The organism is Nocardia aegles (assembly GCF_052545135.1).
In genome coordinates this window covers 170,555-401,240 of sequence record NZ_JBQWRI010000002.1, presented here as the reverse complement: position 1 = coordinate 401,240, position 230,686 = coordinate 170,555, and the positions used below count along the sequence as shown (strand labels likewise).

The window sequence follows — 230,686 nt, the reverse complement described above, 5'->3', positions numbered from 1 at the left end:
CGATGCAGTGCTGTGTCGCGACGAAACGGTCGGCTACACGGTGACGATCGGCCGGGCCGGGCCGACCGGGGCGACCGTGCTGGTGTCCTATGTCCTGCCTGCCGATGGCGCCGAGATCGACGTTGCGCACCTGCGCGCGCTCGCGCTCGCGGCCCTGCCCGCCTACATGGTCCCGACTGCCTTCGTCGTGCTCGACGCGATCCCGCTCAACGCGGTCGGCAAGCTCGACCTGGCGGCCTTGCCCGCACCGAAGTTCGCGGACGAGCAGACCGAGTACCGAGCCCCATCGACGCCGACGGAGGACACTCTGGCCGGCATCTGCGCGGAACTGCTCGGCCTGGACAAGGTCGGTGTCGACGACTCCTTCTTCGCTCTCGGCGGCGACAGCATCCTCGCGCTGCAGCTCGTGTCCAGGGCCGAGCGGCAGGGCGTCCACTGCACGCCGCTACAGGTTTTCCAACACCGCACTGTTGCCGCGCTGGCCGTGGCCGCCGACGCCGGTCGCGCAACGCTGCCCGACGAGCTACCGCCGGTCGACGGTGAACCCATGCTCGACGTCGTGTTGCCGATCCGGCTCGATGGCAGCGAACCCGCGCTGTTCTGCGTGTCCCCGTCGTCCGGAGTTGCCTGGACCTACGCGGGATTCGCGGATGTGCTCTCCCCGGGCAGGCCGATCTATGGGCTGCAGGCACCGGGCCTGACCGGCTCCGAAGCACCGGCGCGCTCGATCGACGAGTTGGCCGATCGGTACATTCGCGAGATCCGCGCCGTGCAGCCGGCCGGGCCGTACCACCTGCTCGGGTGGTCGTTCGGCGGACTCGTCGCACACGCGATCGCCACGAAGCTGCGCAACGCCGGTGCCACCGTCGGCATGCTCGCGCTGCTCGACGCCGATTTCGCGGACATCGACGATGCCGGCGTCGAGCAGCTTTCCGCCGGCGCCTTCGTCCATACTTTCGGCCCGATGTTCGGTATCCACGATGTGCCCGCCGATGCGTCCGCGGAGAAGGCGGCCGACCTGATTCGCACCCAGTTGGGCGGTTTTTCACCGATCGACGCGGGCGCTGTCGAACGGATGACGCGCTCGTACAACGCGGTGGCACAGATCAGAACCGGCTATCGGCGTCCCGTATTCGACGGTGACATCGTGTATTTCAGCGCGACCGTCAGCACGTCCGGCATCGTCGGACCGACCGGCTGGCGGCCCTACGTGACCGGCGACATCGTCGACCATGATGTCGATGCCACGCATGAGGAGCTGACCACACGGCGCGTGTTGCCGATCATCGCGCGTGTACTCGACGAACGTATGGCCGGTCGAAGTGGAGCCGGTCCGCCGTCGCCAGGCGAGATAACGGGCCTGGGGTGACGGCGCCGTTGGTTCTCGATCATCGGCGCGCGTGACGGTGCCTCGACCGACCCGGGCCCGACGCTACCCACCGCAGCAGATGCTCGCGGTCACGAATCGGGCGTGACGCCACACCGGCATTCTCGGGTTGCCGGCCTTTCAGCGCTCCGCCCGGCGTGTCGCTGGAGGTTTGCCCGAACCTTCGGACTTGAATGCAGACTGGCTGGTCGACAAACGCCGCGAACTACTGGAGGTCGAGATCGTGATCCGGCGGTTTCTTTTGCCCGGCAGCGGGTGCAGCGGCCTGACCAGGGTCCGCGGTGCGATCGGCGGTCTGGCACTCGGGCTGCTCGTGGCGACGACAGCAACAGCGGAACCACTGTATCCGCTGCCCGATCCGGACCCGTTCTATGCCGGCCAGGCGGATCTGCCGGCACACGAGCCAGGGGACGTGCTCGGTGCGCGGGCACTGCCGCCGTTGGCGATCTTCCCCGGAGCCACCGTCACCCTGGTCAAATTCCGGTCCACCAACTCGCATGGAGCGCCGATCGCGGCGACGACCACGGTTCTCACCCCATCCGGCCGCCGGCCCGGCGGGCCGCTGCTGTCGTATCAGCACTTCATCAATGCACTCGGCACCGGCTGCGCGATATCGCACAAGCTGTACAGCGACGATCCGAACCTGATGGTGACCACGCCCATATTGAACGTGGCGCTGGCGCGGGGCTGGACTGTCGCGCTGCCAGACCACCTCGGTCCGCAGTTCGCACTCGGCGCAGCGCGTCTGGGCGGCCGGATCGTATTGGACGGCATCCGTGCGGTCCAGCGGCTGGCCGGATTCGCCGTGGAGCACAGCCCTGCGGTAATGGCAGGCTATTCCGGCGGCGGCCTGGCCACCGCATGGGCGGCCGCGTTGCAGCCGACCTACGCGCCGGAGCTGAAACTCGCGGGCGCGGCCGTCGGTGGCGCCCCGATGAATCTGGTGACAATGGCCGAAGCGCTGGGCCTGGACAAGCATCCCTCGTTCGGGTTGGCCATGGCGGCGGCGATCGGTCTGGAGCGGGAGTACCCGGACCGACTGCCGATCAGCTCGTATCTCAATCCGCGCGGCCTCGCCGTCGCGCACGACATGGCCGACAGTTGCAGCAACGAGATCCTCACCGCGGGCGCCAACGGCAGCGCCCGGGAGTACCTCACCAGTACCTCGATCATCGACAGCCGCGAAGCCCGGTCGGTGGTGGAGGACAACAGCCTGGAACTCTACGCCGGGATGCCGGAAACACCGATCCTCGAGTGGCACTCGCCGGCCGACCAGCAGATTCCGATCGATGCGATCGACAACACCGTCCGCCGCTGGTGTGCGGCGGGCGTGCCGGTACGGACACTGTTGGTGCGCTCGGTCGAACTGCCTGCCGCACTCGAGCATGTGGCCCCTGCGGTACTGGGTGCGCCCGCAGTGGTGCTGTGGCTCGACGCCCGGGTTCGCGGAGAGCCCGCCCCTACCGACTGCTGACGAAGCGATTACGCCGACACAGCGCTACATCCGAACTCGGCGAAAAGCCCGCCATCCGACCGGCTCCGGCTGCCAGGCGCCGACAGCGATGCGCGTAGGCACGTCGGGACACGCGGTGGATTTTCGGAAAATATTGTGTCGCAATGATTTGCGAGTACCAACAGGGAATGAGTTCACCGGGAAGTTTGGATGAATTCGTCTCTGACCGCAGGAAAACGCACTGATCACTGCCGTTTCGGGCGCGTCGGGACCGATTGTCGCGTCCGGGACAGCGCCCCACACTTGGCTGGTGAACAGCGAACTGATCATCCTGCTGCTGGTGATCGTCACGGCTCTCGCCTTCGATTTCACCAACGGTTTCCACGACACGGGCAACGCGATGGCCACCTCCATCGCGACGGGTGCCCTCCAACCCAAGACGGCCGTCGCTCTTTCGGCGATCCTGAATCTGGTCGGCGCGTTCTTGTCGGTCGAGGTCGCCTTGACCGTGACCAACGCGGTGATCAAGATCCAGAACAAGGATGGCTCACCCAAGCCCGATTTCACCACCGATCACGGCCGCGCCCTGTTGATCATCGTGATGGCCGGTCTCATCGGTGGCATCATCTGGAACCTGCTGACCTGGCTGCTCGGTCTGCCCAGTTCCAGTTCGCATGCCCTGTTCGGCGGAATGATCGGCGCCGCACTGGTTTCCGGTGCCGGTGTGGTGTGGATCGGGCACGGCAAGATCGATGGTGTCGTCGGCAAGGTGATCATGCCCGCGCTGTTCTCGCCGGTGATCGCCGGCGTCGTCGCCGCGGTCGGCACGTTCCTCATCTTCAAGTTGGTCGCCGGTGTCGCGGAGCGATTCACCGAGACGGGCTTCCGCTGGGGCCAGATCGGTACGGCCTCGCTCGTTTCGCTCGCGCACGGCACCAACGACGCCAGAAGACCATGGGCATCATCACGCTGGCTCTCATCGGCTACAGCGCGTCCACTCCGGATTCGACCGGGGTGTTCGCTTGGCACGACACACAGAATGTGCCGCTGTGGGTCAAGATCGCGTGCGCTGTGGCCATCGCTCTGGGCACCTACATCGGCGGTTGGCGCATCATCCGGACCCTCGGCAAGGGATTGATCGAGATCAGTTCACCACAGGGCATGGCCGCGGAGGCGTCCTCGGCGACGATCATCCTCGCCTCGAGTCACCTCGGTTTCGCGTTGTCCACCACGCATGTGGCCACCGGCTCGATCCTCGGTTCCGGTGTCGGCAAACCAGGCGCCACCGTCCGCTGGGGCATCGCGCTGCGCATGGTCGCCGCGTGGGTCATCACCTTGCCCGCCGCGGCCGTGGTGGGCGCGATCATGTGGCTCGTCGCCGCCAAGATACCGACATTGGCCGGGCCGCTGGTCGCGTTCGCGATCCTGTGCGGACTGTCGGGATACATGTACTGGCGGGCACAGCAGCAGAAGGTCGACCACAACAATGTCAATGCCGAATGGGACGACGAGAGCAACTCCGTCACCCCGGCCGACGCGATCGCGAGAGTCTGACGAATGGAAACCATCAAGCTCGTCCTCGAGTCCGTCTGGAAGATCCTGCTCGTCGGCCTGGTGCTCGGCGCCGGTCTGCCCGCCCTGTTCGCGGTCGGCGTGCGCGGCCTGGCGATCGGCAACGGCCACGAATCGGCCGACGGCGTCGTCCACAAACCCAACCCGCTCGGCAACATACTCGCGGCGGCCTCGTTCCTGGTCGTGATCGCCGCGATCGCGCTGGGCATCACGATCATCGTCGCGTCGGGCTTCGGGATGAAGGTCGGCTTCGAGCATATTTATCCGACTCTGGTGGAGAAGTAGGGGATCACAGATGAACCAGAGGAACAGCGAGAGCATCCTGAGCCAGATCCTGGACTGGCTGCGCGCGGGCTATCCCGAAGGCGTACCGCCGAAAGACTACTTCCCGCTGTTGGCGCTGCTGAAAAAGTCGCTCAGCGACGACGAACTCCACCAAGTCATCGGTCATTTGCTGGCCGAGCGCCCGGATACCGTCGACCGCGCACACGTGGAGGCCGCCATCATCATGGTGACCCATAACCAGCCGAGCGAAGAGGAACTGCGGCAGGTGGCCGCCAGACTTGCCGCGGGCGGGTGGCCCCTCACCGGCTTCACCGACTGATCCTTGGCCCGCACGGACGCGACTCACTCGGGATTCCGATGCTCGGCTGGAAGGTGGGTCGGAGTCGCCGCAGTGCGCGAGTTCCACGGCAATACCGACTACTTCCGGCCGCAGCGGCAGCGCCGGTGTGATGCGCCGTTATTTCATGAGTGCGAAGTTGCGCCAGAGGTTCGTAAGGCTTTCGGTTCCGCCGAAAAGGGTGGTGAAGTTGGTGGAGTCGATCATGACGATGTGGCCCGCGCGTTGATCGGTGGGCGGCAACCAGATCAGCGTGTTGAATTCGGTGTTGCCTTCGGCGGTGAAGGGATGGGGCCGGTCGAGATCTATGGGTTGGCGGGCGAGCAGCCGCACGGATGCGCTTTCGGGTGCGGTGAGCTGGTAGTGCGGGAGGTGGGGATGGAAGTTGAATGTGGTGACATTGTCGAGCAAGTGCAAGTCGTCGAGGTCGCGAAATGTGGTCAGGGGTGCGATGGATTTCCGATCTTCCGCGACGGCGGGCCGCAGTCCGTACCTGTTGCGCACCGGGACGTCGAGGGCTTTCATCAGTGAACGGGTGTAGGCGCTGAAGCGTTGCTGGCGCGGCACCAGCGGATCGCCGTGGTGGTTGTGTTCGACTCGGCGCTGCTGGAGGTCGTCGGTGCAGCCGACGTCGTGGTGGGGTGCCAGGAGCAGACAGGTGCCGTCGCGTTGTAACCATTCGTTGACGGCTGCGATCTCGTCGGGCTCGGCTTCCGCCTGACCGACTACGTGGTCGAGACCGAAGATCATGAGGGTGTCGGTGTCGGCGAGGATGCGTTCGTCCACGGGGAGTCGGAATCCGGCTTGATCGATGCGCTGGAAGACCGCGACAGGGTGACCGGTGGCCTCTCCGGCGATCTCCTGGAACGCGAGCGTGGAGCGGTGGAACAGTTCCAGCGTTCCCGCGATCCCTTGCAAGAAATGGGCGGCGTCGTATTCGGGCGTCTCGTAGGCCGGCCACGCGGCTTGGCGTACTTCGGTCATGGTGGAGAAGCGGTTGTCGAGCGCGGCGGGGTCGCGCTGGGCTTCCCAGGGGTAGCTCCACGTCCAGTAGATGCTCAACCGGCGCCTGCCGGGAGTGTAGGTGCGTGGCAGCTGGAATTGGTTGTAGGTGCGTGCCGGGGTGACGGTGCTCATGGTGCTACCTCGTTGCCGGTGGGGTGCAGAGGTAGCGCAGCGCGCGAAGACCGGGCAGGAAGAAGTACGCGCCACCCCTGAGAGTTGTGAACGACGGCAATCCTTTGATGATCCTGCGGATCGGGCGTTTGGGGATCTTGTATTCCAGGGTTCCGTCTTGGTTACCGATGATCGGGTCGCGCTCGTTGCCGAGTTCGTGGAACGTTGTGTCGTTGATCCACACGTTCTGAGCGAATTCGAATTGCCGCACCAGGCTGGCGCACAGCACGAAGGCCGCGATTCCACGCTCCGCGCCGTCCTCGGGGACGCCGTCCGGGAGGTGTGGTCCGTAGGTGGCGCCGCGGCGGATCAGGCGCCGGCGCTGCATGTTCACCGCGGTGTCACGGGGATTCAGCCTGCGGATGTGCGAGCCCAAGGGCGCCGCGTAGCCGTAGGGGTCCATCTGTTTGTAGTTGAAATCGTTGTTGCGCCGCATATCCGCCCCCAGTTCGGGATCGTCCTGCTCGGGGGCGAGCACCAAGGGGGCGCCGCTGCGCCAGCGGCCCATCAGTTTCGCGGCCAGCAATTCCTGTTCCTCGGGGGTGTCGGTGTGCTCTGCCAGGAAATCGCGAAATCGCCCGACGTGCTCTTGTAGCCGCCGGTAGGCCAGGTAGCTGCCGTTGCGCGACAACACCTCCGGTTGCGGCAGGCCCACCGGTGGACCGTCCTCGTCGGGATATCCCAGGATGAACTCACCCGCCTTGATCGGAGCGCCTGTGCCCGGGGTGGGCTGTTCCCCGGAGCCTTCGATCACCGGCTGGGACAACCGGTCGCGGTAGCCGAAATGATCGTGCGGGTACGCCAATGGCGCAACGGCCGCAAGGTCGAGCGTCGACAGCACCGTCACTCCAGCGCAGCGGGCGACCAGGTGGTGATGCGCATCCACCCAGCGAGCGCGTTCGGCGTCATCGTGAGCGAACAGGATCGCGATCGCGTGCAGATTCTCGCCGGCCAATCCGCCGACCCAGTGATCCGGGTGATTCGCCCCGGTGTCACCCAAGATGTCGGCCCGCGCCGCCATGCCTTGCCGGAACTCCTCGGGAAACGTCGCCAGCGACTGCTCGGGCACGCCGAGCGCGCGCAGTCCGGTCCAGGTGAACGCGAGTGTCACCCATCGGCGGTCGGTGGTCACCGACCGCTGCGCCTCGGCAGCCGATGCCACGTGGTCGACCATGGCCGACAGCCACGCCCGTCCACCGCTGACGTCGGCGAAGGACAGGAATTCATAGCGCCCGGTCAGCGCGGGGACGCGGGTCAGCAGTATGTGCTGGATGTCGTCGAGTTCGAGCATCGGCAAACCTCGTCGTCGCTACTGCATTTGGTCGAGCATGCCGGAGAATGCCGCCTTCACGCGCAGCGCCTTCTTGACCTCTTCCGCGGTCACATAGGGATACTCGGCGTACTCCAGGAAGCTGGGGAATTGATGCTCACGAAAGAACTCGACCACCGCGTCGATATTGGTCTTCCAGTCCTCGGGAAAGCCTTCGAGATTCACGAATACCGTCGTGATACCGGTCGACAGGAATAAGGCGACCGCATCCTCGACGTACTTGTCGAAGTCGGTGTCGAAGATCCCCTGGTACTGGAAACACAACCCGTCCCCGATGTCGAACAGCACCCACCGTAGGTAGTGCAGCCGCAGTGGCGCCAGCACCGTGGGATCCTCGTCGACCGCGGCTTCGATGTGCTTGCCGTACTCCCGGATCACGTCTTCACGACCGGGCTTGACCCTCGCGATGATCGAGAAGCCGTAATTCGCCGGTGTGCGAGGGAAGACCGGCCCGTACCGGCCCTGCTCCAGCTCGAAAAATCCCTCCTTCGGCAGGGCCATCGCCGCCGGCTTGGACCAATCCGCATCACGTGTGGTCATGTCCGCCTCCGTCTTCGAGGATGTCGAAATCCATCGCTTTCCCTGAATAGGTGGACTGGATGATCTCTGGTGCCGAAGGTGGATGCGGCTGCTGGTCGACATCGGTGCCCGCGACAGCAGGCCGCCCGCCGCCCGAGCCGACGCGCCGCATTTCGACGGTAGCATTGCTGATCTCCGGACAAGGGTCCGCTTTCTGGCGGATCACTGTGCCGGTCAAGAATTCGGTGGGGTCGGGTCCGACATCCGACGGGAAAAGTTCCCAATGAAATGTCGCGGTGGTGCGCGGCTCGTTCGATCCTGTGGAGCAGGGATAGGGAATACTGTAGCCGGCCCGCCAGGCCCCGTTTTCGAGCACGAACATCGGAGAGAAGACGGCGCGAGGATCTTTGCTGGGATTCGCGCCGGGATCTGATTGCGTTGTCGCTGCGCAGCGGTCGCCCTCGCGCATGCAGAGCGTGTTGTACTGCTGCCGGAACTTGTTCGGCGGTGGCGGATTGGGAACCTCCGCGGTCGGAGCGTAGGTGATGGTGACGTCGTAGGCGCCGCTGATCAGCCCGATCGGTCGGCTGTCGGCGCGATCGCGGATGGTTTCGGGCGGGACGACATCCACCTTCGGGTCGACTTCGCCGACGCGGGAAAGCGTCATCTCCTGTTGTTGGGTGCTCGCGCACGGGCCGCCGACGAAGCTGAAGGCGGTTCCGGTCCACGGCAGGGCGCCTGGCCGGAATTCGAGTCTCTGCCATGCCGAGACGTTTTGGGGCGCCTTGGTGATCGGATTTTCACAATCGGGGTCGAAGTAGGGCGGTAACTCTCTGGTGATCATCCACATGCCGTCGCGATAATCCGCTGAGAACTTGTTCGGCGCTGTCCGCGGCTCGTCTTTGCTCTGGCTGGTTATCGAGGCCACACAGCGTTCGCCGTGTGGTGGACAGTCGGATCGCACCGTCCATATCCGGGTTCTCGGGGGCCTGTTGTCCGGCTTCCCGTTGAAAGTTTGTGCTGTGTAGGTGACCTCGTATTTGCCGTCGAAAGCGAGTTCCGGCTTCGAGGGCTGGGTCAGCCACCAGATGCCCGCCCCCAGCGCCGCGGCGATGAACGCGGCGACCACGGCCACCGTTACTCGGATGGCAGGCCGTTTACGTGGCGGCGGTGCGGTGCCGTCTCCTCGGATCCCGCCCGATTCGGATCCTATGGGCTGAAGGCCGGGCAGATCCACGGGAGGTCCGGCGTTGACGGTGGACTTTTGCTCCACGTTCGGCTCGGTGGCGGGGAGCGGCGGCGGCGTACCGGGTCGATCGCTGTAACCTCCGAAGCCGATCGGGATCGGTGCCGGGCCGGCTCTGGGGCTGCTTCCTGCGGTGACCGCGGGAGCAGTGGTGAGGGCGTTCGCAGCGGCGGTTGCCAGCTCTCCTGCGGTGGGATAACGCTCGTCCGGGTCTTTCGCCATGCCTCGGGCGATGACTTCGTCGAACCCGACGGGCAGGTCCAGCCGTCGCATGCTCGGCACCGGGGGAGCAGCTGTCATATGCGCCGCGATCAGTTGCTCCGTGCTGGTGCTCGGGTAGGGCGGGATTCCGGTCAGGCATTCACACAACACGCAGGTGAGTGCGTACACATCGGACCGAGCGTCGGCGACGCCGCTGGTGAATCGCTCCGGAGCCATATAGGCCAAGGTTCCGATCATCGTGCTGGTGCTGGTCAGCGGAGTATTGCTGGCCGAGCGCGCGATGCCGAAGTCGATCAGATACACGAAGCCGCCGTCGGTGACCAAGAGGTTGGATGGTTTGACGTCGCGGTGCACCAGACTCTGCGCGTGTGCCGCATCCAGCGCCGCCGCGGCTTGGGCGATCACGGCGACTGCTGCCTCCGGCTCCATAGCACCATCGCGGTTGAGCAGGGTTCTCGCATCGTCGCCGTCGATCAAGCGCATGTCGAGATAGAGGTGGCCATCGATTTCGCCGTAACCGTGGATCGGGACCACATGTGGTTCGCGCAGTTGAGCGGTGTCGTGCGCCTCACGCCGGAATCGCTCCCGGAAGCTGGGGTCGATGGCGCAGCGTTCGGGCAGCAATTTAACCGCCACGATGCGGTCGGTAACGGTGTCGTAGGCCCGCCATACCTGGCCCATGCCGCCCTCACCGATCAACTCGTGCAACCGGTAGCGACCGAACGCTATGCCGTTCACCGACCACCTCCCGCACCGATCAATCGCGTTCGCTCTGGAGGATCAGCATCGTGAAAAGGTCGCGCATCGATGATATCGACTTCGACATTCCCACTGCATCACCGCGTTGGACAGATCCTGCCCATGATCCCGGTGATTTCGTTCAGCTCCTCACACTTTCTCGGTGGCGGGCAGATGGGCGGCGCAGACCGCCTCGACGAATTCGCCGACGGTGCTATCGGTCAGATTGCGGGCCAGATCGGCCTCGGTGATGATGCCGACCAACATGCCGTGGTCGGTGACCGGGAGTCGACGGATCCGGTGCTGCTCCATGAGCTGCAGCGCGTCGTGCACATCGGTGTCGATATCGACGGTGTGCAGGTGGTCGGCGCCCTGTGCCAATTCCCCGGCGGTGGTGGTCTTCGGATTCGCGCCGACACCGATCACCTTGACGACGATGTCGCGATCGGTGACGATGCCGACGGGGTGGCCTTCGCCGTCGCAGATCGGCAGAGCGCCGATATCGAGCTGCCGCATCCGCTGGGCGGCTGCTTCCATGGTGTCTCGAACACTGATGTGCTGTACGTCGGGCCGCATGATGGTCCGCGCGGTCGTCATGATGCCTCTCCTTCTACTACGGCGGCGTGCTCGCTACTCCGCTCATCTTTCGACGACGGTGCAGTTATCGACAGGGCAGAAGGTCATCTGGCGCGCAGTCGTCTACCGGCGACCAGGTCGGCGAGGTCAACAGATCGCCACCATATCTGGATGGTCACAGTGATCGGCATTCCGCATCAGGTCGAGGTATCCCCGGCGTAGCGTCCTTCTCGCAGTGTGCACGTTCTCTCCTGAGCAACCACGCAGTTTCTGCTCGCTACCACTCGGACTGTCGTCCGGGACGGTTACCGATTCAGACCGCACGGAACCAGGAAAGGAGATCGTCATGAAAGCCACACGCCTCGTTCGTTTGGGTCTTCCCCCGTTCTTCGCCGCCGTGGCGGCGCTGTTGTTCTGTCCGCCGACCGCATCCGCGCAGCAGATGTGGAACTACAACTGTTCGTCCCATTCGCCGGTATGGGAGGGGAGGGTGACCGCTCTGGAGTGCACGCCGTCGAACGGTGCACCGGCGAGCGGAGAGATCACGCAGCCGTTCTCGGTGAACGGCGGTGAGGTCGTGAACTGCTCGTCCGGATGGGCTCACCTCCCTGACCTGATGGGCAAGGAATGCGAACCGGCGCCGATGCGATAACTGTCGGCGGGTGGGCCTTGTCGATTCCGGCAAGGCCCACCCGCTTGCTATTACCAGACGGTCGCGTGGGGTTTGCTCGCTTGCTCGCTCGGTCGAGTGCGTGCGGGAAGGCCGTGGTGTGACTCGGCGAAGGCCCCTCCGGCTGGCCCGCGTCGGTCCGAAACGCTATGCTCGTCGCGATGATGACTCATTCTGTTGAAAGATTGGGGGTTCCGTTCGCGCAAGGTGAGTGCTGATGCACACTCATATCGCGAATGAGGACGATTCCCGCTTTTCCTTCTGGCTGCGTGTGCGTGAATTCGCCGTGCCGGCCACCATGATCAAGACCGCCACCGCCCGCCGTCGTGTGGGGGACTGGGCGGGCGCGTGCGCCGCGGCAGGCTTCGATGTCGATCTCAGTGTGCGGTCGGTGGCGCGTCGCCACGGGCGCGAGCTCGCGGCTCGAATCCGATCCGATCTCCGCCATCTGGCTCCTGACCTGCTGCGCTGGCATCTGCCGAGGGTTGCTCCGGACGGGCTGTTGCGACCGGGGACAACCATCGCCTTGGCGCGGTACGACGCGGCACCGGACCAGCGCGGCGAACGCCCCGTACACCTTGTCGTCCGAACCGCGCCGGCGTGGGCGGATGCCGGTCAGCGGATCAGCCTCGCGCTGTGGGACGGATCCACCGCAGGCCTCCATCCGCATCCCCGTCCCAACCGGCGTTACCGACTGGATCTCCACCGCCACCTGTGGGACGCGCGCAGGGTCGATGAGTTGGGAATACGGTCCGGGGCAGCGCGGCCCGCAGATCACCGCCCGATGCTGGACTCCGCGCTGCTCGCCGCGGTACCGCAGATTCGCCGCTGCGCCGTCGACCGATGGGCGGCCGAGGCGGAGATTCTGCGCCGCGCCGAGGGCAGGCATAACAGCACTTTCGTTGTGCGCTTGGGGGCCAGGCGACGGTTGGTTCTGCGCTTGGACGAGGATGGCAGCGGAGTCGGGTCACCCGTAGTGCGGATCGCGTCGGGATACCCGGTCGGCGACATCTCCTCGCTGCCCGTCCTGCCCGACGCCGCGACCTGGGTACTGCCTGATCTGGAACTGATCCGCACCGGCGCGATAGCGGCGGATCGGCTGCATCCGCTGGTCGCCTCGGCACTGGCATCCGACTACTCGCCGACCGACACGCCCGACATACCGGACGGGGCAGGTCGATTGCGCTTCGTGCAGTGCAGGGGAGAACAGCACCGGATCGGGCTGGTCGACGGGGTCCTGGCCGCGCTGGACCACGACCAGGCCGAGATCCGGCGGGAGGAACTGCTGGTCGCCCTCACCGGCACACCGCTGCCGTGCCTGCGGGCTATCGACGAGGCCCACCGTCATCCGGACTGTCTGGTCGGCGTGCGTGAGCGCTTGGACCATGGCGACACCGCCGGCGCGCTGGCCATCGTCGAGGGACTGCTCGGTCCCGACGCAGTACCGCGTGACGGCGCTCTGCGCGACGAACTCGAGATGTCCGCGCGACGGCGAATCACCTACGGACTGTTCAAGGCCGGCCTGCCCAAACCTGGAGCCTTCCCTCCGGTTCGCCGTCCACGCGACCGTCGTGCGCATCCGCGCCACGCGGTCTCGCACTGACCCGCGACCTTCGTCCCCTATCCACTCGAATCCAACCCCTCGAGGTGATCACACATGCTTGCTGCTGTCCGCACGTCCGCGCAACCGGCTCGCCCCGCCCAACTCGACATCGCCGACGAGTTGCTGACTCTGCTGCGCGAGGTAACCACCGAACCGCGCCCCGACATCCAACTGGAGGCCCTGGCACTGGCCGTGGCCGCCGACCTGCCGGTCCTCCTGTGGGGTGAACCGGGGATCGGGAAGACCGCGGCCCTGACCCAGCTCGCCACCGATCTGGACCTTCCGCTGACCACGGTGATCGCGAGTGTGCATGAGCCGTCGGATTTCTCGGGCCTACCCATTATCGGAGACGATCCCGCGGAACACGGGGTCCCGATGGCTCCGCCGGACTGGGCCGTGCGACTGGTCCGGGCCGGCCGCGGTCTGCTGTTCCTGGACGAGCTGTCCACCGCGCCGCCCGCTGTGCAAGCCGCCCTGCTGCGTCTGGTCCTGGAGCGCCGGATAGGAGCCGTCCAACTTCCGCCCGGTGTCCGGATCGTGGCCGCGGCCAATCCGCGATCCTCGGCGGCCGATGGCTGGGAGCTGAGCCCGCCGCTGGCCAACCGGTTCGTGCATCTGCAGTGGACTCACGATCACGATGTCGTCGTTCGCGGCCTGGGCGGGACCTGGCCTCACGCGACACTGCCGCGGCTGGCTCCGGAGAAGTTGGTCGACGCCGTGGCTTTCGCGCGCCGCGCGGTGTGCGCGCTGCTCGCGGCCCGTCCCGCTCTCGTGCATCAACTGCCCAGCACCGACACGCGCCGGGGTGGTGCCTGGCCGTCGCCGCGAAGCTGGGAGATGGCACTGCGGCTGATCGCCTTCGCCACCGCGGCCGGTTCCTCTCGGGATGTGCTTTCCCTGCTGGTCCGCGGCACTGTGGGCGACGGACCGGGCTTCGAACTGCTGGCCGGCCTGGATCGGATGGACCTGCCGGACCCCGAGGTGCTGCTCGCCGATCCGGCGGGCGCCGTCTTGCCCGAACGAGGGGATCTGCGCCAGGCCGTGCTCGACGGCGTTGTGGCGGCAGTCCGCAGACGCCCGGAGAAAACTCGCTGGGATGCGGCATGGGCGCTGCTGGTCAAGGCTTCGGAGACCGGCGCCCCGGATCTGATCGTCGTTCCGGCAACCACTCTCGCCACCCTGCGCCGAGACGACTGGGACGTGCCTGCGGCGCTCGAGGAACTCGCCGGAGTGGTTTCGGTGTCCCGGGCAGCCGACCGTGCCGGGAAGGCACGCCGATGACCGCGAACGCATCAGGGCTGCTGGACCGCCACAAGCTCTTCGCCGCCCGATTGCACGCCGCCAGAGTGCGGCCCTACCTGGCGACCGCTCTGTTCGCCCTGTGCGTCGTCGAGTCGCGCCGAGTACCGACCATGGGCGTCGACCGGCACTGGCGGTGCTACGTTTCGCCGGCATTCGTGAACCGCACGCCGGTGGAGGACCTGGCCGGAGTGTGGGTGCACGAGGTGTCGCATCTGCTGCGCGACCACCACGGCCGCAGCGACCGATTCGCCCGGCTACACGACCTGACCGCTCCGGCGGAACGACTGCGGATGAACATCGCCGCAGACTGCGAAATCAACGACGACGCGTACGGCGACGGACTGGCCCGGCCCGGCGATGCTGTCACACCCGCGTCATTGGGATTGCCGGAAGGCGAGCTCATGGAGGACTACCTGCGTAAGTTCCGGCTCGCACCGGATACACAGGGCATAGCCTGGCTCGACTGCGGCAGCGGCGCGGACGGATTGGACCGCGTCTGGGAGCTGGGGCCGGACGGTGCGGATGGTCTCAGCGAACAGGAACGAGACGCCGTCCGATTCCGCGTGGCGCAGGGCATCATCGGCCGCCCGGGGAACGTGTCCAAAGGGTGGCAGCGCTGGGCGGAAGAGGCGTTCCACCCGCCGCAGCCATGGCGCGATCTGCTGGGAGCGGCCATCCGCTCAGCGGTTTGTGGCGCCGGTGCGGGCGAGGACTACACGTATGGCAGGCCGGCGCGGCGCTCGGCTGGGATCCCCGGTGTGGTGTTGCCGAGTCTGCGGCGGACGCCGCCCCGGGTCTCGGTGCTCATCGACACCTCGGGGTCGGTCGGTGACGCCGAATTGGGCAGTGCGCTGCTCGAAGTGGCCGCTATCGCCCGCGCCGTGGGCGGCCGTCGCGATCTGGTCACCGTGCTGTCGTGCGACGTGGCGGCCAGGGTCGTGCATCCACTGTGTCGTGCCGAGCGAATACCGCTGGTGGGTGGTGGCGGCACGGACCTGCGCACGGGCATCGCCAAGGCGCTGCGAACCCAGCCCCGTCCCGATGTCCTGGTGATCCTGACCGATGGCCAGACACCGTGGCCGTCCAGCCGGCCACCGTGCCGGACGGTGGTGGGCCTGTTCCGTCGGCAGCACCCCGCGTCGTGGCGGGAACACGATCCCGCTTACGTTCCGGACCCGCCGCCCGCATGGGCCCGAGTAGTCGAAATCGGATAGGTGCCCGCCGCTGCCGCTCGGTTCGCCGCTATGCGGGCAGGTGGCCGTAGCCGACGGTTCGTGCAGTCCGGCGAACTCGCCGGACTGCACGAAATCTGTCTTCACGAAAGCCCTTCACTTACCGCGTGGCGAGCTGTCTCCTCGGCAGGCGATCAGGGAGGGAATCAGATGTCCACATCCCGCATCTACATCGCACGGCGAATGATCAATGTGAATTCTGGCAAATTACCTGCAATGGGGCACACGCGCGGCCGCGGAGCGTAACGGTGTAGCAGAGCTCCGGCCTGGCGAGGCGACCCGGCAATCGGTGAACTACCGAGACTGGATCAGGCGGCGGGCTTGGGCTGGCTCAGATCCCTGATTCCGGTGATCGCATCGATGATGTTGACGATGGCGGAGGTGCCGCCGTCGAGGGCCGAGCTGCCGGAATCGAGCATGGCGGAACCGGAGGACGAGCCGGCCGAACCCGTGGACGAGCCGCCGTCGGCGGAACCCGAGGCGAGGCCCGCGGAACCGGTGGCGGGAGAGTGAGCGGCGGAAGCCACCGCGACCGGGCCGAAGAACAGGGCAGCGGCGGAGACGGCGCCGGCGGCGACAAGGGTCTTGCGAGAGATCATGTACGAAGCTTCCTTTCACAGTGGGATAACGGCACCATCACGGCACGCACCAACAACGTTAGGAAGGCGAAATCAAGAGATCCACCTATATTACTGTGTCAATAATCACCGTTAATAATGAGCTAACAAGATATTGTGCCGAGGTAACACAATTTGATCTTCACTCCCGATAGGTATTTCATGATCAAATTCGACGATTTCTCCGCGCCGCCGCGTATCGGCATGAGTGGGAGCGGATCTCGCGGCAGCACTCCACCTGGCGCAGCGTGATCAGAGTTATCGAATCCGTCGGGCGGGCCAGTGGTGATTTTTGGCAGCATCGTGATCACGGAGCCGACGATCGCGAGGTGACTGAGCTCCTCGGTCGCTCGTGCGGGGTGGCGAACCGCGTCGCTGTCGAAATTGACGGCGCCCGAGCGCCGGGTCCGCCGAACGAACCCCGGGTGGCCGAGCCGGCTACTGACGCACAGTGCGGTCGAGAAGCGCCAGCAGTTCGCGATAGTGCCGTTCGGCGGCATCCGGGTCGTGGGCGGAAGTATCGGCCTGGGTGTAGCCGTGTCGGGCGCCTGCGTAGACCTCGGTGCGGTGGCGGACGCCGGCGGCATCGAGTGCCTTGTCGAACTGGGCGATGTGTTCGGCAGTCATGTGCTCGTCCTCGCCCGCGTGGGCGAAATAGAGCTCTGCCGTGATGTTTCCGAGGATCAGGTGCGGACTGTCCGGAGTGTCGGTGACGAGTGGCCCGCCATGGAATCCGGCAACCGCCGCGATCCGATCGGGGAACATACCGGCGGTCAGCACCGCCAGCCGCGCACCCATGCAGTAGCCGGTGACGCCGACCTTCCCTTCGGCGACCTGCGGCGAGGATGCCAGCCACGCGAGGTAAGCGCCGGCGTCACTACGCAGGCGCTCCGGTGTCAGCTCACGGATCATCGGGAAGACCTGCTGGAAGATCTCCGGCCGTTGCGCCGGGTCGATGAGGTCCGGCAGCTCGACCACCGGCGCACGCCCGTGCCGGTAAAAGGCGTTCGGGACCAGGACGGTATAGCCGTGGGACGCGATACGATCGGCCAGCGACCGCAGGCTGGGCCGCAGTCCGAAACCGTCCTGAATCACCAGCACTCCCGGATGGGCGGCGCCATCGTCAGGGTGGGCAACATACGCGTCGGCAACACCATCGGGCGTCCGAACGTCGACCGATCTGCCGTGCACTGCGCTCATCGTGGAATTCTCCTGTCCCGCTTCCGCTTCGAACCTACCGCATTCGGAATCGGCCATTCGCCGCAAGATCATTCGGCGGGAGTCGATCGTGGTGAGTCAGGCGTGTGGCGGTTCGCCGGTGACGATGTGGTCGGCGAGGTTGAGTCCTTCGCGGACCAGCCGGGTGAGGTGACCGTCGCGGACGCGGTAGATGATGCGGCGGCCTTCCCGTCGGGTATCGACCAGGCCGGTGAAGCGGAGTTTGGCGAGGTGTTGGCTGACCGCGGTGCGGGAGGCGCCGACTGCCTCGGTCAGAGCGGAGACGTCGGCTTCGCCGGCGGCGAGGAGCCACAGGATGTACAGCCGGGTGGGGTCGGACAGCATGCGGAAGGCGCCGGTCGCGGCGTCCAGGCGCGCTTGGTCGGGGGCGATCGGGTGAACGAGGCTGGGCGCGGGCGAGCCGGCGGCCGGATCTGGGGAGCCTGTCATCGTTCACCGCCTTCCTGCCGGCACCGCCTCGATCTCAGTCGGCGCGGTGGCAGGCCAGACCCGGGCGGCTGTGGTTGCTGCAAGTGTAGCGAGCGCGGCCAGCGCCAGTGCGGCGGTGAACTGACCCGCATCGGCACCGACCCACCCGGCGACCGGGTAGGTGAGCAGGAAACAGCCATGGGAAAGCGAGAACTGGGCGGTGAAGATCGCTGTGCGGTTCTCGGGTGTCGATTCCGCGCGCAGCAGACGCGCCGACGGCGTGTTGATCATCGAGGTACCCGCCCCGAGTGTTATCCACGCCAGGGCCAACATCAGCCAGCCCGGTCCTGGAGGGGGGCGCAGTGCGGTGATCGCGGCAGCGCCGAGCAGGCCGATCGGCAGTACAGCGCAGCCGGTGAGCATGAGACTGCGGTCGGTGCGGCGGCCGAGCAGCCACGGTAGCGCGAGCGCGACGAACATCGAACCGCCGCCGTAACAGCCGAGGGCGAGTGCGACACCGGCCGCGGAGCCCTGGAGCAAGTCCTGAACGTAGATCACGGTGTTCACCACGACCAGCGCGGTCGCCGCGGCGACCGCGAGGTTCATGGCCAGCAGTCCGCGCAGCACAGGCCGCGCGGCCATGATCTGGGCGCCGTGGGTGATCCGCTCGATCAGCGGCACGGATCGGTCGCCGGGCACCAGGCGCGGCAACGCGGTTGTCATCACCAGCGCGGCGGAGGCGACGAATCCGGCGGCGGTACCCACGAACAGCAGGTTGTAGTCGATCAGCGTCAGCAACGCGGCGGCCAGCACCGGGCTCAGCAATGACTCCAGGTCGTAGGCCAGCCGCGACAGCGACAGCCCGTGGGTGTAGTCGTCCTCGTCGACCAGCACCGACGGGATCACTGCTTGGAAGGCGGGAGTGAATGTCGCCGAGGCGGCTTGCAGCACGAAGATCAGCAGGTAGATCTGCCACACCTCGGTGACGAACGGCAGCGTCACGGCGATCGCCGCGCGGATCGCGTCCGCGGACACCAGCAGCACCCGGCGTGGCACGCGGTCGGCGACCGCGGAGATCACCGGCGCGACGAAGACATAGGCGACCATCTTGATCGCCAGCGCGGTACCCAGCACCGCCCCGGCATTGCTACCGGCCACATCGTAGGCCAGCAGCCCCAGCGCCACCGTCAGCAAACCGGTTCCGACCAGCGCCACCACCTGCGCGGCGAACAAACGCCGGAACCGACGATGCCGCAATACCTCGATCACCTCTGGCCTCCCCGGCTCCACTGATCAAGGGCAACCTTACGCCAATAGGTGCGCAGTTGCGAACCTATTGGCAAATAGCTGTTACGGGCGGGCTGTGGCGAATGGGTAGGATCAGCGGCGTCGGATCCGGCCCGAGGCCCGGCTGCGCATGAAATACACTGGTAGACTGTCTATTTCGATTCTGAAGTGCTGAAAGGTGTCGATCTCGGCTTTGCAAACCCGCCACGATGACCGGGTCCGATACCTGGTTCCGATGGTCTCCGAGTTGAGCCCCGCACACCGTCGGGCACTCGCCGCCGCGCTGCCCGCCCTCACTCGGCTCGCCCAACTGGAACGAGAGCGCTGACACAGGATCTACCCGGCGACCTACCGCGCGCTCATCGGCTACTCTCACGGCCGACGCAACGCGCAATTGTCACGCGGATGTGTCATCCATCCGCATATCAGTTCATCTCGTGGTGGTGTCGACGCGGCATGCTGTTCCCGAGACAGGCAATTCCGCGTGCGCTGACTTCCGATAGCCTGCACAGGGCGTGGAGACAGTCCGGGCCCGAAGACCAACAGCGACAACAGGGACGTGTAAGCACCCCGTGGAAATCGAAAGTTCTACCGGTCGGCCGGCGCCGAGATCCCCTGCCACCGCAAGCGCGCTCGTCGAGTTCGACCACATCGAGCCGGGCACAGTGAAAACCGAACGGCCACTTTCTTCTCCATCGACCGGGGAAATCCGGGGGCATGGACGGGTGCGTGGCAGCGAGTACGCGGTATTGCTGCGGCGAGTGCGCGAGGCCGGCCTACTGGGGCGGCAGTTGCGGTACTACGTCTGGAAAAGTGCGGTCACCGCGGCGGCGTTCGCTGTCGGGTGGGCGGCGTTCTTCGTCGTCGGCGACTCATGGTGGCAATTGGGCGTTGCCGCGTTCTTGGCGGTGGTGTTCGCGCAGATCGCCTTCCTCGGTCATGATGCCGGGCACCGACAGATTTTCGCCGGTCGACGGGCCAACTACCTGTTCGGTCTGATCGCGGGCAATCTCGGCATCGGGCTCAGCATCGGCTGGTGGGTCAGCAATCACAACCGCCACCACGCTCATCCCAACACCGAGGGTTCGGACCCGGATGTGATGGGTGTGCTGGCCCATTCCGGCGATCGAGCACGGGCCGGCAGAGGCATCCGGCGGTTGATCTTCCGCTACCAGGGCTGGCTGTTCTTCCCGCTGCTGTTCCTCGAGGCCGGCAGCCTTCACTACGCGAGTGTCCGGGCGGTATCGCGTTGGGCGATTCCCAACCGTATCGGGGAGGCCGCCCTGCTGGCCGCCCACGCCGCCTGGTACCTCGCCGCGGTCTTCGCTGTCCTGCCGCCGGGCCACGCTGTTGCCTTCATCGCTGTGCAGCAGGGCCTGTTCGGGTTCTACATGGGCTGCACCTTCGCCCCCAACCACAAGGGCATGGAGGTACTGGCCGAAGGCGAGTCGATGGACTTCCTGCGCCGCCAGGTCCTCACCTCCCGCAATGTCCGCGGCAGCCGGCTGATCGACGCCGCGCTCGGCGGGCTGAACTACCAGATCGAGCACCATCTGTTCCCGTCCATGCCGCGAGCGAACCTGCGCCGCGCCAAACCGATGGTCGAACAATTCTGCGTCGAACTGAACCTGCCCTACACCCAAACCAGCCTTCTCGGCTCCTACCGCCAGGCGCTGAGCCACCTGCACACCGTCGGTCGCCTCGCCCGCCCCAACCGACCGTCGTAGCCGATCGGCACACCTGAGTTCACACCCGGCCGTGGGAGCGAGGGAGGAGTATCCCGGCTGGTGACTTCGGGAAATGCTGGGTGGAGAGAAAGATGGTGGTGGCGCCGTCGGAAGACCGGAACACCCTGCCACATTAAACATATCGCGGACTGGGGGGCTTGCCGCAAGGCCCCGGTGGTGGTTCAGAATTACGGGCCGAAAGCCAGAGCCTGCGGAAATGGGGAGTTGCGAAGTGCGTGTGTTGTTGACGACGTGGGGATCGCGCGGGGACGTCGAACCGCTGGCGGGACTCGCGGTAGCGCTGCGGGAACTCGGCGCGGAGGCGCTGGTGTGCGCGCCGCCGGACGAGGAGTTCGCCGAGTTACTGGAGCGTGTCGGAGTGCCGCTGGTGCCGCTCGGCCCCACGGTGCACTCGATTGTCGCCAACCCGAAGCCACCGACGGCGCAAGACGCGTTCGCGCTCGCTCCCGCGCTGGTCGCCGCGCGGTTCGACACGCTCACCGCGGCGGCCGAGGGGTGTGACGCGCTGCTGGCGACCGGCCTGATGCCGGCCGGCGCACGGGACGTGGCCGAGAAGCTGGGCCTGCACTACGTGCTCGCGTGCTTCCACATTTTCGGGCTGCCGTCGCGGCACTTCCCTCCGGGGAGGCGGCCTGGCACACCGTCTCCCGCGGAGGAGACCGACAACCGGGTGCTGTGGGAGCAGGACGCTCAGCGGGTGAATGCCTTGTACGGCGAGGCGGTCAACAGCCATCGGGCCGCGATCGGCCTGCCGCCGGTGGACAACGTCCGCGACTACGTCTTCACCGGCCGGCCGTGGCTGGCGGCGGACGCGACGCTGTGTCCGTCACAGGGCATGACGGACCTCGACGTCGTGCAGACCGGGGCATGGATTCTGCCCGACGACCGCCCGCTCCCGGACGGCCTCGAAGCGTTCCTGGACGCCGGCGCGCCACCGGTGTACGTGGGATTCGGCAGCATGGCCGCGTACGTCACGAAGGACATCGCCCGGGTGGCCATCGAAGCGGTCCGCAGCCAGGGCCGGCGGGTCCTGCTCGCTCGCGGCTGGGCCGAGCTGGCTCCGATCGACGACGGAGACGACTGCTTCGTCCTCGGCGACGTCAACCAGCAGGCACTGTTCGGCAGGGTGGCCGCCGTCGTGCACCACGGCGGTGCGGGCACCACCACGACGGCAGCCCGAGCCGGCGCGCCGCAGGTGATCGTGCCTCAGATCGCGGACCAACCGTACTGGGCCGCCCGAGTGGCCGAGTTGGGTATCGGCGCGGCACACGAGGGCTCGATACCGACTGTCGACTCCTTGTCCGCCGCGCTCACCACCGCCCTGACTCCGGAGATCGGGAAGCGAGCCAGGACCGTGGCCGGCGCAATCCGAGCCGACGGGGCGATGGTGGCCGCGAAATTGCTCCTCGACGAAGCCAGCCGGAAAAGCCACTCGTAATCCTAGTTCCAGCGTCCTGACCAGCAGCATCAACGATCTCGAAGTAGGGCTGGAGTACTAGAATCACGATGTGCAGCGCGCTGCAGTGACCGATCCGTCGCGTGTTCTGGTTCTCGGATCCGGGTTCGCGGGTCTGTGGGCGGCGCTCGCGGCGGTCGGGCGGCTCGACGAGCTCGGTGTGGCGGTCGGAACCGTGGATGTCACGATGATCAGTTCTACGCCGTACCACGATATCCGCGTGCGCGGATATGAGGCCGATCTGAGCACATCCCGCATCCCGCTGAGCGCTGTTCTCGATCCTGTCGGAGTCGAGCACATCATCGGCGAAGTGACGGCGATCGATGCCGCGGCGCGGGTCGTGGAATCCACCGCGGGCGCTCACGGCTACGACCGGCTGGTGCTCGCGGTGGGCAGCCAGGTGGTCAAGCCCGATATCCCTGGCCTGCGGGAGTTCGGTTTCGACATCGACACCCATGACGCCGCGACCAGTCTGCACGCCCACCTGCGCCGGCTTGCCGAGGGCCCCGCTGATCCGGCGGCCGCGACCGTGGTCGTCGTCGGGTCGGGTTTGACGGGGATCGAAGAGGCGACCGGGTTGCCCACGATGCTCGCCGACGCCTTCGCCACGCGCGGCGTCGTGCCGCGGGTCATCCTGATCGACCGCAACCCGTTCGTCGGCTCGGACATGGGCGCGTCGGCGCGGCCGGTCATCGAGGCGGCGCTGGCCTACACCGGGGTCGAGACCAAGTTGGGCGTCGGGGTCGTCGCCATCGACGAGCGCGGCGTGACGCTTTCCTCAGGTGAAGTGATTGCCGCCGCCACCGTCGTCTGGTGTGCGGGTATGCGGGCCAACCCGCTGACCGCAGACTTCGGCGTCGACCGTGACCGCCTGGGGCGACTCCCCGTCGACGATTATTTGCGGGTCTGCGGTGTGCCCGGGGTATTCGCCGCCGGTGATGTCGCCGCCGCGAAAATGGACGACGAGCATATGTCGGTGATGTCCTGCCAGCACAGTCGGCCGATGGGCCGGTGGGCCGGCTACAACGTCGTCGGTGATCTTCTGGGCAAGCCCATGAAGCCGTTGCGAATCCCTTGGTATGTAACCGTTCTCGATCTGGGATCGGCAGGTGCGGTGTATACCGAAGGCTGGGACCGCCACGTGGTCGCGTGCGGCGAGGAGGCCAAAGACACCAAGCGTGCCATCAACACCCGGCGTATCTATCCGCCGTTGAGCCTTGACCGCGACGCATTGCTGGCCGCCGCAGCGCCAGAACTGCAGGCCGCGCCCGAGCACGGACCCTGGTCCGGCCTGACGACAACGTAATTCAGATATCGGCGCAGGCGATAAGGGCACCCAGGCGCCGCAGAGGCTGTTCGTCGGCGAGGAGTTCCTGGAAGGGCGCTCCAGCCTCACGTCGATGTGCGGGAGATCGCCGGCGGTCGAGTGTCAAGACGTCGCGGTCGGGTCGTCCGAAGCCGGCTGATGGTGGCAGGATCTCGATCATGCCGATCTCTACCAGTTCGTTCGACCACGTCCGCTTGACAGTGACCGACATCGACAGATCCCGGGCGTTCTATGACGCGGTCTTCGGATGGCCGGTCGCTGCGGAGTGTCCCGCGGACGCGGACGAGGCCACCCGTGCGCGATTCGGGTTCCTCTTCGGCGGTGTGATCTACCAGATGGGCGATGCACTGCTCGGACTTCGCCCTGTCGCCGACGACGAGTTCGACGAAGATCGAGTAGGACTCGACCACCTCGCCTTCGCCCTCGCCACTCGGTCGGATCTCGATTCGGCGGCTGCCTTGCTCGACGAACTCGGCATCGCGCACGCGGGGGTGAAAGAACTCGGTTCCATGTACATTCTGGAGTTCCGCGATCCGGACGACATCGCGCTGGAGCTGGTCGTACGCAAGTAGTAATCGCCCCTTCATCGCGCAGGCGCGGCACCATGACGTAGCGAGAGAACCGAGCCCGAGCTCGGAACATCTCTAATTAGCCAGTTATATGCCGGTGTCGGGGCGGAGTGGCAATTGGGCGGTTAAATCCCACTGACTGATCGATTCACACGGCAGAATGCGGTCATGCAAAAATTTGCCCGATTGTTGCACGCGTCTGTGGTCGCGGCGCTGGTCGTGGTAGTCGGTCATGGCGTCGTGGCTGCCCCTGCCGCACACGCCCGTATTCAGTTGCCCTGGCCGACTCCTGAGCCGGCCGCGGTCCAGGCGTCGGGAGCGGCGCTGGCAGACGGAATCACCGGCACGATTCTGTGGTCGCGGGAGCAGAACAGCCCGGTCCCGATAGCCAGCATCACCAAGGTGATGACGGCACTGGTCGTGATCAACACGGGCGACCTCGACCGACGCATTACTGTGCCGCAGGAAGTCATCGCCTACAACGCCGAATACGACGGAAGCACCGCAGGCCTCGTCCCCGGTGAGGTGCTCACCGCGCGACAGCTCCTCTACGCGATGATGCTGCCATCAGGGTGCGATGCCGCCTACACCCTTGCCGAGGCATACGGGCCCGGCCAAGACGGCTTCATCGCCAAAATGAACGAAACCGCGCGTCAAATGGGCCTGACGGGAACACATTTCACCGACCCCAGCGGGCTGCCTGCCCCCACCGATCACTCCACCTACTCCACACCGGCGGACCTGGTGGCCCTCGGCCTGCGCGCGATGAGCCTGCCGGTATTCCGCGAAATCGTCAGCTCGCAGAGCTATCACCTGCCCGCAGGCCCGGCCAACCATGCTCACCTCTGGCAGACCACGAACCTGCTGCTGCACGACTATCCCGGCACCATCGGCATCAAAACCGGATCCACCGACGCTGCGGGAACCTGCCTGCTGTTCGAGACGGTCAGAGCAGGAATACCGCTGATCGGTGTGGTCCTGCACAGCTCACCCGACAGCGCCGTCGCCGCCAAGGACGACGCCGAGCGGATGTTGAACTGGGCCTACGACCCGATCCTGAGCGTGCTGCCGATCGGTTAGCGAGCGATGTATCTCGCTGCCTGTGGATTTCGGTCGTACCAGGACGGTCCGCGGCCACGCGACTGCCGTGTGCAGCCACGATTTCGGCCGCTGGCGATGAATTTCGGGTGGATCCGTCGTCGATACCTCTGGGTATACCGGCAAAGAGGAGTACATGCATGACGAGACCGTTTCGATTCGGGGTTGTCGCCCCGCTCAGATCCGACCTGCCGACGTGGCGAGATCGCGTGCGCCGCATCGCCGACAGCGGCTACTCGACGCTGCTGGTGCCCGACGTCCCGCGCTGGCAACCGGCGCCCGGCCCCATGCTGGCCACCGCTGCGGCCCTTACCGACCTTCGGGTGGGCACCTGGGTGTATGCCTCCCCGCTACGCCCGGCCTGGATGATGGCGTGGGAAGCGCACTCGCTGTCGCTACTGACCGACGGTCGCTTCGAGTTGGGAATCGGTACGGGCAGGCCCGGAATCGAGGATGAACTGCGCGAACTGGGACTGCCCGTGGTCTCGCCGAGCGAGCGGCTGTCCGAAGTGCGTGAGACCATCAGAGCGCTTCGAGATCTCGATGGCCCCGACTGTCGCACACCTGTGGTGATGGCCGTGCGCGGGCCCAAGGCCCGCATGCTGGCAGCCGAGGTCGCAGACACGGTCACCTTCGCGCTGATGCCGCACGAGTCTCGGGCCGAAGTCACACAGCTGGCACACGACGTCCGTGCGCTCGGGGATCTCGAGCTCGCCCTGCACGTACCGATCATCGGCGACACGGTCGCGCCGTTCATGGCGCCTCCCGACACCGACCCTGCTGCGCTCCCCGCGGACTCGCTGGCGATACTTCCGGATGACCCGGCGGCTGCCGCCGAGGAAATTCAGCGGCGGCGGGAGACGATCGGTTTCTCCTATTTCGTGGTGGGCGCCGACTCCGCCGACACGTTCGCACCGGTCGTCGCAGACCTCACCGGACAGTAGTCGGGCGGCGAGGGACGACGTGCGATCGGCCTGATGAAACTGCTCGAATACGCACACCCTGGAGGGCCCGCCGCAGATCGGCTGATCGGCTTCACAGCAGGTCGGCGAGGAGGTCTTCCAGGACGGCCTCCTCATGGACGACCATCCCCACGCGGGTCATGCTGGGGGAGAGCTCGGGTTCCCACGGGGTCGGTAGCGGTGCACCCGTGAGTGGAAGCCGAGTGGCGTCCGAGGTGGTCGCGCGCAGGTAGTCGTGGGTGGTCATGCGCCAGAGATCGGCGCCGCCGGCATATAGACGGGCGGCGATGGCGATTCCCGGCCAGTCGAAATCCCCGTGGTAGCGGAGACGGACTCGTTCGGCGACGGCGAGGCCTGCCGAGGACGGATTGCCGCTGAAACAGAGCAAGGGTTGCTGGACTCCGGCTTCGGCGGCGCGCTGTAGGACCTGTGGATTCTCGCAGGCGGCGATCGTCGCGCCGGGTTCGGTCAAAGATGCTGTGAAAGTGGTCAATTCGGCGAGAGTCAGGTGCGTGACCAGTCCGAGGTCGGCGCGCATACGCATCATTTCCGACCAGCGGTCGACACCTGGAGGTCGCAGCCCCCAGGTGAGGACGGTGCCGGACACCGTGTCGACGGTGATTCCCGCCGACTGCCACAAGGCGATGCGGTCCCGCGGACTGCTCGGCTCTGGTCGGTCTAGAGCGAAAGCCAATGCTCGAATGGCCAAGCGACCGGCGAGGCGGTCGTTGTCGAGGGCGTATTCCTCACCGCCCAGGTCGAAGCGAGACAGCACACCGGAGAGATAAGCGTAGAAATCGGTGACGCTCGCGGTGAACAAACGCTGGTTGTTGAAGATGGTCGTGACAATGCCGGCCAGGCGTTGCGCGCGTTCGCCCTCGACGCCGGCATCCAGCAGCGCGGGGATCTCCTCGAGCGCTTCGACGATTTGACCGAGCAGTTCGCGAGCGACCTCGCGCGCACCGTCGGACGCCGCGATGATCTCGATCGCGCCGCGATGCACCCGCCCGCCGAGAGTCGACACCTGATACCGCGATCGCGCGCGCAGGTACTCGGCGACCGTACTCACCCGAGCATCACGCAGCGACGGCACCAGATTGCCCCACCGCACCAGCTGCTTGCAGCGGTTCTCCACCACATCCGCCGACAACGGGGTCCCCTCGGCAACGAGGTGCTCGGCCACCGTGGCCGCCGACATGTCCGCGAGCAAGGACGCCGTGAACAACGACATGATGGTGATGTACTCGCCGCGTTCCTCCGCTGCCAGATATCGGAACAGGTCCAGATTGGCTGATTCGCCGGCTGGCCGACTCATGCCCCCTCCGATCACGTCGCCGGTCCGATGCTCATACCGCCCGCTGAACACCATAAGGCCGAACACGGACAAGTTTCGGCTCGACCGAGGCGAAGCGGCAGGACGGACTGTCGGGTCGTCCGACCGCGGCCGGGCGGCCGGGCGGGCGTCACTTCAGGTGCCGGCGAAGAACCGGTTGCCCTCTTCCCCGCGAACGCCGGGACGCCGGTGTGCCCGCCCATAGTGGCGTGCAGTGTCTTCGCCGTGGAGCCTAGGGCGTCGAACAGGTCAAGGGCCATTGTCACCCTCTTCGGGCGGCGCGAATCCTTCCGCCTCGCCCGACGCGCGATGCCTTCGGCCCATTGGGGCGCTACGTAGTGGCGGGCGGCTTGTCGTTCGAATCGAACGTCGCATCACCGGTGACGGACCGGATGGTCAGCCCGGTGATGGTGTCCGGCGCAGCCGTAGCGAGCGCTGCCGCACGCAACGCGATTCTGCTCGATGTCTGCGAAACGTCCCGATTACGCGTTCGATGGACGTCGCGGCGCTGCCGAGCCGACGACACCAGTGCGTCAGCAGCCGGGCGGCTCGACGATGGATTATCGTCATGATCCCGGAAGAGATCCCAGCTGCCCGCGGGCGTCAGTCTTTCTTGGCGTTCAGTGCTGACCTGAAATGCGGTACAGGGAGGAATGTGGACATTACCGAGCTGATTCTTGATGACCACCAGGAGCAACGACGGCTGTTCGCGATCCTGGAGCAGGTTGATCGCGCGGAGACCGGCGCGCTTTCCGCGATCTGGGACCGGCTCGCGGCCTTCCTGGAGCTGCATGCGCAGGCGGAGGAGGAGATCTTCTACCCCGCGCTGTTGCAGGCGGGTATCGCGGCCCGGCGCGCAGGCGGGGTAGAGGACGAGACACTCGACGCTATCCACGACCACAACGAGATCAGGGACGCGATCGCGGAGGTGGCGCATCATCAGGTCGGCACCGACGCCTGGTATGCGGCTGTCGCGGCAGCGAACTCCGCCAACAGCGATCACATGGCCGAGGAAGAACGGGAGGGTCTCACCGATTTCCGCCGCCTGGCCGGGCTGCCGCGTCGCCATCAGCTGGCCGTCGCGTTCGCCGCTTACGAGGCGCGTAACTTCGCCGGCGTCCAGCCCGTCGACAAAGATCCCGTCAGCTACGTCCACGCGGCAGAGAAGAAGCGGACCGCTATGAGTGGATCGCTGAGTGTCGGCACCCTGAAACGAAACTGACCCGGCAGACCGGCCGCGGAAGTCCATAACGGCCCGCTACATTCCCCATATGCCGCAGCGGGCAGCGGTGAGATCCGCATCTTGTGGGACACAGGTTACATCTGCAACGTTCTATGTCTTCTTCAATCCGTCCAGCGCCCTGCGGGCGTGGTTCTCGGCAATCGTGGCGAGTTCCTCCCGGTTGGTATGCCAGTGGCCTCGAGCGCCGATTCCGGTGACCTCGCCCGAGGCCCGCCCCTGGAGCGCGGCGCGACGAACGTTCCCATCCACTTGTGCCCGGTCAGCCGGTTCAGCACTGCCGACCCGGGTGGTCTCCCGCAGGCGTGACCGGCTGCTCGACCACTCGGTGAATGATCTGCTGCCGGACTTCGGAGTCCTCCGCACCGATGTCCGTTGTCCGTCGTGGGGAATTCGGGTCTGGGGCTGATGGCTAGGGCTGGATCGGTGTGGTCGGCGCGTCGTTGTCTGGGTGGGTTGTTCGGGATGGCTGTCGTGGGCGTTGCTTTCGGCGGGATGCGGTGTGTCGCTCGGCGGGTGTGGTGTAGGGGGTGGGTTTGGGTCCCCCGAGTGCTGGTAGTTGAAGGGTGACGGGGTCGGTGACCGGGGTGGTTTCGACGAGGTCGACGGGGTTGTGGTTGCGGGGGTGTTCGTCGTCGAGGACGGGTTCGCCCAGGCCGATTTTCTGTTGGATTCGTTTCATCCAGGGAGGTGCCCACCAGCAGTCATCGCCGAGCAGTTTCATGATGGCGGGAACCAGGAGCATGCGCAGGATGGTGGCGTCGATGAACAGCGCGGCGATCATGCCGTAGGCGATGTATTGCATCATCACCAAGTCGGAGAAGGCGAACGCGCCGACGACCACGAGCAGGATGAGTGCGGCTGCGGTGATGATGCGGCCGGTGTGTGCGGTGCCGATGCGCACGGCTTCGGTGGTGGAGGCGCCTTGGCTACGGGCTTCTACCATGCGCGAGAGCAGGAACACTTCGTAGTCGGTGGACAGGCCGTAGATCACGGCCATGATGACCACGAGCATGTTCGATTGGATCGGCTGCGGGGTGAAGTTCAGCAGGCCCGCAGCGTGGCCGTCGATGAAGATCCAGGTGAGGATGCCGAGGGTGGAGCCGAGACCGAGGGCGCTCATCAGCGCCGCCTTGACCGGCAGGACGAGGGATCCGAAGGTGAGGAACATCAGCACGGTGGTGACCAGCACGACGAGTGCGATCATCCATGGCATCCGCGTGAGCAGGGCGTCGATGCTGTCTTTCTGCATCGCGGGCACGCCACCGACGAGCATCGACATCGTCTCGGGTTGTTCGATGGAGCGCAGGTAGTCGATCGTCGGGCCGGCGTTGTCGGGCTCGGTGAGCACGGCGGTGGCGCGATAGACATCCGGCTGCGATGCGGAGCGGGACGGCAGCCCGAAAGGTTCGGCCAGGCCAGGGGCTTGGTTGGCCTGTTTCACGACGGCGCCGATGGCATTGGTGTCGGTCGAGACGAAGATCAGCTCGATCGGGTCGGATCTGCGTAGCGGGAAATAGTGGTCGATCTGCTGTTGGGCCAGGCGAGTCGGGTTGTCCGGCGGTAGGTATTTCTCGCTGAACCCGCCAAAGGCCAGGTTGGCCATCGGCAGAATCAACAGCACCAACACGAGGACCAGCGGCACGGCGATCTTGACCGGGTGGCGCATCACCCAGCGGGTGGCGCGACCCCAGAACCCCTTCTCGACCTCGTCGGCGGGCTTGGTTCTTCGGAACTGTTTCAAGCCCAACATGTCCACGCGCGGCCCGAGGACCGCCAGCATGGCGGGCAGGATGGTGATCGCGGTCAGCGCCGCCATGGAGACCGTGGCGATGGCGCCGTAGGCGATGGATTTCAAGAACCCTTGCGGGAACAGCAGCATGCCGCCGAGGCTGGCGATGATCATCGTCGCGGAGAACACGACGGTTCGTCCCGCGGTCATCACCGAGCGCCGCACCGCGGCGCGGGTGTCGTAACCTTCGGCGATTTCTTCGCGGAAGCGGCTGACGATGAACAACCCGTAGTCGATGGCCAATCCGAGCCCGATCATCGACACCACCGGGGAGACGAACGAGTTGACCTCGGTGAAATTGGTGAGGAACCGGACGATGCCGAAGGCACCGAAGACGGTCAGCCCACCGACGATCAATGGCAGCGCGGCGGCGACGATGCCGCCGAAGATGAAGAACAGCAGAATCCCGACCGCGGGAAAGGCCAGCAGCTCCATGCGATGGATATCGGCGGCGACGGTGTCGTTGAGCGCGCCTGCCACCGGCTGCAACCCGCCGACTCGCACGTCCACACCGGGGATAGTGAAAGCATCTTTCACCATCCTGAAGTTGCGCACCATCGCGGTGTCGTCATCACCGCGGATCGCGATCGCCGCGACCGCACGCTTCTTGTCCCGGGTCGCGGCTTGCGCGCCGCTGAGCTTGCCGGTCTCGGTGCGCCAGTAGGAGGCGTTGATTCCCGAGATCTGTTCCGGATACCGTCGCGGCAGGCTGTTGAGGCTGTCGACGACCGTGCGGGAGAACTCCGGGTCGTCAACGGTTTTGCCCTCTGGTGCGGTGTAGAGGACCACGACATCCACGTCGTGATTGCGGCCGAACGCCGCATCGGCCAACCGTCCGGCTTCGGCCGATTCCGCGGCCGGGTCGAACATCCCACCCGAACTCAGATGGTCTTCCAGTCCGAGCCCATAGCCACTCAGCACTACCATCGCCGCGGCCACCACGCCGATGACCACAAACCGCACACGCGAAACCCGTCCACCCCACCACGCGAACACCCCCGGTCACCGCCCCGCCGACGAACACCGGCATAACTCAGCGCCACGAAACTCGCCGATCGGTGTGCGTTCCAGGCCGCTGCGTTCGAACACGTCGATCCCCATGAAGCAAACATCCTTTCCCCTGCACTGTGATCCCGCCCTCTATGCCTCCCACGCGAACGAACAGCACCAGCGCCACGGTTCCCAGGATCAACCATCCCGCAGTCGCCGCGGTTGACACCGTGAACAGCTTGCTCGCCTCTGACGAATCCAGCCACGTCTCGGCGTCATCGTGCCCGCCGACGGCGGCCTGCGAACGAGCCACCACGCATTCGACCACTGGTGTGCGTCGAGACGACCTGGCGCTGATCTGCCGGCGCTGGCTCGGCAACAACGTTACCGATGCGCGCCTTCGCCTCGTTCGGGGTGATGACCGCGCCGCAGCTTCCCCGCGCGCTTCGCTCCGGCGTCGGACAGGCCGCGCCAACGTCGATCTGCTGTTGCGCCGCGAACTACCTTGCTTCTGCGTCGACTACCGGCCCGACCTCGACGCCGTGCGCGGCAATATCGTGCCGTAAGGAGGTGGTGCAGCAGGCGCACAGGATGCACTTGGTACCGATGAGTACACATTCGGCGCACAGGCCCAAACCGTATGAGACATTTTCCACATTGCAACCCCGACCAGCAGGACTTGCTCGATGCGGTGGCCTCCGTGATGTTCGCCGAACAGCGCTTGAACAAGCTGCCCTGGCGGGCCGACTGGCGCAAGCTGATGCGCTCATATGCCCTGCGGCTGTGATCGATGCTGGACCGGCACCCGAAGGCGATACCGGTTCTTGCCGGTCGCCTGGTCCGACACAGCGAGAACATCGACATCGGAAACCGTATGATCGCAACCCTGCAGACGGCGGGATTTCCGCCGGCTACCGCGCTACAGGCTCGACCGCGACGGGCATTGGCGGAGCGGATGGGATTGCCGCGCCAACGTTGTGATCCTCTGGGCGGCAGGGCATTCCGCCCTGCCGCCCGACCACGAAGATCAACTCACAAGGCCGCGTACCCGCCCGACCGGGTGGGCGAGGCAGCCAAGATGTGCGCTAATTGTCGAATACGAGGACCGCTTTGGTGACTTTGCCGTGGTGTGCGGCGTCGATAGCGGTGTTGATCTCGGTGAAGGGGAAGGTTTCGATCAGTTGGTCGAAGGGGAATTTGCCTTGTCGGTAGAGTTCGATCATGCGGGGGATGAACTCGCGGGGTATGGCGTCGCCTTCGATGACGCCGACGAGTGATTTACCGAACAAGAGGTGGCCCTGGTCGATGGTGATGTCGTTGGGAATGCCCTGGAAGCCGACCGTGGCGCAGATGCCCGGTGTCTGAAGGCATTCCAGCGCCGCGCGCACGACTTGCGGGAAGCCGATGCAGTCGACGGAGAAATGTGCTCCGCCGCCGGTGATCTCGCGGATCTTTTCGGCCGGGTCGGTGTCGGTGGAGTTGACGGTATGGGTGGCGCCGAGTTCCCGGGCTTTGTCCAGGCGTTCGTCGGCGATGTCGACGGCGATGATCGTGGTGCATTCAGCGGCGACGGCACCGAGTAGAGCGGCCAGGCCGACCGAGCCGACGCCGAAGATGGCGATCGAGGATCCGGGCGTCGGATCGAGAGTGTTGAGTACCGCGCCCGCACCGGTCTGGATTCCGCAGCCCAAGGGGCCCAGCAGTTCCAATGGCACGTCGTCGCCGACCTTGACCGCGTTGTGTGCGGCGACGACGGCGTGGTGCGCCCAGGAGGATTGCCCGAACCAGGCGCCCAAAACGGGGGAGCCGTCCTTGCTCAGCGGGGTCGAGCCGTCGGCGCGTGCACCGACGAGGTTGAGCTCCATGAATTGACGGCAGTGCTGCGGAATCCCTGCCACGCAGTGGTCGCATTGCCCGCAGTGGGCGTAGGACAGAACCACTCGGTCGCCGACTGCGAGGTCGCCGACTGCGCTGCCCACCTGTTCGACGATTCCGGAGCCTTCGTGCCCGAGCACGATGGGGGTCTGGCCGGCGCCGGGCGCGGCGATCACACCGAGGTCGGTGTGGCAGACGCCGACGCCGACGATGCGCACCAGCACCTCGTCCGGGCGCAGTTCGGCGATGTCGAGTTCTTGGATGTCGAGTGGGGCGTTCGCCGAATGCAATACGGCGGCTGTTGTTTTCATGGTTCTCCTCAGAGCTGCGCAGAGCGCGTGCGGTCCAGTTCGTCGAGTTTCCTGCGCATCAACTTGCCCGATGAGGTGGTGGGGAGGGTGTCGACGAACACCACATCTCGTGGTCGTTTGTAGGCGGCCAGTCTGGGCTCACAGAAATCGCGAATCGCTTCGACGGTGGGTTCGGTTCCCGGTCGCGGCACGATGTAGGCGACGGCGATCTCGCCTTTGGTCTCGTCCGGTCGCCGACCGACCGCGACCATGGCGACGTCGGGGTGTTCGGCGAGCACCCGTTCGATCTCGGCGGGATAGACGTTGTAGCCGGCGGTGATGATCATGTCCTTGAGCCGGTCGACGATGAAGGCATGGCCGGTCTCGTCGAGATAGGCCACGTCGCCGGTGCGCAACCATCCGTCGGCGTCGAGAACCTCGGCGGTGGCGTCGGGCCGATTGTGATATCCGAGCATCACCACCGGTCCCCGGACGACGAGTTCACCCGGCTGACCGGGTGGGACGGGATCGTCGGAGCCGTCGATCGCCGCGATCGCGATGTCGGTGCCAGGCAACGACACACCGATGGAGCCCGGTCGAGCCGGTGCGTGCACCGAGTGGGTGGTGCCCAGGCCCGACAACTCGGTCATTCCCCAGAGTTCGAGAAGGGGCGCGCCGGTACGCCTTTCCCACCGTTCGATCACGACGGGGGAGAAGGTCTGCCCACCTACGGTCGATACGCGGATGCTCGTGAGGTCGGCGGTGTCGAGTTCGGGCGCGGCCAGCAGCATCGAGTACATGGCGGGCACGCCCTCGAACACAGTTACCCGGTGTCGCTGGATGAGTCGCAACGCCTCGGCCGGGTCGAAGCGTTCCATCAGCACGACGGTGCCGCCGGCCAGGAAGGTGCCGTTGATCGCGACATTGCCGTAGACGTGTGCCGCCGGTAGTGCCGAGAGAATGACATCGCGGTCGGTCTTCCCGTGCATTGTGGCGGTGTGCGCGCAGTTGAGCAGCACCGATTCCAACGATTGCAGGGCGCCCTTGGGGTGCCCCGTGGTGCCCGAGGTGTAGCCGATGCTGCCCAGATCGCGTGGACGGCGCTCGACCGCGGTTACCGCGTCCGGACTACCGGAGGCGAGGAATTCGTCGAATGACGAATCCAGACTCACCTGCGCCGCGAGCGCCGCGTCGGCGATGTGGTCGCCGACGCGCTCCGCTTCCCGCGGGCCGATGAACAGTCCCTTCGCCGCGCAGTCGTCCAGGACGTAACGCAACTCCGGACCGGTCAGCATCACATTGACCGGATTGACGACACCACCCGCCTTGAGGATGCCGTGATAGGCGGCGATCCACTGCCAGCTATTGGGGCCGAACACCGAGACGACGTCACCAGGAACGAATCCCCGGGAAATCAGCGCCGAGGCGACTCGGTTGGACTCCGAGTCGAGTTCGGCGTAGGTGAGGGTGCGGGTGGCGGTGATCAGCGCGACGGCGTCCGGGTTGCGTTGTGCCGCCCAGGGCAACACCTCGGCCAGGCTTACCGCGGGACGTGGAAGTGCCATCGTCGTCATGCCACCGTGCCCGGAACGCGGTTGAGGCAGATGGTCTGGTGGTTGGTGTATTCGGCCAGACCGTGCAGCGAGTTTTCCGCACCGATACCCGACTGCTTGTGGCCCCCGAACACCTGATGCGGGGAGTATTGGTGGATCTCGTTGAGCCACACGGTGCCCGCCTCGAGTTGGCGGCCGATGCGTTCGACCGCGGCGAGGTCGTTGCCCCACACGCTGGCGCCGAGTCCCCACAGGGTGTCGTTGGCGCGAGCGATCACATCGGCTTCGTCGGACCAGCGAAGCAGCGGCAGGATCGGACCGAACGGCTCCTCGGCGACCAGGCGCGAGTCCTCTGGTGGGTTGTCGACCAGGGTGACCGGGACGAACCAGCCCCCGGATTCGGTGTCGATCTCCCCGCCGAGGGCGAAGGTGTAGCCGTTGGCCTTGCAATCGGCGAAATATTCGGCGACCTTGTCCAGCTGTGGTCGGTTCTGGATCGGACCGAGCTGGGTTTCGGGCAACGAGCCGTCGCCGACCACCACCGTTTTCGCGTAGGCCACCAGCGCGTCGCGCACCGCGTCGTAGACGTCGTCGTGGATGTAGACACGTTTGGCGGCATTGCAGAACTGCGCGTTGTTCTGGAACGCCGCCCAGAAAATTTGCGGCGCAACCTTTTCCGGGTCGACGTCGGGAAGAACAATCGCCGGGTCGTTGCCACCCAGCTCCAGGGTGAGCCGCTTGAGGGTGCCCGCCGCCGAGGCCATGACGTGCTTGCCGGTCTCGGTGCTGCCGGTGAACGCGATCTTCGCGATGCCGGGATGCGCTGTCATCCATTTGCCCAGGTCGTCGTCACCGCTGAGCGCGCTGAGGACACCGGGCGGCAGCAGATCCTGTACCAGTTCGACGAGTTTGAGGTCGCACAGGGGAGTGAACGGCGAGGGCTTGACGATGATGGTGTTGCCGCTGACCAGGGCGGGGGCGATCTTCCATACGGCAAGCAGGATCGGGAAGTTCCACGGCACGATCGCACCCACCACACCCAACGGGGTGTGCCGGCTGATCACCTTGCGTTCGGGGGTGTCTTCGAGAACTTCCTCGGGCAATGCCTGTTTGGCGATCTCACGGAACCACGCGACGCTGCCGTAGACCTCCCACTCGGCCATCCCGCGCGGCTTTCCCTGTTCGGCGGTCAGCAGCGCCAGGAACTCCTCGGCGTGCTGCTCCAACCGGTCGCCGATCGCGGAGACGATGGCCTGCCGTTCGGAAAGCGGGGTGGCCGACCACGCGGGGAAGGCGGCTCGAGCGGCCGCTACGGCCTCGTCGAGATCGGCCTGCGTCGCGATCGGAACCTCGGTGAACACCTGACCGGTCGCGGGGTTGTAGACCGCCGCTCGTGTCGCGGAATCTCTGCTCTCGCCGTTGATGGTGTTGACATACGCGGTGGTCTCGAGCGTACTCATCGGGCCTCCTTGCCTGCGGTGACGGGGCGCGTAGGTTTGCCGCGGCGCCCGCCGGTCAGTATGACGACCATCACTATGCGCTTCCGGAGACGCGGTGAGGTGTTCGGATTCGGAACACTCGCCGGCCGTCGCGATAAACGGCTCGCCGCGCTCAGCCCGTGATCTGGTAGTAGCGAAGTCGCTGGTACAGCGTGTTACGGCCGATGCCCAACGCGCTGGCGGTCGCGGCCTTGTTGCCGTGGGAGGCGGCCAGGGTGGACAAGATGGTGGCGCGTTCGGCTCGCTCGAGCGGCGTCAACTTGCGGAGCGCCGGTTGCCGGTAGCTTTCGGGCAGATCGTCGATGGTGATGTCGCCGTGTGAGCGGCCGTTGGCCGCGGTGCGCAGGACGTGATGCAGTTCGGACAGGTTGCCGGGCCAATCCTGTTCGGCCAGGACCGCGAGCGCCGTCGGCGCGACACGCAAATGGACAGCGTGTCCGGGTTCGTCTCGATCTCCGACCGCCAGACGCTCGAGGACATCATGGACGATCCGGGGGAAGGTATGCCCGGCATCGCGTAAAGAGGGCATGCCCTCCCGCTCGTCGACGAGACCGTACAGTGCCGCGTGCTCCTGGGAAGGAGCGTCGGCGACCTCTCCGGAAACCATGACAACTGTGCAAGCGGCGTTCGACAACAGGGCCCGGATGGCTGCGGCGTCCGTCGCGTGGCACAGATGGACGTTGTCGAGGACAACCGCGGCCGATGTGCTCAGCGCGCGAGCGAGTCTCGAACGCCACTGTCCGCTGTCGTCGAGTTCGGTCGCCACATTCATGACGGTGGCGTTCTCCCCGGCGATGGCGCGGGCGCGCGCGGATCGTCCGGAACCCGGACCACCGGTGACCAGGATCGTGCGGTGGTCGCGCGCACGTGCCCGGCTTCGGATCGGCGCAGGCGCCGGTTGGTGTGGCAAGACCTCGATCAGCACACCGTCGCGGCAGTCGTCGACCAATCTGGCGTGAACAGCGACCGTACGTCCGGACGAGAGCGTCAGCGTCTGCGCGATCTGCCCGCGGGTACCCAGTTCGGAGGCGAATGCGCGCAAGGCCGGGTAGTCGTCGGTGCTCACCAGATCCGTAGCCGCGGCATTGGTCAGCGCGAGGTTCTCGCCGAACAGGATGATGGCGGACTTCTTGCGGGCGGATTCTCGCTGGAACTCGGCGAACAGGCGCTGCTCGCTCAGCCGGGAACCCTCCTGAAGCCGCTGCTCGATATCGCGCACGGCGCGCATGAGGAAGGGGCCGAGCAGGTTGCTGCGGTCCTCGACCGGACCGGTGAGATCCAGGACGCCCTCCAGTCGCCTGGTGATCGGGTGAATGATCGGTGCGCCGTAGCAGCAGAAGACCCGCAGGGCTTCGAGGAAGTGCTCATGACCGGCCACGGCGATCGGTTTGCGCAATTCGAAGGCGGTGGCCAGCGAGTTCGTGCCGCTGACCTCCTCGACGTACTGCACGCCCGGGACCGCTTGGACGGCGTCGAGATACCGGTAGAGGACCGGATTGCTGGTGCGCCGATCGACGATGCGCGCGCAGTGGTCGGCGAGCAAGATCGAGAACCGGGTGTCGTCGAGTTCGTCGAGAATTTTGGTCAGTACCGGGTCTGCCGCACGCAGGAGCCGACTGTGGCGGTCGATATCGAACAGCGGTGTCTCGCGCACCGCCATGGTGGGGTCGAGTCCGCTCAGCACGGATCGGCGCCATCCAAGGGCAATCTCCGGCCGCAGGTCGACGTCATTGTCGCGAAAGCTCGTGGTCATCGAATCTTGTGGTTGGTAGCTGTAACGAAGTGGTGAGATTTATAGCAGTTTGCCGCCGCCCATGGTGCTGCGCAAGGTTGTGACGATGACAGCCATAGCTCACCACGGGCTGAGTGTTCCCTGGCGAGCGTTCGGCGCCGGCCCGTCGCCGATCGCCCGACGCGCAGGAGATGACCGGGGCGCGTCCGCGGCAGATGAGTCGGCTGCGCCATCCGGTGAGCCTGTCGTCCCAGCTGGTGAACGCGTGGGAATGCTTCGACGCCGAGGCGGCGGGTGCGCTACAGCAATACCGCTCTCAGGTCAACTCGCTGGGTTTGGGATACATTCTGAGCCAGATCGAGGTCGGGCTCCGGTCCGGTTCGACGACGGCCGAACGTGCCTTTCGATCGAGGTTGCCCGCGGTCAGTTCACGCGGCGCAGTGCGCCCTCCGCGCGCAGGTCCGCGATAGTGGGATAGCCGTCGATGGCCATGAGCAGGTCGGCTTCGGCGAGGATCGACCTGATGTGGTGGACCACGCCGTCCTCGCCACCGAGCGCGAGGGCGTAGGCGTAGGATCGGCCGACGCCGACGGCGGTCGCGCCCAGGGCGAGTGCCTTCACGACGTCGGTGCCGCTGCGTACGCCGGAGTCGAACAGCACCGGAGTGTCATCGGCCGCTGCCACGACATCCGGCAGGGTGTCCAGCGCGGGCAGTCCGCCGTTCGCTTGTCGCCCACCGTGATTGGAGCAGTAGATGCCGTCGGCGCCGAAATCGATCGCCTTGCGGACATCGTCGGGATGGCTGATGCCCTTGAGCACGATCGGCAGGCTGGTGGCCGCACGGATCCACCGGAGGTCCTCCCACGACAGCGAGTAGCCGAACTGGCCGGCCCACTCCGCGGCGGCGGCCGAGATGTCGTCCTCCGGTGTCGTGGCCAGACGTCGGAGGAAGTGTTCGTCGGTGAAGTAGTTGGCGAGGCAGTATCCGCGCAGCTGGGGGAAGTTCGCGCGGTTCAAGTCGCGTGGCCGCCATCCGGTGACCCAGGTGTCGAGCGTGACCACCAGAGCTCTGTATCCTGCTGCCTCGGCACGGTGGATCAAGCTGACGGCGAGGTCACGGTCTTTCGGCGTGTACAGCTGGAAGAAGCCGGGTGTGTCGCCGAGCGCGGGCCCCAGTTCCTCGACCGGATCGGTGGACAGCGTGGACTGCACCACCGGGACGCCGGTGCGGGCGGCCGCGCGCGCCACGTGCAGATCACCGTGGAAATCCTGGGCGCAGATGCCGATGACGCCGATCGGAACGGTGAACAACGGAGTGGGTAGACGCATGCCGAACAGCTCGATCGACAGGTCACGCTCGTAGCGGCCATTGAACATGCGGGGAATCAACCCCCATTTGTCGAAGGCCGCCATATTCGCCCGTTGGGTGTGCTCGTTACCGCAGCCACCCGCCACGTACGACAGGATCCACTCCGGCAGCACCTCGGCCGCTCTGCGCTCGAGGGTCTCGAAGTCGACCGGATAGCGCGGAAGGATGCCTTTCGTCCCCGCTCGGTAGATCTCGAGCTGGAAGTCACCGTATTGCTGCGCCACGTGCCGTGTCCTTGTCTATCGTTTCGTCTCGGGGTTTCAGCGGCGTCGAGCCACGCCGACCTGGGCGAGTGCGTCGTCCACGTAGCCTGCCGCCGCGTGCATCGCGTTCCGGTCGCTCTCGTTCAGGCGCCAGTCCAGCACTTCCGCCGCGCCGGACCGGGTGAGGCGGACCGGCACACCGACCGCGATGTCGTCGATGCCGTATTCCCCGGCCAGCACCATCGACGCCGGCCAGATCTCGCCGCTGTCGGAAGCGATGGCACGCACCATCGAGGAGATGCCGTTGCCCGATGTCCACGTCGACGTGCGCGGCACCCCCAGCGCTACCCACCTCGGGTACCACTCGAGCAGGTAGGCGCGTGCCGCACGCTGTTGCCGCTCGTCGAGAACCACCGGCCGATCGTCGATCTGTACGCGGTCGAACAGCGGCACACAGTGATCACCGTGCTCCCCGAGCACCCAGGCCGACACTCGATGTGGTGGTACGCCCAGTGCTTCGGCGATCCCGTATCGCAGTCGCAGGCTGTCGTTGATCGTGTAGCCGAGCACACGGCGGCGATCGATCCCGGTCATCTGCTGCAATGCGGTGACGAGCGGATCCACCGGATTGGACGCGACGATCAGCACACCGGGCCACCCGGGAGTCGCTGCGAGCGTTTGCCCGGTTTCGCGGGCGATGGCGAGATTTTCGGCGAGGTATTCGATCCGGGGGCTGTCCTTGCGCGGTGGTGCGGCGGCGGATAGCACCACGATGTCGGCGTCGGCGGCATCGGCGACGGTGCCCGCGCGAACGTCGAACGGACGGGCCGAGATTCGCAGTTGCTCCAGATCCCACACGTGTGTTTGCAGGGCATCGGTGTTGCGGTCGATCAGGACGAGCTCGTCGCCGGTCCCGTTCAACGACAGGGAGTACGCCACGGAGGAACCGATCCCGCCTGCCGCTCCGACGATCGCGATCTTCATAGCAGCCTCCTGGGCATCTCGGACCGAGATGTGGGGGTAGAGAGTTGTGCCTATCCGAGATGCTCGAGTGTTGATTGTGTCACAATCTGGATTGTGACACAAAAATTGTGTCACAAAAGAGGCGGGTCTGTGATCGGCGTCCGTTGCGATACTGGAGGCTGTGAACGCCGAGTCGAACGCTGCCGGGAGAGTTGCCGCTCACCTGCGCGATGAGCTGTTGTCCGGTTCCCATCGTCCCGGCGAGCGGCTCAGGGAAGAGGAGTTGGCGGCACGATTCGGAACCGGCCGCTACACCGTTCGCGCAGCGCTGCGGTCACTGGTCGCCTCCGGCCTGCTGGATCACCGCCCGAACCGGGGTGCGATCGTCCCGCTGCTTTCCCGGGAGCGCGTCGATGAACTCTATGACCACCGAGAGGTGCTCGAGATCGGCGCACTTCGTCTGGCACAGCGGCACGGGGCCGATCTCGGGCGGGTCGCCGAAGCGACGCACGCGTTGCAGGCGCTTCCCGACGACGCGTCCTGGGTCGAAGTCATCGTGACCCATCAGCGGATTCACCACGAGCTCGTGGTCGCGGCCGCAAACAGCAAGCTGTTACAGGCCTACACGCAGTGTGAGGAAGAACTGCATTACGTCGTCTCGACGGTCCGGCCGGACTTCACCGCCTCCCGCCTCGCGCAGCTGCACACCACACTGCTCGCCGAGCTGCAACGCGGCGGCGCCGCCGCGATCGCCGCGCTCGAATACGACCTGCAGATCGGCCGTTCCGCCGTGCTCGACGCATTGCCCGGCCGTCACGAAGAAGCCTCCTAGCCGCAGATACCTGATCTGCGTCCATGCACCGAGATCACCTTTCCGATCGTGGATGGGCGACTTGCACTGCCGCGTGGACGACGTCTGTACCCAGTAGGGTGCAGCCGTGGTCCGAGCACGATTTGCGGCAGCGCCGTACACACTCGCCGATGTCCTACCGTCTATCGCCGCGTCCTACGGGATGCAAGCCCACAACCCCTTGGAGCTCACACCCAACCGTGATGTCGTCGTGCTGGTGATCGATGGACTGGGTGCCGAGTTGCTCAGGCGGCACACCGATGTCGCGCCGACGCTGGCGGCTCACGTCAGAGCCACTCTGACCGCCGGCTTTCCGGCGACGACCGCAGTCAGCATCACCAGTCTGGCCATGGGGGCACCCTGTGCCACGCACGGCATCATCGGCTACAGCTTCGCCGTGCCCGACACCGACAGCGGCCTCAGACTGCTCAACTCGCTGCGCTGGCGACTCGATGCCGCGACCGGCGAAGACGCCCTCGAGACCTATCCGCCCGAAACCGTGCAGCAAGCTCCCAGTCGCGTACAAGACCTCGCCGCACGCGGGATAGATGTGCACTATGTGATTCCGGCGTATCAGAGCGACTCGGGCCTGACCCGCGCCGCGTTCCGCGCCGCCGGAACGCTACATCCTGCCAGCGACCTCGACCAGCTGCGAGCAGGAATCCTCGCCGTCGCCGACCATCCCGGAACACAGCCCCGATTCGCCTACGCCTATTTCCCCGATCTCGACGCGGCCGGCCACATGCACGGACCCGAATCACCGCGATGGCTGGAAGTCCTGCGTGACATCGACGCCTGCGTAGCCGACCTGTTGACCGATCTACCGGCCACCTGCACGCTGCTCATCACCGGCGATCACGGAATGATCGGGGCGGACGACGTCATCGACCTCGACGCACGGAGCCGGTTGCACCACGACGTCCGGCTGATCGCAGGCGAGGCCCGGGTGCGCCACATCTACCTCGAGCGTGCCGATGCGCTGTCCGATGTCATGGCCGTATGGACCGACGAATTATCCACCCACGCCCATGTGGTCAGCCGCGAGCAAGCGTTGGACGAGCATTGGTTCGGGTCCACTCCGCCCGAGCCCGTCATCGCCCACCGAATCGGAGACCTCATCGCCGTCGCGGAGGGCCGCAGCGTTCTCGTGTGCCCGGACCGTGAACCACTCGAGTCGACGATGCTCGGTCATCACGGCGCGTGGACAGCCGACGAGCAACTGGTTCCACTCATAGTCAATCGATAAGCGGTCAATCGATAAGCGCACGCGAAATGTCATCCTCTCGATCGACGGACCGGACAAAGCCGGCCGGACCGGAGGAGCCCGGCACGGATCGCACCCACCGTGTAGAAAGAACGTTTCATACACTGGTGGTATGTCGAAGGTAAAGAGTGTTTCCGTGTCGGGTCGTGGATCGGAGGCGCGCGAGCGACTGTTGGCCACGGCGAGCAGGCTTTTCTACGTCGACGGTATCCGGGCGGTCGGTGTCGACCGTGTCATCGCGGAGGCGGACGTCGCCCGAGGCACGTTCTATCGACACTTCGCGGGAAAGGATGACCTCGTGTGCGCCTACCTCGAGGCCACGGATCAGCGGATCCGTGCCGGCTTGGCCGTGGCGCAGGAGCAAGCCGATACCCCCGCAGCCTTCCTCGAAGTCGTGGCGCGTGGCATCGGCGAGGAGATCTGCCGTGAGGGATTCCGCGGGTGCCCATTTATCAATGCCGCCGTCGAGTATCCGGAGCGGAGCAGTGCGGTTCACCAGGCAGTCCTGACCTACCGCGAATCATTTCATCGAGTGCTGGAGCAGGCCTTTCGGCAAGCCTGTGTGGCCGACCCTCGAGGGGCGGCCGATGCGATGGTGGCATTGCGTGACGGCGCGATGGTGGCCGCTTACTTGGGAGATCCACACTCGGCCAACCGAACCTTGAGCGAAGGTGTCGCCGCACTTCTGGCTCTCGACTGAGTTCGTCCTGGAGTTCGCCCCTTGCGGCTTGCCGCCGGGCTCGTCCACGGCTATCGTAACTAGTGAATAGACCGTTCTATCTACAGGAGATCCCGGTGACTGAGAGCCACGCCGACAAGGTCGGCACCGTCGTGCTCATCCACGGCCTCTGGATGAATCCACGCAGCTGGGAGAAGTGGATCCAGCGCTATCAGGCGCAGGGCTATCGAGTCCTGGCCCCTGCCTGGCCGCGCCTGGACAGCGAGGTGGAAGAAATCCGCCGGGATCCGGCGCGCATCAACGGCTTGGGACTGGGGGAGGTGGTCTCGCGCTACGAGGAGGTCCTCGGCGGTCTCGATGAGGCGCCGATCATCATCGGGCATTCGTTCGGCGGCGCCATCACCCAGATTCTGCTCGACCGAGGCTTGGGTAGCGTCGGCGTGGCCATCAACTCTGCCGCTGTCAAGGGTGTTCTCCCGCTGCCCTACTCCACCCTGAAGTCGGCCTGGCCGGTGCTGCGCAACCCCGCCAACAAAAACAAAGCGATCACATTGACACCCGAGCAGTTCCGTTACGCCTTCACTCATACGCTCAGTGAAGAAGAGTCGGCCGCGGCGTACGAGCGATACCACGTGCCCGCGGCGGCGCGTGTGCTCTTTCAAGGCGCGTTCGCCAACGTCAACCCGCGCGCCACCACAAAAGTCGACTTTCGCAGTCGGCGGCAGCCTTTGCTGTTCATAGCGGGTGAGGTCGACCACATCTCACCCCCGAAGGTGAACAAGGCCAACCTGCGTCTGGCGCGGAAGTCCCCAGCGGTGACCGAGTACAAGGAGTTCCCTGGCCGCACCCACTTCATCGTCGGCCAGGAAGGATGGGAGGAGGTGGCCGACTACGCGCTCAACTGGGCCGTCGAGCACACCGGTACCGAACGACGTGCTACTCACTCCGGGCTGGAACCCCGTCCCACCGGCGCCGAAAAGCTCCGGTGAGTCGTCGAGTCCATCAACCATCGGCAATCTCCCGAATCAGCAGAACCGACCAATCGGTCTCTGATCAGCGCGACTTTCTCATCAACCGGACTCTCCGCGCCGGATAGGTCGAGACGGCACGCCCGCGGACGCCACGTTTCTCGGCGAGCGGGCGTGTCGCCATCGCGGCCACCATCACGGCGGGCGACCACGCCGTGTCGCTCGCCAGTACGGCCGGATCTGGTGTCGCTGCGAGATCGGCGAATCGGCCACCACGGCGGGCACCGGGAATCGCGCCGGCCCTCGGCCGAGCCGTGGAAGCGGACAGCGCTACGCCGAACTGTCGCCCCTTCGAGGGTTCCCGCTTCGTTCGGTACGGCCGACACCGAGTTCGCCGAGCCGATGCTCAGACCCCATCCCACGGTCATTCCTGGTCTCCCCTTCACGTTCGATCCGCGCCGGTCCGCGCAAAGCATCTCCCTCTTTTCTCGGACCGAAGTTATAGATTAGCCTCACCTAACAAGTTGAAGTGATCCACCCTGGAGGCACCGTGGGCAACGTCCGGACCAGTGAAGATAATGGTCAAACGACCAGTAGTGCAGTCGTGGTGCTTCCCGGGAACCGAGCCGAAGCCATCGTCTGGGGCGGCCCGGCGCCGCGTACCCGAACCGGCCGCCGCTGGCCTGCCGCCGAGCCGCAGCGCCCGCTGGCACTGCACGACTCCTGGTGGACCGTGAGTGCGGCGGGATTGCTGGCAACCTCGATTCTCGCTGCGACACTGTGGATATCGGTGCACGTGCGGGTGGATGCCGCCTTGCACACTGCGGGACTGTTCGTGCATCTGGCGGCCCTCATCGTCGGTTTCGGCGGGGTTCTGGTGGCGGACTACCTGATGGCACTGTGGCTGTCCGGCCGGTCGACGCTGGCCGACGCGATCACGGGCATGTCACGTCTGCACGCCCCGATCTGGGTGGGACTGACGGGGCTCGTGATGAGCGGCTGCTTCCTCGAACCGGATCTCGGCTCGGGAGCGACCCGCACCAAGATGGTGCTGATTCTGCTGCTGACACTCAACGGGTTACAGGCGACGGTACTGAGCAAGCGCCTGTCCCGAGAAACTTCGGGCACACCTCCGACGCGGCTGCTCATCTGGGGCGCCGCTTCCGGAGCCGTCTCGCAGGTGTGCTGGTGGGGCGCGGTCGGCATCGGATTCTGGAACGCGCAACACTGAGGGCATCGGGACGAACCGGCCGGGCGGCAGGTTACGCGCCAGGCGATCGCCGGCAGCCGAGCGGCTGGTGTGCCGCCGCGCTGCCACTGTTCACCACCGCCGTGCACAGAACCGTGCCCGACCAGGTTGATCAGCGATATTCTGGGGGTGCATCGTTGAGAGGTGAGCAGTGAGAGCTCTGCGTCGCGGTTTCGGATATTCGAACCGGTGTAGTCGATGACCGATGTCGATCCACTCGCGACACAACGTGGCGTGTCCGGGTCGGTTGCCGCGGAATTGGCTGCGGCCGGGTTCGACGATGCCGTGGAAATCGGTCGTGGTGGTTTCGGTGCCGTCTACCGGTGCGCGCAGTCGGCGCTCGACCGTATTGTGGCGGTCAAGATCCTCGCCGCCGATCTCGATGAGGAGAACCGGGCACGGTTCTTCCGCGAGCAGCGGGCGGCGGGCAGGCTGACCGGGCATCCCAATATCGTCAATGTTCTCCAGGTCGGCGTCACCGACGAGGGTCGGCCCTTTATCGTCATGCCGTATTACCCGCGGGGCTCGCTCGAGGAGCGCATCCGTCATGACGGACCACTGCCGCTGGAGGAAGCGCTCCGGCTCGGGGTGAAAATGGCCGGCGCCTTGGAGGCCGCGCACCGCTCCGGCGTGCTCCATCGTGATGTCAAGCCCGGGAATATCCTGCTCACGGACTACGGTGAGCCGGCGTTGACGGACTTCGGCATCGCCCATGTCACGGGGGCCTTCGTCACAGCTACCGGCGTCGTGACCGGCACGCCGGCCTTCACCGCCCCCGAGGTCGTTTCCGGCAAGCCCCCGAGCCGCGCCGCGGATGTCTACAGCCTGGGCGCGACGTTGTTCGCCGCACTCACCGGTCACGCCGCCTTCGAACGCCGCACCGGTGAGCAGTTGGTTGCCCAGTTCGTACGGATTACCGCGGAGCCGATCCCCGACCCGCGGGCGCACGGAGTTTCCGAGGATCTCAGCGCCATTCTCGAACAGGCCATGTCCCCGGACCCGGACAGCCGCCCGTCGGCCACACGACTGGGTGAACAGCTCCAGGAATCTCAGCTTCGCCATGGTTTCCCGGTCGATGAAATGGCTTTGCACACGACATACGGGGCAGAACAAGCAGGCATCTCGCCTGGAAGCAGGAAGTCGCCCTCGATAGAGCGCACGCCCCAGGGGGACCGATCAGCAGAGACACCATCGGGCCGGACGGGCAGGCTTCCGCTGGAGCTGACCAGTTTCGTCGACCGCCGCGCAGAGCAGAACGACGCGAAGAGCAAGCTGTCCACATCGCGGCTGGTGACGTTGACCGGAATCGGCGGGGTAGGCAAGACCCGCCTTGCCGTGCGGGTCGCCAACAACGTCCGCGGCGACTTCCCCGACGGCGTCACGTTCGTAGAGCTGGGCGAGCTACGGGACGAGTCGCTGCTGGTCGGTGTGGTGGCGCGCGCCGTGGGCGTGCAAGACCGGTCGGTACGGCTGTTGCACGAGGCGCTGGTGGAGTTTCTCGCACCTCGCAAACAGCTACTCGTGCTGGACAACTGCGAGCAGATGGTGACCGCGGTGGCACACCTCGCCGAATCGCTGCTCCGGGTATGCCCGGATTTGCGGATTCTCGCGACCAGCCGTGAGCCGATCGGCCTCGGCGGGGAAGCCGTGCTACCCGTCCTCCCGCTCGCCGTGCCCGATCCCGATCACTCCCCGCGGGGACTGTCCCGCAACGACGCGATCACGTTGTTCGCCGAACGAGCCGCCGCAGTGGTCGCCGGCTTCGAGGTCACCGACGACAACCGGGTCACCATCGCCCGTATCTGTCAACGGCTGGACGGATTGCCGCTACCGATCGAGCTTGCGACGGCCCGGTTGCGTGCGATGTCGCCGGAGCAGATACTGCAGCGGTTGAGCGATCGCTACGCGTTGCTCACCCGCGGAAGCAGGGGTGCGCCCTCTCGGCAGCAGACATTGCGGATGTGCATCGACTGGAGCTATGACCTCTGCACACCGGACGAGCAACGGGTATGGGCCGGGCTGTCCGTGTTCTCCAGCAGCTTCGAGCTCGAGGCCGCACAATACGTTTGTGGTGTCGGCCTGCAGGCCGAGGAAGTACTGGACATCGTGGCGTCCCTGGTCGACAAGTCGATCCTGACGCGGGAGGAATCCCGTGGCGCCGTGCGTTTCAGAATGCTCGACACCGTCCGCGACTACGGCCTCGAAAAGGCGCGGCAAACCGGTGAATACCCGGACCTCCGCCGTCGCCATCGTGATTGGTATGAGCGGCTGGTTCGCCAGGCAGAGGCCGACTGGGTGAGTCCCCGCGAACTCGCATGGCTCAACAAATTCAGTCAGGAACTGCCGAATGTTCGGCAAGTGCTGGAATTTTGCGTCTCCGAAAGCCCGGAGATCGGAATCCGGATCGCCGCGGACCTCTTCCCCTTCTGGCACTCGCACGGTTCCTTCAGCGAAGGCCGGCGCTGGCTCGATCGATTCCTGGCCTGCGAGATGGGGCCGGAAAGCGTCGCCGACCGGGCCGGGGCGCTGTGCTTCGCCATCTATATGGCCGGAATGCAGGGCGACGTCGGGGGGATGGTCCCACGCATGCGAGAAGAGAGAGCTCTTGTCCAGCAGACGACCTCGACCATAGCTCACGCCTACATCGACCTCGGGGATGGGCTTCTCGCCTTGTTCAACGGGAGCCCTTCGGACGCGCGCCCACATCTCGAGAGAGCCGAACGAGTTCTCACCGAATACCGCCTGCACACCCCCCTGCTCATGGTCGTCGGCATGCTCGCGCTGACGTATGCGCTGCTCGACGACGTGGAGAGGACGATGAAATGCTATGAACACGGGCTCGAAATCTCCCAGGAGCGTGGAGAATCGTACTTTCGGACGTACTTGCTGTGGGTGCTGGCGATTGTCGTGTGGCGGGATGGTGACCACATGGGGGCGACTCGGTTACTCGAGCAGGCACTACAGGTGAGCCGGAGGATCACCGATCGCCTGAACGCCGTCTTTTGTCTGCAGACATTGGCATGGATAGCCGCCGATCAACAGGATTTCGAGCGCGCGATCGTGTTGACCGGGGCGGCAAGCCAGCTCGGCCACTCGATGGGCAGTCCCCTCGTGCTCTTCCCGGACCTGCTCTCGTTCCAAGAAGAGTGCGAACGCAAATCGAGAGAGGCGATGAGCGAGAAGAGCTTCACCGCGGCTCGCCGGGAGGGCGCAGCACTCGGCTTCGAGGCAGCCGTCGCGTACGCCCTGGGTGAAGACGTCTCGCCGATGCCGGACGCTGGTCGCAAACTGACCAAGCGCGAGCGTGAGGTAGCCGAACTGGTCGCCGATGGGCTGACCAACAAGCAGATCGCCGCTCGTTTGGTGATCTCGCCACGTACCGCCCAGGGCCACATCGAACACCTCCTGACCAAGTTGGAGTTCACCTCGCGGGCTCAGATTGCGGCATGGGTCAGAGATCCGCACAACAAGCCTCCTGAGGTATCGGCGGACGACAGTTGATCATTGTTGATCGAGGAGTGTCGTAGAGCTTCTCGAGGAGTCGGCCGAGCTCCGCGTGTTCGGCCGGACCCCATCCTCGAATTCGAGGATCACGATGACTCCCCGGCCAGTCCCGCATAGGCGATCCGCAGATCCTTCTTGAGGATCTTGCCGCTGGGGTTCTTGGGTAGCCGCTCCGCGAATACCACGTATTTCGGCCGCTTGTAGCCCGCCAGGAATTCGCGCGTGTGGGCGTCGACCTCCTCGACGGTGAGTGTGCTGCCGGGTTTGCGGACGATCACGGCGGTGACGGCTTCGATCCAGTGCGGATGGTCGATTCCGAATACGGCGACCTCGGCGACACCGCCGAGCCGGTAGAGGGCCTCCTCGACCTCCCGGGACGCGACGTTCTCGCCGCCGGTTTTGATCATGTCCTTCTTGCGGTCCACGACGGAGAGATAGCCGTCTTCGGTGAGCACGCCCAGATCACCTGAGTGGAACCAGCCGCCGCGGAAGGCCTCGGCGGTTCTGGCCTCGTCGCGGTAATAGCCGAGCATGGCGTGCGGGCTGCGATGGACGATCTCGCCGATCGTTCCGGGTGGCAGCGGATTACCGTCGTCGTCGACGACCAACGTCTCGACGTTGATCGCGGCCTTGCCTGCGCTGCCCGCCCGCTCCCACTGCTCGTGCGGGCCGAGGATCGTGGCCACCGGCGCCATTTCCGTCTGCCCGTAGAAGTTCCACAGCCGAACTTCGGGTAGGCGCTCCCGCAGCTCCCCCAGCACCTCCACCGGCATCGGGGAGGCGCCGTAATAGCCCTTACGCAGGCTGGACAGGTCGGTCGAGTCGAAGTCCGGATGACGGAGCAGCGAGATCCAGACCGTCGGTGGGCAGAACAGCTTCGTCACCTTTTCCCGCTCGATGGTCGCCAGCAGCGCGGCCGGATCGGGTCCGGGCAGGATGATGCTGGTGGCGCCGAGATAGACGTCGACGCAGAAGAAGCAATCCAGCTGGGCGCAGTGGTACATCGGCAGCGCGTGGACCTCGATGTCGTCGGCGCTCATCCCGCCGTCGATCGCGCAGGACACGTACTGGGCGATCAGCGAGCGACTGGACAGCATGACCCCCTTGGGCCGGGACTCGGTTCCGGAGGTGTACATCAGGCGCAGCGGATCGTCGTCGGTGACCAAGACCTCGACCGGGGACGGGTCGCCGGTCCGGATCCAGGTGTCGACGTCCTCCCACTCGCCGGTGGGTGTGGTCGGCGACCGCCCGATCCAGCCGCGGATTCCGCCGGTGAGACCCGCTGTGGCGATGGCCTTCTCCGCGGTCGGGGCGAGGGTGTCTTCGGTGACCAGGCCGCACGCTCCGGAGTGGGACAGAATATAGGCGACCTCTTCGGCGCCGAGCATGAAGTTGACGGGTACGAGCACCGCGCCGAGGCGTGCGGTCGCGAAGGCCAGCACCACGTAGTGACCGCAGTTGTGCGACAGCAACGCCAATCGGTCGCCTTTGCCCAATCCGCGGTCGGCCAAGGCGTGCGCACACCGATTCACGCTCGCGTCGAACTCCGCGTACGTCATGGACCGCTCTCCGTCGATGACGGCGACCTTGCCCGGATAACGCTGGGCGGTGCGGCGCAACAGATCGCCCACGGTGTGCTGGCGGGCCTGGGTCACGGCGTCGCTGGTCATCGGGATGTCCTTCCTGGAGGTGAGGTCACGAGCTGAGGTGGAAGAGTCCGCGAGGCGGGCATTTGTCACCGGAGGCTGGTCCGCGATGCGCACGGCGGCAAGATCGTTTTCATCACGACTCCTCGGCCGAGTCGGCGTGCTGCTGGGTTGGGGGAGATGGTCGTGAAGACCGCGTTGTCGGGCTGGGGCCGCACCGGGGTGGTCTGCGTGTTCAACAGTGATGCACCTCACTGATATTGGAAGACAATATTGGCTCCTATTGTCTGCGTCAAGGTTCACAGTTCCGCTCGCTGATCGCCCTTGTCTCGGTCATTGCCTCGGCAGATTCGCAACTTTCATGCGATTGCCTCTTGTGCTTACCGACCCGGAGCGGCATATTGGCTACCAATCGTGTCTACGAAGATCGCTGTCATCGGAGGATGCAGATGAACCGACCCGCGGCGCAGAGTGGCGCCGACCTCGATGTCCCGGTCCTGATCGTCGGTGGCGGCCCAGCCGGGCTCACGGCCGTTCTGGAACTGGCCAGGCGCGGGATCGACGGTCTACTGGTCGAACGGCGCGCCTTCACGGCCCACTTTCCGCGGGCGCACCTGCTCAACGTTCGCACCATGGAGACATTCCACGACGTGGGCGTGGCCGAGCAGATCTACCAGGAGTCGCCGCCCGAGGATCAATGGCACAAGTGCGCCTGGTACACCTCGCTCGCCGGCCCGACCCCGTTGCACGGCCGCAAGATCGGTGCGGTCAACGCCTGGGGCGGCGGAGCGGACGCGGCCCGTTACGCGGCCGCGAGCCCGCGCCGGTTCGCGAACCTTCCCCAGTTGCGACTCGACACGATCCTCGCCGACCACGCCGCACAAGCCTGGCCGGGGCGAGTGCGATCGCAGCAGGAGCTCGTCGGTTTGGACCTCGATGACACCGGCGCGACGGCGACGATCGTCGACCGGGACAGCGGCCGCTCGTACCAGGTCCGCGCCCGTTTCGTGATCGCCGCCGACGGTGGGCGGACGTGTGCCGGGCTGGCGGGTGTCGGGGTCACCGGTCCGCGGGCCCTTCTGGACATCGTCAGCGTCTACTTCGCCGCCGACCTGTCGTCCTATGCCGACCCGGAGGCGCTGCTCACCTACTTCATCTCCCCTACCGGTCAGGGCAGTTTCGCCGGGGCGCTGCTGGCGCTCGGCCCGGGCCGGTGGGGTGCGCGCTCACCGGAATGGTCGCTGAGCATGGCGTACCACATCGGCGACCCGGAGGCGCAGGACGCGGACGCCGTCCTGCGGCAGGTGCGCGGAATCCTCGGCCTGCCCGACCTGGCTATCGACGTGCGCGCGATCAGCCACTGGCAGTTCGAGGGTGTGGTCGCCGACCGTTTCCGGGTCGGCCCCATGTTCCTGGTCGGCGACGCCGCGCACCGTCATCCGCCCACCGGGGGCCTCGGCTTGAACACGGCGATCGGTGACGTGACGAACCTGGCATGGAAGATCGCCGCGGTCCTGAAGGGTACGGCCGCCGAGCAGCTGCTGGACAGCTACGCGAGCGAACGGATGCCGGTCGCAGCGCGGAACGTGGAGCACTCGCTGCGCAATGCGGGCCGGCATGCCCCGGTGGCCGCCGCACTCGGCCTGGCGAAGGGACAGTCGGAAGAGGAAGGCTGGGCGCAGATCGCGCAGTGGGCCGCGGATACCCCCGAAGGTGCGCGGCGGCGAGCCGCGGCGGAAGTGGCGGTGGCGCACAACGCGGAGGACTACGGCCAGCTCAATATCGAAGCGGGGTTCGCCTACGCGACCGGCGCTGTCATCCCCGACGGCACGCCGCCACCTCCCGGATACGACTCGGCCACCGAATTCCACCCGACAGCGCGGCCCGGCCACCACATTCCGCACGTCTGGCTGGATCGCGCTGGTGAGCGAGTGTCCACCTCGGATCTCGTGGCACCGGAGGGGTTGACGCTGTTCGTCGACGTGGCGCATGCGGCGGCGTGGCGCGGCGCGGCCGAGACCGTCGATGGGCTCGGGCTCACCCTCGTCGAGGTGGGCGGGGCACTGGCCGACCCGTCGGGGGAGTGGGTGTCCGTGCGCGGCACCGATCCCGGCGGGGCTCTGCTCGTGCGACCCGACCGCCACGTCGCGTGGCGGGCGGCGACGGCTCCCGCCGATCCGGCCGCCGAGCTGGCCGCCGCGGTGCGTCTACTACTGCGCCCCGTGGCGGCCCCCACGGCAGTCCGTAGCGACTTGGCCGGGATCACCGATGCCGGCGAGGCGCTTCGGGTGGGCCCGGCGCGCGATGCGCACTTGTTCCGCGTCCTCGAATGAGGCCGATCAGGAGGAGATTTCCATGGCAGAGATCGTTTTCGGGGCGGCGACTTCCCATAGTCCGTTACTGGCCGTACCACCGCATTTGTGGGCCGAGCGCGCGGACCAGGACCGCACGAACCCCGAACTCTACGATGCCTCCGGGGTCATCCGCAGCTTCGATGACCTCGCGGCCGCGGCAGGGGACCGGTTCGCGCGGAGTTGCACACCCGGTGCCTGGGAGGAGAACTGGCGACGTTGCGCGGCGGCGCTCGCGCGGTTGCGCGAGGATTTCCGCCGCGTCGCCCCGGATGTCGTCCTGATCGTCGGAGATGACCAGCGCGAGCTGTTCACCGAGACCAACCAGCCGGTCATGGCGATCTCCGCGGCCGCGGCGATGACCACCGGCGTGCTCGACGACCACGACTCGGAATTCCTCCAGCAGGCGGCCCGCAGCTACCTGATGGACGCCGAGTTCACCTTCGCCGGCCACGCGGAGCTCGCCGAGGACCTGGTCCGGGGCCTGATGGCCGAGGGCTTCGACATCGGCTGGATGGCCGACGCGCCGCCCGGAACCGGATTCGGTCACGCTTACGGTTTTCCGATTCACCGGTTCCTGCAGCCGGCTCTCATCCCGGTGATTCCATTCATGCTCAACACCTACTACCCGCCCAACCAGCCGACCCCCGCGCGCTGCTTCGAACTCGGGCGGGCGCTACGCGCGGCCGCCGCGGCGTCGCCGATCGAGGCCCGGATCGCCGTCCTCGCCTCAGGGGGCATGAGTCACTTCGTCGTGAACGAGGAACTGGACCGGCGGGTACTCGACGCCATCGCGAACAAGGACAGTGCGGCGCTGTGCGCGCTACCGGCCACGCTGCTCAACAGTGGGTCCTCCGAGATCCGCAACTGGATCACCGCGGCAGGCGCCATGGAGGGCCGAGCGGTCGACTGGTCGGAGTACGTGCCCATCGTGCGGTCGGCCGCCGGAACCGGCTGCGGCATGGGCTTTCTGAGCTGGCACTAGAAGGAGAGGAATAACGTGGCGCGACATTCGATCGAGGTACCCGGCCTGCATCACGGGGGTCTGCCGATCCCGCAGGCGTGCGTGGTGGGCGACCTGCTGGCCTCCAGCGGGATCTCCCCGCTCGACCCGGCGACGGGAGCGGTGCCGGAAGGTACCGAGGCGCAAGTAGCGCTGGTGTTCGCGAACGCCCGCCGAGTCGTCGAGGCGGCGGGCGGCCGGCTCGAGGACGTGGCCAAGTGCACAGTCTTCGTGCGCGACAAGGCAATTCGCCCCGTCATCGACAAGTACTGGACCGAGATGTTTCCCGACGAGGCGAGCAGGCCGGCCCGGCACACGCTGCGGATCGACTTGGCCGAGCCGCTACAGATCCAACTCGAGATACTCGCACTGCTGGGAAAAGGCTGACATTCATGATAATTGACGCACACGCTCACCTCGTCGCCCCGGACGGGCTCTACGCCTTCCGGGCGGCGCTGCTCGCCGACGGTGGCTACCATGCGGGCAAGCCCAAGATCTCGGACGACGCGCTGGCCCAGGCGGCCGCGAGCAATGTGGCCGTGCTGGATTCGGTAGGGACCGACCTGCAACTGCTCTCGCCCCGCCCCTTCCATCTCGGTAGCTCGATGCAGCCGAATCGGCTGGTGGAGCCCTGGGTCCGCGCGAACAACGACACCATCGCCCGCACCGTCGCCCTGCACCCGGACCGGTTCGCCGGAGTCGGCGCGCTTCCGCTCGTCCCCGACCGCCCCGTCGATGTGGCCTTCGCCGAACTGGATCGCGCCGTGGACCTCGGCTTCGTCGGCGTGCTGATCAACCCCGATCTGCACGAGGGCCGCGGCACCACCCCGACACTCGGGGACCGGTACTGGTATCCGTTGTACGAGAAGCTGGTCGAGCGCAACCTGCCCATGCACGTCCACTCCGCGGGTTGCTACAGCGAACGCGAAACCTACAGCGAGCATTTCGTCACCGAGGAATCCATCGCGATCCTGTCCCTGCTGCGCAGCTCGGTCTTCGCCGACTTTCCTTCGCTGCGGGTGATGATTTCCCACGGTGGCGGCTCCGTGCCGTACCAGATCGGGCGCTGGCAGGCCGAGGCCCTGCACCCCGCACTCGGTGGCGACCCGGACGCGGAGCGGTTCGAGACCTCGTTGCGCAGATTGTGGTTCGACAGCGTGCTGCACCACCCACCGTCACTGGAGTTGCTGTTGCGAACCGTCGGCGCCGACCGTGTGCTGTTCGGGACCGAGAAGCCGGGCAGCGGCAGCGCCCCCGACCCGGACACCGGCCGCGACTTCGACGACATCAAGCCCGTCATCGAAAGCTTCGAGTTCTTGACGGACTCCGATCGCGGCGCGGTATTCGAGGACAACGCCCGGCTGGTGTTCCCCGCTCTGAAGAACGTGGCGGGCCGGGCATGAACGACCTCGTGAAACGGCTGCGCGCACTGGACACCTGCGCGGTGTCCGACGCCCTGGACCGGCATGGCCTCTCCGGCGTTGTCCACGGGCTGCGGCCGCTCGCCGCAGACCGACCCCTCGCGGGCCGGGCGGTCACCGTCCTGCTGGGGCCGCCGCCCGCTCCGCGCGCCGGATCGCCGCGGCGGCATCTCGGCACCGCCGCCGTCGACGCCTCCGGCCCGGATGAGGTCATCGTGGTTGCCCACCAGGGGCGGATCGACTGCGCGGGCTGGGGTGGTCTGTTGTCGCGCGCCGCCGCGATACGCGGCGTCGAGGGCGTGGTCGTCGATGGGGCGGCGCGCGACCTGATCGAGGCGGCCGCGGTGGGGTTGCCGGTGTTCGCGCGTGCCGCGACACCCGTCACCGCCCGGGGGCGGGCAGCCGAGCTCGCCTGGGGTGAGCCGGTGGAGCTCGCCGGAACCCCCGTGGCCCCGGGTGACCTCGTCCTCGGTGATTCCGGCGGTGTAGTGATCGTCCCGGCGGGCCGGGCGCAGGATGTGCTGGCCACTGCTGAGCAGATCGCCGCCACGGAGTCGGCCATGGCCACCGCGATCCAGGCGGGGACGCCGGTCTCCACCGTGATGGGCACGAGATACGAGGAGCTGACCGATGGTGACCGCTGAACCGACGCTGCACACCCGGCTGGCCGCATTGTCGACCTCCGCGGTCTCCGACGCGCTGGATCGCCTCGGCATCGTGGGGCAGGCGCTGGGCATCATGCCACTGGACCGGGCGTTCCGACTGGTCGGGCGCGCCTGGACACTACGGTACGGGCCGGTCGGGCAGGACCGTGGCACGGTCGGTGACTACATCGACGATCTCGGTCCGGACGATGTCGTCGTGCTCGACAACCAGGGCCGGCTCGACGCCACGGTGTGGGGTGACCTGCTCACGGCGACTGCCCACAGCCGGGGCGTCGCCGGAACGGTCATCGACGGTGTCTGCCGGGACATGGACCGCAGCCTCACCCTCGGTTACCCGATCTTCTCCCGGGGCACTTGGATGCGCACCGGCAAGGATCGCGTCCGGGTGGAGGCCACGCGGGTGGCGGTGTCGATCGGCGGTGTCCGGGTGGAGCCGGGTGACCTGCTGCTCGGCGACGGCGACGGATTGGTGGCGATCCCCTTCTCTCGTGCCGAGGAGGTGCTGGCGGCAGCGGAGCAGATCGAGCGCGCGGAAGACAGTATTCGCCGGGCCGTGGAGGCCGGCATGCCGCTCCGAGAAGCTCGCCGGGCCCACGGCTATCACGACCTGCAGCACCTGACGGAGCGGACGTCATGACGATCGGCGGGAGCGGCCCCGGGTTGAGTTCGGCCACTGTGCACGAAGCGGCCGGCCGGATCGGTGCGTTGCCGTCGGCGATCAAGCCGTTGGCGCCGGACATGCGCCTGGCGGCACCGGCGTTTCCCGTCCGGGTGCCCCCGGGCGACAACCTCTGGCTGCACCGCGCGGTGTACGCGGCCCACCGCGGCGAGGTGCTGGTCGTCGACACGGGTGGCGGCTTGGAGTACGGCTACTGGGGTGAGATCCTGGCCGAGGCCGCGATCGCCCGCGGCCTCGCGGGCCTGGTGATCAACGGTGGTGTGCGCGACTCCCGGCGGCTCATCGAACTCGGCTGGCCGGTCTTCGCCGAACGGCTCTGCGTGCGGGGGACCGGGAAAGACCCGGACGGCGACGGCGAACTGGGCGAACCCGTCCAGTTGGGTGAGGTCGTCATCGGTCTCGGCGACCTCGTCGTCGCCGATGCCGACGGTGTGGTGGGTATTCCCGCGGCGCGGGCCGACGACATCAAAAGCAGGTCGCTCGAGCGAGAACGAATGGAGGCCGAGTACATCCAGCGGCTGCGTGGGGGAGAGACCACCGTCGCGATCTACGGTCTGCCATGAATTCTCGTCCGTCGGGGGGAAAGCCCGCCGCTGCTATAGTGCGAGCGGTGGTGCACAGCGAACAGGAGCGGGTCACGCCGAGGAAGGTGGTTCCGATCGCGTCGGCGTCCACTGTCCAGAACCGAAGCGTCGCGGGCGTGATCAACCGGTTACGGGACATGATCATCAATCGCGCTCTCCTGCCGGGACAGCAGATCCGGCAGGAGGAGATGGCGCGTGTGCTGGGGATCAGCCGGGTGCCGCTCCGGGAAGCGCTCCGGGTGCTGACCACCGAAGGCCTGTTGACGCATCGGCCGCACCAGGGCTATTTCGTGACGCGGCTGAACGCCGAAGAGCTCGGTCAAATCCACAATCTGCTCGAGTTCTTGGAGACGGAGCTGATCCGGACAGTTCGCTGGCCCACCGGCGAGGAGGTGGCGCGATTGCGGGATATCAACCAGGAGATCGCCACCGCAGCGCATGCGCGGGACATCTCGGCGGTCAACCGGCTCAACCGAGTCTTGCACCGGGAGATCTTCCGGTTGTCGCCGATGGCGGTGTATCTGGCCGAGGCGGAGAAGTTCTGGACCATGTCCGAGCCCTACCGCCTGCTGCACGTAGCCACCACGGACACCGCGATCGCCACCGAGGAACACGATCAGCTCATCGACGCTCTCGCCGCCCAGGACCGGGCTTTGTGCCTGCGGATCCTGGCGCGCCACCGGCGGGAGACCCGCGAGGCCGCGCTCACCATGCTCACCGGTGACCTGGGGTACGCCGCGGAACTCGGCGCCGGACTGTAGCGAGCGTCGGGCGCGCCGAGTACGCCGACCGCATCGACCGACGGCCGTGCCACGCACGGGCGGCCCGGCTGATCACCGATGGCGTTTCCGGTACTCGCGGGGGGTGCTGCCGAGATGGTCGGCGAAGGCGCGTCGGAAGGCGGCCTCGCTGATGTACCCGACGGACGCCGCGACCCGCGTGACCGCCATGTCGGTCGTGGCAAGGAGTTTCGCGGCGGTCGCCATTCGCCATCGGATGAGATAGGAGTGCGGGGTTTCGCCGACCGCCTCGGCGAACCGGGCGGCGAAGGCCGATCGCGACAGATCGCAGGCCGACGCGAGGGCGGCGACCGACCAGCAATGCCCGGGATCGGCGTGGATGAGCGTGATGGCGGGGGCGATCAGCGGGTCGGCCAGGGCTCGAAAGCCGGGCGGTCCGGTGCGGTCGCGGGTCTCCAGCCGAAGGGCGAGGATCAGCAGGATCTCCGCGAGACGACTCATCAACCGGGTGCTCGCGGGACCGGGTGATGCGCTCTCCTCGATCATCGTGTCGGCGATGTGCCGCAGTGGCCCGGGTTCGTTCCCGCAGACATGGATCACGCTCGGGAGGCTGTCCCACAGCGGCCCGCGCGGTGCGTCACCCATCTGCATCAGGCAGCACACGAAGGAACAGCCCGGGTCGTCGCCACGGGTCAGTCGCAGCGGCTGGGGCGTCGCCGTCGCGGTGGGCGGAAGGGTGAGGGTCCAGGTCGTGTCGGCAGGATCGGAGCCGTCGTGCAGGTATCCGCCGACGCCGTGCGGGCGGATCACGACGTCTCCTGGCCGCGTCACGATCGGCTCGGCGCCGGGTGCCGGGACCAGGTGACTTTCGCCGGTGGCCTGGACGAGGACCGCGAGGAAGGTGGTCGGCGCACAGTCCACCCGCCACGGAGGGGTGAGGTCGATCCGTCCCGCGACGACGGTCGTCAGGCGATGCACTTCCAGCAGTGACGCCAGAACGTCGACGTCGGCGGCTCCCGGTGTTTCCAGGGTGTCCTGTGGTGGCATCGGCCCTCCGTCTCCGCCCCGCTGCTGGTTGGACGATTTCATCGTTTCTGGCGACATTACGGCATAGATGCTCCTGTTTGGGCCAGCTTTACTTGTGGATCGGAACCGGACTACACGCGCCCCGCAATCTGTGCGGGTGGCGCCCGGCGTGAAGGAGATGATTCCCCCGATGGCGGAGAACCAGTTGACCTATGAACTCGACGGTGATGTCGCGTTGATCGGCATCAACCGGCCGGAGAAGCGCAACGCGCTGCACGACCAGATGTTCGTCGAACTCGGTCGGCTCATCGAGGAGGCCGGCCGGCACGCGAAGGTGGCCGTGATCTTCGGTGTCGGGCCCGACTTCTCCGCCGGCCTGGACCTCGCGGAGACCGCTCGCCGCCTGACCGAGGGAGACATGCAGCGCACCCGGGTGGGCCCGCATGTTCCACATGTCGCCTTCGACAAGATCGCCCGGGGACGCATTCCCGTGATCGCTGCGCTGACCGGCGCGGTGGTCGGTGCGGGGCTGGAGGTGGCCGCCTCGGCGCACATCCGGGTGGCCGACGATACGGCGTTCTTCGCACTGCCCGAGGCGCGGCGGGGAATCTACGTCGGCGCCGGTGGCTCGGTCCGCGTTCAGCGCCTGCTCGGCAACGCGCGCATGACCGACATGATGCTCACCGGGCGGGTCCTCGACGCCGGCGAGGCACTCGCCCAGAACCTGGTGCAGTACCGAGTCGACACGGGTAAAGCGCTCGAGACCGCGCGTCGGATCGCGCGGACCGTGGCAGGCAACACACCCGAGTCCAATTGGGCGATCACGCAGGGGCTCGCCCGGGTGAACGACATGTCCTACGACGACGCCCTCTACGTCGAAACGCTGGTGGCCCACAACGCCTTGTCGGCGGAGTCGGAGCAGCGTCTGCGGGATTTCGTCGAGAAGCGAGCCGAGCCGCTGGACCGTCCGGCCACTGTCACACAACTGAAAACGAGCCGGTGAAGGTGCCCGATGACGAGCAACCCAGATGAATCGTCCTCCGCCTCGGCGGTGGAAAGAATGCTCAACCCGCGGTCGATCGCGATAGTCGGTGTCTCCGCCAAGCCGGGATCGGGCAGCCGCACACTACTGGACAATTTGCAGCGCAACGACTACCGCGGCGAGATCCATTTGGTCGGCCGGTCCGGCGGGGAGATCGGCGGGCTTCCGGTGCTGACCGCTATCGACGAGTTACCAGAGGGCGTCGATCTCGCGCTGCTCATCCTGCCTGCGACCGGGGTCCGGGACGCCGTCGCAGCGTGCGTCCGCAGGAACGTCCGCGTCGGCGTCATCTACGCATCCGGGTTCGCCGAGTTCGGCGACGCGGGTCGCGCGGAGCAGGCGGAGATCACCCGGCTGGCCCGGGCGGGCGGGCTGCACCTCGTCGGACCGAACTGCATCGGCTACACCAACTACATCGAGCCGTTGAACACCGTGTTCCTGCCCGACGACCCGGTACGCCGGCTCGACCCGGCTGCCGGGCCCGCGGTGGCGGTGCTGGCCCAGAGCGGCGGGCTCATGGGCATGATCTGCCAAGGCTTGCAGGCCAGGGGAGTGCCGATCTCGTATCGCTTCTCGACCGGCAACGAAGCCGGACTCACGCTGACCGATTACCTGGCGTACCTCGCCGACGATCCCGCGACCGGTGGCGCCGTCGTCTACGCCGAGGACATCCGTGACCCGAATGGATTTCTGGAAGCGGTCCGGAAGGTACGCGCGCGGGGGAAGTTGCTGGCATTGATGCATACCGGCCGCAGTGCCAGGGCCCGGCAGGCCGCGGCGTCGCACACGGGGGCGCTCGCCGCCGACTACGGGGTGATGAAAACCCTGGCGACGCACGCGGGAGCGTGTGTGGTGGAGTCACTCGAGGAACTCATCGACGTCGCCGAGATTCTCGCGCGGTACCCGCAGCCTCCGACGGAGGGCGCCGCGGTCGCGACCACGTCGGGGGCCTTCTGCGCGATCGCCCTCGACGCGCTGGGCGATCTCGGTATCGAGGTTCCGGCGCTCTCCCCGGCCACCGCGGAAACCCTCGGTGCCCGGTTGCCCGCGTACATGAAACCGGACAACCCGCTCGACCTCGGCACGGCGGTCGTCACCGATCCGGAGCTGTTCCACGACGGGCTCGCCGCCCTGCTCGGCGACGATCGGATCGGCTCCGTCACCCTCGCCGTCCCGTATTCGAACCCGGTGGCCAACCAGGAGATGCTCAGGCAGGTGACCAGAGCCGCGGCCGGGCAGCCCAAACCGGTCGCGCTCGCGCTGCTGGGTGACGTGCTGCCGATGCCCGCCGAGCTGGCCGCCTATGCCGCCGAGCACGGGATGGTCATCTCCAGCTCGCCGGAGCGGAGTCTGCGGGCGATGGCCGCGGTCACCCGCTATGGGCGCTCCTTGGCCCGCGCCCGCGCCATCGCGACAACGGGACTCGACCTGGCCGGCTCCCTCGAACTCGGGCCGGGTGCGCAGCCGGAATGGCGGGGCAAACAGATCCTGGCCGCAGTCGGCGTGCCGATTCCGGAGGGCGCGCTGGCGACCTCCGTCGACGAGGCTGTCGATATCGCCGCGAAGACCGGATATCCGGTGGCGGCCAAGGTCCAGGCCGCGGCGCTGCACCACAAGACCGAGGCGGGCGGGCTGCTGCTCGGCATCGCCGACGAGGCCGGGCTGCGCGCCGCCTGGGCCGAGCTGACCGAACGGGTCGCGACGGCAACGCCCGTCGACCTCGACGGGATCCTCGTCGAGGCTATGGCGCCCCGGGGCGTCGAGTTGATGGTCGGCGCGAAGCGGCACTCGGCGTGGGGGCCGGTCGTGCTGATCGGGCTGGGCGGTGTCTGGGTCGAGGCGCTCGGCGACGTCCGGCTGATCCCTCCTGACCTGGCCGAATCCGAGATCATCGACGAGCTCGAACAGCTGCGGTCGGCGAAGCTCTTGAGCGGGTTCCGCGGGTCCCCGGCCGTCGACCTCGCCGCGGTGGCGAAAGTCGTCGCGACCGTCGGCCGGCTGGTGACCGAGCATCCCGACATCGCCGAAATCGACATCAACCCCCTACTCGCCCGGGCGGACGGAGCGATGGCGCTCGACGCGCTCATCGTCGTCGACCACCACGACATCGCGGAGGCGGTGAGCGGAGTATGACGCAGAACCCGGCCAGGGCGCTGAACGGCGCCGACGGCGAGGCCGCCGCGCTCGAGCACGTACGGCGCGCGGAGCGCGCGGCCGGCGAAATACCGGGCCTGCCCTCGATAGACGCCGACTGGCGCCCCGAGCACGCCGCGGTCGTCGGTGCCGGGACGATGGGCGGCGGGATCGCGATGGCACTGGCCAATGCCGGGATCCCGGTGACGCTGATCGATCGGAGCACGCAGGACCTCGACCGCGGTCTGTCCCGAGTCGCCGCGAACTACGCCTCCAGCGTGCGCCGCGGTCGGCTCGACCAGGCCGATGCCGACCGGCGGCTCGCGCTCATCGGCCCGGCAACCGGCATGGCGGCGATCGGCCGGGCTGATGTCGTAGTGGAGGCGGTCTTCGAGGAGTTGTCGGTCAAACAGGACGTCTTTCGTGCGATCGATCAGCACGCGCGGCCCGGGACCCTGCTCGGCACCAATACCTCCGCGCTGGATATCGACGCCATCGCGAGCGTGACGAGTCGCCCGCAGGACGTCGTCGGTGCGCACTTCTTCAGCCCCGCGCAGGTGATGCGTCTGCTCGAAGTCGTGCCGGGTGCGCGGACGGCGCCGTCGACGGTGGCTCGCCTGATGGCACTGGGCCGGATCCTGGGCAAGGCGCCGGTCCGCGCGGGTAACGCGCGCGGATTCATCGGCAACGCGATGCTCTTCGACTACCACCGCGAGTCGCTGTTCCTCGTCGAGGAAGGCGCGTTCCCGGCCGATGTCGACCGCGTCCTCACGGAGTTCGGGTTCGCCATGGGCCCGTTCACCATGACCGACATGGCAGGGCACGACCTGGCCGTCGACTCGCGCCGCCGCGCGATCGCGACCCGGCCGACGGGCCGCCGCTACTCCGACCTCGACCTGTGGCTCGTCGATCTGGGCCGGCTGGGTCAGAAGAACGGCGCCGGGTGGTACCGATACGACCACGGAGACCGAACTCCGCATCCGGACCCGGACCTGAACCGGCAGATCGTCGAGTATTCCGCTCGCCTGGGTATCCAGCGCCGCCGGATCGCGGACGAGGAGATCCTCGAGCGCTGCCTGTACACCCTGGTGAACCGTGCGGCGCTGCTGCTGGAGCACGGCGTCGCAGCCCAGCCCAGTGACATCGACCTGGTCTACGTCACCGGGTACGGCTTCCCAGCCCACAAGGGTGGTCCGCTCTACTGGGCCGACTCGGTCGGTGCGGCCGAGGTGTCGGCCGCCGTCGAGCGCTTCCACCGACAACACGGCGCGTGGTGGGAGCCCGCGCCGCTGCTGGTACAACTCGCCCGCACCGGCGCTACCTTCGCCGGCCTCGGTGCCGCAGGACACGGAGCGTTGTCATGACGATGTACCAACCCGCCATCGACCTCGACGCGATCAGCGCTCTCGACATGCATACCCATGTCGACGCCTCCGCGAAGACCCCCGCGGTGGCGCACGACGAGGTCCGCGCCGCGATGGCGAAGTACTTCAAGTCCGGGCACGCGCCTACCGGCACGCTGCCGGATCTCGCGGCCTATTACCGCGGACTCGGCATCGCGGCGGTCACCTTCACCGTCGACCGGGGCCCATCGCAGCCCGATCCGGCGTTGCGCAACGACGAGATCATCGAGGAAGCGGCTCGGCACGGCGACATCGTGATTCCCTTCGCGAGCGTGCATCCCGACCGGGGGGAGGAGGGGGTTCGCACCGCGGAGCGGCTCATCGTCGAGGGCGGCGTCCGCGGCTTCAAGTTCCATCCGAACGCCCAGGCGTTCTTCCCCAACGACCGCAAGGCCTACGACCTCTACGAGGTACTCAACGCGCATCGCGTTCCCGCGTTGTTCCACACCGGCCAGAGCGGAGCGGGAGCCGGTACCCGAGGCGGCGGCGGCTTCCGACTGAAGTACTCCAACCCGCTGCACCTCGACGACGTCGCCGTCGACTTCCCGGACCTGCCGATCGTGCTCGCGCATCCGTCCTTCCCGTGGCAGGAGGAAGCGCTGGCCGTCGCGGTCCACAAACCCCAGGTGTACATCGAGCTGTCCGGCTGGTCTCCGAAGTACTTCCCGCCCATCCTCGTGCAGTACGCCAACACACTGCTGCGCGACAAAGTTCTGTTCGGCAGCGACTTCCCGATGATCACCCCCGAGCGCTGGCTCGCGGACCTGGAGAAGACAGGTATCCGCGACGAGGTCAAGCCCGGGCTGCTGAAGGACAACGCCGTACGGCTGCTGGGGCTGTGAGCGGGGCGAGGCCGCTGGTCGTGTTCGACAATCGAGTAGAGGAAAATTGGTGTCCTACAATCACAAGCCGGTTCCCAGCAGCATCCTGATCTTCGGTGCCAGCGGCCATATCGGCGGGCCGCTGGCCCGGTTCCTGGCGCGTGAGGCGCCGACGATCCACCTGCGCCTCGCGTCGAGCGATACCGCCAGAGCGGCCACGCTTCAGGCACAGTTCCCGCACGCCGAGGTCGTGCGGGCGAACTACGCCGATCGCGCATCGCTCGAGGCAGCGGTGCGCGATATCGACGGGATTTTCGTCCTGACGCCGAGCGGTACGGACGAAGCGTCGGCGATGACGAATCTCGTCGAGGCCTGCCGATCGTCTCGGGTCAGCCCGCACGTCATACGTCTGCTCGGCATGCAGCCGGAAGCCGACCCGCGGCGTATCCCGCAAGCCCTGCGCGATCACGGATCGGGCCTGCCGATCCAGCACCCGATCGCCAAGGCGGTGCTCGCCGCCGGCGATCTTCCCGTCACCTTCCTCAACAGCGGCGCTACATTCATCGACAATTTCCGTTGGATGACGAACGCACTGCGCGAGCGCCGGACGCTGGTATGGCCGGAGCGGCTGATTCCCTATATCGATCCGTCCGACATAGCCGAAGTGGCCGGCCGCCTGTTCCTGTCGGACAATCAGCGGCATATCGGGCAATTCCATACGATGAACAATGGCCAGGACATTCTCCGATTCGGTGAAGTCGCCGAATTGATGTCCACTCTCTGGGGTGAACCGATAGCATACGATGGAAGCAAGGCCGGTTTCTTCGCCGAATATTCCTCGATGGGGAAACGGCGGCTCGATTATCTGTGGGAATTCTTCCGGTACGAGCAGGACAACGAAGTCGTATGGGCACGAAACGACTTCGTCGAGCGAACGATCGGACGCCGGCCCACGAGCGTCAGTGAATGGCTCGCGGCCCATCGGGACGATCTGCTCGGAACATGACGGAACCGATGGTTCCGAAGTAATTCCACCAGCGCACGGGCGTGTCCCGACGCGCGATATTCCGCGCGGACCCGGATTATCGGATCGTGCGGCATTCTCGCTATACCGGCAATTCGCTGCCGTTCCATTCCGCCGCCGGCCGCATCAATGGTGACAGTCGGCGACCCAAATTATTCGCAACAAAGGAAAGGATCCTGCGATGAGTCTGCTCGAAGGCGTCGACTGGTCCGGCAAGATCTTCACGGGCCGGTGGCGCAGCGGTGGCGGTACGCCGTGCGAGGTGGTGGAACCTGCTACCGGCCAGGCACTGGGCTGCGTGGGCACGGCCTCGACGCAGGATGTGGTGCGCGCGGGCGAACGGGCCGCGATCGCGCAGCGAACATGGGCGGCACTGCCCTCCGTCGAGCGTTCCGGTGTGCTGCAGCGCGCGGCGGTGCTGTTCGAGCAGCACCGCGCCGAAATCGTCGAATGGGTCGTCCGGGAAGCCGGTTCGACCCGGTTCAAGAGCGACGTCGAGGTCCAGGGCTCGATCGGCGAGTGCGCGGAGGCCGCTGCCCTGGCTGGTCTTCCCTACGGTGAGCTGCTGCGGTCCCCGATGCCCCGGCTGAGCGTCGAGCGTCAGGTCCCCGTCGGCGTGGTAGCGGTGATCTCTCCGTTCAATTTTCCGCTCGTTTTGTCGATGCGCTCGATCGCACCCGCACTCGCGCTGGGCAACGCGGTGCTGCTCAAGCCCGACCCTCGCACCGCCGTGTGCGGCGGCGTGCTCATCGCTCGGATTTTCGAGGAAGCGGGCCTTCCCGAGGGACTTCTGCAGCTGCTGCCCGGTGGCCCCGACATCGGCATCGCCATGATCGACCATCCCGAAGTGCGCGTGGTGTCGTTCACCGGCTCGACCGCGGCAGGCCGGGTCATCGGCGCGCAAGCGGCCACAACGTTCACGCGGGCGCATCTGGAGCTCGGCGGTAACAACTCGCTGATCGTGCTCGACGACGTGGACCTCGACGCCGCCGCGTCGTGTGGCTCGTTCGGGACGTTCGTCCATTCGGGACAGGTCTGCATGGCGATCGGCAAGCACCTGGTGCACGAATCGGTCTACGACGACTATCTCGGCCGGCTCGCGAAGAAGGCAGACGCGCTGACGGTGGGAGACGGCTTCCGCGCGGATGTCGCACTCGGCCCGATGATCGACCAGAAGCAGCTCGACCACACCAAGGACCTCGTCGACCGCAGCGTCGCGGCCGGGGCGCGGCTGGTCGCGGGCGGCACCCACGAAGGACTGTTCTACCGGCCCACCGTGCTGGCGGACTGTACGCCGGATATCCCGGCGTATGCCGCGGAGGTCTTCGGCCCGGTGGCGTGTGTGCGTAAGTTCTCCACGATCGACGAGGCGGTGGCGATGGCGCGCGACAGTGAGTACGGGCTCAGCCTCGGCGTGCTCACCAACGACCTGGCCACCGCGATGTCGATCGTCGACCGCGTTCCCACCGGTCTGGCGCATATCAACGACCAGACCGTCAACGACGACCCGAACGCCCCGTTCGGCGGGGTTCGCGCTTCCGGCTCGTCGCGGGTCGGTGGGCACCGCGCAAACGTCGAGGCCTTCACCGAGACGCAATGGATGACGATTCGCGCCACGGCGCCGACGTACCCGCTCTGATCCGGCACACACAGGAAGTCGGCATGATCAAAACACAAGCCGCGGTGGTCGACACCGTGGGCGCACCCTTCACCCTGCAGGAAATCGAACTCGACGGCCCCGGCCCCAACGAGGTCGTCGTGCGCTTGGTCGCGGCGGGCCTGTGCCACACCGACCTGAGCGTCCGGGCGGGTTACCTCCCCTTCCCGTTGCCGGGCGTGCTGGGCCATGAGGGCGCCGGGGTGGTCGAGACGGTCGGCGCGGCGGTCACCCGGGTGCAGCCGGGCGATCATGTCGTACTCACCTTCACGTCCTGCGGTCGTTGTCCGGCATGCGGTAGCGGACATCCGGCCTACTGCGCTACCTGGCCGGCGGCCAACGTCCTGGGACAGCGCGATGACGGCAGCACAACACTCCGTCGCGGTAACGAGGAGCTGGGCGGCCGCTTCTTCGGGCAGTCGTCCTTCGCGACGCGAGCGCTGTGTGACGAGCGCAGCGTCGTCAGAGTCGACCCCACGGTGCCGCTGCCGGTCGTCGCGCCGCTCGGCTGTGGTGTCCAGACCGGCGTCGGGGCGGTTCTCAACGTACTGCGGCCTGCGTATGGCTGCTCGTTGACGGTGTTCGGGGCCGGCGCGGTCGGCCTGTCCTCGGTGATCGCGGCGACGTGGACCTACGCCAGCACGATCATCGCCGTCGATCGGGTGCCCGAGCGGCTCGAGCTGGCCGCAACTCTCGGCGCGACGCATACCGTCAACGCGGCGGAGCAGGATGTCCCGGCGGCCATCGCCGAGATCACCAATGGCCACGGCGTCGACCACGCCGTCGAGACCACCGGTAACACCGCAGTGCTTCGCCATGCCGTCGACGCACTCGCCGCGCGGGGTTCCTGCGCGGTGGTCGGGGTGCCCCCGTTCGGCGCGGAGGTCTCTTTCGACGTCAATGGGCTTTTGATCGGCAAACGGGTGATCGGCGTCACCGAAGGTGACGCTGCGCCCGAGTCCTTCATCCCATTCCTCGTTGCGCAATACCAGGCCGGCCGGCTGCCGCTGGAGCGGCTCATCACCGAGTTCGCGTTCAGCGACATCGAGAACGCGGCCCGTTCCGCCTACGCCGGGGAGGTAATCAAGCCGGTTCTGCGCTTCGATACCACGTAGCTATGCGGATCATCGCGCCACGCCGCGCAAGCCGAGCAGTCGCAACGCGTTCTCCTTGAGCAGCAGCGGACGGTTCTCGTCGGAGAACTCCAGTTGGTCGAAGTCGCTCAGCCAGCGATCCGGGGTCAGCACCGGATAGTCGGAGCCGAACAGAACCTTGCGCCGCAGTAAGGAATTCGCCTGACGGACCAGCTGCGGCGGGAAGTACTTCGGTGACCACCCGGACAAATCGATGTAGACGTTGGCCTTATGGGTCGCGATCGAGATCGAAGTGTCCACCCAGGGCACCGACGGATGGGCCATCACGATGGTGAGGCCGGGGAAGTCCGCGGCGACGTCGTCGAGCAGTAGGGGGTCGGAGTAGCGCAGTTTGATGCCCCGCCCGCCCGGCAGGCCCGCGCCGATGCCGGTCTGCCCGGTGTGGAACAGCGCAACCACGCCCAGCTCTTCGAGCGTGGCCCAGAGTGGGTAGTAGGCAGGATCGTTGGGCGCGAAACGTTGCAGACTCGGGTGGAATTTGAAGCCGAGGACGCCGTACTCCTCGACCAGTCGGCGGGCTTGCCGCACCGCGGCCACGCCGCGCAGCGGGTCGACCGACCCGAACGGAATCAACACGTCGGCGTGCTCACAGGCCTGCGCGGCGATGTCCTCGCTGGACAGTCCCGGATGACCGAGACCGGTCGAGGCGTCGACGGTGAAGACCACCGCCGCCATGTTCCGTTCCCGGTAGTAGGCCGCCAGCCGCTCGACGGTGGGCGTGCGGTCCACGCCGGCTTTGAAGTACTTCGCCGAGGCGTCCAGCAATTCGGCATCCAGCGCGAAGTGGCCGTGGCAGTCGGCCTCGACGTGGGTATGCATATCCAGCGCGACGATGGCGTCCGGGTCGATACGAGATGCGAAGCGAGTCGTCATCATGTCCCCTTCGGTGCGAGTGGAGCTTCGGTGCGGGTCACGGCAGCGCGGTGCGCTGTCGCTTCCGCTCGAGTAGCTCGACGAGCAGTTCGTCGCGCTGGGCGACCATCGATTCCTGATCGATCCCGGCGAGCTCGTCGTCGACGCCGCGGACCAGCCGCGCGGCCAGCTCCGGCGTCAGCCGCGGCGCACCCAGATCATCCATCCACGCCTGTGCGGGCGGTCCGAGATGCTCCAGGACGTGGGCCATCCCGCCGGGCCCGCCGGCCAGGTGCTGATTGACCAGGGGGCCGAGCATCGCCCAGCGCAGGCCCGGTCCGTGCGCGATGGCCGCGTCGATATCGGCGACGTCGGCCACGCCGCGCTCGACCAGGGAATACGCCTCGCGCCACAGCGCCGCCTGCAATCGGTTGGCGAGGTGGCCGGGGACCTCCTTGTGCACCAGGATCGGTCGCTTGCCGACGGCCGCGTAGCAGGCCATGGCAGCCTCGACGATCGCTGGTTCGGTCCGTCGTCCCGGTACGACCTCCACGAGCGGGATGAGATACGCGGGATGGAACGGATGCCCGACCAGGACGCGTTCGGGGTGATCGCGGCACATGTCCTGCAGTCGGCTGGGCATCAGGCCCGAGGAACTGCTGGCGATCGGAACGTCCGCGGGCGCCGCCCGGTCGAGTTCGGCAAGCAGGCGCTGTTTCAGGTCGGTGCGCTCCGGACCGCTCTCCTGCACGAACTGGGCATCGGCGACTGCTGCCGCCGCACTCCCGGTGAACCGCAAGCGGTCCAGTGCCGCGCCCGGGCCGAGTCCGAGCCGGGTGAGTACCGGCCAGGCGTTTTCCACCGCCACCCGCAGTCGTCGCTCCGCCCCCGGGGCCGGATCGAACGCCGTCACGTCGAGTCCGCGAGCCAGGAAAAGCGCTGCCCATCCCGCACCGATCACCCCGGTGCCGATGACCGCCACCCGGTCGACACCGCTGTTCATCGTGAGCCCTCCGCCCGGCGGCGAGCGTAGTCGACATAGGCGTCGAGGGAGCTCGGGTCCAGTAGTGCGTCAGGTGCCGCGACGGCCCGAATATCCGCGCCCCGCAGGATCTTCTTGACGGGAACCTCGAGCTTCTTGCCCGTGCGGTTATAAGGAACACTCGGCATGGCAACGACCTCGTCGGGGATGTGGCGTGGTGACAAGCCGGTGCGCAGCCGGGTGACGAGTGCGCGCCGGAGCGGCTCGTCGAGTTGCCGACCCTCTCGAAGGACGACGAACAGGATCAGCTCACCCATCCCGCCCTGCGGATCTTCGAGGTGGATGACCACACTGTCGGCGACTTCGGCGACGGACTCCAGGGCGGTGTAGAACTCGGCGGTCCCCAGTCGCACGCCCCCGCGATTGAGAGTGGCATCCGATCGTCCGGTGATCGCGCAGGTTCCGGCGGGGGAGAAGCGGCACCAGTCGCCGAACCGGAAAGCGTGCGGGTAGTCGTCGAAATAGGCGGCCCGCAACCGGCTTCCGTCCGCGTCGCCCCAGAATCGCACCGGCATGGACGGCATCGGCGCGCGGATCACCAGCTCACCGAGTTCGCCGACCACCGCGCCGCCGCTCTCGTCGAACGCACACACATCCACGCCGAGGCTCGCACCGGACATCTCGCCCACCCAGACCGGTTGGAGCGGGGATCCCTGCACCAACCCGGTGCAGACGTCGGTGCCGCCGCTGCCGACATTGAGCAGGACCCGGTTGCCGAACTGGCGCGCCACCCAATGGAAGCCTTCGGCCGGGAACGGGCTGCCCGCGACGCCCAGCTGGCGCAGCCTCGACAGGTCGAATTCAGCAGCGGGATCGATGCTTTCTCGGCGGCAGGCCATCAGATAGCCCGGACTCGCGCCCATCAGCGTCGCGCCGGTCCGTTCCGCCAGTCGCCACTGTTCGCGCAGGTCGGGGTACAGCGGATTCCCGTCGATCATGACCAGGGACGAGCGGACCAGCAGCGCCGAGACCAGACAGTTCCACATCATCCACGCGGTGGTGGTGAACCACAGCAGCCGATCGCCCGGGCCCAGATCCCAGTGGAACGCGTGATTCTTCAAGTGCTCCAACAAGATGCCGCCATGGCCGTGCACGATGGCCTTGGGTTTTCCGGTGGTACCCGAGGAGAACAACACACACAGCGGATGGTCGAACTCCACCGGTTCGAAATCGAGCTGTTCTTCGGTGTCGACGGACAGATCCGACCAGGCGACGGTGTCGGCGAGGTCGACAGGGCCGTAGGGAACATGCACCACGTGCTCGAGAGAGGGGATGCCGCTGCGGATTTCGGCGACCTCGGCGCGCCGGTCGATCGCTTTGGCCCCGTAGCTGTAGCCGCCCACCGCGAACAGAACCTTCGGCTCCACCTGGCCGAAGCGATCGATCACACTGGACGCGCCGAATTCCGGTGCACAGCACGCCCATACGGCACCGATGCTGGCGGTCGCCAGATACGCGACCAGCGTCTCGGGGCAGTTGGGCAGGTAGGCCACGACCCGGTCGCCCCGCCGCACGCCGAGCCGACGCAGCCCCGCGCGGACCCGGCGGACCTGTTCGGCGAGCTGAGCGAAGGTGAGCTGCACCGGTTCTCGTGTTTGGGAGTAGCCGATCACCGCGATGCGATCAGCGTCCTCGGGCTCGCCGAAGCAGTGCTCGGCGTAGTTGAGGGTCGCGCCGGTGAACCAGCGGGATCCGGGCATTGTGGCCTGTTCCAGCACGGCCCGATATGGGCTGTGGGCCTTGATGCCGAAGTACTGCCAGACGGATTCCCAGAACTCCGGCAGCTCCCGTACCGACCAGGATCGAAGATCGCTCCAGGACGTGAGCTCGAGCCCGCGCTCGGCCTCGAGCCAGCGCATGAAATCCCGGACCCGGGCCCGCTCGGAGCCCGTCGGATCGGGCAGGTAGAGGAGTTCGGGCTGCGCAGCGGGCATGGTGAGTTCGGTGGTCATTCAGTGCCCCTGAGTCGCAGTCACTTTGCCGGCCCGGCCGGCGAGGAAGGCATTCATCCGGTCTTTGGCCTCGGAGCTGCTCTGCGTTACCGCCGCCATGAGCGATTCCAGCAGCAGGCCCGTTTCCGTTGTGGCTTCGGCGATAAGCGGAAGGGCTTGCAGAATCGCGTAATTCGTGACCGGCGAGTTCTCGGCGATCCTGGCGGCCAGGTCGAGCGCCAGAGTGTGCCCTTGGTGTTCGCGGGTGCGATAGTGCACGAGCCCGACACGTTCGGCCTCCTCGGCGGTAAGGACCCGTCCGGTCAGCATCATGTCGGTCATCCGGTGCGCGCCGATCAGCCTGGGCACCCGTACCGACGCTCCGCCGCCGACGAACAGGCCGCGCCGTCCCTCCGGCAGGGCGAAATACGCCGAGTCCTCGGCGACGCGCAGGTGCGCCGCCGCCGCGAGTTCGAGACCCCCACCGATCACCGCGCCCTTGAGTACGGCGATCACCGGGAGCTCGCAGGATTCGATCGAAGCGAAGGCGGCGTGCCACATCCGAGAGTGGCGCAGCCCGGCGACCGCATCGCGTTCGCTCAATTCGGACAGGTCGAGTCCCGCCGAGAAGTGATCTCCGTCGGCGGCCAGAACAACGACTTTCGCGGGTGGCGGCGGGTCGGCGAAGAACCGCCCCAGCGCGAGGATCGTCGCATCGTCGAGGGCATTGCGCTTTTCGACCCGCCGCAGTGTCACAACGGCGATGTCGCCGTCGATCTCGAGTCGCAGCGTGTCTGGAAGCCCGGTCTCGGCGCTGCTCACATCGCACTCCTTAATTGACAGGAATCCTGATGGTCAGGATTCTGGGCTACTATCAGGTTTCCTGTCAATAGGAAGATTGGATGGCGGCAATGACCAGTACTTCCCCGAAGTCGATGCCGTCGCTGCTCTATTCGGTGAAGCGGCTGGAACTTGCGATTCGGTCGCACCTGGACGAGATGCTGCGCGGATCCGGGATAACGACACTGCAGTACACGGCGCTCACGGTGCTGGCGCACCGGGACGGGATCTCCGCCGCGCAACTCGCGCGCGACTCCTTCGTGACACCACAGTCGATGGCGGACATGGTGCGCGCCCTCGAAAAGCGCGACCTGATTCACCGCACCCCGAACCCCGAAAGCAAAAGGGAACTGCTGGTTTACATTACGGAGTCCGGGCGGCGGCTGCTGCGCGACTACGCGGCGGCCGCGGAGACCATCGAGCAGCGGATGACAGCCGCGCTGACGGCCGGGCAGACCGAGGCATTCCGGACCACGCTCGGCATAGCCTGGTCGGCGCTGCGGCAGCAGTGACCCTGAGGGCTCGCGCGGTGCGCCTCTGTGCATCTCGAGGTCGAAACAGGGCTGGGTGAACCGGCCTCCGACCTCGCTGTCGGCGGACCACCTCCGCGGCAACGAGCCAACACCACACATCGGATCTACCAGCGCGAACTCAACCGAGTGCCGTGCCGGTCGGCTCGGCGGCGGATATCGGGTGGCGTCGACTGGCCGCGGCCTGCGGGGTGCCGTTGTCCGCCAGGGGTGACGACGATAGACCGTCTATTTACCCAATTCAATATATTGACTTAGGTGGTTTGCCCATGCTGTGATGGCGCTCACGTTCAAACCCCCCAAAGGCGAGGTGTTTCATGACCCCCAGCGCAGCGGCGCTATCGCTGGAGATTCGCGATGTCGGTGTGTCATTCGACGGAGTCCGGGCGCTCGACGGAGTCACCCTCTCGGCGGAGTCCGGACGGGTCACCGCCGTCATCGGGCCCAACGGTGCCGGTAAGACGACGCTGCTCAATTGCATCAGCGGGCTCTACCGGCACAGCGGAGACATCAGGCTGGGCGGAGTGTCGCTCAGCAAGCTTCCGCCCCATCGGAGGGCGCGCTTCGGGCTCGCCCGGACCTTCCAAACGCCGGCCCTGGTGGACGAGCTCCCGGCCGTGGACAACGTGATGCTCGGTGCGGCGGCCCTGACGCGGCCGGAGCGTGAACACCGGCTGCGGGAGCGGGCGATCGAACTGCTGGACCGGCTCGGGATAGACGCCGTGCGGGATCGTCCGGCGGGTTCGCTGTCGCACGGTGACCGGCGCCGGGTGGAGATCGCACGCGCGCTGCTGCCCGGTCCCGCGCTGCTGCTTCTGGACGAGCCTGCCGCCGGGCTGGACCACGACGAGGCCATGGGGCTGCTCACGGCCGTCCTGGAGATCTGCCGGACGTGCGTGCTGGTCGAGCACGACGTGGAGTTGGTGATGAAGCTGGCCGCGCACGTCGTGGTACTGAACACCGGGCAGGTGCTGGTCGAGGGACCGCCCGCGCTGGTCGCCCGGGACCAGCAGGTGATCGACGCCTACCTGGGACAGGAGATCCCCGGATGAGCGGCACGCTGCTGGTAGCGAATCTGCGGGCCTGGTACGGCAAGGTCGAGGTGCTGCACGGTGTCGATTTGGCGGCCGCCGCCGGTGAGATCGTCGCGCTCGTGGGACCCAACGGCGCGGGCAAGACCACTTTGCTGCGCAGCATCTCACGAACCGTCCGCACCACCGGCGGCATCGCCGTGAACGGCACTGACGTCGGTCGCTTGAACGCCCCCGCGGTGGCGCGTCTGGGCGTCGGTCATGTGCCACAGGGCCGCGGCACCTTTCCAGAGCTGTCGGTCGGGGAGAATCTGCGGCTCGGCTCGCTGGCGCGGGGCCGCCGGTTCCGTTCCGAGCGCACCGCCGATCTCGACCGGCTCCTGGCGACCTTCCCGATCCTGCGGGAGTTCTTGGACCGTCCCGCCGGGGCGCTGTCCGGCGGGCAGCAGCAGATGCTGGCGCTGGCCCGGGCCCTGCTGGGCCGGCCGATGTTGCTGCTGGTGGACGAGCCGTCGATCGGCCTGGCACCGTCCACGACCCTCGATCTGTTCCGCATGTTCGACGACCTGCGCGCGGACTGGGGCCTGACGATCCTGCTCGCCGAGCAGAACGCCCGGCTGTCACTGCAGGTGGCCGACCAGGCGGTCGTGCTGTCGACCGGCCAGGTGATGTTTCAAGGCACGGCAGCGGAGGTGGCGGCATCGCCGCACCTGCGCGCGGCCTATCTGGGAAAGGAGGCCCTGACGTGACGGAACTGCTCCAGCAGATCGTCAACGGGCTGAGCACAGGCTGTGTGTACGCGGCGCTCGCGCTGGCGATTTCGGTGATCTATCAAGGGGCGGGCATCCTCAACTTCGCCCAGGGCGAGATGGCTGCCGTCGCGGCGTACGCGGCCTGGTGGCTCGATGCGCTCGGCTGGCCGATGTGGCTATCCCTGCCGGTGGTCTTCGCGGGGGCGGCGGTGCTGGGAGCGGTGATCGAGCGCCTGCTGATCCGCCCTGTGGAGGGCGCGTCGGTGCTGGCGTTGGTCACCGTGTCGACGGCGCTGCTGCTCGGCATCAACGGGCTGGTGACCGTCCTGTGGGGCACCGACCCGCACAGCCTGGCCAGCCCGTTCGGCGCGGAGGCGCTGAACGTCGGCCCGGTGACGGTCACCTCGCAGCAGCTCGGTGGGGCTGCGGCCGTGCTGGTGGTGATGGCCGCGGTCGGGCTGTTCTTCCGCTTCTCCGACGTCGGGCTGCGGATGAAGGCGGTGGCACAGAAGCCGGACTCGGCCGTCCTGCTCGGAATCCGGCCGGGCCGGATGCGCGCCGCGGGATGGGCACTCGCCGCGGCCGTCGGCGCCGTCGCCGGACTCGTGGCGGCACCGGCGACCGGGGTCAACCCGGACATGATGCAGGCGCCGCTGCTGATGGCGTTCGCGGCGGCCGCGCTCGGCGGGTTCGGCAGCCGGATCGGCGCCGTGGTCGGCGGGATCGTCCTGGGCGTGCTCACCGCGCTCGCCTCCCGATATGTCCCGGGGCTGAATGGTGATCTGGCGCTGGCGGTTCCGTTCGGCGTGATCTTCCTGATCCTGCTGTTGCAGCCGCACGGGCTGTTCTCCCGGGGATCGGTGGTGCGCGCATGAGGGCCTTGGCGACCCTTCCGCCGGCGAGGACATCGGCCTGGGCGGTCGTTGCCGTCGTGGCCGTCGTCGCCCCGTATGTCGTGGACGACTACCAGGTGTTCCAGCTCGCTCGTCTGACCACCACGGCGATGGCCGTCGCCAGCCTGGTGCTGCTGACCGGGTGGAGTGGACAGGTCAGCGCCGGGCACGGCGCGTTCTTCGGGGTGGGCGCGTACGGCGCCGCGATTCTGATCGTCAAGGAGGGACTTCCCTGGCCGCTGGCGGTGGTGCTGGCCACGCTGGTCAGCTTCCTGGCCGGGCTGCTGACGGGGCTGCCCGCGCTCCGCATCCGGGGTATCAGCCTCGCGCTCATCACCCTGGTCCTTGCCGTGCTGTTACCTCCGCTGATCGTCCGCTTCGAGGATCTGACCGGTGGCTCGACCGGCATGCCGCTCCCGACGGTACGCACGCCGGCGAATGTCCAGCTGTCGAGTGCGCAGTTCTTCTACCTGGTCACACTCGCCGTCCTCGCGGCTGTTCTGATACTGCTGGCCGCCGTGTGCCGAGGGCGCACGGGTCGTGCGCTGGCGGCGCTGCGCGACCAGCCGATCATGGCGGCCACGGCGGGCGTGCCGACGGCCAGGTTGTCGCTGCTGGTCTTCGGCGCCAGCGGCGCCATCGCCGGGCTCGGTGGAGCGCTGAACGCGCTGGCGATCCAGTCGGTGGTACCGGATTCCTATACCTTCACCGTGTCGCTGGCACTTCTGACCGGCGCGGTCGTCGGCGGCATCCGGTCGTGGGCCGGGGCACTGATCGGCGCTGTGTTCGTCGTCTACATCCCCCAGCTCGTCAGCGACTCCGTCGGCGACAGCCTGTCCAGCAACTGGACCCAGGTCGTGTACGCCGTACTGCTGCTCATCGTCCTCTACTCGGCCCCCCAGGGCCTCGCCGGTCTGGGCACCCGCCTGGCCGCCTTCCGGATTCCTGGTGCACGCCTCATCCCTACTCCCAGGACAGAATCATGATCATCACACGACGAAACGCCCTCGCCGGTCTACTGGCCGCCGGCCTCGCCGCCACCTTCACCAGCGCCTGCGGGCGCGCCGACGAGACCTCCAAGGCGTCCTCCGACGGTTCCTCCAGCAATCCGATCGTCGTCGCGAGCAGCTTCCCCATGTCGGGTCCGTTCGCCCCGATCGCCGCCATCAGCAAGGGCGCGGCGGCCTACTTCGACAAGGTCAATGCCGAGGGCGGCGTCAACGGCCGTAAGGTCAAGTACGTGGCGTACGACGACGGCTACGACCCCGGCCGCGCCGCCGCCAACGTCCGCCGCGGCGTCGATCAGGACACGGCCCAGGCGTTCCTGACCTTCGGGGTACCCGGCGAGGTGGTCCGTCCATACCTCAACCAGCGCAAGGTATTCAATGTCGCCTGGTCCGGTTCCACGCAGTTCTCGCAGGTCGACAAGTTCCCCTATTCGCACGCCTGGTGGCCTGACCTCACCGCGGAGACCGCGGTCGTCGCGCAGTACGTCGGCAAGGAGTCGCCGAAGTCCAAAGTCGGTGTGCTCACGCTCAACAACGACCTGGCCGACGCCGCCGAAGCCGGGTTCACGGCGGGCGGCGTCACCCCGGAGGTCTTCCTGAAGGTGCCGCCCAGTCAGCAGGACAACACCGCCCAGGTGGCCCAGCTGAAGTCGGCGGGGGTTGATGTGCTGTACCTGGCGTTGGGCGCGCCGCAGATGGTGCCGACACTGAAATATATGGCCCAGATCGGATACCGGCCGAAGACCTTCGTCTACTCGATCACGGTCAACCACACCAGTCTGCTCGACCCGCTGACCCCGAAGATCTCCGAGGGCCTGCACGCGGCGCTGTGGCTGGCCGACCCGGCCGACCCGGGCTGGGTGAGTGACCCCGGCATCCAGTCGTACAAGAAGGACATAGCCGCCCACGGCGCCGGTGCCGACGCCGACGACATGCTGGTGCTCAACGGCTTCGCGGGTGCCGCTGCTCTGGTCGCCGCCATGAAGAACGCCCAGACCCAAGACGCCGACGGCTACAATGCGGCCTGGAACGCGATGAAGGGCGTGCCGGCGCCCGGTCTGATCGGCGCCACTCTGAACTCCGGTCCCGGCGGGCGGCTGGTCTACCGCTATCAGGTGACGGAGTTCGACGGGGCGCGCTGGCAGAACCGCGGTCCCGTGCAGGACGTCGTCGCGTCGGGACTGATCAAGTGAGCGGCCGGGCGCGGATGACTACGCCGGCACGGCCGGAACCGAGCCGACAGGAGTCATCACACCGTGACCGATCCGCAAGCCCGGCCGAACCCGGGCAACGTCGTTCTGGACAGCCGGTCGAAGGCCGAACGAGTAGCGGACGCTCTGGCGACACGTATCCAGGAGGACAAGCTCGAGCCCGGCGCCTTCCTGGGCACCAAGTCCCAGCTGCGCGACCAGTTCGGAGTGAGCCCGGCCACCGTCGACAGCGCGCTGCGCCTGCTGGTCGACCGTGGCGCGGTGGAGGTGCGGCCGGGTGTGAAGGGCGGCCTTCGGGTCGCTGGGCAGCCGGGCGCGGTCAGTTTGGGGCGGGCCCGCTGGCAGCTGCGCGCGTCGGGCGCGGACGGCAAGCGGGCGGGCCAGGCGCTGGGTGTGTACTTCGGCCTGCTGCCGCAGATCGTGGCCGCGGCGGTGCACGGGCAGACCGCGCAGGATCGCAAGGTGCTGCGCGCGGTGTGCCGACGGCTGCGGAAGGTCGGCGGCGACCAGCAGAAGTACCTCGCCGCGCACGAGGCCGCGCACGAGGCGCTGCTGGAGGCCACGAATGACGACGTCCTCGTGTCGGTCGTCCGCAACGTGCAGGCCATCGCCGACCAGGCCACCGAAGGGCAACCCGCGCCGAGCGTGCAACTACCCGCAGACGAGGACCCCGCCGCCTATTTCGCCGACCGCGCCGAGGTCCACATCCGCATCATCGAGGCGGTACTCCGCCGGGACGTCGAAGACGCCTGGCACGGCCTGCTGCACCACGCCGTCACCCAGGCCGACGTGCCGGCCGATGCCGCGATCCTCCCCGCGGGCTACCTGGACCTCCAGACGTACTGGCACAGGATGGTCGGAGAACACTGACGACACAGTGACGTTCGATCCGGTCGATGCCACATTCCACGGCGTGGCGTTGCCGGTGGATCGCCGGATCGACCGTGGGAGGCCGGTCAGCCACGCAGGCCCTGGTTATGCGATTGCGCATCTGGTCGGCTTTCTTCGGGATCGCGCACTGGATGCCCCATTGCCGCAGGTAGGCCCGATTCCCGCGAGAACCGCAGGCCTTGTCCGCCCGGACACGGTCCGACCGGGTCCGGCCGCGCCCGCACCGCGCGACCCGGATCCCGTCCAGCACCACGTGAAACTGCGGCGAATCACTCCTCGGCGCCGCGGTGACCACCAGTGCCAAGGGCTCTCGGCCCGGCTCGCCGGCCAGGTACAGCGTGCGCCTGCGGCGTGCTGGTTGCCGCGGGCCGGCCACGGTCGAGTCGACACTGACAGCCCAGGTGCTCAGCCCCTCGCCTGAGCACTCGAACGACAGCTGATCGACGCACATCCGGTCTGGTAGCGAACGGATATCCCGTCGCGCGATCCGCCGACCCGACACGGCCCGTGGAAGACGGGGTACGGGCGTGTTCCGCCGTTGGCCGCGCGGCGGCACATGACAGCGCATTCTTTGCCGGGTTGCCCGGCCAGACCGACGTCGCCGCCGGCCATGTCACGACGTCCGGCACGACGGTCACCTCAGACCGAGATCAACTTCTGAAACAGACTCCAGGAGGGTTCCCATGGATAAGCCCGTCGAGGTCGCCGACGGCGTGTACGCCTATCCGCAGGACGACGGCAGCTGGTGGGTCAATACCACCGGCTTTGTGGTGGGGCGCCGCGACATCGTCGCCATCGACTCCTGCTCCACTCTCAGGCGCACGGAACGGTTCCGGGATGCCATCGCCGCAGTCGCCGATCTGCCGGTGACACGACTGGTGAACACCCACCATCATGGCGACCATACCTACGGCAACGCGCTGTTCGCCGCCGTGGTCATCGGCCACGAGAACTGCCGCACGGAAGCGCTCGCCGACCGGGCACGCGAGCACGCCGGCGCCTTCTGGTCGCCCGCACCCGACTGGGGTGATCTCCCGCTCGACCCACCGTCGGTGACGTTCTCCCACCGACTCACCTTGTACGTGGACGACCTGCGGATGGAACTGATCCACCCCGGAAGGCCCGCGCACACCAAGGGGGACATCGTGTGCTGGCTGCCCGAACAGCGCGTGCTGTTCACCGGTGATCTGGTCTTCAACGGTGGCACGCCACTGATGATGCAGGGCTCGGTCACCGGATCGCTCGAGGCTCTGGGGTTCCTGCGCGACTTTCACGCCGAGACCCTTGTGCCCGGCCACGGCATCCCCACCAGCCCGGACATCCTCGATCTGCACGAGCGCTATTACCGCTTCGTTCTGCGGTCGGCCGAGCAGGCCCGCGCCTGTGGGCTGACTCCGCTGGAGGCGGCGCGGGAACTCGACCTCGGCGAATTCACCGATCTCCTCGACCCGGAACGCATCGTGCTCAACCTGCACCGCGCCTACGCCGACCTGGCCGGCGAGGGTGAGGTCGACCCGCGTCAGGCGTTCGCGGACGCAATCGCCTACAACGGCGGCCGCCCGCTCCGCTGCGTCGCATGAAACTCACGACAGGACTGATATGCGCTTTGTGACATACGACAACGGCCTGGGCGAGCACCGGACGGGCTTGCTCGACGGCGACCACCTCTACGGGCTGGCCCCCGGCATCGACCTGCTCAGCCTGCTCGGCGACGACGGCGAGCGACTCGACGCTGCGGGCCGGTCAGCCCGCAGCGACCCGTACGAGGTGATCGTCCTGGACGAGGTCAGCCTGCTGCCCCCGCTACTCCGGCCACCGAGCATCCGGGACTTCATCGCCTACGAACAGCATGTCGAAGGCACTGCGAAACTCGTCGGCAAGACCGGCGTCAACCCGGTCTGGTACGAACAGCCCCTGTTCTACTTCTCCAATCCGCATTCGGTGGTGGGCTCCGGCCGAGCGGTCCCGATTCCCCCAGGGTGTGCTGAGTTCGACTTCGAGCTCGAGGCCGCCGCTGTCATCGGCCGCGCCGGCACCGACCTGACCCCCGACGAGGCCGAACGCCACATCGCCGGATACATGGTCATGAACGACTGGTCCGCGCGCGACTTGCAGTTCCATGAGATGCGGTTCGGCCTCGGCCCCGCCAAGGGCAAGGACAGCGCCATCACCCTCGGCCCGGCCCTGGTGACCCCGGATGAGCTGGCACCCTTCCGCTCCGGCACCGCGTTCGACCTCGGGATGCGCGTCGCGGTCAACGGGGTGCCCTTCGGCGAGGACCGCATGACCAACATGGCCTGGAGCTTCGGCGAACTGATCTCCTATGCCTCCCGCGGCACCTGGGTGCGCCCCGGCGACATCATCGGCAGCGGAACCAGCGGCAACGGCTGCCTGGCCGAGAAATGGGGACGCGAGGGCAGGCACTGGCCGATTCTCGAACCCGGAGACGAAGTGACCATGACGATCGACGAGATCGGCACGATCCGCAACACCGTCGCCGCCCCCACCGGCGCCCCGCACCTCCTTCCCCGCCGAATCCCGACCACGCCCCGGGCCCGGTAGCCAGACCGCCGCGCCCTGCCCGCTGCCTCGCGTCACCGTCAGCGACGAGGCGAATGTGGCCGACGGAAAGGCGCGCCCGCGCGCCGAGCTCACATAAGAAATTCGAGAGAAAGCAAGAACGATGAGGAAAATCATCGCGGTGGCCTCAGGCCTGGTCGCCGCAGTAGCGGTCGCTTCCGGCTCGGCCGGGGCGCAGCCCGGCAGCGACGACGCCGTCGACTTCACCGCCTACGCCACCGACACCCAGTCGATCATCACGACCGACGCCGGTTCCATGGTCGTCGAGGACGGTGTGTTCAAGATCAAGGCCGTCAACGGCACCGTGCTCACCGGGATGCCGCTGAAGTTCCGGGTCGATGACTTCGAGTTCCCGATCGTGGCCGACATCGCCGACCACACCGCCACCCTGACCCCCCAGTTCGACACGGCGCACGCGGCCTACAAGCCGGTCGCCCTGCCGTTCGAGGACAAGGCGCCGTGGAAGAACGACTACGACCGTGAGCAGGCCGCCTGGAACCGCATGACCAGCACCATCACCATGGGCGCCACCCTCGGCACCCTGATCGGTGGTATCGGCGGCGGCGCCGTCGGTTGCGTGCTCGGCGGCATCGCCGGCGCGTCCGTCGCCTCGGCGGCCATCGTCGGCCTGTTCGGCGGCTTCATTCCGGCCGCGGCCATCGGCTGCCTCGGCGGCATTGTCGCGGTTGGTGCCCTGGGCACCCTCGCGGGCCAGATCCTGGTCACCGCCCCGGTGGCGATCGGCGCCGCCATCCAGTACTTCTCCACTATCAACCAGCCTTCCATCCAGGCGAAGTAGATAGCGAAGAAGACCCAACGGCGTTCGTTGGGGGACACCGACCCCGCCCGGCTCCTCACCCGGGCGGGGTCTTCGCCGAAGCATCCACGGGACTGCGAATACGACGGCCCGGTCCGACATTCGGTGTCAGCGGGCGGCTGTCGCGGGACTGTGGAGGTCGATCGGACAATTCACGTGGACAGCGGCCGCCCAGTGGTAGCCCGAGCCACCAAGCTGGGTTGCACCATCACCGACGACACCGGCAGCCGATGCACCAAGGCGAGCATCATCTCGGCGGCGCGCATACCCATCTCCCGGATCGGGCATCGAACGGTCGACAGCGGCACAGTCAACTCGCGGCTGATCGGAATGTCGTTGTAGCCGAGAACCGATACGTCACGTCCCGGGGTGAGCCCACGTTCGCGCAGCACACCCAGCACTCCCATCGCGCAGTCGTCGTTCATCGCGAAAATCGCGGTGGGGGAGTCCGGACGGTCCAGTAGCCGCTGCGCGCCGCGGCGGCCGGCCGCGACATCGAATCCTTCTTCGCAAATCAGTTCCGAAGGCAACACCACACCGCCGGCGGCCAGCGCGGCTCGGAATCCGTCGAGCCGATCGGCGGCGGTACTGGCATACCGGGGACCGCAGACCAGCCCGATCCGTCGATGTCCCAGCGTGACAAGGTGCTCCCCGGCGATCCGGCCACCGGCCGCATCGTCGATCGTGACCGACACCGCGTCCGGGCTGCGACGACTCACCAGCACGACATTCGCTCCCTGTTCACGCATGCGGGCGATGTTGTCGTTGTCGAGGCGGGCATCGCCGACGATCAGTCCGTCCACCGAGCGGCCGAGCAGCAGCGATACCAGACGCCGTTGTTCCTCGGGGTCGTCATGGGTGTTGGAGACGAACGTGGCGTAACCGGCCCGGTTCGCGGTCTCCTCGAGAGCGTCGTACACCGTCGCCAGCACGGTGTCGGTCAGGCGCGGCACGAGCACGCCGAACGCCATCGACCGTCGCGTGGTCAGGCTGGCCGCGTTCGGGTTCGGCACATAGCCCATCGTCCGTGCCAGGTCGGCGAGTTCCACATCGCGTGGGTTGGCCGCCGCACCATCCTGCGCTACCCGGCGCAGCGCGCGCGACACCGTGGACGTATGCACTCCGGCCGCCTTGGCGACTGTTTTCAGTGTCACTGCCGGGCGGGATGCGGCAGGCGCCGGAACTCTCTCACGCATATCCACCCCTAGCTCGTTATGGATGCCGGCCGTCGTGTGGATCGGCTGGTACGGCGCCGTCGCGCGCCGCCATGCCGCCCATGGTAGCGTGCAATGCAACCGATTGCGCAAAGGTGCAAGATGGCTGGAAGCGAGGAGCCGATGACCGGACTCGGCGGACTGAACCCACCGGAGAACTCGCTGACCCTCGCACTGGTCCAGCAGCAGATCCCGCTCGTCGGCTCGCGAGCGGACATCGATGCGGTAGTGGACGAAGTGTGCGGCACGATACGCCAGATCGGCACGGCGTTCCCAACGGCGCAGCTGATCGTGTTTCCCGAATACGGTCTGCACGGTCTGCGCAAAAACGCCTGGGCACGTGACGAGCTGATGCTCGATCTGGACGGTCCCGAGGTGGATCGCCTGCGGGCCGCCTGCGCGAGTGCCGGGCGCTGGGGCTGTTTCAGCATCATGGAGCGCAATCCGCTGGGCGCGCCGTTCAATTCGGGCATCATCGTCGATGACACCGGCGCCATCGTGCTCTACCAGCGGAAACTGCACCCGTGGGTCCCGAAGGAGCCGTGGGAGCCGGGCGACCGCGGTGTGGCAGTGTGCGACGGCCCCGGCGGCGCCACACTCGCGTTGCTGATCTGCCACGACGGCATGTTTCCAGAAGTCGCCCGGGAGGCGGCCTATCTGGGAGCGAACGTGCTGCTGCGCACGGCGGGCTACAAGTTCCCGGTGCGGCAGTCGTGGCGGATCACCAACCAGGCCAATGCCTTCCAGAATCTCGCCTTCACCGCCTCGGTGGCGCTGGCCGGCGAGGACGGCAACTCGATCGGGTCGATGGGGGAGGCGATGGTGTGCGACTTCGAAGGCACCGTGCTCGCCGAAGGAGATGCCACCCCCGGGCGGGTGCTCACCATATCGATCGAGCCCGCCCGCGCGGATGCGGCGCGGCGCGACTGGGGTGTGGAAAACAATATCTATCAGCTCGGCCACCGCGGATTCACAGCGGTGCGCGGTGGGCGCGGCGACTGTCCGTACACATTCATGCGGGATCTGGTCGCGGGACGCTATCGGCTTCCGTGGGAGGACCAGGTGCGGGTGGTCGACGGCACCGCCGAAGGCTACGGGCCGCCGCGCGAACCGGAGGCCACCATCGACAGCGCTCGCGCGGGTTTGCGTGCGCCGGTCAGGTAACGACCGGGTCGAGCCCGACCGGTTGGCCGAGGCGACGGGTCGACAGAACCACTATCGACTGCTTACACTGTCGCAATCGGTTGCGCAAGCTGTTGCAATCTTGCGATCCCCGACGAAAGGTGCTGGTTAAGTGGATGTTTCAGCAGCGACGCGAGCCGACGATGGTCGTGCCTACGCGATCGCCGATCTCGACGACGCCCAGGTGTACAAACTGCTGTCGTCCGCCGTGCAACCTCGTCCGATCGCGTGGGTCGCCACCGTGGATCGAGACGGCGTGCGCAACTTGGCTCCCTTCAGTTTCTTCAACGTCGCCTCACGAAAGCCCCCGACACTGATGCTGTCCATCGGCGAACGCATCGGATTCCCGGGGCAGCCCAAGGACACGCTGGTGAACATCAGGCAGACCGGCGAATTCGTTGTGAACATCCCCTCGGTGGACAATGCCGAGGCTGTGACCGCGAGCTTCGCCACCGTTGCGCCCGAGGTCGACGAGTTCGATCTCGCCGGAGTGACCGCGGTCGCGTCGCGGATCGTGGCACCGCCGTCGGTCGGCGAATCCCTGATCTCGCTCGAGTGCCGGATGGCGCAACTCATCGAAATAGGAACCGACACCTTGGTGCTGGGCACGGTGGTCGCGGCGACCACTCGATTCGGCGCTCTCGACGAACACCTGCGCGCCGATCTGTCCGGCGGGCGCTGGCTGAGCAGACTGGCCGGCCCGTACTATGCGACCACCACCCGCGGCGTGCATCAGTCCGCAGCCGTCGAGCAGGAACGCCGGTGAGCAGAAACCAGCGTGACGGCGTTTCCCGGCCCGCGACGAACGACGAGGTCGGCGTCGCGGTGGTGCAGACTCCGGCGCAGCCGGTCGACCAGCACGCCGCGCTCGCCGCGCTCGAGCGGACAGTGGCCCGATTGGCCGATGACGGCGTGGACCTGATCGTGGTACCCGAATTCGCCATCACCGGCTACGATTTGCGCCTGGACTACGCCGAACTGGCTCAGTCCATGGCCGAACCGACCATCGACCGGCTGTGCGCCCTCGCGCAACGGCATGTCGTCACGCTGGTCACCGCACTTCCCCGCATCGACTCCGATGGCCAGTTGCGCGACGCCTCGCTCGTGGCGACGGCCGATGGGCGGGCGCACGTGGGTGCGAAACGCTATCTATGGGGGGACGAACGCGATATCTTCGTCCCGGCTCCGCGCAGCGGCCTGCTGGTGTCCACCGCGGCGGCCACCGTCGGCGTCGTCATCTGCTACGAAGCCGGATTCCCCGAAACCGCAAGGGAATTGGCCCGGGCAGGGGCCGATGTCATCGCGGTGCCCGCCGCCTTCGGCCGCGCCAGGCTGCATGTCTGGCAGCTCCTCACCCGGGCCCGGGCGGTGGAGAACGGCTGTATCGTCGCCGCCGCCGGATTGTGCGGAGCCAACACCGCGGGCGTCCCGTTCGCCGGGCACAGCACGATCGTCGATCCGTATGGCATGCGCATCGCGGAACTGCGCGATGCGCCGGGTGTGGCCGTGGCGCGCGTCCCGCATACCGCGATCGCCCGCGCACGGACAGAACTGCCGTACCTGGCCGATCTCGGGCGACTCGAGCAGGACCTGCACTCGAGCGGGCGCCGGGCCCCTTAAGAAGCCCGGCGCGGACGCCCGTTCGTGTTCCGTTCAGGTTATGTCCCCGTGAAAATCCAGCCGAACGCTCGACAGTCGGACAAGTCTCCGGCTACCGTTAGCGCAACCGATTGCACAACCAGCGTTACGCCCCCATTCTGCAGCGCCGCGGGTCACCTTCCCGCCCGTTCTCGCACCACGGAGGAATCACATGTTCGATCTGAGGTCGGCCGACCTGCTGGCCGCTTTCACCCGCCAATTGCAGCTGTGCAAACTCCGGCCCGGCGAGCACGTGGTGGTGCTGGCGGAACCCAGCAGCCGCGGCGATTATGTGGCTGCGGCTTTCGGCGCTGCCAAAGCACTCGGCGCACACACGCTTGCCGTCACCGCCGCGGGCGGTAGCCCGGCGCCGATGCCGAGCACCCACACCGGCGCCGGACCCGGTCTGCAATCGGTGCTTGTCGACGAGGTTGCCCAGAACGTGCTCAAATCCGCGGATCTGGTGGTCGATCTGACCAGCGAGGGCTTCATCCACGCGCCGGTACAACAGGAGATCCTGGCTTCGGGCACCCGGATCATCTTCGTCTGCGACGCCCCCGAAGTACTGATCCGCAATATGCCCGCCGAGGACGACAAGGATCGCGTGCTGGCCGCCGTCGACGTTCTGCGCAAAGGCACGACGATGCACGTGACCTCGAATGCCGGCACCGATCTCACCGTGGATCTGTCCGGCGCCCGCCCGGAGTTCCAGGTCGGCTTCGCGGATGACAAAGGCCGCTGGGATCACTGGCCATCGACGATGGTGCTGTGCTGGCCGCAGCTGTCCGAGGGGCGGATCGTGCTCGACGAGGGCGATATCCTCCTGCCGTTCAAGGAATACGTGCGTGAGCGCACCACGCTGCACGTCAGCGGCGGGCAGATCACCGACGTCAGCGGTGGCGCCGACGCCCGCCTGTTGGAGACGTTCTTCGACGATTCGCAGGATAAGTGGGCACGCTATCTGTCGCACATGGGCTGGGGTCTGATGAAGACCGCCGATTGGTTCGCCACGGCGATGTACGCCAAGGACGAGATCATGGGGATGGACGCGCGGGCGTTCGCGGGGAACTTCCTGTGGTCCACCGGACCGCACCCGGTGCTCGGCCGCGATTCCTACGCGCATCTCGATATCGCTCAACGCGGCAACACCATCACCGTCGACGGTGTCGCCGTGGTGGACAGCGGTCGCTTGATCGAGCAATAGCTCCGGCGACAGGAGGACACAGCATCATGGCACCGAGCCAATCTTTCGAAGTTCTGATCGTCGGCGGCGGCCTCGGCGGGCTGACCGCGGCGCTGGCGCTGCGCCGCCGTGGCTTGCGGGTCACCGTGCTGGAGGCCGCGACGGCACTCGGCGAGGTGGGCGCGGGTATCCAGACCGCACCCAACGCCAGCCGAATCCTTCTCGGCATGGGACTGCGCGCCCGACTCGAGGCGATCCGCACCGAACCGCTCGACCAGGTGCGCCGCCGCTGGGCCGATGGCTCGATCATCGGGCTGACGGCGCTGGGAGAACACTGCAAGCGAACCTATCGCGCGCCCTATTGGCACTATCACCGGGCTGATCTGCACGCAGTGCTGGTTGATGCGTGCTCGGACCCGCGCCAACCGGGACCGATCGTCGATATCCGCACCGACAGTCAGGTCGTCGAGCTCGATCGCACCGACCCGACCCGGCCGCTCGTCGTCACTGCGTCCGGAATCCGTCATGAGGCCGATGTGGTGATCGGTGCCGACGGCGTGCGCTCGACGGTCCGCCAACTGGCCGGATTCAGCGACAACCTGGTGTTCTCCGGAGACATGGCCTATCGCGCACTGATCCCGGGCGAACGCATCGCCAAAGATCCGGCGACGCGTTTTCTGTTCGACCGCTTCCAGTCCACCATCTGGTACGGCCCCGAGCGCCATCTTGTGCATTACCTGATCCGGGGGGGCGAATACCTGAATGTCGTCGCGCTGGTGCCTTGCTCGGATACCGTCCGCGAGAACGGGCCAACCGTGGCTACCGCCCGACAGTTGGCGGCGGAATACCTCGACTGGGACGACCGGGTGGCAGCGATGCTGTCCAAGGCCAATGACGACGTTTTGCTGCAGGCACTGTATTACCGCACCCGCGATCCGATCTGGGTCGATGGTCGGCTCGCGCTGCTCGGCGACGCCTGCCATGCGATGTTGCCGTATCAGGCGCAGGGCGCCTCGCAGGCAATGGAGGATGCTGCCGTGCTCGCCGAGGAACTCGGCCGGGTCACCCGCCCCCAGATCGGGGAGGCGCTGGTCCGCTATGCCGCCCGCCGCTCGAAACATGCCGGCATGGTGCAGGACGCCTCCCTGGCCAATATGGCCTTGTATCACCTGCCGGACGGGCCTGAACAACGTGAACGCGATCGCAAGCTGAAGGATTTCTCCGGCGAATCCATTGTTTCCTACGACTGGTTGTGGAACGGCACCCCGCTCGACGACCCGGATAACGAAAGTTTCGACTACCAGTTCGCGAAATAGGCGAATATCAAACTTTGCGTCACCGCTCGACGAGCTGTGGTGGCCGCTTTCGTATTTTTTTCAGATTCGGAGTCTCGCCATGAAAACCGGCGAACAAATCGTTCAATCCCTCCCATGGAAATGGTCCGTGCAGGGACGTATCTTCATCATCGGCGGCCTCGGCTATATGTTCGATGCCTGGGATGTCGTCCTCAACGGTTATCTCACGCCGCTGGTCGGCACGTTCTGGCATCTGAGCGTCAGCGACCGGGGGCTGGTCGCGACCGCCAATCTGCTCGGCATGGCGGTCGGCGCGATCGTGTGGGGCACGATCGCGGACAAGGTGGGGCGCAAGAAGGCGTTCAGCATCACCATGCTGATCTTCGCGGTGTTCTCGGTTCTGGCAGCGCTGTCGAACTCGTTCGGAATGTTCGTGGTGTTGCGGGTATTGGCTGGATTCGGACTCGGCGGTTGCATACCGGTCGACTACGCGATCGTCAGTGAGTTCTCGCCGGCGCGGTTGCGCGGGCGGGTACTGGCGGCGATGGATGTGTGGTGGCCGATCGGCGGCACGATCTGCGGCCTGGTCGCGACGGCGTTGGTGCCCGTGCACGAAGGGGAGCGCTGGCGCTGGCTGTTGGTTTTCATGGTGCTGCCTGCGCTGCTGCTGTTCTGGGTCCGCCGCGGTGTCCCGGAATCACCGCTGTATCTGGCTCGCGCCGGACGTGAGGCGCAGGCCCGTGCGGTCATCGACGACCTGGTCGCCCGTACCGGTGCCGGCGCACAAAGCTATGTGATCACTACCGAGAAGTCGGTCGAACGGCTTTCTGCCACAGCGTTCTTCACGCAGCTGCGCGCGATATGGCGGTACAGCCCGTCGGTCACGGCCACGGCGTGGGCGCTCTTCGTGACCATCCTGCTGCTGTATTACGCCGCACTTACCTGGATGCCGTCGATTCTGCGCAAGCAGGGCTACGGCGACTATGCGGCGTTCGCGGGCACCACATTGATGACCGGCGTCGGCATCGTGGGTGTATTGCTCTCGGCGTGGCTGTGTGAGACCTATGGACGCAAATGGGTGATCGGCCTGTCCGGACCGGCCGCGGGCGTGGCGCTGGTGCTGTTCGCGCTCATGCTCGACACACGGGTTGCCGCGCTCGCCTGGTTGGCGGTGTTCGGCTTTCTCATCCAGATCGCCATTCCCGTGCTGTACGCCTACGGCTCGGAGCTGTATCCGACTTCGCTGCGGGCCAGCGGTTTCGGCTGGGCATCGGCGGTCAGCCGGTTCACCACCAGCCTGGGTCCGTGGATCTTCGGCACCGTGTTGTGGCCGGCAGTGGGACTGCCCGCTACCTTCGCGATCGTCGGGGTGGCGGTCTGTGCCGCGGTGCTGTGGATGAGCGTCGGTGCGCCGGAGACCAAGGGGCGCGACCTGGACGAGCAGGCGCCGGTGCACGAGGGGTTCATACCGAAACCGATTCAGAAATAGGAGGCTTCCTTGAAGCCCGCGTCATTCAACTACCATCGAGCACACTCGGTTGCCGAGGCCGTGGGGTTGCTCGCCGAACTCGGCGACGAGGCCAAGCTGATCGCGGGCGGGCAGTCGCTGGTCGCGATGATGAACTTCCGCCTGGCCCGGCCGGCGCACCTGATCGATATCGACCGCCTCGCCGCGCTGCGGTATGCCGAACGTGACCATGGGCTGCGCATCGGCGCGCTCACCACGCACCATCAGGTCGAAACGCGCTACCGGACAATGCTGTCCGGCGGCTTCGAGGTGATCGGCGCGGCAATGCCGTGGATCGGTCATCTGCCGATCCGCACCCGCGGCACCGTCGGCGGCAGCATCGCGCACGCCGACGCCACCGCCGAATGGTGTCTACTGGCAGCCCTGCTCGATGCCGAGATCGTGGCCGAGTCGGTGCGTGGGCAACGGACCATCGCCGCCTCCGAATTCTTCTTCGGCTACTACAGCACCGCTCTGGAGCCGGACGAGATGATCGTGGAAGTGCGGTTCCCGCGCCCGGCACCGCACGCGGCGATCACCGAATTCGCCCAGCGACATGGGGATTTCGCCACGCTCGGGGTGGCGGTCGCGATCGACCTGGATCAGGATTCGGTAGTGGGTGCGCGCATTGCGCTCGGCGGTGTGGCCCCGGCTCCGGTGCGGGTGGATGCGGCCGAGAAGGTACTGGCCTGCGGCTCCGCACTGACATCGGAGCTGTCGGAGCGCTGCGCGCAAGCCGCGATCGACAGCCTCGAATTCGATGACGACGCTCCCGGCGGACCGGACTATCTGCGTGGATTGATCCGCACACTGCTTCCGCGAGCGCTCGCCGCCGCTGTGCAGGCGCCCGCGCTGCCGGCGGGAGCGCAGTGAGACGATCGGCGTGCACGAGGAGCGAAGCAATGGAACGACGGATCACACAGGAGGCTCCATGAGCGCGGTTTCGGCGCCCGAACAACAGATGTTGCGCGGCGGATCCTGGGTAGGGACCTCGGTGCCGCGCCGGGAAGACCCACGCCTGCTCAGCGGGCGTGGTCGCTTCCTCGACGACATCGCCATGCCCGCGATGTTGCACGCGCAGTTCGTGCGGTCCACCGCGGCCGCGGCGCATGTGGTGTCGATGACGTTGGACGGTGCCCGGGACAGTGCCGGTGTCCGAGCGGTATTCGATGCCGGCGACCTCGGAACAACGGGGATCACGGCACTGCTGGACCGGCCGCCGAGCGAGTTCGTTCCGACTGAAATGCCCATTCTCGCCGACGAGGTGGTGCGCTTCGTGGGGGAGCCGCTGGCGATCGTGATCGCCGACGATGCTTATCTGGCCGAAGACGCGCTGGAGCGGGTGCGGATCGAATATCGCACGAGCACCGCGATCACCACCATCGACCAGGCACTGAGCGAAGGCGCACCGCTGGTGCATCCGGCGGCCACACACAACACTCTCGTGGATGTCCGGCTATTCGATACCGATGGGGTGGATGCGGCCTTCACGTCCGCCGCGGCCGTCGTTCGCGTGCGAACCAAGACCGGACGGCAGAACGCGCTGCCGCTGGAAACCCGGGGTGTGCTCGCCTATTGGGACGACCGCGACGAACAGCTCGTCATCTACACCTGTACGCAGGTGCCGCATCTGGTGCGCACGGTCGCCGCGCAGTGCCTCGGATTGGATGAGCGCCGCGTACGGGTGATCGTCCCGGACATGGGTGGCGGCTTCGGCATCAAATGCGTGGTCGGGCGGGAAGAGATCGCGGTGGCCGCGGCGGCGCTGCGACTGCGTCGACCGGTCAAGTGGGTAGAGGATCGCCGCGAGGCGCTCACCGCGTCGTTCCTCGCCCGGGAACAGAGCTACGACGTCCGCGCGGCCTTCGACGCCGACGGACGCATCCTGGCGATCGACGCCGACATCGTCTGCGATATGGGGGCCTACTCGTGCTACCCGTTCACGGCCGGCATCGAACCGCTGATGGCGTCCGCGGAAATGCCCGGGGTGTACCGGGTTCCGGAGTACCGGGTGCGCGGGCGCTCCATTACCTCCAATAAGGCACCCACCGCGCCGTATCGCGGGGTCAGCCGACCCCAGTACGTGATGGTCGTCGAGCGCCTGATGGAGAGGGCGGCGCGGGAACTCGGACTGGACGCGGTGGAGGTGCGGCGCCGCAACTTGATCACCTCCTTCCCGTACCGGGGCGTCAACAACATCACCTACGACCCCGGCTCCTATCTCGAATCACTGAACCTGTGCGAGCGGACGCTGCGCGAGGAGGGGTGGTTCGACCTGCGTGAGCAGGCCCGCGCACAGGGCCGCTGGCTCGGAATCGGCTTCTCCTGCTTCAGCGAACGCACCGGATACGGATCCGCCGCCTTCGCCGCCCGCAAGATGGCGGTGGTGCCCGGGTTCGATATCTCCGAGATCCGCATGGACCCCAGCGGCACGGTCGTGGTCACCACCGGCACCCTCAGCCACGGCCAGAGCCACGAGACGACAATGGCGCAGATCGTCGCCGACCGGCTCGGACTCGACCTCGACCAGGTCAAGATCGTGCAGGGCGACACCGACCGGATCGCGTACGGCTACGGCAGCTTCGCCAGTCGATCGATCACCATCGGTGGCAGCGCGGTATCACTGGCGGCGGTCGAACTCGGTGACAAACTGTGCGACATCGGCGCGCACCTGCTCGAGACCGATCGCGACAACGTCCAACTGGGCGCGGGCCGGGTCGAGCGACGTGACGATCCGAGTAAGGCGGTCACCTACCGCAGGATCGGCGAAATTGCCTACCTGCAAGCGCATCTGCTGCCCAAGGGCGTCGAGCCCGGCCTGTCGGCCACCGCCAGCTTCGACACCGACGGCGACGGCACATTCGCCAACGCCACCCACGGAGCCGTCGTAGAACTCGAGCCAGGCACCGGCCAGGTGAAGATCCTGCGCTACTTCTGCGTCGAGGACTGTGGCGTGGCGATCAATCCGCAAGTCGTCGAAGGCCAATGTCGAGGCGGCATCGCCCAGGGTATCGCCGGCGCGCTGTTCGAGGAGGTCACCTACGACCCGACCGGGCAACCATTGGTCGCCAGCTTCATCGATTACCGAGTGCCGACCGCGTGCGAGATACCCGACATCGGCATCGCCCACCTGGAGACCCCGTGTCTGTTCACCGAGACCGGAGCCAAGGGAGTGGGCGAGGGCGGCACGATCGGCGCCCCGGCCGCGATCCTCAACGCCGTCAACGACGCGCTACGGCCCACCGGTGTGGAGCTCGACGACACGCCGATCCATCCGCACACGGTAGCGGCTGCGCTGGCGCAGAAAGGTACGAAGCTATGAGCGACCGGATCCTCATCGAATTGAACGTCAACAACACCGATTACGAACTCGTGGTCGAACCCCGCCGCACCCTTGTCGACGCGCTGCGCCATGACTTGCGGCTGACGGGAACCCACGTCGGCTGCGAGCACGGGGTGTGCGGAGCCTGCACGGTGCTGGTCGACGACGAGCCGGTGCGCGCCTGTCTGATGTTCGCCGCGCAGGCGGAGGGCAAGCGAATCCGCACTGTCGAATCACTCGCTCAGCCGGACGGTAGCCTCGGCGACCTGCAGCAGGCCTTCGCGGAGAACCATGGGCTGCAATGTGGCTTCTGCACACCGGGATTCCTGATGTTGGGCGAGGCGTTACTGGCCGCCGAACCCGACCCCGATCGGGAACGCATCCGGGAAACCGTCGCCGCGAACTACTGCCGGTGTACCGGATACCAGACCATCGTCGACAGCATCGCCGCCTGCGCCACCGCGCGCGGGAAAGCGTGCGGAAAGGCTCAATCATGAAGTTGGAGAACAGTGTTCGAATTGCCGCCGCGCCGGAGGAGGTGTTCGCGCTCATCAACGACGTGGAACAGGTGGTGACCTGCGTTCCCGGCGCGGCGCTGACCGGACGCGACGGAGACGTGTACCGGGGTGGCATCACGGTGAAGGTCGGGCCGATTCGCGCCGCGTACAGTGGCACCGTCGAATTCCAGACCGTCGACGTCGACAGCCGGCGGCTGACCATGTCGGGGCGGGCCGCCGACACCAACGGCGGTGGCGACGCACAGGCCAACATCATGCTCGCGGTGGATCCCGCGCCCGACGGCTCGCTGCTGCGAGTAGACACCGATCTGGTGCTCAGCGGGAAGATCGTCGCATTCGGCAAGGGCGCCATCGTCGCGGTGTCGAACAAGATCATGGCGCAGTTCGCGGCCAACCTGGCGGCGCTGCTGAGCGAGCCGTCGGACGGCGGGGCGGTCGCCGTCACGGCCGCGGTGGGTGCCCCCGGGTTCGTCGGTAACGGTGCCCCGTCGGTGGCGAAGATCGCAACGAGTGCTGCGGCGGAAAACGCTTCTTCCGGCGCGAGTTTGGATGTGCTCAGTCTGGTGCCGCCGACAGTGGTCCGTCGTGCGGGCTACGCCGCCGTCTTTGCGCTGGGCATGGTCGAGGGCTGGCTGGTCAGCCGTGCTTTTCGGCGGGAGTGAAGTACCGGCGTCGCGAACGCCGATGCATGGACCGGCGCATGGACTTCCGGAGGCGGTACCGTGGTCGCGGCGCCGCCGATCGGCCGAATTTCCACAGCGAGGGAGTGCCCGTGTCCGCAGTGATCAACTCCGACGCTGATCCGATCACCGTCGAATGGTTCAGCGCCGGGCGCACGTTCGCGCTGGCCACGGTGGTAGCGACCGTCGGTAGCGCCCCACTGCCGGTCGGCTCGGCCATGGCGGTCGGGCCGGACGGTGTGGCGCTGGGCGGCGTCTCGGGCGGCTGCGTCGAAGGAGCGGTCTACGAATCCGCGTGTGCGGTCCGTGATGGCGGCGTCGCGCGGCTCGAGACGTTCGGATATTCGGATAGTGAGGCCTTCGCGGTCGGTCTGACCTGCGGAGGCACCGTGACGGTTCTGATCGAGCCGATCGATCGCGGCACCTTTCCGCAGTACGACCTCGTCGTGGCTCGGTGCGCGTCGGGCGAGCCGCTGGCATGGGCGACGACCTTGCCCAAGGGGCTCGACTCGACGGTAGCGCACCAGGTCTACGGCGCGGACGGTTCCACATCGGGATCACTCGGCGGCGACCCGATCGATGCCTGCGCGGCCGGCGAGATATCGGCCATGCTCGCCGCCGGAACCACCGGGGTGCGCACGCTCGGGGCCGACGCGCCGATCCGGGTATTCGTACGATCGATTACCCTCCCGCCTCGGCTCATCATCTTCGGTGCGACCGATCACGCCGCGGCTCTGGCCAAGTTCGGCCGGTTGCTGGGCCTGCGGGTCACCGTCTGCGATGCGCGCCCGGTTTTCGCGAGACCCGAACGCTTTCCCGACGCGCACGAGGTGGTCTGCGACTGGCCGCACCGCTATCTGTCCAATACCCGGATCGATGCCGCGACCGCGATCTGTGTGCTGAGCCACGACGCCAAGTTCGATGTGCCCGCGCTGCTCACCGCGTTCGCCACACCGGCAGGCTATATCGGCGCCATGGGTAGCCTCCGGACCCACGATGACCGCATGCGCCGCCTGCGAGACGCAGGCGCGACCGCACAGATGCTGTCGCGCCTGCACTCGCCGATCGGTCTCGATCTCGGCGGAAAAACCCCGGAAGAGACCGCGCTGTCGATCCTGTCCGAGGTGATCTCCGTGCGCAACGGCCGGAGCGCGCAGCCGCTGGGTCAGCGCGCCCACGGTTCAGCGGTCGGTGCGTAGTCCCGGAGAAACGCCGTTTCGGACGATTACGGCGAGCCGCGGGGCCCGACGACCTACGCGTAGTGCCGGGGTGGCCACTGCCGCAACAGATCCCGCTCGCGGGCCAGGAACTCGGTAAAGGTCGTAGCCGGTCGGCCGGTGAGATCATGGACGGCCGAGGTCGTCTCGGCGTGCGACCCGCCGGCGACGTCGGCATACAGTGTCGCCACGTCGGCGGCGAACTGGGCAGGTAACCCCTGCGCTGCGAGGCCGTCCGCGAAATCCGCTGGAGACTGATCGATGTAGGACACTGTCCGGCCCAGTGCCTCCGATAACCGGGCGGCGATGTCGGCGTGGGTGAGAGCTTCGGGACCGGTGAGCACGAACCGCCGCCTGCTGCCGAGGTCGCGGGTCAGCAAGGCCGCGGCACAGGCGGCGATGTCGGCGCAATCGATGTAGGGCACGCGACCCTGACCATAGGCGCCGAGGAGGTCGCCGCCGCTGGTGAATGCGCCTGCGCCGGTGAGGAAGTTCTGCATGAACCCGTTCGGCTGCAAGATCGACCAGTCCAGCCCGGACGCCTCCAGCCGGGCCTCGATCTCGGCGTGCGCGCCCTCCGCCAGCGGACGACCGGCCCGAGCGCCGCGCACCGAGACCTTCACAATGCGCTGCGCCCCCGCGCGCGCCGCCGCGTCGATCACGGTGGTCTGCTGGGCGATCATCGGTTGCGGCCCCGCGGTGGGTTCCGCTCCGGGTGAACAGAGGAACACCTGATCGACTCCCGACAGTGCGGTCGCGATCGAGTCCGGATCGTCGAAATCTCCGATCGCGAGGGCGCAATCCAGTTCGCGCCCGCGCTCCGGGTCGCGCACCAGTGCCCGGAAGGGGGTGCCCTGCTGCCGCAGGCGTCGCACCAGATGGCGGCCGATCGAGCCGGTAGCGCCCGTGACCAGGATCATCAGCTACTCCTTCTAAAATCGAGAGACCCTCGAAATATATCTCGAGGGCTCCTCGACTTAGGAGTGCTGTGATGGAGGAAACCGAATCCCGGCCCCGCCGACCACGCGCGGATGCCCGCCGCAATCGGCAGCGGCTGCTCGCCGCCGCCGATGAAGTCTTCGGCGCGGGGGGCGCCGACGCGCCACTGGAGCATGTGGCCCGGCGCGCCGGTGTCGGCATCGGCACGCTCTACGGCCACTTCCCGACTCGCCGGGCGCTCGTCGCCGCGCTACTCGCCGAGCGCAATGAGGAGTTGTTCGAACACGGTGACCGGTTGCTCGACGGTTCGATATCCGCCGACACGGTGGCCGAGTGGGTGCGGGCGGTCGTCCGGCACGCCGCCACCTATCAAGGCCTGGCCACGATGCTCGTGCACAGCCTGGACGACGACGGCAGTGAACTGCGCGCATCGTGCCTGCGGATGAACTCGATCGGCGCGGAGCTCCTCGACCGTGCCGTCCGATCGGCAGCGCTCGGGCCCGATGTCACCGCCACCGATGTGTTCACCATCATCAACGCGGCAGCCTGGACACGCGAGCACGCCGGCCCCGATCGCGCGGATCGCTTGATCACCCTGGCCCTCGACGGGTTACGCGCATCGGCCCACTCGACAAGGTGCGGATGATCAGGTCTTGCGGCAACCGGTGCCGAGTCCCGAGCCGCCGGGATACCTCATCCTCCGACAAACCGGGGCGCTCGCTTCGCTCGGAACGCGGCAAGCGCCTCCCGCATGTCCGCGGTGCGACTGGCCAGCACCTGATTGCGGTTTTCGATCATCAGCGCCGCATCCAGCGACGGGGCGTCGACGTTGGTTTGCAGCACCTGCTTGGTCAGCGCCATGCCGACCGGGCTGTTGCCCCGGATCTGATCGGCGACCTCGAGCGCCCGATCGATCAGGTCCTCCGGTTGGCAGACGTCGGTGACCAATCCGATGCGCAGTGCTTCCGCCGCGTCGACGAACCGGCCGGTCAGCAGGATCTCGGTGGCGCGTCCGAGCCCGACCAGCCGCGGTAGTGCCCACGAGGTGCCGAGATCGCCGCCGGAGAGCCCGATCCGGACAAACGCGGCATTGAACCGCGCTGTGGTCGAGGCGATCCGGATATCCGCGGCCAGCGCCAGGCTCAGCCCGGCGCCGGCGGCAGGGCCGTGCACCGCGGCGATCACCGGAGTGGTCATGCGCGCGAACCCCGACACCGATTGTGCCCACGACTGCTGTCCACGTAGCATTTCCGCCGCGGACATATCGGGCAAGGTCGCCGCCTGATCCAAGTCCAACCCGGCGCAGAACCCGCGTCCACTCCCGGCGAGAATCAATACTCGAATGTCGTTGTCCGCCGTGACTTCTCGTTGCAATTCGACGAACTCGTCGAACATTTCGAAGGTGATGGCGTTCAGCCGAGCGGGCCGGTCGAGATAGGCTACCGCGATTCCGGGTCGCGGCCGATCGATACGCAGGGTGGTGTAATCGGCCAACGTCCGGCTCCTTTGTGAAGATGATCGACCTAATTTCAGTCGGCGGCCGATGATCCGCCCATGGTCGCGGAGGCTTCAGAGAATCTTCAACCTACCGGTCCCGGGTGGCAGGGTCAAGGCAAAGGCATTTCAAGGCAAAGACATTCGCGCATCATCGCCGCTGACGGCGGGGCGGAGCTCACGCATCATGGACAATCATGTCGCTCAGCGGATAGTGCAAATCTCGATCAGCGCGTAACCTTGCTTCCCGGCAACAGGAGAAATCCATGAAAGATCATGCAAATGCGGCCGCGGCGCAGCACGACGAGGCCGCGCATTCGGATCGGTGGCGGCCCCGCTCGGTGGATCGATCATTTTCTGTCATGATGCGCCGGACGAGGAAGCTGTCGCTGTGCACCGCATCGCCACCCACGACGGGGTTCTGAAGAATTGGAAATAATCGACGCGGGGTAGCCACTGCGGCCGGCCTCTCGCGGAGAGAAGGAAGCAGTGAACCTCGCTGGAGCATCGATCCCACAGCAACATCTCGTGCACACCGATGATCTCGACATTGTCCGGACGGCAGTGTCGACCTTCTTGACCGACCATCGTGTCGGCTTGGTCGAGCCGGCGGCCCTGGATGCGAGCTTCAGCGCGATCAACATCAACAAACTCACTGTGTTGCGGATCGAGTACGGCGCCGCCGTCCGGATCGAAGCAGATCCGCCGGAGCCGCCGTTCCACATCCTTCAATTGCCTTTGCGGGGGTCCGCGCTGGTCGTGTCGGGTCGCGAGAAGGCGGTGTCGACACCCGACCTGGCTTCGCTGCCCGACCCTCGACGTGGTTTCTCGATGAAGCTGGCGCCCGACTGCGCGCAGGTCGCCGTTCGCGTGGAGGCGGATCATCTGCAGCGGCATCTCCAGTCGCTCATCGGCCGACCGGTGCTCGAACCGGTCACCTTCGACCTCGAGATGGACCTGCGGACGAGCCGGAGCCGAAGTTGGCGCGCATCGCTGGATCTGTTGCTCGCCGAGACGCAGCGGACCGGGGGCCTGCTCGAGCACCCATTGTTGTCCGCGCAGATCGAGAGCGTCATCCTCACCGGACTCCTGCTCGCGCAGCGCCACAACTACAGCGCGGCTCTGCAAGCCGAACAAGTGCCTGCCGCTCCGCGACCGGTGCGGCGTGTCGTGGAACGCATCGAGGCCTCTCCCGAGTTGCCGTTCACGATCGAGGAACTGGCCACCGACGCCGGCGTGACGGTCCGGGCTCTGCAAAAGGGATTTCACGACCTCCTCGGCTGTTCGCCGATGGCCTACCTCCGCGAAATACGCCTCAATCGGGCCAGGGAGGCGCTGACAGACGCGGACCCGGCGTCCGGCGCCAACGTCACCGATATCGCTTTGGCCTGGGGCTTCATGCATCTCGGGAGATTCTCGGTGGAGTACCGCCGCCGATTCGGCGAGTCGCCATCGCAGACATTGCGGCGATAGGAGAGCCGCCCGGCCGGTGGTGTCTGTAACCGCTGCGGGTGGGCCTGCGGTGAATTTAGGAACAACTGGACCATAGCATTGCGCCGATCAGTCGAGTAGCCGAAATGCGGCCGAGCTATCCAGAAAATGCCGGCGGTGGACAATCCGCACGTTATTCGGACGGATGGACAATCGTGCCGCTATACGGATATTGCAACCAGAGATCGGTTGGGTACGTTGGCCTCCCGAGGACAGAAGAGCTGTACAGACGCTCAGTCGGCGTAAGGGAGCTTCCGATGGATGAAAAACAGGACGCGGTCGTCTTGGTTACCGCCAGTGAGCGGGATACCGTGTGGTTCGGCAAAAATTTGGTCGACATCATCGCCGGGGGAGAGCAGACCGGTGGTGCGTATGCGATTTTCGAGCTGATCGGTCCGCCCGGTGACGAGGTGCCGCTGCATTTGCACACCGATGAGGACGAGGCATTCTTGATCATCGAAGGTGAGATGACGGTATGGGTCGGTGATCAGAAGCGGGTTCTCCAGGTGGGGGATTACGCGCTGATGCCCCGCAATGTCCCGCACTGTTATCGGGTGAGTTCCGATGCGCAGGCCCGGTGGCTCGGGATCACTTCACCGGCCGGGTTCGAAGGGTATGTGCGCGAGATTTCGGCGCCTGCGACGGAGCGTCGGCTGCCTGATCCGCTGGAACTCACTCCGGAGGTGTTGGCCGAGCTGGGTGCGGTGGCGACGAAGTACGGAGTGCGGTTTCTCGGCGCTCCCGGTACGCGCCCGTCCGATCTGACGGAGTAGGTGAATACTGTGAATGGACTGCACGTCGGATTGGATGACGACGCCTTACGGCTGATCAGTGCCGCGGAGGCGTTGGTGCCGACCCTGGCCGAGCATGCGGAGGAGGTCGACCGCAGCGGCCATATCTCCCCAGCGATCTTCGAGCAAGTGGTCGATGCCGGCTTGCTGCGGGTGTGTGTCCCCAAACGGCTCGGTGGGGAACAGCAGAAGCTTCAGACGCTGCTCGCGATCAGCGCGACGTTGGGGCGAGGGTGCGGCTCCACCGCCTGGGTGACCCAGAACATCAGTGGCACCGCGCTGTTGGTGGGCATGTTCGGCGAGCGGGCGCAGCGCGAGGTCTGGGAGAGCAACCCCGATATCGGAGTGTGCGCTTCGCAAACCATGGCGTCCGCGGTGACTCGAGTCGAAGGGGGCTACCGTATTTCGGGACGGTGGGGTTTCCTGTCCGGTGTCGAACAGGCCGGATGGGCGCTGCTGATGATGCCGATCGTGGAGGATCCGGCCGCGCCGGAAATCGGATTCGCTCTGGTCCCCGTTGCCGCCGGCACTGTCGAGCCGACGTGGAACGTCGTCGGGATGCGCGGGACCGCGAGCAATACCTTGGTGCTCGATGATCACCTCGTACCGGACCACCGCGTCCTGTCCATCACCAAGGCTCTGGCCGGTGACTATGCCACCGAATACCGGGACGAGGCGCTTTACCGCACCCCGATCGGTCCCAGCCTCGGGCTCGGACTGGCGGGTTCTCCGATCGGCGTGGCCCAGGGTGCGCTGGAATATGTGCTGAAGTTGGCCGACAAGCGTGGCATCGCCTACAGCACGTTCGCGTCGCAGAGCGCGTCCACCGGATTTCAGGTACAGGTCGCCGAAGCAGCGTTGAAGATCGACACCGCGCGGCTGTTCGCCGCGCAACTGGCCCGCGATCTCGATGACGCCGCCACCGGGCGAGCGGCGCTGGAATACACCGACCACACCCGCTTTCGGGCGGCGATCGGGTTCGCCTGCCGGCAGCTACGTGAAGCGATGCAGATCCTGCTGAGCGCGCACGGGACGGCGTCCTTCGGCGAAGCCAACCCCTTGCAGCGGATGTGGCGTGACGTCAACACCGCCACGAGTCACGGCATGCTCACCCCGATGCTGGGCTTCGAAATATACGGTAAAGCGCTGGTCGGCAGTAAAGAAATAATCGCCCCACTGGTGTAGGCCCCGGTTGAAAATGGGCCGATCAAACTGATAAATAAAAATATCGCCGAATGGCAGGTAGATTTGATGAAACAAGAAATTCGACCCGCACCCGAACGAATTCTTGTGTTCGGCGCCAGTGGACATGTCGGTGGCCCGGCGGCGGCTGCGATCGCGGCCGCCCCGGATGCGCCCGCGCTGCGGCTCGCCACGAGTTCCGCCGAGAAGGCCGCTGAACTGAGGGCCGGCTTTCCGTCGGCGGAAGTTGTGCAGGCGAGCTATACCGACGTGGCCGGCCTGGTCGCGGCATTCGATGGTGTCGACGCGGCATTTCTCATCACACCGGACTTCAGGATCGACGAGCGCCAGGCGATGATCAATATCAGCGCCGCCGCGTACGCGGCGGGAACGCAGCCGCACCTGGTCAAGCTCGTCGGCGTGACGATCGGCGTCAACAACGTCAACGAGCTGCGCACCGCTCTGCGGGACACGCCGGGACCGTCGTTGCAGTACCAGCAGGCCCGAGCCGTCCTGAACGCGTCGGGACTGCCGGTGACCTTCTTGAACTGCTTCGCCAACTTCATGGACGATTTCCTCACGGTGTGGCTGCCACCGGTGCTCAACCGCAGAGTGCTCGCGGCTCCCTATGACCGGAGCTCGTTGTTTGTCGATACCCGTGATGTGGGCGAGGCGGCGGCGCAACTGCTGCTTCGGCCGCACAACCGCGAGCACGACGGGTACATGCGCCACATCACCGGTACCCAGCGGATCAAGTTCTCCGAGATCGCCGGCATCATGACCGACATTCTCGGTGTCGAGATCGCCTACGAGGATGATCCGCACAAATTCAAGTCCGAACTCGGGGACCTCTTCACCGCACACTACGGCCCCGGCGTAATCGACTGGTTCCTCGCCTTCTCGGAGAACGAGCAGAAGGAGGAACCGCTGTTCATCGTGACCGACGAACTGCGCTACTTGCTGGGTCGCGAACCGCGCACGCTACGCGAATTCTTCGAGGAGCGCAGGCACCTCTTCCTCCCGGAGAGCTCACCGCTGGCGCAGGGCGTATAAGGCCGGCAGGGCCTGGTTCGCCACGCGGTCTGCCGGTGACCACCTCGGCACAGAAGAGAATTTTCCATGATATTGAATACCACCACCGGTACCGTCGTCGGCCGCACTACCGCGGAGGTTACGGCTTTCCGCGGAATCCGCTACGGAAAACTGGCGAACGGGCACCGTTTCGATCCGGTCGCGCCGGCGGGCCGCGATTCCGCACAGGATCTTCGCGACTTTCCAGCCGTTTTTCCGCAGCTTCCGAGCCGGCTCGACACTCTCTTGGGCGCTGCCTGGCGCGAACACCCACAAGAGGAAGACGCCTTTCTGCTCAACATTTGGGCACCGTCCGGCGCGTCGAATCGGCCGGTATTGTTCTTCGTGCACGGTGGCGGCTTCGTCTCCGGCGGCGGCGTCATATCGTGGTATTCCGGCCACCGGCTCGCCCGCGAGGGTGACATGGTTGTGGTGACCGTGAACTATCGACTCGGACCACTGGCCGATCTGATGATCGGGCCGCCCGGTGCGGATACGAATCGTGCGGTCGACGACCTGCTCCAAGCAGTGACCTGGGTGCGCGAGAACATCGCGATTTTCGGCGGTGATCCCGAAACTCTGACCGTAGCGGGTCAATCGGCGGGTGCCTTTTATACGCAAATTCTGGCGGTGCTGCCAGAGTCTCGGAGCCTGATTTCACGGCTGTTGCTCATGAGCAACCCCGGAATTGCGGCCTCCAGCTGGAGTCGTACCGCATCCCTCAGCGACGAGGTCATCGAGAATTTACGGGGTGAAGACCCCGGAACCGCGCCGATCGAGAGACTGCTGCTGAGTCACCAGCAGGTGATGAAGAAGCACGTCGAGTTCGGATCGGTCGCTCCTACCTGTCTGATGCCGACGGCGGACGCGCGCGTCCCGGACTGGCTGGACGATCCGGCCCGGATCGCGCGAGCGATACACGTGGCGGACCTGCTGGTCACCTTCACCCATGACGAGACGGGGGCATACTTCTTCAACTCCCGCGAGCGGGCTATCACCGATGAGCAGCTGCGCCGGCTCGGGTACCCGCGGAGCAGAACCCACGACACTCCGTATGCGGAACTCATCGCGCACACGACCGACTCGCTCTTCGCGGATCACGCGAAAGCGCTGGTCGCCGAATCCCGCGGGCGCGGCATCCGAGCCGAATTGCGTGAGTTCTCGGTGCCGAGCCCGCTGGACGGTCTCGGAAGCTGCCACGGCCTGGACACCCCATTTCTCTTCGGGAACCGCGCGGCCTGGGCCGGCGCCCTCCTGCTCGACGGGATCGACGACCATCTTTTCGAAGCAGAGGGCGGAAAAATTCGCCGCGCGGTGGCTGATTTCGTACACCACGGGGTGAAATGGTGACGCAGGAAAAGGTGACGTTCTGTCGTATATGTGAGCCCGCGTGCGGCCTGGTCGGCACAGTCGAGAAAGGCAAATTGCTGACCCTACGACCGGACGATGATCACCCCCTCAGCTCGGGTTTCGCGTGTCCCAAGGGCATCGCCTACGCGAGTGTGCAGAACGACCCGGACCGGGTGCTGTACCCGATGCGGCGGCAGCCGGACGGCTCTTTCCAGCGAGTGTCCTGGGACGAAGCCATGCATGACATCATCGGGCGAGTGCGCGGCATCCGGGAGAAATACGGTGCGGAGAGCCTCGGCTGGTACACCGGGAACCCCGGCGGACTGAATTACAGTCATCTACTCTGGACGTTCGGCATAGTACGTGCGCTCGGAATTTCGCATTGGTACTGCGCCGCTTCGCAGGACACGCACAGTCGATCCGTCGCAAGCCACCTGCTCTACGGGCATCAGATGGTGGTTCCGCTCCCGGATCTCGAAGCCGCCGAGACCGTCGTCATCTTGGGCGCCAACCCCGTGGTGTCGCACGGGAGCCTGGCCTCCATTCCCCGGTTCGCCGACAAGCTGCGCGCGGTCGAGAATCGAGGGGGGCGGGTCATCGTGATCGACCCGCGCCGGACCGAGACCGCGCGGCTGTTCGAGTGGACGCCGATCACCCCGGACGCCGACGCGTGGTTGCTCCTGTCGATGCTCCACGTCTTGTTCGGCGAGGAGCTGTTCGATGCGAAGGCCCTGGCGGCATGCACCGGTCACCGTGAACTCCGCGCGGCGGCGGCACGCTTCGCACCCGAAGCTACCGAGGCGCGGACCAGTATCCCGGCCGGGGTGGTGCGTGACCTCACCCGGCGTATCGCGGGCACCAGGGCGGTTCTGTACGGCCGCACCGGCACCTGCCTGGGCACCAGCGCGACGCTCGTCAATTGCCTGATGGACGCGGTGAATCTCGTCGCAGGCAATCTCGACAGCAGCGGCGGCGCGATCTTCGGCGACGCGGTGCTCCCGATGCGGGAGGTAACGGCATCCACGTACAACACCCGCCGTAGCCGGATCGGAAACCTGCCCGAGGTCTCCGGTATGGAGCCGGCCGCCAACATGGTCGCGGAAATCCGTACACCGGGACGTGGCCAAATCCGCGCCATGTTCATCGGTGCCGGGAATCCGGTCGTGTCCACCCCGGGTGGCCGGCACCTCGGTGCCGCGTTGGACGAACTCGACCTGGTCGTATCGCTCGACTTGTACATCACCGAAACCAGCGCGCACGCGCACTACGTGCTGCCGGCGACCGCGATGTACGAACGGGAGGACGTCATGGTGTTCGTCCAGCCGTACTATCCGAAGCCATTCGTCCAGGCGACCGAGGCGCTGGTGGCCCCTGCCGGTGAGGCGCGCGCGGAATGGGAGATCATCGACCAGCTCGCGCGTGGTCTCGGCACCCGGGCGCTGCCCTCCCGGGCGCTGCGTGCGGCGGCGAAGGCCGCGGATGTCGTCGGCAGGCCGCTCACGCCACAGACAATGCTGAACGCGATGATCCGGGTCGGCCGCGGCGGTGACCTCTTCGGCTTGCGGCCAGGGGGACTCACCTTCGACAAACTGGTGAAGCGCAATCCGCACGGAATACTGTTCGCCGAGGAATCCGTCGCCGGGCGGCGACGGAAGGTGATCCGCCACCGCGACCGCAAGGTGCATTTCGATCATCCCGGGATCTGGGCCGAAATCGACCGATTGGAGCGGCGCAGCGGCGACCCGGAATTTCCGTTCTTCCTGATCGGGATGCGTGAATTGGGCTCGGAGAATTCCTGGATGCACAATGCCACGCAATTGCGCGCCGGGCGTCCGGCCCATGCCGCGCGCATGCATCCCCGCGACGCCGAGGAACTCGGTGTGGTGAACACCGGGCGCGTGCGCCTCGTGTCGAGGTATGCGGCGATCGAGTTGCCGGTGCTGATCACCGAGGACATCCACCGAGGTGTCGTCGCCGTGCCGCACGGCTGGGGCCATGACGGCACTGGGCGCTGGAGCACCGCCAACCGCGAAGGCGGTGTCAGCGTCAACGATCTGATGACCACCGCACCGTCGGATGTCGATCCCCTGTCCGGTGTGGCGCACCTCAACGGAGTACGCATCCGAGTCGAGCGGGTGGAAACTGATGTCGAGAAAGAGGTTTGATCGATGGCGTATGTGATTGCCGCACCGTGCGTCGCTGACTACTCCTGCCTGGAGGTGTGTCCGGTCCAGTGCATCCGGCCGCGACCGGATGACCCGGAGTTCATGCGTACCGAGCAGCTCTACATCGACCCGCGCGCGTGCATCGACTGCGAAGCGTGCGTGACCGCCTGCCCGGTGAATGCGGTATACGAGGCGTCTGGGCTGCCGCGGAAGTGGGCGGCATACGAACACGTCAACGCCGAATACTTCCAGGCGCGGACATGACGGCGCCCCTGCGGGTCGCGGTCGTGGGAGCCGGACCGGCCGGTATGTACGCTGCCGGGCACCTGCTCGAAGGTCCGGCGGGTACTTATCTCGACGGCGGGCTCCGGCGCTCGAGCCACCACCCGATCGAGGTGGACATGTTCGATCGGCTGCCCACGCCGGGGGGACTCGTCCGGTATGGCGTAGCACCCGACCATCCGCAGAAGAAGCTCATCCAGACCGTGTTCGACGCGACGGCCGCGCGCCCGGGCTTCCGGTACTTCGGAAATGTCGAAGTCGGCAACCACATCGCCGCTGAGGAGCTGTCGCAGTGGTATGACGCAGTGATCTATGCGATCGGCGCGGCCGGTGACATATCGATGGGAATCGCCGGCGAGGAGCTGTCGGGATCTCTCGCCGCCCGGGTCTTCGTCGCCTGGTACAACGGTCACCCGGACTACCGTGATGTCGAGGTCGACCTGTCCCATGAGCGCGTCGTCGTCGTCGGAAACGGCAATGTCGCCCTGGATGTCGCCCGGATCCTGACCATGCCGATCGGAGAGCTGGAACGTACCGATATCGCACCATACGCGCTGGAGGTGTTGCGCGCCGGCCGAGTTCGCGAGGTCGTGCTGCTCGGGCGGCGCGGTCGCGTGCACGGCGCGTTCACCAACGCCGAACTGGAGGAGCTCGGTGAGCTGCCCGGTGTCGACATCGTGGTCGAGGGCGATTCGCCGTCCGGCGGCGACCGCGATCCGTTCGACCGGGACGCGTCGACGCGACGCAAAATGTCCACTCTGCGACGATACGAGCAGCGGCCGGTCACAGGGCAGCGGCGCGCAATCGTGTTGCGGTTCCTGACCTCTCCGGTACAGATACTCGGAACAGACAAGGTGACCGGACTGCTGGTGTCGCGCAATCACCTCGAGCGCGACGATTCCGGCTCTCCGTGCGCGCGCCCCTCCGGGGTGAGTGAGATCCTCAGCACGGGTTTGGTCATCAAGGCGATCGGTTATTCCGGCACCCCGCTGCGCGGTGTGCCGTTCGACGAGTTGCGCGGCGTCATCCCGAACGTCGACGGTCGCGTCGTCGATCACGAGCGACCCGTACCAGGGACCTACGTGACCGGCTGGATCAAGAGAGGCCCGCGCGGAATCATCGGGACCAATAAGAAATGCGCGCGCGACACCGTCCGGGCGTTGCTGGCCGACGCCGCGGCCGGCGTACTGCCACGCGACGGCACCTTGGCAGCGGCAGCGGTGAAAAGTATTGTGGCAAAGCGACGCCCGCAGATGATAGACCAGCGCGGGTGGCTGCGTATCGACGACCACGAGCGCCGAGCGGGCCGAGCCCTGGGACGTCCTCGGCATAAGATCACGGATATCCCCGGACAACTCGAGGCCGCTGCGCGGTATTTGCTTCCGAATTCTTGCCGGAGTCGCCGAGACGACGCGTGCCCGGGGCTGATCGACACGCAGGCGGAAGCGTCGAAGACATAGCACCATTGGATAATATCAACGCTATTCGGATAGATTTTCCGTATTTCAGACGATACGCTCGTATTCCGAAGTGGCCGACCGGAGATGATGCAATTCCGACGTGCCGTTCGGCATTACTCGAGCGGCGGGATTCGATCCGCTAGTCCCGCAGTTCGAATTACTGATCACCACTGATGAGCACATATTTTCGATTCGACAACGCAGGCGGTTTCCCTCGGGTGACGAGCCCGGATATCGGAAAGGAGGACTCGTATGGTGCACGTGACCCCGAAAATAACTCGAACGGAGGTCGATCGGCGAGTGTTCGCCGACGACGAGATCTATCGGCTGGAGATGCGGCGGCTGTTTCGCGACGGCTGGACCTACGTCGGGCTGGAGGCTGAGATCCCCGAGGCCGGTGACTTCCGGCGATCCTGGATGGGCGATCTGCCGGTGATCATGACCCGATCCAGGGACGGATCGGTGCGAGTGCTGGAAAATGTGTGCACCCACCGCGGCGCCCTGGTCGCGCTGGATCAGCGTGGGAACTGTTCGACTTTCACCTGTATCTATCATCAGTGGGCCTTCGGTGACGACGGTCGGCTGCTCGGCGTTCCGTTGCGGAAGAACTACACCGAAGGGCAGCACAAGGAGCGAGGCGGGCTGCGGGCGGCTCGGGTCGAGACCTTCTCCGGCATGGTCTGGGCGACCTTCGGCGCAGATGTCGAACCACTCGCGGCGTACCTCGCGGATGCGGGACCGCACCTCGCGGACGTTCTGCGCGACGGCGATGTGGAAATTCTCGGCTACCACCGGTTCGAGGTGCAGGGTAACTGGAAGCTCTTCTTCGAAAACACGCAAGATGCCTACCACGCGGCGCTTTTGCACAACTTTGCGATGGCCGTGGGCGTCAACCCCGTCGGCGAGAATCTCGTCTTCGAAAACGGTCATGGGGCGCTCAAGTGGAAAATGGTGTCGTTGTCGGACGAAGCGATGCGCGAACATCTGTCCACCAAGACCTTTCAGATGCGAGATTTCTCGCTTTTCCAGAGTCATGAGCGGCCCGCTGGAGACAGCTGGAACAGGGTGATGGGCATCTTCCCGAACGCCTTGGTACTCGAAGAGTGGGACATGCTCAACGTCCGGCATATCGTGCCGAAAGGCCCCGGCCGCGTCGAACTGCACACAGTTTCGCTCGGACACAAAGGCGAGTCGCCCGAAAGACACGCCAAACGGGCTCGCGACTATGGCAACTTCTTCGGCCCCGCCGGATTCGCCGGCCGCGACGACGTTGTCGCAATCGGAGCGGTGCAGGCGACCCAAGGTGTGTCCAGCGTGGACTCGAGTTTCATGGCGCTCGGCGACCTCGGCACACCGAGCGGCGACTTGGAGGGTGAGTACACCGTCCGAGGCTTCTACGACGCGTACCGCACCCGGATGGGGTGGTGACCGTGAGCGAAACAGTGAACAGCGTGGTCCCGCGAGGCGGGGACGTCGCCGTGGACGTCGCGGTGCGCGAACAGGTTCTGCACCTGCTGCACCAGGCTTGCGCAATGTTGGACGAACGGCGCTATCGCGATTGGATCGAACTGTTCGCTCCGGACGGGCGGTACGTTGCCATCTCGGCGGAGAACTTCGAGAACAGTTGGCCGCTGTCGGTCATCGACGACAACCGTGCGAGCATGCTCGACCGGGCCGAGTTCATCGAGAAGTACTGGTCGATCGAGCCCGGCCGGACCCGCCGGATAGTCGGAAACGTAGAGATCGAAGCGGCGGGTCCGCACCGGCTCGAGGTTCGCTCCGCGTTCGTGGTGTATCTCACCGATCCCGACGGCCGGGTGGCGATCCAGGCGACCGGCACCTACCGGGACGAACTGGTCCATCTCGACGGATGGCGTTTCCGGCGCCGCACCGCCGTGCACGACAACGATCTGCTGACCCGCCCGGTCACCTATCCGTTCTGAGGCGGGCCGGTGAACTCCGCTCGAAATGACGCGACCGCGGCTGCCACGCGTCCTACCTGGATCGAACGCCACCCGATCCGGACGGGATTCGGCATTCCGCGCATCCGGTCGGCGCCGGCCCCGCAGGCTCGCAGCGCCGATAACGAGGTACGGCGATGATCACGCGCGGCTGTTGGACCCGTGATCAGCGGGTGCTCATCGCAGCACCTGGTGAGCACGTGGGCGAGGAGGGGAAGGTCCTGGTTCGACGGCACGACGAGGTCGTACTCGACACCTTGCTGCGGTTGGGCTGGGCGGCTCCGCACGCCTGCCGGCGCGGCGGTTGCGGGGTGTGCCTGATCCGGATTCATCGCGGCGCTGTGCGACATGGGCCGCATACCCAGCGGGCCTTGTCCCGGCGCGCCGAGACCGAGGAGCGGCTGGGGCTGGCGTGTCGCGCGTTGCCCACGACTCCGGTGGTCGAGATCGAGTTCTGCCACGGGGATGGCGAGCAGGCCACAGCTATGTCCGAGAAACCCGGAGTTTTGTAAAGGAGCAGTGCCGATGAGTGTTCTGAGATTGGGTTACGTGCATTTGGCCGTGACCGACATGCCGAGTGCCCACAACCATTACACCGGTGTGGTCGGTCTGGCCGAGAGCGCCGAGACACCGGAGCGGCTGTATCTGAAAGGCTGGGACGAGTGGGACCATCACTCGCTGGTGCTCGAGCAGGGTGACGGGGGACTGCTGGCGATGGGCTGGAAGGTCCGGGACAACGATTCGCTGGCCCAGGTGGAAAAGGCGGCGCACCGGTTCGGCGCCACGGTGCGCCGCCTGTCCGACGGTGAACGCACTGCGGTCGGCGACGGTTTCCGGTGCACCCTGCCGAGCGGCCATGTCGCCGAGTTCTATTCCGAGATCGAGACGGTCGGGACAGCGGTCGGCACGCTCAACCCCGACCCCTGGCCGCGCGCCGGGTTGCCCGGAATCGGCGCTCCCCGGCTGTCACACCTCGCGCTCTCCGCCGAGGATGTCGCCGGCATGGAGCGGTTCATGGTCGACGTATGCGGATTCCATGTCACCGAGCGCATCGTGGCCGATCCCGGCGATGCCGACCCGATCGCCTCGTTCCTGAGCTGCGGTGAGCAGGCACACGACATCGCGGTCCAGAAGGGTGAGGACGGCCGGCTGCACCACATCGCATACCAGGTGGAGAGTTGGAACGCGGTGCTGCACGCGGCCGACGTGCTCTCGATGAACGACGTGCCGATCGATATCGGGCCGACCCGCCACGGCATTACGCGCGGCGAGACCGTCTATTTCTTCGACCCCACTGGAAACCGCAACGAAGTGTTCGCCGGCGGCTACCGATCAGGGCCGGATATGCCGTGCATCACGTGGACGGCCGACCAGATCGCTCGGGCGATCTTCTATCACGACCGCCGGATGTCCGAGCAATTCTTGACGGCGCAGACCTGAGCCGCGCCGTGACCGAGCCATCTATGAAAGCAGCGAAGTAATGAACCCTACAGTTGACCGCGCTGTCGTCGCCGACCGAGCACGCGACAGTGCCTCCGAGCCGCTCGAATCGACTGTCGAGCACGACGGCTATCGCACGCACTACCTGCAGGCCGGGTCCGGACCGGCGATTGTGCTGCTGCATGGCTCCGGCCCTGGCGCCACCGGACGCGCGAACTGGGCGTCGACTCTGACTTCCGAACTCGCTCAACGGTTTACCCTGATCGCGCCCGACATCGTGGGCTACGGGACGACCGAGCAATTTCCCGAGGTCGGACTGACCCACGACAACCGGGTGCAGCACATCGCGCAGTTCCTGCGCGCACTCGACCTCGGACCGGCGCGGCTGGTGGGCAACTCGATGGGCGGCAGTATCGCGCTCGGGATCGCCGCGGAATATCCCGAACTCGTCGAGCGCATGGTGCTGATGGGTACCGCGGGAGTGTCGTTCCCGGTGACCCGTGAGGTCGACCAACTCTACGGCTACACGCCGAGCGAAGCGAATATGCGCGGCATCTTCGAATTGATGGCCTACGACCGCTCCCGCGTCACTCCCGAGTTGGTACGGGCGCGGTTCGAGGCGTCCCGGGCACCGGTGGCTGCCGAGCGGTGGGCGAATATGTTCCCCGCTCCTAGGCAACGGCATATCGACGCGGCCGCCTTGCCGTTCACAACCCTGGAGAGGATCGCCACGCCCACCCTGCTGATTCACGGCGTGCACGACCGGGTGGTCCCGTTGGCCGCGACCTCGCTGCGGTTGGTGGAGGTGTTGCCGAACGCCGATCTGGTGGTTCTCGGTCGGTGCGGGCATTGGGCGCAGGTGGAGCGTGGCGAGAAATTCCGTCGCGAAGTCGCCCGGTTCTTCTCCGAAACGGAGTGACCCACCATGATGGATGTCGATCTGACCATCGAGCTGTATGTCAGCCGGGCGGAACAGCTTTTCTCGAGTACCGAGATCATCGAGCGAACCGAATCCGGTGAAATACGCACCAGCTATGGAGAATCGATCGCCAACGCTCGCCGGTTGGCGGCCGGCCTGCACGGGATCGGGGTGCGCCCAGGTGACCGCGTCGCATCGATGCTGTGGAACAACATCCCCCACTTCGAGTGCTATCTCGGCGTGCCTTCGGGTGGTTTCGTTCTGCACACGTTGAACTTCCGGCTTCCGATCGAAGACCTCCGGTATGTCATCGGGCACGCGGAGGATCGGGTTGTGATCGTCGACCCGGATCACCTGGACCTGCTCGACGAAGTGCTCGAAGGAGTCGCCAGCGTCCGGCAGATCGTAGTCACCGGCCCCATCCCCGACGCGCTGGGTGCGAATATCACGCGACGTGAGGTGCTGTCCTATGCCGCGCTGCTCGAAGCGGGCGTTCCGGACTATCGTTGGCCGGCTTTGGAAGAAAGGCAGGCTGCGGGTCTCTGCTACACGTCGGCCACAACCGGTCGGCCGAAGGGCGTTGTCTACACGCACCGTTCGCAGGTCTTGCACGCGACGACGATGTGCACCGCCGACGCGCTGGCCATCTCCGAAAGCGATGTCATTCTGCCGATGACGCCGTTCTTTCATGCGAACGCCTGGGGTTTACCGTACTCGGCCGTCATGACCGGGGCGAGGCTTGTGCTGCCCGGTGTGCGTCCGACATCGGCAAACGTCGCCGACCTGATCGAAGCGTACGGCGTGACGGTGGCCGCGGGCGTTCCGACAGTGTGGGCGGGTGTGCTGGAAGCCCAGCACACCCGCGAACGCGACTTCGCCGCATTGAACCGCATCATGTGTGGAGGTTCCGCGATTCCGCGGGCGCTGGCCGAGGAGTTCGAGACCAGGTACGGCACCCTCTTCATCCAGGCATACGGCATGACCGAAGCCTCGCCGTGCACCCATATCTGCCGGCTGCCGGCGTCTATGAACGACCTGCCGAAGGACGAGCGACTCGCTGTTCGCTCGACACAGGGCAGGCTGTTGCCCGGCCTGCGGATGCGGCTGGTCGACGACGGGGGCGAGGTGGTCGCACCGGGCGGGGGAGCCGGCGAGATCCAGCTGCGCGGTCCCTGGATCGCCGACGAGTACTACCGCGACGAGCGCACCGAGTCGGCGTTCCGGGATGGCTGGTACGTCTCCGGTGACCTGGCCACGGTGGACGACAAGGGTTTCGTCGCGCTGGTGGATCGCAAGAACGATCTGATCAAGTCCGGTGGTGAGTGGATCAGCTCCGTGGCGCTGGAGAACGCGCTGATGGGGCATGACGCGGTGGTGGAGGCGGCGGTGGTGGCGGTGCCGGATGAGCGGTGGGTCGAACGCCCACTCGCTTTCGTCGCGTTGCGCCCGGGGACGCAGGTCGGCGGGGAACAGCTGCGTGCGTATCTGCGTGCGCGGTTCCCCGCGTTCTGGTTGCCCGATGAGTTCCGATTCATCGCTGAGATCCCCAAGACCGGCGCGGGCAAGTTCGCCAAACGGGTGCTGCGCGATCGCCTGCGAGCCGAACGTGGCGATTCGGACCGGACAACGCCAGAAGCCGCACCGCGGTTGGCGACTGGAAGTTCAGCATGACCGCAGCGCGCCGGTCTTTACTGGTGACATCGGTCGCATCCGAAGCAGCGGGCGTGGTGTCGATCGAACTGCGGCACCCGGAAGGGGCCGAGCTGCCGGCCTGGGAGCCGGGTGCACATATCGATCTGTATCTGCCCTCCGGTCTGGTCCGCCAGTATTCGCTGTGCTCGGACCCCGCGGACCGGACGCGATACCGCATCGCCGTTCTCCGGGTTGCCGATGGCCGCGGCGGCTCGATAGAGGTGCACGACACCGGGCTCGCGGGCCGCGAACTCGAGGTCGTCGGCCCGCGTAATCATTTCCCACTGGCCGCCGCGCCGAACTATCTGCTGATCGCAGGCGGGATCGGCGTTACTCCGCTGCTGACGATAGCCTGCCGGCTGGCCCGGCAGGGGCAGCGCTGGTCGATGATCTACGGCGGCCGATCCCGGACGAGCATGGCGTTCATCGACGAGCTGACCGCGCTCGGCGGTCTGGTCGACATCGTCCCGCAGGACGAACGCGGATTGCCCGACTTGGCCACCGCGGTCCGCGCCTGCCCTCCGGGCACCGCTGTGTATTGCTGCGGCCCGGAAGCGATGCTGCGGGTGGTGCAGTCGCTGTGCGCCACGCATCTCCCCGCGGGTGCTCTGCATATCGAGCGGTTCGCAGCAGCCGCACCCGACAGTGCCGGTCGGGCCTGCGCGAATCAGGATTTCGAGGTCGAGCTGGCTCGTTCCGGCCGGGTGCTCACGGTACCTGCCGATCGCACGGTGCTCGACGCCGTCCTCGATGCGCAGCCCGGCACACCGTATTCCTGCACGGAAGGCTATTGCGGTACGTGCGAGGTGACGGTGCTCGGGGGAACACCCGATCATCGGGACGACGTTCTTACCGACGCCGAGCGCGAAAGTGGCAAAACCATGATGATCTGTGTCAGTCGCGCGAGGTCGCGCCGGCTGATCCTCGACCTGTGATGACAGTGGATTCGGTCGAGGATTCGATGACCCACGCGACTTGTGTGGTCCGGTGCGGTCGGTGCACGTCGGGTAGCCCAGGCACCCGCACAGTCAGTCGGCCACGTAGCGCAGCAGCACCACCTCGCGGAAGTGCTTCGTCTGGACCAGCCGGAGCTGGATTCGCTTGTCCAGCACTGGGAAGAGCGGTGTGCCGCCGCCGACGGCGACCGGATACAGGAACAGCCAGTACTCGTCGATGAGCCCGTGCGGCATCAGCGAGGCCGCGAGGCTCGCGCCACCGACCTCCATGACGCCATCGCCGCCCGCCTTGAGCCCGCGGACCTCCTCGACCGCGTTCTCGCTGATCAGCGTGCTGTTCCAGTGGACATCGGTAAGCGTCCGGGAGAAGACGAACTTCGGCTTGTCCATCCAGAGTCTGCCGAACTCACGCTCGATGCGCGGCGCGTCCTCGGGCACGTGCGGCCAGTACTCGGCCATCAGCTCGTACAGGCGACGGCCGTGCAGCGAGACTTCGATGTCGCGGTAGCGGTCGTTATGGAACTGGTGCAGCTCCTCGTCCGGGTTCGTCCAATCGATGCTGCCGTCACGGTCGTTGACGTAGCCGTCGAGGGACACGCCGTACGAGTAGATCAGTTTCCTCATGACAGGGTAGACCGCCCGGACGAGCAGAATTCATCGGACACGACTCATCCGGGCCATCTCAATAGCGCCCGACGAGCTCGGTGTCGAGCCCTACCCGGCCGATCGCACCGGGAGCGGCGCCCAGAGGTATGTCGCGGCCCGGGAGCGGTTCGGTGAAGAACCGGAGGTTGTCGGCCACGAACTCTTTCAGCTCTTCGGGCGTCTTGCGATCGAGAGTGATCGCCTCGACCGGGCAGGCCGGTAGGCATGCGCCGCAGTCGATGCACTCCTTGGGATTGATGTACATCTTCCGGGCACCTTCGTAGATGCAGTCCATCGGACACTCGTCCATGCAGGACTTGTCGGTCACGTCGATGCACGCCGCACCGATCACGTACGCCATGGGTCGATCCTCCTACTCGCCCCGCGGGTTCGGTCGAGTGCTCGAAAGAACTTCGCGGAACTTCATCCGTAACGTAGATCCATACTAGAATGATGCTCTAGAATCGGTCCAGCCCGGCGGGTTGACGCCCGGACGGCGAACCATCAGTGCCCGACCTCGTAAGCAAGTTTCTCCGGGAGCAGACATGCCCAACTTTTCGATGACGATTGGTGGCGAACAGGTCGCTGGGAGTTCAAGATTCGCGGTGATCAACCCGGCGACCAGCGAACCGTTCGCGGAAGCTCCCGATTGCTCGGCCGCCCAGCTCGACCTTGCGGTTACGTCGGCCGAGAAGGCCTACACCAGTTGGCGCACCGACGAGGGAGCTCGTCGAGAGGCCATGCTCCGCGCCGCCGATCGCTTGGAGGCCGAAGCCGAGAATCTGGGCCGCGTCCTGACCCAGGAACAGGGGAGGCCGCTGCCCCAGTCGCCAGTGGAGATGACGGTCTCCGCGTACTGGTTGCGGTATTACGCCACACTCGACACCCCTGCCGAAGTACTTCAAGACGACGAGCGGGCCTACGTGAAGCTGCTTCGTCAGCCGCTCGGTCCCGTCGCGGCTATTACGCCCTGGAACTTCCCAGTGGTGCTCGCGTTCTGGAAGATCGCGCCTGCCCTGCGGGCGGGTAACACCCTGGTGCTCAAACCGTCGCCGTTCACCCCGCTGACCACCTTGAAGATCGGTGAGCTACTGGCCGATGTTCTGCCGCCGGGCGTGCTGAACGTCGTGTCGGGGCTGGAGCCGCTCGGCGCCGGGCTCACCGCGCACCGGGCGATTCGCAAGATCAGTTTCACGGGCTCGACCGTCACTGGCCGCAAGGTCGCCCTAGCTGCCGCTGAGGATTTCAAGCGGGTGACTCTCGAACTCGGTGGAAACGACCCGGCGATCGTGCTCGACGACGCGGACCCACAGACCGTCGCGGCCGGCATTTTCGCCAGCGCGATGGGCAACACCGGCCAGAGCTGTGTGGCTGTCAAGCGAACCTATGTGCCGCGGAAACTGTACGGCGATGTGGTCGCCGCTTTGGTCGATGAGGCCAGGGCTGCCAAGGTCGGTAACGGGCTCGAAGCCGGCGTGGAGTACGGGCCGTTGAACAACCGTCCGCAGTGGGAAAGGGTCGCCGGCCTGGTGGCCGACGCGATGAGCGCGGGTGCCACAGTCGAGGCAGGCGGTCCGGTACTCGATGGACCGGGCTACTTCTATGCACCGACCATCCTCACCGACGTCAACGATGACATGGCTGTCGTCGCGGAGGAGCAATTCGGACCCGTGCTGCCCGTATTGCCTTACGACAGTGTGCCCGAAGTGATCGCACGCGCCAACGCCACGCACTTCGGGCTCGGGTCCTCGATCTGGACCGGCGATCCGCAACGCGGCCTGGAGCTCGCTCCTCAGATCGAAGCGGGCACCACGTGGATCAACAACCATATCGTGCTGCCGCCCACGCTTCCGTTCGGCGGCGTCAAATGGAGCGGAATCGGTGTGGAGAACGGCGTCTGGGGTTTGCACGAATTCACCGACGTGCACGTTGTTCACCAGCCCCGCGCACTCGGCGCCGGCTGGCCGTGACATCGAATGGCGGCCGGATGACTACGGAATGCAAGGACCGATAAAATGAGCACCACCGAATCTGTTGACTTGACCGAAATCGCGCTGTGGATGGGCGACCCCTATACTGTCTTGCGACAGCTTCGGGAAAACGATCCCGTCCACTGGCACACGCCCGCTCCCGGCAATATCACTCACACGCAACCGTTCTGGGCATTGACCAGACACAAAGATATCGCACACGTCTCGCGCCATCCGGAGATCTTCTCCTCCGCGGAAGGCCACATGACACTGACACTCGGAACCGGATTCACGGACTACGACACCTTCGCAATGCTGGGGATGGACGACCCCATGCATGCATGGATGCGTGGGATAGTCAGCAGTGCGTTCACCGCCAAGATGGTCATGCAGGCGGAACCGGTTATCCGGCAACAAGTCGCCGCCCTGCTCGACGCGCTCGCCCCGCGTAAGCACGAAGAAATCGACTTCGTGCATGAGGTGTCCGCCGCCGTTCCGGGCCAGATCATCGGCGACTTGCTCGGATTCCCGCGGGAAGACCAGCATCTACTCGCCGAGTGGACCGACGCCGTCACCGACCTCGACGATATGGAAATCGACCTGGAAGCCTGCACTGCGTTTTCGGCCAAAGGTTCGGCTGCCGTGACCGAGATGTTCGATTATCTCGAACGTATGCAGCGGGATCGGGAGGAAAACCCCAAAGAAGATCTCGTATCCCGGATCATGGGAGCGGAGTTGAACGGCAAAAAGCTCACCTGGCGACAGCAACGAGAGGTCTTCTTCGTCCTCGTAGGCGCGGGCAACGACACCACGCGCAACACTACCAGCGCGGGTGCGCGAGCCTTGTTCGACAACCCTGATCAGCGTGCCGACCTCGCTGCGGACTACTCGCTCATGCGCTCCGCGGTCGAGGAGATGCTGCGTTGGGGAAGTGTGGTGACCCACTTCCGCCGCACGGCTACCCAGGATACGGAAATCGGTGGAAAGCAGATCAAGAAGGGTGACTGGGTGGTGATGTTCTACACGGCGGCCAATCGTGATCCGGAGGTTTTCGAGGAACCCGACGTCTTCAAGATCAGGCGCTTCCCGAACGAGCACATGGCATTCGGTGGCGGTGGGCCGCACTTCTGTCTCGGGGCCCCTCTCGCCCGCCTGGAGTTGCGCATCATCTTCGAGGAGTTTCTGCGCCGTTACCCCCACTACGAGATCACCGGTGACACGCCATTCACCACGAGCAATCTCTTCCACGGTATCAAAACGATGCCGATGATCCTCGAACCCCGATAAGGAAGGGAGTGTGAGCGATGCTTTTTCGTGTCACAGCCGATGATGACCGATGTGTGTGTTCTCGGCAGTGCTCAGCAGTCGCTCCCGACGTATTCGGACACGATGACGACGGCATCGTGGTCGTTCTCGAGCCGCACCCGCCGGCGGAGTCCCATGAGTCCGTCCGCCGCGCGGCGCGCGTCTGCCCGTCGGCCGCGATCGAGATCAGCGCGGATTAGCGCAGGTCGCGGCGGAATGGGAGCCGGCTCGTCGCGATCCGAGTAGCTGGTCCGCCCGCCCCGTCCTACCGTTCGGAGCGGGCAGACCTGTTCGCGACCCGGCCTGCTGTACCTATGCCAAGTGTCGACCGAGGTCGGCGGCTACTGCTGGAGAATGAAAACGCCGTGCGACAGCAGCACATCGCCGTTGTCGCGCTTGACCGAGAAGCTGATCTCGCCGCCGCGCTGGTGCCAGGTGTCGATTGTCAGCGTGTCGCCCGGCATTGTCGGCGCGCTGAGCCGTGCAGCCAGCGAGATGAAGCGGCTCGGATCCGAATCGGCGTATCCCGCGAGCAACGTGCGCCCGACGATGCCGTAGGTGCACAGGCCGTGCAGGATCGGTCGTGGGAAGCCGGCCTGTTTCGCAGCCACCGGGTCGAGATGCAAAGGGTTGCTGTCGCCGGTCAATCTATAGAGGAGGGCTTGGTCTGGCCGCGTCTGCGCAGTCAGCACCTCATCCGGCTCGCGTTCGGGCGCAGGTGCGGGAACGCGAGCCGGGCCGCGCTGCCCGCCCCAACCGCCTGCGCCGCGGAAGAACATGGATTGCGTGGAGCGGGTGTACGGCTCGCCGCTAGCGGCGTCGGCGACCTCCGAAACCGTCTCCACCACGGCTGCGTTGCCCTTGTCCCACACTGCCGAGATCTCCGCGGTGACCAGCACAGTCGCCGCTGTCGGCAGTGGGCGGAGTTGTTCGCATTTCTGCTCGCCGTGCAACATCGCCCGGACGTCGACCGCGTCGTCGAGAAACTTCACCAACCCCGCGACGCCGACCTCGGCTCCAGCGAGCACGCCGAAGGTGGGATAGACCACCTGTTGCCGGTACGGCGTGGTGTCCGTGGTGAATTCCAGCTCGGCTAGCGGGTCTTGTTGGCCTGCGCCGATACCCAGCGCGTAGAGGGCACAGTCGCGACTGTGCCACCGTGCGGTTGCGGACTCGAGCTTCGTGCCTACGAGCTCCGACGTGATTTTCACCAAAGACTTCTCCTCGGACGCACCGTCAACGGTCTAGTATCATGTACTAGAATATCACTCTAAAACCACAGCGGAAGCGGAGATCCATGAAGCCTCCATTGCCCGAGCCGACACCGGAGACGCAGCGCTACTGGGATGGCGCCGCTGCCGGTGAACTCTGGATCCAGCGTTGCGTGACCACCGGCAGGCACTTCTTTTATCCGCGCGTGTACTCCCCGTTCGTCACCGGCGGGGCCGTGGAATGGGTGAAGGCATCGGGCAATGCGACGCTCTACTCCTACAACATCGTCCAGCGCCCGGCGCCGGGCTTCGAGGACCGCGGTCCTTATGCGCTTGCGGTGGTGGAGTTGGAAGAAGGACCTAGAATGATGACGAACATCGTCGGGATCGAGAACACACCGGAAAACCTTGTCCTCGACATGCCGCTGCGCGTCACCTTCGAGCGGCGCGACGGCATGGCGTTGCCGGTGTTCGAGCCGACGGTGCGCGCATGAAGCCGGGTGAGGTCGCGGTCGTCGGCGCCGCGGAATCCGAGCGGATCGGTGTCGTCCCGGATCAGTCGGTACTCCAGCTCAATCTCGACGCGTCGCTGCGTGCCATCACTGACGCCGGGCTGACGGTCGCCGACATCGACGGCGTGGCAAGCACCGGAAACTTCGCTACCGAAATCGCGCACAATCTCGGCATTCGCACCAGGTGGGTCGACACAACCAGCGTCGGCGGGTGCTCATACTTCCTCCATCTGCGGCATGCGGCCGCAGCGATCGTTTCCGGCATGGCGACGGCAGTGCTGATCTCGCACGGTGAATCGGGGCGGTCGCGTGTCGGGATGGAACCGTTCGAGTTTCCGGCCAACGGAGCCCTCGGCCAGTTCGAGATGCCCTACGGTGTTGCCGGGTTCGCATCCATGTTCACCGTTCCGGCGCTGCGCTTCATGAAGGACAGAGGTGTCACTCATGAGCAGTTGGCTTCCGTCGCCGTCGCACAGCGGAAGTGGGCCATGCGGAACCCGCGAGCAATGAAGCGGGATCCGATCACCATCGACGATGTGCTCACCTCGAAGGTGATCGCCTATCCGTTCCACGTGCTCGAGTGCTGCTTGGTAACCGATGGCGGTGGCGCCATCGTGGTCACTTCGGCCGAGCGTGCGGCCGATCTGCACGCGAGACCTGCGTACATTCTGGGTACCGGGGAGAGTTCTGAGCACACGATCGTGTCGCAGATGGCCGATTTCACGAGCTCCCGGGCCTTCCGGGATTCGAGCTCGATGGCGTTCGCCGAGGCGGGGTTGTCGCCGAAAGATATCGATCACCTGATGGTGTACGACGCTTTTGCGCATGTTCCGCTGTATGGACTGGAGGACTTGGGTTTTGTGGAGCGGGGCGAATCGGGAGCATTCGTCGCCGAGGGCCACACCTCGCCCGGTGGCAGCCTGCCGATGAACACGAATGGCGGCGGGCTGTCCTACACCCACACTGGTATGTACGGGATGTTCGCTCTGCAAGAGTCGATTCGACAGGTACGCGGCGAGGCGGCCGCGCAGGTGCCAGAGGTCGAGACCAGTTTCGCCCAAGGTGTCGGTGGCATGTTCCAGAATGCGGGCTCGATCATCTTCGGCAGTCGGCGCCCCTAGGAATCCCGGTACTCGTCAGCTTCTAGAATTAAATTCTGGAATGCATGTGCCGCATGCTCCCGTGACGAATGGAGTGTAGGGATGGTAGAGCCGGATCTGGAGCTTCCGCTGCCTGCCGCGGCCGCAGCGGTGCGCGCAAAGTCCGGGCGCTGGCCCAAGTCGAGTGCCACCAAGCAGGCGGTACTCGACGCGGCCAGGGTCCTGTTCAGCATCAAGGGGTATGAGGCGACCAGTATCAATGAGTTGGTCAAGGCCTCCGGGGTGAGTGTCGGGAGCATCTATCACCAGTTCGGAGGCAAGGCCGAGGTATTCATGGCACTTGCCCGTGAGGCGCTCAGCAGCAATGCTGCCGCGTCGACGCGAGCCACGGAGCAGGCACGTGCCGCTGGTGAGACTCGCCCGGGCGCTCTCTATGTGGCGGGCGCCAAGGCGCACCTGATCGATACCTGGAGATTGCGGGAGGTCACGCGCTTCCTTTTCGGCGACGATGTTCCCCCTGGCTTCTCGGAAGTCAGGCGCGAGGCAGTCTTGCGGTTCATGCACGGAGCTCGTCGGCTCAGGATCGGCGACCCGCCGTTGCCCGACTTGAGTGCCCACGCGGTCACCAGCCTGGTCAATGCCGCCGCGCTCCAGATCGTCCAGATCGATGACGCCGCCACTGCGGAAAAGATCGCGGACTACTTCACCGGGCTCATCCTGCGTCTGGTGGATGAGGACGGGTGACATCTGCGAAGCGAGAACCGCGGCCCCACTGGCCGCGCCGGAAGTCACGGACAAGCTGTCTTGCGTGCGGCGGCCGGTGCGGTCCGGGACGTGGTCCTGACTTCAGGTGGTGCGCGAGCGTGTGATTCTGTCGCTCGCGGCGCTGCAAGAGGGTCCGTCGGCCGGGTCGGAAGTCGGATCATCCGATCTGGGACCACTACTCGGGCCACGAACGCGCCGAGGTGTGGATTCGGACGCGGCACCCCTGGTCGAGCCCACGTCTCCTGACGCAGCACCAGGTGGTCCGTAGAAGACCCAGGGAAGATGCGAAGGCCTTGCCACAGCCAATTTAGAACTCTATTCTAGTATGACGCACGATACGGCTGTAGCGGCGTTCGAACAGCAGAGGATCGGTGAGGTATGGGTGAGTGGTTGAAGGATCGGGTCGCGGTGGTGACCGGCGCCGGACGCGGTATCGGTGCGGAGATCGCCAAGATGTACGCGCGCGAAGGGGCTGCGGTCGTCGTGAACGATCTCGGTGTCGCAGGTGACGGGACCGGCGCCGACAAAACGCCCGCCGAGTCGGTGGTCAGGGAAATTCGAGCAGCAGGTGGCACAGCGTCGGCGGACGACACGAATGTCGCCGATCACGCAGCCGCCGAGACCATGATCCGCTCGGCGATCGACCAGTACGGTCGACTCGATGTCCTGGTGAACGCTGCGGGCATCCTGCGCGACAAGATGATCTTCAACCTGGACGAGAACGACTGGGACGCGGTGATCGCAGTGCACCTGAAGGGGCACTACAACACCATCAAGCCGGCCGCTCGGTACTGGCGCGGTCAGCGGGATGAAAACGCACACAACAGGATCATCAACTTCACATCGATCTCTGGCCTGCACGGATCGGCAGGGCAGCCGAACTATGCGGCGGCGAAAATGGGCATCGTCGGCCTGACATACTCCTGCGCAAACGCATTGCGCAGGTACGGCGTGACCACCAATGCGATTTCGCCGGGCGCCGCATCACGGCTGATCGACACCATTCCGGATACGCGAATGCAGGCCGGCCCGCCCGGTCCCGAGCACATTGCCCCGATCGCCACCTATCTTGCCAGCGAACGCTCGAGTTGGCTCAACGGGCGGATTGTGGGAGCGCGGGGCACGCTGGTCGAGCTGTACAACATCCCGGAGCCGATCCGGGTCGTGAGTACGCACGGCTCCTGGGATATGAACGACCTGGCGGAATTGGTGGAGGTCAACTTCCGAGCTCCGGCGAAGCTGCCGCTCATTCCCCCGGCCTTCGCCGACGAGTAATCCTGATCGCTGAAAGGGCGGCCTTACCGGTCTCGGTCCGGATCGGTTACCTAAATAACTGCGCAGCTGGCGCGGGCCATAGCAGAAATTTTCGATCCAGTCGATGAGACTTATGCGCGCGGCTTCGACGTGCACGGTCGGTGCGGGTCTCGAGTGGCCGGAGGAGGTATGAAATGATCGCGGCACCAATAACGCGCTGGATCGAATATTGGGCTGAAGTCAAGCCGGAATGTCCGGCGATAATTTTTGAAGACGGGGAAGTGACCTGGCGAGATTTCCGTGACTCGGTCAACCGCTGGGCGCGCATGCTGAGCGGCCAGGGAATCGGGCGCGGCGAGCGTGTCGCGTGCATGATGCGAAATCGTCCGGAGTTCTATTTCGCATTTTTTGCAGTCGCAAAACTGGGCGCCGTCTTCGTTCCTGTCAATCTTCAGCTGACCGACGCAGAAATATCGTTCTTGATCGATAATTCAGGCGCTCGAGCGCTCGTCTACGACTCCGCGAAGAAGCCGATCATCCGCGATGCGGCAGACATCAATCTCCTGCCGGTCGACGGCGCGGTGCAGCGGTTACTCGCCGACCCCGTGGCCGCCCCACAGCGAACTGAAGAAATCCGTTTCCCGCAAGTCGGTTTCGATGACCTGGTCGCCATCCTCTACACCTCCGGTACTACCGGGCGGCCGAAGGGGGCGATGATAACGCATTCGAATATTCACTTTGCCGCGGAAACGATCAGTAGAAGCTTCGATTTCACGCAGCAGGACATTCATATCGTCACCGCGCCTCTCTACTTCGCCGGCGGCATCGTCACGGTGTCGCAGCCGGTTTTCGTCAGCGGCGGAACCGTCGTGCTGACGAGCTACCGATCGCCGGCCGACACGCTGGACTTGATCGCACGGCATCGGGTTACGGTGGCGATGATCGTGCCGGCGATCCTCAACCTTCTGATAAACGACGAGTCCTTCGAACCCGGGAAACTGAAGAGTTTGCGGCTCGTCGCGGCAGGCACGGCCCCGGTCCAGCTTCCGCTGATCGAGGCGTACCGGTCCTATGGAATCGACGTGTACCAGGGGTACGGCCTCACCGAGGCCGGGGGAGTGTCGACATTCCTGCTGCCACAATATGCGGAGATCCGCACCGGGTCGGTGGGTAGTCGGACCATGTACACCGAGATTTCCGTCGTACGCCCGGATGGATCCCTTGCGGAACCTGGTGAACCGGGCGAAATCCTCCAACGCGGACCGACGGTGACAACGGGGTATTGGGAAAACAGCGAAGCGACGGCAGAGTTGCTCGCTCCCGGTGGTTGGATCAGGACCGGTGACCTGGGGGTCTTGGACAGCGACGGCTTTCTGTGGATTGTCGGTCGGATCAAAGATGTGATCATCTGCGGCGGTGTCAACGTCTACCCAGCCGAGATCGAATCGGTCCTGGCCGGACACCCGGATGTGCTCGAGGTCGCGGTAATCGGGCTTCCGCACGATACGTATGGGGAGACTGTCACCGCGGTAGTAGTCCCGGTCTCCGGCCGGAAGCCCGACTTGGAGAAACTGCGCGAATTTTGCCGCACGGGACTTGCTCACTACAAAATACCGCGCCTTTTGAAGGTAGTCGACGAGCTACCCCGCACAGGATCCGGCAAGGTGCGTAAGAATGTTTTGCGAGATGCGCTCGCCTGAATATCTCGGTCCGGCCGACATCCGCTCGGTTATAACGAGTGAAATTTTGTATTCGAACATATAGTGTCAACGGTGACGCAAGGAGAAAATCTGATGTCTCAGACGCGGCAAGTTTGCGAATTTACCGCCGCGGTCGTACGCGACGCAACTCGCGGCTTTCAACTCGAGCAGATGCGGCTGAGCGGTCTCGGCCCGCATGAGATTTTGGTGAAAATCGCCGGAGTCGGCGTCTGCCATACCGACCTGGCCGTCGCAGGTGCGGCCGGAGCGTACATTCACCCAGCGATCTTCGGTCACGAAGGGGCAGGAGTCGTCGAGGCGGTCGGCACCAGCGTTTCCGGCCTGGCACCCGGTGACCATGTTGTTCTCAGCTACGACAGTTGTGGGCACTGCACACGATGCCACGCCGGAAAGCCGTACTACTGCGACGGATGGCAGGATCTCAACGCGGGCCCCGCGCTGGGCCGCGTTCATTCTGCCGTAATCGATTCCGACGGCGCCCCGGTTTACAGCACCTGGTTCGGGCAGTCTTCCTTCGGCACCTATGCGGTGGCGAGGGAGAACAACGCCGTGAAGGTCGACCACGATCTGCCGTTGGAAATACTCGGCCCCCTCGGCTGCGGCTTCCAGACCGGCGCGGGTGCGGTCGTGAATTCCCTGGGTGTCCGTCCGGGGCAGTCGATCGTCATCTTTGGCTCGGGTGCGGTGGGTCTGGCTGCGGTGATGGCCGCGAAGGTCTGCAACGCGGAGACCATCGTCGCGGTGGATATTGTCGAAAGCCGTCGTAACCTGGCCGAGCAACTGGGTGCGACACACACGATCGACGGCAGGGCAGAAGACCTCGCCGAGCAGTTACAAGACATCACGGGCGGCGCCGACTATTCGTTCGATACGAGCGGTGCCGCAAGTGTCATCTCGACGGCGGTGAACGTGCTTGCTCCAGGCGGCACCTGTGCGCTGGTGGCGTTTGCCGACGAACTGCGCATCGACTCCCAGGCTGTGATCTTCGGGCGAACCATTACGGACGCACTTGTCGGCAACGCCTCACCGCACGTGTTCCTGCCGACGATGATCCGTTGGTGGCGGCAGGGCTTGTTCCCCTTCGACAAGCTGATCGAGCAGTTTCCATTATCCGAAATAAACGCGGCCGCCGAAGCTTCCCGAAGCGGTCGATCGGTGAAGCCGGTGCTGATTCCGTGAGCAAGCACGATGTGACCGACCTCGACTGCGATCTGCTGATCATCGGAGCCGGCCCAGTAGGGCTGTTCGCCACGTACTATGCGGGGTTTCGAGGTCTCCGGACGGTGGTGGTCGACTCGCTGCCCGAACCAGGCGGTCAGATCAGTGCGATGTACCCGGAGAAGCCGATCTTCGATGTGGCCGGATTCCCAGCGGTCAAGGGCCGGGACTTGGTGGACCGTCTCGTAGCACAAGCGGCTCCGTTCGACCCGGTGTACCTCCTCGAGCGCAATGCCAGAACGCTCGAATTACTCGACGACGGGTCACTCGTGGTCACCATGGAGGACAGAGTGGAGGTCAGAGCCAGTGCTGTGGTGGTCAGTGCGGGCATCGGCACGTTCACGCCCCGTCCGCTATCGGCCGGGTCCGGTTGGCTCGGATCTGGGGTCTCGTACTTCATTCCGGAGCTCGAGGCCCACAAGGATCAGGACGTTGTCGTAGTTGGTGGCGGCGACAGCGCTTGCGATTGGGCGCTCGCCTTGGAGCCGCTCGCTCGCTCCGTGACACTTGTCCACCGCCGATCCGCATTTCGTGCGCACGCGCACACGGTGGGGCAGCTGAAGAACTCCACGGTGCAGGTGATCACCGACGCGGAGATCACGGCGGTGGGTGGAGCCGGACACGTTGAGCACGTGGAGATCACGAAATCCGACGGCACGAAACTGGCGCGGTCGGCCGATGCGGTGATCGCCGCCTTGGGCTTCACCGCGAACCTTGGTCCGATCCGCAACTGGGGGATGGAGATCGTAGCCAACCGGTATATCGCAGTCGACAGCGCTATGGAGACAAACATTCCCGGTGTCTACGCAGCCGGCGACGTCTCCGACTACCGCGGCAAGGTCCGACTGATCGCTGTGGGCTTCGGTGAGGCCGCGACGGCGGTCAACAACGCGGCGGTCCGCATCAGCCCGGAAGAGTCGTTATTCCCTGGACATTCCACTGATTCGCCGTCGGCAGGCCGGTGACAAAATGCGTTTCGGGATGTCACGCCCGCCACGAGAACGAGGAGATGAATTGTCCTTCGATGCCACCGCTTTTCTTGATCCGGCTGCTTTTCCGGAGCAGATAGCTATCGGTAATCCGAGAGCCAAAGAATATGTGGAACTGGCCGTCGCGGCGACTCGCCGGGCGCTCGATGTCGTGCCCGCTCCGAGCCGGAAACAGTACGGTCCGGACCCGCAGCAGGTCATCGATGTCTACGATCCAGAACCCGGCGGCCGCGGTCGGCCTGCGATCATCTTCATGCACGGTGGCGGCTGGACCGTCGGCTACTCCTACTGGTGCGGCTTCATGGCGCCTGCGGCGCACACCTTGAACGCGGTTTTCCTCGCGCCCAGCTACGGGCTCGCCCCACGGCGGAAGTATCCGAGCCATCTCGAAGATGCCCTGGAAATGCTCGGATGGGTGCACTCGCATGCCGAGCTGCTGGGCATCGATCGAGATCGAATAATCCTCGCAGGGCATTCGGCCGGCGGTCATCTCGCCGCTCTCGCCGCGCTCCGCAAGGACCTGTACAAAAAGCACGGTTTGCCGGCAGAGCCCTTCCGTGGGGCGTATTCCGTCTCGGGTTCGATGACCGTGTGTGCGGATACGCGTCCCGAAGGGAGTGTCGCGGAACGAATTTACAAGTATTTCCTCGAGCAGCCCGACGACGATGTGCAGGCCAGCCCGGTGTATCAGATACAAACGGGGTCGGTACCCATTCATATGGTATTGGCAGAAGGTGACATCGAAAGAATCCAGAATTCCACACAGGAGATGTACGAGAAGCTGCGTGCGGTGGGTACCGAGACGAGTCGGCGGGTGTTGGCCGGCCATGACCATTACGACACGCATCTGGCACTCGCCGATCCCGGGCACTTCTGGTGGGCAGATGTCGAGGCTGCGCTGATCTGAGTCGTGTGGGAGAGGAAGAATATTATGTCCGATTCATTTTTGGCCGCTGCCCGAACAGCTTTGGGTGCGGGCGCCGTGGATACGTCACCGGAGACGTTGGCGGCCTATGGGTTCAATCGGTTGCCCGGTGGTGATCGTCGGCCGGCCGGCTGGCGCCTTCCGGCACTCGGCCGCTTGACCGCCACGATCAAGCATGCCGTCGACCCGAACGGTGTCATCGCCCCTGGAAAATACGGAATCAGGTAACGGCATGAGCGCCGCCGTCCGTCCACCAAGGTCGCCCGGACCACACGGTTGTCGGACTCGTCCCCGCACAGCAGTGCCAACGGGGCCGCGATCCGGTTCCGCAGCGTGTCCCCGCCCACTTATATGTAAACTCATATGAAGAACGATGCAATCTTCGGGGGTGTCGACGACCGGCTCGCTACCGCGCCGAGGAAGGAACGATTCTGTGTTGAACAGCCGAAACGCCGGCCGGCGAGGGCGACCTGCCGATCAGCCCACGCGCGATCTGCTGACGCGAGCCCTCGCGACGATCAGTTATGAGGTGCTCCCGTTCAAGGGCACGGACGAGCAGGTGCTTTCCCATGTCCCACGGGATATTTCGCTGACCGTGACCACCACGGAGGCCAAGGGGCTCGGCCCGACGCTGGACCTTGCGGTGCGACTGGCCGAGCAAGGATACGACGTAGCGCCCCATCTGGCTGCGCGCCTGGTCCGTGACGGCGATCATTTGGACGACATTGCCGCGCGGCTGTCGGAGTCCAAGGTTCGGGGCATCTTCGTCGTCGGTGGCGATGCCCGAGAGCCTGTGGGGCGTTTCACCGACGCCCTGTCTCTACTGGAGGAACTGCGGGTTCGCGGTCATTCCTTTGACCATATCGGTATCGGGGGGTACCCCGAAGGGCACGGGCACATCGCCGGCGAAATCATCGACCAGGCCTTGGCTCGCAAGGCACCCCATGCCACCCAAGTGATCACCCAGCTCTGCTTCGCGGCACCGACTACGGCCGATTGGGCGCGTTCCTTGAAGCGATCGGGGGTGGATCTTCCGGTGCGAGTCGGGATTCCGGGAGCGGTGAACCGGCAGAAGCTGATCCGCATCTCCGCGGGTCTGGGTCTGGGACAGTCCGCCCGGTTCCTGCAGAAGCAGCAAAGCCTTTTCTGGCGGTTCCTGCTACCCGGCGGGGTACCAGCCCGGCCCTTTGGTCGAAAAGCTGGCAGCGCACCTCGGCATGCCGGACAACAACTTGCACGGTTTTCACGTGTTCACATTCAACGAACTGGCGAAAACCGAAGCGTGGCGTCGCGCATGTCTCGCCGCGCTCGCTGACGATCCGGATCAGTCCACCTCGAAGGAATCAGCACGATGACCGATCAGCGCGCCCGGCGGGGCGTTCTCGCCCTGTCCTGCCCCGACGTACCGGGCATAGTGCACGCCGTCGCCGGCTTTCTCGTCGATCGGTGCTGCACGATCCTCGAGAGCAAACAGTTCGGCGATCCCGATAGCGGCACATTCTTCATGCGAGTGGAATTCGGCCACGCCGATACGCACAGGCAGTTGGACATTGCCACACTGCGGCATCAGTTCGCTCCACTCGCGGCAGACTTGCGGATGCGGTGGCGGCTCGTGGATGCTTCGGCGCGCCAGCGAGTCGCCATCCTGGTCAGCAAATTCGCTCACTGCCTCAACGACCTGCTGTTTCGCACATTCATGGCCGATGTGAACATCGATGTGGTGGCGGTGATCTCCAACCACCCCGATCTGCGCCCTTTCGCCGACCATTACAGCGTGCCTTTCGAGCATATTCCGCTCACTCCGGATACGAAGCGGGAAGCGGAGGCCCAGCTGCTCGAGCTCATCCAGCGCGAACAGATCGATCTGGTCGTGCTGGCCCGCTACATGCAGATTTTGTCCGAGACCTTGTGTAAGGAGCTGGAGGGGCGGGCGATCAACATCCACCACTCGATGCTGCCCAGCTTCAAGGGCGCGCGCCCCTATCATCAAGCCCATGCGCGTGGCGTCAAGCTCATCGGGGCAACCGCTCACTACGTGACGAGCGATCTCGATGAGGGCCCGATCATCGAGCAGGAATTGGTACAGGTCGATCACTCGATGTCGGTGCAGGACCTCGTCGCCCGCGGCCGGGAAGCCGAGTGCCGCGCGCTCGCGCGCGCGGTCCGGGGGCACGTGGAGAACCGGGTATTCCTCAATGGCAACAAGACCGTCGTTCTGGGGTAGCCGACCTTGTGTGACCTCAAACAAGATTACGAAGAGAAAGCGTGCTCTATATGTCCCTGATGCAGCAGGTCCAGCTGGCCAGCCTGTTCCAGAAAAACCTCGAGCAGTGCAAGGTCGTGCCGGGAGAGACGGTAGCCCTCCTGACCAATCTGAACACTCCCCGCGACTATGTGGCCGCGGCGTCCCATGCCCTCAAGGAGCTCGGTGCGTTCGCTTTCGAGCTCGGCTTCAGCTCGTTGCCGGACCCGAGTCGGGTAGCCGCTGACGGCATTACCGGTGCCGAAGGGGTGATGGCCGCGCTCCGGCAATGCCAGCTGGTGGTCACCTTCCACGCACCGAACTTCGCGAGCTGGTCGCGTGCGCTACGTGACGCCGGAGTGCGCATCCAGACCATCATCGATGGCCCGGTGGAGCTGGAAAGGCTGCTTTCCCCGCCGGGCTTGAAGCCGGCGGTGCTACACGCCGCGGAATTGTGGAGCGGCGCTCACGAGATCACGCTGCTCAATCAGGCGGGCACCGAATTGACCTGGACGCGCGGCGAGCTGAATGTGAAGTCGCAGTATGGGTTTGCGGATGAAGCGGGCCGCATGGACATGTGGGGCGCGGGCCACATCACCAACTGCCCAGACGAGGGCAGCGCCAACGGGACAGTAGTCATCCAGCCCGGCGATATGTGGATCCTTCCCTTCGCACGCGTCGTGGAGTCGGAGATCCGCCTGGAGATTCGCGACGGCTTCATTCGCAAGGTCGAGGGCAGTGCCGATGCCCGCGAGTTCAGGCACTGGCTCGATCGCAACAAGGTGTCGGAGGACGACATGGATCCCTATGCCGTCTCGCATCTCGGCTTCGGTCTGCATCCGAACGCGCACCGCGACTACATCTTCCACGTCAATGCGCAGCTGAACCGGCTCACCGCCGCCGCACGTGTCTACGCGGGCAACTTCCTGTTCTCCACCGGACCCAATACCGAGCACGGCGGCACACGGTCGACGAAGGGGCACATCGACATCCCCATGTCCGACTGCACCGTGCTGCTCGACGGCAAAGCTGTACTCGAGGAAGGCCGATTCACAGACGAGCGCCTGGTGGTCGCGCCGACCATCTGATTGCGGAAGCCGGTCGTCGGCGGCCCCGTGGGGTAGAAGTACCTGGCGGTCGCCGACGCGGATCGGCGCACTACAAGTTTTGCAGCGGTCGGACAGCGCGAAGACCAATGGTCTGCGTTCCGGCCGCGGTCGAAAGGTCCCGCGAGGACCATACCCGGCGGCAGGCATCGCCGCCACGGAGAAGAGGTGCGAGATGGCGAGCAATACCGAGAGCCTGCAGGAATTCATCGACCGTACGCCGAATTTGGTCGAATACCTATACAACGAAGTCAAGCCGCTGCACTCGTCGCGGGCAACGGGGGCAAAGGGGGCGTCGGTCCCGCCTGCCTTTTCGAACTGGCGCGACGAACAGACAGCGGCGGCGGAGACCGCCGTCCTGCTGCATCAGTCACACAACATGCCCGAGCTATACGTCGAGGGTCCCGGAGCGTTCGACCTGCTGAAGTCGATCGCAATCAACACTTTCGAGAACTTCTCGCTCGATCGGGCAAAGCAGCTCATTGCCTGCACGCCCGGTGGCCACCTCATCGGGGACTGCATTTTGTATCGGAACGGGGAGGACAGCTTCGAACTGGTGAGCGGTGCTCCCGTTCAAAATTGGGTGGAGTACCAGGCGAAACAGGGCGGATACGACGTCGAGCTCACCCGGGACGAGTCCTCCAACCTGAATCCGGCCGGAACTCGACTCAAGTATCGATTCGAGCTGGCCGGCCCCAAGGCCAAGGAGATCTTCGACCGGGTCGTCGAGGGAACCACCCCGGATATCCCCTTCTTCCGCACCAAGACGGTGCGGATCGCCGGTCACGACGTCTTGGCGCTCCGGCATGGTATGACGGGTTCGTTTTCGGTCGAGATCTCCGGTCCGTTCGCCGAGGAGCAAGCTGTTCGCTCCTTCATTCTGGATGCCGGTAAGGATCTCGGACTGAAGCCGTTCGGAATGACGGCGTATTACACCAACTACCAGAGTGGCTGGATGGCATATCCATTGCCCGGGATCTTCACCGACCCCGAACTATCGGAATATCGAAAATATCTTCCCGCGACGACATACGAAGCGAATTTCGAACTCGGCGGTAGCTTCCTGACCCCTGAAATCAGCGATTATTACGCCACTCCATTCGACCACGGCTACGGAAATTTGATCAAATTCGATCACGAATTTCATGGTCGGGAAGCGCTCCAGCGCGTGCCGGAGGAGGCGAAACGGGCGAAAGTGACCTTGGTCTGGAATCGGAACGATGTCCAGCGGGTGATGATGTCGCAGTTCGGGTCGGGCCCGCGGTACAAGTCGATCGACCTTCCGTTGGTCAGCTATGCCTGGAGTCAGTTCGACGAGGTTCGATCGCTGAAGGGTGATCTGATCGGCCTGTCACGGCATGCCGCGTACCAGAATCCTTTGGGTGACATCATCTCGCTGGCCGTTATCGACCGCGGGCGTGCGACGATCGGCTCCGAGGTCGCGATCACATGGGGTGAACCCGACGGGGGATCGCGAAAGAGCCAGGTCGAGCGCCACGAGCAGACGACGATCCGGGCGCAGATCGCTCCGGCTCCGTACGACCGGGAGGCGCAGCGGATCGTGCGTCGCAGTCGCGACGCCTGATCGCTGCCGGCGAACCACGGCCATGAATGTTCGGGTCAGTCGGCCTGCAAGCTGTCCAGAACGCGCTTCAACAGCTTGATCAATAACGCCTCTTCCTCCGGCATCAGGTCGGCGACACCGATCCGGTAGTTCGCCCACGCTATCGGCCAGATTTCCTCGACCAGCGCTTCGCCTCGCTCGGTCAGGGAAAGGCGAAGGAAGCGCGCGTCCTGCTCGGAGATTTCACGCTTCACCATGCCGAGGCCGCTCAGTTGATCGATCATCCGGCTCAGGGTCGGTTGATCAATTGCGGTCCGTTCCATCAGTTCCGTCAGCGACAGTCCTGGAGAGCGGTTCAAGATCGACAGCACACGCCATTGTCTGGTGTTGACCGATGAGCGCTTCAGGGCCCGCTTCCATTTACGGTCCCATGTATTCGTTGTCTGGTGTAGCAAGTAGGGGAGAAATTCCTCTGTCACAAAGGCCGTGTCGTGCAGTGGAGGTGCCGATTTTTCTCGCGTCGGTGACGGGCTGGCGTTGCCGCGCGCCGCGACCGGGTCGGAGGTAGTCGATCCGTTGTCCATGGGTTCCCCGATGCTTCGAATTCGTATCTGGTGGGTATGTCATGTCGATTATATGAGATATCATGCGATTGAGCTGACGCCGAATGCCGATCTCACTCGGACCGGCGGGTCCACTCGCCACAAGGCTGCCATCCACTAGAGGTAGCCACACCGCCACACTCCGGCTGAGCCGAAGTCGGCGCGATCACCGTCGGCAGCAGGTACGGATAGGAGGAAAGCGGGCGAGTCCCGGACCGATGATGCGGCGCTCGGAGCTACACCGGCAAACGCGTCACAGCCTGGATGGCGTCAATCTGTCCGAAAAGAAGTCGCGGGGCCGGTGCCACCGGTACCGTCGAGGCCACCCTGTCAGGTGTGTTTCCAAGGAGCGAAACAGTGTGGTCGAATCGCCTGCGTGCGAGCGCGGTCCAACTTCCCGGTCCGGATCGTGGCGTTGACCGACCAGGTCGTCTGCTCACGGCACTGGGTGTCGCCTCACACGACATTCCAGCACCGCTGCCGGGTGCGCGAAACTCGGCGCCGAAGCCGCGGGGTTTACCGGATGCTCTCTTCCGCAAGTGCTCGAGTGAGTCGGGCGGACACCATTGATCGTCCGGAACCCCGATTTGGCGGCGACCGTAGCCAGGAAGCAATCTCGACGTTCGGGCGGTCGACCAATTGTAGCGCCTGGCAAGGCTACTCGTATTTCGATCACCGATGTGTTCGGAAATCCGGCCGGCTGAGTGGGCGATGCAAGACGAGGAAACGAAGCCGGATCTGGGCACCAGAATAGAAGCCGAATTGGCTGCTGCGGGTTTCGGCGATGCGCAGGAAATCGGTCGCGGCGGCTTCGGCGTCGTTTATCGATGCGTCGAGAATTTTCTGGACCGGGTTGTCGCGGTGAAGGTACTCGATTCCGAGGTAACCGACGAGGAGAGATCGCGGTTTCTGCGAGAACAGCGGTCGATGGGCAGTTTTGCTGCCCATCCGCATATCGTGCAGGTACTGCACGCAGAACTTACTGCGAGCGGCCGGGCTTACCTCGTCATGCCGTTTCATTCCAGAGGTTCGTTGCTGGAGAGGATACGGGCCGACGGCCCGCTGCCGTGGGAGGAAGTTCTCAGCGTCGGGGTGAAGATTGCCGGTGCGCTGGCTACTGCGCACATTCGGGGAACCGTGCATCGGGATGTGAACCCGGACAATATTCTGCTCACCGATTATGGTGAGCCGCAGTTGAGCGATTTCGGCATTGCCTGCATGGTGGATGGCTTCGTATCTGCGGACGGCTTTGTCGCGGGCACTCCGGCGTTCATCGCCCCGGAGGTTCTCCAGGGCGCCGAACCCGCCCCTTCTGGCGACATCTACAGCCTCGGTGCCACGCTGTTCTGCTTGCTGACCGGCCGCGCGGCTTTCGAGCGACAGCATGGTGAATCCTTGGTGGCACAGTTCGTGCGCATAACCTGCCAGCCGGTTCCGGACCTGCGGGGCGATGGGGTTCCGGCGTCGCTGTGCGCCGCGATCGAATCCGCGATGGCCACAAATCCGGCAGAACGACCGGTCACGGCGCAGGCGTTCGGCGAAGTGCTGCGTAATGTCCAGTACTCCGCGGGGCTTGCGGTGGATTCTATGATGCTGCCGGCCGAAGTGCAGATACCGCGCGCCGAAGCGAGCAAGCCGCGGAGACCTGAGACCGGCGGGGAATTGGCTCGTGCCCTGGTGCCGACACCATCGACCCGCTATCGGCCACCCACGGCATCACGTCCGCCGGTGCAGCGGCGTCACCTGCTCGACACACTGCGCGACGGGGGACCGCGTCGACTGGTCTTGATTCACGGGCCTGCCGGTTTCGGCAAGAGCACCCTGGCGTCGGAATGGGCGGATGTTCTTGTATCCCAGGGCGTTCGAGTCGGCTGGCTATCGGTAGATTCCGACGACAACAACGTCATCTGGTTCCTCTCACACCTCATCGAAGCGGTTCGCCGCGCGTTTCCGGAAGTGGCGACCGGACTGACGGCGATGCTCGAGGAACGCTCCGGTGACGCGGTGCAGCAGGTCATGGCCACAGTGATCGATGAGATCCATCGCAACGATCAGCCCGTGGCCGTTGTCGTCGACGATTGGCACCGGGTAACCAGTCCGACGGCGATCGAGGCAATGGAGTTTCTACTCGACCGTGGATGTCATCACCTTCGAATGGTGATCACCAGCCGTAGCCGCAAGGGTCTGCCCCTGGGTCGTATGCGTGTTCGCGACGAGCTCATCGAGATCGATGAGGTCGCTTTGCGGTTCGATGACGACGAGGCCGCCGCCTTTCTCGCCGACATCGACGGTCTGTCGTTGACGCCGGAGGAGGTGAATCGGCTACGTGAGTCGACCGAAGGTTGGGCGGCTGCGCTACAACTGGCGTCGTTATCGCTTCGAGGCCAAAAGGATCCCGGCGCTTACATCAGCCGAGTTTCCGGACGAAATTTCGCCATCGGCGAATACCTGATGGAAAACGTGATCGGCCGGCTCGAACCCGAGGTGATCGAGTTCCTGATGAGGACTGCGGTTTCCGACCGGATCTGCGGTGATCTGGCCGAGTTGCTCACCGGCGTACCTTCCGGACAAGAGATGCTGGAGGAGATACGACAGCGCGATCTGTTCCTGCGCGGCCTCGATGACGATCTGCAGTGGTTTCGGTACCATGGGCTGTTCGCCGATTTTCTGCGGAGGACTCTCATCCGCCGCCATCCGGGCCTGCTCGAGGAGCTTCACCTCGTCTCATCGGAGTGGTTCGCCATGCACGGTTTCCTCGCAGAAGCCGTGGATCACGCGTTGTCCGCGGACGCCGCGGACCGCGCGATCACGCTGGTGGAAGACCATGCCGAAGAACTATTGCTGCTCTCCAGGAACGCGACTTTTTCAGGATTGGCGGCAAAATTGCCCGAATCGCTGACCAATCTCGCTCCCAGATTGCAGATTCAAACTGCTTGGGCTGATATCACCGTGCAGCGCCCCACTGAGGCGTCAGCCGCACTGGACCGGGCCGAGGCATTGCTCGCCGCAGCATCGGCCGACGGCGAGGCCGCTCTCGAGATCATGCTTGCTCGCACCGCCATCGCGCTGATAACCGATCATCCGGCCAGAATTCCGGACCAGCTTGCCGCACTTGCTGATCGGCAGCCCAGGCCCTTCCTGGCGCAGGCACTCGCACTGACGACTATGATGGCGGCATTGTATCGTTTCGACTTCGTCGAGACCGACCGCTGGCATCAGTGGCTCCAGCCGTATCGACCGCTTGCACAGGGCCCTTTCGCCCTGATGCATGCTGACTGCTTCGCAGGCATGGCAGCCGCCGAGCGGCTTGATGTCGAAGCGGCGGAGACGCTGTACCGCAACGCGTTGCAACTCGCTCTGAAAACCGGCAGCCAGTCACACGCTACTCGGCTTGCCAGCTCGCTGCTCGGTGAATTGTTATACGAGAAGGGACAATTCATCGAGGCCGAGCAATTGATCGAGACCGGGATGCACCTCGAGGGCGGTATGGTCGACTATCCACTCGCCGCCTACGGTACCGGCGTGCGCCTGGCCGCAGTGCGGGGCGAGCTTGCAGCGGTGGAGCAGCGCTTGGAAGAAGGGGCTGACATGGCTGCCGAACTGCGGCTTCCGCGGCTGGCCGCGCGGATCGTCAACGAGCGCGTTCGCTTGGGTCTACCGATCAGCGACGGCGAGAGGGAGGCCCTCGAGAACCTCGGCCCTTTCGTAGAGCAGACCACTCGTGGGTTGGCCCTGGCGGCGGAATTGGAGCAGGACTCAGCCATTCGGCTACTCCTTTCCGAGGGCTCTGCCGAATCGGCTGATCGGGCACGCCGACGCGCCGAGCGCCTGGTCCGTCGAATAGCGAGGCAGCAGCGGCCGCGGGCGCTGCTGCACGCACAGCTGCTGTACGGATGTTGTCTCGCGGCGACAGGGAAAACGGCGCAGGCGACGTCGATGCTGCACTCCGCCCTGGACCGTTGTGCCGAGCAGGGCCTCGTGCGAGTTGTGGTAGACAGCGGTCGCCGGCTTCTGCCGATTATCGAGATGGTCTATAGCAAGACAACACGGATATCGGGTCCGACGCGGCCGTTCCTACGTCAGGTCCTTGCAGAATTCGAGCAGCAGTAGGCGCCCATACCGGAGTCGCACTCGCGCAGCGTCGCGACCAGGGCGATAGCGCTTGGCGCTGGCGTGGCCCTGCATAGCTTCGCATTCCAAGTACATGTGCATGCTGGGTGCGAGGAGGTCGTCGAGCACGCTGGCAATTGCCATCCACAGTGGCGGCCGCACTCGACGACCGCAACGTGATCGGGCCGTCGGCAGGCAAATTGCCCACCGACGGCCCGGCCACGCCAACTGTCAGACGTAGGTGTAGGAGATTCCGTTACTCGTTCCTCCCGCGGTGGTGACGGTGACCAGTATCGTCCCGGCCGCCCCGGCCGGAGAGATGGCCGTGATCTGGGTGTCGGAGTCGACACTGAACGAGGTCGCCGGCGTGCCACCGAAACTGACCGCGGTGGCGCCCGTCAATGCTGTCCCGGTGATGGTGACCGTGGTGCCGCCGGCTGTGGTGCCCGAAGTCGGACTTACCGCGGTCAGGGTGGGCACCGCCGCGTAGGTGAAGGAGACGCCGTCGACGGTTCCTCCCGCGGTGGTGACGGTGACCAGTGTCGCCCCGGCGGTCCCGGCGGGGGTGACCGCCGTGATCTGGGTGTCGGAGTCGACGGTGAACGAGGTTGCCGGGGTGGCACCGAAATTCACCGCGGTCGCACCGGTCAGTCCTGTTCCGGTGAGCACGACCGTGGTCCCACCTGCCACCGGACCTGTGTTGGGAGCGATGGCGGTCAGAGCGGGAACCGCGACGTAGGTGTAGGCGACGCCGTTACTCGTTCCCCCCGCGGTGGTGACGGTCACCAGTATTGTCCCGGCCGACCCGGCGGGGACGATGGCCGTGATCTGGGTTGCGGAGTCGACACTGAACGAAGTCGCCGGGGTGCCACCGAAACTGACCGCGGTAGCGCCCGTCAGATTTGTCCCGGTGAGCACGACCGTGGTCCCACCGGTCACCGGCCCGATGTTGGGCACCACCGTGGTCAGCGTCGGCACCGCCGCATAGGTGAAGGCGACGCCGTTGCTGGTTCCACCGACGGTGGTGACTGTGACCAGTGTCGTCCCGGCTGTGCCGGCCGGAGCGATGGCCGTGATCTGCGTCGACGAGTCGACGGTGAACGAGGTTGCGGGTGTGCCACCGAAATTCACGGCGCTCGCACCCGTCAGACCTGTTCCCGTCAGTACGACCGTGGTCCCGCCGGCCACCGGCCCCGCGTTGGGCACCGCCGTGGTGAGGGTGGGCACCGCGACGTAGGTGTAGGCGACGCCGTTGCTGGTTCCACCCACGGTGGTGACCGTGACCAGTGTCGTCCCGGCTGTGCCGGCGGGAGCGATGGCCGTGATCTGCGTCGACGAGTCGACGGTGAACGACGTTGCCGGGGTGGCACCGAAATTCACTGCGGTCGCGCCGGTCAGGTTCGTTCCAGTGAGCACGACCGTGGTCCCGCCGGTCACCGGCCCGATGTTGGGCACCACCGTGGTGAGGGTGGGCACCGCGACGTAGGTGTAGGAAACCCCGTTGCTGGTTCCGCCGACGGTGGTGACGGTGACCGACACCGTTCCGGCCGACCCAGCCGGAGCCACAGCGGTGATCTGCGTCGACGAGTTGACGGTGAACGAGGTTGCCGGGGTGGCACCGAAATTCACTGCGGTCGCGCCGGTCAGGTTCGTCCCGGTGAGTACGACCGTGGTTCCGCCGGTTACCGGACCGGCGTTCGGGGTGATTGTGGTCAGTGTCGGCAGGGCAACGTAGGTGTAGGCGACGCCGTTGCTGGTTCCGCCCACGGTGGTGACGGTGACCGACACCGTTCCGGCCGATCCGGCAGGAGCGACGGCGGTGATCTGGGTGTCGGAGTCGACGGTGAACGAGGTTGCGGGTGTGCCACCGAAATTCACGGCGCTCGCACCGGTCAGACCTGTCCCGGTCAGTACGACCGTGGTCCCGCCGGCCACCGGCCCCGCGTTGGGCACCACCGTGGTGAGGGTGGGCACCGCAACGTAGGTGTAAGCGACACCGTTGCTGGTTCCGCCTACGGTGGTGACCGTGACCGACACCGTGCCTGCTGCCCCAGCTGGGGCGACGGCGGTGATCTGGGTGTCGGAATTCACGGTGAACGAGGTCGCCGGGGTGGCACCGAAATTCACTGCGGTCGCACCGGTCAGACCTGTTCCGGTCAGCACGACCGTGGTCCCGCCGGTCACCGGACCCGCGTTGGGCACCACGGTGGTGAGGGTGGGCACCGCAACGTAGGTGTAGGAGACACCATTACTCGTTCCGCCCACGGTAGTGACAGTGACCGACACCGTTCCGGCCGAGCCGGCCGGAGCCACTGCCGTGATCTGCGTCGACGAGTTGACGGTGAACGAAGTGGCTGGGGTGCCACCGAAACTTACTGCGGTCGCGCCGGTCAGGTTCGTTCCGGTCAGCACGACGGTCGTGCCGCCGGTCACCGACCCCGCGTTGGGCACCACCGTGGTGAGGGTGGGCACCGCAACGTAGGTGTAGGCGACACCATTACTCGTTCCGCCAGCTGTGGTGACAGTGACCAGTATCGTCCCCGCCGACCCGACAGGAGCGACCGCCGTGATCTGGGTGTCGGAATTCACGGTGAACGAGGTCGCCGGGGTGGCACCGAAATTCACGGCGGTCGCGCCGGTCAGACCTGTTCCCGTCAGCACGACCGTGGTGCCGCCGGTCACCGGACCGGCGTTCGGGGTGATTGTGGTCAGCGTCGGTACCGCAACGTAGGTGTAGGCGACGCCGTTGCTGGTTCCGCCGACGGTGGTGACGGTGACCGATACGGTCCCGGCTGAATGGGCGGGCGCCACTGCCGTGATCTGCGTCGACGAGTTCACGGTGAACGAGGTCGCCGGGGTGCCACCGAAACTTACTGCGGTCGCGCCGGTCAGGTTCGTTCCGGTCAGCACGACGGTCGTGCCGCCGGTCACCGGCCCCGCGTTGGGCACCACCGTGGTGAGGGTGGGCACTGCAACGTAGGTGTAGGCGACACCGTTGCTGGTTCCGCCGACGGTGGTGACGGTGACCGATACGGCTCCCGCTGAATGGGCGGGTGCCACCGCGGTGATCTGCGTCGACGAGTTCACGGTGAACGAAGTGGCTGGGGTGCCACCGAAACTTACTGCGGTCGCGCCGGTCAGGTTCGTCCCGGTCAGCACGACCGTGGTCCCGCCGGTCACCGGACCGGCGTTCGGGGTGATTGTGGTCAGTGTCGGTACCGCAACGTAGGTGTAGGCGACGCCGTTGCTGGTTCCGCCGACGGTGGTGACGGTGACCGATACGGTCCCGGCTGAATGGGCGGGTGCCACTGCCGTGATCTGCGTCGACGAGTTCACGGTGAACGAGGTTGCCGGGGTGCCACCGAAACTTACTGCGGTCGCGCCGGTCAGGTTCGTCCCGGTCAGCACGACCGTGGTCCCGCCGGTCACCGACCCCGCGTTGGGCACCACCGTGGTGAGGGTGGGCACCGCAACGTAGGTGTAGGAGACACCATTACTCGTTCCGCCAGCCGTAGTGACAATGACCGATACGGTCCCGGCTGAATGGGCGGGCGCCACTGCCGTGATCTGCGTCGACGAGTTGACGGTGAACGAGGTCGCCGGGGTGCCACCGAAACTTACTGCGGTCGCGCCGGTCAGGTTCGTCCCGGTCAGCACGACCGTTGTCCCACCGGCAGCCGACCCCGAAGCCGGATTGATGCTGGTCAAGGTAGGAACCCCGGCGTAGGTGTAGGGCAGCGGGTTGCTCGTGCCGTCCAGCAGTGCCTGTACGGTGACGTTCACCGTGCCCGTTCCAGGCGGAGCGATGGCGGTGATCTGGGTATCGGAGTCGATGGTGAATGTCGTTGCGTTCGTGCCGAATCGGACCGTCAAGGGACCGACACCACTGAATCCGGAGCCGGTGATGATCACAGAGTTGAACCCGGCCGCAGGGCCGGAAGAGGGTGTCAGCGAGGTGATAACAGGTGCCATTTCATGCCTTCTAACCAGTAGTCGGTGAAATCCGTTCTGCCACAGCAGCACAGGACCTAGCCTGGCAACCGCTTGTACCCAGTAACCCTCCTGCGGCAGCACTTCGGCAATGAATACTCAGTCCGTTTTCGTCCGGTTTGGATTTCCTATCGGGTTCGGCCGGTCGCCCGCTCGGTGGGCGCAGTACCTGGCGCCGGTGTCCAGCTCCCTATCCGGGGTTCCGGACTCGCAGGGGCCGGTATTCAGGTAGTCGGTGTAGGGGTGCGGTCAGTGGGGCAGGATCGTGTCATGGGGATGGACAAAGCGCGCATGCTTCGGGGCGAGTTGTATCGGGACAACGATCCGGAGCTGGTGGCTGAGCGCCGTGCGTGTCAGGTGTTGCTGGACCGATTCAACGCAACTAGATCAGGCGAGGATTCCGAACGCCGTGCGATCCTCGCGAAGTTGCTCGGCGCTATCGGCGAGGGTTCATGGATCATGCCGAGGTTTCAGTGTGACTACGGCCATCTGATCACAATGGGCCGCAACAGTTTTCTGAACTACGACGCGATCGTGATGGACTGCGCTCCCGTCGTCATCGGCGATGATGTATCGATCGGTCCGCGTGCGCAGTTGCTGACCGCCCTGCATCCGATGGAAGACCATGAACTGCGCCGTCAGCGCTGGGAGACGGCAGCTCCGATCGCCATCGGCGACAACGTGTGGCTGGGCAGCGGCGTCATCGTCTGCCCCGGTGTCACGATCGGCTCGAATACAGTCGTCGGCGCCGGCAGCGTCGTCACGAAAGACCTTCCCGCGCAGGTCTTCGCTGCGGGAAATCCTTGCCGGATCATCCGACGGCTCTAGCAGGGGAAGTTCAGTCGTGACGGCGGTCTCGGGTTCGGGGCTCAGCCGAAATGCTGTCAGCCGTCATCGCTCGTGGTCGCCTGATGCGTAGCGGTTCCAGGTGCCGCCGGCGTGCTCGCGGTGGCGGTGGGCGGTGGTGTAGTGGATGCCGAGGGCGTCGGCGACGACCGGTGCCGGTGCTTGCAGGACGAGCTGCCGTAAGGCGGAGACCCGGGCCGGTGATGGTGGGAACGCCGGTCTTGGCGGACTGCTGGCCGAGGTTTCGGGGCGGAGCGGCTGGCCCGCGCGGCGGCCCGGAAACAGCCAGCGGGAGTTCGGGTTCGTCGCGGTCCGCATATTGGTTCGGTGGTCGATCAGATCGAGGACCAGCCCGGCGAAAGGCTCGGGAACCGGCGTCGATGGTTCCCCGAACCGGATCGAGACACCATTGTCGTTGGTGATGACGTCGTCGACGGTGAGCCGCACGATTCTGCTGAGCGGCTGACCGTAGAGCAGCAGCAGCGTGAACGCGACACGCAACCGGAGGTCGATCGCGTTGTCGGTCAGGAGCTTCCGGAGGATCTGCAGGCGCCGGTGCTGGGTGAGCGGCTGGCCGGGCCGCGCTGGTGTGGCCGGGATGTCCAGTCGCGGCATGCGGCCGGTGGATTTCGCCCAGTCGAAGAACGGCTTGCAGCTGGCGCGCTGGTGGACCAGATGGGTGGCGTGCCAGCGATCGAGGGTGGGCCTGGTCGCAGCGGCGCAGAGTCAGATCGGATTCACTGAGCCAGGCCAGGAACTCGGCGGCCCGCATGATCTGAGCGCCGGCGTTGCGGCGGCTGCCCGGGGTCAATGGTCCGCGTTCGGCCCGCGCCCGCAGCCAGGGCTGGACCTTCCAGGTGGCGAACTCTTTCACGATCCGGCGATGATGGCGGTTGCTGATCGAGGCGAGGTGACCGGGCAGCCAGCGCTGGAAGAACAGCAGTTGCTTGTCAACGACCAGCAGCAGGCCGCAGCTCATCAGCAGTTCGCGCAGGTGCGCGGCCGCGCGCCAGGGCTTGAGTTCGTCGAAGGGCGTTGTGTCTCAAGGGGATCGAGCCGTCGGCGCGGCCGCAGAGGAAGCGTGTGACGTAGGGGTTGTAGAGCCTGGTCACGCCGGTGAGCGGGTTCTGCATCGCGGTCAGGGCGTCGAACAGTGGCGTCAGTTCGGGCCGGACCTGCCCGGTTCCGTCGTCGAGCAGGCCTTGGAGCCGGTCGACGAGGGAGCAATGGCTGCAGAGTTTGCCGCGGTGCAGTTTTCCCTCGGTGCCGCAGCGGACGCAGGCGACCGAGAGCCGGAAGCCGGCGCATCCGGCAGATCGGGGTCCGCTCCGGTGTCAGCCCGGGCAGGACGCGGTCCTGGCCGCAGCCCGGGCAGCAGCCACGGACCCGCAGCGCGCGGTCGCCGCAGGTGCGGCAGGACGGGCCGTCGGGCCACCAGGCCGCGACGTAGGCGTGCCGGCCGCAGCGGACGCAGTCGCGTTTCTGCCACCGTTCGAGCTGTTCACGACTGGGCGGCAGGCTCATCGGTCGGGTCGGATGCGAGCCCGCTTGGGACGGATCGTGGCGGCCATGTCGACCACGTTCGGCCCGGCTGAGGCGGCCTTGCGAGGCGCGACGTTCTCGGCTCTGGTGGCGATCAAATCGGCTGGGGTGCAGTCGAATATGTCGCAGAGCGCCGCCAGTACCGGCATGGACAGCCGTTCCGGGGTTTGGGTGACCAGGCGCCAGACCTGGACCGAGGACAGGTTGATCTCCCGATCGTGCAGGTGAGGTTCGAGGTCGGTCGCGGCGAACATGCCGTGGGTGGCCATCACTTCGCGCAGCCGCCACTGGTAGCTTATCTGACGTTTCATCGGCCCTCCCGGCTGGCTTCAGGAGCGCGTCCATCGTGGCGTCCAGCGCTCGGCGCAGGGTCCGGGTGCGGAAGTCCGAGGACACGCAGGCGTAGAGCGAGGTCGTGGACGCGTGCTCGTGACCGACCTGTTCCTGGACGAACCGAGGATCCCAGCCGTCCTCGATCAAGTGGGTGACGTAGGAGCGGCGCAGCGAGTGGAAATCGAGCGCGGCATCGAGGCCGACCGCGTCGCGGTAGGCGGCGAAACGGGTGTTCATCTGGGTGAATCCGATCCGGGCGCTGCGTTCGGACGGCCAGCACGCGCCCTGCGCCGCCGTCGGCAGCAACGGCCGAACCTCCTCGTTCCACTGCTCGAGGATCTCCGCCGACCACGGCCAGACCGTCAGCATGCTGCGCCGCTTCGGTGGGGAGCCCTTCTTGGCCTTGCCGTGGCGGACGTAGACCACCCCGTAGTCGCCGAACTCCGCGCCCTCGGGGTTGTGGCCGAAATCGACTGCGTCGAGCATGCGGGTTTCGTTGCGGCGCAACCCGAAGATCGGCTGCGGGCCAACGCCGACAAACTTCGAGGCTACGCCGACACCCATGACCGCACCCGAATCACCGCGACCGAGGACGCGCGATGAACACCGACGAACGCGACCAAATCCGCGCCGCGATGGACCGCATCCTGTCTGGCGCCGCCGAGCGATCCAATGGTGCGCTCACGATCGTCGCCCCCGCCCTGGAGGCAGATGTCCCCAGAAACGCTCTCACACAACGACATACGGACTTGAAGAACGAGTTCTACGCGCGGGTCGCCGAACGCGGGGCGCCATCGGAGGCCGAGACCCAACTCCGGGCCACCATCGCCACACTGAAGAAAACGATCGCGAACAAGAACGCCGAACTCACCCAACTTCGCACCGACGTCCCCGCCCTCGTCCGGGCGGTGAATCAACTCACGCTCGAGAACCAGGCGCTGCAAGAGGCGCTGGCGAACCCCAGCGCTACGGTCATCCCGATTCGAAGAAGGTGGTCGCACCGAACCGAAGACGATCGTCGGCATTGAGGACAACCTCAACACCGCAACCGGTCAACGGTCCGGTACGTGGCAGACTCGCGCGATGACAGTCTCCAAAAACTCTCGCCACCAAAGACTCTCGGCCTTGCTGGCTTCCCGCAGTGACATTGAGCTCGCTGCACTCGTCGACACCAGCCGGGAGACCAACCTGGGTGTCGGCGGCGGCTCGGCAGTCATCGATGTCGACGGCGTGCCGGTGTTCGCCAAACGAATCCCGCTGACCGATCGGGAGCTCGCGAACCGGGATTCCACAGCGAACCTGTTCGACCTGCCGATGTTCTGCCAGTACGGGATCGGCGGCCCAAGCTTCAACGCATGGCGAGAGCTGGCCGCGAACATTTTGGTTACCGACGCCGTCCTAGCCGGTGAGACACAGTCGTTTCCGATGCTCTACCACTGGCGAGTGCTACCCGGCCGTCCGCCGATCGCAGCCGAACACGCTGACATCGACGCGGTTGTCACCGCAAAAGGCGACTCCCGGGCGGTGCGGGCTCGCCTCGAAGCGCTGGCCGCCGCACCGTGCAGTCTCGTGCTGTTTTGCGAGTACATCCCACACCCGATAACGGACTGGCTGCGAGAGAACCCTGTGGGCAAGGCCGCCACAGTCGAACAGCAGTTCTCGGAGATCGTCACGTTCCTGCGCCAGCGGGACCTGCTGCACATGGACGGCCACTTCGGCAACATGCGCACCGACGGACAGCAGATCTATCTCAGCGACTTCGGGCTGGCCACATCGCCGCATTTCGACCTGTCGGCCGCTGAACGAGACTTCGCCGAGCGTCACACCACTCACGACGCAGACTACGCCGCCATGCGCCTGGTCAACTGGCTGGTGACCGACGTCTGCGGGGTGCTGACACCGTCCAGCGGCGGCCCGGTCGCCCGCAACGAGTACGTGCTCCAGTGCGCCGCCGGCCGCATCCCAGATAACGTTCCGCCCGCGGTGGCCGCGATCCTGACCCGGCATGCACCTGCCGCCGCGAAGATGAACGCCTTCTACTGGAAACTGTTCGGCGGTGACATCCACGCGGAATACACCAATCTGTGACGCAGACCGAGGCCATGCCTTCTCGCTACCAACTCAAACGACAAGCAGGGAGACCTGGCTTCAAGATCTCAACACGCTGACTTGACAGGGAAGAGCATCGCGGTGAACACCTGCTCGTCCGGCCGCAGCAGAGAGACACCGTCGACCAGTTGCAACCGGGCCGCACCCGGCGCCAGAATATCCCGCGACACCGGCATCAACCCCTTCACGAACCACTTACATCAGACGAAGAGATCCTTCATTAGATGAAATCGCCCCGCAAGTGTGCAGGTCAACACAGGTGCCCAGAACCTCCACTGCCGCTATGATTCTCAGCGCCCCGCCTCGACTCCAGAACGTCAGCGCCCCGGCCTGCTCAGCGCCGACGCGGATCCCGGTCTGCCAGGTAGTCGGAGTTCATCATCAGATGAAATAGCGATCGCAAGCAGTAATCGTCGAAAAACCGGCGAGATTCGGGATGCGCCCGGGTAGCCGACCACCTCCGACGGGGGCGGTCGGAACACGGCGTGCCCGATCTGGATGCCGTCCTCGGGCGAGTGTTGCTACGCGGAGGTCGTCTCATCTCGCGCGGCTCCAGCGTGGGCGTGACGCCACACCACCGCAAGCTCGGTGCGGGAATGAACTCCGCACTTGGCCAGTACCCGGGTCACGTGTTTCTTGATCGTTGATTCGCCGACGTCGAGATGGCGGCTGATTGCCCGGTTCGACCATCCATCGGCGACCAAGCGCGCCACCTCGTGCTCGCGAACGGTCAGTGGCGAAGGGTCGATGACGGTCGTCGAATAGCGCAGGTGTGTCCGTAACAGGTAGCTGAGGTGCGGACGTAGCTCTGCCAACAGTGCTCTGTCGTGCTCGTCGAAGTCACGGTCGCCCGCGGACAGGACACCCAGGAACCCATGCACGGGCAGTTCGGTGTCCAGCCACAACATGACCTTGTCGGTGATTCCAGTCGGGTGCAGGAACGTGTGGATGTACTCCTCCTGCGCCGGAGCCAAGGGACCATCGAGCAGGTGCGGCAGGCACGCCATACCGTAAGCGCGGAGCAGCCCGCGCGCCTTTGCGGCGGCGAAGACGTCGTCGCGAGCGAAGCGGGCCAGGTACCGGTCGATCAACGGCTCGGCCACCCCGTGCAGTACCGGGTCGCGCAGGTCGATCTGGGACGACGGATGACGGCCAAGAAAGAACGTCAGGTGTTCGTACCCGAATTGCTCGGCGACTGCGGCCAGCAGCGTGGTGCGGAAGGCGTCGGCGTCCTCGGCATCCTCGCACTGCCTGAGCACGGCAAGGACGCGCTGGTAGTCCCGCCGTTCCAGGTTCGAACGCTCGGTCGCCGGTGGTCGCACGCATGCATCGTCCCCCGCAACCGCCGGTCAGCTCAAGACCGGTCGTGTTCCACCTTCGTCCCATAGCGGCGCCGTGACGGACGGCACAGCATTACGTAACGGCGAGAACATCTCTCGCCACTGCACAGGAGGAAGATCAATGTCGATCACCGACGCCGAGAAGGTTCAGCTACAGCGAAGGACGGTCGCGCAGCATATGGCGGGGGAGAACGCTCACGATTGGGAACAGGTGTGGGAGACGTTCATCCGCGATCAGCGTTCCTACTACGACGTCGTCCCGTTCGGCGCTCGCTACGAGGGCTTCACCGGAGTCCAGGATTTCTACGCCGCGTTCGAGTCCTCCTTCCCCGACTTCCAGCTCACGGTGACCCACGAGTACGACGTGCCAGGGTGCTCCATCCGGGAGGTTACCGTGACGGCTACGCACAAAGGTGATTTCGCCGGCATCGTGCCGACCGGGAACCGCGTCACGTTCGAGCTCGCGGCGTTCTACCTGTTCGGGGAGACCGACGACGAGGCGGGAAAGCTGCTGGTCGAACGGGTTTACTTCGACACCGAGACCTTGCTGCGCCAACTACGCGGCGAGGACGGTCCCACCGGCGTTGGGCTTGCTGACGATGTCAAGGCCACGGCATGACGGCCTCGACCGCGGCCGAGCACGGCCGAGCCACGGTGGTCCGTTCGACCGACGGAACGCCACTGCATGTGCGCACGCACGGACCGTCTGCAGCGCCGAGCATCCTGTTCGTGCACGGTATGAGCGCGGATAGCCTGGTGTGGGCCGATCAGGTCGATCGTCTGGCCGCCGAGCGCCGCGTCATCACCCTCGACATTCGCGGTCATGGACGATCCGGCGACCCCGCGGACCAGAGCTACAGCGACGCGGACCAGTGGGCCGACGACCTCGACGCCGTGATCGACCGCTGCACCACGACCGCACCTGCGGTCGTGGGCTGGTCCTACGGCGGCATGATCGTCGGCGACTACCTCCGCAAGTACGGTCCGGATCGGGTGAGTGGTGTCTACCTCGTCGCCCCCTTGCGAAAGATCGGCACCGCCGAGGCTGTCGACCTGCTCGACCCGTCGTTCCTCCAGCTCGTGCCAGGCCTGCTTGCCACCGACATTTCGGAGTTGTTGCCGGCCACCCGGCAGTTCCTCGACCTGATCAGCACGAGACCGTTCGGTGACGCCGAAGCCTACGAGCGGCTCGGTGCCGCCCTGTCGGTGCCGTCGCACGTCCGCGCGGCGATGCTCGGCCGGGAACTGGACAACGACGATGTCTGGCAGGACTCCGGTGTTCCGCTGGGGGTGGCTTTCGGCGATGCCGACCGCATTGTCACACCGGAATCGTCTAGGGCGTTCGCTGATCTCGTCCCCGGGGCGAGCGTGCACGAATACCGCGACGGCGGGCACGCGCCGTTTCTCGACGACCCCGGTCGCTTCGCGAGCGAGCTCGTTCGCTTCGTATCGGATCTCGACCCAGCTGGTTCTGCTAGACGGCGAAGTCCGGCTTGACGTCGGCGTGCGCGAGCGGAAGACCCAGCATCTCGCGTGCCTCGGCCGGCGTCGCGGGCTCGAAGCCCATGTCACCGGCAATCCGGACGAGGCGTTCGAGGAGTTGCAGGTTGGTCCCGACTTCTCCCTTCTTGTAGAAGAGGTTGTCCTCCAGACCGACTCGAATGTTGCCACCCAGGAGGAGGGAGTTGATGGCGGCGGGCAGCTGGGCCGACCCCATGCCGGTCACACAGAACCGCGAGCCCTTGGGTAGGACATCGACCATCTGCTGCAGATAGCGAGGCGAGTAGGGCATCGTGCCCTGGAAGCCCTTGTGCATGCCCAGCACGATGTTCACGTAGTAGGGCGCCTCGTCGAGGCCTGCGTCGATGCATGCCTGAACGTCCTGGAAGATGTGCGGGGCGTTGAAGACTTCCCACTCGGGCTTGATACCTCGCTCGAGCATTTTCTCGGCAAGTGTTCGGATACGTGACGGTGATGTGTTCATCACCATTTCCTTGCCGTCGAACGAGGCGACCATCGTCAGGGGATCCAGGGTGCACATCTCGGCGCCGCCGTCGATGCCTTTGAGCCGCTCGGCGAACGGAACCTCCCAGCCGTTCTCCTCGGTCTCGATAAGCATGTCGCCGGTGGTGCCGCCGCCGGTGGAGTTGTTGATGACGATGTCGCACTTTTCGCGGATGGCGGTGTTGATACGCCGGTAGATGTCGGCGTTGCAGGTGGCGAGGTCGTCCACGCGGCGCGCGTGCACCGCCACGACGCTGGCCCCGGCGTTGTAGCAGTCGTAGACGTCGGCGGCGATTTCCTCGGGCTGCGTGGGCAGGTGCGGGTTCTGGGTCTTGCTGGCCACCCCGCCGGTGGGGGCGATGGTGATGATGACTTTGTTCGACATTGAACTTCTCCTCGAATTGTAGTGCAGCCACCGCTCATAGCGCGGTGTGACGACCGGGCCGGCGGGACGGACCCCGCCGTTCTAGCTCGGGGGTTGGGTGGTGCCGCCGATGAGAACGAATGCGACCGCGCACGATTTGTCGCTTCTGTTCGACCATGAGTGGGCGGTACCCCGTTGGATCAGGACGTCGCCGGCGCTCATCAGGCGTTCCTCGGTGTCGAGGACCGCGTAGATCTCGCCGTTGAGGACGATGGCGTAGTCCAGGGACGGGGTGGAGTGGTACATCCGCTCGGCGGTGCCGTCTCGTTTGTCCCACCTGCTGTCGGGCGGGAACTCCACCACGCGGAACACGCTGCCGTTCGGCGGCGGCGCGATGCCCGTGGGCTCGGCGAGTCCGTCATCGACGGCGCCGCTGTTGTCGACGGGTGTGGTCTCGGTTCGCCACAGGTTGGTGTAGACGAATGTGTCGAGATCGGCGATGACGTGCTGGTGCACGCCCGGTGCGTCGTCCTCGAACCGGGACTTCCCGTCGGGGCCCACGCCGGTGACGAGACGCCGGAAGCGCTGTACGGAGTCGGCTGGGCGGATACCGTTCCGCGAGACGGGGATGTTTTCTGCCATGTCGTTCTTTCTTTCTGCCGTGCCACCCTGCACGAGCACCGGATAACCGTCGAGCCGCTGGTCAGGCGGACGAACCCAGTCGGTTGCCGACCGTACGCGGTGTCAGGCGTGCCCCTGGGCGTTCCTCGTAGGGCACAGCGTCACGGGCGGAGACCGAGACCTCCAACCGGCCCAGCCCGGTGATCTCCATGACGAGGGAATCACCGTCCGCGACGGCGCCGACCCCGGCGGGGGTGCCGGTCGCGATGATGTCGCCGGGTTCGAGGGTCATCACCGAACTCGCGTAGGCGATCAACGTGGGCACGTCGAAGATGAGGTCGGCAAGGCTCGTGTCCTGACGAACAGTTCCGTTCACCGAGCACGTCATGTGCAGAGCCGCGATGTCGGGCACCTCGTCTCTGGTCACCACGTAGGGGCCGATGGGGGTGAAGGTGTCGAAGGATTTGCGGGTTGAGCGGTCCTCGGTCGAGCGCATGCTCATATCGAACAAGCAGGTGTATCCGAAGACCGCGTCCAGCGCGTCGTGGGGAGCGATGTCGCGGACACGGGAGCCGATGACGACGCCGAGTTCGGCTTCCTGGTCGAACCGCTTGTCTGTGTAAGGCAGCACCACGGTCTCGCCCGGACCGATGACGCTCGTCCGGGCTTTGAGGAAGATGCCGAGGTCGGCGACGGTGTGCTCGACCTCCATCTCGGCTTTGTGGTCCAGGTAGTTGACCGGGGCGGCGATGATCTTCGGCGGCAGTGGCAGCGGGCAGGTAAGGGGCAGGTCAGCGAGTGCCAGACGCGGCAACCCGGACAGTTGGCCGGGGGAGAGCGCGGCGCCGGCGCCGGAGGCCTCGATCCACGCGTGGAGGCGGCCGCCCGCTGCGGGTTCCACCAGGCCAGAGATGTCGATGACGTCGTCCCCGGCGATGACGCCGAGTTGGTCGGCGCCGAACCGTACGAACTTCATCCGTGGTTCCTCTCGTGTGTCGGGTCGTCGGTGGGACTGGTTGGGTCGACGAGCCGGAAGACCGCGTCGAGCGCCACGAAACCGGTGTCGGTGGCACGTAGGGGGTTGATGTCGAGCTCAGCGATCTCCGGGTGATCTGCGAGGAACGTCGCGACCCGGACGACGAGCTCGCAGAGCTCGGCACAGCGCTGGTCGCCGAGGGCCTTGACCAGGGGCGGCGGAAGAGCCTGCACCGTTGCGGCCGCCTCGGTCTCGGTCAGGGGTGCGATCCGGATCTGGGGAGCAACGCCCCACTCGACGGTGGTGCCGCCGGCGCCGAGAAGGATCGCGGGACCGAACGCGGTGTCTCGGACGCCGCCGACGATGAGTTCGATGCCGGATGGGGCCTGCTCTTCGATCAACCATCGCGCCCCGCTCGTTCCGGCGGCAGCGGTCGCGGCGAGCGCGTCGTGCAACTCCTCACGGGTGGTGACACCGAGCCGGACACCACCGGCCGCGCTCTTGTGGGTGAGGTTCGCGTCCAGCACCTTCACCACGACGGGTTTGGTCATGTCGGCGAACGCCTGCTCGGCTCCCTGCGCATCGTGGCACACGGCTCGGTGCGGCGTCGGGATTCCGATCTGCTCCAGCAAGTCCTTGCCCTCGTACTCATCCAAGAGGCCGTGGCCCGCGATGCGCCCGATATCCGAGTTCGCACGGTGGTCGGCCCGGCCCTCGGACGCGAGTGCCAGGCGAGCACGTGCCCGGGCGTCGGCCACCAGCGCGGACATCACGAACGCGGCCCGGTCGGGAGCGTCGAGGGTCGCGTAGCCGGCCGCGCGCAGCGTGTCCCGCTGAGCAGTGACGATGTCCTCGGGTCCTCCGGTCACCATCAGCACAGGAGGCAGGTCGCGGCAGCTGGAGTTGCGCAACGCGTCGACAACTTCGGCGGTGCCGGCCTCCTGCAGGGCGTACACCACGAGCGCGTCGATCTCGGCGTCGTCGCCGAGGGCGGTCATGACCTCGAAGAAGGTCGGTCCGGGGCGGCCGGTGTCGACCGGGTTGCGCTGGTAGGTCAAGGGTGGAAGAAGCCTGCTGAGCCGCTCGGTGGTGGCGACGGAAACCTCGGGGATACGCACTCCTGCCGTGGACAGACCGTCGGTGATGATGAGTCCGGGCCCGGCCTGCCCGGTGACGATGCCGATGCCCGGCTGCGGATTGGGCGGCAACCGCATTACCGACAGCGCGCAGGCGGCATCGATGAGGTCGGTGAGACTGTCGACGACGACCGCGCCGGCCTGCTCGAGCCCGGCGCGGGCGACGGCCCAGTTGCCGGCTATGGCCCCGGTGTGTGACTTGGCGAAATGACGGACATCGCTTTGCCCCACCTGCAACGCCACCACGGGCTTGCGCGTGGTGACCCTGCGCACGGCATCCATCAACGCACGCCCGTCGGGAACGCCCTCGACATGGAGGGCGATCGCGGTTGTCGCGTCGTCTCGAGCCAGGTAGTCCAGGACCTCGACGAAATCGACGTCGGCCGCGTTGCCCAAGCCGACGGCGAGGCTGATACCGCAACCACGCTGGGAAGCCATGAACGCCGAGGCGAGGTTCACTCCGCCGCTCTGTGCCACCACTGCCAGCGAACCAGCTGTGAGTCCGTGTACCGCCGGCATGAAGGTGGCGTGGACCGAGCGGGACGGAACGATGAAGCCCGAGGTGTTGGGGCCGAGGATCCGGATGCCTGCCTCGGACGCCGCCGCGACCACCTCTTCTTGCAGCCGCCTGCCGTCCGCGCCGGACTCCGCGAAGCCTCCGGTACAGATGACGGCTGCGCCGACACCGGCTTCGCGGCAGTCCTCGATCACCCCCACGACTGCCGGTGGCGGAACCGCGATGATGGCCAGGTCGACCTTCTCGGGAACGTCGCTGATGCGTGGATAGGCGCGTCGTTCGTGGATGTGCTCCGCGGACGGGTTGATGGGATACAGCGGCCCTGGGAAGGACTCGAGCACTTCCATCAGGGCGCCGCCGGCTTTGTTCGAGGATGCGGAGGCACCGACGACCGCGATGACGCGGGGATCGAAGAGTCGTCGGAGACGATGGCTCGCGGCAGCGGTGGTCGTCACTTCCTCGGAGGTCGCGGAGCCTGCCGGTGTGGCCGTGGGTGTGGTGGTCATCAGGACCTTTCCTGGATTCGGTGAGTTCAGTCGCTCGGACACCGGCGATTCACGGCGCTGCGAGCCTTCAGACTGGAGCGAGTTCGGTCGCGAGAAGGTCCGCGACCCGCTCGGCCGGGACGGCGACCAGGTCGGCGCGACCGGCGATGAGGAGTGTGGCCGCGTCGTCCGCGGTGGCAGCCCGGCGGACCAGCACCGCAGTCTTGTGGAGCCGGAGGCGGACGATTTCCGATACGCGCTGCTGCGCCACGAGGGCCTCGACGACGGCATTGCGGTCGGCCGGGTCGGCCGCGGCCGAGTCCACGATCACGATCGCCGCGGGATCGAGGACGTCGCTGCTCGAGGAGAGAAAGTCCTCGATTCCGTCCAACTCGGCCGGGGAACAGGCCCACACGGCGCGCGAGGTCGAGGCTTCGATGACGATCTCGCGCACCGTCCCGGGGCGCACTCGATCTGCCAGGTCGGGAATCGTCCACGCGTCTGGCTCAGTAGTGGTGGCGCTGCGGTCACCGACGTCATGTGGGTCGGCGCGCCGGCCGGCCGGTTGTGTGGCGTCGAGCGCGATCAGGCGCAACGGGCTGCGGGCCCCACCGGCGACTTCGACCTCGGACCGCAGGATGCTCGTTCCGGGCGCACCCAGCAGCTGGGTCAGTGCCTTGTTCGCGAAGTCGGGGTCCGAGCGCTGCAGTCGCCGGCGCCCGACCCGGCCGCTTCGAGTCAGGAAATGGACGGTGAACTGCGCCGGTGACATCTCGGCGTACTGACCGAAGTGTTCCCACCAGGACAGGCTGGGCCGTGCCGCGTCCTGGACCTTGCGCACGTCGGCACGACGCTCGGTCTCGTACTCCGCGAGGGCCTGAGCCAGGCTGAGGTCTCCGGCGGTGACGGCCTGAACCTTCTGTGCCAGGCACAGGGCATCCTCCATGGCCATCTTTGTGCCAGAGCCGACCGAGAAGTGAGCAGTGTGCGCGGCGTCGCCGAGAAGTACCGCCTTGTCATCCAGCCGCCAGTCGCGGGTCCGCACCGTGCGAAAGTTCGCCCACCGCGAGTTGTTGAGGATGAGGTGCCCGCCGTCGAGGTGCTCGGCGAACAAGTCCTGGAGGTAGCCGGCGCTGGCCGTGTCCGAGGCGCCCGGGGGCAGGCTGGTGTCGAACGCGTCGAGACCCGCGCGGCGCCAGGTGTCCTCGTCGGTCTCGACGACAAACGTGCTCGCCTTGTCGTTGTACGGGTACGCGTGCACGGCGAACCAACCATGCTCGTTCTGTTCGAACAGGAACGTCATCCCGTCGAAGACCTTGGTGGCACCGAACCAGATGAACTTCGCTGCGGCCGTGTCGACGCTGGAGCCGAGCTGATCGGCGCGGCTGGTGCGCCAGACGCTGTTGGCGCCGTTCGCGACCACGACGAGGTCGGCGTCGGAAAGCTCGGGCGCGCCCGGGCCGATCTCGGTGTTCCAGTGGGTCTTCGCCCCGGCATGCTCAGCGCGTGCCGAGAGTGAACGGAGCAGTTCGCGCCGTTCGATAGCCGCGAATCCGTTGCCCTCACACCGCCAGAGCTCGCCTTTGATGCGGATGTCGATACCGGGCCAGCGGGCCGCGCCGGTGAACAGCGAAGCGAATCCGTCGGGGTCCTGCTCGCGAAGGTTTCGCATAGTGGGTTCGCTGAAAACGACGCCGAATCCGTAGGTCACTTCGGGAGAGTTGCGTTCGTACACAGTGATGTCGGCCTCGGGTACCCGCTCGCCGACCAGACCTGCCAGATAGAGCCCGCCGGGACCCCCGCCGATGATGGTGATCTTCACGCTGAACCCTTCTGTGGTCGCCGTCACAGGAAATTGAAACATTTCATTGACGATCGGTCAAGGATTTGTTTCAATCAAAGGTGAGTCAGGTGACCCATCGCGCCTCCGGCGAACCGCAGACAGGACAACCGATGACCACTCAACACAGCACGGGAGCGAGCGAACGTTCCGCCCCTCGGGGCGCCACCGACGCGTCGCCGTCGGACACCCGGGTCGCGAGCGGCCCAGCAGCGGGCGGAGATACCGGAGATACCGGAGATACCGGAGATAGCAGCGTCGACCACTACCTGGCGATCGAGGCCTCGAGCGCTTCGCCCTTGTGGCGCTACTACGGCGAACTCTTCCGCAGCGAGCCCAAGAGCCGCGCGATCCCGTATTTGTGGGAGTACCAGCAGCTGCGCCCGCACATGATGCATTTCGCCGGTGCCTTGTCCCTGGAGGAGGCCGAGCGGCGCGTCCTGATGCTGGTCAACCCTGGCATGACGGAGCCGCCGGCCACCGTGAACTCGCTTTATGCCGGCATTCAGATCATCCTGCCCGGTGAGACAGCCCAGGCTCATCGGCACACCGCGAACGCCTTCCGGTTCATCATCGAAGGCGAAGGTGCCTATACCACCGTGAACGGCGAGCGCATCCACATGCGCCCGGGCGACCTGCTGTTGACCCCTGGTTGGCACTGGCACGACCACTGTCACGAAGGTGACGGGCCGATGATGTGGCTCGACGGCCTCGACTACCCCCTCACCAACGCACTCGAAGCCGGCTTCTTCGAGCTCTATCACGAACGGGTCCAGCCCTCGGCGACTCCTGACGACCTGTCCAGCCGCCAGTTCATCCACGGTCGGCTCAACCCCACCTGGCTTCACACCGACAGCCTCAACTCCCCGATCGGGAACTACCCATGGGCGGAGACGGCGAAGGCGCTCGCCGGGATCAGTGACGACGCCGTCGGCAGCCGGTTCGACGGCGTCATGCTCGAGTACACCAACCCGAATACCGGCGGCCCTGTGCTGCCGACGACCGCCTGCCGGATCTCCCGGCTGCGTCCGGGTTTCCGTGGTCTGCCGCATCGGCATACTTCAGCCACCATCTATCACGTGGTGGGCGGGGAAGGGCGAACCGAGGTCGACGGCGAGGTACTGAGTTGGGGGCCGAAGGACATCTTCGCGATCCCCGGCTGGGCGACCCACCGTCACCTCAACGGTTCCCGGTCGAATGAGGCGCTGCTGATGTCGTACACCAATGAGCCGGTCCTCCGGGCACTCGGGATGTTCCGCGAGGAAGCCGTCGATATCTGAACCAGGCGCGGTCAGCATGCTCGGTCACGGAGGGGCCGAGCATGCTGACCGGTCACCGGGCGCGTCCGAGCACCAGCGATGCCGGCCGCGGCGACCGCCTGGTCGCTCACCCGATCAGGCGGTCGCCGCGTCGCCCTCCGCCCCGACGATGTCCAGATAGAATCTCATCGCCTCGGGCCTGAGTGCCTCGAAGGCCTCGATGAACGCGTCGAACGTCGCGCCGGCGGGCCACTGCGGGGGAAGCAGCTCGGCCGGTAGACCGGGATCGCGGAACGGGAACTTGCGATAATCGTGGACGAGTTCGGTGCGGGCGACGAGCGCGTCTCGGCCATGCAACCTCGCGGACCTGTCGACGATGTGGTGGCAACGAGCGGTGAACGTGTGGTAGTCGGCGGCGAGCTGGTCGAGATCCCAGCTGGCCGCGGCACGTTCGGCGTCGCTGCGTGGGCCGCGGCCGCGCGCCTCGAACAGGTCATAGCGCGCCGTGGGTTCGGCGGCGAAAGCCTCTTCGGCGTCGGCGAAGCGGTCGTGCGGCGAGATCCAGATCGAGGAGGCGAGCTGCCCGAATCCCAGCCAGGCGAGCTTGGTTTTGAGCCGGGTGCGCACGGCTCGTTCCTTCTCCGGAACGCTGAAGGTGGCCACGACCCATCGTCCGTCCCATTGCTCGGTTTCCGGCCGGTGCATGATACGTGCCAAACCCTCGTCCAGCAGGTCCCATCCTTTGGCAGAGGGCGTGTAGACACTCGTTCGCCGTTCCCGCCTGACCTCGAACCAGCCCTCTCTGGCCAGTCTGGACATGACGACGCGCCCGGAGTCCGCGGCCACGTCGAAGCACTCCAACAGTGCGATCAGGTTTTGCAGGGAGATCTCACCGCCCGAGTCGCGGATATAGCCGCCGAACAGGTCGAAGACCACTGAACGTGCTTGCACAGGCGCCCCCTTTTTTTCCGGTTGCGGCCGACCGACTTCGAGCGGCCGCGCGACAGACAACGACTACATGCGCTCAGAAGCCTAGGAGCCGGTCCGCCGCGAGCAACTACCGACGGCTCCGATGATCGCGAGGTATCCCGTGCACCGGCACAAGTTTCCCTTCAGCCCGGACCGAATCTCGTCTTCTGTTGGGGTGGGGTTGGCGTCCAGCAGGGCCTTCGCCGACATCACCATGCCCGGCGTGCAGAACCCGCATTGCAGAGCTTGCATCGCACTGAACTTCTCCTGGATGGGGTGGAGTTCGCCGTCCGCGCTCAGCGATTCGATCGTCTCCACTGTGCGCCCGTCGACCTCGGCGGCCATCAAACAGCATGCCTTCACGGTCAATCCGTCGAGGGCGACAGTACATGCGCCACAGTTGCCGGTCTTGCAGCCGATGTGGGTGCCGGTCAGCCCCAGGTCGTCTCGCAGCATGCTGACCAAGGTGCGTCGCGGATCGATCGTGACCTCCACGGCCTCGCCGTTCACGACGGCATGCACGGTGTACTCGTTCATCACTTCTCCACTTCGGATGCCCTGGTCAGGGCAATATTCAGAACTCGACGGGACAGGACTCCCGCCATCGCGACGCGGTATTCGGCACTGGCCATGTGATCGGTGTAGGCGCCGGCACAAGCGTTACCGGCGAGGCTCTCGATGTCGGCATGCTGGGTGGTCTCGACCACCACGGGCTTCTCGAGGGCGCCTCCGATGCCCAAGGTAACCCGCTCGCCGGTCACCACCACCGCGACGTTCACCGTCGAGTAATTGCCTTGAACGCGGGAGAAGCGAAGGTAGGCCGCGCGCATGCCCGGCGGGGTCGCCGGCACGCTCACGTGGGTGATCACCTCATCGGGCCGCACCGCGGTGACCAACCGACTGTGCACCAACTCCCGGACGGGGACGCTGCGGGATCCCGCGGGGCCCCGCAGATGGACGGTCGCATCCAGGGCGGACATCACGGTTGCGTACTCCGCGCCCGGGTAGCCGTGCGCCAAAGAGCCGCCCACCGTTCCCCGGTTGCGCACCTGGACGTCGGCGATGAGCCCCGCTGCTTCGGCGAGCACCGGACACTGGGCACGCGCGGTGGGGTCGGCAGCGAGCCCGGCATGGGTGGTCGACGCGCCGATGCGCAGCACGCCCGCGGTCTCCGTGACACCGGCCAGACCCTCGACCTTGGCAAGGGACACCAGGCCGCCCGGTTCGCGGATACCCAGGTTGATCAATGGCAGCAGGCTCATCCCGCCTCCCAGCAGGACGTTGCCGGTTCCGTCGCCCAGCAACGCGATAGCGTCTTCGACGGAGGTCGGCGCATGGAACGCGAAGGTGTCGGTCAGCATCAGTTCACCTCTGTCGCGTCGGCGTGCACAACGCCGTCCGGGGTGCCGGCCCGGCCTGCTCCGCCGAGGACGGTGCCGTCGATTTCGCTGCGCGCGCCGCGCACCCCATTTCCAGGCCCGTTCGCTTTCGTCGCGGCTTGTATCGCGCCCCACACCCGGCTCGGTGTCAGTGGAAGGTGGTCGAGCTGGACCTGCGCGAGTGGTGCCAGGGCATTCTCGACGGCGGCGGTGATGGCGCCCGGTGGGCTGCCGACACCGGACTCGCCTACACCTTTGGTGCCCAGGGGAGTGAACGGCGAAGGAGTGGATTGGTGGGCGAGAGCGATGTCGTAGGCTTCTTTCGGGGTGGGCATCGTGTAGTCCATGAAGCTCCGAGTGATGGGCTGGGCCTGGTCGTCGTAGGCGATGAACTCGTGCAGCGTCGCCCCGATCCCTTGGGTGATGCCACCGTGCAGCTGCGCTTCTGCCAGCAGCGGGTTCACGATCGGGCCACAGTCATGGACCAGTGCGAACTTCTCTACCGAGACGACGCCCGTGGCGGGGTCGACTTCCACGATCGCTGCCGCCGCGGCGTTGGACCAGGTGGGGTATCCGTTGAACCGTCCGTCGACCTCCGGCTGGTGATACACGTTCCCGATCTTGAAACTCCGCGTGACGTCCAGACCGGGGTCGGTGCCGTTCATATGCCGGCCATGCGGGAACAGGTATACCTGTGTCGCCACATCATCGAAGGTGACTTGCCGGTCCGGTGCTCCCGCCACTGTGAACACGTCATCGGCGACGACCACATCCTCGTCCTGTGCGTCGAGCATCGACGCGGCCACCTTCATCATCTGGTTCTTGATCGTGAGCGCTGCGACGTGCGAAGCCGAGCCGCCGAGCATCAAGGAGCGAGAGGAGTAATTGCCCGAACCCATCGGGCACGACTCGGTGTCGCCCTGGACGACTCGGATGCGTTGTATGCGGCAACCGAGCGCGTCGGCGACGATCTGGGCGATGCCGGTCTCGTTTCCGGTGCCGGGTGAGGTAACCCCCGTCAGGACGGTCACGTCCCCGCCGGGACTGACCCTGACCGTGGTTGCCTCGTAGCCGGCGTAGAGACTGCCGGGCATGCAAAACCCTTCCGGGGTCAGCTCCTGGCCGAGGCCCAGCCCGAGGTAGCGGCCTTCCGCCAGGGCTGCGGCCTGGCGGGCGGGGAAGTTCTGGTAGTCGATCAGTTCGAGGAGCTTGTCCAGGGCGCCGGCGTAATTGCCGCTGTCCAGCGTGGCGCCGTTGGGATGGGTATACGGAAACTCCTCGGGCGCAATGAAATTGGCTCGTCGCACTGCGGCCGAGCTGATTCCGCCTGCTCGGGCGATATGTTCGATGATTCGGTCGAGGAAGAACGACGCCGCGTCCTTGCCATAGCCGCGGTAGGCCTGCCACGGCCCCTTGTTGGTGACCACAGCAAGCAGCTCGGTATCGAGGTTCTCGATCTTGTACGGCCCAGGTATGCACAGCCAGGTCACGTACGCCATCCCCCATCCGGCCAGGGCGATCGGCGCGCCTACGTCGGCTACCACCCGAGCACGTAAACCGGTGATCCGCCCGTCGGCATCGAAAGATGCCTTGTAGGTGCAAGAGACATCACGAGAATGACCGGCCGCGAGCAGGTGTTCCTGCCGGTCCTCGATCCAGCGCACCGGGGCTCCGACCCGCTTGCTGAGATAGCAGACCAAAACCTCTTCCTGGGTGGTCGGGCATTTGATGCCGAATGCTCCCCCCACATCCGGCTGGATCACGTGAACGGCAGACTCACGCGTCCGGAGTGCCTTGGCCAGATAGGTGCGCAGGACGTGCGGGGCCTGGGTCGCCGACCAGCAGGTTGTCCGCTTACGGTGCTTGTCCCACGAGGCGATCACACCGCGGGTCTCGATCGGCGATGCCTGGATCCGGGCCGAGCGCACTTCACCCTCGACTGTTCCGTGTGCGTTCGCGAACACCTCATCGAGGTTGCCCACCACCATGTTCTGCCGGATCAGTACGTTATCGGTCCAGCCCGGTTCCACCAGAGGTGCGTCCTGCGCCAGCGCCGCTGATGCGTCGGGGACCACGGGCAGCAGCTCGTAGCTGACCTCGATCAGGCCGACCGCGAATTTGGCGGTCTCCTCATCGGTGGCGACGACTGCGCAAACCGCCTCTCCGACATATCGTGCCCGCTCCACGCACAACGCGTACCAAGGGCTGTACTGCGCGCCGAGAGCGCGGGTATCGATAGCCTCTGGGATGGGGTCGGTGTCGGCGAGGATGTCCGCACCTGTGACGACAATCCGGACCCCCGGCACCGCCTCGGCGGCAGCTGTATCGATACCGCGGATTCTGGCGTTGGGATGGGGACTGCGCAGGACCGCCATGCTGAGTGACCCCGCTGGTGCCATATCGGCGATGTAAGTGCCGCCCCCGACGACCAGCCGGTCGTTGTTCGTCCCCTTGATGGCGGTTCCCACATAAGCCATGACAGTTCCTCTTCGAGCTCGGGCCTACTCCGCTATGATGTGTATCACAACTCGGGACGAACGTAAATATAAAGTTTCAATTTGGGCCCGCAGTGACACCACGCAAAGGGCTACCAGCCCAGAAACCGAACCCACAGGCATAGCCGCGAGCGCTTGTCGCGCATAGCCTCGACGCATCGCCGGGCTCACCCTGCCCTACCGCAGCGGCCCCATCGAGGGCGTGCCCGCGCAGGTACTCACGCCACCCACCCAGTTGCTCCGGCACCGCGCGGTTGCTGCCGTGCCTGATCGTCGGAGGCAGGCGCGGTCCGTTGTCCCTGACCGACCGCAGGGCGAAACCGTCTGTGACGCTGTTGCGTCCGGGCGGTCTCGGTGCTCTGGAGCGCGAACCCGGGCAGCGCGGCGAGTTGCCCCGCCGACACCGGTGGCACACCCGCGATGCCCTGCAAACTGGTCGCTGGTCAGCGCGCCGAATCGCGTCGCGTCCGCGGAGACGGATTCGAAGACGTTCGAACGCGAACGGCCCGGTCCCCGCCGTCGATAGTTCGACGCGGGCTCGGCCAGCGCAGCCGACGCGGTTCGTCGTTTCGGTCGCCGTGCGACGCTCAGCGCGGAGGCGGTCCCGCGGTGCGTGCACACAACGCGCTCAAGGTTTTACATAACTCGCGACAAACTCCGTGTCGACACCGATCGCCCCCGTATTGACCGAACCACCCGGAGCTCCCAGAGTGCTGTCCCGTCCCGGCAACGGTTCGGCGAAGAACCGGCGCGCATCGGCAACGAATTCCCGCTGCGCCTCGGGCACTCGTCGGTCCTGGCTGATGGCCTGCACTGGGCACACAGGTTCGCAGTTGCCGCAGTCGATGCATTCGATGGGGTTGATGTAGAGCTTGCGCCCGCCCTCGTAGATGCAGTCGACGGGGCACTCCTCCATGCATGAGCGGTCCATGACATCGATGCACGCCTCGGCGATGACATAGGGCATATCGATTCTTCTTTCTGCTCAGGCCGGGAGCGCTGTCGGCGCTGCGTCGGTGGAATGGCCAGGGAACACCGGCTGATCCGGATCGAGATAGTGGGCGGCATTGTTGACCGCGGTCGCGGCCTCGCCGAAACCGACCGCGATGAGCCGCACCTTGCCCGGGTAGTCGTTGATGTCACCGGCCGCGAATATGCCCGGGATCGTTGTTCGCATGGCCGAATCGACCGCTATGTGGCGGCGGTTTCGGATCTCGATGCCCCACTGAAGTAACGGGCCCAGATTCGCGGTGAATCCCAGCGCGGCAATTATTCGCTGGCACGGCACCGTCCGCACGGCGCCCCCGTCGATGGCGATCTCGATCGCGTCGATGCCGCCGTTGCCCAGTACTCGTCGAACCTCCGCGTTGGTCACTACCTCGACATCGGAAGTCCGCACGGCGGCCACGGTCGCGGGGTGAGCGCGGAAAGTGTCGCGACGGTGCACCAGCGTCACCGACCGCGCGATCGGGCGAAGGGCATGTGCCCAGTCGAAGGCGCTGTCGCCGCCACCCACGATGGTCACATCGGCATCGGCGTAGTCGTCGAGACGACGTACGAAGTAGGCCAGGCCGTTCCCTTCGTATTCAGCGGCGGCGGGCAGCGGACGTGGGGTGAAGGTACCGATGCCGCCGGTGACGATCACCGACTTCGTGTGCACTACTACACCTTCGGCGCTGGTGACCACGAATGACTGGGGGCCGTCGGCATTGTGCACCCGCTCGAGCCGTTCGGCCCGCTGCCCCAGCAGATACAGCGGGTTGAACGGGGCCGCCTGATGTACCAGCCGTTCCACCAGTTCCCGGCCGCGCACGGCCGGGAATCCGGCGATATCGAAGATCTCCTTCTCCGGATACATGGCGCTGATCTGACCGCCCGGTTCCGGCAGCGAATCCATGACCACGACCGAAAGCCCGCGGAATCCAGCGTAATACGCGGCGAACAGGCCTGTGGGCCCGCCGCCGACGATCAAAACATCGGCGTTGGCCGACCGATCTGCTGTTGCGGACATCAGTGCGCTCCTGCTCGAAAGTCGTTCGGTATCTGCCTGTCTCATCCGGGACGGCGCCGTCGGTCAGGTCCGCGGCGAGCCGTTCCTCAGCTGACCGGCCACCAGTCCCCGCAGCACATTCCGGCGTATCTTGCCGGTGGGCGTCTTCGGCAACTGTTCGAGCGCCACCACCGCACGGGGCCGTTTGAAGGACGCCAAGCCCTCCCGGCACCAGGCGATGAGGGCATCGGCGTCGACGGTGCGCCCGGGCTGGGCAACCACACACGCGACCGGTTTGTCCAGTCCCGCATCATCCGGTGCGGCGACCACGGCCACCTCGGCGACATCCGGATGTCGCAGCAGCCGCTCCTCCACCTCGGCGGGAGACACCCAGATACCACCGGCCTTGAGCATGTCGCCAAGGCGTCCGAGACAGCTGTAGCTGCCGTCCTCGTTGCGCACGTACATATCGCCGGTGCGCAGCCAAACTCCTTGGAACACCTGCCGTGTCGCCTCCGACCGGCACCAGTAACCGGTGGCGGTGGAGATGCCTCGCAGGTACAGCGCCCCGGGCACTCCGGCCGCCTCGATGACACGGTCGTCGTCATCGCGCAGCTGCACCTCGTAGCCGGGCACCGGCACTCCGGAAGATCCCGGCCGCACGCGACCACATTGGTTCGACAGGAAGATGTGCAACGCCTCGGTCGCCCCGATGCCGTCGAGCACTTCGACCCCGAACCTCGCTCCCATCCGTTCGAACAGGGCGGGCGGCAGCGCCTCACCCGCCGAGATACCCAGCCGCACGCCGGCGAAGGTGTCGTCGGGTACCTCGCTGGCAAGCAGCGAGGCAAAGAAGGTCGGCACTCCGAAGAACAGCGTGGGCCGCCCCGCCCGGATTCGCTCGGCGATCCCGGCCGGGGTCGGACGTGCTCGCTCGAGGATGGAGGTGGCGCCCACGGACAATGGAAGGAAACACGAGTTGCCGATACCGTAGGCGAAGAACAGCTTCGCCACCGACAGCACCCGGTCGTGTGGTTGGATTCCCAGTACTTGCGCGCCGTAGCTTTCGGCGACGGCCCGGATATTGCCATGTTGGTGCATGGCGGCCTTCGGCAGACCGGTGGTGCCCGACGTATAAAGCCACAAGGCGGGCGAGTCCGCCCACGTCTGGTATGCGGTGGACACCGGGACGGCGGCGGAGACCAGGTCGTCCCAGTGATGCACCGTGACCCGCGCGACCATCTCCTCGGGCTCACTGTCGAAGATCACATCTGTGACCTCCGGCGCCAGAGCGACAGCCGCGACTACCGTGGTCACGAATTCTTTCGAGGCACACAAGATCCGCGCCCGGGAATCGGCCAAGAGCTTTCCCAGATCGGTTCCGGTGAGCATGGTGGAGACCGGAACGGGGACGGCTCCCAGATAGATAGCCCCCAGAATTCCGGTCAGCAACTCCACATCGTCGGCCATACAGAGCATGACGCGCTCCTCCGGCCGTAGGCCGAGGGCGCGCAGCGCGCCGGCGACTCGGTGTACCTCCTGTGCCAGCTCCGCGTAGGTGAGTGTGCGCTGGGAGGTGACGACCGCGGTGCGGCCGCCGTACCCGTTTTCCAGGTGCCGGTCGACCAGATAATGGGCGGCATTGAACAGCTGCGGGTTCGACGACATTGTCGATATAGAGCTCATGACGAACTGCCTCAGACCAGATGGACGTATTCGTAGTCGAACGGTTTGCCGTTGATGCCATGCACGGGTGGGGCCACCCAGCCGGCGATCTTGCCCTGCTCGTAGACCGGTCGCATGAGTGACTGCACGAACGTGAGGTCTTCCTCGGTGGGCAGCCACTTATGTTGTGCCTGCGCCCAACTCGACGGGTCGAGAATGGTTCCGGTCGGGCTGATCCGGAATTCGGCATAGGTGCCGACAGCACGGTTGAATCCGACATGGGGGAGCCGGAAGCGGAATTCGATCCCGTGGTCGGCGAGGATCTTGTTCCACCGGTTGAGCCCGTTCTGACAGTCGGCGATGTACTCGCCGCGCAGATCCAGATTCAGTGCCAGCAACGCCGACAGCTCCTCCTGTCCCCACGTGCCATCGGCCCTGGGCACATCCATGAACACGCTGTCGTCGGTGAGCAAGTGATCGTCGGTGCGGCGCTCTTCCTGCCAGCGCCCCTTCAACCCGGCGGTGAAGTAGTTCGCGGCATTCGTCGAGGTGTCGCTGCCGAACAGGTCGAGGGAGACACTGTAGTGGAAGTTGATGTACTTCTGGATGATCTCCAGCGGAATCCCGCCGTATGCGGCGATGTCCAGGGTGTCGTGTTCGCGAATCAATTCTGCGCTGCGCGTGACCACCCGGTCCACGCCGGTGGTGCCCACGAACATGTGGTGGGCCTCTTCCTTGAGCATGAATTCGCATGTGCGCGAGAGTGGGTCGAACGCGCTCTCTTTCAACGTGCCCAACTGGTATTTGCCGTCACGGTCGGTGAAGTAGGTGAACATGTAGAACGCCAGCCAGTCCGCGGTCTGTTCATTGAACGCGCCGAGGATGCGTGGCGCGTCCGGGCTGCCGGAATTGCGGAAAAGCAGCGCCTCGGCCTCCTCGCGGCCCTCCTTGCCGAAGTAGGCGTGCAGCAGATACACCATGGCCCAGAGATGACGCCCCTCTTCGACATTTACCTGGAACAGGTTTCGCAGGTCGTACAGTGAAGGGGCGGTCAACCCGAGCAGGCGCTGCTGTTCGACCGAGGCGGGTTCGGTATCGCCCTGCACCACGATCAGTCGCTGTAGATCGGCACGGTATTCGCCGGGCACCTGCTGCCAGGCGGGCGCGCCCTTGTGCTCGCCGAAGGCGATGCGCCGATCTGCTTTGGGCTCGGCAAGGAATATGCCCCAGCGATATTGATCGAGCGCGACATGGCCGAAATGCGCCCAGCCCTCGCGACCGACCGAGATGGCCGTGCGCAGATAGACGTCGTTCGTCTCCAGTGTCGGGCCCATTTCGCCCCACCAGTTCAGGAATTTCGGCTGCCAGCCCTCCAGTGCGCGCTGCAGTCTCCGGTCCGAGGACAGATCGACATTGTTGGGGATCTTGTCCTCGTAGTTGATGGAGGTGGTCATGAGGGTTACACCCGCTTCCGATCGAAGACGGCCTTCTTGCCGGTGCCGTAGCGGCGTAGTGCGCCGTCGGCTCCGGAGGCGTTGGGCCGGATGAAGATCCAGTTCTGCCAGGCCGACAGGCGGCCGAAAATCTTGGTTTCCAGGGTTTCCGGGCCGACGAACCTGTGATTGGCCTCCATGCCGGTGCAGGCGTCCGGCGACAGGGCGGCCCGACTTTCGACGACGATTCGGATCTCGTCCTCCCAGTCGATGTCATCCGGCGCGGCGGTCACCAGACCGAGCTCATTGGCCTGGGCCGGTGTGAGTTTCGTTCCGATCTCTCGGTCGCGCAACCAATTCAGATGGTCGCTGTGCCCGTAGAAGCGCGATTCCAGTCGTGACAGCCCATTGCCCATCGGGAACACACCGAAATTTGCGGCGGAAAGGCGAAGGCTCGCCCGCACCTCGCTGTCCTCGTCGCCGGGCGGTGGGCCGTCGAGGATGTACTGCCGGTCGGCTGCGAATGCCAGTTCGGCGAGCATGCCGGTGTAGCAGCTGCCCGGCGTGAGCAGCGCGATAAGGCTGCGACTGGTGACATCGAGCCGCTTCAGCGTGCGCTTGAAGTACTGCACGATTTCGTTCGCCAGCCAATGGTTTCCGTCATCGCCCAACAGCAGGCGCTCGTAGCCGTCGACGATGTCGATGTCGCCGTGCGTCTGGAAAATCCAGGTGCCAATGCTGTTTTCGTTGGTGCGCAGGCGCAGGATCAGGTCGTCGAGCTGACGGGTCAGCGCCAGCGGCCAGAACTCCGCCCCCTGCTCGGCGGCCTCGACCATATCGGCGGGAGCCGGCGCAGTCGGCGCGTGCACCGTGATGCGCACGGCCGAGTTCCGCCGATCGAATTCGGCGGTCACATAGTCGTAGCTGATGAGGTTCGGGCCGGTCCGGCGGTTCAGCGGGGACAATTCGACGCCCCGGGCATCCGACGGCCGACCTGACCGCGATGCGAGGACCGCGGCCCGCTCGCGCACAGCCTGGTCGAACTGCCGTGGTGCGGTGAGTTCATCCACCAGCCCCCACTGCAGCGCGGTCTTCCCGCGAACACCGTCAGGGCGGGTGGCGAAGACATCGGCCAGATCCTTGCGCACGAGTCGCTTGTCCACCACGCGACTGAGCCCACCAGTGCCCGGCAACACCCCGAGCAGCGGGACCTCCGGCAGCGACACCGCTGAGGAGCGATCGTCGACAAGCATAATGTGGTCGCAGGCGAGTGCGATCTCGTAACCACCCCCGGCGCAAGACCCGTTGACAGCCGCCAGGTATGTCTGGCCGGAGAACGCGGTAGCGTCCTCCATCCCATTTCGGGTCTCGTTGGTGAACTTGCAGAAGTTCACCTTCCATTCGTGCGGCGAAGCCGCCAGCATGCCGATGTTCGCCCCGGCGCAGAAGACCTTCTCCTTGCCGCTGGTGATCACTACCGCCTTCACCTCGGGATGTTCGAACCGCAGTCGCTGTGTTGCGTCATAGAGTTCGATATCGACGCCCAAATCGTAGGAATTGAGCTTCAGCGTGTACCCGGGAACCACCCCGCCATCTTCGGCAACGTCCAGTACCAACCAGGCCACCTCACCCTCGAGGCGAAGGCTCCAGTGCCGGTAGCGATCGGGGTGGGTGTCGAACGAGACCTCCGGCACCTCGCTGGCGTCGACAACCTCTGGGGGCAAGGCCGCGGGCTCCCGCCCGGTGTCGGCAACTAGAGCCATGGCTCCTCCTTGTAGCGCCCGTCACATTATGGGCACACAAGATATGCTACGCAGAAATCACGTCTCTGCACGGATTTGTAGATAATTTGTGGCCCCGCGGAGTCTGTATCGGTCTCGGCGTCGAGCGTCGGTCATGTGCCGCAGCACGCGCGTAGCGGGATGCCGAAGTCGCTCAGAGGTCTTCGGCGGCCCGCTGGCTCCAGCGGCGCCGCGCGGGTTCGCGCCACCTGGTATGTTTCGCCTCGAACAGCCGCGTCGCCGCCGTACCACTCCAGCGCGGCGGGAGCAGCAGCTGCGGCAACTGCGGGTCGAGGAACGGGAATCGACGCCATTCGTGCACCAGCCGAATCTGAGCCAGCACGATGTCATCGGCGGACCGCGGGTCGAGATTGCCGAATTCGGTGATGAATTGCTCGTAGTGGCATTCGATGTCGGCGAGATCCCACGCGGCGGCGACCATATCCCGCTGGTTGCCCAGTGCGCCGCACTCGGCGATGAAAGACTGTGCCCGGCCGGACAATTCGAGCGCGTCGAGGATGGCCTTCGCATCGGCCTCCGCTGCGGTATGCGGCGAGATCCACACGCCCTGCGACGGAGAGCCGAATCCGGCCCAGGTGAGCTGGGTACGCAACTTGTGCCGCAGGGCCCGCATCGATTCCGGTATGGAGATCAGCACCACCAGCCATCGACCGTCCCAGGACTGCTCGCCAGAGCCGAAGGAATAGATCCGCTGCGCCCCTTCACCCAGTAGTTGACGACCTGAATCGGTCAGCGACCATCGCGTTCGGCGACCTACGCGATCCGAGGACAACCAGCCTTCGGCGGCGGTGCGGGCCAGCGCCTGTCGGGCGGACTTCTCCTCGACACCGGCCATACCCAGTGCCCGCACCAAGGTCGCCGTCCACACCGGTTGACCGAAAGGAAGAACGAACTCACCCAGGATGGTCATCAGCAGCGATCGCGCGCTGCCCTCCCCGACCTCGCGCCGTCGGCTCACCGCAGGCTCTACCCCGGCCCGTTCACCACCGGCACCCGCCGACGTTTCCGCCACGTCCACGCCTCCCTGGCCCAGACAATTACCTGTACGGGAAGAATCTCTCACTTCCTCTTCTACCATCCGCCACCGTGAGCGGATGGATGACACCTCCTCCCGACTCAACCGGCACGTTGCTCGTCACGCAAGGAGAGTTCGGCACAGCCTGCGCGATTGCTGTCGCCCCGGCGTCCCGGCCCGAGCGAGCGGGAACGCCGGGGCATCGTTGGTCTCGCTTACCCTCCTGGAAGTTCGGCCGACATGCCGCCGGCCATCAACTGGGTGAGCTGCTATCGGCTCCGCGTCGGGAGGATCGGCAAGATCAGGCGGCCGAGCTGTCGGGGCCATGCAGCACGCGGTTGGTGGCGATGACGGCGTCCTCGGCGGAGTCCTCGACGATCACGCCGCCGGTGTTGGTGTTGCGGTCGTAGCGTGGAAAGTTGCTGCTGGAGAACAACAGACGGATGCGGTGGCCGGGCAGGAACACATTGGATGTGACGGACAGGTCCAGGGCGACCTCGTAGATCCGCTCCAATCGAGAAGTCGGTTTCAACTCGAAAGCTCATTGTCGAGATCCTTCAAAAGTATGACGGAGCGCAGTGAAATTGTCGCACGTCAAGGTGACACTGTTGGATCACGCATCGGCGCTAAGCGTGCCACCGGATCGGGGCGGTCCGGCGGCACCGTTGCCGCCGGTGCCGCAGGCGCCGGTCTGCAGGGCCGCTGCGGCGGCCGGCGCCAGGGCGCATCGGGTCGGAGTCGAACGAACTGCGGGGCTCACTGAGTTTCCTCTATCTCTGCCGGAATGCCGCACAGGCGGAACGCGGCCGAAGTCACCGAATACTGAGCGGCACCCGTCGCACCACCGGTATGTGGCAAGATTCCACGCCCGGAATTTATCGGTCAACAATTCCGATCATGGTGCCGAAAACGCTTGCGGAATGCGCGCGGCACATTCCTTTGGTATCCCGGAACCGGTGCCGGATACGCTGGACCGGAATCGCCGGACATCGTTCCCGCGATGCCTCGTCCATTGCACTCGGAAAGTGCTCGACAATTGCGCCGTACGACGGTGGTCGGCGGCGGAGAAAGGAACGTCGTGACGGATCTGCACCTGGACCTGCTGGCCACGATCGAGGCCGAGCGCGAGATTCTGCGGACCTACCACCACTTCTACCGACTCGCCGACACCCAGGACTGCGAGCGCTTCGTCGAGTGCTTCACCCCGGACGCGCTCATCGAGTACCGGATCATGCCGGGCCCGGTCGTCCGCTTCCACGGCCGCGACGAGTTCACCGCGCACATGACCCGCGCGCCGCGCTCCCAGCGTGGCCGTGTGGCTCATGTCGCGGGCCAGACCAGCATCGATTGGTCCGGTGCGCGTCCGGTGCTCACCGGGTACGCCACGGTATGGCACTGGCACACCAGCAGCACGGCGCCCGACGACAACCGCCCGGCGGACTGGACGACCATCGGACTGGTCACCGACGAGTTCGACAAGCACGACGGCCGGTGGCTGATCGCGCGGCGCGACGTGCGCCCGGTCGCCGGGCGGGTCGCCGCCGGACGGGTCTGACCACGGTCGTGCCCGGCCCGTCCGGGCACGAGCCGGGCACGACCGACCGAATTCCGGGCTAGGCCGGAGAAATTGTTCCGCGAACCCCCGTGACATTTCTGTTCCGCAGCAGAGTTAAGTCCCGAGCAGATTTTCCGGGCGCTCCTCGCGAACCGGCCCAGAATTCGTCACCCAGGTTTCCGATACGCTGCGGCAGGCTCAGCCCGGCGCGGTATGCCGAAGCTCACCGCGGCGGCCACCACCAGTGCCGCGATGATGGCACACCCACTCGCGGTCAGCGCCGCGGAGTATCCGTGGGAGGCGGCGAAGCCGAAGAAGACAGCGCTTTTACGGCGATCTCGGCGATCAGCGCAGAATTTTTACAGAATCTCTACGGTCCACCGAAGGCTGAACTCGGCCGGCCGGCGTTAGGGTGGCCAATCGTGGTTTCACCGGTCGACGTGGTCAAGCGTCTTGTTCTCGGGCGTCCGTATCGCAGCGATCGGCTTGGTGAGACGTTGCTGCCCAAGCGGCTGGCGCTGCCGATCTTCGCCAGCGACCCGCTGTCTTCTGTGGCGTATGCGACGCAGGAGATCCTGCTCATCCTGACGCTGGGCGGACTCGCCTACATTCACCTGGCGCCGTGGGTCGCCGGCGCGGTGGTCGTCTTGCTCGCCGTGGTGGTCTTGTCCTACCGGCAGGTCGTGCAGGCATACCCCTCTGGCGGAGGCTCGTATGAGGTTGCCGCGAAGAACCTCGGAGCGGTTCCGGGACTGGTGGTGGCCGCCGCGTTGCTGGTCGACTATGTGATGACAGTGGCGGTATCGGTCGCAGCCGGCGTGGACAACATCATTTCCGCGGTTCCCGACCTGAACGCATACCGGGTCGCGATCAACATCGGGTTCATCGCGTTTCTGACCGCGATGAACCTGCGTGGTGTGCGGGAGTCGGGACGAGCGTTCGCCGTGCCGACGTATGCGTTCATCACCGGCATCATGCTGATGATCGCGGTCGGTGCGGCCAAATCGCTGTTCGGCGACGCGCCGGTGGCCGAAAGCGCTCACTATGACATCCGTGCCGAGCACGTCGGCCTGAGCACGGCGGCGTTGGCGTTCCTGGTGTTACGCGCGTTCTCCTCCGGATGCACCGCCTTGACCGGCGCGGAAGCGATTTCCAACGGTGTACCAGCGTTCCGTAAACCCAAAGCGCTCAATGCTGCCCGCACGATGGTGGCAATGGGCATCATCTCCATCACGATGTTCTCCGGCGTGACCGTACTCGCCATGATCTCCAAGACGCGGGTCACGGAGAACACCTGCGATCTGATCGGATTCCCCGGCGACTGCCGGACCGATCCACAGCGTACGGTGATCGCCCAGCTCGCAGCGGCAGTATTCGGCGGCCACAATGTCGCCTTCTACTACGTCATGGTCACCACCGCCTTGATCTTGATCCTTGCGGCCAACACCGCCTACAACGGCTTCCCGCTACTGAATTCGATTCTCGCCCAAGACCGGTACATGCCGCGACAGCTACACACCCGCGGCGACCGGCTGGCCTTCTCCAACGGCATCATCCTGCTCGCCGTCGTCGCGGGCGCACTCATCTACGCCTTCGACGGTTCCGCGACCCGGCTGATCCAGCTGTACATCGTCGGCGTGTTCACCTCGTTCACCTTGTGCCAGGCGGGCATGGTCCGGCACTGGAACCGTGAACTGGCCATGACCACGACGTCCGCCGAGCGCCTCCGCTTCCATCGGGCCAGGGCGATCAACGCGTTCGGCGCCTGCTTCACCGGCATCGTCCTGGTGGTCGTCATGATCACCAAATTCACCCACGGCGCGTACCTGGTGGTGTTCGCGATCCCGGTGCTCGTGATGTCGATGTACCTGATCCACCGCCACTACGCGGCGGTTCGTGCCGAACTGAACATCGATGATGGCGACGAGGAAACGCTGCCCAGCCGAGTACACGCGATCGTGCTGGTGTCGGGCTGGACCAAAGCAACCCGGCGTGCCGTGCAGTTCGCTCGCGCCACCCGCCCGGACACCCTCACCGCGATCACCGTCAATGTCGACGACACCGATACCCGTCTGCTGGTCCAGGATTGGGAGCGGCACAACGTGAACATCACGCTGAAGGTGGTCGAGTCGCCGTATCGGGAGATCACCCGACCGGTCCTCGAGTACACCAAGCGCCTGCGCCGGGCCGGCCCCCGCGATGTCATCAGTGTCTACATTCCGGAGTACGTCGTCGGCCGATGGTGGGAGAACCTGCTGCACAACCAGAGCTCGTTGCGGTTGAAAGCGCGCCTGTTGTTCGAGCCGGGCGTCATGGTCACCAGCGTTCCGTGGCAGCTGCAGTCGTCGAACAGACGCAACCTATCGCGAGTCGAGCACACCCCGGGCGAAATACGCAGAGGAATCACCGCGTCCCAGCCCGCGCCGAAGTAAGTGCGCGCCATGCGGTCGGCTCGGTCGTGGTCCCCTACGGCACCCGCGGCGAGCCGAGGGGACGTCGCCGTCGTCGACGCCGGTCCGGTTCCGCTTCCCTGAACACCAGCACAGCTGAATGTCTTCGGGCGCGACTGACATCGTGGCATCCGGCCTCGGAGCCTCCAAAAACCTGTTGGCGGACCACTGCGACCGCGGTTAGCCTTCCGGGAGCCGTGCCAGAGAACAAGGAGGTGATACCCGTGAACGCAGTATCGACATGGGTGCTCCCCTCCGGGGTCACGGTCGGACGATAGGTCGTCCGGGAGCGCCGTTCACCAGCACTCCCGAAAGACACGATCATGCACTTCACTTCTGAACAGCGCTTCGACGACGGCGTCCTCGAACGCGAATTCACCCTCGGCGAGATCCCCGGCATCCTGTGGACTCCCGCATCCGCATCCGAACCGGCGCCGCTGATCCTGGTCGGCCACCCCGGCGGACTACGCAGGATGTATCCGCGGCTGGTGGCCCGGGCCCGGTCCGCCGCGGCCACGGGCTTCGCCGCGGCCACGATCGAGCTGCACGGCAGCGGTGACCGGCCCCGTTCGGCCGCTGCCGAGCAGGCCCGCGCCGACCTGCGCCGGGCGCTGGAGGCCGGCGAGCCGGTCGCCGACGAGATCGTCGACCGGCTCGTCCTGCCGCTGGTCGAGAAGTCGGTCCCGGAATGGCGGGCCGCCCTGGACGCCCTGCTTTCGTTGCGCGAGATCGGCGGCCCGGTCGGGTACTCGGGAGGGGTGATCGCCATCGGCCTGCGGCTGGCGGTGGTCGAGCCGCGCATCTCGGCCGCTGTTCTGTTCGCCGGGAGCTTCGTGCCCCGCAGCATGGTCGGGGAGGCCCGGCAGGTCACCATTCCGCTGCATGTCCTGCTGCAGTGGGACGACGAAGGAAACGACCGGCAAATGGCCCTGGACCTGTTCGACGCCTTCGGCTCCACGGAGAAGACGCTGCACGCCAATATGGGCGGGCACACCGGCGTCCCAGCGTTCGCGGGGGAAGAGGGCAACCGGTTCTTCGCCCGGCACCTGAAATGACGCCGACCCCCAGGCCGGGCGTCACACGATAGGAGCCGTCGGCCAGGACGCCGCTCATCGAGGACAGGTCCCACACTCCACGACAGCGGTGCCCAGCAGATGCACAACCGCCCCGACCAGTCGGCGCCGGCCATCGGCACCGGCCGGTCGGGGCAACCCTCGGCCATGTCACCACCGACCGGCTCAGGGCTCGGACCCCACCCTGGGACCTACCCAGCTGTCGGGGTTCGTCCGCCACTTCACCGTGCTCCCCGAGCGGCTGCCCGCCACCGTGCAGTAATCGCTTGGCGCCGAGGCATTTTCGCATGCCAAGGTGGTCGCTGCCGGCGCCGACCGGTGGCGAGCCGATGCGGGCCTACCAGTGGTTCCAGTGCGTCAGCCGCTCGGCCGGCAGGCGTTGCGCCGGGCGGAACTCGGTGCCCTTCGTATAGCCGATCGGGAACAGACCGCCTTGGCTGTACTTGTCGAACGGGATGCCCAGCAGTTCGGCGGCCCGCTTCTCGCCGTCACCGAGGAGGTGCAGGCTCGTCCACGCCGATCCGAGCCCACGCGAGCGCAACGCCAGCATGAAACTCCACACTGCGGGCAACAGCGAACCCCAGAAGCCCGCGCTCGATCGCCCTGGCACGTTGTCTACCCGGCCCTCGATGCACGGGATCATCAGCACCGGCACCTCGTGCAGATGGTCATTGAGGTACTTGGCCGACTCGAACACGCGATGCTGCCGATCGTCGCGCTCGTCCCCGAACGCGGATTTCGGAGCGTCGAGGTACGGCGTCGCGTAGGTCCGATAGACGTCGGCCAGCGCCCGCTTCCGTTCCGGGTCTTCGACGAACACCCACTGCCAGCCCTGGGAATTCGAACCGGTCGGTGCCTGCAGCGCCAGCTCGAGACACTCCAGCAGCACCTCCCGCGGCACCGGCCGCTCCAGATCCAGCCGCTTGCGCACCGAACGCGTAGTAGCCAGAACTTCGTCGACGGACAGGTTCAGCGCGTTCCCGACTGCCATGGTTGCTCCTGTTCTCGCCCCGCTGCCGTTCGGCGGGGCTTCGGTTCTCCTACCCGATTCTCGCCACGGTACGGCCCGAGACCACACCGCGCGGTAGGCGGGTGCGCCGACCGAGGTTACGTTCCCGGCCGGATCAACGACGGCCGTCGCCCTGGGCGAACGTGGGCGGAGCGGTGTGCGTGGCGGCGAAAGGAGGAGGCTGCCTCCTCCAGGATGGCAACTGATGGTCAATGGTCAGCGCTGAACACCATCCATAAGAGCCTCGACGACCACTCGGACTTGACACCCGAGCGACAGAGTTTTCGTCCCAATGCTGTCGGGTGGCTTCCGATTGTCGGAGCCCTTGGTGTGACCTCGCGGTCGGACACAATGCGCGCCCGCGACGACACGGCCACGAGCTAGTGGCCGGTCAAGGGGATTTCCAGGTGAACTGTCTGGAATCCGGGGCCGGGCAGCCGTGCGTCGTGGATGATCTTGGCGAAGGTGAGCCAGAAGTCCAGGGCGCCGGGAGTCCTGGCGTCGGTGTGCAGATACAGCCGCTCGAACTCGGGTGCAGCGCGGACGTAGTCGATCGCCGCGTTGACCAACTGTGTGGCCAGACCGCGCCGGTGGTGCTCTGGGCGGACGTATACCCGGAACAGCTGCGCGGTGCTCGGGTCGGGATACTTCTCGGCCAGCCACACCGGGTGCGGTGGATGCCGCGGCCCCTGGGCACGGATCGCGGTGGTGGCGACGATACGGCCTTCGTGTTCGGCGACCCACAGCTGGTTGAGCGGGTGGCGCAGATACGCCGTTTCCGGGTCGATCACGTCGTGGTGATGCTCGGGCAGATACCCGATGCCGAACACCTCATAGAAGGTGTCGAGCATGACGCTGCGGGCGCCGGGAAGATCTTCGGGCCCGGCCATGCGCAGCCGGTAGCCGGTGGCGGCGGGCGCGCTCATCGCTGCGCTCCGAGCTCACGGTCGAGCACTTCGAGACCCTCGACGGCGACCGGTCCCGGGCCGGTGTAGCCGAACGGGACGGCGATGATCCGGTTCGCGCGGATCGCGCGCAGTCCGGCAAGTTCGGGCCGCTCACGCAGGGCGGCGCGCGCTGATTCCGGGGTCTGGGTGCCCTGGGTGAGCAGAATGATCACCTCGGGGTCGCGCTGGATGAGTGTCTCGGTGCTCGCGTCGAAGCTGCGTTTGGCGACGTCGCCGAAGACGTTCGCCAGACCGAGGATCCGCATCTGGGTGGCGACGGTGCTGGTGCTGCCGTAGGCGCTGAGCTTGGCGCCGTCGCGCGAGATGATCAGCGCTGCGGCGGGCCGGGGCGTCGGCTCGCCGCGGTGCCGGTCCGCGACCGCTGCTACCCGCTGCTTCAGGGCCGTGACCTCGGCGTTCGCCGCCGCGGACGTGCCGAACAGCCGGCCGTACAGCTCGATGTCGGCGAAGATGTCGTCGTAGCTTCCCGCGGCATCGCGGCAGTAGCCGCGGGTCACCAGCAGCGGGATGTTCACCCGCGCGAGATCGTCGGGTGTGACCGCGGCGCCCTCGAAGCTCACGACCAGGTCGGGGGAGCGGTTGATGATCTCCTCGCGCGCGAGTTCGCCGGTGGGGGCGGTGACCGCGATGTCCTTCAGCGCGTCGGCGTATTGCCCTGGGAAGGGCGCGGTTTCGAAGGTGCGGGTGATGATGCGGTCGGCAGCGCCGGCGGCCGCGATGAGTGGAGCCGCGACGGAACCGACCGTCATCACGCGCCGGGGCGCGGTGGTGAAGGTGATGTCGCGGCCACAGCTGGAGATCGTCATCGGAAACCCTTCCGACGCTTCGACGGTGGCGGGAGGCGGGCTGCCGCAGCTGGTGAGCAGTGCCGCTGTGAGCAGCGCGACGGGTAACCGTACGAGCCGGGCGGCCTGGGCGGGAGATGGGGACATGACGATCGGTATTCCTCTCTTGCAGAGTTTTTCAGGTGGGTGAGTGCCGGAACCGGCGGATCAGCACCAGCAGCAGCGGCGCACCGACGACCGCGGTGACGATTCCCAGCGGCAGTTCGCGGGGGGCGAAGACCACGCGGGCCGCGACGTCCGCGACAACGAGGAACAGGGCGCCCAGCACCGCGGAAAGCGGGATCAGCCGACGATGCGTCCCGCCACCGCACAGGCGGGCGACGTGCGGCACGATCAGGCCGACGAAGCCGATCGCGCCCGCCACCGCGACGACCGCGCCGATGGCGAGCGCGACGACGCCCAATGCGAGCATCCGCAGCCGGACCGGGGACAGGCCCAGCGCGCGTGCGGTGTCGTCACCCGCGGCGAGCACGTCCAATCGCGCCGCGAGCAGTAGCAGCGAACCGACCGCGGCCGCGGTGACCAGCGCCGTGGTGGCCACCGACGACCAGCCGGCCGAACTGAGCGAACCGAGCAGCCAGAACAACACCGTCCTGGCGCCTTCCTGGTTGTCGGAGGCGAAGATCAGGAAACTGGTGGCCGCGGAGAACAGGTAACCGATGGTGACCCCGCCCAGCAACAGTCGCAGGGAGGTCATCTGCCCGTTGATCCTGGCGATGCCGAACAGCAGGACCGTCGCGGCGAGCGCGCCGGCGAACGCGCTGGCGGCCAGCGCGCTCGCGGTGGCCGCGGTGACGCCGAACAACAGGGACAACGCCGCCCCGGTGGAGGCGCCGGAGGTGACACCGAGGATGTGCGGGTCCGCGAGCACGTTGCGCACCAAGGTTTGCAGCACCGCGCCCGCGACGGCCAGCGCCGCGCCGACCATGGCGCCGAGCAGCACGCGCGGCACGCGCACCAGCCAGACGATGGAATCCTGAGCCGGTGTCCAGTCCGCAACCGCGGGCGCCCCGAGAAGATGATGGCCGACGATACGCGCGACGGTGCCGGGCGGTACCCACACCGGGCCGAGCCCGGTGGCCACGATCAGCACCACGGCCAGTGTGGCGCCGAGCCCGCCGAGCCACAGTACGGTCGTCGCGCGGTGTCGCGCGTGGTCCAGATCGTCCGCGTCCTCGGTGTCGGGCACAGTCGTGATCATCGAACCACCGCCTTCCTGGAATCTGCTACCTCGGCGGGCGGTCCCGCGTCGCGGGGGCCGAACAGCAGTTGGATCGCGCCGAACGCGGCCGACATATGGACGGATACGCCGTAGACGGGTTCGAGGACGCCCGGAGTGAGTACTTCCTCGACCGGTCCCGCGGCGGCGACCCGGCCTCGGTGCAGCAGCACCAGACGGTCGCAGTAGCGGGCGGCCAGATTCAGGTCGTGCAGCACCACCAACGTGGTCGTGGTCGTCAGATCCCGGATGAGACCGAGCAATTCATGCTGGTAGCCGATGTCGAGGTGATTCGTCGGTTCGTCCAGCAGCAGGTGATCGGCCTGCTGCGCCAGCGCCCGTGCGATGAGCACCCGCTGGCGCTCCCCACCGGAGAGCGCCGTGTAGGGGCGATCGGCCAGGTGACGGGCCCCGACACGAGCCAGCGCCGCCGCGGCGGCGATCCGGTCGGCACGCGAGTAGCCGTGCAGCGCACCGGCCCACGGCGCACGACCCAGCAGCACCGTCTCGGCGACGGTGATCGGCGTCTCGGTCGGCGACTCCTGCGCGACGACGGCCAGTCGCGCCGCCAGCGCCCGGCCGCGCAGCGTCTCGACCGGAGTGTCGTCGATGGCCACCACACCCGACCGGGGCCGCAGCGCCCGATAGACCAGGCGCAGCAGCGTGGATTTTCCCGACCCGTTCGGCCCGATCAAGCCCACGGTGCCACCGGGCTCGGCGACCAGCCCGACTCCGTCGAGCACAATCCGGCCATCATAGGAGAAGCCGACGTCGTCCACCGTGATCATCGGATCACCACTTCCGCGGCGCGCCGAGGCGGCGTTGTCCAGTCCGGCGGGGTGGGCCGCCACGTCCGGTGAACGGTGACCGCTGTGGCGAAACCGGCGCAGACTGTCTGGGCGGCGGCGATTCTCGCGGGCAGCGCCGGATCGGTCTCGTCCAGCAGGATGCCGGTGGTGGTGCCGCTGTGCGCGACGACGACCCCCGCAGCGCCGAGATCCCTGGCCGCGCTGATGGTCGCGTCCAGATGCGGCCGTGACCGCAGCACGGTGCTCAATTCCGCGCTGCGGGTGGCCACCGCGCCGATCGCGGTCACGTCGCGGCGGGCGACCGCGCCGGTGAGTTCGGCGAGCAACGCGCTGTATTCGCGTTTGGCGGCCGCGGTGAACGCGGGCTTGCGCCGGTTGAAGGCGACGGTGTCGACGCGGCCGCCTTCGTCTCCGGTGACGATGGTCAGCGGCGGCAGCGCGCCGAGCATCGCCAGCAGCCGCACGTCGCGGTGGTAGAAGGCGACCGCGCCGGGATACATCACTCCGTCGGAGGGTTCGATACACCGTAGTTCGGTCTCGATCTCGGCTGCGCTGATCTCCCGGCCCTCGGCGTCGGCGATGGCGCGGGCGGTGGCGACCAGGTCGGCGGTGGAACTGGCCAGACCCTTGCCCTCCGGCAGGTCGCCGAGCAGGGTGAGCACACCGCCACGCAGCACTGTCGAGCGTGCGAGCAGCGCGCGGGCCAGCGTGGCGGACTTGGTCTTGTGCGCGGGAACCACGGTGACGCCCTGCCGGTGGGCGTCGGGCTCGAAGACCGCGACCGTGCCGCGCGCGATGGGCAGGGTCACCAGGAAGTCGCGATCGTGCTCCGCGGTAATGCCCTGCAGCAGTTCCCCGCAACTGCCGAACGCGCTGCCGACGCCGACCCGAGGTGGGGCGGTCACCGCGGCCCCGCACCGGTGCGGCGGGCAACCACGTGCAGCCGATCGCCGTCGAGCCGTTCGGACAGCACGCCGTCGGCGGGCCAGGCCGGCGTGGTCAAGGGGCCCGGCGCGTCGAACAGCGCGAGCACCTCGAAACCCGCACCCGTCAGCAGGTGGCGCAGCTCCTGCGGAAACAGCAATCGCCAGGCGGTGCGCTGGGCGACCGGCTCGGGACATCCCGGCCACGTCCAGACCCGTTGCCTGCGCAGCAATTGCGCGGGCAAATCCACGGTGAGCGACGTGCGGGAGGTGTAGGTGATGCCTTCCCAGTCGACCTGCCGGACCAGTTCCTCGTCGAGTAGTTCTCGTCGTCCGCGATCGGTGAGCAGGAAGGCGCCGTTGCGCATCTCGAGGATCAGAAGACCGCCGGTGCGCAGGCACGCCGCGAAACGGTCGAGTGCCGCGACCAATTCGGCGGTGTCGTGCAGGTGCAGCAGCGTGCTGCCCAGACAGGTGAGCACGTCCACCGGTGCGTCGGTCCGCAGGATGCGGGCGTCGCCGACATCGAATTCCACTGCCGGGTAGCGGGTTCGGGCGTATTCGACCATCCGTGGTGAGATGTCGACACCGCGCACCCGGTATCCGAGCTCGGTGAGGCGGGCCGCGTCGCGGCCGGTGCCGGACCCGACGTCGAGCAGGTCGACCAGCGTGCCGGTACCGAAACGGGCCACCAGGTCGGCGACGAAGCGCACGTTGCGTTCGCCGCTGTCGGGAAAGGTGCGTTCGTAGAGTGCGGGATTGTCGGTCAGCAGATTCTCGCTGAGCAGGACCGGGCCCTGATCGTGAGCAGTCATCGGGCGGAATCGCCTTTCGCCGTGCGACTTGGCGTCGCGTTGATCGGTCGGGGTCGCGATGGGGTGGCCTCGGGCAGGCAGCCGCGTCTGCGCAACAGCAGCACAGCGACGGCGGACAATGCTCCGATGCCTGTGCAGAGCAGGGCAGGCGGCCAGGTCAGCGGTCCGCCCGCGTGGTCGACGGCTGCGCCGACGACGGTGGTGGCCACCACGGTGAACACGCCGGAGGCCAGATAGAACGCGCCGAAGTACGTACCGGTCAAGTGCGGTCCGCTGAACCGGGGGATCGCCTCGTTCACGAACGGCTGCACGGCCATCACACCGAGCGCGAGCACCACCGCGGCCGCCATGACCGGCGCGACTCGCGCCGCGACGGCGAGCGGACCGCTGCCGACGGCCGACGGGACGACCCCCGCGGCGGGCGGAATGAGGAACGACCCGCCCAGCAGGGACATCCCCAGCGCCATCGCCGAACCACGATCGGTGCGCCGGGAGAGCGTCCTGGTGATCGGAACCTGTAGTGCCACCACCACTATCGTCTCGATGACGAACAGCGCCGCCACCGCGGCGGGGCCCGCGGACGGGCCGGCGAGGTCCTGCACCTGCAGGGTGAACAGGAAATAGATTTGGCTCTGCAACGCGAACATGCCCATCAGCGCCGATGCGAAAGCCCAGAACCGGTGATCGGCGAACACCCGCGCGAAATCCGCGCGCAGTCCGGTGTCGCGGGGCGGCCTTGGCCGGGCGGGCAGCAGGATCAGCTGAGCGATGGTCAATCCGGCGAAGACGGCGGCCGCGGCGGCCGCAGTCAACCGGAATCCGGCCCCGGCCAGCAGCGTCCCGACAACCGGACCCAAGGCCGAACCGGTATTGCCGAAGATGTTGAACAGGGCGAACGCCTCGGCCGCCCGGTCGCCGCTGTCACGGGCGATGTAGGCGCGTACCGCCGGGTTGAACAGCGCACCCGCGAATCCCGTGAGCACCGACGCGAGCAGCACCACCGGCAGGGAGCCGCCGACGGCGAACAGCGCGAACCCCGCCGCCCGGATGCTCGCGCCGACGATGATCACCCCGCGCGCGCCGAGGCGATCCGAAGCCGAGCCCCCGACCAGGAACAACCCTTGCTGACTGAGATTGCGCACACCGAGCACGACGCCGACCACCGCCGCCGACAACGCCAGATCGGTGCGCAGATATTCGGCCAGGAACGGCACCAGCATGAAGAAACCGATGTTGCCGACCAGCTGGTTCGCCAGCAGCAGGCGCACCGACAGCGGAAATGTGCCGAACAGCCCCAGTCCGGTCATGCGGCCGCTCGCTCGCGCCGCACCCCGAGTCCGGGCCCGGCCGGCCGGCGCAGCGTGCCGTCCGCACCGCCCAAACCCGTCCACGGGTCGTCCGCCAGCAACAGATGACCGTCCAGATCTACCCAGCGCGCGGCCCCGACCAGGTGGGCGGCGGGGGCGATGCCCAGCGAGCTGCAGGCCTGGCAGCCGAGCAGCACCGGCAGTCCACGTGCCCTCGCCCAGTCGAGCATGGTGCGCGCCGCGTCGAGTCCGCCGCATTCGGCGAGCTTGATGTTGATGCCGCCGATGCCGTCGGGCAGCCGGTCCAGATCGGCGATGGATCCCGCGTCCTCGTCGGCGAGCACCGGCATCGGCACCTGACTCGCGACGGCGGCGAGCCGATCGGGATCTCCGGCGGCCACCGGCTGTTCGACGGCGGCGATGCGCTGGTCGGCGAGGGCGCCGAGTACCGCGACGGCGGTGCGGACATCCCAGGCGCCGTTGGGGTCCAGCAGCAGTTCCGCGGTCGGCGCCGCCGCGCGAATCGCCCGGACGCGTGCGATGTCCTCGGCGGTCTCCGGCGCGCCGGCCTTGATCTTGAGCACGGTGAACCCGGCTCGCGTCATCTGCAGTGCGGTCGACTCGGCGTCCCCGGGGCTCATCAGGCCGATCGTGTACGCGGTCGGCGCCGAATCCCACGGGGGCAGACCGAGATACTCGCCCAACGGCAGCCCCGCGCGGCGGGCGAGCACATCGTGGGCGGCGCTGTCGAGCGCGGCGACCACCGGCAGCGCGAATTCCGAGCGCAGGCCCGGCAGCAGCGTGCGGACCTGCTCGGGATCGGCGCAGCCCGCGATCCGCTCGGCCAGGCCGCGCAGCGCGGTGTCGATCGCGGCGAGGTCGAGGCCGAGTCGAGGGCTGCCGACGACTTCACCGTGTCCGGCGTGCCCGTCGGCGGTCAGCGTGACCCACACCACCACCCGCTCCGTCATCGTCGCGCGTGAGATGCGCAGGGGGCGGGCCATTTTCAGAGTCGAAGCCGTCCACGTCAATCTCACGCGCGGACCTCCTTACCCCACGGGTCCCGGACCACGGCGCACCGAGCCCACCCGTGCGCCTCTTCGGCGTCGGGTGCGGGCAGCTCCACCGGTTCGGTGACGGGTGGCCGCAGCAGGCCGTTGCGTCGGCACCACTCGTCGTCGTAGATGCTGCGCAGATAGCGGTGCGGTCCGTCGGGGAAGACGGTGAGTACGCGAATACCGGGCTCGCGCCGGGTGATCCACCCGGCGACCAGCGCGGTCGCTCCGGTGCTCCAGCCACCGGCGATGCCCACCTCGGCGGCCAGTCTCCGGCAGGAGGCCACGGTTTCGGACGGGCCGACCCAGTGCACCTCGTCGAAGTCGTCGTAGGCGACGTTGCGCGGGAGAATGCTGCTGCCCAGGCCGCGCATGAGTCGAGGTCGGGCCGGCTGACCGAAGATGCGCGAGCCGACCGAGTCGACGCCGATCACCCGCAGGTCCGGCCAGTGTGGGCGCAGCACCCGAGTCAGGCCTGCGCAGTGGCCGCCGGAGCCGATGGCCGCGACGAGCACATCCGCGTGGCCTGCCTGCTCGAGCAGTTCGCCGGCCATGTCCGCGTAACCGGCGGCGTTGTCCGGGTTGTCGTACTGGTCGGGCCAGTACGCGCTGGGAATGGCGTCGAGCAGCTCGGCGAGCCGGTCGAGCCGGGCGCGCTGCCAGCCGCCCTCCGGGTGCGGGTCACAGACCACTTCCAGTCCGACGCCGAAGGCGGTGAACAGCGCGCGCATCTCCGGCTCGAGTTCGTCGTCGACCACGAGCACGACGGGATGTCCGAGGGCCTTTCCGGCCAGGGCGAGGCCGAGACCCAATGTGCCGCTGGTAGATTCGATGACGGTCGCGCCCGGGGCGAGTTCGCCGCGGATCTGTGCGGCGGCGAGCATGGACACCGCCGCACGCGCCTTCATGCCCGCGATGCTCGCGGCCTCCAACTTGGCCAGGTAGCTGCCCGGTCCGGCCGGGATGGGGACGACCGGGGTGCCGCCAACCAACCCGAGGAGCGCGGGGTGCGGGGCTGGGCTGGTCATCGGGTGCACGAGATTCTCCCGTCCCGGTAGCAGAACAGCGTGCTCGGACCGCCGTCGAGGGAAAAGAAGGGATACGGTTCGGCCGAGACCGCCGTGACGCCCCGGCCCAGGAACCATGGCAGGACGGCGCTGCCGGTCTGGGCGAACAGCACCAAGGGGATAGATCGGGCGTTCGCTTCGGCCAGCAGCGCGTCGAAGGTCCCGTTGCCGAGCGTCATCCCGGTGACCAGCAGCGCGTCGTAGTCCGGCGGCGTATCGGCGACGCCGCGATACACGGGCTCGTCCCATTCGGTTCGCCCGCCGACGAGGTCGCACGGGTAGTAACCGATGCCGCGGGCACGCAGTGCCGCGAGCAGTGAGCCGACTACGCCGACGACCAGTACGCGCCGCACGCCGGAGGGCAGCAGATCTACCACCGACTCGGCGCGCTGCCGGGACTTCTCGACCGAGCTGCCCCCGCTCACCCCGACGAGCTCGGCGGCGGCACCGCCCGCGGCGGGATGCGGCCGCAGATGCATCAGATACGCGTCCAGAGCAGCGATCCGGACGGTGGACTGCGGGTGGGTGAGCAGCTGCGCCACCGTCGCTCCGACACAGTCGTCGAGCACGTCCGCGCGGCCGGAGTTGTCGCCGGGCTCGATCCCGCAGGAGCCGACGGCCGCACCGACGCGAACGCTGAGCACCTCGTTCCGGTAGCCGCCGCGGCGGCCCACGTGGCGGGTCCCGTAGCGGGTGTGGAACGCGGTGGCCACCGCCAAACCGGCCGGGTCTGCGCCGAGACGGGCCTCCCGCGCCCACTCGGTGAGTTCACCGACCGAGCGCGGACGCGGTGTCGGAGCCAGATCCGCGGTGGTCACGACGGCACCTGCGCGACCTCGACGATGAGCTTGTCGACGAGGTCGCGCGCGCGATCACCCGCGACGCCCGGACGTTCGTCGACCACCATGACATGGCCCAGGTAGGTGTTGTTGTCGGTCGCGATCCGGACTCGGGTGCCCGGCTCGGCCGAGGTGTGCTCGACGACGCGCGGGTCGTCGTCCCAGTGTTCGGCGCCCGAGATCGCCGTCAGCACACCCGCGCGATCGGCTACCACGAACGCGATGGCGGCGCTGCCCGTACCGGTCGGGCGGGGCGTCAGATCGGGAACGCCGCCCGCGGCCACCTCGGCGTGGACGGCCGCGAGGTCGATGCCGGTCACCCGGCGTACCAGCTCGGTGATCCGATTGCCCGCCGGACGTGGATTGACTTCGATCAGCCGTGGGCCGTGGACGGTGTATTTGATCTCGGTGTGTGCGACGGTGTCGTCGAGGCCGAGCGCCGCGATCGCGGCAACGGCCACCGCGCTGACCTCCGCCTGTTCGCCGGCGCTCAGCGCGGCCGGGAACATGTGCCCCGCCTCGATGAACGCGGGTGCGCCGGTCAGCCGCTTGTCGGTCACGCCGACCACGGTGGTCCGGCCGCGTACGGTGACCGTCTCGACGCTGAATTCCGGCCCGTCCAGACATTCTTCGAGAAGGATCTGCGGTGCCCGTACCTGCCCGCGCGCGTTCACCGGGAAACCGGCGATGCGCTCGACGGCCGCACGCAACTGCGGCTCATCATCGACGCGCCGGACGTACATGCCGCCGCACAGATCCACCGGTTTGACGACCAGCGGGTATCCCAGTTCCACAGCGGCAAGCTTCAATTCGTCCCAGTCCTCGGCCACGGCGAAGGCCGGGCCGGGCACTCCGGCGGCCCGGCACAGTGCACGGGCCTGGTGCTTCTGGCAGGCCGCGGCAACGGCGTCTTCGCCGGGGCCGGGCAGACCCAGGTCCGCGGCGATCGCCGCGACGGTGGGCAAGTAGTAGTCGCACGAGGACAGCACCCCGTCGAAGGCCAGCATCTCGTGCAACCTGCGCACGTACGGCACGAGTGCCGCCGGGTCGTTGGTTTCGGCGGTGAGGATGTTGGCCGCACCCAGGAGCGGATGGGTGCTCGGCTTCCCGCGCAGATAATGACTCAGATCTCGGGTGAGGAAGCTGAATGTATGCCCTCCGTCGCGTATCCCGGCAGGAAGCAGCGTGCTCATCGAGCCGACCCAGCTCTCCACCATCAGCAGATGTCCCACAAAACCTCCCAGCGCCAAGCGACACGTAATGATAACCATTCCCAGTAACGACGCAAGCGCTATCGGTGGCAGCTTGGAGCAGATGCACTGTGGCACAAGGTATTTCGCAAAAAATTTGCTGATAACGATAATCATTATCAATAATGACGTGGTCGCGCACTGTGCCCGACCGAGATCATGATGAGGAAACCACCATGTTGCTGAGGAGTCTTGCCGTGCCCGCGCTGGCGCTGGCCGCCCTGACCGTCGTGACGGGCGTCGCGCACGCCGACCCGGATGACGACCAGTCCGTCTCCTTCACCGCCTACGCCACCGACACGTCCTCGATCGTCGAAATCGACTCCGGCGCATTCGTCGTCGAGGGCGAAGTTCTGAAGATCCAGTCCCGAGAAGGCGTCACCGTCGCCGGGACCCCGCTGCGGTTCACCCTGGACGACTTCGAATTCCCGATCATCGCCGAGATCTCCGGCCGCACCGCGACGTTGACACCGGACCTGTCGATGGACCGAGCCGTCTACAAGCCGGTGGCGCTACCGTTCGAGGACAAGGCGCCATGGAAATCCGAGTACGACCGTGAGCAAGCGGCCTGGTCCCGGATGACCAGCACGATCAGCATGGGTGCCACCATCGGAACCTTGGTCGGCGGCCTGGGCGGCGCGGCGGTCGGCTGCGTGCTCGGCGGCATCGCGGGCGCGACCATCGCCGCGGGGACCATCGCGGGCCTGTTCGGTCCGTTCATCCCGGCCGCGGGTATCGGCTGCCTCGTCGGTGTCGCCGCGGTCGGCGCGTTGGGCACGGTCGCGGGCCAGATCCTGGTCACCGCGCCGGTGGCCATCGGCGCCGCGATCCAGTACTTCAGTACGATCAACTCGCCGTACCCGGCGAAGTAGGCAGCACCGCACACCTCGATACGGGCGGCTGTTTGCCGGCGCGCACCGGCGGCCACCGCGCCGCGCCCAGTGCGCCGGAACACCGCCCTATCGGGGAACTTCTTTGGTCCACGCAGTCCGATGCACTCCCGCATCACCGCGTGTAGTTGGTTGACCGTCCGGGGGCGTTGTCTGGTCAGATAGGTGCGCCGCTCATCAAGCATCCGCAGCGGCGCTCGCTCCCTCGCCCTCGACGGCACCGTATTGCCGTGCACCGCCGCCACACTGGCAGCCGCGGCCACGTCGTTCTTGCGGTCGCCCGCCCCACGACAATTCCCGGACCCGCCTGGTGGCCGTGGACGCGCCTGGAACGCCTTGCACACCACCAGTGACCGGATCAACCCCGCCGCAGACCCCAGCGCGGTCGTCGACGTCGATCGCGACCTGCGTGCCCCGCACTCCCGAACCCGGGCAGTGGCCGACCCGCTCGGCCTCACCAGCGAGAACGGCCACGACCTGTGGGGCGACGCAGGGGAGTGGGCCCAGGCCGCCATCGCGTCGCTCGAGGGTGTATCCGCCGCGGGGTTGATGCGGCACTGGCACCAACTCGGATCAAGAGGCGATGAGGGCATCAATCTGGTTGAGCGCGGCGCTGGCGCCTTCGACGACACCCATCTCCAGCACCTTCTGCAGTCCTTCCGCGGTTTCGTACGTGCTCACGTACCTGGCGCGGGTGCGGCCATCCTGCTCGGTGAACGTGTAGACGTTCTGCGAGACCGGCAAATCCGGGTTCGGGTTGAAATCCAGGTCGGCGAACCCGTCCTCGAACGAGAAACTGCGCGGCTGGTCGACGGCCGTGACTTTCCAGTATCCGGCGAACTTCTCGCCCTCCGGGCTGGTCATAAAGTAGGTCACCCGGCGGCCGGGGGTGAGGTTGTGGTCGACGACGGTCGCCGGGTAGGTCGGCGGGCCCCAGACCTTTTCCAACTGGCGCGGATCGGCGTAAATCTGCCAGATCCGCTCCACTGGCGCGGCGAATTCGGCGGTGATGGTCAGAGTGCGGGAGTCCAGGTCGTGTTGGACGTTGATGACGGGCATTGTTACTCCTTCTGACTGTGGTGCGGTGTGGTGTCGGATGCGATCAGCTCGTCGATGCGCGCGATGCGGCCCCGCCAGACCTGCTCCAGCTCGGTGAGCATGGACGCCACTGACCGCACCGCCGTCACGTCGCCGCTGGCCAGCTGCTCGCGACCGTCGCGCCGCTTGGTGAGCAGGCCGGCCTTCTGCAGGACGGCGACGTGCTTCTGCACTGCCGCGAAGCTCATGTCGTACTTCGCGGCGAGAGCGGAGATCGAGTGCTCCCCGGCCAGCACCCTGCGCATGATGTCGCGCCGGGTCCGGTCGGCGAGCGCGTGGAACAGCGCATCAGCCCTGTCCTCCTCGTCTCGCTCGGTCACGAGAAGAATATACAACCAATTAGTTGTATGTTGTCAAGCGTCTGTCGCACCTATTGGGCAATGCGGCCGCAACGCTCCGATCGACCTTGTGGTCCACGGTGGCCGCGAGAGGTGTGGGATCGGCATTGGCGCTGCACAACACCACGCACACCCGCCCGCTTGCCCCGGCCGATACGCCGAGCGCGGCCGAGAATCGCCGCCAGCACAGCGGCCTCGCCATTTCGACGGCGGCCCGGACCTCTGCCACGTTGGTCGCGACTGCGCCGCTCCCTGCTCACTTGTTGATGATCAGATAGTTGGATACTAGACTTTTTATGGTTGGAGGTGCGACGGCCTCCGGAGAGGTGTCGAATTCGTGACGTCACAATCCCAAGCCACGGCGACCGTCGATGCGGTGCATCGCATTCTGGACGTAGAACTTGCCGGCAGGACCGATGATCGGTCTCAGCTCGAGCATGTGCTCGCCGTGATCGACGTGCTCTTCCACCGAGCGGTGCTGCGTGACCTGGCTCCGATACGCCGGAACCGAAGCCGTGAGCGCCTTGCTGAAATGTTGCGAGGCGTGATCCCGGATCTCGAGGCAAACCCCTACCGAACTGTCTGCGAACGAGCGGCCGAGCTGGTCGCGGAGAAGTCGGCCCGGGACAGCTCCGCGGAGATCGTCCGTCTGCTGGCGGCCGCGGATCTGCCCGAGTTGGGTTCCACAGCACCGGCAGCGCAGGCCGAGCGTGAAGCGCGCGCCATGAACTGGCTGGGTACGAGTTCGGGCGCGCAGACCGTGCATGCGGATGTCGAACGCTATCTTCGCAGCCGTCTGGGACGCGACCTGCGGGTTGCGCGCGTCGCAGCATTGTCCGGTGGGTTCTCGAAGACCACCATCCTGGTCGGTTATGACTGCGGTGACGGGCCGGAGGAGATCGTGCTGCGCCAGATCACCCCGGGCCGTGACTCGCACACGCTCGCCCACGAGTACCACGTTCTCGAATTCGCCTGGAAGCGTGGTGTAGACGTGGCCGAGCCGTTGTGGATCGAGCCGGAGCAGAATGCGCTCGGGCAGCCCTTCTTTGCCTCTCGCCGCGCCGCAGGCAGCAATGTCGGCGATGTGTTCGGTCCCGAAGCGGGCATTGATCCGCAGGCCGGGTTGGAACTCGCCCGCGCCCTCGGCAAGTTGCACGCCGTCGACCTGGCCGGGCTGCCCACCACCCCGGTACCGCCCATGGCCTCGCCGGACGACTTGCCGGCTGCGATCGCCGAGCAGGCGCAACTCGCGGCGGCGGCCGCCGAAGCCGCGGGTGAGGCGCTGGAGCCGTTGCACGCCCTGTTGTTCGCGTGGTTGCGCGCGCATGCTCCTGCGACGCTCGACCGGCCGGTTTTGCTACACGGTGATCCCGGATTTCACAACATCTTGATCGAGAACGGGACGCTCACCGCCATGTTGGACTGGGAACGAGCCAGAGTAGGGGAAGCCGCGCAGGATCTGGCCTATGTCCGCCCGCATGTCGGCCGGGTGCTGCCCTGGAAGGAGTTTCTCGCTGCCTATTGCGAAGCGGGTGGTGAACCGCCGGACGAGGAGCGGATGCGGTTCTACAGCGTCTGGCACGAGACCTGGCGGTTCGTGGGCGCCTACCGCGGCCTGGGCAGGCTGATGTCGCGGCGCGCGTCGCTGCTGGACGGCGTGCTCGGACTGCTCCACGCGCCGCGCTTCCTGCTCGCCGGCATCGAGAACGCGTTCGAGGTGACGTTGTGAGCACCCGATCGCTGCACTCGCTGGACGAAACGCTGATGCACCAGACGCCGTGGCCGTTCCGGTTCGCGAGCTCCTCGGATCACCGGTTCTACGACCGCTACTGGTTCTCCGGTGTAGACCCGGCCGGTCGCGGTGGATTCCTGTCCGGCATGGCCTTCTACAAGAACATGCATGTGTGTGACGGGTACGGGGTGATCCAGCGGGCCGGGCGGCAGTACAACGGCCGTTGGTCGCGGCCGTTGGGCGTGGACATGGAGACGACGGGAGTCGGCGATCTGTCGGTCGAGGTGCTCGAGCCCTTCCGCCGGTTGCGGATTCGCTGGTCCGGCGACGGCGTGCCGCTGTCGGCGGACCTGGAGTACACGGCGGAATTCGAGCCATATGTCGAGGAGCACTACCTGGACGCGAGCACCGGGCGCATCACCCAGGAGGTGACCCGCTACAACCAGATCGGCCGCTGGAACGGGTGGCTCGGGCTCGACGGCGAGCGGATCGAGGTCACCGACTGGTGGGCGGTGCGCGACCATTCCTGGGGCGTACGACCCGGCGTGGGCGGGCTGGACCGCTCGGTGGCCGATCCCGCCGCGCGCAGTGCGCCGATGATGCACACCGTGCTCTACTGCGCGACGGCCACGGAGTCGTTCTGCGTGTCGCGCCGCGAGGACGCCGCCGGGCGGGTGACCTATCTCGACGGGGAGGCGATCTCGGCCTCCGGTACGCATGTGCTGGTGACCGGTGCGGACATCGAGCCGCGCTTCATGCCCGGCGCCCGGACCTACGAATCGGTGCGTGTCGAGGTGTCGTTGGCGGATGGACGTTCGGTCGAGATCGTCGCCACCCCGTTGCTGGAGCCGTGGGCCTACGCGGGTACCGGCTATGACGGCGGATACTGCGACGGCCGGGGACTCGGGTTCCCGCGCGGCGCGCTCGCCGAGTACGACGAGTACAAACTGGTCCCGCCGGATCAGGTGCTCCTGAACGGCGCGCCGACCCCGAGCGGCCACCGGGAACAGTTCGCCACGGTGACCATCGACGGGGCACCCACCGTCGGGTACTGCACGGTGATGACCCGCGGGGCGTTGCCCCGGTACGGATTGGCTTGATCGGCTCGAGCTGCCGCTTCGACTTCGCCGATGGGACCGTCGACGTCGCGGGTGTACGGGAGATCGGTCGGGCGCGTTGTTCACCAGGACATCGATGCCGCCGTGGTCGGCTTTCGCTGGCGGCCACCAGGGCGCGCACGTCGGCGTCGTCGGTGACGTCGGCGCGTCGGAACACCAGATCGTGCTCGGCGGCGACGGCGGCGCCGGAGCTTTCGGTACGGCCGCAGATGACCACCTCGGCGCCCCGTTCGCGGAACAGCCGGGTGATGGCCGGTCCGATGCCTTTGGTTCCGCCGGTGACCAGCGCTGCGCTGGATGGACCGCCGCCTGGTAGAGGTGCCGGAGGGGTTCGGCTCCCTTCTCAGGCGTCTCCGGCGGACCGGCGCATGGCGGTGAGCGCTGCCCGGAGTTGGGCAACGTCGTCGTCGGTGCTGCCGCGCAGGCCGAAGCCGAGCGCGGTGAGGGCACGCGTGGCCTTGTCCACGGTTTCCCGGCCGAAGTCGGTGATGCTCACGCAGGTCGCCCGCCGGTCGGTCGGGTGCGGGCTGCGCCGCAACATGCCCCTGCCTTCGAGTCGGTCGGTGGCCAGAGTGGCCGTGGTCGCGTGCACCAGCAGGTTGCGTGCGAGGCTCGAGATCAGCCGGGTGCCCGTCTCGGAGAGCTGCAAGGTCATCAGCAGCAGGTAGTCGGTCATATTCAAGCCATGGTTGCGCAGTTCGCCGTCCACGGAGTCAGCGACGATCCGTTGGTAGCGCAGCAGCGAGGTGAGGGCGAGGAATCGCTGCTCGTCGCCGTCCAGACCTCGCCGCTCCCAGTAGTGTCGCGCCCAGTCGACGGGATCGGTGACGGTGTCGGGCGTCTTATGCGTGCTCGTCACGCCGGCCTCCTCGGTTGGTAAGAAGAGAAAAAGTCTACCGTGCAAATATTTCTACAGCGACATTATCCCCCGCGGTGACCACACCTTCCGCAAGGTTATCTATTGCACAATAGTCGTCTTGTAGAGTTTAGTTGTGCCATGAATCACAGCTTCTGCCGGAAGTGCCGTGAATCACGGCGGCAGGCGATCGAGCGGCCCACCAAGTAGCGAGAACGAGGCGCACCGCGCCCGAGCAAGGAGATGCGTCGTGTCCACCATTGTGAGTGATCCCATCCGGGGAACGTCCGAGCCGGATCGGTACTGGACGAGTACCAACCTGGGTGAAGCATGTCCGGAGGTCATGACTCCGATGTGCTGGAGCGTCTGGGAGGAGTCGGCCGAGCTGGGCTGGCTCTACTCGATGTCCGCGTTCGGGGTCATTCCGAAGAGCAAGGTCCGCGTCTCGCCGGACGTGAACGACCGGGGATTGTCGTGCTTCTACGGCAGGCAGGCACTGAACGTCGACGCGATCAAGCAGATCATGGCGGCGCTGCCCGGTGTCAGCGCCGACGACTTCGAGCGTGACCTGATGGGCAGTGTGCGACCGGATGCCCCCCAGTTCCCGACGAGCTACGCCCGGCTGCCGGTGCTGCTGGTGAAGGCCCCGTGGACGCTGCTGCGGACGGGCAAGCGGCTGCGGAAACTGCACGACGGGATGTACGAGAAGTGGCTGGCGACGGTGTTCGAATCGGGCACCCCCACTGATTCCGGGCAGCGGCCGATCGATCTGCTGGTGGCCGCGCGGGAAGACTTCATCCGGGTGTTTTCCGTGCACTGCGTTGTGCGCTTCATGTTCCAGGGCGGGCAGAGTGCGGTGACCGGAGCCGCGGAAGCCGCCGGTGATGCCGGGCTGGCCGTCGAACTGCTTTCCGGCGTGGGTGAGGTCAACGAGACCCGGATGGCCGATGACCTATGGCACCTCGGCCGCGGCCAGATCAGTGAGGACGAATTCCTGCGGTCCTGGGGCTACCACGGCCCCAACGAGGGCAATCCCTACACCACCGCGTGGCGGGAGAACCCGGCGCCCATCCGGTCGCTGGCGCGCGCGTCGGCCGAGCGGGAGCGTCCTGCCGAGCGCGCCGCCCGGGCCCAGGCGGCCGGGCTGGAGGCCGAGCGGCGGCTGCTGGCGGCGACCCCGGCGCTCAGACGCGCGGGGGTGCGCTGGCTGCTGCGCCGGATGCGCAACATCGTGCGCACGCTGCAGGTCGGCAAGGCCGCCTACTTGATGGCGATCGATGAATGCCGTTGGGCGGTACGCAACTTCGGTGCGGAGCAGGTTCGGCTGGGCCGGCTGCAGGAGGTCGACCACGTCTTCTTCTTCACCGTCGAGGAATGCCGGCAACTCGACGCGGGCGAGCTGGCGGATCCGCAGGCGGTGGTCGATGCGCGCCGGGCCACCCGTGCCGAGTACAAGGCGATGGTGTTGCCGGTCTCCTTCCGCGGGATGCCCGAGCCGATCGTGGTCGACCCGGACTTCGAGGCCAACGCCTCCGCTCAGTTCAGCGGCGCGGCGAGCGGCGGCGGCGTGGTGGAAGGCCGGGCGCGGGTAGTGGTGGACCCGGAGCAGGAGGTCGATCTCGAGCCGGGCGACATCCTTGTCTGCCGGTTCACCGATCCGAGCTGGGCGCCGTTGATGGCGCTGGCCGACGCGCTGGTGATCGACATCGGCGGGTCGGCCAGCCACGGCGCGGTCGTCGCCCGCGAACTCGGCATCCCGTATCTGATCGGTACCGAGACCGGCACTCGACTGCTCCGCGACGGCGACCGCATCCGGGTGGACGGCGGTGCCAACTCCGTGCAAGTGCTGCGGCGCGGTGGCGTGGCCGAGACGGCGACGGCCTGACAACGCAGCGGCGGGCGAGCACATCCTGGTGCTCGCCCGCCGATCTGTATCCGAGCCCGGGACTCGGAGATGGTGACCGGATCCGGTCAGCGCGGTCCCTGCGCGGCCCGCAGGAAGTTGATGGTGGCCTCGGTCAAGCCGCCGTCGACGTAGAGGATCTGGCCGGTGACGTACCGGGAGTCGGGGCCGAGCAGAAACGGCACGGTATCGGCGATGTCTTCCGGCCGGGCGCGCCGGCCCAGCGGGACGAGTGCGTTGAAACGGGCTTCGCGCTCCTCGTCGGCGGACACGTTCGCCGTTCCCTCGGTGAGCACACCGCCGGGAGCGATGGCGTTGACCCGGATCCCGAACTCGGCCAGCTCCACCGCGCACAGCTTGGTCAGCGACACCACCGCGGCCTTCGAGGGCGAGTATGCGGCGGTGCCCGGGGTGACGGCTTTGGCCGCGATGGAGGCCACGTTGACCACCGCCGCGGCGGGCGCCGCGGTGAGCTGAGGAATCAGCGCCTGGGTCATGATCAGCGTGCCGAGCACGTTCACGTCCATGACCTTGCGAAACTCGTTCGGCGTGACCGTGGCGATGGGTGCAGGGGGAAAGACGCCCGCGTTGTTGACCAGGGCGTCCACCCGGGGCAACGAGGCGGACAGTTCGTCGGCCGCCGCCGGATCGGTGATGTCGATGGCTGCCGCGGTGCCGTCGATCTCATCGGCGACGCGCTTGGCCGAATCGCTGTCGAGGTCGGCGACGACCACGTGGTAGCCGTCGCGGTGGAGCCGCCGGGCGATGGCCGCGCCGATGCCGCGTCCGGCGCCGGTGACGACGGCGACAGGGGCTGCATTGATCATCGTGCTGCACTCACTTCCGGGACGAGGGGAACAACGGCGGACGTCGCGTCCGTCGGCATCGTTTTCATGGTGCGCTTGTCGAGCTTGCCGACCGCCGTGCGGGGCAGCGCGTCGACCAGGTACATTCGCTTGGGAATTTTGTACCCAGCCAACAGTTTTCGAGCGTGCTGTTCGACCTCCGCGCGGGTCGGCGGCCGGTCGGGGTCGGCCGCCACCACGAGTGCCACGAGCATTTCGCCCATCTCCTCGTGCGGTAGGCCGAAGCAGGCGACGTCGCGGACCGCCGGATTCCGGATGAGGGCGCTCTCCACCTCGGCGGGGTAGATGTTGACGCCGCCCGAGACCACCATGTCGGACAGGCGGTCGGTGATCCAGACGTAGCCCTGCTCGTTCATCCGCCCGATCTCACCGAGGGTGAACTCGGGGCCGCTGCGGCCACCGTTGATGTAGGTGATGCCGTGCCCGCTGGTGTCGCGGAACCACAGCGGCCCCTCGGTGCCCGGCGGGGCGGGTTCGCCGTCGTCGCCGAGAACGAATGCCTCGAACGGCGGGACGGCCCGGCCCACCGATCCTGGCTGCTCCAGCCATTCCTCCGCGCTGATCATGCAGGTGGTGCCGACCTCGCTGGCGCCGTAGCTCTCCCACAGCACCGGTCCGAACCACTCGATCATGGCTTCCTTCACCGGGGCCGGGCATTTCGCGCCCACCTGCAACACGTACCGCAGCGACGAGATGTCGGCCGCGGCCCGCCGTTGCTCCGGGAGAGCCAGGAGGCGCTGGAAATGGGTCGGAACCATGATCGTCGAGCCGATCCGGTCGCGTTCGATCGCGCGCAACGTCGCCTCGGCGTCGAACTTTCCCAGCACGGTCACCGGGGCGCCACCCGCCAGGAGTCGGGTACCGGTCAGCGGCCCGGAGTGGTACAGCGGGCCGACCACGAGGTGGCGGCCGTACGGGATCATCCGGTTCTCCGACAGCCGCTGCAGATGCACGTCGATGGAGGCCCCACCGACCCAAGAAGTGAACGGCAGTTCGACGCCCTTGGGCTTGCCCGTGGTGCCGGAGGTGTAGACCAGCGTCCGGCGCGGCGCCACGTCGGGCCGGGGCTCGCTATCGTCGCGGCACCAGTCCCGCCACGCGGTCACACCGTCGGGCAGTGGCCCGTCGCCCCAGGCCACCACGGTGTCGATGCTCACGGTTCGGGCCGCCTCGGCGGCAACCGGAGCGGTTGTGTTGTCGCACAACACGACTCGTGCGTGCGAGTCGCCGAGGATGTAGGCCGTTTCCGACGGGGTGAGGTGTGCGTTGACCGCGACGGCGGAGGCGCCGGCGAGGGTGCACGCGACATATCCGAGCAGGGTTTCGGCGGAGTTCGCGGCGAGGATCGCCACCCGTCGGTCCGGCCCGAGATCCTTGGCCAGCAGGGCGTTGACGGCGGGGCGCAACCAGTCGTCGACCTGCTGCCAGGTGAGGCTTCGTGCTGGATCGCAGACGGCGATCTCGCCGGGGCGCCGGCGGGCGAGGTCGGCGGCGAAGGTCACGGCGCCACCTTCGCGGTGGCACCGGCCCATTCCCGCAGTCGCTCGGCCGCGTCACGCTCGGCGCCGAACACATCGGCCAGAGGCAGCTCGCCGGCGAAGACCTCGCCGCTGGCACCATCGACGGTCACCACGCGGCCGGCCAGGCTCGCCAACGTCCCCTGGCCGCAGCCCACGACACAGGGTGTGCCCAGTTCGCGGCTGACCACGGCGGCATGGCTGGTGGAGCCACCGATCTCGGTGATGACCGCCGCCGAGACCACCATGCCGCTGACATCGTCGGGATCGGTGGTGGGCCGGGCGAGCACCACCGATTCGCCGTTGTCGGCCAGATCCTCGGCTTCCTCGCACGAGGTGACCACCCGGCCCGTCGCCACGCCTGGACAGGCGGGCAAGCCACTGACCAGCAGTTCGGCGTTCGTGCGGGCTACCGGATCGACGTGGGGTGCCAGCGCTGCGATGATCTGGGATTCGCTGACCAGCCCGACGGCCTCCTCCCGCTCGATGATGCCCTGCTCGGCGAGGTGGACGGCGATGCGCACCGCGGCCTGCGGCGAGCGCTTGGCCGACCGGGTCTGCAGCAGCCACAGCCGCCCGGCCTCCACGGTGAACTCGATGTCCTGGACATCGCGACAGTGCTGTTCGAGGGTGCCGGCGGCTTCCAGCAGTTGCTTGTGTACATCCGGCAGTTGGGCAGCGAGGTAATCGAGATGCAGCGCGTCGAACCGGCCGGACACCACGTCCTCGCCCTGACCGCGGGGCAGCCATTCGCCATACGGGTCCGGGTCTCCGGTGAGGGGGTTGCGGGTGAACAGCACGCCGGTGCCGGAGTTGTCGTCATAGTTACCGAACACCATGCCCTGTACGGTCACGGCGGTGCCGCCGTCGTGCGAGATGCCGTGGTGGTTGCGGTAGGCCCGGGCGCGCGGGCAGTTCCAGGAGGCGAAGACTGCCGCCGCGGCGAGCACAAGGTCTTTCCAGGGATTACCGGTCGCGGGAGTGCCGACCACGCGTTCGAACTGCTCCCGGAACCGGCGGTGGGTGTCGGCGGCGAACGCTGGATCGCCGGTGAACTCGGCTACCCGTTCCTCGACCGCGTCGTTCATACCCAGGTTGAGGATGGTGTCCATCATTCCCGGCATGCTCTGCGCGCCACCGGAGCGCACCGAGACGAGCAGTGGGTGCTCGGCGCCGTCGAGTCGGCGGCCCAGATTCTCCTCGAGCATGTCCACGCCACGTTCCAGGCACTCGAGGACCGCGCCGGTGAGCTTGCCCCGATTGGCGTTGACCTCTGCGCAGAACCCGGTGGTGAGCACGAAACCGGGGGGTACCGGCATGCCCAGGGACCGCATCCGGTTGATGCTGCGGGCTTTGCCGCCGACGAGAGCCGGATCGAGGTCGGGACTGTCACCCAGCCAGATGAGTGTCATCGAAAAAATCCTCCTAGACGGCCCGGCCCGCGGCCGCTTCTTCCTCGCGGGTACGGCCGACCAGGCCGATCAGCTCCTCGTGGAACTCGAACCACACCGTGTGGTAGCTGTCGGCGATGGGCCGGGCCACGAAGCTGACGTCTCCGCCGCGGATCTGCTCGATCGCGTTGCCGAACCGGCGCGAATAGGCGGCCAGGCGCGGCGCGACCTGGGCGATGCGCGCGACGAGCGGCTGGAAGTCGGTGTCCAGGGCGGCCAGTCGTTCGATCACCGCCCGGTCGTACCGGGTGTCGGTGTGATCGTTCGGGCTGCCGTCCTTGAGCTGCCAGTCGCTGACGATGTGCTTGAGCGCGGTGTTGTGCCCGTCGAATTCCTCGTACAGCGCTGCGAGTGCCTGCTGGTCGACGCCGTCTCGTTCGGCCCGTACCAGTTCGGCCAGTCGCTCGCGGCCTTCGGGGGTCAGGCGCACGCTCGGTTCACCTTTGACGAACCCGGCCTCTCGGAGGTCGGCGAGCTCGGCCTCGGCCGTCTCGGCGTTGATGCCGCAGGAATCGGCGGCGAGCTGGGGGGACAAGCGCCCTTTGAGCCGGGCCGCTTGCAGTATGGCGAACTCGTGAGCCACGGAATTCCCCTCTTCTCTGTCGTCGAACTAATCTAGTATTCGATCGTCTAGTGCTAGACTAATCGGAGCTTAGCTGAGAGACAGATCACATGTCCACAAGGAGCCCACGTGTTACTGACCCTGATGCGCCACGGCCTGCCGGAGTACGACGCGGTCGATCGGAGGGATCCGGGTCTGGCGGACGAGGGAGTCGATCAGGTGCGGGCGGTGGTTCCGTACGTGCGGGCCAGGCGATTCGACGCGGTCTACACCTCGCCGCAACTGCGCGCCGCGCAGAGCGCCGCGGTGGTCGCAGAGGCGCTGAATGTGCCGGTCGCAGTGGATCAGGGGCTGGTGGAGTTCGACCACGGCGCCGACTACGTGCATTACGACAACCTCGAGGTCGAGATCTGGCACCGCTACCACGCCGGTGACCTGAGCCCCTGGGGGCTGACCAGCAAAAAGTTCCACGGGCGGATCGCGGGCGCGATGCAGCGACTGGCGGCCGCGCATCCCGGCGGACGGGTGCTCGCGGTGTGTCATGGCGGTGTCGTCAACGCCTGGGCCTGTCAGGTGCTCGGCGTGCCCGATCGATTGCGTGTGTTCGAGCCGGGATATGCGTCGATGCATCGCTTCGACTTCTCCAAAGGCAGGTGGTCGCTGCTCGGCTTGAACGAAGTTGCCCACGAGCTGCCCCGACGGAAGATATAGTCTACTATTAGACTAAATCGGCGAGTGGTTGGCCCGGAGGGAGTCGCGATGGAGATGACGGTGGTGGCGGGAGGTCCGGCCGAGCTGGTGCGACGCACTGCCGAGCGGCTCGCGGGCACCGAGTGGACGGTGGTGGTCGTCCAGGACGCCGTGGCGGCGTCGTTCGCGGGAAGTGGTCTGCCGCCGACCTATTCGAGTGCCGACGCCGGGCCCGAGCTTGTCGCAGACCTCGACCTCGAGCGGCTGATAGCCGACAACCCAGGTGGGCGGGTGCTCGTCCTGTGTGAGCCGCAGCGAGCTCGCGAGCTGGCGGCGCGGGTTCTGTCGGTGCCCGCCGCACTCGTGCCGACGCCCGAGGCGGCGTCGATCAGCCGCTTCCGCGCGTCGCGGACCGGGGTGCGGACCGTGGTGTCGGTCAACGACATCCTGCACTTGACCACTGTTGGCGCCGGCGCGCGGTAGGGAGAGGACGAACAGTCCGATGAGTGATTTCGATGTCATCGTGATCGGGTCGGGCGCGGCCGGGCTGTGTGCGGCCGTCACCGCGGCCGAATCCGGCGCGCAGTCGGTGCTGGTGGTGGAGGCCGAGGCACAGCCGGGGGGCTCGAGCAGGCTCGCGGGCGGTGTGATCATGGGTAGTGGCAGTCGGTTGCAACGCGCGGCGGGGATCGCCGACGAGCCGGAGAATCTGGTCCACGAGTATCTCGCGCTGAACGGCTGGGACGTCATCGCCGGACCGGTGCGCCGCTGGGCGCTGCGCACCGGCGAGACGATCGATTGGCTCGCCGATCACAGCGTCAGGTTCTTCGATCGCCTGATCTTCGGCGGCGACGAACGGCAGGCCCGCTCGCACTGCGTCGACGGCGGCGGGCAGAGCCTCGTGGACGCGTTGTACGCCGCGGCGCGCGGCGAGGGCATCGAGTTCGCCTTCGGCCGCCGCGTCGACCGGCTCGCGGTCTCCGGGCGGGAGGTCGTCGGTGTCGAGTCCGCGGGCGAAACGCTCACCGCCGCAGCGGTGGTCACCGCGACGGGCGGCTTCGGCGCGGCGCCGGAGCTGCTGCGCCGGTACTTCCCCTCGGCCTGGGTTCCGGGCTGGAGTTGGTACATCGGCGCGGAATCCTCGCGCGGCGACCACTTCTCGTTCGCCGAGGCGGTCGGCGCCCAGATCATCGGATTTGATCGCGGCCTGCGTACCCTCGATCCGGGCTTGGCGCGGCTGAACGAGGCGTTCCTGCCGGGCTGGGCGGTGCTGGTCGGCCCCGACGGCCGCCGCTTCGTCGACGAGACCGCGCCCTACGGGCTGCTGGACCAGGTGGTTCGCGCGCACGGTGACCGGGCGTTCGTGGTGTTCGACGACGCCGCCCTGCGCCCGCCCGCCGACCTCGCCGCGCGTTACCGCGATGCCTATAAGCAGGTGTGGCCCAATCACCCTCCGTTCCAGACGAAGAACTACAACGCCGACATCATCGACGCCCATCTCGCCGACGGCGGGGACCGGGTCCACCGTGCCGACTCGCCGGCCGAGCTGGCGGCAGCACTTGGTGTAGGCCCGGACGCCCTGGGCGGTGAGGTCGCCCGGTACAACGAGTTCGCGGCCGAGGGACACGACCGCGACCACGGCAAGGCGGGCAAGTTCCTGCTACCGCTGACCACCCCGCCGTACTACGCCATCGAGGTGCGTCCCTTGACGGTCAACCTCACCGCGTGCGGGCTGCGTATCGATGACCGCGCCCGCGTGGTCGGGGACAACGGGCGTCCGATCGACGGTCTGTTCGCCGCCGGTGAGTGCACCGGCGGAATCATCAAAACCTATATCGGCAGTGGCAATTCGCTGGCCAACGCCTGCGGGTTCGGCCGGATCGCTGGCGAGGAAGCGGCACGCCGGGCCGCTGACATCCCTACGCGAGAGGAACTCGGAGCATGACCACCGTCAGTGGCGCGGCCGGCACCGCGGCGAAGGCGCTCGACGCCGAAGCATATCGCCGGATGTACACACTCATGTGCGTCACGGCGCTGGCCGACCAGAAGTCCGTAGCCGAATCCAAGGCCGGACGACTGCAGGCCGCGTTCTACCCCATCCGCGGAATGGAGGCGGTGTGCGCGGCGCTGGGCGAGGTGCTCGGTCCCCGCGACCGGCTGGTGTCGACCTATCGGAACCTCGGTGACGCGCTCGCCAAGGGTGTCTCGCTGCGCTCGATCATGGCCGAGCTATACGGCCGCCGGGCGGGGCTGTCCCGCGGCAAGGGCGGACCGATGCACCTGCAGGATCCCGCGGTCGGATTCAGCGCGACCACGGGCATCGTCGGTTCTGGACTGCCGATCGCGGTCGGCCTGGCGATGGCCGCCCAGCTCGACGACGACGGCACCGCGACCGTCGTCACCTTCGGCGACGGTGCCACCTCGATCGGCGCCTGGCACGAGGCGATGAACTTCGCCGGGCTGTGGCAGCTGCCGATCGTGTTCGTCTGCCAGAACAACCAGTGGGGTGAACACACTCCGATCGCGCGCTACGCCGCCAACACCGACCTCACCGCGCGGGCCGCGGTGTACTCCGTCCCGGCCCGCACCGTCGACGGCTTCGACCCGATCGCGGCCCGCGAGGCGCTGGCCGAGGCGGTTGCCCGGGCGCGCGACGGTGAGGGGCCGACTTTTCTCGAGTTCATCCACTACCGCCTCACCGGCCACACCGGCACGGCGGACTTCAGCTACGTCCCCGAGGACGAGCTGAAGGCGGCGATGCAGCGCGACCCGGCGCCGACATTCCGGACCTGGTTGCTCGACCACAGTGAGCTGGACTCGGCGCAACTCGACGCCATTGAAGAGCAGGCGCGGGCCACCGTTGAGGACGCCTTCGCCTATGCCGCGGGCTGTGAGTTGCCCGCCGCCTCCGACGTCTACACCGACGTCTTCGCCGACGACACCTGGGTCAGGAGTCTGCACCATGACTGATGGGAAGCCCGCCGCCGCAGCGGAGCCGTCCGAGAACGCCACGATGACCATGGCGGCCGCGCTCAACTCGGCATTCCACCTGGCCATGGAGCACAACGATCGCATCGTCGTGCTCGGCGAGGACGTCGCCGACCCCATCGGCGGAGTGTTCAAGACGAGCAAGGGCCTGTCCACCAAGTTCGGTGAGCAGCGGGTCCGGGCTACCCCGATCTCGGAGCAGGCGATCGCCGGTGCGGCGGTGGGCCTGGCGCTGGGCGGCTACCGGCCCGTCGCCGAGATCATGTTCTTCGACTTCATCACGCTGGCGATGGACCAGATCCTCAACCACGCCGCGAAGTTCAGGTATATGACCGGCGGTGCCACTCCCGCGCCGATCACGGTGACCACGACGATCGGCAGCAGTCACTTCGGCGCGCAGCACGCGCAGTCGCTGGAGGCGTGGTTCATGCACACCCCGGGTATCAACGTGCTCTATCCGGCGACACCGTCGGACGCCAAGGGCCTGCTCGCGACGGCGCTGGAGTCCCCGGATCCGAGCCTGCTGATCCAGCACTCCGGGCTGCTCTACAGCGTCAAGGAACCGGTGCCGACCGGAGTGCACAAGGTGCCGTTCGGGGTGGCAAACACCGTCCGTTCCGGTACCGATGTCACCCTGATCACCTACGGCACGCAGCTGGGCGTGTGCCTGCAGGCCGCGCAGACCCTCGCCGAGTCGGGTGTCGAGGCCGAGGTGATCGACCTGCGTACGTTGGTGCCGTTGGATTTCGCGACGATCGAGGCGTCGGTGGAGCGGACCCGCCGGGCGGTGGTGGTGCACGAGGCCACCGAGTTCGTCGGGCCCGGTGCCGAGATCGCGGCGCGGCTGAACGAAAAGCTCTTCCCCGAGCTGCTGGCTCCGGTCGGACGCCTCGGCGCGGCCTTCACACCGGTGCCGTTCTCGACGTCGCTGTCCGGATACCCGACCGTGGACAAGGTTGTGGCCAAGGTCCGCAGCCTGCTCTGACCCTCGACCCGAACCAGGAGCGCAACATGGGCGAACGCCTCGATGTCGGCGACCGCCGCGTCACCTACCAGGACGTACTCGCGTTGGACACCAGGACGGTGCCCGAGCACCTGCTGCAGCCGGTGCCGGGTGAGTTCGACTTCCACGAGGCAGGCATCGATCGGTACATCTCCCGGGCGTACCACGAGGCAGAGAAGAAGCGGCTCTGGAGCCGGGTCTGGCAGTTCGCCTGCCGCGAAGAGCACATTCCGGAGGTCGGTGACCACATCGTCTACGAAATCGCCGGAGCCTCGTACGTGGTGATCCGGTCCGCGCCGGACACCATCCGCGCCTACCCGAACGCGTGTCTGCACCGTGGCAGGCAGCTGAAGGATTACGCGGGCCGGTGCAGCGAGATCCGCTGTCCCTTCCACGGGATCGCGTGGACGCTCGAGGGTGAGCTGAAGCGGATTCCGGCGCCCTGGGAGTTCGAGCACGTCGATCCCGAGAACTTCGCGCTGCCTCGATGCAGCGTCGGTGTGTGGGCCGGTTTCGTGTTCATCAATCCCGATCCGGACGCCGAACCGCTGGAGAGCTACCTCGGCGAACTGATCGACCAGTTCTCCGTCTGGTACGGCCACGAGCGTTTCGTGGAGGCGCATGTCTCCAAGGTCATCCGGGCCAACTGGAAGGTGGCCCAGGAAGCGTTCATGGAGTGCTGGCACGCGCCGGCCACCCATCCGCAGACCGTCCCGTACGCCGCGTTCGGTGCCTGTCAGGTCGACGTGTACGAGAACTTCGCGCGGTTCATCACGCCGTCGGAGGTGGTGGGCCCGATGATGCCGTGGGATCCCAGCACCGAGGAGATGCTGCGTTCCACCATGGATGTCCGGACCGACGAGGACCTGCCGGTGCGCCCCGAACCGGGGGAGACGGCCCGCCAGTACATCGTCCGGACGACCCGCGCGAAGTGGCGTGGTCTCATCGGCGAGGAAGTCGAGCGCTGGTCGGATGCCGAACTGGTCGACAACTTCACCTACACCGTGTTCCCCAACATGATGCCGTGGGGGGGCGTGCACAAGATCGTCTACCGCTTCCGGCCGAACGGCGACGACCACCGCAGCTGCATCATGGAGGTCCTCATGTTGGCGCCGGTGGTGGGGGAGCGGCCCGCGCCGGCGCAGGAGATCGCCCTGGACGCCGACACCCCGTTCAGCAGTACCCCGCTGGGCATTCTCGGCAACGTGCTCGACCAGGACTGCGGCAACATGGAGAAGGTCCAGCGAGGACTCGAAAGCGCCACGAAGCAGACGGTGACCTTCGCGTCCTACCAGGAGAACAACCTCAAATGGATGCACCGGCTGATGGATCGCTACGTCACCGAGGTCGAGCGATGAACGGCATCGTCCACCCGTACAGCAAGGACCTCTACGAGCGCGACCCCGAGGGCGATCGGGTCAAGGTGACACGCAGCAACGGTGCGGTCGGGTACTTCGCGGGCGACGGCCGCTGGCTGGCCGGCGAGCGATTCGAGGCCGACCTGCACCTATGCGGCTGGATCATGTCGCCGCGGCACGCGCATCGCCTGGCCGCCAAGCCCGACTATGGCCGAAGGTCATTCGGGTGATGTCATGATTCCTCCGTGGTGTCGGTGTCGGGCTGCGGACGCGCCCGGTCCGCTGGGCCCAGGTGCGGGAGCTCCCCCGGCGCCAGTCGGCGCAGCACCCGGTGGCGCTCGCCCGAATAGATGTGCTCGCCCTCGATCAGCCGGTCGGGGCTGATCGGCCACAGGACCGTGGCGCGGTGACTCACCAGGTGGTAGTCGTCGGGGCGCACGTCCTCACCCGACTCGGTCCGGGTGACGTCGAGGTCGCGGCCTGCGATGGCGTACTGGAAGTCGCCCTCGGTGACGACACAGTTCTCGTCGACCACCACCCGCACGATTCGGTAGTCGAGCCGATTACGACCGGCGGACTGCAGCCGCCGGTACCACCGCACGACCTGGTCGTAGCCCGACGGGCCGGTGCTGTCCGAGGCTCCCCACACCGTATATTCCGGCTCGGGCACCAGCGTCGCCATCAGAGCGGGCATATTGCCCGCCACTTCTTCCGCCACGTGGCGGGCCACTACCTCCAGGTTCGCGCGCCGACGAGGATCGCGTTCGGCCGCGATCCGGTCGAGTAGCGGTTGCCAACCCGGTGTCACGGTGCTCATCGCAGGGTCGCCACGCCGCCGGTCAGGACATCCTTGCCGTCGCGGCCGCGGACACTGAACCGGATGTCGCGCTCGCCGGTCCGCGTCACGTCCACCTCGAGGGTGTCGCCCGGCCAGACCGGGGCGGCGAAGCGGGTGGACATCGAGGCGAGGGTGCGATCCGGCCCGGCCACCTCCAGCACGGCTCGCCCGGCGAAGCCGAAAGTGCAGAGCCCATGCAGGATCGGCCGGTCCAGGCCGGCGCGGGCGGCGAAGGCCGGATCGGAGTGCAGCGGGTTGTAGTCACCCGACAATCGGTAGATCAGCGCCTGGTCGGGGCGGGTGGAGTAGGTGATGGTCTTGCTCGGACCGGTGGTTTCGCCGGTCGATTCCGCGGCACCAGCTGGACCGCGCTCACCGCCCCAGCCGCCGGCGCCGCGGATGAACAGCCCCGCCGAGCTGCGCCACAGGGGGGTGCCGTCGAAGCCGGTGCCGGTGGTCGTGGCGACGATCAGGGCGGCCTTGCCCTTGTCCCACATCTCGGTGATCTCGGTGACGGCCTCGGCCGCGCCGTCGACCGGGATGTCGGCCAGGATTTCCGCCCGCTGCTCGGCGTGCAGCAGTTTGGCCCAGTCGAAGCGTCCGGCCTGCTCGAGCACGCTGAAGTCCACGCCCAGCGTCACCGGCATGGTCGGAACCATCTTCTGTTCCACGCCTTTGGTGTTGTTCGTGGTGTATGCCAGGTCGTCGACGCCCGCCCCGACGCCGAGGGCGTAGAGCATGCAGTCACGGGCGTTCCACGAGATCCGCCTCGGATTCGAACGCGCCCCGATGGCGCTCGGATCGAAAGGAGCGGAGTCGGTCACGGTGCCTCCTCGGATCGGGCCCGGTTGCCGGGCCGGGGTAGCAACCCAGATTGTCGAGTGATAAATACTCTAGTACTCTATCATTTGCTGAGCGGCCTTACCGGCCGGTGTGGAGAGGTCGGAGGATTCGATGACACGAACCATCCCCGCCGTCGACTACCTGGTGTTGGGCGACGACCCGCACTTGGTGGCTCACGAATGCGGCGACTGTGGAGCCCTGTACTTCGATCGCCGCAACGCGTGTGCGAAGTGCTCGCACACCACGTTCGCGCGCCGCGCGCTATCGAACGAGGGCGTGGTGCGGGCGTACACGATCGTGCAGCGCGGCGCGAAGTCCGGGCCGTTCACCTCGGTGGTGGTGGATCTGGACGGCGGAGGGGTGGTGAAGGCCAATCTGATCGGCGTCACCGACCCGGCCCGCATCCAGCCGCGGACCAAGGTCCGGCTCGCGACCTTCGAGGCCGGGACCGACGACGAGGGCACGGTGGCCGTGGCCTTCGGATACGAGCCGATCGGAGCGTGAGATGAGCGACAACGTCTGGATCATCGGGACTTCGATGACGAAGTTCGGCCGGTTCCCCGACCGGGACCTGCTGGACCTGGCCGCCGACGCCACACTGGACGCGCTGGCCGACGCCGGCCTGAGCATGGCTGAGATCGGCCTGCTCGCACTGGGCAATGTGTACGAGGCCAACTCGCACAACGGTCAGCGACTGCAGAAGCAGATCGGCCAGACCGGTATCCCGGTCTACAACGTCGTCAACGCCTGTGCCACCGGCGCCACCGCGGTGCGGGTGGCGATGATGGGTATCAAGGCGGGAGAGTGCGATATCGCGCTGGCGGTCGGTGTCGAGAAGATGGGCAAGATGGGCATGCTCGGCAGCGCCGCCCGCCCGGCTGGGGAGAAGAAGGTCTTCACCCCCAAGGGCCGCTACGGAGCGATCGTCAAGACCGAAGGCCTGCTCGGCACCGGTCTCATGCCGGGTGTCTTCGCGCAGGCAGGCACGGAATACGCGGTGGCGCACGGCGTCACCGCAGAGCAGTTCGCCAAGGTGGCGGTCAAGAACCACCTGCATTCCACGCTCAATCCGCTGGCGCAGTACCGCAAGGAGTTCTCGCTGGAGGAGGTGCTGGGTGCCGAGGTGATCAGCTACCCCAACACGCTGCCGATGTGCTGTCCGACCGGCGATGGCGCGGCGGCGGTCGTGCTGGTGTCGGAGGCGAAGCTGAAGAAGCTCGACCCCGACGTGCGCCGGCGCGCGGTGAAGATCTCGGCGTCGGTGATGACCTCGGATCCATGGTCCGAGGGCGGCCAGGTGCAGCCCGATGTCAACACCCTCACCCGGATGGCCGCGGACCAGGCCTACGAGGCCGCCGGTGTCGGCCCTGAGGATCTGGACCTTGTGGAGTTGCACGACTGCTTCGCCACCGCCGAACTCATCCACTACGACAACCTGCGCTTGTGCGAGCCCGGTGGGGCGGGTGACTTCATCGACTCCGGCGCGCCGATGCGCGACGGGAAGATCCCGGTCAACGTCTCGGGCGGGCTGTTGTCCAAAGGACACCCGATCGGGGCCACCGGCATCGCCAACCTCTACGAGGTGGCCACGCATCTTCGCGGCGAGGCGGGCGACCGCCAGATCGCCGGCGCCCGAGTGGGATTGACGCACGTGATCGGACTGGCCTCCGCCTGCGCCGTGCACATCCTCGAAGCACCGGCGGCATGAGGGGGATGTGCTGATGCCAGGGCCGCTGGAAGGTGTGCGCGTACTGGAGATCGCCAGTGCGGCGCCGGCACCGTTCGCGTGCATGATGCTCTCGGATCTGGGCGCCGATGTGGTCACGGTGGACCGGACGTCGACGCGCCGGGCGCCGCGCCGCCCCAATGATCCGCTGGTGCGGGGCCGCCGCTCGGTGGCCGCCGACCTCAAGACCGACCAGGGTGTGGCACTGGTCCGGCGGCTGGCCGCCGAAGCCGACGTCATCGTCGAGGGTTTCCGGCCGGGGGTGATGGAACGGCTCGGGCTCGGGCCGGATGTGCTCGCGGCCGCCAATCCCGGCCTGATCTTCGCCCGGATGACCGGGTACGGACAGTCCGGCCCGCTGGCGGCCCGCGCCGGGCACGACATCAACTACATCGCCGTGGCGGGTGCCCTGGAGCCGATCGGGCGGCGGGGCGAACGGCCACTGCCGCCGCTCAACCTGGTGGGTGATTTCGGCGGCGGCGGAATGCTGCTCACCGTCGGCGTCCTCGCCGCACTGCACGAGCGGACCCGCTCGGGCCTGGGCCAGGTCATCGATGCTGCGATGGTCGACGGCGCCGCGCTGCTGACCGCTTTCGTGCACGGAGTCCGGGCGGACGGGCACTGGTCCGAGGAGCGTGGCACCAATCTGCTCGACGGCGGCGCCCCCTTCTACGACACCTACGAGACCGCAGACGGCGGATACATGGCCGTCGGTGCGCTCGAGCGCCGGTTCTACCGGCAACTGCTGGTGGGGCTCGGACTCGACGACGATCCCGACCTGCCCGCCCAGATGGACCGGGACCGCTGGGACGAGATGCGGGCGCGATTCGCTGCGGTGTTCCGCGCCCGTACCCGCGCCGAATGGTCGGCGGTGTTCGCCGACCTGGACGCCTGCGTCTCCCCGGTGCTCGCGCCGAACGAGGTCGCCGATTCCGAACATGCCCGTGCGCGTGGCGGTTTTATCGACGTCGCCGGGCTGGCGCAGCCTGCCCCCGCCCCGCGGTTCAGCCGCACACCGGGCCCGGTGCCGGGCCCGCCCCGGTTGCCAGGCGAGGACACCCACGCCGTCCTCGCCGACTGGTGCTCCGACAGTGTCTCCCCGTTGTCGGTGACCGACCGGATGAACGTGGGGCTCTCCGCGGAGGCGGCGTCATGACCGCGGTCGTGCCGGTCGCCGACCCGGCCGCATCGTTGCCGGAAGTTCGTGTTGCATTCCGTGCCTGGGTGGGTGACAACCGCGACGAGCTCGAACGGTTCCGCGAACCCGCCGGTGAGGTGACCGAGATCTTCGCCAGGTTGCGGCTGCTGCAGCGGGTGCTCTACGAGGCGGGCTGGATCCGGCTGGGGTGGCCGAGTGCGATCGGCGGGCTCGGCGGGCGTCCTATCCTGCGCAGCATCATCAGCGAGGAACTGGCCGCGGCCGGATATCCGCCGCCGTTCTCGTTCGCCACCCAGGAGGTTCTCGGCCCCGCTGTGGCCGAGTTCGCCCGGCCCGAGCTGGCCGCCGAGGCATTGCCGAGGCTGCTGCGCGGCGACGAGACTTGGTGCCAGGGCTTCTCCGAGCCCGGCGCGGGCAGCGACCTGGCCTCGTTGCGGCTCAAAGCAGTTGCGGCCGAACGTGGTTGGCGCGTGTCCGGGGAGAAGATCTGGACCAGCTGGGCCCAGTTCGCCGATCGCTGTCTGCTGCTGGCGCGTACCGGCGTCCCGGATTCCGGGCACCGCGGCATCTCGGCCTTCCTGCTGGACATGGACTCCGCAGGCATCGAGGTGAGCCCGCTGCGCAGCATGAACGGCGACGAGGAGTTCTGTTCGCTGTACTTCGACAACGTCTTCATACCTGAGGAGCGGCTGCTCGGGATGGTGAACGGCGGCTGGCAAGTCGCCATGCACGTCCTGGCCGGTGAGCGCGGCGCCGCGGCGTGGCAGCGCCAGATCTGGCTGCGGTCGCGGCTGGACGACCTGGCCGCGGCGGGCGCGGAGACCGTCGGTGACGGGACGATAGGTGAGGCGGCAGAACTGCTGATGGCATTGCGGCTGCTGTCGCGGCGGACCGTGCGCGCGCTGTCCGCGGGCGAGCCGGTCGGTGCGACCACCTCGCTGGACAAGCTGGCCATGTCGACCGCCGAGAAGTTCCTCTTCGAGGCGGCCCTGGCCGCACTCGGCGACGCGGTCGTCTTCGGCGACGGTCAGGACGCCGCGCAGTGGCGTAATGACTACCTGTACAGCCGTGCCTCGTCGATCTACGGCGGCGCCGCGGAAATCCAACGCACCATCATCGCCGAGCGCCTGCTCGGCCTACCCCGCTGAGCACGGAGGACTCGACGACATGGACGCCGACGACGTCGCCCAGATCACGGCCGGCCTTCGTCAGGCACTGAGCGCCGACCCGCACCGGGCGCGCGACACGATCCTCGACTTCGGCTGGCCGGAGATTCTGGCCGACGAACCGCAGGTGGCGGTCACCACCTTGTTCCCGCTCTCCGGCGAACTGCTCGCCGCGGGGTCGGTCCTGGACCGGGTGCTGCTGCAAGCCGCCGGACTGGATGGGCTCGCCGCCGACACCCGAGTGGTGCTGCCCGCGCCGGGCCGGTCGGTGCCCCCGGGCCGGCTCGACACGACGGGCTCGGTCCACCTCGACGGGGTGGGCCAGTCGGGCGACGGCCCGCTGCTGGTCGCGTGTGTCGGCGACGCCGGGCAGTGGGTGCTTGCGGTCTGCCCGTCGGTGCCCGCCCGTCCCGGCGAGCCGCTGGACCCGGCCGCGGGCTGGGTCCGGCTGACCGGCACGGTGGCCGCGCAGCAGCTGCTCGACACCGCCGCGCTGGGTGCCGATCCCGGCGGCATCTGGCAGCAGATGACCGCCGCCGGACGGCGCGCGCTTGCCCACGAACTCGTCGCGGTGGCCACCGCCATGGCGGCCATGACCGTCGAGCACGTGAACACGCGAACCCAGTTCGGACAGCGGTTGGGAGCCTTCCAGGCGGTCAAGCACCAGCTCGCCGACGTCCACCTGTGGCGGCAGGTCGCCGCACTCTCGGCCGACGCGGCATGGGAGGACGGTGGCATCGAGAGTGCCGCGCTGGCCAAGGTCGCGGCGCTGCGCGCGAGCCGCACGGCTCGCGCGGTGTGCCAGCAGTTGCTCGGCGGCATGGGCTTCACCTGGGAACACGATTTCCACCGCTACCTGCGCCGTGCGCTCACCCTCGAACCGCTGCTCGGGGACCGAGCGGCGCTGCATGCCGAGATCGGGGCCGCCGTCCGCGCGGGCCGGCTCGGTGATTCCGTGGCCGCGCTGAGCCGGCCCGTGCACTCCGAATCCGAGTCCGAGGAGGAAACCCGTGCGTGAGGCATGGATCATCGACGGCGTCCGCACCCCGCGAGGCAAAGGGAAGGCCTCCGGCGCCCTGCACGACGTGCATCCGCAGGAACTGCTGGGCGGCATGCTGCGGGCGCTGAGCGAGCGCGGCATCGACCCGTCCGATGTCGACGACGTGGTGATGGGCAACGGCGAACACGCCGGCGACCACGCCAACGACATCGCTCGATCGGCGGTGCTCACCGCGGGATGGCCGGTGACCGTGCCCGGTCTCACCGTGAACCGGTTCTGCGGTGGTGGTCAGCAGGCCGTCATGCTGGCCGCGACGGGCGTGCTGGCCGGTTGGCAGGAACTGGTTGTCGCCGGTGGAGTCGAATCCATGTCGCGGCACAGCTACGGTCAGCCACTCGACGCCGGTAATGCCGCGCTGCGCGCCCGGTATCCACTGGTGCCGCAGGGCATCGCCGCCGACCTGATCGCGACGCTGGAAGGGTTCGACCGCGAGACCGTCGACCGGTTCGCGGTACGCAGCCAGGAACGCGCGGCGGCGGCGACCAAAGAGGGCCGCTTCGATCGCAGCCTGATCCCGGTCCGCGCCGAATCCGGCGAGGTGCTGCTCGATCGTGACGAGCATCCGCGTCCGGGCACGACGCTCGAGTCGCTGGCCGCGCTCCCCGCGTCGTTCGAACGGTCCGGCGGCAAGCCGCGCGAGGGCGGGCGCTCCTACGACGACATGTGCCGCGAGACCTATCCGCAGGCCGGTCCGATCCAGCATGTGCACCACGCGGGCAATTCCTCCGGGGTGGTGGACGGCGCGGCCGCGGTCGCGATCGCTTCCGACAGCTACGCGCGGGCCCACGGCCTGACGCCGCGGGCCCGCATCCTCGCCGGCGCCGTGCGCGGCGCCGAGCCCGTCATCATGTTGACCGCCCCGGGGCCCGCGGCCGAGGTCTGCCTGGCCAAGGCGGGCATGACCGCGGCCGACATCGACCTGTGGGAGATCAACGAGGCCTTCGCGGCGGTGCCGCTGAAGGTGATCAGAGACTTGGCGCTGAACCCCGACCGGGTGAACGTCAACGGAGGAGCCATCGCGCTGGGACACCCGATCGGTGCGACCGGCGCGATGCTTCTGCAAACCGTGATCGACGAGCTCGAACGACGCGACCTGACCACCGGTCTGGTGACGATGTGCACCGGCGGCGGCATGGCGACCGCGACAATCGTCGAGCGGATCTAGTCCAACCCGTCGATTGCGAGGACATGATATGAGTTACGACGCTGTGGCGGTCACCACCGACGGGCACGTCGCCGAACTTCGGCTGAACCGCCCGGCGACCCTGAACGCGTTCGACGACCTGCTGGTCAACGAACTCCCCGGTGCGATGATCGACCTCGCCCGCGACACCGGCGTGCGTGCGGTGGTGTGGACCTCGACCGGCAAGCACTTCTCCGCCGGCGGAGACGTCCAGACGATCCTGGCCGGACACGCCGACCTGAACACGTTGCTGCGCGGTGTCGACGACGGCCGCAGGCTGTTCCGCGCCTTCGCCGACTTCCCGAAGCCGTTGATCGCCGCGGTGCACGGCAGCAGCTTCGGCGTCGCCACCAGCCTGGTGTTCACCGCGGACGCCGTGGTGGCCACGCCGACGACCAAGCTGTCGGATCCGCATGTGCACATGGGCCTGGTCGCCGGTGACGGTGGCTGCGTGGCCTGGCCGCTGAGCGCGGGGCTGGCACGGGCCAAGCGGAAGCTGCTCTGGGGGGAGGCGTTGACCGGTCAGGAGGCCTTCGATCTCGGCCTGGTGACCGATCTCGCGGAGGATTCCGACGCGGTGCGGGCGACCGCGTTCGAACTGGCGCACCGGGTGGCGGCCATCCCGCCGATCGCCACGCAGCTGACCAAGCGCGCGTTGAACCGCGTCCTGGCCACAGCCACCGATCAGGTGCTCGACACCGGCTTCTACCTGGAGGCGTTGTCGAACCGCAGCGCGGACGCGGTGGAAGCGGTGCACGCATTCATCGAGAAACGAGAGGGACAATGGACGGGCGCATGAATACCACGACCGAGGTGGTCTGGGGCGAGACCGTCGTGGACGGCCACTACGCCGGACATCCGGGACGGGTGTACGAGCATTCGCCGACTTCCCTGCCTGCCATGCTCGCCTCGGTGGGGCGCTGGGACGATCGCGACTTCCTGGTCCAGGGCGAGCTGCGGATCTCGCACCCGGCGTTCCGGGACGCGATTCCGGCGGCGGCGCAGCACCTGGCCGGGTTGGGTGTCTGTCGCGGCGACCACGTGGTGCTGCACTGCTACAACCGTCCGGAGTTCGCCCTCGCGACGTGGGCATGTTGGTGGTTGGGCGCGGTCCCCGTGTACGCCAACCGCTGGTGGAGTGGGCAGGAGATGGCGCACGCGCTCGGGCTGACCACCCCGGCGCTGATGCTGACGGATTCGCCGCGGCTGTTCGATCAGGACCTGGTGGCTGCGGCCGGCCGGGTGGAATCGATCGCGGACCTGGCGCGGCTGTGGAACCACTCCGAAGCAGGTCTGGACCCGGTGCGCGACGGTGCTCTCGACGATCCGGCGCTGATCCTGTTCACCTCGGGCAGTTCCGGCGCGCCCAAGGCGGTCGAGCTGTCGGTGCGATCGGTGATCACCAATCAGCACAACCTGCTGGCCCGGTCGCGGCGGTTGCCGCAGAATCTCGACCAGGCTCAGCCGCAACCGGTCACGTTGGTCTGCACCCCGCTGTTCCACATCGGCGGCATCTCCAACGTGCTGACCAATGTGATCATCGGCGGCAAACTGGTGCTGACCACCGGCAAGTTCGACGCGGGCGAGATCCTCCGGCTGATCGAGGTCGAACGGGTCCAGACCTGGGGCGGCGTCCCCACCATGGCCGTCCGGCTGCTCGAGCACCCCGACTTCGACGCCCACGACCTGTCGAGCCTGCGCTCGTTCCCGCTCGGCGGCGCTCCGCTGCCCACCACGCTGCTGGAACGGATGATTGCGAAGCTGCCGCAGCTGCGCGAGCGAGGCCTGGCCAACACCTGGGGCATGACCGAGACCGGCGGATTCATGACGGTCGCGGGCAACACCGATCTGGAGGCACGGCCGGGCACCGTCGGTCGTCCCTACCCGGTGGTCGAACTGCGCATCGCCGACGCGGACGATGCGGGCATCGGCGAAGTCCTGGTGCGCGCACCCACGGTGATGCTCGGCTATCTGGGCCTGGACGACGGCACCGTCGACGCCGAGGGGTGGCTGCACACCGGCGACCTCGGCCACCTGGACCACGACGGGTACCTCTACCTCGACGGCCGCAGCAAGGACATTGTGATCCGTGGCGGCGAGAACATCGCGTGCGCCCACGTCGAACAGGCGTTGCTCAGTCACCCGGCCGTCGTGGAAGCCGCCGTCTTCGGTGTTCGCCACGACGACCTCGGTGAGGAACTTGCGGCGGCGATCCGGTACCGCGCGGGACAACCGGTCGACGCCGACGAGCTGCGCGCGCACGTCAAGGGCACGCTCGCGTACTTCGAGGTGCCCACGCTGTGGCAGATCAGCGATCTTCCGCTGCCGACCCTCGCCGGCGAGAAGCTGGACAAGAAGTCGATCAAGGCCGCGTTCCACGAGGCGGGGCGGAAGGGATGACCATGTACCTCAGCGCCGCGGACGAGTACTTCACCCATCAGACCGCGCTGACCCACGCCATGGTCGCGACCAGCGACCCGTCCTGGCGCGAACGGTACTGGGTCAGTTTCCAGGACACCGAGACCGGCGAGACCGTGCTGACCCTGGGCCTGGGCCGCTATCCGAACCAGGACGTGATGGAGGCATTCGCCAGCCTCTCCCATCGTGGGCGGCAGACCAATGTCCGGCTGTCGCGCACTCTGCTGCCGGACAGTCACGGCATGCACGTCGGCCCGTTCGCCTGCGACGTCCGCGAGCCGATGCGGGAGCTGGCTTTCACGTTGGCCGACAACGACTCCGGCCTCACCTTCGAGCTGACCTTCGCCGCCTCGTTCGAACCGATCTTGGAGGGCAGGTTCTTCCAGATCAGCCGGGCGCGGACGACCTATGACGCGATTCGCTACGTCCAGCACGGCCGTGCCGTCGGCTGGATCCGTACCCCGGACGGCACCACACTCGAGGTCACCCCGCAGCGCTGGTGGGCCGAGCGAGACCACTCCTGGGGGACCAGGCCGCTGCCCCGCGCCGAAGGCCGGCCCCCGGGTGAGCGACCGGAATGGCGGATGCTGCTGTTCGCCCCACTGCAACTGCCCGACTTCGGCGTGCACCTGTATCTGCAGGAGTCCGAGCCCGGCCTCCCGGTGCACCTGTCGGCGGGGATCGCCTATCCGACCGGCGACGAGCGTGACGCCCCGGTCATCGTCGGCGTCGACCACGAGCTCGAGTGGGAGAAGGACGCGGCCGCGCCGACGCTGGTCGGCGGAACGGTCACGTTGCTGCTGCACGGCGGTGAGCGACTGCGACTGGAACTCCAGGCCCGTCCTGGCCGCGCGCATCTGCGCGGTGGCGGCTACGAGGGCTGGAATGGCTGGAAGCAGGGCCAGTGGCGGGGCGAGCTGACCGCCGAACATGACGAATGGGACCTGGCCGACCGCGCGAACTTCTACCGCTACGCCAAGGCAGGCTCGGATCACCTGGTCCGGGTGCGCTGCGGTGACGCGGTGGGCCACGGCATCGTCGAGTACATGGTGTTGCCGGGGTATGGCCGCTACCAGGAGGCCGTGCCGCCGCGCCGCGAACCCCGGGCGCCACGATGAGCGCCCTGCGGGACGCGCTGCTGGACATGCTGGCCGAGCTGGGCGTTCGCGACATCACCGAGCCGACCCGGCTCGGCGGCGGCAGCTCGCAGGAGAACTGGGCCTTCGACGCCGACATCGACTCTCCCGACGGCCCGGTTCGGCGTCCGCTGCTTATGCGGCGCGAGCCAGTGACCGGTGTCATCGAGACCTCCCGGGATGTCGAGTTCGCGCTGCTGCGCGCGCTGGGCACGACCGATCTGCCGGTGCCCCGGGTGCACCTGCTCGACGACGGCACACGGCTCGAGCGGGGTGCCCTCATCGTCGACCGGCTCTCCGGTCGGGCGCATCGCGGCGTACTGCGCGACACCGACCCCCTCGGCATCGGGGAGAAGGCGCGCCTGCGGCTGGCCGCGGCGCTGCCCACTCTGCTCGCCGGCGTGCACGCGCTCGACGTCGACGCGCTGGGCCTGCGCGACATCCTGCCCGCCGCCGATACCGGCACGGCCGAGCTGGTTCGCTGGGAGCACGAACTGGATCGGGTCGAGCTCGAGCCGCATCCGGGACTGCGCGAGGTGATCGCCTGGCTGCGCGCGCATGTTCCCCCGCCCGGCCCGGTGCGGCTGGTGCACGGTGACTTCCGGCCGGCCAATGTCCTGGTCGACAGCAGCGAGATCGTCGCGCTGCTGGATTGGGAACTCGCGCACCTGGGTGACCCGCACGATGATCTGGGCTGGTACACATGCTCGGTCTACCGTCGCGAGCATTTCTTGGACCACCGGTGGGGCCTCGCGGACTTCCTCGACAGCTGGTCGCAAACCAGTGGCTCGGCGGTGGACCCACAGCGATTGCACTTCTGGCAGGTGATGTCGGCATTCCGGCTGGCGGTGATCGCGCTGACCGGAGTGCGCGCGTTCTGCGACGGCACCACCGACCGTCCCGCCGCGCCCACCACGGGCATCGAACGAGCCGCTCTGCGCGAGACGGGACTGCTCGATGCCGCGCCCGAGCCGATGCGGAGGATGTCATGAGACCGCGCCCGTCCGAGGTCATCGCCGGGGTCCGGGCCATCCTGGCCGAGACGATCGCACCCGAACTGACCAGTGAGCACGCCAAAGCGCGGCTGGCCGAGATCCGCGCCGTCCTGGCCCAGATCGACTGGGACAACCGGGGATTCGACCTGATCACCGGGACCGAAGCAGTGTCGCGTGAACTCCGCCGCGCCCGCGGGTTCGTCGACGTCGACCTGCCTGCGCCGCCTGCTGAGCTGACCACTGCCGCTTACGAGGAATACCAGGGGCGGCTGGCCGAGACAGCCATCGTCACTCTGCACGGTCTGCGGGCGCACATCGCCGACGAGCCGGCCGACGGCGAGGCCCGCGCGATCTATCGAGCCCTGCTCGAATCGCTCTGACCGATCGACGCTTGTTGATCTGGTAATAAATATTCTATTCTGATAAAAGTCGAGTACTAGACTATTCAAGGCGGTGATCCTGTGGCTCCCACGCTCGAGGAGTTCCTCGGCGGCGCGCGCGAGTTCCTTGCTTCGATCTCGGCGGGACGCTCCCAGGTGCGATCCGGCGGCGGAAAGTCGCGGTACGCGCTGTTCTCCGGCTCGACCGAAGAGGAGATCACCGCGGCGATCGACTACCAGCGAGCCGCGTTCGACCACGGTTACGGCTGGATCAGCGGCCCGGTCGAGAACGGCGGTGCCGGCCTGCCGGTCGCCTACGAGAAGGCGTTCGCCGCAGTCGAGCGGGAGTACACCATTCCCACCAAGGGGCCGCTGTCGGTCAGCCTGGGGATGGTGGCGCCCACCCTGGCGCAATTCGGGTCGCCCGAGGCGAAGCAGCGCTGGCTGCTCGGCCTGCGCCGGGCCGACGTAGTGGGATGCCAGCTGTTCAGCGAGCCCGCGGCGGGGTCGGACCTGGCCTCGGTCCGGACCAAGGCCGAGCAGGACCCGGACACCGGCGGCTGGATCGTCACCGGTCAGAAGGTCTGGACATCCGGCGCGCACTACTCCGACATCGGGATCGTACTGACCCGCACCTCCGACGGACCACGGCACCGGAACATGACCGCGTTCGTGGTGGACATGAAGTCCCCGGGTATGGAGGTTCGTCCGCTGCGGCAGATCACCGGCGCGGCCGACTTCAACGAAGTTTTCCTCACCGAGGTGCGGATCCCGGATTGGTGCAGGCTCGGTGAGGTCGGGCAGGGCTGGTCGGTGGCGATCGCGATGCTCATGCACGAGCGCGGCGCCATCGGCGGTTCGTCCAGCGGCGGCAGTGGCCTGTTCCGCATGGACGACCTTGCCGCCTGGATCAAAGAAACTGGCAGGCAGGACGATCCGGCGGTGCTCGAAGCCTTCGCCCGGGTCTATTCCGGGGTGACCTCGGCCAAGGCGATGCGCGTGCGCGCCGACGCCGATCTAAAGGCCACCGGGGTGCCCGGGCCGGAGATGTCGCTGGGCAAGCTGGCGCTGACCGCGAATCTGCAGGCGCTGAGCGACCTGGTGACCGTGGTCCTCGGCCCGCAATTGGTGGCGGACACCGGAGTACCCGCGTCCTACGCGTGGTCGGAGTTCGTGCTCAGCGTGCCCGGCATGCGCATCGGTGGCGGTACCGACGAGATCCACCGCAACACCGTCGCCGAACGATCGCTCGGGCTGCCCAAGGACAAGCCCGTACCGGCATGAGCGCCATGCCGTTCGGACAGGACAACCACAGCGCACCTATGCGGGCCGCTGACGAGAGTAGGGACGAATCGATGGGACATCTGGATGGCAAGACCATCATCGTGACGGGCGCCGGCCGCGGGATCGGGCGCGAGCACGCACTCCTGTTCGCCCGCGAGGGCGCGAACGTCGTAGTGAACGACCTGGGCGGCGCCCAGGACGGCAGCGGCGCCGCGATCGGCCCGGCCCAGCAGGTCGTGGACGAGATCACCGCCGCGGGCGGCCGCGCGGTCGCCAACGGTGACGACGTGGCCGACTCGGCCGGCGCCGCGCGCATCGTCGCCACCGCGGTGGACACCTTCGGCGGCGTGGACGGCCTGGTGAACAACGCGGGCATTCTGCGCGACCGGGTGCTGGTCAACATCGATGACGCCGACTGGGACATCGTGTTGCGGGTCAACCTGCGCGGCAGCTTCGTGATGACGCGCGAGGTGGGCCGGTACTGGCGTGAGCGGAGCAAATCCGGCGCGGCGGTGGCGGGCTCGGTGGTGAACACCAGCAGCGAGTCCGGAGTCTTCGGCAACCCGGGCCAAGCCAACTACGCGGCGGCCAAGGCCGCGGTGGCGTCGTTGACCCAGGTGGCGAGCAAGGAGTTGCAGCGATACGGCGTGCGGGTCAACGCGATCCTGCCGCAGGCCCGCACCCGGCTGACCGAGGGCGCCTTCGGTGACGCGCTGGCAGGCAAGGAAGGCGAGTTCGATCGTTTCGACCCGGCCAACGTGTCGCCGTTCGTCGGCTACCTACTCTCCCCGAACTGCCAGCTCACCGGCGAGGTCTTCCTGGTCGGTGGCTCGCGCGTGCAGCGCATCCGCCCCTGGACCAAGGATCCGGAGTGGAAGCTGATGACCGACGGCCGCTGGACTCTCGACGCTCTGGAGAAGGCGGTCGCCGACGCGGGCGTGCCCGCCGGTGCGAACAGCTGGACCGCCAATCCCGGGAAGGGCTCGAAGTGACAGCCGTGCAGCAGCCTTCGGTCGATCGCACGACTGAAGCCAAGATGCCCGAGGCGGTCATCACCGACGAGATGATCGCGTCCATGGAAGCCCGCGCCGGCGTAAACCTGCGGATCGACCACTCGGTCAACAACGAGGAAGCCACCCGCATCGCGGTGACGAAGTTCGTCGGTGGCATCGGCGATGTCAACACCCTGTGGACCGATCCTGCGCGGGCGGCCGGGTCCGACTACGGCGCCCCGGTGGCGCCCCCATCGTTCGTGATCGGCTGCTTCTCCGGCATCCAGTTCGGCTGGCCCGGGCTCGGCGCCTTCCACAACGCCACCCAGGCGCGGTTCCACCAGCCGGTGTACTGGGGTGACAAGATCGCCGCGACGTGCCGGTACGACGGCTTCACCGGACCGCGGCCGAGCAAGTTCGCCGGCCGCATGGTGACCGACCACTTCGTCAACAGCTACCGCAACCAGCACGGCGAGCTGGTGGCCGAAATAGACTGGCAGGTAGTGAATTTCGAGCGCGGCTCGGCCAAGTCGCGGTCGAGGCAGAAGGTGAGCGACAGCGCCGGGCCGCCCCTGGAGCTGCCGCACCCGTGGACCGAGGAGGAGATTGCCGAGGTCGAGCGGCAGGTGCTCGCTGAGCAGCCCCGCGGCGCCGAGCCGCGCCTCTGGGAGGACGTCGATGTCGGCGAGCAGGTCCAGACCCTCACCAAGGGCCCGATCGGGCTCACCGACGAGGTGGCGTTCATCGCCGGCGGCGGCACCCCGATACCGCGACTGAAGGCGCACGCGGCCGCGCTCGCCGACTACCAGGCCCATCCGGCGTGGTCGTTCCGCGACCCGGTGATGGGTTCGAGCGAGCCGATCTACGCGGTGCACTACAACAAGGCAGCCGCCAGCGCGATGGGCGTCGCCTTCCAGTACGACGTGGGCTTCCAGCGGCAGTGCTGGCAGGTGCAATTGCTGACCAACTGGTGCGGGGACAACGGCTGGGTGGTCTCCTGCAGCGCCCAATACCGCGGCTTCGTCTACCTGTCCGACGTGGTGACCCTCGGTGGCGAGGTGACCGGCAAATCGGTGACCGAGGACGGCGAACACGTCGTCGAGCTGACCACCTACGCCCGCAACCAGCGGGGCGCCGATGTTATGCCGGGGACCGCCATGATCGCGCTGCCGACCAGGGCGGGTCGCTCGCCGGTGGCTGCCCGTGCGCGAACGGAATAGGGGAAACACCATGGGCATCGATGCTCAGGAGCGCCGAGAACTGGCCCGCGCGGTCCGGGACGCGGCGGCTTCGGGACCGCGGGAATCCATGGACGAGGCGGGACGCCCCCGCCTCGACGTGCGGCTGTGGAAGGTGCTGACCGAGCAGATGGGCCTGGCCGGCCTGCTGCTGCCCGAGCAGGATGACGACGCGAGTGCGGGCCTCGGTGGGGTCGCGCTCGTCCTCGAGGAGCTGGCGCGATCGCTGGCGGTGGTGCCGGGGCTGTCCTCGCTGGGCAGCGCGACCACGCTGTTGCGGGTCGTCGGCACCGATGCCGCTGATGCTCTGCTGGCACGTATGGCCGAGGGTGCGGTCACCGCGTCCGTCGTATGGTCGGACGCGTCCGCGCCCACTGCCGACCCGGCCTTCGTCGTGGACGGGCAGGCGGCGCCGGGTGCGGACGCACGCGTCACCGGGCGCGCCGAGTTCGTGCTCGACGGCGCCGACGCCGACGTCCTACTGATACCGGCCCGCTGCGGTGACGAGTCCGTCGTCGCGGCGGTCGAGGCGACGGGGCCGGGTGTGGTTCGCCGGCGTAGGCCCGGGCTCGACCTGACACGTGGGCTCACCGCGGTCGACCTGGCCCAGGCCAAGGGCACCGTGCTCGGGGTCGGGGTGGACGTGCAGGCAGCCCGCGATCTGACCCTGGTGCTAGTCGCGGCCGAACAGGTCGGGATCGCACAACAGTGCCACGACGCGGCGGTGCACTGGGCGAAGGAACGAATCCAGTTCGATCGCCCGATCGGGCAGTTCCAGGCCATCAAGCATCACCTCGTCGATCTGCTGATGGCGCTCGAGCTGGCCCGCTCGGCACTCGACGTCGCGACTCGTGCGGGTGACGACTATCTGGCCGAGCCGACCGCGGATCGGGCCAGGGCGCTGGCCGTCGCGGCCAGCATGGCCAAGGCGCGGTGCAGTGAGGCGGCCGTCCTGGTGGCCGACGAGTCGCTGCACATCCTCGGCGGCATCGGGTTCACCTGGGAACACGATGCTCATCTGTACCTGCGCCGCGCGAAGTCGCTCGAAGTGCTCTTCGGTGTGCCCGCGGCGCATCGTGCTCGGTTCGCCTCGCTGCTGCTGCAGGAGGACGCCCATGTCTGAGGACGATCCCGTACTCGTCGACATCGACGCCGCCGGTGTCGCGACCGTGACACTGAACCGGCCGAAGCGCAAGAACGGCCTGAACAAGGCTATGGTCGACGCTGCGATCACCGCCCTGGAACGGATCGCCGCCGACGACGCCTGCCGCGTCGTCGTGCTCACCGGCTCGGGCTCCTCGTTCTGCTCCGGTATGGACCTGGCCGAGCGCATCGAGCCCGACGAGCTCACCTTCATGCGCCGGGTGGGGCAGCTGTGCGATCTGATCCACCGGCTGCCCTTGCCGGTGATCGCGAAGGTACGGGGTGGCGCCATCGGATTCGGTGCCAACCTCGCACTGTGCGCCGATCTGGTCGTCGTCGGTGAGAGCGCGGTGTTCGGCGAGATCTTCGCCGAGCGCGGACTGGCCATCGACGGTGGCGGATCGTGGCTGGTGCCGCGATTGATCGGCCTGGGTCGCGCGAAGGAGATCATGCTTTTTGCCCGCCGACTACCCGGCTCCGAGGCCGCCGGGCTCGGGCTGGCCAGCCGCTGTGTGCCCGACGACACGCTCGACGCGACGGTCCAGGAATGGGCGGATCGACTCGCGGCGGGCCCGCGCCGCGCGCTGTCGGTGATCAAGCAGCAGCTCAACGCGTCGTACCAGCGGTCCTTCGCCGATGCGATCGAAGCGGAGGCGCTCGGTCAGTCGCTCGCGTTCCGGTCCGCGGAATCGCGTGAGGGCGCACGGGCGTTCTTCGAAAAGCGCGCACCGGACTTCCGGTCCTGCTGAGGCGTGACGACGAAGGCCGGGGCACCGTTGGAAAACGGTGCCCCGGCCTTCGTGCTCTCTCAGCGCACCCGCACCCGAAGCGACGGCATGCCGTGCAGGACGAAGCTGCGGTGGAAAGCGATCTCGGAATCGGAATCGGCATCGGCGAGCTCGATGCGCGCGCAGCGGGCCAACAGTGCGCCCAGCGCCAGCTTGGCCTCGAGCTTGGCCAGGTTCATGCCGAGGCACGCGTGTTCGCCGCGGCCGAACGACAGGTGCCGGGCACGTCCGCGGTCGAGTTCGAGCGCGTCGGGCTCCGGATATGCTTCCGGATCACGGTTCGCGGCACCGGTGACGAGGTAGATCAAGCTGTCCGCGGGGATGCGGACACCGCCGATCTCGACATCCTTGGTCGCTACCCTCCAGATGCCCTGCACCGGCGGCTCGAGGCGCAGCACCTCCTCGACGAAGTCCGGGATCTCGGCCGGGCTCTGGCGCAGGCGCTCCTGCAGCTCCTGGTCTCCGGCGAGCTTCCAGACCGCGCTGGTAAGCAGGTTGGTGGTGGTCTCGTTGCCTGCGACGAGGAACTGCACGAGCATCTGCAGCAGCTCGGCCTCGTCGAGCGGTTCCGCACCGTCCAGGCGCGCGGCGATCAGATCGCTGAGCAGGTCGTCGACGGGGGCGGCGCGGCGCTTGTTCAGCTCGTCGGTGAAGTAGTCGTAGAACTCATCGACCTGGTCGAACATCTCCACGACGGCGTCCACGTCGTGCTCGAGCGCACCGACACCGCGGGTGAAGGCGTTGGACCAGCCCTTGAAGGTCTCCATCCGCTCCGTCGGCACACCCAGCATCCGGGCGATGATCGTCATCGGGAGGGGCAGGCTCAACGCGGGGACGATGTCGAATGGTTCGTCGGTGGGGAACCGCGCGATGAGATCGTCGACGAGCTCGGTTACGGCGGTGTCCATCTCGGCCACCCGCTTGGGGGTGAAGCCGGCGTTGACCAGGGCACGCTGGCGCTTGTGCAACGGCGGGTCGGCGAAGAGCAGGACGCGGGCCTTGGCGAGTTCCACGCGCCGCGCCGCGGCCCTGCGGGTGCGCTCGGGGAGCGAGTCGTCCTCGAGCACGCGCTGCGCCAGGCCGGAGACCGAACTCGGGCCGCTGGCCAGGCGGTTGGAGTAGGTCTCCGCATCGCGGAGCACCTCGAGGATGTCGTTGTATCGCGTGACGAGCCAGCCGCCGAGCCGGTCGCTGTAGGCCACCGGCTCGGCGTTCCGCTGGGCGGCGTAGGCGCCGTAGGGGCAGCGCACCACATCCGGCCGTAACGCAAGCAGATCGTCGAACGTGGCCACCGGGCAGGTCCCGGCTTCCGCCGTGTGAGTCACCACAACTCCTCCAAAAATAGCTGAGACATAAATCATCTATGTCTAGAGTATTGGACGTGAGCATGGGTGTCCACCACCTCTCGGGAGGGGCGATGTGCCGAGGGTGATGCCCCCGGCGTCACAAGTCGAGGACCAGCTTCGGGCCCTTGCAGCGACTGACGCAGATCATCATCATGTCGCCGTTCTCCTGCTCGTCCTCGGTCAGGTAGTCGTCGCGATGATCGGGCGTCCCCTCCAGCACCCGAACCTCGCACTCGCCGCAGTAGCCCTCCTCGCAGGAACTCGGGTGGTCGGGCAGGACCTTGTGCACCTGCTCGAGGATCGTGCATCCTTCGGCCACCGTGAAGGTGACCCCGGTCTGCCGCAGTTTCACCTCGAACACCTCGCCCGCGGTGTCGATCGGTCCGGCGGCGCCGAATCGCTCGAAGTGCAGGCCACCCAGGTGGGTGTGCTGCGGGTATTCCGCGGCCACCGCGTCGATCATCCCGTTCGGGCCGCAGACATAGACCTGGGTGCCGGGCACGGCCCGACCGAGAATCGCGGGCAGCTCGGGGTAGCCGCACTCGGACTCGATCCACACGTCGACCCGCTCGCCGAGGGCGGCCAGGGATTCGCGATAGGCCATCGAGGTGGCGCTGCGGCCGCCGTAGACCAACAGCCACTGCGCGCCGCGGGCACGGGCGTGCTCGAGCATCGGGATCATCGGCGTGATGCCGATGCCGCCCGCGACGAACAGATACGAGTCGGCCTCGACGAACGGGAAGTTGTTCCTCGGCACCCGGACATCGAATTCCCGTCCGGCGCGAGCGATTTCGTGTACCTCGCGGGACCCGCCACGCCCGTTCTCCGCCCGGAGTACGGCGATGACGTAGGAGGACCGATCCGCCGGATCGCCGCACAGCGAGTACTGCCGGGACAGGCCGGAGGGCAACCGCAACTCGATATGCGCGCCCGGTTCCCAGCCCGGCAGCGGCTGCTTGTCCGGGTGGGTGAAGGTGATCTCGATGATGTCGTCGGCGATCGGGCGCACTGTCGAGGCACGCAGGACCAGACGTTCGGCGGTCGTGGTGGTCATCGGAATGGTCCTCCGGCTGATGGCGGGCTTCTCACCCGTGCGCGGCGTCGATCAGCGGCTTCAGGTTGCCGAGAACGTCGAGCCAGGCTTCGGGTGCAGTGATCTCGGAACAGAAGTTGGTCTCCACGACGACACCGTCGAGACCGGCGGCGGCGCATTCGCCGACCCGTTCGGTCATCTCGTCGACGGTCATCCGCGCGCCCGCGGTGGACTGCTGGGCCAGGCGATAGATCGCGCCGACCTCGGGCTTGCCCGCCGGTCTCCGGTCGTTGATCCTGGCCAGCGTCGCCACCACCGCATCGATCGGGATCGAGCCGGGATTCCACAGGTCGAAGTCGCGTGCGGTGCGGGCCAGCCCGGGCTCGGAGTACATCCCCGACATCAGGCGCGGCGGTGTCACGGGCTTGGGGCGCATGATCGCCGGATTGATGTCGAAGAACGGGCCGTGGTGCTCGACCGGGTCGTCGCCCCAGCAGGCGCGCAGCGCCGGCACGAAGTCGTCCATACGTTTGCCTCGGGTCTTCGGATCCACTCCGACGGCGCGGTGCTCCTCCTCGGACCAGCCCACGCTGAGACCGACGACGGAGAGTCGGCCACCGCTGAGCCGGTCGACGGTCGCCAGACGGTTGGCCAGCTGGGCGGGCCAATGGTTGCCGCCGACCAGGATGCTGGTGCCCAGTCGCATGCGGTCGGTCCAGCCGGCCACCGCGGCGAGCAGTTCGGTGGGCGCCCAGACCGACTGGTAGATCTCGGGTTGGCGCTGCGCGCTCCCGCCGTACTCGCCGCTCTGGCGCAGCGCGTAGAGAAAGTGGTCCTGGACCCACAGGTCATCGAAGCCCATGTCGTCGGCCTGCTGGACGAAGTCCCGGATCAGCGATGCCGAGACGACGGGACCGAGTTGGGGCAGGGTGAGCCCGATGGTGGTCATGCTGTGTCCACCCGCTTGGGCAGCACGTCCCGTTGGATGCGGGTCAGGCGGCTGCGGCTGATGCGCCACTTCCCGTCCGCGCACCGGCGGTAGCGTTCGGTGTAGTGGCCCCAGCCCTCATGCGAGACGTAGCCACTGTCCGCGGGGGATTCCACCCGGTCGTACATCGGCCAGATGGCGGTGGCGGTGTCCTCATCGAGGATCTCGATCTCCGGGACGTGCCCATGGTGCACCGAGTATCCGGATCGGAAGTGGTTGGCCACGCTGGCCAGGAATTCCTGCTTGCCCTTCGGCAGCGAGGTGGATTCGGCGAAGTCCACTTCCAGGTCGTCGGTGAACAGGTCGGCGAACTCCTCCCACAGTCGCAGGTCCACGCACCGGAAGTAGCGGGCCTTGAGCCCGCGGATGTCCTCGATCGCGGCCAGTCGGCGTACGGTCTTCGCCAGATCGTTGTCGATCACGTTGTCCTACCGTTCGATGTCGAGGCGAGTCAGTGCCGGTGGCGTGGAAAGCGTTCTTTGATAGGAGAGTCGGCGTTGTAGTCCGCGTAGCGCGCGATGCGGCCGTCCTCCACCACGAAGGTGCCCATGATCGGGATTTCGATCAGCACCGACCCGTCGGCCCCGTGCACCCGGTCCACCCGTTCGGTGAGCACGATGTTGCCGCGCGAGGCGATGTTGAGTAGCTCGGCGGTGCAGTACGCCATCTCGAGGGTGTCGTGCAGGGTGGTCAGGAACGTCATGGCTTCCTGCTTGCCCTTGGTCGCGGGTGAGCCCGTGTTCTCCCAGGACACGTTGTCGGTCATCCAGCGGTCGTAGCAGTCACGCATGTGCGGCCAGGCGCCCGGCCCCCAGTCGTCCAGGAAACCGACGACCGCCTTCTCTGCGTCGGTTCGGGGCTCGGCACCAGGGTGAATGTGCATCTGCGGGACCTCCTACTCCAAAAGAACGTGAAACAAATAGTCGCATGCCATACTATTTATGGTCAATCTAAATGGCAAAGGTTTCGCCGAGGAGGCAGCCGGATGGTGAACAGTGCGGTGGTAGTGGCGGGCGGCGGTATGTCCGGGTTGCTGGTCGCCGCGGCGGCGAGCCGCTACGCGAATCGCGTGGTGATCGTGGAGAAGGACCCCGTGCCGGACCAGCCCGGCCCGCGGCGCGGTGTGCCGCAGGGACGGCAGGTGCACGCGCTGCTGGGGGCCGGGCAGGATGCGATGGAGCGGCTATTGCCCGGCATTGTCGACGATTTCGAGGCCGCCGGCGCGCGGATGGTCGATTCTCCGGCCGATCTGGCGGTCTTCGGCAGCCAGGGCTGGGCAGGCCGGGTGCGCAGCGGCACCCGCACCGTGATGATGCGGCGGCCACAGCTCGAACATGTCGTCCGGGGCCGGGTGTTGGCTCTGCCCAACGTCGAGGTGCACACCTCCTCGGTGGTCGGCCTGACCGCGTCGGAGGACCGGTCGCGCATCACCGGCGTGCGACTGCTCGACGGCGAGGTCGTCGAGGCCGACCTCGTTGTCGATGCGACCGGCCGGGTCTCGCGCTCGCCCGAATGGCTGAAGGAGTTCGGCTACGAGGCGCCGGAGGAGAAGGAGATGCGATCTCACATCGGCTACGCGACGGTGGAGGTACACCTTCCGGAGGGTGCGCTGCCGGACGGTGTGGCGGGCGTGCTGTCCCATCCGCACCCGGCCAACTGCCGGGGTGCTGCGGTGGTGCC

General features: G+C 66.7%; 207 protein-coding genes and 3 pseudogenes (2 of these 210 cut by a window edge). 131 read left to right on the top strand and 79 right to left on the bottom strand.

The annotated features are described in order from the left end of the window. From ACT89H_RS07125 to ACT89H_RS07105, 5 genes and pseudogenes are all read left to right on the top strand, one after another. On the top strand, positions 1–1,369 hold the end of the coding sequence (locus tag ACT89H_RS07125; protein ID WP_445107712.1) for a non-ribosomal peptide synthetase. The gene continues 7,184 nt to the left of window position 1, outside the view; the window shows 1,369 of its 8,553 coding nt (coding positions 7,185–8,553); its start codon lies beyond the left edge, outside the window; the stop codon is at positions 1,367–1,369. 283 nt (positions 1,370–1,652) lie between these two features. Further along, positions 1,653–2,861, top strand: coding sequence for a lipase family protein (locus ACT89H_RS07120; RefSeq protein WP_445108240.1), 1,209 nt, complete (start codon positions 1,653–1,655; stop codon positions 2,859–2,861). Positions 2,862–3,150: 289 nt separating this feature from the next. Further along, positions 3,151–4,394 (top strand): annotated as a pseudogene (locus ACT89H_RS07115) (inorganic phosphate transporter). Between the two features lie 3 nt (positions 4,395–4,397). Then, positions 4,398–4,697: a hypothetical protein gene (locus ACT89H_RS07110; RefSeq protein ID WP_445107711.1), complete on the top strand. Its 300-nt coding sequence runs from the start codon at positions 4,398–4,400 to the stop codon at positions 4,695–4,697. A 10-nt stretch (positions 4,698–4,707) separates the two neighbouring features. After that, on the top strand, positions 4,708–5,016 hold the full coding sequence (locus ACT89H_RS07105; RefSeq protein WP_445107710.1) for a DUF3349 domain-containing protein: 309 nt from the start codon (positions 4,708–4,710) through the stop codon (positions 5,014–5,016). Between the two features lie 138 nt (positions 5,017–5,154). Here ACT89H_RS07105 and ACT89H_RS07100 read toward each other — a convergent pair whose 3' ends face one another. The 5 genes from ACT89H_RS07100 to ACT89H_RS07080 form a co-directional block, all read right to left on the bottom strand. Beyond that, positions 5,155–6,171 carry a hypothetical protein gene (locus tag ACT89H_RS07100; RefSeq protein ID WP_445107709.1) on the bottom strand — a complete coding sequence of 339 codons (1,017 nt, stop codon included), beginning with the start codon at positions 6,169–6,171 and terminating at the stop codon, positions 5,155–5,157. A 4-nt stretch (positions 6,172–6,175) separates the two neighbouring features. Continuing rightward, on the bottom strand, positions 6,176–7,501 hold the full coding sequence (locus tag ACT89H_RS07095; RefSeq protein ID WP_445107708.1) for a Dyp-type peroxidase: 1,326 nt from the start codon (positions 7,499–7,501) through the stop codon (positions 6,176–6,178). Positions 7,502–7,519: 18 nt separating this feature from the next. Continuing rightward, positions 7,520–8,080 carry a hypothetical protein gene (locus ACT89H_RS07090; protein WP_445107707.1) on the bottom strand — a complete coding sequence of 187 codons (561 nt, stop codon included), beginning with the start codon at positions 8,078–8,080 and terminating at the stop codon, positions 7,520–7,522. Further along, positions 8,067–10,265, bottom strand: a complete 2,199-nt coding sequence (locus ACT89H_RS07085; RefSeq protein ID WP_445107706.1) for a serine/threonine-protein kinase — start codon at positions 10,263–10,265, stop codon at positions 8,067–8,069. The genes ACT89H_RS07090 and ACT89H_RS07085 overlap by 14 nt, the downstream gene beginning before the upstream one ends. A 150-nt stretch (positions 10,266–10,415) precedes the next feature. Then, positions 10,416–10,862: a CBS domain-containing protein gene (locus ACT89H_RS07080; RefSeq protein ID WP_445107705.1), complete on the bottom strand. Its 447-nt coding sequence runs from the start codon at positions 10,860–10,862 to the stop codon at positions 10,416–10,418. 325 nt (positions 10,863–11,187) lie between these two features. On the opposite strand from ACT89H_RS07080, the gene ACT89H_RS07075 reads away from it, so the two are divergent. From ACT89H_RS07075 to ACT89H_RS07060, 4 genes are all read left to right on the top strand, one after another. Continuing rightward, positions 11,188–11,493 (top strand): hypothetical protein, encoded by a 306-nt coding sequence (locus ACT89H_RS07075; protein ID WP_445107704.1) that lies wholly within the window; start codon positions 11,188–11,190, stop codon positions 11,491–11,493. Between the two features lie 235 nt (positions 11,494–11,728). Continuing rightward, positions 11,729–13,114, top strand: a complete 1,386-nt coding sequence (locus ACT89H_RS07070) for a hypothetical protein (RefSeq protein ID WP_445107703.1) — start codon at positions 11,729–11,731, stop codon at positions 13,112–13,114. Positions 13,115–13,168: 54 nt separating this feature from the next. Next, the gene (locus tag ACT89H_RS07065; protein ID WP_445107702.1) at positions 13,169–14,395 is read left to right on the top strand and encodes an AAA family ATPase; all 1,227 of its coding nucleotides are present in this window, start codon (positions 13,169–13,171) and stop codon (positions 14,393–14,395) included. Beyond that, on the top strand, positions 14,392–15,630 hold the full coding sequence (locus ACT89H_RS07060; RefSeq protein WP_445107701.1) for a vWA domain-containing protein: 1,239 nt from the start codon (positions 14,392–14,394) through the stop codon (positions 15,628–15,630). The genes ACT89H_RS07065 and ACT89H_RS07060 overlap by 4 nt, the downstream gene beginning before the upstream one ends. A gap of 326 nt (positions 15,631–15,956) precedes the next feature. On the opposite strand, the gene ACT89H_RS07055 is transcribed toward ACT89H_RS07060, so the two are convergent. The 4 genes from ACT89H_RS07055 to ACT89H_RS07040 all read right to left on the bottom strand — a co-directional run bounded on the left by ACT89H_RS07055 (position 15,957) and on the right by ACT89H_RS07040 (position 19,181). Continuing rightward, positions 15,957–16,247 (bottom strand): hypothetical protein, encoded by a 291-nt coding sequence (locus ACT89H_RS07055; RefSeq protein ID WP_445107700.1) that lies wholly within the window; start codon positions 16,245–16,247, stop codon positions 15,957–15,959. 456 nt (positions 16,248–16,703) lie between these two features. Next, the gene (locus ACT89H_RS07050; protein WP_445107699.1) at positions 16,704–17,465 is read right to left on the bottom strand and encodes a dienelactone hydrolase family protein; all 762 of its coding nucleotides are present in this window, start codon (positions 17,463–17,465) and stop codon (positions 16,704–16,706) included. A gap of 96 nt (positions 17,466–17,561) precedes the next feature. Continuing rightward, entirely contained in the window at positions 17,562–17,933 is a 372-nt protein-coding gene (locus tag ACT89H_RS07045; RefSeq protein WP_445107698.1) for an ArsR/SmtB family transcription factor, read from the bottom strand. Positions 17,934–17,936: 3 nt separating this feature from the next. After that, complete coding sequence (locus ACT89H_RS07040) at positions 17,937–19,181, bottom strand: MFS transporter (protein ID WP_445107697.1); 1,245 nt, start codon at positions 19,179–19,181, stop codon at positions 17,937–17,939. 743 nt (positions 19,182–19,924) lie between these two features. Between ACT89H_RS07040 and ACT89H_RS07035 the strand changes: the two genes are divergently transcribed. The 6 genes from ACT89H_RS07035 (at position 19,925) to ACT89H_RS07010 (ending at position 26,341) form a co-directional block, all read left to right on the top strand. Further along, positions 19,925–20,926, top strand: coding sequence for a fatty acid desaturase family protein (locus tag ACT89H_RS07035; protein ID WP_445107696.1), 1,002 nt, complete (start codon positions 19,925–19,927; stop codon positions 20,924–20,926). 232 nt (positions 20,927–21,158) lie between these two features. Then, positions 21,159–22,385 carry a glycosyltransferase gene (locus tag ACT89H_RS07030; RefSeq protein WP_445107695.1) on the top strand — a complete coding sequence of 409 codons (1,227 nt, stop codon included), beginning with the start codon at positions 21,159–21,161 and terminating at the stop codon, positions 22,383–22,385. An 85-nt stretch (positions 22,386–22,470) separates the two neighbouring features. Further along, the gene (locus tag ACT89H_RS07025) at positions 22,471–23,709 is read left to right on the top strand and encodes an NAD(P)/FAD-dependent oxidoreductase (protein ID WP_445108239.1); all 1,239 of its coding nucleotides are present in this window, start codon (positions 22,471–22,473) and stop codon (positions 23,707–23,709) included. Between the two features lie 179 nt (positions 23,710–23,888). Then, positions 23,889–24,302, top strand: a complete 414-nt coding sequence (locus ACT89H_RS07020; protein WP_445107694.1) for a VOC family protein — start codon at positions 23,889–23,891, stop codon at positions 24,300–24,302. 165 nt (positions 24,303–24,467) lie between these two features. Then, positions 24,468–25,379: a D-alanyl-D-alanine carboxypeptidase family protein gene (locus ACT89H_RS07015; RefSeq protein WP_445107693.1), complete on the top strand. Its 912-nt coding sequence runs from the start codon at positions 24,468–24,470 to the stop codon at positions 25,377–25,379. A 158-nt stretch (positions 25,380–25,537) separates the two neighbouring features. Continuing rightward, complete coding sequence (locus ACT89H_RS07010) at positions 25,538–26,341, top strand: LLM class flavin-dependent oxidoreductase (protein ID WP_445107692.1); 804 nt, start codon at positions 25,538–25,540, stop codon at positions 26,339–26,341. 91 nt (positions 26,342–26,432) lie between these two features. Here ACT89H_RS07010 and ACT89H_RS07005 read toward each other — a convergent pair whose 3' ends face one another. After that, positions 26,433–27,674: a DUF2397 family protein gene (locus ACT89H_RS07005; RefSeq protein WP_445107691.1), complete on the bottom strand. Its 1,242-nt coding sequence runs from the start codon at positions 27,672–27,674 to the stop codon at positions 26,433–26,435. A 673-nt stretch (positions 27,675–28,347) separates the two neighbouring features. Between ACT89H_RS07005 and ACT89H_RS07000 the strand changes: the two genes are divergently transcribed. Further along, a complete protein-coding gene (locus tag ACT89H_RS07000; RefSeq protein WP_445107690.1) occupies positions 28,348–28,914 on the top strand; it encodes a hemerythrin domain-containing protein in 567 nt (188 codons plus the stop codon). A 430-nt stretch (positions 28,915–29,344) separates the two neighbouring features. On the opposite strand, the gene ACT89H_RS06995 is transcribed toward ACT89H_RS07000, so the two are convergent. Beyond that, positions 29,345–31,720 carry an MMPL family transporter gene (locus tag ACT89H_RS06995; protein ID WP_445107689.1) on the bottom strand — a complete coding sequence of 792 codons (2,376 nt, stop codon included), beginning with the start codon at positions 31,718–31,720 and terminating at the stop codon, positions 29,345–29,347. Positions 31,721–31,944: 224 nt separating this feature from the next. On the opposite strand from ACT89H_RS06995, the gene ACT89H_RS06990 reads away from it, so the two are divergent. After that, positions 31,945–32,280 carry a hypothetical protein gene (locus ACT89H_RS06990; RefSeq protein WP_445107688.1) on the top strand — a complete coding sequence of 112 codons (336 nt, stop codon included), beginning with the start codon at positions 31,945–31,947 and terminating at the stop codon, positions 32,278–32,280. Positions 32,281–32,354: 74 nt separating this feature from the next. Continuing rightward, on the top strand, positions 32,355–32,501 hold the full coding sequence (locus tag ACT89H_RS06985) for a hypothetical protein (RefSeq protein WP_445107687.1): 147 nt from the start codon (positions 32,355–32,357) through the stop codon (positions 32,499–32,501). Positions 32,502–32,799: 298 nt separating this feature from the next. Here the strand turns inward: ACT89H_RS06985 and ACT89H_RS06980 are convergent, their stop codons facing one another. The 6 genes from ACT89H_RS06980 to ACT89H_RS06955 form a co-directional block, all read right to left on the bottom strand. Further along, complete coding sequence (locus ACT89H_RS06980; protein WP_445107686.1) at positions 32,800–33,900, bottom strand: NAD(P)-dependent alcohol dehydrogenase; 1,101 nt, start codon at positions 33,898–33,900, stop codon at positions 32,800–32,802. A gap of 8 nt (positions 33,901–33,908) precedes the next feature. After that, positions 33,909–35,444, bottom strand: coding sequence for a class I adenylate-forming enzyme family protein (locus tag ACT89H_RS06975; RefSeq protein WP_445107685.1), 1,536 nt, complete (start codon positions 35,442–35,444; stop codon positions 33,909–33,911). 5 nt (positions 35,445–35,449) lie between these two features. After that, positions 35,450–36,892, bottom strand: coding sequence for an aldehyde dehydrogenase family protein (locus ACT89H_RS06970; protein WP_445107684.1), 1,443 nt, complete (start codon positions 36,890–36,892; stop codon positions 35,450–35,452). Between the two features lie 151 nt (positions 36,893–37,043). Next, positions 37,044–38,684 carry a sigma-54-dependent Fis family transcriptional regulator gene (locus ACT89H_RS06965; RefSeq protein ID WP_445107683.1) on the bottom strand — a complete coding sequence of 547 codons (1,641 nt, stop codon included), beginning with the start codon at positions 38,682–38,684 and terminating at the stop codon, positions 37,044–37,046. 402 nt (positions 38,685–39,086) lie between these two features. Then, positions 39,087–40,256 (bottom strand): alpha-hydroxy-acid oxidizing protein, encoded by a 1,170-nt coding sequence (locus ACT89H_RS06960; protein WP_445107682.1) that lies wholly within the window; start codon positions 40,254–40,256, stop codon positions 39,087–39,089. 36 nt (positions 40,257–40,292) lie between these two features. Beyond that, positions 40,293–41,219 (bottom strand): malate dehydrogenase, encoded by a 927-nt coding sequence (locus tag ACT89H_RS06955; RefSeq protein WP_445107681.1) that lies wholly within the window; start codon positions 41,217–41,219, stop codon positions 40,293–40,295. Between the two features lie 160 nt (positions 41,220–41,379). On the opposite strand from ACT89H_RS06955, the gene ACT89H_RS06950 reads away from it, so the two are divergent. The 6 genes from ACT89H_RS06950 to ACT89H_RS06925 all read left to right on the top strand — a co-directional run bounded on the left by ACT89H_RS06950 (position 41,380) and on the right by ACT89H_RS06925 (position 49,709). After that, complete coding sequence (locus ACT89H_RS06950; protein ID WP_445107680.1) at positions 41,380–42,030, top strand: GntR family transcriptional regulator; 651 nt, start codon at positions 41,380–41,382, stop codon at positions 42,028–42,030. A gap of 106 nt (positions 42,031–42,136) precedes the next feature. Next, complete coding sequence (locus tag ACT89H_RS06945; protein WP_445107679.1) at positions 42,137–43,294, top strand: alkaline phosphatase family protein; 1,158 nt, start codon at positions 42,137–42,139, stop codon at positions 43,292–43,294. 130 nt (positions 43,295–43,424) lie between these two features. Then, the gene (locus ACT89H_RS06940; protein WP_445107678.1) at positions 43,425–44,012 is read left to right on the top strand and encodes a TetR/AcrR family transcriptional regulator; all 588 of its coding nucleotides are present in this window, start codon (positions 43,425–43,427) and stop codon (positions 44,010–44,012) included. A 95-nt stretch (positions 44,013–44,107) separates the two neighbouring features. Beyond that, positions 44,108–44,980: an alpha/beta hydrolase gene (locus tag ACT89H_RS06935; RefSeq protein ID WP_445107677.1), complete on the top strand. Its 873-nt coding sequence runs from the start codon at positions 44,108–44,110 to the stop codon at positions 44,978–44,980. 583 nt (positions 44,981–45,563) lie between these two features. Next, the gene (locus tag ACT89H_RS06930) at positions 45,564–46,190 is read left to right on the top strand and encodes a hypothetical protein (protein ID WP_445107676.1); all 627 of its coding nucleotides are present in this window, start codon (positions 45,564–45,566) and stop codon (positions 46,188–46,190) included. A gap of 216 nt (positions 46,191–46,406) precedes the next feature. Then, positions 46,407–49,709: a protein kinase domain-containing protein gene (locus ACT89H_RS06925; protein ID WP_445107675.1), complete on the top strand. Its 3,303-nt coding sequence runs from the start codon at positions 46,407–46,409 to the stop codon at positions 49,707–49,709. An 89-nt stretch (positions 49,710–49,798) separates the two neighbouring features. Here ACT89H_RS06925 and ACT89H_RS06920 read toward each other — a convergent pair whose 3' ends face one another. Then, the gene (locus ACT89H_RS06920; protein WP_445107674.1) at positions 49,799–51,382 is read right to left on the bottom strand and encodes an acyl-CoA synthetase; all 1,584 of its coding nucleotides are present in this window, start codon (positions 51,380–51,382) and stop codon (positions 49,799–49,801) included. A gap of 425 nt (positions 51,383–51,807) precedes the next feature. Here ACT89H_RS06920 and ACT89H_RS06915 point away from each other — a divergent pair, with 425 nt between their 5' ends. From ACT89H_RS06915 to ACT89H_RS06880, 8 genes are read left to right on the top strand one after another with little or no spacing between them, the layout of a single operon-like run. Further along, a complete protein-coding gene (locus ACT89H_RS06915; protein WP_445107673.1) occupies positions 51,808–53,691 on the top strand; it encodes an FAD-dependent monooxygenase in 1,884 nt (627 codons plus the stop codon). Positions 53,692–53,713: 22 nt separating this feature from the next. Beyond that, the gene (locus ACT89H_RS06910) at positions 53,714–54,694 is read left to right on the top strand and encodes a DODA-type extradiol aromatic ring-opening family dioxygenase (RefSeq protein ID WP_445107672.1); all 981 of its coding nucleotides are present in this window, start codon (positions 53,714–53,716) and stop codon (positions 54,692–54,694) included. Positions 54,695–54,709: 15 nt separating this feature from the next. Then, the gene (locus ACT89H_RS06905) at positions 54,710–55,099 is read left to right on the top strand and encodes a RidA family protein (RefSeq protein WP_445107671.1); all 390 of its coding nucleotides are present in this window, start codon (positions 54,710–54,712) and stop codon (positions 55,097–55,099) included. A 5-nt stretch (positions 55,100–55,104) separates the two neighbouring features. After that, complete coding sequence (locus ACT89H_RS06900; protein WP_445107670.1) at positions 55,105–56,115, top strand: amidohydrolase family protein; 1,011 nt, start codon at positions 55,105–55,107, stop codon at positions 56,113–56,115. Next, a complete protein-coding gene (locus ACT89H_RS06895) occupies positions 56,112–56,777 on the top strand; it encodes an RraA family protein (RefSeq protein ID WP_445107669.1) in 666 nt (221 codons plus the stop codon). The genes ACT89H_RS06900 and ACT89H_RS06895 overlap by 4 nt, the downstream gene beginning before the upstream one ends. Further along, positions 56,764–57,435, top strand: coding sequence for an RraA family protein (locus tag ACT89H_RS06890; RefSeq protein WP_445107668.1), 672 nt, complete (start codon positions 56,764–56,766; stop codon positions 57,433–57,435). The genes ACT89H_RS06895 and ACT89H_RS06890 overlap by 14 nt, the downstream gene beginning before the upstream one ends. After that, on the top strand, positions 57,432–58,040 hold the full coding sequence (locus ACT89H_RS06885) for an RraA family protein (RefSeq protein ID WP_445107667.1): 609 nt from the start codon (positions 57,432–57,434) through the stop codon (positions 58,038–58,040). Before ACT89H_RS06890 ends, ACT89H_RS06885 begins: the two co-directional genes overlap by 4 nt. 47 nt (positions 58,041–58,087) lie before the next feature. Next, on the top strand, positions 58,088–58,822 hold the full coding sequence (locus tag ACT89H_RS06880) for a GntR family transcriptional regulator (RefSeq protein WP_445107666.1): 735 nt from the start codon (positions 58,088–58,090) through the stop codon (positions 58,820–58,822). A gap of 72 nt (positions 58,823–58,894) precedes the next feature. Here the strand turns inward: ACT89H_RS06880 and ACT89H_RS06875 are convergent, their stop codons facing one another. Then, positions 58,895–59,848 (bottom strand): AraC family transcriptional regulator, encoded by a 954-nt coding sequence (locus ACT89H_RS06875; protein ID WP_445107665.1) that lies wholly within the window; start codon positions 59,846–59,848, stop codon positions 58,895–58,897. Positions 59,849–60,017: 169 nt separating this feature from the next. Between ACT89H_RS06875 and ACT89H_RS06870 the strand changes: the two genes are divergently transcribed. The 7 genes from ACT89H_RS06870 (at position 60,018) to ACT89H_RS06840 (ending at position 69,022) form a co-directional block, all read left to right on the top strand. Further along, a complete protein-coding gene (locus ACT89H_RS06870) occupies positions 60,018–60,830 on the top strand; it encodes a crotonase/enoyl-CoA hydratase family protein (RefSeq protein WP_445107664.1) in 813 nt (270 codons plus the stop codon). Between the two features lie 9 nt (positions 60,831–60,839). Further along, positions 60,840–63,002, top strand: a complete 2,163-nt coding sequence (locus ACT89H_RS06865) for an acetate--CoA ligase family protein (RefSeq protein WP_445107663.1) — start codon at positions 60,840–60,842, stop codon at positions 63,000–63,002. After that, the gene (locus ACT89H_RS06860; protein WP_445107662.1) at positions 62,999–64,366 is read left to right on the top strand and encodes a 3-hydroxyacyl-CoA dehydrogenase; all 1,368 of its coding nucleotides are present in this window, start codon (positions 62,999–63,001) and stop codon (positions 64,364–64,366) included. Before ACT89H_RS06865 ends, ACT89H_RS06860 begins: the two co-directional genes overlap by 4 nt. Further along, positions 64,363–65,247, top strand: a complete 885-nt coding sequence (locus ACT89H_RS06855) for an amidohydrolase family protein (RefSeq protein ID WP_445107661.1) — start codon at positions 64,363–64,365, stop codon at positions 65,245–65,247. Before ACT89H_RS06860 ends, ACT89H_RS06855 begins: the two co-directional genes overlap by 4 nt. A gap of 49 nt (positions 65,248–65,296) precedes the next feature. After that, complete coding sequence (locus ACT89H_RS06850) at positions 65,297–66,232, top strand: SDR family oxidoreductase (protein WP_445107660.1); 936 nt, start codon at positions 65,297–65,299, stop codon at positions 66,230–66,232. A gap of 199 nt (positions 66,233–66,431) precedes the next feature. Further along, a complete protein-coding gene (locus tag ACT89H_RS06845; protein WP_445107659.1) occupies positions 66,432–67,889 on the top strand; it encodes a benzaldehyde dehydrogenase in 1,458 nt (485 codons plus the stop codon). Between the two features lie 23 nt (positions 67,890–67,912). Continuing rightward, a complete protein-coding gene (locus tag ACT89H_RS06840) occupies positions 67,913–69,022 on the top strand; it encodes an NAD(P)-dependent alcohol dehydrogenase (RefSeq protein WP_445107658.1) in 1,110 nt (369 codons plus the stop codon). Positions 69,023–69,031: 9 nt separating this feature from the next. On the opposite strand, the gene ACT89H_RS06835 is transcribed toward ACT89H_RS06840, so the two are convergent. The 4 genes from ACT89H_RS06835 to ACT89H_RS06820 are packed head-to-tail and all read right to left on the bottom strand — an operon-like array spanning position 69,032 to position 73,708. Beyond that, the gene (locus ACT89H_RS06835) at positions 69,032–69,934 is read right to left on the bottom strand and encodes an amidohydrolase family protein (RefSeq protein WP_445107657.1); all 903 of its coding nucleotides are present in this window, start codon (positions 69,932–69,934) and stop codon (positions 69,032–69,034) included. A 37-nt stretch (positions 69,935–69,971) separates the two neighbouring features. Next, positions 69,972–70,916: a 3-hydroxyacyl-CoA dehydrogenase NAD-binding domain-containing protein gene (locus tag ACT89H_RS06830; RefSeq protein ID WP_445107656.1), complete on the bottom strand. Its 945-nt coding sequence runs from the start codon at positions 70,914–70,916 to the stop codon at positions 69,972–69,974. Further along, positions 70,913–72,907, bottom strand: coding sequence for an acetoacetate--CoA ligase (locus tag ACT89H_RS06825; RefSeq protein WP_445107655.1), 1,995 nt, complete (start codon positions 72,905–72,907; stop codon positions 70,913–70,915). The genes ACT89H_RS06830 and ACT89H_RS06825 overlap by 4 nt, the downstream gene beginning before the upstream one ends. After that, positions 72,908–73,708 (bottom strand): crotonase/enoyl-CoA hydratase family protein, encoded by an 801-nt coding sequence (locus tag ACT89H_RS06820; protein WP_445107654.1) that lies wholly within the window; start codon positions 73,706–73,708, stop codon positions 72,908–72,910. It lies immediately after the preceding gene. A gap of 113 nt (positions 73,709–73,821) precedes the next feature. Here ACT89H_RS06820 and ACT89H_RS06815 point away from each other — a divergent pair, with 113 nt between their 5' ends. From ACT89H_RS06815 to ACT89H_RS06785, 7 genes are all read left to right on the top strand, one after another. Beyond that, on the top strand, positions 73,822–74,238 hold the full coding sequence (locus tag ACT89H_RS06815) for a MarR family winged helix-turn-helix transcriptional regulator (RefSeq protein WP_445107653.1): 417 nt from the start codon (positions 73,822–73,824) through the stop codon (positions 74,236–74,238). A 335-nt stretch (positions 74,239–74,573) separates the two neighbouring features. After that, on the top strand, positions 74,574–75,308 hold the full coding sequence (locus tag ACT89H_RS06810) for an ABC transporter ATP-binding protein (protein ID WP_445107652.1): 735 nt from the start codon (positions 74,574–74,576) through the stop codon (positions 75,306–75,308). Beyond that, positions 75,305–76,036, top strand: a complete 732-nt coding sequence (locus ACT89H_RS06805; RefSeq protein ID WP_445107651.1) for an ABC transporter ATP-binding protein — start codon at positions 75,305–75,307, stop codon at positions 76,034–76,036. Before ACT89H_RS06810 ends, ACT89H_RS06805 begins: the two co-directional genes overlap by 4 nt. Continuing rightward, entirely contained in the window at positions 76,033–76,914 is an 882-nt protein-coding gene (locus tag ACT89H_RS06800) for a branched-chain amino acid ABC transporter permease (protein ID WP_445107650.1), read from the top strand. Before ACT89H_RS06805 ends, ACT89H_RS06800 begins: the two co-directional genes overlap by 4 nt. Beyond that, positions 76,911–77,918: a branched-chain amino acid ABC transporter permease gene (locus tag ACT89H_RS06795; RefSeq protein WP_445107649.1), complete on the top strand. Its 1,008-nt coding sequence runs from the start codon at positions 76,911–76,913 to the stop codon at positions 77,916–77,918. Before ACT89H_RS06800 ends, ACT89H_RS06795 begins: the two co-directional genes overlap by 4 nt. Next, positions 77,915–79,132 carry an ABC transporter substrate-binding protein gene (locus ACT89H_RS06790; protein ID WP_445107648.1) on the top strand — a complete coding sequence of 406 codons (1,218 nt, stop codon included), beginning with the start codon at positions 77,915–77,917 and terminating at the stop codon, positions 79,130–79,132. The genes ACT89H_RS06795 and ACT89H_RS06790 overlap by 4 nt, the downstream gene beginning before the upstream one ends. Before the next feature lie 63 nt (positions 79,133–79,195). Continuing rightward, complete coding sequence (locus ACT89H_RS06785; RefSeq protein WP_445107647.1) at positions 79,196–80,020, top strand: FadR/GntR family transcriptional regulator; 825 nt, start codon at positions 79,196–79,198, stop codon at positions 80,018–80,020. Here the strand turns inward: ACT89H_RS06785 and ACT89H_RS06780 are convergent. Beyond that, positions 79,926–80,492 carry a transposase gene (locus tag ACT89H_RS06780; protein WP_445107646.1) on the bottom strand — a complete coding sequence of 189 codons (567 nt, stop codon included), beginning with the start codon at positions 80,490–80,492 and terminating at the stop codon, positions 79,926–79,928. The two genes, ACT89H_RS06785 and ACT89H_RS06780, sit on opposite strands and share 95 nt — an antisense overlap. 232 nt (positions 80,493–80,724) lie before the next feature. On the opposite strand from ACT89H_RS06780, the gene ACT89H_RS06775 reads away from it, so the two are divergent. From ACT89H_RS06775 to ACT89H_RS06765, 3 genes are all read left to right on the top strand, one after another. Continuing rightward, positions 80,725–81,621: an MBL fold metallo-hydrolase gene (locus ACT89H_RS06775; RefSeq protein ID WP_445107645.1), complete on the top strand. Its 897-nt coding sequence runs from the start codon at positions 80,725–80,727 to the stop codon at positions 81,619–81,621. Positions 81,622–81,640: 19 nt separating this feature from the next. After that, a complete protein-coding gene (locus tag ACT89H_RS06770; RefSeq protein WP_445107644.1) occupies positions 81,641–82,603 on the top strand; it encodes a fumarylacetoacetate hydrolase family protein in 963 nt (320 codons plus the stop codon). Between the two features lie 121 nt (positions 82,604–82,724). Next, positions 82,725–83,420: a DUF8020 domain-containing protein gene (locus ACT89H_RS06765; RefSeq protein WP_445107643.1), complete on the top strand. Its 696-nt coding sequence runs from the start codon at positions 82,725–82,727 to the stop codon at positions 83,418–83,420. Positions 83,421–83,590: 170 nt separating this feature from the next. Here the strand turns inward: ACT89H_RS06765 and ACT89H_RS06760 are convergent, their stop codons facing one another. Further along, a complete protein-coding gene (locus tag ACT89H_RS06760) occupies positions 83,591–84,592 on the bottom strand; it encodes a LacI family DNA-binding transcriptional regulator (RefSeq protein ID WP_445107642.1) in 1,002 nt (333 codons plus the stop codon). Between the two features lie 162 nt (positions 84,593–84,754). Between ACT89H_RS06760 and ACT89H_RS06755 the strand changes: the two genes are divergently transcribed. The 11 genes from ACT89H_RS06755 to ACT89H_RS06705 all read left to right on the top strand — a co-directional run bounded on the left by ACT89H_RS06755 (position 84,755) and on the right by ACT89H_RS06705 (position 97,176). After that, a complete protein-coding gene (locus ACT89H_RS06755; protein ID WP_445107641.1) occupies positions 84,755–85,816 on the top strand; it encodes a formamidase in 1,062 nt (353 codons plus the stop codon). Positions 85,817–85,946: 130 nt separating this feature from the next. Next, a complete protein-coding gene (locus ACT89H_RS06750; protein WP_445107640.1) occupies positions 85,947–86,600 on the top strand; it encodes a flavin reductase family protein in 654 nt (217 codons plus the stop codon). Further along, a complete protein-coding gene (locus ACT89H_RS06745) occupies positions 86,597–87,454 on the top strand; it encodes a carbon-nitrogen hydrolase family protein (protein ID WP_445107639.1) in 858 nt (285 codons plus the stop codon). The genes ACT89H_RS06750 and ACT89H_RS06745 overlap by 4 nt, the downstream gene beginning before the upstream one ends. Before the next feature lie 190 nt (positions 87,455–87,644). Beyond that, positions 87,645–88,676, top strand: a complete 1,032-nt coding sequence (locus tag ACT89H_RS06740; protein WP_445107638.1) for a 2,5-dihydroxypyridine 5,6-dioxygenase NicX family protein — start codon at positions 87,645–87,647, stop codon at positions 88,674–88,676. Between the two features lie 26 nt (positions 88,677–88,702). After that, complete coding sequence (locus tag ACT89H_RS06735; protein WP_445107637.1) at positions 88,703–89,971, top strand: FAD-dependent monooxygenase; 1,269 nt, start codon at positions 88,703–88,705, stop codon at positions 89,969–89,971. Positions 89,972–90,098: 127 nt separating this feature from the next. Next, positions 90,099–91,439, top strand: a complete 1,341-nt coding sequence (locus ACT89H_RS06730) for an MFS transporter (protein WP_445107636.1) — start codon at positions 90,099–90,101, stop codon at positions 91,437–91,439. A 9-nt stretch (positions 91,440–91,448) separates the two neighbouring features. Continuing rightward, complete coding sequence (locus ACT89H_RS06725) at positions 91,449–92,330, top strand: FAD binding domain-containing protein (protein WP_445107635.1); 882 nt, start codon at positions 91,449–91,451, stop codon at positions 92,328–92,330. 58 nt (positions 92,331–92,388) lie between these two features. Continuing rightward, entirely contained in the window at positions 92,389–94,779 is a 2,391-nt protein-coding gene (locus ACT89H_RS06720; protein ID WP_445107634.1) for a xanthine dehydrogenase family protein molybdopterin-binding subunit, read from the top strand. Next, the gene (locus ACT89H_RS06715; protein WP_445107633.1) at positions 94,776–95,276 is read left to right on the top strand and encodes a (2Fe-2S)-binding protein; all 501 of its coding nucleotides are present in this window, start codon (positions 94,776–94,778) and stop codon (positions 95,274–95,276) included. The genes ACT89H_RS06720 and ACT89H_RS06715 overlap by 4 nt, the downstream gene beginning before the upstream one ends. Continuing rightward, positions 95,273–95,959 carry an SRPBCC family protein gene (locus ACT89H_RS06710; RefSeq protein WP_445107632.1) on the top strand — a complete coding sequence of 229 codons (687 nt, stop codon included), beginning with the start codon at positions 95,273–95,275 and terminating at the stop codon, positions 95,957–95,959. Before ACT89H_RS06715 ends, ACT89H_RS06710 begins: the two co-directional genes overlap by 4 nt. 110 nt (positions 95,960–96,069) lie before the next feature. Continuing rightward, positions 96,070–97,176, top strand: coding sequence for an XdhC family protein (locus ACT89H_RS06705; protein ID WP_445107631.1), 1,107 nt, complete (start codon positions 96,070–96,072; stop codon positions 97,174–97,176). Positions 97,177–97,229: 53 nt separating this feature from the next. Here ACT89H_RS06705 and ACT89H_RS06700 read toward each other — a convergent pair whose 3' ends face one another. Further along, positions 97,230–98,114, bottom strand: coding sequence for an NAD(P)H-binding protein (locus ACT89H_RS06700; RefSeq protein ID WP_445107630.1), 885 nt, complete (start codon positions 98,112–98,114; stop codon positions 97,230–97,232). Positions 98,115–98,185: 71 nt separating this feature from the next. On the opposite strand from ACT89H_RS06700, the gene ACT89H_RS06695 reads away from it, so the two are divergent. Beyond that, positions 98,186–98,779: a TetR/AcrR family transcriptional regulator gene (locus ACT89H_RS06695; RefSeq protein ID WP_445107629.1), complete on the top strand. Its 594-nt coding sequence runs from the start codon at positions 98,186–98,188 to the stop codon at positions 98,777–98,779. Between the two features lie 47 nt (positions 98,780–98,826). On the opposite strand, the gene ACT89H_RS06690 is transcribed toward ACT89H_RS06695, so the two are convergent. Next, positions 98,827–99,627 carry an enoyl-CoA hydratase/isomerase family protein gene (locus ACT89H_RS06690; RefSeq protein WP_445107628.1) on the bottom strand — a complete coding sequence of 267 codons (801 nt, stop codon included), beginning with the start codon at positions 99,625–99,627 and terminating at the stop codon, positions 98,827–98,829. A gap of 489 nt (positions 99,628–100,116) precedes the next feature. Here ACT89H_RS06690 and ACT89H_RS06685 point away from each other — a divergent pair, with 489 nt between their 5' ends. The 15 genes from ACT89H_RS06685 to ACT89H_RS06615 all read left to right on the top strand — a co-directional run bounded on the left by ACT89H_RS06685 (position 100,117) and on the right by ACT89H_RS06615 (position 116,366). Continuing rightward, positions 100,117–101,100 (top strand): AraC family transcriptional regulator, encoded by a 984-nt coding sequence (locus ACT89H_RS06685; RefSeq protein ID WP_445107627.1) that lies wholly within the window; start codon positions 100,117–100,119, stop codon positions 101,098–101,100. Between the two features lie 275 nt (positions 101,101–101,375). After that, positions 101,376–101,891 (top strand): quercetin 2,3-dioxygenase, encoded by a 516-nt coding sequence (locus tag ACT89H_RS06680; RefSeq protein ID WP_445107626.1) that lies wholly within the window; start codon positions 101,376–101,378, stop codon positions 101,889–101,891. Next, on the top strand, positions 101,892–103,094 hold the full coding sequence (locus ACT89H_RS06675; protein ID WP_445107625.1) for an acyl-CoA dehydrogenase family protein: 1,203 nt from the start codon (positions 101,892–101,894) through the stop codon (positions 103,092–103,094). Positions 103,095–103,160: 66 nt separating this feature from the next. After that, positions 103,161–104,144: an NmrA family NAD(P)-binding protein gene (locus tag ACT89H_RS06670; protein ID WP_445107624.1), complete on the top strand. Its 984-nt coding sequence runs from the start codon at positions 103,161–103,163 to the stop codon at positions 104,142–104,144. 66 nt (positions 104,145–104,210) lie between these two features. Beyond that, the gene (locus ACT89H_RS06665; RefSeq protein ID WP_445107623.1) at positions 104,211–105,512 is read left to right on the top strand and encodes a carboxylesterase family protein; all 1,302 of its coding nucleotides are present in this window, start codon (positions 104,211–104,213) and stop codon (positions 105,510–105,512) included. After that, on the top strand, positions 105,506–107,677 hold the full coding sequence (locus tag ACT89H_RS06660) for a molybdopterin-containing oxidoreductase family protein (protein WP_445107622.1): 2,172 nt from the start codon (positions 105,506–105,508) through the stop codon (positions 107,675–107,677). Before ACT89H_RS06665 ends, ACT89H_RS06660 begins: the two co-directional genes overlap by 7 nt. A gap of 3 nt (positions 107,678–107,680) precedes the next feature. Then, on the top strand, positions 107,681–107,941 hold the full coding sequence (locus ACT89H_RS06655) for a 4Fe-4S dicluster domain-containing protein (RefSeq protein WP_445107621.1): 261 nt from the start codon (positions 107,681–107,683) through the stop codon (positions 107,939–107,941). Next, positions 107,938–109,419, top strand: coding sequence for an FAD-dependent oxidoreductase (locus ACT89H_RS06650; RefSeq protein ID WP_445107620.1), 1,482 nt, complete (start codon positions 107,938–107,940; stop codon positions 109,417–109,419). The genes ACT89H_RS06655 and ACT89H_RS06650 overlap by 4 nt, the downstream gene beginning before the upstream one ends. 252 nt (positions 109,420–109,671) lie before the next feature. Next, complete coding sequence (locus tag ACT89H_RS06645) at positions 109,672–110,847, top strand: aromatic ring-hydroxylating oxygenase subunit alpha (protein WP_445107619.1); 1,176 nt, start codon at positions 109,672–109,674, stop codon at positions 110,845–110,847. A 2-nt stretch (positions 110,848–110,849) separates the two neighbouring features. Continuing rightward, complete coding sequence (locus ACT89H_RS06640) at positions 110,850–111,362, top strand: aromatic-ring-hydroxylating dioxygenase subunit beta (RefSeq protein WP_445107618.1); 513 nt, start codon at positions 110,850–110,852, stop codon at positions 111,360–111,362. Positions 111,363–111,517: 155 nt separating this feature from the next. After that, positions 111,518–111,892, top strand: coding sequence for a 2Fe-2S iron-sulfur cluster-binding protein (locus tag ACT89H_RS06635; protein ID WP_445107617.1), 375 nt, complete (start codon positions 111,518–111,520; stop codon positions 111,890–111,892). Positions 111,893–111,905: 13 nt separating this feature from the next. Further along, entirely contained in the window at positions 111,906–112,820 is a 915-nt protein-coding gene (locus ACT89H_RS06630) for a catechol 2,3-dioxygenase (protein WP_445107616.1), read from the top strand. A 40-nt stretch (positions 112,821–112,860) separates the two neighbouring features. Continuing rightward, a complete protein-coding gene (locus ACT89H_RS06625) occupies positions 112,861–113,739 on the top strand; it encodes an alpha/beta fold hydrolase (protein WP_445107615.1) in 879 nt (292 codons plus the stop codon). Between the two features lie 6 nt (positions 113,740–113,745). Further along, positions 113,746–115,410 carry a long-chain-fatty-acid--CoA ligase gene (locus tag ACT89H_RS06620; protein ID WP_445107614.1) on the top strand — a complete coding sequence of 555 codons (1,665 nt, stop codon included), beginning with the start codon at positions 113,746–113,748 and terminating at the stop codon, positions 115,408–115,410. Then, on the top strand, positions 115,407–116,366 hold the full coding sequence (locus tag ACT89H_RS06615; protein WP_445107613.1) for a PDR/VanB family oxidoreductase: 960 nt from the start codon (positions 115,407–115,409) through the stop codon (positions 116,364–116,366). The genes ACT89H_RS06620 and ACT89H_RS06615 overlap by 4 nt, the downstream gene beginning before the upstream one ends. A gap of 93 nt (positions 116,367–116,459) precedes the next feature. Here ACT89H_RS06615 and ACT89H_RS06610 read toward each other — a convergent pair whose 3' ends face one another. Continuing rightward, entirely contained in the window at positions 116,460–117,011 is a 552-nt protein-coding gene (locus ACT89H_RS06610; protein WP_445107612.1) for a dihydrofolate reductase family protein, read from the bottom strand. Between the two features lie 58 nt (positions 117,012–117,069). Then, a complete protein-coding gene (gene fdxA / locus ACT89H_RS06605; RefSeq protein ID WP_445107611.1) occupies positions 117,070–117,393 on the bottom strand; it encodes a ferredoxin in 324 nt (107 codons plus the stop codon). Between the two features lie 184 nt (positions 117,394–117,577). On the opposite strand from fdxA (ACT89H_RS06605), the gene ACT89H_RS06600 reads away from it, so the two are divergent. The 3 genes from ACT89H_RS06600 to ACT89H_RS06590 are packed head-to-tail and all read left to right on the top strand — an operon-like array spanning position 117,578 to position 120,507. Continuing rightward, a complete protein-coding gene (locus ACT89H_RS06600) occupies positions 117,578–119,002 on the top strand; it encodes an aldehyde dehydrogenase family protein (RefSeq protein ID WP_445107610.1) in 1,425 nt (474 codons plus the stop codon). A gap of 45 nt (positions 119,003–119,047) precedes the next feature. Continuing rightward, positions 119,048–120,289 carry a cytochrome P450 gene (locus ACT89H_RS06595; RefSeq protein WP_445107609.1) on the top strand — a complete coding sequence of 414 codons (1,242 nt, stop codon included), beginning with the start codon at positions 119,048–119,050 and terminating at the stop codon, positions 120,287–120,289. Positions 120,290–120,306: 17 nt separating this feature from the next. Next, complete coding sequence (locus ACT89H_RS06590) at positions 120,307–120,507, top strand: ferredoxin (RefSeq protein WP_445107608.1); 201 nt, start codon at positions 120,307–120,309, stop codon at positions 120,505–120,507. Positions 120,508–120,648: 141 nt separating this feature from the next. Here ACT89H_RS06590 and ACT89H_RS06585 read toward each other — a convergent pair whose 3' ends face one another. After that, complete coding sequence (locus ACT89H_RS06585) at positions 120,649–121,518, bottom strand: MaoC/PaaZ C-terminal domain-containing protein (protein ID WP_445107607.1); 870 nt, start codon at positions 121,516–121,518, stop codon at positions 120,649–120,651. Between the two features lie 98 nt (positions 121,519–121,616). Between ACT89H_RS06585 and ACT89H_RS06580 the strand changes: the two genes are divergently transcribed. The 12 genes from ACT89H_RS06580 to ACT89H_RS06525 all read left to right on the top strand — a co-directional run bounded on the left by ACT89H_RS06580 (position 121,617) and on the right by ACT89H_RS06525 (position 134,935). Next, positions 121,617–122,012: a Zn-ribbon domain-containing OB-fold protein gene (locus ACT89H_RS06580; RefSeq protein WP_445107606.1), complete on the top strand. Its 396-nt coding sequence runs from the start codon at positions 121,617–121,619 to the stop codon at positions 122,010–122,012. After that, entirely contained in the window at positions 122,009–123,151 is a 1,143-nt protein-coding gene (locus tag ACT89H_RS06575; protein WP_445107605.1) for a thiolase C-terminal domain-containing protein, read from the top strand. The genes ACT89H_RS06580 and ACT89H_RS06575 overlap by 4 nt, the downstream gene beginning before the upstream one ends. An 81-nt stretch (positions 123,152–123,232) precedes the next feature. Continuing rightward, positions 123,233–123,874, top strand: coding sequence for a TetR/AcrR family transcriptional regulator (locus ACT89H_RS06570; protein ID WP_445107604.1), 642 nt, complete (start codon positions 123,233–123,235; stop codon positions 123,872–123,874). A gap of 399 nt (positions 123,875–124,273) precedes the next feature. After that, positions 124,274–125,170, top strand: a complete 897-nt coding sequence (locus ACT89H_RS06565; RefSeq protein WP_445107603.1) for an SDR family NAD(P)-dependent oxidoreductase — start codon at positions 124,274–124,276, stop codon at positions 125,168–125,170. A gap of 173 nt (positions 125,171–125,343) precedes the next feature. Continuing rightward, positions 125,344–126,849: a class I adenylate-forming enzyme family protein gene (locus ACT89H_RS06560; RefSeq protein WP_445107602.1), complete on the top strand. Its 1,506-nt coding sequence runs from the start codon at positions 125,344–125,346 to the stop codon at positions 126,847–126,849. 72 nt (positions 126,850–126,921) lie between these two features. Further along, positions 126,922–128,049 carry an NAD(P)-dependent alcohol dehydrogenase gene (locus ACT89H_RS06555; RefSeq protein ID WP_445107601.1) on the top strand — a complete coding sequence of 376 codons (1,128 nt, stop codon included), beginning with the start codon at positions 126,922–126,924 and terminating at the stop codon, positions 128,047–128,049. After that, on the top strand, positions 128,046–129,053 hold the full coding sequence (locus ACT89H_RS06550) for an NAD(P)/FAD-dependent oxidoreductase (protein ID WP_445107600.1): 1,008 nt from the start codon (positions 128,046–128,048) through the stop codon (positions 129,051–129,053). Before ACT89H_RS06555 ends, ACT89H_RS06550 begins: the two co-directional genes overlap by 4 nt. 49 nt (positions 129,054–129,102) lie before the next feature. After that, positions 129,103–129,984 (top strand): alpha/beta hydrolase, encoded by an 882-nt coding sequence (locus ACT89H_RS06545; protein ID WP_445107599.1) that lies wholly within the window; start codon positions 129,103–129,105, stop codon positions 129,982–129,984. Positions 129,985–130,435: 451 nt separating this feature from the next. After that, positions 130,436–131,317, top strand: a complete 882-nt coding sequence (locus ACT89H_RS06540; protein ID WP_445107598.1) for a methylenetetrahydrofolate reductase — start codon at positions 130,436–130,438, stop codon at positions 131,315–131,317. Positions 131,318–131,353: 36 nt separating this feature from the next. Continuing rightward, the gene (gene purU, locus ACT89H_RS06535; protein ID WP_445107597.1) at positions 131,354–132,226 is read left to right on the top strand and encodes a formyltetrahydrofolate deformylase; all 873 of its coding nucleotides are present in this window, start codon (positions 131,354–131,356) and stop codon (positions 132,224–132,226) included. 50 nt (positions 132,227–132,276) lie between these two features. Then, on the top strand, positions 132,277–133,332 hold the full coding sequence (locus ACT89H_RS06530; RefSeq protein ID WP_445107596.1) for a 2,5-dihydroxypyridine 5,6-dioxygenase NicX family protein: 1,056 nt from the start codon (positions 132,277–132,279) through the stop codon (positions 133,330–133,332). 193 nt (positions 133,333–133,525) lie between these two features. Beyond that, positions 133,526–134,935 (top strand): hypothetical protein, encoded by a 1,410-nt coding sequence (locus ACT89H_RS06525; protein WP_445107595.1) that lies wholly within the window; start codon positions 133,526–133,528, stop codon positions 134,933–134,935. Positions 134,936–134,970: 35 nt separating this feature from the next. Here ACT89H_RS06525 and ACT89H_RS06520 read toward each other — a convergent pair whose 3' ends face one another. Then, entirely contained in the window at positions 134,971–135,498 is a 528-nt protein-coding gene (locus ACT89H_RS06520; protein WP_445107594.1) for a MarR family winged helix-turn-helix transcriptional regulator, read from the bottom strand. 729 nt (positions 135,499–136,227) lie between these two features. On the opposite strand from ACT89H_RS06520, the gene ACT89H_RS06515 reads away from it, so the two are divergent. Next, positions 136,228–139,626 carry a protein kinase domain-containing protein gene (locus tag ACT89H_RS06515; RefSeq protein WP_445107593.1) on the top strand — a complete coding sequence of 1,133 codons (3,399 nt, stop codon included), beginning with the start codon at positions 136,228–136,230 and terminating at the stop codon, positions 139,624–139,626. 231 nt (positions 139,627–139,857) lie between these two features. Here ACT89H_RS06515 and ACT89H_RS06510 read toward each other — a convergent pair whose 3' ends face one another. Beyond that, positions 139,858–143,598, bottom strand: coding sequence for a beta strand repeat-containing protein (locus tag ACT89H_RS06510; RefSeq protein ID WP_445107592.1), 3,741 nt, complete (start codon positions 143,596–143,598; stop codon positions 139,858–139,860). 288 nt (positions 143,599–143,886) lie between these two features. Here ACT89H_RS06510 and ACT89H_RS06505 point away from each other — a divergent pair, with 288 nt between their 5' ends. Then, positions 143,887–144,444: a sugar O-acetyltransferase gene (locus ACT89H_RS06505; protein ID WP_445108238.1), complete on the top strand. Its 558-nt coding sequence runs from the start codon at positions 143,887–143,889 to the stop codon at positions 144,442–144,444. A 63-nt stretch (positions 144,445–144,507) separates the two neighbouring features. Here ACT89H_RS06505 and ACT89H_RS06500 read toward each other — a convergent pair whose 3' ends face one another. Further along, the gene (locus ACT89H_RS06500) at positions 144,508–145,077 is read right to left on the bottom strand and encodes a site-specific integrase (RefSeq protein WP_445107591.1); all 570 of its coding nucleotides are present in this window, start codon (positions 145,075–145,077) and stop codon (positions 144,508–144,510) included. On the opposite strand from ACT89H_RS06500, the gene ACT89H_RS06495 reads away from it, so the two are divergent. Continuing rightward, complete coding sequence (locus ACT89H_RS06495) at positions 145,076–145,549, top strand: hypothetical protein (RefSeq protein ID WP_445107590.1); 474 nt, start codon at positions 145,076–145,078, stop codon at positions 145,547–145,549. The genes ACT89H_RS06500 and ACT89H_RS06495 overlap by 2 nt on opposite strands. A gap of 433 nt (positions 145,550–145,982) precedes the next feature. Here the strand turns inward: ACT89H_RS06495 and ACT89H_RS06490 are convergent, their stop codons facing one another. After that, positions 145,983–146,315, bottom strand: coding sequence for a helix-turn-helix domain-containing protein (locus ACT89H_RS06490; protein ID WP_445107589.1), 333 nt, complete (start codon positions 146,313–146,315; stop codon positions 145,983–145,985). 142 nt (positions 146,316–146,457) lie between these two features. Then, positions 146,458–146,706 (bottom strand): annotated as a pseudogene (locus ACT89H_RS06485) (tyrosine-type recombinase/integrase); the annotation flags it as partial. A gap of 39 nt (positions 146,707–146,745) precedes the next feature. Here ACT89H_RS06485 and ACT89H_RS06480 point away from each other — a divergent pair. Genes ACT89H_RS06480 through ACT89H_RS06470 form a run of 3 tightly spaced genes read left to right on the top strand, consistent with a single transcriptional unit; the run spans position 146,746 to position 148,425 of the window. Continuing rightward, positions 146,746–146,940 carry a hypothetical protein gene (locus ACT89H_RS06480; RefSeq protein WP_445107588.1) on the top strand — a complete coding sequence of 65 codons (195 nt, stop codon included), beginning with the start codon at positions 146,746–146,748 and terminating at the stop codon, positions 146,938–146,940. After that, complete coding sequence (locus tag ACT89H_RS06475) at positions 146,937–147,365, top strand: hypothetical protein (RefSeq protein ID WP_445107587.1); 429 nt, start codon at positions 146,937–146,939, stop codon at positions 147,363–147,365. Before ACT89H_RS06480 ends, ACT89H_RS06475 begins: the two co-directional genes overlap by 4 nt. A gap of 55 nt (positions 147,366–147,420) precedes the next feature. Further along, positions 147,421–148,425 carry a serine/threonine protein phosphatase gene (locus ACT89H_RS06470; protein ID WP_445107586.1) on the top strand — a complete coding sequence of 335 codons (1,005 nt, stop codon included), beginning with the start codon at positions 147,421–147,423 and terminating at the stop codon, positions 148,423–148,425. A 542-nt stretch (positions 148,426–148,967) separates the two neighbouring features. Here the strand turns inward: ACT89H_RS06470 and ACT89H_RS06465 are convergent. Beyond that, positions 148,968–149,768, bottom strand: a complete 801-nt coding sequence (locus ACT89H_RS06465; RefSeq protein WP_445107585.1) for a helix-turn-helix transcriptional regulator — start codon at positions 149,766–149,768, stop codon at positions 148,968–148,970. Between the two features lie 139 nt (positions 149,769–149,907). Between ACT89H_RS06465 and ACT89H_RS06460 the strand changes: the two genes are divergently transcribed. After that, positions 149,908–150,405, top strand: coding sequence for an ester cyclase (locus ACT89H_RS06460; RefSeq protein WP_445107584.1), 498 nt, complete (start codon positions 149,908–149,910; stop codon positions 150,403–150,405). Continuing rightward, positions 150,402–151,283 (top strand): alpha/beta fold hydrolase, encoded by an 882-nt coding sequence (locus ACT89H_RS06455; RefSeq protein WP_445107583.1) that lies wholly within the window; start codon positions 150,402–150,404, stop codon positions 151,281–151,283. Before ACT89H_RS06460 ends, ACT89H_RS06455 begins: the two co-directional genes overlap by 4 nt. Here ACT89H_RS06455 and ACT89H_RS06450 read toward each other — a convergent pair. The 5 genes from ACT89H_RS06450 to ACT89H_RS06430 form a co-directional block, all read right to left on the bottom strand. Next, complete coding sequence (locus ACT89H_RS06450) at positions 151,261–152,175, bottom strand: beta-keto acid cleavage family enzyme (RefSeq protein WP_445107582.1); 915 nt, start codon at positions 152,173–152,175, stop codon at positions 151,261–151,263. The two genes, ACT89H_RS06455 and ACT89H_RS06450, sit on opposite strands and share 23 nt — an antisense overlap. A gap of 81 nt (positions 152,176–152,256) precedes the next feature. Next, positions 152,257–152,796, bottom strand: a complete 540-nt coding sequence (locus ACT89H_RS06445; protein ID WP_445107581.1) for a cupin domain-containing protein — start codon at positions 152,794–152,796, stop codon at positions 152,257–152,259. Positions 152,797–152,857: 61 nt separating this feature from the next. Continuing rightward, positions 152,858–153,751, bottom strand: coding sequence for a fumarylacetoacetate hydrolase family protein (locus tag ACT89H_RS06440; protein ID WP_445107580.1), 894 nt, complete (start codon positions 153,749–153,751; stop codon positions 152,858–152,860). Further along, complete coding sequence (locus tag ACT89H_RS06435; protein WP_445107579.1) at positions 153,748–155,910, bottom strand: acetate--CoA ligase family protein; 2,163 nt, start codon at positions 155,908–155,910, stop codon at positions 153,748–153,750. The genes ACT89H_RS06440 and ACT89H_RS06435 overlap by 4 nt, the downstream gene beginning before the upstream one ends. Positions 155,911–155,977: 67 nt before the next feature. Further along, on the bottom strand, positions 155,978–157,711 hold the full coding sequence (locus ACT89H_RS06430; RefSeq protein ID WP_445107578.1) for an FAD-dependent monooxygenase: 1,734 nt from the start codon (positions 157,709–157,711) through the stop codon (positions 155,978–155,980). 131 nt (positions 157,712–157,842) lie between these two features. Between ACT89H_RS06430 and ACT89H_RS06425 the strand changes: the two genes are divergently transcribed. Beyond that, positions 157,843–159,009 carry a cupin domain-containing protein gene (locus ACT89H_RS06425; protein ID WP_445107577.1) on the top strand — a complete coding sequence of 389 codons (1,167 nt, stop codon included), beginning with the start codon at positions 157,843–157,845 and terminating at the stop codon, positions 159,007–159,009. A 114-nt stretch (positions 159,010–159,123) separates the two neighbouring features. Here the strand turns inward: ACT89H_RS06425 and ACT89H_RS06420 are convergent, their stop codons facing one another. The 11 genes from ACT89H_RS06420 to ACT89H_RS06370 all read right to left on the bottom strand — a co-directional run bounded on the left by ACT89H_RS06420 (position 159,124) and on the right by ACT89H_RS06370 (position 172,268). Continuing rightward, positions 159,124–159,939 (bottom strand): PaaX family transcriptional regulator, encoded by an 816-nt coding sequence (locus ACT89H_RS06420; protein ID WP_445107576.1) that lies wholly within the window; start codon positions 159,937–159,939, stop codon positions 159,124–159,126. An 81-nt stretch (positions 159,940–160,020) separates the two neighbouring features. Continuing rightward, positions 160,021–160,494 carry a (2Fe-2S)-binding protein gene (locus tag ACT89H_RS06415; RefSeq protein ID WP_445107575.1) on the bottom strand — a complete coding sequence of 158 codons (474 nt, stop codon included), beginning with the start codon at positions 160,492–160,494 and terminating at the stop codon, positions 160,021–160,023. Next, the gene (locus ACT89H_RS06410; protein WP_445107574.1) at positions 160,494–161,318 is read right to left on the bottom strand and encodes an FAD binding domain-containing protein; all 825 of its coding nucleotides are present in this window, start codon (positions 161,316–161,318) and stop codon (positions 160,494–160,496) included. Before ACT89H_RS06410 ends, ACT89H_RS06415 begins: the two co-directional genes overlap by 1 nt. Then, on the bottom strand, positions 161,318–163,813 hold the full coding sequence (locus tag ACT89H_RS06405; protein ID WP_445107573.1) for a xanthine dehydrogenase family protein molybdopterin-binding subunit: 2,496 nt from the start codon (positions 163,811–163,813) through the stop codon (positions 161,318–161,320). Before ACT89H_RS06405 ends, ACT89H_RS06410 begins: the two co-directional genes overlap by 1 nt. A gap of 646 nt (positions 163,814–164,459) precedes the next feature. Continuing rightward, positions 164,460–164,798 (bottom strand): ferredoxin, encoded by a 339-nt coding sequence (gene fdxA / locus ACT89H_RS06400; RefSeq protein WP_445107572.1) that lies wholly within the window; start codon positions 164,796–164,798, stop codon positions 164,460–164,462. An 18-nt stretch (positions 164,799–164,816) separates the two neighbouring features. Beyond that, positions 164,817–165,842 carry an NAD(P)/FAD-dependent oxidoreductase gene (locus ACT89H_RS06395; protein WP_445107571.1) on the bottom strand — a complete coding sequence of 342 codons (1,026 nt, stop codon included), beginning with the start codon at positions 165,840–165,842 and terminating at the stop codon, positions 164,817–164,819. A 63-nt stretch (positions 165,843–165,905) separates the two neighbouring features. Continuing rightward, complete coding sequence (locus ACT89H_RS06390; protein ID WP_445107570.1) at positions 165,906–167,489, bottom strand: benzoate-CoA ligase family protein; 1,584 nt, start codon at positions 167,487–167,489, stop codon at positions 165,906–165,908. 29 nt (positions 167,490–167,518) lie between these two features. Continuing rightward, positions 167,519–168,940, bottom strand: a complete 1,422-nt coding sequence (boxB, locus tag ACT89H_RS06385; protein WP_445107569.1) for a benzoyl-CoA 2,3-epoxidase subunit BoxB — start codon at positions 168,938–168,940, stop codon at positions 167,519–167,521. A gap of 5 nt (positions 168,941–168,945) precedes the next feature. Further along, positions 168,946–170,682, bottom strand: coding sequence for a 2,3-epoxybenzoyl-CoA dihydrolase (gene boxC / locus ACT89H_RS06380; protein ID WP_445107568.1), 1,737 nt, complete (start codon positions 170,680–170,682; stop codon positions 168,946–168,948). Between the two features lie 172 nt (positions 170,683–170,854). Further along, positions 170,855–171,733, bottom strand: a complete 879-nt coding sequence (locus ACT89H_RS06375) for a PaaX family transcriptional regulator (RefSeq protein WP_445107567.1) — start codon at positions 171,731–171,733, stop codon at positions 170,855–170,857. A gap of 304 nt (positions 171,734–172,037) precedes the next feature. Beyond that, on the bottom strand, positions 172,038–172,268 hold the full coding sequence (locus ACT89H_RS06370) for a CocE/NonD family hydrolase C-terminal non-catalytic domain-containing protein (protein ID WP_445107566.1): 231 nt from the start codon (positions 172,266–172,268) through the stop codon (positions 172,038–172,040). 546 nt (positions 172,269–172,814) lie between these two features. Here ACT89H_RS06370 and ACT89H_RS06365 point away from each other — a divergent pair. The 3 genes from ACT89H_RS06365 (at position 172,815) to ACT89H_RS06355 (ending at position 176,796) form a co-directional block, all read left to right on the top strand. Beyond that, positions 172,815–173,291 carry a nuclear transport factor 2 family protein gene (locus ACT89H_RS06365; RefSeq protein WP_445107565.1) on the top strand — a complete coding sequence of 159 codons (477 nt, stop codon included), beginning with the start codon at positions 172,815–172,817 and terminating at the stop codon, positions 173,289–173,291. 422 nt (positions 173,292–173,713) lie between these two features. After that, entirely contained in the window at positions 173,714–175,723 is a 2,010-nt protein-coding gene (locus tag ACT89H_RS06360; RefSeq protein ID WP_445107564.1) for an APC family permease, read from the top strand. Positions 175,724–176,064: 341 nt separating this feature from the next. After that, positions 176,065–176,796, top strand: a complete 732-nt coding sequence (locus tag ACT89H_RS06355) for a dienelactone hydrolase family protein (protein WP_445107563.1) — start codon at positions 176,065–176,067, stop codon at positions 176,794–176,796. A 355-nt stretch (positions 176,797–177,151) separates the two neighbouring features. Here the strand turns inward: ACT89H_RS06355 and ACT89H_RS06350 are convergent, their stop codons facing one another. The 12 genes from ACT89H_RS06350 to ACT89H_RS06295 form a co-directional block, all read right to left on the bottom strand. Further along, complete coding sequence (locus ACT89H_RS06350) at positions 177,152–177,805, bottom strand: nitroreductase family protein (RefSeq protein ID WP_445107562.1); 654 nt, start codon at positions 177,803–177,805, stop codon at positions 177,152–177,154. Between the two features lie 398 nt (positions 177,806–178,203). Then, positions 178,204–178,749 (bottom strand): GNAT family N-acetyltransferase, encoded by a 546-nt coding sequence (locus tag ACT89H_RS06345; RefSeq protein ID WP_445107561.1) that lies wholly within the window; start codon positions 178,747–178,749, stop codon positions 178,204–178,206. Continuing rightward, positions 178,746–179,723, bottom strand: coding sequence for an ABC transporter substrate-binding protein (locus tag ACT89H_RS06340; protein WP_445107560.1), 978 nt, complete (start codon positions 179,721–179,723; stop codon positions 178,746–178,748). The genes ACT89H_RS06345 and ACT89H_RS06340 overlap by 4 nt, the downstream gene beginning before the upstream one ends. A gap of 31 nt (positions 179,724–179,754) precedes the next feature. Continuing rightward, on the bottom strand, positions 179,755–180,837 hold the full coding sequence (locus ACT89H_RS06335; protein WP_445107559.1) for a FecCD family ABC transporter permease: 1,083 nt from the start codon (positions 180,835–180,837) through the stop codon (positions 179,755–179,757). Beyond that, positions 180,834–181,643 carry an ABC transporter ATP-binding protein gene (locus tag ACT89H_RS06330; protein WP_445107558.1) on the bottom strand — a complete coding sequence of 270 codons (810 nt, stop codon included), beginning with the start codon at positions 181,641–181,643 and terminating at the stop codon, positions 180,834–180,836. The genes ACT89H_RS06335 and ACT89H_RS06330 overlap by 4 nt, the downstream gene beginning before the upstream one ends. Continuing rightward, positions 181,640–182,569 carry a GHMP family kinase ATP-binding protein gene (locus tag ACT89H_RS06325; RefSeq protein ID WP_445107557.1) on the bottom strand — a complete coding sequence of 310 codons (930 nt, stop codon included), beginning with the start codon at positions 182,567–182,569 and terminating at the stop codon, positions 181,640–181,642. Before ACT89H_RS06325 ends, ACT89H_RS06330 begins: the two co-directional genes overlap by 4 nt. Further along, positions 182,566–183,402 carry a class I SAM-dependent methyltransferase gene (locus ACT89H_RS06320; protein WP_445107556.1) on the bottom strand — a complete coding sequence of 279 codons (837 nt, stop codon included), beginning with the start codon at positions 183,400–183,402 and terminating at the stop codon, positions 182,566–182,568. Before ACT89H_RS06320 ends, ACT89H_RS06325 begins: the two co-directional genes overlap by 4 nt. Continuing rightward, a complete protein-coding gene (locus ACT89H_RS06315) occupies positions 183,399–184,709 on the bottom strand; it encodes an MFS transporter (RefSeq protein WP_445107555.1) in 1,311 nt (436 codons plus the stop codon). The genes ACT89H_RS06320 and ACT89H_RS06315 overlap by 4 nt, the downstream gene beginning before the upstream one ends. Further along, positions 184,706–185,746, bottom strand: a complete 1,041-nt coding sequence (locus ACT89H_RS06310; protein ID WP_445107554.1) for an enolase C-terminal domain-like protein — start codon at positions 185,744–185,746, stop codon at positions 184,706–184,708. Before ACT89H_RS06310 ends, ACT89H_RS06315 begins: the two co-directional genes overlap by 4 nt. Next, positions 185,743–186,792: a PLP-dependent cysteine synthase family protein gene (locus ACT89H_RS06305; RefSeq protein ID WP_445107553.1), complete on the bottom strand. Its 1,050-nt coding sequence runs from the start codon at positions 186,790–186,792 to the stop codon at positions 185,743–185,745. The genes ACT89H_RS06310 and ACT89H_RS06305 overlap by 4 nt, the downstream gene beginning before the upstream one ends. Continuing rightward, entirely contained in the window at positions 186,789–187,649 is an 861-nt protein-coding gene (locus ACT89H_RS06300) for a hypothetical protein (protein WP_445107552.1), read from the bottom strand. Before ACT89H_RS06300 ends, ACT89H_RS06305 begins: the two co-directional genes overlap by 4 nt. Continuing rightward, positions 187,646–188,902 (bottom strand): ATP-grasp domain-containing protein, encoded by a 1,257-nt coding sequence (locus tag ACT89H_RS06295; RefSeq protein ID WP_445107551.1) that lies wholly within the window; start codon positions 188,900–188,902, stop codon positions 187,646–187,648. Before ACT89H_RS06295 ends, ACT89H_RS06300 begins: the two co-directional genes overlap by 4 nt. Before the next feature lie 194 nt (positions 188,903–189,096). On the opposite strand from ACT89H_RS06295, the gene ACT89H_RS06290 reads away from it, so the two are divergent. After that, a complete protein-coding gene (locus ACT89H_RS06290; protein ID WP_445107550.1) occupies positions 189,097–189,792 on the top strand; it encodes a DUF8020 domain-containing protein in 696 nt (231 codons plus the stop codon). Between the two features lie 591 nt (positions 189,793–190,383). Here ACT89H_RS06290 and ACT89H_RS06285 read toward each other — a convergent pair. Both ACT89H_RS06285 and ACT89H_RS06280 read right to left on the bottom strand, forming a co-directional pair. Continuing rightward, the gene (locus ACT89H_RS06285; RefSeq protein WP_445107549.1) at positions 190,384–190,869 is read right to left on the bottom strand and encodes an SRPBCC family protein; all 486 of its coding nucleotides are present in this window, start codon (positions 190,867–190,869) and stop codon (positions 190,384–190,386) included. 2 nt (positions 190,870–190,871) lie between these two features. After that, positions 190,872–191,228, bottom strand: a complete 357-nt coding sequence (locus ACT89H_RS06280; protein WP_445107548.1) for an ArsR/SmtB family transcription factor — start codon at positions 191,226–191,228, stop codon at positions 190,872–190,874. 355 nt (positions 191,229–191,583) lie between these two features. Here ACT89H_RS06280 and ACT89H_RS06275 point away from each other — a divergent pair, with 355 nt between their 5' ends. Both ACT89H_RS06275 and ACT89H_RS06270 read left to right on the top strand, forming a co-directional pair. Continuing rightward, positions 191,584–192,975, top strand: coding sequence for a phosphotransferase family protein (locus tag ACT89H_RS06275; protein ID WP_445107547.1), 1,392 nt, complete (start codon positions 191,584–191,586; stop codon positions 192,973–192,975). Continuing rightward, positions 192,972–194,078 (top strand): Rv3169 family protein, encoded by a 1,107-nt coding sequence (locus ACT89H_RS06270; protein ID WP_445107546.1) that lies wholly within the window; start codon positions 192,972–192,974, stop codon positions 194,076–194,078. The genes ACT89H_RS06275 and ACT89H_RS06270 overlap by 4 nt, the downstream gene beginning before the upstream one ends. A 169-nt stretch (positions 194,079–194,247) precedes the next feature. Here ACT89H_RS06270 and ACT89H_RS06265 read toward each other — a convergent pair. Next, positions 194,248–194,337 (bottom strand): annotated as a pseudogene (locus ACT89H_RS06265) (hypothetical protein); the annotation flags it as partial. Positions 194,338–194,439: 102 nt separating this feature from the next. Further along, positions 194,440–194,955 (bottom strand): MarR family winged helix-turn-helix transcriptional regulator, encoded by a 516-nt coding sequence (locus ACT89H_RS06260; RefSeq protein WP_445107545.1) that lies wholly within the window; start codon positions 194,953–194,955, stop codon positions 194,440–194,442. A 247-nt stretch (positions 194,956–195,202) separates the two neighbouring features. Here ACT89H_RS06260 and ACT89H_RS06255 point away from each other — a divergent pair, with 247 nt between their 5' ends. After that, entirely contained in the window at positions 195,203–196,837 is a 1,635-nt protein-coding gene (locus ACT89H_RS06255) for a PEP-utilizing enzyme (protein WP_445107544.1), read from the top strand. Positions 196,838–196,923: 86 nt separating this feature from the next. Here ACT89H_RS06255 and ACT89H_RS06250 read toward each other — a convergent pair whose 3' ends face one another. From ACT89H_RS06250 to ACT89H_RS06235, 4 genes are read right to left on the bottom strand one after another with little or no spacing between them, the layout of a single operon-like run. Further along, complete coding sequence (locus ACT89H_RS06250) at positions 196,924–197,682, bottom strand: SDR family NAD(P)-dependent oxidoreductase (RefSeq protein ID WP_445107543.1); 759 nt, start codon at positions 197,680–197,682, stop codon at positions 196,924–196,926. Next, on the bottom strand, positions 197,679–199,223 hold the full coding sequence (locus ACT89H_RS06245) for an AMP-binding protein (RefSeq protein WP_445107542.1): 1,545 nt from the start codon (positions 199,221–199,223) through the stop codon (positions 197,679–197,681). Before ACT89H_RS06245 ends, ACT89H_RS06250 begins: the two co-directional genes overlap by 4 nt. Next, a complete protein-coding gene (locus tag ACT89H_RS06240; protein ID WP_445107541.1) occupies positions 199,220–200,650 on the bottom strand; it encodes a pyruvate, phosphate dikinase in 1,431 nt (476 codons plus the stop codon). The genes ACT89H_RS06245 and ACT89H_RS06240 overlap by 4 nt, the downstream gene beginning before the upstream one ends. Before the next feature lie 13 nt (positions 200,651–200,663). Next, entirely contained in the window at positions 200,664–201,272 is a 609-nt protein-coding gene (locus ACT89H_RS06235) for a hypothetical protein (RefSeq protein WP_445107540.1), read from the bottom strand. Between the two features lie 108 nt (positions 201,273–201,380). Between ACT89H_RS06235 and ACT89H_RS06230 the strand changes: the two genes are divergently transcribed. From ACT89H_RS06230 to ACT89H_RS06200, 7 genes are read left to right on the top strand one after another with little or no spacing between them, the layout of a single operon-like run. Beyond that, positions 201,381–201,962, top strand: a complete 582-nt coding sequence (locus ACT89H_RS06230; RefSeq protein ID WP_445107539.1) for a histidine phosphatase family protein — start codon at positions 201,381–201,383, stop codon at positions 201,960–201,962. A 48-nt stretch (positions 201,963–202,010) separates the two neighbouring features. Further along, positions 202,011–202,424: a hypothetical protein gene (locus ACT89H_RS06225; protein WP_445107538.1), complete on the top strand. Its 414-nt coding sequence runs from the start codon at positions 202,011–202,013 to the stop codon at positions 202,422–202,424. Between the two features lie 19 nt (positions 202,425–202,443). Then, entirely contained in the window at positions 202,444–203,886 is a 1,443-nt protein-coding gene (locus ACT89H_RS06220; protein WP_445107537.1) for an FAD-dependent oxidoreductase, read from the top strand. Continuing rightward, positions 203,883–204,911: a thiamine pyrophosphate-dependent dehydrogenase E1 component subunit alpha gene (locus ACT89H_RS06215; protein WP_445107536.1), complete on the top strand. Its 1,029-nt coding sequence runs from the start codon at positions 203,883–203,885 to the stop codon at positions 204,909–204,911. The genes ACT89H_RS06220 and ACT89H_RS06215 overlap by 4 nt, the downstream gene beginning before the upstream one ends. Continuing rightward, complete coding sequence (locus ACT89H_RS06210; protein WP_445107535.1) at positions 204,904–205,914, top strand: alpha-ketoacid dehydrogenase subunit beta; 1,011 nt, start codon at positions 204,904–204,906, stop codon at positions 205,912–205,914. The genes ACT89H_RS06215 and ACT89H_RS06210 overlap by 8 nt, the downstream gene beginning before the upstream one ends. A 26-nt stretch (positions 205,915–205,940) precedes the next feature. Next, entirely contained in the window at positions 205,941–207,290 is a 1,350-nt protein-coding gene (locus ACT89H_RS06205; RefSeq protein ID WP_445107534.1) for an aromatic ring-hydroxylating oxygenase subunit alpha, read from the top strand. After that, positions 207,287–207,520 carry a hypothetical protein gene (locus ACT89H_RS06200; RefSeq protein WP_445107533.1) on the top strand — a complete coding sequence of 78 codons (234 nt, stop codon included), beginning with the start codon at positions 207,287–207,289 and terminating at the stop codon, positions 207,518–207,520. Before ACT89H_RS06205 ends, ACT89H_RS06200 begins: the two co-directional genes overlap by 4 nt. Positions 207,521–207,522: 2 nt before the next feature. Here ACT89H_RS06200 and ACT89H_RS06195 read toward each other — a convergent pair whose 3' ends face one another. Beyond that, positions 207,523–208,107: a nuclear transport factor 2 family protein gene (locus ACT89H_RS06195; protein WP_445107532.1), complete on the bottom strand. Its 585-nt coding sequence runs from the start codon at positions 208,105–208,107 to the stop codon at positions 207,523–207,525. Beyond that, entirely contained in the window at positions 208,104–208,952 is an 849-nt protein-coding gene (locus ACT89H_RS06190) for a MaoC family dehydratase (protein WP_445107531.1), read from the bottom strand. The genes ACT89H_RS06195 and ACT89H_RS06190 overlap by 4 nt, the downstream gene beginning before the upstream one ends. Positions 208,953–209,082: 130 nt before the next feature. Here ACT89H_RS06190 and ACT89H_RS06185 point away from each other — a divergent pair, with 130 nt between their 5' ends. From ACT89H_RS06185 to ACT89H_RS06110, 16 genes are all read left to right on the top strand, one after another. Continuing rightward, positions 209,083–209,475, top strand: coding sequence for a Zn-ribbon domain-containing OB-fold protein (locus tag ACT89H_RS06185; RefSeq protein WP_445107530.1), 393 nt, complete (start codon positions 209,083–209,085; stop codon positions 209,473–209,475). A gap of 1 nt (position 209,476) precedes the next feature. Beyond that, the gene (locus ACT89H_RS06180) at positions 209,477–210,679 is read left to right on the top strand and encodes a thiolase family protein (RefSeq protein ID WP_445107529.1); all 1,203 of its coding nucleotides are present in this window, start codon (positions 209,477–209,479) and stop codon (positions 210,677–210,679) included. A gap of 13 nt (positions 210,680–210,692) precedes the next feature. Then, positions 210,693–211,853 carry a CaiB/BaiF CoA transferase family protein gene (locus ACT89H_RS06175; RefSeq protein ID WP_445107528.1) on the top strand — a complete coding sequence of 387 codons (1,161 nt, stop codon included), beginning with the start codon at positions 210,693–210,695 and terminating at the stop codon, positions 211,851–211,853. Next, on the top strand, positions 211,850–213,004 hold the full coding sequence (locus tag ACT89H_RS06170; RefSeq protein ID WP_445107527.1) for an acyl-CoA dehydrogenase family protein: 1,155 nt from the start codon (positions 211,850–211,852) through the stop codon (positions 213,002–213,004). Before ACT89H_RS06175 ends, ACT89H_RS06170 begins: the two co-directional genes overlap by 4 nt. Before the next feature lie 19 nt (positions 213,005–213,023). Further along, complete coding sequence (locus ACT89H_RS06165) at positions 213,024–214,040, top strand: acyl-CoA dehydrogenase family protein (RefSeq protein ID WP_445107526.1); 1,017 nt, start codon at positions 213,024–213,026, stop codon at positions 214,038–214,040. A 7-nt stretch (positions 214,041–214,047) separates the two neighbouring features. Beyond that, a complete protein-coding gene (locus tag ACT89H_RS06160; protein ID WP_445108237.1) occupies positions 214,048–215,247 on the top strand; it encodes an acetyl-CoA C-acetyltransferase in 1,200 nt (399 codons plus the stop codon). 28 nt (positions 215,248–215,275) lie between these two features. Beyond that, positions 215,276–216,064, top strand: coding sequence for an enoyl-CoA hydratase/isomerase family protein (locus tag ACT89H_RS06155; protein ID WP_445107525.1), 789 nt, complete (start codon positions 215,276–215,278; stop codon positions 216,062–216,064). Continuing rightward, on the top strand, positions 216,061–217,665 hold the full coding sequence (locus tag ACT89H_RS06150; protein WP_445107524.1) for a class I adenylate-forming enzyme family protein: 1,605 nt from the start codon (positions 216,061–216,063) through the stop codon (positions 217,663–217,665). Before ACT89H_RS06155 ends, ACT89H_RS06150 begins: the two co-directional genes overlap by 4 nt. Then, positions 217,662–218,801 carry an Rv3169 family protein gene (locus tag ACT89H_RS06145; RefSeq protein WP_445107523.1) on the top strand — a complete coding sequence of 380 codons (1,140 nt, stop codon included), beginning with the start codon at positions 217,662–217,664 and terminating at the stop codon, positions 218,799–218,801. The genes ACT89H_RS06150 and ACT89H_RS06145 overlap by 4 nt, the downstream gene beginning before the upstream one ends. After that, positions 218,798–219,811: a phosphotransferase family protein gene (locus ACT89H_RS06140; protein ID WP_445107522.1), complete on the top strand. Its 1,014-nt coding sequence runs from the start codon at positions 218,798–218,800 to the stop codon at positions 219,809–219,811. The genes ACT89H_RS06145 and ACT89H_RS06140 overlap by 4 nt, the downstream gene beginning before the upstream one ends. After that, positions 219,808–220,194 carry a hypothetical protein gene (locus tag ACT89H_RS06135; protein WP_445107521.1) on the top strand — a complete coding sequence of 129 codons (387 nt, stop codon included), beginning with the start codon at positions 219,808–219,810 and terminating at the stop codon, positions 220,192–220,194. The genes ACT89H_RS06140 and ACT89H_RS06135 overlap by 4 nt, the downstream gene beginning before the upstream one ends. An 81-nt stretch (positions 220,195–220,275) precedes the next feature. After that, the gene (locus ACT89H_RS06130) at positions 220,276–221,478 is read left to right on the top strand and encodes an acyl-CoA dehydrogenase family protein (RefSeq protein WP_445107520.1); all 1,203 of its coding nucleotides are present in this window, start codon (positions 220,276–220,278) and stop codon (positions 221,476–221,478) included. Positions 221,479–221,549: 71 nt separating this feature from the next. Continuing rightward, complete coding sequence (locus ACT89H_RS06125) at positions 221,550–222,470, top strand: SDR family oxidoreductase (protein ID WP_445107519.1); 921 nt, start codon at positions 221,550–221,552, stop codon at positions 222,468–222,470. Beyond that, positions 222,467–223,690, top strand: a complete 1,224-nt coding sequence (locus ACT89H_RS06120; RefSeq protein WP_445107518.1) for an FAS1-like dehydratase domain-containing protein — start codon at positions 222,467–222,469, stop codon at positions 223,688–223,690. The genes ACT89H_RS06125 and ACT89H_RS06120 overlap by 4 nt, the downstream gene beginning before the upstream one ends. Before the next feature lie 10 nt (positions 223,691–223,700). After that, positions 223,701–224,831 (top strand): acyl-CoA dehydrogenase family protein, encoded by a 1,131-nt coding sequence (locus tag ACT89H_RS06115; RefSeq protein WP_445107517.1) that lies wholly within the window; start codon positions 223,701–223,703, stop codon positions 224,829–224,831. Next, positions 224,824–225,600 carry an enoyl-CoA hydratase/isomerase family protein gene (locus ACT89H_RS06110; protein ID WP_445107516.1) on the top strand — a complete coding sequence of 259 codons (777 nt, stop codon included), beginning with the start codon at positions 224,824–224,826 and terminating at the stop codon, positions 225,598–225,600. Before ACT89H_RS06115 ends, ACT89H_RS06110 begins: the two co-directional genes overlap by 8 nt. A 59-nt stretch (positions 225,601–225,659) precedes the next feature. Here the strand turns inward: ACT89H_RS06110 and ACT89H_RS06105 are convergent, their stop codons facing one another. The 5 genes from ACT89H_RS06105 to ACT89H_RS06085 form a co-directional block, all read right to left on the bottom strand. After that, a complete protein-coding gene (locus ACT89H_RS06105; RefSeq protein ID WP_445107515.1) occupies positions 225,660–226,964 on the bottom strand; it encodes a cytochrome P450 in 1,305 nt (434 codons plus the stop codon). A gap of 118 nt (positions 226,965–227,082) precedes the next feature. Beyond that, a complete protein-coding gene (locus ACT89H_RS06100) occupies positions 227,083–228,039 on the bottom strand; it encodes a PDR/VanB family oxidoreductase (protein ID WP_445107514.1) in 957 nt (318 codons plus the stop codon). A gap of 31 nt (positions 228,040–228,070) precedes the next feature. Next, positions 228,071–228,967 carry a TIGR03619 family F420-dependent LLM class oxidoreductase gene (locus ACT89H_RS06095; protein ID WP_445107513.1) on the bottom strand — a complete coding sequence of 299 codons (897 nt, stop codon included), beginning with the start codon at positions 228,965–228,967 and terminating at the stop codon, positions 228,071–228,073. Continuing rightward, positions 228,964–229,428, bottom strand: coding sequence for a nuclear transport factor 2 family protein (locus tag ACT89H_RS06090; protein WP_445107512.1), 465 nt, complete (start codon positions 229,426–229,428; stop codon positions 228,964–228,966). Before ACT89H_RS06090 ends, ACT89H_RS06095 begins: the two co-directional genes overlap by 4 nt. A gap of 29 nt (positions 229,429–229,457) precedes the next feature. Then, complete coding sequence (locus ACT89H_RS06085; protein WP_445107511.1) at positions 229,458–229,889, bottom strand: limonene-1,2-epoxide hydrolase family protein; 432 nt, start codon at positions 229,887–229,889, stop codon at positions 229,458–229,460. A 102-nt stretch (positions 229,890–229,991) separates the two neighbouring features. Between ACT89H_RS06085 and ACT89H_RS06080 the strand changes: the two genes are divergently transcribed. After that, positions 229,992–230,686, top strand: partial view of an FAD-dependent oxidoreductase gene (locus tag ACT89H_RS06080; protein WP_445107510.1) — the 5' portion only. 664 nt of this gene lie beyond the right edge of the window; the window shows 695 of its 1,359 coding nt (coding positions 1–695); it begins with the start codon at positions 229,992–229,994; its stop codon lies beyond the right edge, outside the window.

Coding starts and splice junctions, on each gene's coding strand:
- ACT89H_RS06085 (WP_445107511.1), bottom strand. CDS start 229,889: ATGCACATTCACCCTGGTGCCGAGCCCCGAACCGACGCAGAGAAGGCG.
- ACT89H_RS06110 (WP_445107516.1), top strand. CDS start 224,824: ATGTCTGAGGACGATCCCGTACTCGTCGACATCGACGCCGCCGGTGTC.
- ACT89H_RS06620 (WP_445107614.1), top strand. CDS start 113,746: ATGATGGATGTCGATCTGACCATCGAGCTGTATGTCAGCCGGGCGGAA.
- ACT89H_RS06225 (WP_445107538.1), top strand. CDS start 202,011: ATGGAGATGACGGTGGTGGCGGGAGGTCCGGCCGAGCTGGTGCGACGC.
- ACT89H_RS06890 (WP_445107668.1), top strand. CDS start 56,764: ATGGTGACCGCTGAACCGACGCTGCACACCCGGCTGGCCGCATTGTCG.
- ACT89H_RS06980 (WP_445107686.1), bottom strand. CDS start 33,900: ATGAAAACAACAGCCGCCGTATTGCATTCGGCGAACGCCCCACTCGAC.
- ACT89H_RS07010 (WP_445107692.1), top strand. CDS start 25,538: ATGACGAGACCGTTTCGATTCGGGGTTGTCGCCCCGCTCAGATCCGAC.
- ACT89H_RS06965 (WP_445107683.1), bottom strand. CDS start 38,684: ATGACCACGAGCTTTCGCGACAATGACGTCGACCTGCGGCCGGAGATT.
- ACT89H_RS06860 (WP_445107662.1), top strand. CDS start 62,999: ATGACGCAGAACCCGGCCAGGGCGCTGAACGGCGCCGACGGCGAGGCC.
- ACT89H_RS06125 (WP_445107519.1), top strand. CDS start 221,550: ATGGGACATCTGGATGGCAAGACCATCATCGTGACGGGCGCCGGCCGC.
- ACT89H_RS06210 (WP_445107535.1), top strand. CDS start 204,904: ATGACTGATGGGAAGCCCGCCGCCGCAGCGGAGCCGTCCGAGAACGCC.
- ACT89H_RS06780 (WP_445107646.1), bottom strand. CDS start 80,492: ATGTGCGTCGATCAGCTGTCGTTCGAGTGCTCAGGCGAGGGGCTGAGC.
- ACT89H_RS06600 (WP_445107610.1), top strand. CDS start 117,578: ATGCCCAACTTTTCGATGACGATTGGTGGCGAACAGGTCGCTGGGAGT.
- ACT89H_RS06810 (WP_445107652.1), top strand. CDS start 74,574: ATGACCCCCAGCGCAGCGGCGCTATCGCTGGAGATTCGCGATGTCGGT.
- ACT89H_RS06500 (WP_445107591.1), bottom strand. CDS start 145,077: ATGCCGCGACTGGACATCCCGGCCACACCAGCGCGGCCCGGCCAGCCG.
- boxC (WP_445107568.1), bottom strand. CDS start 170,682: ATGGCTCTAGTTGCCGACACCGGGCGGGAGCCCGCGGCCTTGCCCCCA.
- ACT89H_RS06450 (WP_445107582.1), bottom strand. CDS start 152,175: ATGTCGAACAAAGTCATCATCACCATCGCCCCCACCGGCGGGGTGGCC.
- ACT89H_RS06220 (WP_445107537.1), top strand. CDS start 202,444: ATGAGTGATTTCGATGTCATCGTGATCGGGTCGGGCGCGGCCGGGCTG.
- ACT89H_RS06175 (WP_445107528.1), top strand. CDS start 210,693: ATGCCAGGGCCGCTGGAAGGTGTGCGCGTACTGGAGATCGCCAGTGCG.
- ACT89H_RS07105 (WP_445107710.1), top strand. CDS start 4,708: ATGAACCAGAGGAACAGCGAGAGCATCCTGAGCCAGATCCTGGACTGG.
- ACT89H_RS07065 (WP_445107702.1), top strand. CDS start 13,169: ATGCTTGCTGCTGTCCGCACGTCCGCGCAACCGGCTCGCCCCGCCCAA.
- ACT89H_RS06795 (WP_445107649.1), top strand. CDS start 76,911: ATGAGGGCCTTGGCGACCCTTCCGCCGGCGAGGACATCGGCCTGGGCG.
- ACT89H_RS07055 (WP_445107700.1), bottom strand. CDS start 16,247: ATGATCTCTCGCAAGACCCTTGTCGCCGCCGGCGCCGTCTCCGCCGCT.
- ACT89H_RS06215 (WP_445107536.1), top strand. CDS start 203,883: ATGACCACCGTCAGTGGCGCGGCCGGCACCGCGGCGAAGGCGCTCGAC.
- ACT89H_RS06495 (WP_445107590.1), top strand. CDS start 145,076: ATGCGGCCGGTGGATTTCGCCCAGTCGAAGAACGGCTTGCAGCTGGCG.
- ACT89H_RS06700 (WP_445107630.1), bottom strand. CDS start 98,114: ATGATCCTGGTCACGGGCGCTACCGGCTCGATCGGCCGCCATCTGGTG.
- ACT89H_RS06390 (WP_445107570.1), bottom strand. CDS start 167,489: ATGTCGTCGAACCCGCAGCTGTTCAATGCCGCCCATTATCTGGTCGAC.
- ACT89H_RS06740 (WP_445107638.1), top strand. CDS start 87,645: ATGTTCGATCTGAGGTCGGCCGACCTGCTGGCCGCTTTCACCCGCCAA.
- ACT89H_RS06525 (WP_445107595.1), top strand. CDS start 133,526: ATGGCGAGCAATACCGAGAGCCTGCAGGAATTCATCGACCGTACGCCG.
- ACT89H_RS06140 (WP_445107522.1), top strand. CDS start 218,798: ATGAGCGCCCTGCGGGACGCGCTGCTGGACATGCTGGCCGAGCTGGGC.
- ACT89H_RS06170 (WP_445107527.1), top strand. CDS start 211,850: ATGACCGCGGTCGTGCCGGTCGCCGACCCGGCCGCATCGTTGCCGGAA.
- ACT89H_RS07015 (WP_445107693.1), top strand. CDS start 24,468: ATGCAAAAATTTGCCCGATTGTTGCACGCGTCTGTGGTCGCGGCGCTG.
- ACT89H_RS06350 (WP_445107562.1), bottom strand. CDS start 177,805: ATGGCAGTCGGGAACGCGCTGAACCTGTCCGTCGACGAAGTTCTGGCT.
- ACT89H_RS06915 (WP_445107673.1), top strand. CDS start 51,808: ATGAACCGACCCGCGGCGCAGAGTGGCGCCGACCTCGATGTCCCGGTC.
- ACT89H_RS06395 (WP_445107571.1), bottom strand. CDS start 165,842: ATGTCCGCAACAGCAGATCGGTCGGCCAACGCCGATGTTTTGATCGTC.
- ACT89H_RS06755 (WP_445107641.1), top strand. CDS start 84,755: ATGGCTGGAAGCGAGGAGCCGATGACCGGACTCGGCGGACTGAACCCA.
- ACT89H_RS06970 (WP_445107684.1), bottom strand. CDS start 36,892: ATGAGTACGCTCGAGACCACCGCGTATGTCAACACCATCAACGGCGAG.
- ACT89H_RS06900 (WP_445107670.1), top strand. CDS start 55,105: ATGATAATTGACGCACACGCTCACCTCGTCGCCCCGGACGGGCTCTAC.
- ACT89H_RS06405 (WP_445107573.1), bottom strand. CDS start 163,813: ATGGCTTATGTGGGAACCGCCATCAAGGGGACGAACAACGACCGGCTG.
- ACT89H_RS06870 (WP_445107664.1), top strand. CDS start 60,018: ATGGCGGAGAACCAGTTGACCTATGAACTCGACGGTGATGTCGCGTTG.
- ACT89H_RS06305 (WP_445107553.1), bottom strand. CDS start 186,792: ATGACCAGCCCAGCCCCGCACCCCGCGCTCCTCGGGTTGGTTGGCGGC.
- ACT89H_RS06115 (WP_445107517.1), top strand. CDS start 223,701: ATGGGCATCGATGCTCAGGAGCGCCGAGAACTGGCCCGCGCGGTCCGG.
- ACT89H_RS07070 (WP_445107703.1), top strand. CDS start 11,729: ATGCACACTCATATCGCGAATGAGGACGATTCCCGCTTTTCCTTCTGG.
- ACT89H_RS06185 (WP_445107530.1), top strand. CDS start 209,083: ATGACACGAACCATCCCCGCCGTCGACTACCTGGTGTTGGGCGACGAC.
- ACT89H_RS06505 (WP_445108238.1), top strand. CDS start 143,887: ATGGGGATGGACAAAGCGCGCATGCTTCGGGGCGAGTTGTATCGGGAC.
- ACT89H_RS06145 (WP_445107523.1), top strand. CDS start 217,662: ATGACCATGTACCTCAGCGCCGCGGACGAGTACTTCACCCATCAGACC.
- ACT89H_RS06440 (WP_445107580.1), bottom strand. CDS start 153,751: ATGAAGTTCGTACGGTTCGGCGCCGACCAACTCGGCGTCATCGCCGGG.
- ACT89H_RS07020 (WP_445107694.1), top strand. CDS start 23,889: ATGCCGATCTCTACCAGTTCGTTCGACCACGTCCGCTTGACAGTGACC.
- ACT89H_RS06195 (WP_445107532.1), bottom strand. CDS start 208,107: ATGAGCACCGTGACACCGGGTTGGCAACCGCTACTCGACCGGATCGCG.
- ACT89H_RS06825 (WP_445107655.1), bottom strand. CDS start 72,907: ATGACCACCGAACTCACCATGCCCGCTGCGCAGCCCGAACTCCTCTAC.
- ACT89H_RS07095 (WP_445107708.1), bottom strand. CDS start 7,501: ATGCTCGAACTCGACGACATCCAGCACATACTGCTGACCCGCGTCCCC.
- ACT89H_RS06925 (WP_445107675.1), top strand. CDS start 46,407: ATGACCGATGTCGATCCACTCGCGACACAACGTGGCGTGTCCGGGTCG.
- ACT89H_RS06520 (WP_445107594.1), bottom strand. CDS start 135,498: ATGGACAACGGATCGACTACCTCCGACCCGGTCGCGGCGCGCGGCAAC.
- ACT89H_RS06150 (WP_445107524.1), top strand. CDS start 216,061: ATGAATACCACGACCGAGGTGGTCTGGGGCGAGACCGTCGTGGACGGC.
- ACT89H_RS07100 (WP_445107709.1), bottom strand. CDS start 6,171: ATGAGCACCGTCACCCCGGCACGCACCTACAACCAATTCCAGCTGCCA.
- ACT89H_RS06955 (WP_445107681.1), bottom strand. CDS start 41,219: ATGAAGATCGCGATCGTCGGAGCGGCAGGCGGGATCGGTTCCTCCGTG.
- ACT89H_RS06865 (WP_445107663.1), top strand. CDS start 60,840: ATGACGAGCAACCCAGATGAATCGTCCTCCGCCTCGGCGGTGGAAAGA.
- ACT89H_RS06415 (WP_445107575.1), bottom strand. CDS start 160,494: ATGAACGAGTACACCGTGCATGCCGTCGTGAACGGCGAGGCCGTGGAG.
- ACT89H_RS06875 (WP_445107665.1), bottom strand. CDS start 59,848: ATGCCACCACAGGACACCCTGGAAACACCGGGAGCCGCCGACGTCGAC.
- ACT89H_RS06635 (WP_445107617.1), top strand. CDS start 111,518: ATGATCACGCGCGGCTGTTGGACCCGTGATCAGCGGGTGCTCATCGCA.
- ACT89H_RS07060 (WP_445107701.1), top strand. CDS start 14,392: ATGACCGCGAACGCATCAGGGCTGCTGGACCGCCACAAGCTCTTCGCC.
- ACT89H_RS06515 (WP_445107593.1), top strand. CDS start 136,228: ATGCAAGACGAGGAAACGAAGCCGGATCTGGGCACCAGAATAGAAGCC.
- ACT89H_RS06920 (WP_445107674.1), bottom strand. CDS start 51,382: ATGACCAGCGACGCCGTGACCCAGGCCCGCCAGCACACCGTGGGCGAT.
- ACT89H_RS06290 (WP_445107550.1), top strand. CDS start 189,097: ATGTTGCTGAGGAGTCTTGCCGTGCCCGCGCTGGCGCTGGCCGCCCTG.
- ACT89H_RS06775 (WP_445107645.1), top strand. CDS start 80,725: ATGGATAAGCCCGTCGAGGTCGCCGACGGCGTGTACGCCTATCCGCAG.
- ACT89H_RS06135 (WP_445107521.1), top strand. CDS start 219,808: ATGAGACCGCGCCCGTCCGAGGTCATCGCCGGGGTCCGGGCCATCCTG.
- ACT89H_RS06615 (WP_445107613.1), top strand. CDS start 115,407: ATGACCGCAGCGCGCCGGTCTTTACTGGTGACATCGGTCGCATCCGAA.
- ACT89H_RS06460 (WP_445107584.1), top strand. CDS start 149,908: ATGTCGATCACCGACGCCGAGAAGGTTCAGCTACAGCGAAGGACGGTC.
- ACT89H_RS06650 (WP_445107620.1), top strand. CDS start 107,938: ATGACGGCGCCCCTGCGGGTCGCGGTCGTGGGAGCCGGACCGGCCGGT.
- ACT89H_RS06355 (WP_445107563.1), top strand. CDS start 176,065: ATGCACTTCACTTCTGAACAGCGCTTCGACGACGGCGTCCTCGAACGC.
- ACT89H_RS06680 (WP_445107626.1), top strand. CDS start 101,376: ATGGATGAAAAACAGGACGCGGTCGTCTTGGTTACCGCCAGTGAGCGG.
- ACT89H_RS06155 (WP_445107525.1), top strand. CDS start 215,276: ATGAGTTACGACGCTGTGGCGGTCACCACCGACGGGCACGTCGCCGAA.
- ACT89H_RS06665 (WP_445107623.1), top strand. CDS start 104,211: ATGATATTGAATACCACCACCGGTACCGTCGTCGGCCGCACTACCGCG.
- ACT89H_RS07110 (WP_445107711.1), top strand. CDS start 4,398: ATGGAAACCATCAAGCTCGTCCTCGAGTCCGTCTGGAAGATCCTGCTC.
- ACT89H_RS06645 (WP_445107619.1), top strand. CDS start 109,672: ATGGTGCACGTGACCCCGAAAATAACTCGAACGGAGGTCGATCGGCGA.
- ACT89H_RS06895 (WP_445107669.1), top strand. CDS start 56,112: ATGAACGACCTCGTGAAACGGCTGCGCGCACTGGACACCTGCGCGGTG.
- ACT89H_RS06765 (WP_445107643.1), top strand. CDS start 82,725: ATGAGGAAAATCATCGCGGTGGCCTCAGGCCTGGTCGCCGCAGTAGCG.
- ACT89H_RS07050 (WP_445107699.1), bottom strand. CDS start 17,465: ATGAGCGCAGTGCACGGCAGATCGGTCGACGTTCGGACGCCCGATGGT.
- ACT89H_RS06510 (WP_445107592.1), bottom strand. CDS start 143,598: ATGGCACCTGTTATCACCTCGCTGACACCCTCTTCCGGCCCTGCGGCC.
- ACT89H_RS06410 (WP_445107574.1), bottom strand. CDS start 161,318: ATGCTGACCGACACCTTCGCGTTCCATGCGCCGACCTCCGTCGAAGAC.
- ACT89H_RS06180 (WP_445107529.1), top strand. CDS start 209,477: ATGAGCGACAACGTCTGGATCATCGGGACTTCGATGACGAAGTTCGGC.
- ACT89H_RS06565 (WP_445107603.1), top strand. CDS start 124,274: ATGGGTGAGTGGTTGAAGGATCGGGTCGCGGTGGTGACCGGCGCCGGA.
- ACT89H_RS06830 (WP_445107656.1), bottom strand. CDS start 70,916: ATGAACAGCGGTGTCGACCGGGTGGCGGTCATCGGCACCGGGGTGATC.
- ACT89H_RS06695 (WP_445107629.1), top strand. CDS start 98,186: ATGGAGGAAACCGAATCCCGGCCCCGCCGACCACGCGCGGATGCCCGC.
- ACT89H_RS07045 (WP_445107698.1), bottom strand. CDS start 17,933: ATGACAGGCTCCCCAGATCCGGCCGCCGGCTCGCCCGCGCCCAGCCTC.
- ACT89H_RS06660 (WP_445107622.1), top strand. CDS start 105,506: ATGGTGACGCAGGAAAAGGTGACGTTCTGTCGTATATGTGAGCCCGCG.
- ACT89H_RS06100 (WP_445107514.1), bottom strand. CDS start 228,039: ATGACCACCACGACCGCCGAACGTCTGGTCCTGCGTGCCTCGACAGTG.
- ACT89H_RS06530 (WP_445107596.1), top strand. CDS start 132,277: ATGTCCCTGATGCAGCAGGTCCAGCTGGCCAGCCTGTTCCAGAAAAAC.
- ACT89H_RS06975 (WP_445107685.1), bottom strand. CDS start 35,444: ATGGCACTTCCACGTCCCGCGGTAAGCCTGGCCGAGGTGTTGCCCTGG.
- ACT89H_RS07090 (WP_445107707.1), bottom strand. CDS start 8,080: ATGACCACACGTGATGCGGATTGGTCCAAGCCGGCGGCGATGGCCCTG.
- ACT89H_RS06610 (WP_445107612.1), bottom strand. CDS start 117,011: ATGAGGAAACTGATCTACTCGTACGGCGTGTCCCTCGACGGCTACGTC.
- ACT89H_RS06815 (WP_445107653.1), top strand. CDS start 73,822: ATGCCGTCGCTGCTCTATTCGGTGAAGCGGCTGGAACTTGCGATTCGG.
- ACT89H_RS06200 (WP_445107533.1), top strand. CDS start 207,287: ATGAACGGCATCGTCCACCCGTACAGCAAGGACCTCTACGAGCGCGAC.
- ACT89H_RS06720 (WP_445107634.1), top strand. CDS start 92,389: ATGAGCGCGGTTTCGGCGCCCGAACAACAGATGTTGCGCGGCGGATCC.
- ACT89H_RS06595 (WP_445107609.1), top strand. CDS start 119,048: ATGAGCACCACCGAATCTGTTGACTTGACCGAAATCGCGCTGTGGATG.
- ACT89H_RS06570 (WP_445107604.1), top strand. CDS start 123,233: ATGGTAGAGCCGGATCTGGAGCTTCCGCTGCCTGCCGCGGCCGCAGCG.
- ACT89H_RS06835 (WP_445107657.1), bottom strand. CDS start 69,934: ATGACGACTCGCTTCGCATCTCGTATCGACCCGGACGCCATCGTCGCG.
- ACT89H_RS06435 (WP_445107579.1), bottom strand. CDS start 155,910: ATGACCACCACACCCACGGCCACACCGGCAGGCTCCGCGACCTCCGAG.
- ACT89H_RS06735 (WP_445107637.1), top strand. CDS start 88,703: ATGGCACCGAGCCAATCTTTCGAAGTTCTGATCGTCGGCGGCGGCCTC.
- ACT89H_RS06840 (WP_445107658.1), top strand. CDS start 67,913: ATGATCAAAACACAAGCCGCGGTGGTCGACACCGTGGGCGCACCCTTC.
- ACT89H_RS06425 (WP_445107577.1), top strand. CDS start 157,843: ATGACCACTCAACACAGCACGGGAGCGAGCGAACGTTCCGCCCCTCGG.
- ACT89H_RS06710 (WP_445107632.1), top strand. CDS start 95,273: ATGAAGTTGGAGAACAGTGTTCGAATTGCCGCCGCGCCGGAGGAGGTG.
- ACT89H_RS06670 (WP_445107624.1), top strand. CDS start 103,161: ATGAAACAAGAAATTCGACCCGCACCCGAACGAATTCTTGTGTTCGGC.
- ACT89H_RS06455 (WP_445107583.1), top strand. CDS start 150,402: ATGACGGCCTCGACCGCGGCCGAGCACGGCCGAGCCACGGTGGTCCGT.
- ACT89H_RS06855 (WP_445107661.1), top strand. CDS start 64,363: ATGACGATGTACCAACCCGCCATCGACCTCGACGCGATCAGCGCTCTC.
- fdxA (WP_445107572.1), bottom strand. CDS start 164,798: ATGCCCTATGTCATCGCCGAGGCGTGCATCGATGTCATGGACCGCTCA.
- ACT89H_RS07075 (WP_445107704.1), top strand. CDS start 11,188: ATGAAAGCCACACGCCTCGTTCGTTTGGGTCTTCCCCCGTTCTTCGCC.
- ACT89H_RS06205 (WP_445107534.1), top strand. CDS start 205,941: ATGGGCGAACGCCTCGATGTCGGCGACCGCCGCGTCACCTACCAGGAC.
- boxB (WP_445107569.1), bottom strand. CDS start 168,940: ATGACCACCTCCATCAACTACGAGGACAAGATCCCCAACAATGTCGAT.
- ACT89H_RS06910 (WP_445107672.1), top strand. CDS start 53,714: ATGGCAGAGATCGTTTTCGGGGCGGCGACTTCCCATAGTCCGTTACTG.
- ACT89H_RS06655 (WP_445107621.1), top strand. CDS start 107,681: ATGGCGTATGTGATTGCCGCACCGTGCGTCGCTGACTACTCCTGCCTG.
- ACT89H_RS06240 (WP_445107541.1), bottom strand. CDS start 200,650: ATGACACTCATCTGGCTGGGTGACAGTCCCGACCTCGATCCGGCTCTC.
- ACT89H_RS06470 (WP_445107586.1), top strand. CDS start 147,421: ATGACAGTCTCCAAAAACTCTCGCCACCAAAGACTCTCGGCCTTGCTG.
- ACT89H_RS07005 (WP_445107691.1), bottom strand. CDS start 27,674: ATGAGTCGGCCAGCCGGCGAATCAGCCAATCTGGACCTGTTCCGATAT.
- ACT89H_RS06845 (WP_445107659.1), top strand. CDS start 66,432: ATGAGTCTGCTCGAAGGCGTCGACTGGTCCGGCAAGATCTTCACGGGC.
- ACT89H_RS06315 (WP_445107555.1), bottom strand. CDS start 184,709: ATGACCGGACTGGGGCTGTTCGGCACATTTCCGCTGTCGGTGCGCCTG.
- ACT89H_RS07080 (WP_445107705.1), bottom strand. CDS start 10,862: ATGACGACCGCGCGGACCATCATGCGGCCCGACGTACAGCACATCAGT.
- ACT89H_RS06445 (WP_445107581.1), bottom strand. CDS start 152,796: ATGGCAGAAAACATCCCCGTCTCGCGGAACGGTATCCGCCCAGCCGAC.
- ACT89H_RS06770 (WP_445107644.1), top strand. CDS start 81,641: ATGCGCTTTGTGACATACGACAACGGCCTGGGCGAGCACCGGACGGGC.
- ACT89H_RS06790 (WP_445107648.1), top strand. CDS start 77,915: ATGATCATCACACGACGAAACGCCCTCGCCGGTCTACTGGCCGCCGGC.
- ACT89H_RS06335 (WP_445107559.1), bottom strand. CDS start 180,837: ATGATCACGACTGTGCCCGACACCGAGGACGCGGACGATCTGGACCAC.
- ACT89H_RS06320 (WP_445107556.1), bottom strand. CDS start 183,402: ATGACTGCTCACGATCAGGGCCCGGTCCTGCTCAGCGAGAATCTGCTG.
- fdxA (WP_445107611.1), bottom strand. CDS start 117,393: ATGGCGTACGTGATCGGTGCGGCGTGCATCGACGTGACCGACAAGTCC.
- ACT89H_RS06345 (WP_445107561.1), bottom strand. CDS start 178,749: ATGAGCGCGCCCGCCGCCACCGGCTACCGGCTGCGCATGGCCGGGCCC.
- ACT89H_RS06805 (WP_445107651.1), top strand. CDS start 75,305: ATGAGCGGCACGCTGCTGGTAGCGAATCTGCGGGCCTGGTACGGCAAG.
- ACT89H_RS06250 (WP_445107543.1), bottom strand. CDS start 197,682: ATGATCAATGCAGCCCCTGTCGCCGTCGTCACCGGCGCCGGACGCGGC.
- ACT89H_RS06625 (WP_445107615.1), top strand. CDS start 112,861: ATGAACCCTACAGTTGACCGCGCTGTCGTCGCCGACCGAGCACGCGAC.
- ACT89H_RS06490 (WP_445107589.1), bottom strand. CDS start 146,315: ATGAAACGTCAGATAAGCTACCAGTGGCGGCTGCGCGAAGTGATGGCC.
- ACT89H_RS06575 (WP_445107605.1), top strand. CDS start 122,009: ATGAAGCCGGGTGAGGTCGCGGTCGTCGGCGCCGCGGAATCCGAGCGG.
- ACT89H_RS06330 (WP_445107558.1), bottom strand. CDS start 181,643: ATGATCACGGTGGACGACGTCGGCTTCTCCTATGATGGCCGGATTGTG.
- ACT89H_RS06095 (WP_445107513.1), bottom strand. CDS start 228,967: ATGACCACCATCGGGCTCACCCTGCCCCAACTCGGTCCCGTCGTCTCG.
- ACT89H_RS06475 (WP_445107587.1), top strand. CDS start 146,937: ATGAACACCGACGAACGCGACCAAATCCGCGCCGCGATGGACCGCATC.
- purU (WP_445107597.1), top strand. CDS start 131,354: ATGACCGATCAGCGCGCCCGGCGGGGCGTTCTCGCCCTGTCCTGCCCC.
- ACT89H_RS06885 (WP_445107667.1), top strand. CDS start 57,432: ATGACGATCGGCGGGAGCGGCCCCGGGTTGAGTTCGGCCACTGTGCAC.
- ACT89H_RS06940 (WP_445107678.1), top strand. CDS start 43,425: ATGTCGAAGGTAAAGAGTGTTTCCGTGTCGGGTCGTGGATCGGAGGCG.
- ACT89H_RS06985 (WP_445107687.1), top strand. CDS start 32,355: ATGAGACATTTTCCACATTGCAACCCCGACCAGCAGGACTTGCTCGAT.
- ACT89H_RS06285 (WP_445107549.1), bottom strand. CDS start 190,869: ATGCCCGTCATCAACGTCCAACACGACCTGGACTCCCGCACTCTGACC.
- ACT89H_RS06340 (WP_445107560.1), bottom strand. CDS start 179,723: ATGTCCCCATCTCCCGCCCAGGCCGCCCGGCTCGTACGGTTACCCGTC.
- ACT89H_RS06630 (WP_445107616.1), top strand. CDS start 111,906: ATGAGTGTTCTGAGATTGGGTTACGTGCATTTGGCCGTGACCGACATG.
- ACT89H_RS06590 (WP_445107608.1), top strand. CDS start 120,307: ATGCTTTTTCGTGTCACAGCCGATGATGACCGATGTGTGTGTTCTCGG.
- ACT89H_RS06165 (WP_445107526.1), top strand. CDS start 213,024: ATGGACGCCGACGACGTCGCCCAGATCACGGCCGGCCTTCGTCAGGCA.
- ACT89H_RS06715 (WP_445107633.1), top strand. CDS start 94,776: ATGAGCGACCGGATCCTCATCGAATTGAACGTCAACAACACCGATTAC.
- ACT89H_RS06560 (WP_445107602.1), top strand. CDS start 125,344: ATGATCGCGGCACCAATAACGCGCTGGATCGAATATTGGGCTGAAGTC.